Here is a 227,135-nt window from a genome sequence, read left to right on the forward strand (position 1 = left end):
TGGCGCGGTGTCGGCGCCTTCGTTGCGCCGGGCGGCAAGCCGCCAATGATGCTGGTAGGGCCGGTCTATCTCGACGGCGTAGGGATCAGTGAGCAGCTTGTCGGGATCGAACCACAGCCCGCGCTCCGGCGCATATTCGCCGTCGGCGCGAAAGCCGTAGCGCGTACCCGCGGCAAGGCCGGCGACGAACAGCGCATGGACGCCCTCGCTTTCCGGCTGAAGTTCGAGCCGGTCGATTTCACGGGCGCCGGTGTCGTCGAAGATCGACACCCACAGGCGCCGCGCGGATGACGACCAGGCGGCGAAGCGGATGCCTTCGGGAGTGACGGTTGCGCCGAGCTGGGTCATCGGCGCATCCTCCACTCTCCCCCTTGTGGGGAGGGTCGCGAACGAAGTGAGCGGGGTGGGGGTCGGCGCGGGGAAAGCGCTTTACGAGCACCCCCAACCCGATCCGCTGCGCGGATCGACCCTCCCCACAAGGGGGAGGGTAAAGACGTCACCACCCTCAAGTAATCACGCTCGGCTTGTTGCGCCCGGTGTGGCTCTTGATCCCGGCGATCTCATCGGCAGCCGCGATCAGGTCAGCGAGCGCCTCTTGCGTGTCGAGATCATGCCGCGCTCTGTCCGGCTCGTAGCGCTCGATGTAGACGCGCAGCGTAGCACCCGACGTGCCGGTGCCGGACAAACGAAACACGACACGCGAGCCGCCTTCGAACAGGATGCGGATGCCCTGGTTCTTGCTCACCGAACCGTCGACGGGATCGTGATAGGCGAAGTCGTCGGCATTGGCGATCTTCAGGCCGCGCACGCTGGTGCCGGGCAGCGAAGCGAGCTTGGCGCGCAACTCGTCGACCAGGGCGTTGGCGCGCTCGGTTTCGACCTCCTCATAGTCATGACGTGAATAGTAATTGCGGCCGTAGGTCGCCCAATGTTCGGTGACGACGTCCTTGCAGCTTTCGCCGCGCACGGCCAGGATGTTCAGCCACAACAGCACCGCCCACAGCCCGTCCTTTTCACGGACATGGTTCGAGCCGGTGCCGGCGCTTTCCTCGCCGCAGATCGTTGCCATGCCGGCATCGAGCAGATTGCCGAAGAACTTCCAACCGGTCGGCGTTTCGTAGATGCCGATGCCGAGCTGTTCGGCGACGCGGTCGGCAGCGCCGCTGGTCGGCATCGAGCGGGCGATGCCTTTGAGGCCGTCCTTGTAGCCCGGCGCCAATTGCGCATTGGCGGCAAGCATGGCCACCGAATCCGACGGGGTGACGAAAATGCCCTTGCCGATGATGAGATTGCGGTCGCCGTCGCCGTCGGAAGCGGCGCCGAAATCGGGCGCATCCGGTCCCATCATCTCGTCATAGAGATGCTTGGCGTGGACCAGGTTCGGATCCGGGTGATGGCCGCCGAAATCCGGCAGCGGCTTGTAGTTGCGGCAGGTGCCATTCTCCGCGCCGAGCCGGCGCTCGAGGATTTCCTTGGCATACGGGCCGGTGACCGCATGCATGGCGTCGAAGCGCATGCGGAAGCCGTATTTGAAATTGGCGCGGATGGCGTCGAAGTCGAACAGGCTCTCCATCAATTCGGCATAGTCGGTGACCGGGTCGATAATCTCGACCGCCATGCCGCCGGCGGTCACCGTGCCGATCTTGTCAATGTCGATCTGGTCGATGTCAACCGTCTTGAAGCTCGAAATCGTCTTGGTCTTTTCGAAGATCGCGTCGGTCAGCTTTTCCGGCGCCGGGCCGCCATTGCCGGCATTGTACTTGATGCCGAAATCCTCGTGCGGGCCGCCCGGATTGTGACTGGCCGACAGGATGATGCCGCCGAAGGTCTTGTATTTGCGGATGACATGCGACGCCGCCGGCGTCGACAATATGCCGCCCTGCCCGACCATCACCTTGCCGAAGCCGTTGGCCGCCGCCATGGCGATGGCCTTCTGGATGACCTCGCGGTTGTAGAAGCGGCCGTCGCCGCCGATCACCAGCGTCTTGCCCTCAAAGCCCTCCAGCGCGTCGAAGATCGACTGGATGAAGTTCTCGGCATAGTGCTCCTGCTGAAAGACAGGCACCTTCTTGCGCAGGCCGGACGTGCCGGGTTTCTGGTCGAGATAGGGTTTGGTGGCGACGGTCCGGATCATGCTTCAGGCAACCCTTTTCGAAAGCAGCAGGCGGTAGAGTTCAACGTATTTGTCGGCGCTCTTGTCCCAGGAGACATCGGCCTTCATGCCCTGGCGCTGGATCTGTTCCCAGACGGCCGGGCTCGAATGCGCATCGACCAGCCGGCGGATGGCGTGCAGCATGGCGCCGCCATTGTTGGGCGCGAACTGGAAGCCGGTGGCGACACCGGCCGAGATCGCTGCTTCATTGGCGTCGATGATGGTGTCGGCAAGGCCGCCGGTGCGGGCGACGACCGGCACGCAGCCATAGCGCAGGCCGTAAAGCTGGGTCAGCCCGCAAGGCTCGAAGCGCGACGGGATGACGATGGCGTCGCAGCCGCCCTGCATGGTGTGGGAAAGCCCCTCGTCATAGCCGACGACGACGCCGACACGGCCGCGATGGCGGGCGGTGGCAGCCAGCAGCGCGCCTTCCAGGCCGGCGTCGCCTGAGCCAAGGATCGCCAGCCGCGCGCCGGTGGCGACGACGCCGTCGACCACAGCCGCCAGTATGTCCATGCCCTTCTGCCAGGTCAGCCGGCTGACGACGCAGACGATCGGACTGTCGTCGCGCTCGAGGCTGAAGCGGTCCTCGACAACCGCCCGGTTGGGAAGGCGAGCCTTCAGCGTCGCGGCGGAGTAGGCCGACACCAGATGCTTGTCGGTCTCCGGGTTCCAGATGTCGGTGTCGATGCCGTTGACGATGCCGTAGAGGTCGGAAGAGCGCATGTTGATGAGGCCGTCGAGGCCCATGCCGAATTCCGGCGAGCGGATTTCCTGGGCATAGGTGGGGCTCACCGTTGTGATCGCCCAGGCCGCCTGCAGGCCGGCCTTGAGGAAGCCGACGCCGCCATAATATTCGACGCCGTCGAGCGCCATCGCCGCGGCCGGCAAGCCGAGCTCGCCAAAAATGCCGGCGCCGAACTGACCCTGGAAGGCAAGGTTGTGAACGGTGATCAGCGACGGTACGCCGACCGCCTTGCCGTAGCGCATGTAAGCCAGCGTCATCGCCGACTGCCAGTCATGGGCGTGCACCAGGTCGGGCTGGTAGCCGGAGATGGCGCCGCCGGCGATATCGCCGCCGACCTGGCTCAGCGCAGCAAAACGCCGCCAATTGTCGGGCCAATCGGCGCCCGCCGCATTGCCGTAGGGGCCGCCCGGACGGTCGTAGAGATGCGGCGCGTCGAGCACGAACAGGTCGAGCCCGGCGATCTTGACGGCATGGACCGAAGCCTTGCCGCCCTGCAGCAGCGGATATTGGTAGACGGCTTTCTTTTTCTTGAAGGCGTCCATCACCTGGGGAAAGCCAGGGATGAGCGTGCGCATGGTCACGCCCTTGGCGGCCAGCGCGATCGGCAATGCGCCGGTCACATCGGCAAGTCCGCCGGTCTTGACCAGCGGGAATATTTCGGGCGTGACCGACAGAACCTGCATGCGTCTATGGTATCCCGTCTTACAGCTTCAGCTTGTCGATCATGTCCTGCGTGACCAGGCAGATGCCCTTTTCCGAAACCCGGAAACGCTTGGCGTCGAGAACAGGGTCTTCGCCAACCACCAGCCCTTCCGGTATCCTTACACCGTGGTCGATGACGACGCGCTTCAACTTTGCGTTCCGGCCGACATGAACGTCGGGCAGCATGACGACCTCTTCCAGCGTCGAATAGGAGTTGATGCGCGCGCCGGTGAAGATCAGGCTGCGCTTCAGCGAAGCACCCGAGACGATGCAATCGCCTGAGACCAGCGAGGACACGGCCGAACCGCGCCGGCCATCCTCGTCATGCACGAACTTTGCCGGCGGCTTCAATTCGGCATAGGTCCAGATCGGCCAGTCACGGTCGTAGAGGTCGAGTTCGGGGGTAATGTCGGTCAGGTCGATATTGGCTTCCCAGTAGGCGTCGACCGTGCCGACATCGCGCCAATAGGCCTCGTTCTCGGCCGTCGAGCGCACGCAGGATTTGGCGAAGCGATGCGCGATCGCCTTACCGTGCTGGACGATGTAGGGGATGATGTCCTTGCCGAAGTCGCGGCTGGAGCCTGGCTCGGCCGCATCGCGGCGCAGCTGTTCCATCAGGAACTTGGTCTTGAAGACATAGATGCCCATGGAGGCCAGCGCGAATTCCGGCTTGTCGGGAATGCCGGGCGGGTCGGCGGGCTTTTCGACGAAGGCGATGATGTTGTCCTTGCCGTCGACATGCATGACACCGAAGCCGGTCGCTTCCATGCGCGGCACTTCGAGGCAACCGACGGTGACGTCGGCATTGGCATCGACGTGCTGGCGCAGCATCAACTCGTAGTCCATCTTGTAGATATGGTCGCCGGCCAGGATGACCATGTATTCCGGCCCATAGGCCTCGATGATGTCGATGTTCTGGTAGACGGCGTCGGCGGTGCCTTCATACCACTGGGTTTCCGAGACACGCTGGGAGGCCGGGAGGATGTCGAAGCTTTCGTTTCGCTCCGGGCGCAGGAAGTTCCAGCCGCGCTGCAGGTGGCGGATCAGCGAATGCGCCTTGTACTGGGTGGCGACACCGAGGCGGCGAATGCCGGAATTCAGCGCATTGGACAGCGCGAAATCGATGATGCGCGTCTTGCCGCCGAAATAGACAGCCGGCTTGGCGCGGCGGTCGGTCAATTCCTTGAGCCGGCTGCCGCGGCCGCCGGCCAGCACATAGGCCATGGCATCGCGCGCCAGCGGCTGGGTTCTCTTCAAGTCTGCCATTTTTTACCCTCCCAAATTACCAGTCTGGAGCATCGCCCGGTCCGCAACGAGTCGACGGACCTAATCCGAAACGAGTTGACGGACCTAGTCCGCAACGAGTTCAAGCATGATCGTCGACAGCGGCGGCAAAAGCATCGTTGCCGAAATGCCTCCTCCTTCCGCCCTGGCTTCGACCACACCGCCATTGCCCTTGCCCGAACCATCGTAGTCCGAAGCGTCGGTGTTGATGATTTCGCGCCATTTGCCGACCTTGGGCAATGGCACGCGATAATTGTCGCGCGGCACTGGCGTGAAGTTGGAAATGACGGCGATCGGGTTGCCGCCGGGCGCGCTGCGCAGCCAGGCGAAGACCGAATTTTCCTTGTCGTCGACGATCAGCCAGGAGAAGCCGTCCGGCTCGCAGTCGCGTGCATGCAGCGCTGGGCGCGAGCGATAGAGATAGTTGAGGTCGCGCACCGTCTGCCAGACGCCGCGATGCGGGTGGAAGTCGAGCAGGTTCCAGTCGAGCGCGCGCGCCTCGCTCCACTCGCGGCGCTGGGCGAATTCCTGGCCCATGAACAACAGCTTCTTGCCGGGATACCCCCACATGAAGGCGTAAAAGGCGCGCAAAGTCGCGAACTTCTGCCAGTCGTCGCCGGCCATCTTGCCGAGCAGCGTGCCCTTGCCGTGCACGACCTCGTCATGGGACAGCGGCAGCACGAAATTCTCGGAGAAAGCGTAGGTCAATCCGAACGTCAGGTCGTTGTGGTGGTGCTTGCGGAAGATCGGCTCCTTGGCGAAATACTCCAGCGTGTCGTGCATGAAGCCCATGTTCCATTTGAAGCCGAAGCCCAGCCCGCCTTCATGCACCGGCGCCGAGACCTTCGGCCATGAGGTCGATTCCTCGGCGATGGTCATCACGCCGGGATGGTGGCCGTAGACCTCCTTGTTCATCTTCTGCAGGAAGGACACCGCTTCGAGGTTTTCGCGGCCGCCCTTCTCGTTGGGGATCCATTCGCCGGCCTTGCGCGAATAATCGAGGTAGAGCATCGAGGCCACCGCATCGACCCGCAAACCGTCGACATGGTATTTCTCGGCCCAGAACAGCGCGTTGTTGACGAGGAACGACACCACCTCGCGGCGGCCGAAATTATAGATCGCGGTGTTCCAGTCGGGATGAAAACCCTTGCGCGGATCGGCATGCTCGTAGAGTGCGGTGCCGTCGAAATTGGCGAGGCCATGCGCGTCGACCGGGAAATGCGCCGGCACCCAGTCGAGGATGACGCCGACGCCGGCGCGGTGCGCACCGTCGACGAAACGGGCGAAGCCGTCGGGGTCGCCGAAGCGCGCCGAGGGGGCATAAAGTCCGGTTGTCTGATAACCCCATGACGGGTCATAGGGATGTTCGGAGATCGGCAGGAACTCGATGTGGGTGAAGCCAGTCTCGACAGCATAGGGGATGAGCTGGTTGGCGAGTTCGTCCCATGACAGGAAGCTGCCATCATCGTGCTGCTGCCACGAACCGGCATGGACCTCGTAGATCGATATGGCTTCCCGCCGCGGATCGGCCTTTCGCCAGTAAGCGCGATGCGCTTCGTCCCCCCATTCATGCGCCGGGGGCACCGCCGTCACCGATGCTGTGGCCGGGCGTAATTCAGACTTGAAGGCGAACGGATCGGCCTTGAGCGGCAGGCGCACGCCGTCGGGGGCAATGATCTCGTATTTATAGGGGTGGCCGGCGCCGATATCGGGAATGAACAGTTCCCAGATGCCGGTGTCGCGGCGGTCGCGCATCGTATGGCGGCGGCCGTCCCATTCGTTGAAGTCGCCGACCACGGAGACGCGCCTTGCATTGGGCGCCCAGACGGCGAAATGGACGCCCGACGCGCCTTCATGGTCGAGGAGATGGGCGCCGAGCTTGTCGAACAGCCTGAGGTGCGACCCTTGCGCGATATAGTAGTCGTCCATCGGGCCGAGCACCGGGCCGAAGGAATAGGAATCGGTCAGCCACCAGTCGCCGCCGGCATTTTTGGCGTGATAGCGCAGCGGCTGACGCTTCTTGATCGACAGTCTGCCTTCGAAGAAACCGGCGTCGTCGCGCCGCGTGAGTTCGCCGGCGTTCTTGCCGGCCAGCGTGTATGCGGTGACGAACTCGGCATTGGGGACGAAGCAGCGGGCAACCAGGCTCTTGCCGGCATCATGCACGCCCAGGATTGCAAAAGGATCGCCATGCGTGCCTGCAACAATTGCGGCGACATCGCCGGCTGACGCCAGCCCGTCCGACCCGCTCGTCGTCGCGGTCGCGCGCGGTTTCTTCATCAGGCGGTGTCCCTCCCTGGGAACCAGTTCTTGTGCACAAGACCCGTTGCTCGTGGCCTCATGCAATCATATCAGGCGGGCACGTTCCAGATTTCTTTCGCATATTGGCGGATCGTGCGATCGGAAGAGAACCAGCCGACGCGGGCAACGTTGCGGATAGCGCGCGCGTACCAATCGGGGCTGTTGCGCCAGACGGCGTCGACATCGCGCTGGGCGGCGGCATAGGCGTCGAAATCCGCCGCCACCATGAACCAGTCGCTGTTGTAGAGACCGTCGACCAGCTCGCGGTAGCGATCCGGCTGGTCGGGCGAGAACACGCCCGACGATACTGCGGCAACAGCCTGCGCCAATTCAGGGGAGCCCTCGATCACGGCGCGCGGGTTGTAGCCATTGCTGCGCCGCTCGGCGACTTCCGCCGTGCTCAGGCCGAAGATGAAGATGTTGTCGTCGCCGACGCATTCCTTGATCTCGACATTGGCGCCGTCGAGCGTGCCGATGGTCAAGGCGCCGTTCAGCGCGAACTTCATGTTGCCGGTGCCCGACGCCTCCATGCCAGCAGTCGAAATCTGCTCGGACAGGTCGGCGGCCGGCATCATCACCTCGGCCAGGCTGACATTGTAGTTCGGCACGAACACCACTTTCAGCAGCCCGCGCACCGACGGGTCGCTGTTGATGACCTTGGCGACGTCGTTGGCCAGTTTGATGATCAGCTTGGCATTGTGGTAGCTGGGCGCCGCTTTGCCGCCGAAAAATTTGACGCGTGGCATCCAGTCCAGCTCGGGATGCGAGCGGATCTGGTCGTAGAGCGCGATAGCTTCCAGGATGTTGAGCAGCTGGCGCTTGTATTCGTGGATGCGCTTGACCTGAATGTCGAACAGCGCCGACGGGTCGAGCTTGATGCCGAGCCGGTCTGCGACCAGATTGGCGAGCTTGACCTTGTTGGAGCGCTTGACGGCGGCGAACTTGTCGCGGAAGGCGGCGTCGCCGGCAAAGGCTTCGAGCCCCTTGATGGCGTCGATGTCGTCGAGGAAACGGTCCCCGATCGCCGCGCGGGTGAGCGCGGTGAGGCCCGGATTGCACTGGATCAGCCAGCGCCGTGGCGTGATGCCGTTGGTCTTGTTGTTGATGCGATCGGGATAGAGCTTGTGGAGATCGGCAAACACCGTCTCCTTCATCAGTTCGGTGTGCAACGCCGACACGCCATTGATCGAGTGCGAGCCGACAAAGGCCAGGTTACCCATGCGCACGCGGCGGTCGCCATTTTCCTGGATCAGCGAGATGCGGCTGATCTGCTCATTGGAAAACTGGTTGGTGGCGCGGGCCTCAAGCAGCACCTGAGCATTGATGGCGTAGACGATCTGCATGTGGCGCGGCAAAAGCCGTTCGAACAGCGGCACCGGCCAGCTTTCCAGCGCTTCTGGCAGCAGCGTGTGGTTGGTGTAGCCGAAGGTGCGCTTGGTGATGTCCCAGGCCTGGTCGAAATCCATGCCATGGACGTCCATCAGCAGGCGCATCAGCTCTGGCACGGCGATCGCCGGATGGGTGTCATTGAGATGGATCGCCGCCTTGTCGGGCAGCGAGGCGAGATCGCCATACTGGCTGAGATGGCGCTGGACGATGTCCTGCAGCGATGCGGTGGAGAAGAAATATTCCTGCCGCAGCCGCAGTTCCTGGCCGGCCTTGTGGGAATCGGCGGGGTAAAGCACGCGCGACAAGGCATCGGCCTTGTTGCTTTCGGCCAGCGCGCCGATGTGGTCGCCGGCGTTGAACTTGTCGAGCAGGATCGGATCGACCGGCATGCCGGACCAAAGCCGCAGCGTGTTGACGCGGTTGGCCCGCCAGCCAACCACCGGGGTGTCGTAGGCGACGGCCTGGACATGCTCGGTCGGCTTCCAGACGTGACGTTCGAGCCGGCCATCCTTGGAGGTGATCGATTCCACCGAGCCGCCGAAGCCGACTTCGAAGGCGCGTTCGCGGCGCTCGAACTCCCAGGGGTTGCCGTGGTCGAGCCAGGTTTCGGGCAGTTCGACCTGCCAGCCGTCATGGATCTCCTGGCGGAACATGCCGTTGGCGTAGCGAATGCCGTAGCCATGCGCGGGAATGTCGACGGTCGCCATGCTTTCCATGAAGCAGGCGGCGAGCCGGCCGAGACCGCCATTGCCGAGCGCTGCATCCGGTTCGAGCCCGGCGATGAGGTCGAGGTCGACGCCCAGCGACTTGAGCGCTTCTCGCATATTGTCCATCAGGCCGAGATTGGAGAAGGCATCGCGCATCAGCCGGCCGATGAGGAATTCGAGCGACAGGTAATAGACGCGCTTTTCCTGCTGGGCGTAGGCCTCCTGCGTCGCCTGCATCCAATGATCGACGATGCGGTCGCGCACGACCTTGATCGAGGCTGTCAGCCAATCATATTGCGTGGCAACGGAGGTGCCTTTGCCGACCCGGTATTTGAGAGCCAGCAAGACTTCGTCGGCCAGCGTCTTGGGATCGGGTATTTCGAGATCGGGGGCTTTGGCTGTCATTGTTCGCGTCATACTGCCTCTCGTGATCGTGCTGCGATCATACCGGCTTTCGCTCTCAGTCCCAGCCTATCCTAGTGCATCGCAACATACGTTCAATCGATTTAGACCAGCATGCCGCCAGTTCCCCTGCGGCAATTTATCCGTCGAGCGGATCAGGCAGCGAGTGCAGCCTCCGGCGGAACCTTCGCTCCCGTCATGAAGGCGACGGCGTCGGACATGGTATATTGCTTGGGATCGATGACGCAGAGGCGGCGACCCAGCCGATGGATATGGATGCGGTCGGCAACCTCGAAGACATGCGGCATATTGTGCGAGATCAGCACGATCGGCAGGCCTCGTTTCTTGACGTCGAGGATCAGTTCCAGCACGCGGCGGCTCTCCTTGACGCCGAGTGCGGCGGTCGGCTCGTCCATGATCACCACGCGGCTGCCGAAAGCAGCGGCGCGCGCCACCGCCACGCCCTGGCGCTGGCCGCCCGACAGCGTTTCCACCGCCTGGCTGATGTTCTGGATGGTCATCAGCCCAAGCTCGGTGAGCTTGTCGCGGGCGCGCTTTTCCATTGCGGGCCGGTCGAGCATACGAAGCCAGTCGCCGAGGAAGCCGGGTTTGCGGATCTCGCGGCCCAGGAACATGTTGTCGGCGATCGACAGGGCCGGCGACAAAGCCAGGTTTTGGTAGACCGTCTCGATGCCCGCCTCGCGCGCCTCCATGGGCGATTTGAAAGCGACAGCCTTGCCTTCAAGACGGATCTCGCCTTCGTCGGGCACGGCGGCGCCGGAAATCGCCTTGATCAGCGATGATTTGCCGGCGCCATTGTCTCCGATGACGGCCAGGATTTCGCCGGGGTAGAGGTCGAAGTCGGCATTGTCGAGGGCGGTGACACGGCCATAGCGCTTGATCAGGCCGCGCGCGGTGAGGATGGGTTCCACGGTCATGCCGAAACCTTTCTGATCCATTGGTCGATCGCCACGGCGCCGATGATCAGCACACCGGTGAGCAGCACCTTCCATTGCGGATCGGCGCCCAGCATGTTGAGGCCCATCGAGACGACACCGACGATCATCGCGCCGAAAAGCGTGCCCAGAATTGAGCCGCGCCCGCCGAACAGTGAAATGCCGCCGATCACCGTCGCGGTTATCGCCTGCAGGTTGTAGTCGGTGACGGCGGCTGACGGCGAGATCGAGCCGTTGCGGCCGATGGACACCCAGGCAGCGAAAGCGGCGATCAACCCGGCAAGGGTGTAGACCGTCATCAACACCTTCTTGGTCTGGATGCCAGACAGCTTCGCCGCCTCCTGATCATCGCCAACGGCGTAGACATGGCGGCCCCAGGCGGTGTGATTGAGCACGTACCAGAGGATCAAAACGAGCACGACCGTGGCGATGACGCCCAGTGTGAGCACCGCCGTGCCGATCTTGAAACTCAGGGCAAAGAGATGCAGCAGCGGCGCCTGGGCGTCGACGTCGGTATCGCGGATCGTCTCATTGGCCGAATAGATGAAGTTCGTCGCCATGACGATGTTCCAGGTGCCGAGCGTGACGATGAACGGCGGCAGCTTCATGTAGGCGACCAGCAAGCCGTTGAGCAGGCCGCAGACTGCGCCGGCGGCAAGCCCGATGGGCACTGCGAGCACGGCCGGCATGCCGTAGCTGACCGCGCAATTGCCCATGATCACGGCCGAAATCACCATGATCACGCCGATCGACAGGTCGATGCCGGCGGTCAGGATGACCAGTGTCTGCGCGGCACCGAGGATGCCGACGATGGCGATCTGCTGCAGGATCAGCGTCAGCGTATAGGATGAGAAGAAACGCCCGCCAATGGCGATGCCGAAAATGACGATCGACAAGACCAGCACAATCAGCGGCACCGCCGCCGGCGTGGAGTGCAGGAAATGCTGGATGCGCTTGACGGCCGATTTGTGCTCGTCAAAGGCGGCAACGCTTGTGTCGCTGCTCGAGAGAACCTTCTCGAATTCCTGTGCTTGAGCCATGTTTCCTCCCCTGGGCTTCAGCTCCATGCCGATACCCGCTCGCGCCTGTCCGGTCTGCTGCCGGGATTATTCGCGTGACGCATCGTCCACCCGAAGCGGCCGGGGATCAAGCCCCCGGCCGTCAGCTTGCCGCTGGCTGTCAGGCAGCCATCAGCCCCAGCACTTGGCGAGGCCTTCCTTGGTGTCGATCGACTTCACGCCATTGGCCGGCTTGTCGGTGACGAGGTTGACGCCGGTGTCGAAGAAGTTCTTGCCTTCGGTCGGCTTCGGCTTGGCGCCGTCCTTGGCGAAGGCGGCGATCGCCTCGATGCCGAGTGCCGCCATCTGCAGCGGGTATTGCTGCGAGGTGGCGCCAATGACGCCTTCGGTCACCGACTTCACACCGGGGCAGCCGCCATCGACCGAGACGATCAGCACCTGGCTTTCGAGCCCGACCGCCTTGAGCGCCTGGTAGGCGCCGACAGCGGCGGGCTCGTTGATGGTGTGGATGACGGTGATGGAGTTGTCCTTCTGCAGAAGGTTTTCCATCGCCTTGCGGCCGCCTTCTTCATTGCCGTTGGTGACGTCGTGGCCGACGATGCGGGCATCGTCCTCATCGCCGATCTTGTTGGGATCCTTCACGTCGATGCCGAAGCCCATCATGAAGCCCTGGTCGCGCAGCACATCCACGGTCGGCTGTGAGGGGGTCAGGTCGAGGAAGCCGATCTTGGCGTCCTTGGCCTTGTCGCCGAGGGTCGCGGCTGCCCAGGCGCCGATCAGCTTGCCGGCTTCCAGATTGTCCGTCGCAAAGGTCGCGTCGGCGGCATCGATCGGGTCCAGCGGGGTATCGAGCGCGATCACCAGCAGGCCGGCGTCACGCGCCTTCTTCACCGTCGGCACAATGCCCTTGGTGTCGGACGCGGTGATCAGGATGCCCTTGGCGCCGTCGGCGATGCAGCTTTCGATCGCCGCCACCTGGCTCTCGCTATCGCCGTCGATCTTGCCGGCATAGGTCTTGAGGTCGACGCCAAGTTCCTTGGCCTTGGCGGTCGCGCCCTCCTTCATCTTGACGAAGAAGGGGTTGGTGTCGGTCTTGGTGATCAGGCAGGCGCCGACGCCGGCGGCCGATGCTGTCGAAGCAAACGCCATCAGGCCGAGGCCCGCCGCGGCGAACACGGTGGACTTCAATAAAGCTTTGGTCACGATCTTCCTCCCATGGAACCATGCGGATGCCGCCAACCGGCATCTTGAGCGCGTCCACTGAAGTTCTCCCAGTGTGGACGCGCCCTCAAATGACACCAGCGGGAGCCGCCTGTCAATAATTAAATCACTCTTATTTATTATTGACAGCTTTGCGCGGTTCACTCATTCTGCCGCAAAAGCAGTAAGAATAAACCAAGGGAAGGAACAAGGGTGGAGACCGGCATTGCGAGGCACGGTTCGCCCGAGGCGGCCGCCAGCCGTCTCCACCGTGGCACCAACCAGAGCGGCATGCGCGACCACAATGAGCGGCTGGTGCTGTCGTTGGTTCGCCAGCACGGCAGCTTGGCCAAATCAGACATTGCGCGCATGACCGGCCTTTCAGCGCAGACCGTCTCGGTCATCATGCGCGAACTGGAGGAAGACAGCCTGCTGCTGCGCCAGGCGCCGTTGCGCGGCAAGATCGGCCAGCCCTCCATCCCGATGGCGCTGAACCCCGAAGGCGCCTTCTTCATCGGCCTCAAGATCGGCCGCCGCAGCGCCGAACTGGTGCTGATCGATTTCCTCGGAACTGTGCGTTCCATGCTGCAGCACTCCTACCGCTATCCGGCGCCGCGCGAGACGGTTGAGTTCGTCACCGAAGGCATGAAGACGATGCGCGCCGAACTGACACCTGCGCAGGACAAGCGCATTGCCGGGCTCGGCATCGCCATGCCGTTCGAACTGTGGAACTGGGCCGACACCGCCGGCGCGCCGCGCGACATCATGGACGAATGGCGCCATCGCGACATCCGTGCCGACATCCAGGCGCAGTGCGAATTCCCGGTCTATCTGCAGAATGACGCCACCTCCGCCTGCGGCGCCGAGCTGGTGTTCGGCCAGACCGGCGGGGCGCGCGACTTCGTCTATTTCTATATCGGCGCCTTTGCCGGCGGCGGCATCGTGCTCAACGGCCGGCTGTTCGGCGGGCCAACCGGAAATGCCGGGGCGCTGGGTTCGATGCCGGTGCCGGGGCCGGACGGCAAGCCGACGCAGCTCATCGACGTCGCCTCGATCGCCATGCTGGAAAAGGCGCTTAACGCACGCGGCGTCGAGGCTTCGCATCTGTGGACGTCGCCTGAGGATTGGGGCGAGATCGGTCACGAGCTCGACGACTGGATCGCCAATGCCGCTCAGGCGCTGGCCTATGCCATCGTATCGGCGTCCTCGGTGATCGATTTCGAGGCCGCGGTGATCGACGGCTGGATGCCGCTCGCTGTCCGGCGCCGGCTCGTCGATGCGATCAGGCAGGCGATCGGTACGATCGATGGCGAAGGGCTGAAGCTTCCGGTGGTGCGCGAAGGCACCGTCGGCATCCATGCCCGCGCGCTGGGCGGCGCCAGCCTGCCGCTGTCCGAACGCTTCCTCATCGGTTCGACCACGATTTCCAGGAGCATCTGAATGCTGATCGGTATTCCGTCGCTGCTCGGTCCGGAGCTTCTGGCGACATTGCGCGCCATGGGCCATGGCGACGAGATCGCGCTCGTCGACGGCAACTATCCGGCGGAAGAACAGGCAAACCGGCTGATCCGCGCCGACGGTCTTCACCTCATACCGGTGCTTGACGCCATTTTGAGCGTGCTGCCGGTGGACGACTTCGTGCCGGAAGCGCTGTTTCGTGCCTCGGTCAAAGGCGATCCCTCGGTCGCCGATCCGGTCCACCATGAAATCGAAACGATCTGCACCAGGCGCGCGCCGGGCCGCAAGGTGGTTGCGCTGGCGGGCGCCGACTTCTATGCACGCGTCCGGTCGGCATATGCGATCGTCGGGACCAGCGAACCCCGGCTCTACGCCAACATCATCATCCGCAAGGGCGTGATCTATCCGCCGGAGAACAAGAAATCATGATCCTCTGCTGCGGCGAAGCCCTGATCGACATGCTGCCGCGCACCACGACACAGGGCGAGCCGGCCTTTGCGCCCTATGTCGGCGGCGCGGTGTTCAACACGGCGATCGCGCTTGGCCGCCTCGGCGCGCCCGCCGGCTTCTTTTCCGGCCTGTCGTCGGATCTGTTCGGCGGCCAGTTCCGCGAGGCGCTCGGCGCAAGCAAGGTCAGCTCCACCTATGCGCACACCTCCCCTCGCCCGACCACGCTCGCCTTCGTGCGGCTCACCAACGGCCAGGCGACCTACACTTTCTACGACGAAAACACCGCCGGGCGCATGCTGACGACAGAGGATCTGCCGAAACTGGGCGCCGAGATCGAAGCCATGCTGTTTGGCGCCATCAGCCTGATTTCGGATCCGGCGGGTGCTGCCTACGAAGAATTCATGAAACGCGAGCACCAACGCCGCGTCATGATGCTCGACCCCAACATCCGGCCGAACTTCATCCCCGACAAAGCCAAGCACCTCCGGCGCATCCGCTCGATGATGGCGATGGCCGACATCGTGAAGCTATCGGATGAGGATCTGCACTGGTTCGGCGAGGCCGGCTCGCATGAGGACGTCATCCGCAATTGGCTCGATCGGGGCCCCAAGCTGATCGTCGTCACCCATGGCAGCGAAGGCGCAGTCGGCTACAGCAGGGATCACAAGGTCACGGTGATGCCGCATAAGGTGGAGGTGGTCGACACGGTCGGCGCCGGCGACACTTTCAATGCCGGCATTCTGGCCTCGCTGCACGAGCAAGGCCTGCTCACCAAGGCCGGGATCGGCGGCCTTTCGGAGGACGCCATCCGTCAGGCGTTGGCCCTCGGCGCCAAAGCGGCGGCGGTGACCGTGTCGCGGGCCGGCGCCAACCCGCCCTGGCGGCACGAAATCGCCTGATCCACGCTTAGTCCGCCGCCAGCCGCTGCAAGCAGCCGATCACTTTATGTTTCCGCGAGCCGGAAAGACGCACTGAATCAGCCGGATTAATAGGCGGCGAAGCCCGGATTTCCGGCATCTTGCGGCAATGCAGGGAAAGCCTGAAGTAACAGGCTGCGACACCTAGACAACCCGTCCCGCGGCCGGTCCGGCTTTCTAGACCGACCCAACTCTGGTACCAGCGGCCCGGTTAAGTTGTTGTTTCTGTGCGTGTCGTTGGGGCGGCTCGCACCACACCGTTTTGAGGCCGACATGCAATTCATCGATCTTGGCGCGCAGCGCGAACGTATCCGCGACCGGCTGAAGGCCGCGATCGACAATGTCGTCGAGGAAGGCCGCTATATCCTCGGACCGCAAGTCACCGAATTCGAAAACAAGCTCGCAGCCTATATCGGCACCAAGCATGTCGTGGCCTGCGCCAACGGCACCGACGCGCTGCTGTTGCCGCTGTTTGCCGCCGGTATCGGCCCCGGCGACGCGGTGTTCGTGCCGAGCTTCACCTTTGCCGCGACGGCGGAAGTGGTGGCGCTTGCCAAGGCCGAACCGGTTTTCGTCGATGTCGACGCCGAGACCTACAACATCGACATCGCCAGCCTCGAGGCGGCGATCGCCATGATCAAGAAGGAAGGCCGGCTGAAGCCGAAGGCGATTATTCCCGTCGACCTGTTCGGGCTTGCCGCCGACTACGAGGCGATCATGGCGATTGCCAAGCGCGAAGGGCTGCTGGTGATCGAGGATGCGGCGCAGTCGATCGGCGGTTCGGCCGACGGCACAATGTGCGGCGCCTTCGGCCATGTCGGCTCGACCAGCTTTTATCCGGCCAAGCCGCTGGGCTGCTACGGCGATGGCGGCGCGATGTTCACCAATGACGACGCGCTGGCCGACCAGCTGCGCTCGTTTGCGTTCCACGGTAAGGGCGAGACGCAGTATGACAATGTCCGCGTCGGCATCAATTCACGCCTCGACACGATCCAGGCGGCGATCCTGATCGAGAAACTCGCCATCCTCGAAGACGAGATGGTCGCCCGCCAGGTGGTGGCCAAGCGCTACGCCGAAGGTCTCGGCGACATCGTCAAGGCGTCACGCAATCTGGGCGGTGGCCGCTCGGCCTGGGCGCAATACGCCATCGAGACGCCGAAGCGCGACGGGTTGAGGGCGCATCTCGGCGAAAAGGGCATCCCTTCGGTGATCTATTATGTGAAGCCGCTGCACGAGCAGGTCGCCTATCGCGACTATCCGCGCACGCCGACCGGGCTTGCGGTTTCGGAGGAACTGCCGAAGCGCATCCTGTGCCTGCCGATGCATCCCTATCTCAGCGAAGCCGACCAGGACCGCATCATCGAGACGATCCGCAACTACATTGGCTCGAACTCGGCGCATGTAGCGGCGGCGTAAGTTACGCCGCGTCCGCCGCCTTCCCGCTCGCAATAAAATGCGGGTTGGCGAAATCCTCGTCGTCGCTCTGTTTGCGCTTGCCATAGGTGAGCGGCTCGCCGTCCAGCGTGCGCGTCATGCCGCCGGCGGCGCGCAGTACGGCGTCGCCGGCCGCCGTGTCCCATTCCATGGTGCGGCCGAAGCGCGGATAGATGTCGGCTTCGGCTGCGGCGAGCAGGCAGAATTTCAGCGATGAGCCGACCGAGACGATCTCGGCGGCGCCGAGATCCTTGATGAAGGCTTCGGTCTCCGGGGTGTTGTGCGAGTGGCTGGCAACGACCGCCAGCGGCGTGACCGCCCTCCTAACCGAAATCCGCCGGCGGCCGACGATACGGAAGTCGCCTTCGACCTCGATTGCTTCGGCCCAGCCCGGCCGTCCAGAGAAGAACCGCCCGCTGCACGGTGCGAAGACGACGCCGATCTCCGGCACGCCGTGCCGGACAAGCGCAATGTTGACGGTGAAATCGGTCCGGCGGTTGACGAATTCCTTCGTTCCATCGAGCGGATCGATCAGGAAGAAGGCGCCATCCAGATCGGGCGGCACAATGCCTTCGGCGACCTCTTCCTCGGCCACGCAGGGAATATCGGGATAGGCCGCACGCAGGCCGGCGAGGATGATCGTCTCGCTCTCGCGGTCGGCTTCCGTGACCGGCGAGGAGTCGGACTTGCTGTCGACCGCGCAGCCGGCCTTGAAGACCCGCATCACCTCGCGTCCGGCTTCGAGCGCCAGGCGCTCGAACACGTCGAGCATCACTTCGTCGTCAGATGCCGCCGCCGCTGTCATATTGGTCTTCGGCAATGTCGCGCTCATTCAGCCAGTGTTCCAGAGCCTCTACCATCTCCTCGGCCGTCTTGCCGAGTGTCTTGAGATGGATTTCGGGATTTTCGGGAGCTTCATACGGGGAATCGACGCCGGTGAAGTTCTTGATCTCGCCATTCAGCGCCCGTGCGTAAAGGCCTTTCGGGTCGCGTCGGGCGCATTCCTCGAACGGCGTATCGACGAACACTTCGACGAACTCGCCGTCGGCCATCAACTCCCTGGCCATGCGCCGCTCGGCGCTGAAGGGCGAGATGAAGGAGACAATGACGATCAGCCCGGCATCGGCCATCAGCTTGGCCACCTCGGCGACCCGGCGGATGTTTTCGACACGGTCGACGTCGGTGAAGCCGAGATCGCGGTTTAGGCCGTGGCGGACATTGTCGCCGTCGAGAATGTAGGTGTGGCGCCCGGAAGCGAACAGCTTCTTCTCGAGCAGGTTGGCGATGGTCGACTTGCCCGAACCGGAAAGCCCAGTGAACCAGAACACGGCGGGACGCTGGCTCTTCAGGTCGGAGCGGCCGCGCTTGCCGACATCGAGCGACTGCCAGTGGATGTTTTCGGCGCGGCGCAAGGTATGCAGGATCATGCCGGCGCCGACCGTGGCATTGGTGATGCGGTCGATCAGGATGAAGGCGCCGGTATCGCGGTTGTCGGCGAAGGAGTCGAAGGCGATCGGCGCCCGGGTCGAGATGTTGCAGATGCCGACTTCGTTCATCTCGAGCGACTTCGCCGCCTCGCGAGCGAAGTCGTTGACGTTGACGCGGTATTTCAGGTCGGTGACGGTGGCGCTGGTCTGGTCGGTCTCGGTGCGCAGTATATAGGAGCGACCCGGCAGCAGCGCTGCCTCGTCGAACCAGACGATGTTGGCGGCGAACTGGTCGGCGACCTGCGGCCGTGCCGCCGGCGACACCAGCATGTTGCCTCTGGAGACCTCGACCTCGTCATCGAGCACAAGGGTGATGGCCTGGCCGGCCACCGCCTGGGCAAGATCGCCGCCTTGCGCGACGATGCGCTTGACCCGCGAGGCCTTGCCGGATTTGGCGACCACCACCTCGTCGCCCTGCGCGACGGAGCCGGACGCGATGGTGCCGGCAAAGCCGCGGAAGTCGAGATTGGGCCGGTTGACATACTGCACCGGAAACCGGAACGGCAGTTCGACCGCGGCCTCGTCGACCGATATGGTTTCGAGATGCTCGATCAGCGACGGGCCGGAATACCACGCCGTCTTGCCGGAGCGGCTGGTGACATTGTCGCCATAGCGGGCCGACATCGGGATCGGCACGATCGTCTGGAAGCCGAGCTCGTGCGAGAACTGCCGGTAATCCTCGACGATACGGTCGAACACCGCCTGGTCGAAATCGACGAGGTCGATCTTGTTGACGGCAAGCACGATATGGCGGATGCCGAGCAGCGAAGCGATGATCGAGTGGCGCCGGGTCTGGCGCAGCACGCCCTGGCGCGCATCGATGAGCACGATGGCGAGATCGGCGGTAGAGGCGCCGGTCGCCATGTTGCGGGTGTACTGTTCATGGCCGGGCGTGTCGGCGACGATGAACTTGCGCTTGGGCGTGGCGAAGAAGCGGTAGGCGACGTCGATGGTGATGCCTTGCTCGCGCTCGGCCTCGAGGCCGTCGACCAGAAGCGCGAAGTCGATGTCGTCGCCAGTGGTGCCGTGCTTGCGGGAATCGCGCGCGAGTGCGGCGAGCTGGTCCTCGAAGATCTGCTTTGTGTCGGACAGAAGACGGCCGATCAACGTCGACTTGCCGTCGTCGACCGAGCCGCAGGTGAGAAAGCGGAGCAGCGACTTCTTCTCCTGCGCCGCCATGTATTCGCGCACGCCGTCGGTGGGAGCGAGGCTCTTGGCCAGGATATGGCGCATGCTCAGAAATACCCCTCGCGCTTCTTCTTTTCCATCGAGCCGGCTTCATCGCGGTCGATGAGGCGGCCCTGGCGCTCGGAGGTGCGCGCCGTCAGCATCTCGCCGACGATGGCTTCGAGCGTGTCGGCGTCGGATTCGATGGCGCCGGTCAGCGGATAACAGCCAAGCGTGCGGAAACGGACCAGGCGGTTCTCCACCGTCTCATCGGGGCGCAATTGCATGCGATCGTCATCCTTCATGATCAGCATGCCGTCGCGTTCGACCACCGGCCGCTCCTTGGCGAAATAGAGCGGCACGATCGGGATGTTTTCCTGCAGAATGTACTGCCAGATATCGAGCTCGGTCCAATTCGACAGCGGAAACACGCGGATCGATTCGCCCGGCGCGATGCGGGTGTTGAAGATCTTCCACATCTCCGGCCGCTGGTTCTTCGGGTCCCAGACATGCTGGGCGTTGCGGAAGGAAAAGATGCGCTCCTTGGCGCGCGACTTCTCCTCGTCGCGCCGCGCCCCGCCGAAGGCAGCGTCAAAGCCGTATTTGTCGAGCGCCTGGCGCAACGCCACCGTCTTCATCACATGGGTGTGGGTGTTCGAGCCATGGTCAAAGGGGTTGATACCGTCGCGCACGCCGTCTTCATTGACGTGGACCAGCAGGTCGAAGCCGAGCTTCTGCGCCATCTGGTCGCGAAAGGCGATCATCTCGCGGAACTTCCAGGTGGTGTCGACATGCAGGAAGGGGAAAGGCGGCTTGGCCGGATAGAAGGCCTTCATCGCCAGATGCATCAGCACGGAGGAATCCTTGCCGACGGAATAGAGCATCACCGGCTTGGAGAAGGAGGCCGCAACCTCACGGAAGATGTGGATGGACTCGGCCTCGAGCCGCTGCAGATGCGTAAGCGCGATGTTCATGGACTGTGAGCGTTCTCTCGTGCAATCCAGACCTTGCATCAGATGGATCGGGCGTCCTTTTCAGCCGCCCGGTTCAAGCTTCACTGCTGGACACTATCGGTTCGTGCCGGCGTTCTAGCAGATCGCCACCTGATATAACAACGCTGGAAAGGCCGGCGGCCACACCGATCGGCAACGAATTTTCCATGAAAAGCCCAGAATCGGGAAATTCCTGCCCGACGGAGCGATAGCCTTCAAAGGCCGGGAAAAATCTTGCCTGGACCGAAAGAAACGCCGGCCCGACCTCGTCGCACTTTCGAAAACCGCACCCAGCCGCTATACCGGCTCCTGAACCTGCGCCGGGCGGCATGCCGCAAATGCCGCGCCAAACATTGTCCGTCGCCACGCGACCCAGCGCATTGTGAACCAGAGCATTGACCCCGATCTCCGCCATCAAGCAGCACGTTTCGCCGTCACGGATCAACATCACCTTCTCCATTCTGTGCTTCTTTTTCCCGCCGGTGCTGGGATCGGCGGTCAGCTTTTTGTTCAATGGCGGCGGCCTGTGGTCGGTGCTTCTGCTTGCGTTGAAAAGACGGCGTTTCAACATTGACCGGCCGATGACCGTGATGACGGTGGCCATCTATGCCTATTGCGCAGCCAGCGTGCTCGCCTCCATCGTCAACAATTCGATCGCCAGGGATGCGCCGCATCTGGCAGGGCTGATCACCTTCCTGTTTTTCCCTGTCTCATACGCGACCTGGAGCATTACCGAGAAAACCACGCTGACGCGCATCGTCGTGCTGGCGAGCGCCGCCGCCTGTTTTGGCGCCGTGCTGCTGGCGGTCGTGCAATATCACGGGCTGGGCATACGGGCCGAAGGCGGCGCCGGCAATCCGATCGTGTTCGCGACCGTCGCCTGCCTCAGCATGATGATGTGCCTGGCAGGCGCTTTATCGGGTGTAGAAAAGAACAGGACGTTGCTGGCCTGCGCGACACTGGCCGGCGCGGTCGCCATTGTCTATTCGGGATCTCGGATAATCTGGCTGGCGATGCTGGTGGCCGGCATCGCGGTCCTGCTGATCAACCGTCGCAAGCTCAACAACAGAAACGCCATTCGGCTTTTGCTGATTGCGGGGGCGACCGGCATCGTCATCGCTGTCATCGGTCTCCCCATCATTTCCGAGCGCGCGGCCTTCCTGTTCAGCGACTGGGATGCGCTCGCCACGAAGGGCGACCACACGACCGCGCTCGGCTTGCGCGCCGCACTTTGGCAGATTGGCCTGAGCGCCTTCCACGACATGCCGATTTTCGGCCACGGCATTGCCGCAAGCCGCGAGCTGATAAAGGATGGGTTCCACAATCAGTTCAACATGCCGTCGACGGGCTTCAGCCATTTCCACAATGGCTTCCTGACCGCATTGGTGGAGGCCGGCCTGCTTGGAGCCGTAACGCTCGCGGCTGTGTTCGTCGTTGCCGCGAGAAACGCGGCCATCGTGCTGCGCACCAGCGCGGACGCGATCGAGCGGTTCGGCGCCACGATGATTGTCGTCACTGCGATCACCTATCTCATCGGCGGCCTGACCGGCATCCTGGTCGGCCACGACATCCTCGATGCCACACTGATGGTGTTTCTGGTGTCCGGGACCTATCTTGCATCGGGCCGGCAACAAATGCTGCCGGAACAACCGGCCCCGGCGCCCCAGGCAAGCCGGCCGTGAAAGTGCTGGTCACAGGCGCGACGGGTTTCATCGGCAGGCAGGTGGTCAACCAGCTTCGCGAAGCCGGGTTCGGGGTGCGCATGGCATCGCGCCACCCGGAACGGCTCGATCCCGTGAGCGATGCGGTTTTGTTGCCGGACTTCGACGCGCCGGCCCAGGCATTCCAGGCGCTGATGCGAGATGTCACCCATGTCGTCCACTGTGCGGCGCTCAACAATGACCGCAAGGCGAGCGAAGCCGACTTCATGGCCGCCAACGCGACACTGACCGCCCAGCTGGCGCGCGCGGCCGCCTGGCGGACAAGCGGGCGCTTCGTCTATCTGTCATCGATCCGGGCGGTGGCCGGTCCCGGTTTCAGCGGAACCATCAGTGAAGCGACGCCAGCAGCCCCGCAATGCGCCTATGGGCGCTCGAAACGCGAAGGCGAGATCAGGATGCTCGAAGCCTATGCCTCCAGGCCCTCCGACGCCACGACGTTGCGCCTGCCGCCGGTCTATGGCGAAGGCATGAAGGGAAACCTGGCGTACCTGATGCGGCTGAGCGGCATGCCTATAGCCTTGTCGCTGCCGGCGGCGACCTTCAGCGGCCTCCGATCATTGATGTCATGCGAGAGTGCGGCGCGAACCGCTGTTTATCTGTTCAGCCGTCCGCAGTCGGTTCGCCGGGCCTACGTCGCCTGCGACCTCCCGCCCCTCCCGGTCTCATCCATCATCATGGCCTTCCGGGACGGTTATGGCTACTCGTTGAAGCTGTCCAGAGTGCCCGGCGGCCTGGTGCGGACAGCACTGACCTTGATCGGCAAACGCACGGCATGGGAGGCGATGACCGCGACCCAAATTTGCGATCCGTCCGTGCTGGTATCCGAAGGCTGGGCGCCACAGACCGATTCGCTCGAACAGCTGACCGAGCTCGCACGCCGCTACAAATCGGGTGCCGTTCAGCGGTAGAAAATCGTGCCTATGAGAATGCGGACATCGAGGCCCACCGATGCCGACTTTAAATACTCGGCATCGGTTTCGGCGCAGAGCTTTGGGTCGGACATGTCGATGCCTTTCATCTGCGCGAGCCCGGTAATGCCCGGAAGCGCCGCAAGCACACCCAATTGCCTGCGGCGTTCGACCAATTCCGTCTGCGTGGGCAGGCACGGCCGCGGTCCGACCAGGCTCATCTCGCCCTTGAGCACGTTCCAGAGCTGCGGCAGCTCGTCGATCTTGAATTTCCGCAGCACCTTGCCGACGGCAGTGACGGAAATTGCCGGCGCCTGATGCGAGGGCAGAGACGGCGTTCCCACAACCATCGTGCGCAGCTTGTGGCAGGCAAACGGCACCCCGTGCTGGCCGACACGGGTTTGAGAGAAGAGTGCCGGTCCAGGCGACGTCGTCCTGATTGCCAGCATGGCAAGCAGGATGAAAGGCGAGGCCAGTGGCAGCAGCAGCGCCGCCACCGCCAGGTCGAAAGCTCGCTTGGGTTCCCTCATGGCCGTGTCTGCATGCTCTAGATCCGCCGCCAGATGAAGGCCAGATAGAGCCCAAGCGTCCCAGCCAGCGTCTGCCGGTAGACGCCGCTTTTTCTGAGAAGGCGCAGGCGTCGCAAGATACCGCCCTTTCGTGCCCTGATGAACAGGCCGAGACAGGCGGCGGCATCCCTCGAGAGGATGTCGCGATTGACCGCCAGGCCACTCAGATTGTGATCGGTCCAGACGGCGAACTCGCCCCTGAAGAGGCGCCCCAGCCGCGACAGCCTCGCCTTCCACGACACGTTGGCGCCGACCAGGTTTGCCTCATGCTGGCGGTAGCGCACCAGCGGTCGCGGGTCATAGCGAACAATGCCGCCGGCAGCCGTGACGATCAGATAGGTCCACCAGTCATGGCTGACGAACTCGGTCCTTGCCGATGCCTTTGCCAGCAACTTTCGCGCGGCGCGGTTGATCATCATCGTGTTGCCGCCGGCAATGCTTTGCACAAGCGCATTGCGAAATGCGGGTGGATGCTGGAACAGCGGCGAATACCCTTGCGCCGCTCCGGTTTCGGACATGGTCGCGGTCCTGGAGCAAAACAGCAGCGGCGTTGCGGCATCGTGCCCTTGCATCCAGGCAATAGCGCTCTCCAACCTATCCGGCTCCCAGATGTCATCCTGGTCGCAGAAGGCGTAGTAGTCGGCCTCGATGCGCGGATCGATGATCATCGCGCGGAAATTGGCGGCAAAGCCCTGGCGAGGACCATTCGACAGGGTCAACCGGCCCTTGGACCAGCGGCTCTGCCAGGCGCCGATAATGGCCGAAGTGCCGTCTGTCGAACCGTCGTCGGAAACCCAGAGGTCGACAACAGGATGCGATTGCGCAGCCAGCGACGCGAGCTGCTCGTCAAGGAAAGCCGCGCCATCTTTCGTGCCCAGCAGCACGGCCACGCGCTGATCTTGTCTGCTCACTGGTTCAAAATCATCTGCAAACGCCTGGGAACGGCCATCGGATCGGTTTCAATAGCCAATCCCGGTCGATCAGGACAGGCTCTTTGTTTTGACGCAATCCCGGACGGGAAAACCGCTCCACACTTTTTCCTGGAATTGCTCTAACCAGCTTGCCCGACTGTTTTCGCAACGGTTTCCCGGCGTGCGTCACTTGGAGGCTCTTCCGCCTGATAGAGGGCGGCCATGACGGCGAGCGCCGAGGCCTTGTCCTGATCGCGCATGGCCGCCTGCAGCGATGTCAGCGCCGCCTGGACCTTGGGCCATCCCACGACATCGGTTCTGAGGCCGAAGATCTTGGGATATCCAGCGCGACGATCTCCTCATTGCCGCCATGCAGCACCTCGTGAAGCTTCTCGCCCGGCCTGATCCCGGTGAAACGGATCGGAATGTCGGTGTAGGGGCTTTTGCCGGCCATGCGGATCATGGTTTCAGCGACTTCGAGGATCGGCACCGGCTTGCCCATGTCGAGCATGTAGATGGCGTAGTCGTCCTTGCCCTGGCGCCGCTCGGCGTCGGCCGCCGACATGATGACGAGGTCGACGGCTTCGGCCACCGTCATGAAGTAGCGGGTCATGCGGCGATCGGTGATGGTGACCGGACCGCCGGCCTCGATCTGCGCCTGGAAGATGGTGGCGACCGAGCCATTGGAGCCGAAGACATTGCCGAACCGCACGGCGATGAACTTGGTGCCGGAGCGACGGCCGCTAGGCCCGGTGGCGTGCGTTTCGTGCAGCGAAGAGACGATCTGCTCGGCGGCGCGTTTCGTCATGCCGAGCACCGAGGTCGGATCGACCGCCTTGTCGCTGGAAATCAGCAGGAACTGCGGCACCCCGCATTTGGCGGCAACCTCGGCGCAGACGAGGGTGCCCAAAATGTTGGTCTGGATCGCCGATTCCCAATTTTCCTCGAGCAGCGGCACATGTTTGAGCGCGGCGGCATGGAAGATGATGTCGGGCTTGAAATCGCTGACGACGCGGGTGATCTGGCGCCGGTCTGTGACATCGACGATGCGGCTCTTGAGCCGGACATGGTCCTTTTCGTCAACCTGCTGGTCGAGCTGGAAAATACCGAACTCCGAGATATCGGCGACCAGAACCGCCTCGGCGCCAAGTTCCAGCGACCGCTTGACCAGGATGCGACCGATTGAGCCGGCGCCGCCGGTGACCAGGACGCGCTTGCCGTTGAGGAAGCCGCCAATGCGCTCAATGTCGGATGGAACCGTTGAGCGGCGCAGGATGGTTTCCATCTCGACGGCATCGAGAACCAGCTTTCCGCGCTGCCCGAGCTCCGAGACGCCGGAGAACTGGACGACGGCGATGCCGCTATGACGGGCGATGCGAACCAGTTCCGAAAATTCTTCGATCTCGCGCTCGGCGCCTTTGCCGAAAATCAGCATGTCGAGGCTTTTGGTGCCTCTTGCATATTCTTCGAGGACCTCGACCAGGCGGGGGCGCACGGCCACCACCGGAACGCCGTGGATCTGCGTGCCCAAAGGCGCGCCGTTCTCGATGGCCATGATCCCGGCGATGGAATATTCGGCCGGCTCTGCCGTGCGCGTGAACCGGATTATGACGTCTGCTTCGCCGAGCCTGCCGACGAACAGCGCCTGCTTGATCGCCACATTGTTTGCGTTGCGGCTCAGGATCCGCCAGCTCGCCCCGTCGCGCAGGAACCGGTAATAGAGCCGAGGCGCCGATATGATGGTGAAGGAGACGAGGAAAAAGACGATGAACTGGCGCTCGTTGAGGCCGGTCACCGGCTGAAACGATCGAACCGCCAGCGAGACGACATAGAGCGTGACGGTCAGGATGGCGCAGCTCTTCAGGATGTTGAAGAAGTCCGGCGTGGAGGCGAAACGCCACACGGTGTTGTAGAGGCCGCAATAGCGAAACAGCATATGGCTGAGAAAAACAATACTTGCCCAGCACGCCAGGCCGGCCGTGGAGAGCGCGTCGAATGAAAGTCTCGACTGCGAAAGCCCCAGACTCAGCGCCACCGCGACCAGGACCATGACCAGGTCCTGGATCATTATAATGGCGCGCCGCATCTTCGGCCGAAGTCCGGACACGACCTCTACATAGGATGTCATTGGGTGGTACTGAACTCCAGGCGCAAGGACTTATGCATAAAGTGGCGCCAGATTGACTGTCATCCGTCACCGACCACGTGTCTTAATGTGCCAAATCCTCCGCCCGCCGCCCTGTATCGCATAGCGCGGAGTTGAGGGCATCGCCAGCGGTTTTTTGGATGTGCGTGTGGTTAAGGCGCTGCTTCCGGCTAGATCATCCCGCGTGCAAGATGCGAGTACCTTCAAACTTCAGGCGCTTGGCAATAGGCTGTACATTGTCCTTATAAGTAATGCATCTGCGGTAGATGCCAGCGGCGACCCGCTCTTTGCCAATCACTTCCCATTCTGGTGCCCATGAGCCCTCCCAATCAAAATGCTGGGAAATGAGACGTTCCCTGTCGAAACATTGGGGGTCCCGTTCGACTATTCTATGGGCCTCATCGGCGAGCGGGGAATAGCTCTCGACGGCGGCCATTTTTCTCGCTCGGGCAGCGTGGTCGAGTTGAATTTCCAGTCCAATAGGTCCCGCCACGTTTGGAACCGCTGCGGAGCAAAGGTGCTGTGCCACTTTCGCTGTCCTTTTCAGCGCTCCGGCGAGAGCCTGTCCATAGGCATAGGCTAGGTCATGTATCGGGTTGTAGCCATCGACCGCGTCCGACACGAATTGAACGTTTTTCGCGCCTGCCAAATCGGTGGCGATTTTCGTCAGCACATCAACAAAGAAGTCAGTTTCTCCAGCCAGCAGAGCTTCGTACCAGACGGCATCGGGAATATCGCCGAATACTGCGCCCGGCGTCGCGCCCGCAGCTTTCACAAGGTGGCGCGAGTACTGCGTACGCGCCGTTTGGCGACCGCCCGATCCGTCTGTCAGAAGGTAGACTCTGGGTTGTGCGCACTCGAGCCAATGGTAAACCCTGAGTTCATGTCCCGGATGGGCGAGAACCAAGACATTTTCCAGCTTTTCAGACAATCAATGGCTCCCTCCGAGATTTTGCAGAGCTTGTTTGGAAAACGGCTTCAAACTAAGACGCTTCCAATAGCTCTTGTGCCTGTCGCTCGTTTGCAGGCACGTTGCGAAACAAGCAAGGAACGCCGTTGCGGGTTCTTATCACCAATCTGTCCCTATCCCGCAATAGCGGGTCAGAAGCGGTTGTTGAATTGCTTGCTGACGGGCTCCGCAGTGGCGGGCATCATACCATGCTGCTGGCCCCAACTCTTGGCGATATGGCATTTAGAATGCGCCAGCGGGGGCATCATGTTGTAGACCGGATTGCCGAAATCGTCGAAAAGCCCGATGTAGTCCATGCCCAACACCTGACACGCTGTCTGACAGGTTTCCGGACGTGCCTGCCGTATTTTCATGCCACAAGTACCTTCTATGAGGTCGAAGCACCTATTCTTCATCCTCAAATACGCCATTGGATAGCCGTAGACGAAGCGTGTAGGCTTAAGTGCCTTTCGAGGGGGATTCCCGCTGACCAACTAAGCCTCGTCTACAATGCGGTTGATCTCAATCGCTTCAAACAACGCCCGCAACTGCCTGCGCGGCCCGCAAGAGGGCTGTTGTTGACGAAGAACTTCGATCACCAAGCGGCGGTTCGTCAGGCCTGCGCCAAAAATGGCATCGAGCTAGATGGACTGGGGCCTGCCACAGGCCGATTTTCGCATCAGCTCGAACAGGATTTGCTTGGCTATGATATCGTGTTTGCGACCGCCCGCATGGCAATCGAGGCGGCGGCAGTGGGATGTGCCGTTGTCGTCTGCGACGCACGCGGCTTTGCGGGGTTGCTCAACACCGCAAACATGCAGGCGTGGCGCCGAATGAATCTTGGCGTCGGTGTTTTGGCCAAACCCATGACAGTCGAGAATCTAATGGATGCGATCTCCAGATTCGATGCAGGCCATGCCGCAGCGGTTTCTGCGTATTTTCGAAGGGTGGCGGGAGATGCGCATTTCGTAGAGGAACATCTTCGAATCTATAGTCAGGCCATGCAAACCGACGAGGCACCGAACTTTGACGCGCGATTCCTCGCGACCGCCTCTTGGATTGAAGAGATTGGTATCTTAGCATCAGCGCAGGCGATGGTTTCACATTGTAAAGGAGCTGCATGGATGGCCCAGATTCGCCAGAGCCAACTGCGCTTCTGATGATGTTGCAATCAAATACCGAAATTCTGAAGGGTAATGCCGCCTCTTTAACGAAACTGGGCGAGCAGGTCGGGTCGATCGAACTTGAAATTGCCAAAAGTCGCCAGATCATGCTCGGCGAATCCAATTCGCGCGCTGCCATCGCTGAAACCAGCCAAACCATGCTGCGCGCAATTGACAAAGAAGTTTCAGTCCTGGCAAATTTTGTGACCGAGATAAAGCGATTCTACAACCGCATGATCCCTCTGTTCATCCGAAAAATCCTTCTTTGGGCTCGCAGGAGAGATTGAATTTGGTCGCGCGCGAACGCTTCATCTGGGCGATCAGCAGAGGACTGGCGGCTTCGGCGGTGGTATGAGAAGTTCTAACCTTGCGCTCTCGGGAAGTGACCCTCGAAAACGCGAAGCCAGAATCGATAAATTGGCGTGGCGACGTGAGAACCGAGGGAACACCAGCATGGCCGGAACTCGACCTACCCCTGTCCTGTCATGAGAGACTGACGTTTGCCCTGCGGCCGTTTTTCAAAGACGACAATACTGTCATAGACACAGATCGAGTCTGTTGCATGGGTGAAGGCGTTCGCCGGCATTGCGCCGCGCGCGTGATGAGCGTTGATTTCGTCGAGCTTTCCCTTGGCAAATTCCATGAACGACCCGGGCCTGCGGAGCCCGCCACCATAGTCCTCCCAATAGCTCGTATGCGTGTCCTCGACCAAGTAAACGCCGTTCGGCTGCACATGATGGTAGAGATGCTCAAATGTCGCGATGACATGATCCATCATGTGACTGCCGTCATCGATGACGATGTCGATGGAACCATACTTCTCGACGATCCGATCGAGGAGTTGAGCGTCATCCTGGCTTCCAACGAAGACCTCCACGCCTCCGGACTCGTGCGCCTTGCATGCAGGATCGATATCGATTCCAACAATTCGCGCGCCCTCGCCGAAATAGGCTCGCCACATCTCGAGTGATCCTCCCTTATAGACGCCGACTTCAACGACGACCGGCCTTCGATTTCTGAACCTTTCGAAGTGACGTTCGTAAACGTCGAAATAGTGCAGCCATTTGTAGATCTCTTTGCCGCTGTTGTTCAAAAAGTACTGATGCAAGAACCCGCCCATCGTAGCCTCCTTGGCGTCGGACTTTGCCACCGCCAGTTGCTCTGATTGTGGCTGTCTCCTCCTTTTATGGACGAGGTTGGTCCTGAGCCGCGCAAACACCGGCTCCCATTCGTTTGCAACCAGGCAAAGCGCTTCCCCAAGATTTGCCGCGATCTCGGTGTATTCCATGTTTGCAAAGCGTTCTCCCGCTTGGACAATCCACGAAGGATCGTATCTAAGCTTGCCAAAGCCGGATACCACGGTGAGCCCGGTCCAAGGCGTTGCAATGGTAAACACGTCGAGATCAGGGCGAAGCGCCTTGAGCGCCGGAACCATTTTCCAGACATCGCCGGTGTGGAATTGCGTTGTCGGCGGAACCTTTTGCGTCGTGTCGTCCAGGGGAACAGTGTCGTGCACGAGCAAAACCGAGCCAGGGTCGCAGTAGTGTTCGAGGTTCGCAAAATCGCGCAATGCCTGGTCGAACGTGTGAAGACCGTCAATGAACCCTACACCCAACGGGCGGCCGGCTAGCAATGCATCCGCTCCGCCGCGATCAAAAAAGGTGTCACTCGTCTCTGGAAAAATGTGCGTTTCTGCGCTGAGTGCCATCGTGGCGCGTGGATTGGGATCGATCCCGATTGCAAGAGCCGGAGGCTTGATCTTGGAGAGCGATACGCCGTCACAGACGCCTATCTCTACCACGACAGTGGGTTCCAGCTCCGAGTAAAGACGCTCCAGCCAGTCGTAATAGAAAGGCCCGGCCATCCGTGTGCTGGCCAGGCCGACATGGGCCCCCACAGTATCCGGGTTGAGGTCCAATGCTTTGCGGTATTGGACTTCAGCCCTTTCGTTGTCGCCGATGGCAAAGTACGCATCACCGATCCCAGTAAAATAGGCGGCGTTTCGAACTGGATCGTGTCGGGCAAGAATGCCGGCAGAAGAAAGAAGTCGCGACGCAGCAAGCTCGGCGGGTGCATGCGTGCTTGCCATGCGAAGGATGTCTGCCGCCGTCTGATAGTGCCCCGACTGAAACTGACCCTTGGCCAACTCGACCAGCGTCGCCGCTGTCTGGTTCGCCGGCACGCGTTCTTCTGGCGGCCTCAAATGCGCCCTGAAGCCTGCGGCGGTGGCTGGAGCGACCCTGAATGGGTTTGCAATTGTCGCCCGGGCAAGGTGCGGCAGAAGCGATGAAGGCAGCGAACCCACGAATGCCGAGGGGGTGTGAAGGGTAAACTCGCCTGCCCCCCTCAACGCATCCCTTTCAGCCTTCCAGACGATCCAGTTCTTGCGCTGCTGGTCGACGCTTGCGTTGGTGGACACCCCGCCATGCAGTTGGTGAAATGTAGCCTCTCCCAGAGTGAGGATGAGCTGTGCTTGCGACAGCGTCATCGCACGTTCGAGCGTATCGAGGTTGACCAGGCCGCCGCCCGGACAGCTGAAGCGCTCATCCATGCCGCCGATCGCCTGCCAACCCTTCCGGCTCATGAAGAGGACATTCGCTTCGGCTATCGGCGAGAACCACGGATCGACCGACGACTCATCCATCGTCCCGATCTCGAACAATCGATACCCATCTTCTGGCCATCTGATCGATCGCAAAAGCGAATCCTCGATGGCCCGGGTATAGCCATTCCCGGACGCGTTCCCCTGGATGTCGCTTCCAAGATACCAGCCAGGCGCGGCCACGACTGCTGTCGGAGCCATGTCCAACCCGATGCGAGCGAAATGCACCAACCCGGGCGTCGCCATCCGTGCGCCGTCGATCATCACGCCGATCTTGTCTCCCCTCGCCTCCTTTATCCCGAGGTTGACGGCAGCCGCAGGCGAGGGTGACGCGTCATCGATGCGCAGCAGGCGAAAGTTCGGCCCATATTCCGCGACCAGGCTCCCACCAACCGCAGGTGATGATCCGTTGTCGACGACAATGACCTCGTAGTCGTCCGTCGTCACGCGTTGCTGATAGCGCGATGCGAGCGAAAGCAAGGTTCGGGGCAGTTCTCGGGCGATGTCGTAAGCGACAACAACGACGGACACGTAGTTCTGTTTCATAGCGCTTCCGTGGGTCAGTTGCCGGCAATAGGCTTCTGCCACCAACCGCCGGTCCAGTCTATCTCATGGATTTCCGCTTTGATGCGGTTACGAGCGCGGTAATCCTCGACTGCCTGCCGGCATGGCGGAACCGCAAGGTCATCTATGATCGCGAAACCGCCGGGCGACAGCCTCGGATAAAGCGCTTCAAGGCTGTCCGTCGTCGACTCATACATATCGCCGTCCAGCCGGATCAGGGCGAATGGACCGGCCCTCAGGCTGGGCAAGGTCTCACCGAACAGGCCTTTGACGAAGATCACCTGGTCATCCAAAAGGTCGTAGGCGGCAAAGTTGGATTCAACCTGTGCCTGATCAATCGCCAACTGGCGATATTCGTGCAGCCTGCCTCCCCGGTCAGCTGGAAAATTCTCGGCGTCTGGCGGTGGCAAACCGTCGAATGAGTCGGCTACGTAAACCTTCCTGTCCTTGACCTCATTGGCGGCCAGCACTCCCCTCATGAGGATGCAGCAGCCACCACGCCAGACGCCAGTCTCAATGAAATCCCCAGGCACGTTCTCATCAATGGCTCGCTGGACGAGGTCACGCACATTCGCCAAACGTTTCACACCCGCCATAGAATGAGCAATCGCCGGCCAATCGCGACCCAGGAGGCGATCCTCGCGATTGAAGGGCGTCGCCTCTCCGACTTTCGTCGGATCAATCACCTGCGAACCGGAGCCGTAGATGGTATTGGCAATGATCTTGATCAGGAGATCTGTATAGAGGCGGTTCACAATCGACCTTTCAGTACATCACGATTCCATATCGAAATAAGCTGTTGCGGATATCCGGCCAAAGTGCAACGGAACGACCATCAATTCGCGACGGCCTTTCCAAAGTGCCGCGCAAGCAAGTCGCAACCAATTGCCCAAGGAGCCACCCCAATGCCAACCGCCGAACAAGCGATGGGCATGATCGAGACGCTGGATATTGCCGTTTTCCAGGTCAAGACCGAGAGCACCCTCAGTGACCGCAAGAGTTTCCTTCGTGTCCAGAACTTCGCTCGATCGGTATTCGGCCACTATGTGTACCTTGAGGTCGGCTCGCATATCGGCGGAAGCCTCTTCCCGCACCTGATTGATCCGGCCTGCGAGGCAGCGATATCGGTTGATGCGCGGCCCACGGCGCAGCCTGACGAACGTTCACAGGTTTTTCACTACCCTGAAAACTCAGCGGCCCGAATGATCGCCGTGCTGTCGGATTGGATTCCTCCCGCCGCAATGGCCAAACTTACCACGATTGACAGCGACGTCTCCGACGTAAGTCCCGAGGCGGTCGATCCCAGGGCTACGCTCGCTCTGATCGACGGAGAGCACACGGACACGGCCTGTTTTTCGGACTTTGTCGGCGTTTTGCCGCTCATGGAGCAGGACTGTGTCGTTGCCTTCCACGACGCCAACCTGATCGCGGACGCGATTCTCAATGCGGAGCGCTTTCTCGACCATCTCGGCATCACGCACGAGACGGTATTCCTTCCTGACACCGTGGCCGTACTTGGCCTCGGCAGGCTCGCGTCTGCAGTCCGGGATCGGCTCCAGCCTCACGCATTGGACCGCAAGACTTTCCTGGACCTATCGCAACGGCAGCTATGGTCTCACATAGCCAAGGTGCACTCGCCCAAAATCCATGCCGAATTGGAGGGCCTGCGCTCGGACAATTCGCAGCTGGTCAAGGAGATTGAGCGCATGCAAAAGGCGAGCCGCGACGCGGAAGCCCGTGTCGCCGCCATGACGTCCAGCACGACCTGGCGCGCATCCGCCCCAGTACGAGCGGTGGTCGATCGCATCAAACGTCGCTTCGCAAGTTAAAGTCGCGATGAGCGCTGTTGGAGCCGACGATGAAGCAACTTGCCGGGGTGTCTATGGACGAAATTATTGAAACGCCGCACGTACCGCTCCGATCCATCCCACTGTGTACGATGGAGCGCCAAGCCGGAAAAGTCAGCACAGGTTACAAGCAACCTTTCCGCCCGTACCCCCAGCCCCCCGTGCGCCCGACATGTCAGGTATAACCGCCGCTGCTGGTGTGGATGCCGTCGAGCCCTGCACACTTGTGGAGCGGCAACCAGGAAACGCCGGCCGCATGAGGCGAACAGCATCGCGCCTGTCATCCATTATTGCACGCGAACAACCCTTAGCCCTATTCGCGAACGATCTCGGTGTAGGCCCTGGGCCCTTCGTCATCCTCGGAAACCGGCAGGTCTGCCAGTCCTCAGCCTCGACATTGGACAGACCGAGTGGCACTTTTCCCCTGCCGTCCGGCAGGTCAAACGGATTGCGAATGCCTGATAGGGACGCGCAGCGCGCTGACCAGCGCCTGGCTTTCTGCAACGGTGGGCCTCAAGCATGTGTCATCAACCAGTTCCTCGATTTGCCCCCGCAGTCTGCGACTCTCGTCGGATGAGCGACCGCGGACCCGACATCGTGATGTACTTTGGATCGGCGGCGAACTCCGCCTGGTTGGCAATGAACGGGAGATCGTACTGCATATCCCGAATGTTCGCTTTGCGAATCGATGGCAGCTTCACTACGACGCAGCGCGTTGCCATATGTGTGTCGCAATCAGTGTGAAGAGATCCTTGGCGGCTCCATTACAGCCATGGGAAAGCCATGAAGCCCAGAAACAGAAAATGCGATACCATCAGCGATGATTGCAGTATTTAACGGCGCCGTCGACGACATCAGCAAGGCTATGAAGTTGCACAGGGTCTGGATCGCCCTTGCCCATGAGGACATCGGCGATCAGCACAGGCGCACGACGCTCGGCCCGCTTTGGCTTCTGGTCAACTACGTCGCTTTCGTGGGCACGTTCGTTTTCGTGTTCCAGCCTGTCGGCAAGGATGCCGCCGGTTATTCCGCGTATGTCGCGATAGGCCTTCTGGTATGGTTCTATCTGATGGAAGTAATGTCCACGAGCGTGGCGCTCTTTCAACGCGAAGAGAGCTTCATCGAAGGCACGACGCTGCCTTTGTTCGTGTATGTGATGCGATTGGCATTGCAGTCTGTCATCAGAGCAGGCTATGCGATCGCGGGTTGCGTGTTCATTCTCGTCTTGAGCGGCTCCCCGATCGGCACTCCATGGCTGTGGTCACTGGCAGGATTGCTCCTGATCTTGTTCGCCACGCCTGCTCTTATCACCGTCTTCGCGTTTCTTGGAGCTTTCTTTCCCGACAGCCAGTTCATTGTTGGTAATTTGCTACGGGTCGGCATGTTCTTCACGCCTGTTTTCTGGGTGTACAACGGTCAAGACCCCGTCCAAACATACGCCTACGAATGGAATCCGTTCACCTATTTTCTGGAGATCGTCCGTTTGCCGATCATGACTGGAGAGTTTCCCACCCATGCTTTCACGGTAACGATCATCGTGTCATTGGCTACATGGATGATTGCATTGCTACTGCTTGGTCGTTATCGCAAGCAAGTCGTCTTCATCATCTGAGTTTTCGATGGTTTCTATCAAGCTGGACAACGTTAGCCTTGTTTACAAGCTGCACGAGAAGCTGACGCTTTCCGCGCCGGACCGGCGCGTGGACGGGCCTGGCGGCAGAATCGAAGGCTCGGGTAGAAAGCAGTTTGTGCAGGCGCTCGACGGCGTCAGTTTCGAACTCAAGGCGGGCGACCGGTTAGGCTTGGTTGGCCCGAACGGAGCCGGCAAGACCACCCTTCTCAAGGTGCTCTACGGGATCTACGAGCCATCCGGGGGAAGCGTCGCGATAGAAGGCAAAGTCGACGCTCTTTTCAACATCAACATAGGCTTTCGCCGCGAGGCAACCGGGCGCAGAAATATCGTCCTGCGTGGATTGATCAGCGGATGGACGGAAGCCGAGATCGAAGAGAAAATGGAGGACATCATTGCCTTCAGCGAATTGGGGGACTTCATCGATTTGCCGTTCAAGGCCTACAGCCAGGGCATGGCCGCGCGACTGGCCTTTTCGGCAGCGACCGCGCTTGATCCCGAGATTCTGTTGATGGACGAGTGGATCGGCGCCGGCGACGCCGCTTTTCAGGACAAGGCCAAAAGGCGCATGGACGAACTGGCGGAAAAGGCCGGCATCATCGTCCTCGCGAGCCACAGCGAGGCTCTTATCCAAAGTGTGTGTACGAAGAAATTGACGCTCAGGAGCGGGCGGATAGAATCGCTCACGACAGAGCCGGTAAAGAGAGCTGCAACGACAGCCAAGCGTTAGACACTCTCGACGGCCATCACGCTGGCCTGCCTTTCTTGCGCCAAGACGGGGCTGTTCGTGGGCCCTGTTGAACATGGCGCGCATCCTGCGCTACCGATGCGAAGCCGGTTGCAGCGGCGTCAGAATCCCAATAGTTGTGCCTCTTCTTTCGGCGCCCCTTCACGCTCGCAAGCGGACTTCTGGATTTACCATGCCTGCGGCAACTGAGCTTGCCAAACGTTCCGCCGTGCGAACATTCTTAAATGAAGCATGCTTGAGCAGTTGAGTTGACCATGACAACACAAGACTCCGTCCCGATGAACGACCTGAAGCGCCTGTATCAGCGCTATCAAGTCGAAATCGAGCGTGAAGTAGCGAGCACGTTGCGTTCGGGATGGTGGCTCGATGGCGCGGTCGGCAAACGATTTGCGGCAAATTTTTCCAGATTTATTGGTGTTTCGGAATGCGTCCTCGTGGCCAACGGTACTGACGCACTCGAATTTGCATTGGCCGCGGTCCTCAAGCGCGGCGGCGCGCGCGGGCGCGAAGTTGTCCTTCCGGCCAATGCCGGGGGCTATGCCAGCTGTGCCTGCTGGCACAACGACCTCATTCCGCACTACGTCGACATCGAACCGACCAGCCAGCTCGTACACCTTCAGTCGGTGCTGAAAGCAGCCAACGCAGACACTGCTGCAATCGTCGTTACCCACCTTTATGGCGGCGTCGTCGATGTCCGGGCCATCAGGGCGGGACTTGCCGAGGCTGGTCTCTCGCACATTCCAATCGTGGAGGATTGCGCGCAGGCGCACGGGGCAAGGATCGGAAGCGACGTTGCGGGTTCGCTGGGCGATATCTCCACTTTCAGCTTCTATCCAACCAAGAATCTCGGGGCCATGGGTGACGGCGGCGCCGTTCTCACCTCCGACGGGGCAGCCGCCGCACACGTGCGGCAGCTGCAACAATATGGCTGGAGTTCAAAATATCATGTCGGCGTGCCCAACGGCCGCAACTCTCGTATGGATGAGGTTCAAGCGGCGATACTGGACGTTTTGCTGGGCGATGTGGATATCCGCAACAGGCAGCGACGTGCCATTCTCGACCGATACAAATCGGTCGCCGGGCATCGATTGCAATTCCTGGAGGGTGGCGACGGCGCTGTCGCGCACCTCGCCGTCGTGCTCTGCGACGATCGAGATGCATTCAGAGCGTACATGAAAGAACACCGCGTCGATACCGACATTCACTATCCCGTGCTGGATTGCGACCAGGTCGGCTGGGCGGACCTGCCGATGAAAGGAATGGAAAATCTCGCCATTTCAAGGGACAGCGTCGGCCGCCTCTGTTCCGTCCCCTGCTATCCCGACATGACGAGTGACGAAATCGAGCAGGTGTGCCTGGCCCTCCGCGAATGGGAGGCAATGTGACAACGCGCTCGATCGTTTTCCCGATCTATCGAAATCAGGCGAACATCCCTTCCCTTCTGCAGGCGGTCGCCGATTTCCATTGCAGATATCAGGGCGACATCGAGTTCGTCTTCGTTGTCGACGGGTCGCCTGACGAATCCGGCCCTCTGCTGATCAAGGAAATGAAGAGCACGGGCTACGATTACAAGATCATCTTCCATAGCCGGAATTTTGGTTCTTTTACCGCCATCCGCACCGGCCTCGAACACGCATCGGGCAATCACGTTGCGGCCATGGCGGCCGACCTGCAGGAGCCGCCGGAACTGATCCTCGAATTCTTTTCGAAACTGGAGAAGGATGAGGCGGACGTGGTGTTTGGGCAGCGAGCTGGACGTAGCGATCCGCCTCTGACTAAATTTCTCTCGAGGGCTTTCTGGGCCGCCTACCGCAGGCTGGTCCTGCCCAGCATGCCGAGCGGCGGGGTGGATATCTTCGCTTGCAATCGCCCGGTGCTGGAAGCGATCCTGTCGATCGAAGAGCCGAACAGCTCGCTTGTCGTGCAGCTGTTCTGGGTGGGCTTCAGGCGGCAATTCGTGCCCTATCGCCGGCGCGAACGAGAGCACGGAACAAGCTCCTGGGGCATGGCACGGCGGTTCCGATACATGATGGACAGCGTCTTTTCGTTCTCTGACTTTCCGATCATGCTCACACTCTGGGTGGGCTTCGCGGGCTGCGTCTTGAGCCTGATATTTGCCACCGTTACCGTGATTGCCCGCTTGCTTGGCAATATCGATCCCGCCGGTTACACGACGCTGGTGTTGCTGATCACGGGCTTCGGTTCGGCCAGTCTCCTGGTTCAGGGCATTCTTGGCTGCTATCTCTGGCGGGCAGTTGAAAACACCAAGTCACGCCCTCTCAGAATCATCAGCCGCGTCGTTGACGGAACAGCCAAATGACCGACAAGCCATTTTTCGTGCATGAGCGCGGCATTTGCGAAAGTTCGTATGTCGGCGATGGAACACGGATCTGGGCGTTCGCCCACGTCCTTCCCGGCGCCGTGATCGGCTCGAATTGCAACATTTGCGATCATGTTTTCATCGAGAACGACGTGATCATCGGCGATGAGGTGACCATAAAGTGCGGTGTTCAATTGTGGGACGGCCTTCGCCTGGGCAATCGCATATTCGTCGGCCCGAATGCGACTTTCACCAATGATCGATTCCCTCGTTCGAAGGAATATCCCGAAACGTTTCTGCTGACGACCGTCGAGGATGGCGCATCAATCGGCGCCAACGCGACGATTCTCCCAGGCATAACCATCGGTCGTCAGGCGATGGTCGGCGCCGGCGCCGTGGTGACCAAGAACGTCCCTGCCAATGCCGTTGTCGTCGGGAATCCCGCCACGATCATCGGCTACCAGACCGGCCCGCGAGTGGAGCCGATCGTGACCCAAACCTTTCCCGGCACAGCTGGCGAGAAAATGCCGCTTGGCATTGGCGGGTGCGAACTCTGGCGGCTACCGCATTTTGGCGACCTGCGCGGCGAGCTCGCTCCACTAGAGTTCGGTTTGAATCTGCCCTTCAAGCCGGTCCGCTCATTCCTGGTCTACGGCGTGCCGTCAGACAAGGTCAGAGGCGAGCATGCGCATCGCGAGTGCCATCAGTTCCTTATTGCAACCCATGGTCGCCTTTCGGTCGTCGTGGATGACGGACGTGACAGGAAAGAGGTGTCATTGACCGAACCTTCGATCGGCCTCTATTTGCCGCCAGGAATTTGGGGGATTCAGTACAAATTTCAGCCAGAAACGGCCCTGCTGGTGATGGCCTCGCACCAATATGATGCAGACGATTACATCCGGGACTATTCAGATTTCCTCAATGCGGTCGGGCAGGATGGCCGCTGATCGTGTGGGCGCAGACGCTATCCGCTTTCTTGTCGCCGGCGGCCTAAACACCGCGCTGACCACGCTCATATATTTCGCCGGCCTAACAGTGTTCCCTTCAAGTTTCTCCTACGGGCTTGCCTGGCTGGCAGGCCTCGTTTTTGCGATGGTATTCTATCCAGATCGTGTCTTTCCCGGAGGCCGTACGGGCTTCGCTGACAGACTGGCAATCGGCGCCTCGATCGCAATCGTGTTCGTAGTCGGATTGGTTAGTCTTCAGGTCCTCGAAAGAATCTTGCAAAACACGGCGGTAGCATTCTTCGTAACCCTCGCCACGACGACCATCCTCAACTTCTTGATTTCTCGATGGATACTCCGCAGATCATGCTGACGCGCCCAAACACAATCCGGCAGGCAATCAATCTCTTCGCGATTTTTGTCGCGATGTATTTCTCTGAGCTGGCTTCCTTTTCGCTCTCCGTCGACGAAGAACTCGCCGCGTTCAGAACTGATGCGTCAATCTGGATCATTCAGGGGCGATGGGGCGCGTATCTGATCGAGAGATTTCTCATCCCCCACCCAGTGATGCCGCTGCTGACACCGGCCGTCTTTGGTGCCGGTTGCGTAGCCGCCTATCTCCTCGTCATGGACGCCATCGACAAGCGCGAGCTTTCCATCGCGGAGTATGCATGTTTTGCAATCTTCTGCGGTTTCCCGACCTGGTTCTTCATCGTCGAGTTTTATTCGAACATCGCCGCTGTCGGGATTGGTCTGTTCGCCACCGCGCTCGCGCTTTGGCTGATCGTCAGGAGTGACGTTTCTGTACTCAGCCCATCCTTCCTGGGTGCAGTAGCCGCAGGCGGCTTCGCGATCTCGATCTATCAGAGTTTCGCGCCGGCAATTCTGGTATTGGGCATCGCGATCTCAATTCTACAGACAAGGGCTGGCACGGGAAAATCGCTGCCTAAAGTCCTGTTTCGGATCGGTGTTCTGCTGACCGGCGCCATATTGTTCTACGTCACCGGCAACGCCGTTTTTAGATTGTTCGTCTCCGGCAGTAACGCCTATTTCGATTCGCTTTCCCAGCCGGGTTTTCTGTTTGAACATCCGATTGTGGTCATTGGACGCGTATTGGAGGCGATGAGCGGGGCTTACGCTCTGGACCGGGGCACCTATGGCGTTGCGTTGTGGGCAATTCCTCTCTTGCTGATCCTGGGCGGCTGGGTACTTTTCGAGGAATCGCCCCGCACAAGACTGATGTTGACGGCACCCGCCTTCGTTTCGTTGCTTGTTCCCTTCGGTCTTCATTTGCTCGCGGCGGGCAGCATGCCTGTCAGAAGTCTCGTTGGGGTTCCGATCGCGGTGTGGCTGTTTTCTTATGTGGCGGTTACGAGCGGGAATTACAGGATTCGTGTCGCCTCGGCTATTTTGCTGGCGGTGGCGCTCTTCCAGATCCAGGTCATCCAGAACTATCGTCTGGCGTCCAGCTATCTGGTCGACAAGCACGATACTCTTCTGGCGGGAGCCCTCTACGAGAGGTTGTCGGCCACGCCCGGTTTCGACGCAAAACGCAGCTACGCCTTAAGCGTGTTCGGTGCCCAGCCATTTGTGACAACCTATCCCAGGCCGCCAGGCTCGACAGTCGGTTATTCCTTCTTCGAATGGGACGGTGGCAATCCTTGGCGTATCGCTTCCTATATGGAACTTCTGGGCTATTCTAATTTGACAGGCCCGACCCTGGATCAAGTCGACCAAACAATCGTCCGTCTTTCAACCATGCCGGTGTGGCCCGCTCCCGGCAGTGTAGAAATCAAGGACGACATCGCACTGATAAGGCTCGGCCAGACGCCTAGCTACGCACATCAGCAAGCCCTCACAAGGATGGCCAAGCGTTGAAGGGCGCCGCAATTGGTCCTGCTCGCGAAAGTCCTGTAGTGTGGTTTGGCACTTATCGCTGCGGACTTGACATGCGCCCGACTAGTCCAGGTTTGACCCGTACGTCGCCAGCTCTTGAAACGGTGGATCGGGGACCCTTCGATTCAGTTTTCAGCGGTGATTCCTTTGGTCGTTGATTGGCTGACTGCAATTCGACGCGTGCTACACGGTCACGCAAACGGAGAGACCTCACGAACAGCGCGAGGCCGCATGTTTTCCACTGCCGTCCCACACTTGAATGCGGCGGAAAGCTCGGCGGCCAACGGATGCACGGTTGAAGAGGCACTCGTTTTTCTACGCCGAATGAGCCTGGACGACTTCGGCCTCTTTATGATTTCCTTGCCGAACAAGCACTATCCTGGTTTGTCGCGTCTCCTGCCAGCAATGGCCAGCGACGACGTGCAGAAGACTTGGACCGGAGCATCTGGTCTCGACCTGTATCGGCAGACAGCATCTTTTGCCCGTCAACTTGAAAACAACTACACTCGGCATGTGAAAAAGCCGCTGGCAGGGTCTGACATCCTCGATTTCGGATGTGGCTACGGGCGTATCTTGCGCATGATGTACTACTATAGCGACCCGTCGCACATATGGGGTGTTGACGCGTGGGATAAATCTCTGGACCTATGTCGAGAGGCGAGGATGCATGGCAAGTTCGCTCAATCGGAGCGGATGCCTTCTGGTCTACCCGTCAATGATCAACGATTCGATTTGATTTTCGCCTTCTCGGTCTTCACTCATCTCGCGCCGGCAACCGCCAAAACCTGCCTTGCGGCGCTTCGAAACCACATCAAGCCCGGCGGACTGCTCGTCGCCACCATTCGGCCCATCGAATTCTGGCCGTTCATCGATGGGATTCGAAAGACCTCCATCGCTGCGGAGATGGAGTCGAATCACCGCCTTAACGGATTTGCCTATCTTCCTCATGGTGGTGTCGAAGGCGAAACGTATGGTGACATCTCTTGCGAAATCGATTTTTTGAGGGGGAATGGCTGGACACTTGTAGGACATGACCGATCCATACTCGATCCATTCCAAGTGTCGGTGCTGATGCAGCCTTCCGGTTAGCGGCGGGCTAAGGTGACGATAAATCGCGGTTTATCAACCACCTGCACGAGAGAGAGATAGTGGATTAATTGTCTGCCGGACCGAGATTCTCCGGTAATCGCTTCTACTATGATTTGATCGGCTGCCATTCGCCGTGTGGGGACGATTTCGGCAATGGCGAGCGGTACTCGGTTCCGGTGCCGGCGCTAATGGCTCCTTATGAGGTGCTAATGAATTTTGATTTTCTCTTTATCGTGACCTATGGGCGATCAGGCTCAACTCTGCTTCAGGGGATAGTGAACACCATCCCGGGTGTGCTTATCAGAGGTGAAAATGCGGGCGCTCTTCACGGTCTTATCAAGTCCTGGGAGGCGGTGAAGATTGCGCAGGACCTGTTCTCAGCCGATAGCGAAAAGCCCACCAGTCCATGGTTTGGCGCCGCCGGCATGGATCTTGATCGATTCGGGCACGATCTTGCCGCCAGTTTCATTCGGAATATCTTGAAGCCGCCGCCAGATATTCGCGTCACAGGCTTCAAGGAAATTCGCTATCACTTGACTGCTGGTGAACTGGCGTTCGAGCTGGAATTCATGCGGCGCTTCTTTCCTCGCTGTGCCTTTCTTATCAACACGCGGGGTCTGGAGGCCACTATCGCCAGCAACAAAAAGGCAGGTCATGATGTTTCAAAGGAGGATTTGACTAAAGCCGATCAGTTGCTTCGCGACATAGCAGAATCGTCGACGCGAGACATTTTTCACGTCCATTATGATGACTACCGCTATGACCCTGATCGCCTTAGGCCACTATTTGACTTCCTTGGCGTTAACTTTGACCGCGTCACCCTGCAGAACGTTTTTGACACAAAGCACTCGAGCTAGGGGACGCCTTCTCAACGGCCTCGGCGGTCAAGGCCTCGACTGCACCGCACCCGCTGCGTTACCCCATTGATCTAGACTAGTCGATACGTGGGTAAACCGACCGCGTTTGGCCATATCAGTTCCAAACTTGGTCCACTATGGCTCCGGCGCGAAATTCGATGCATGGATTTGCCTTTCCGACCGACGCACGTGAAGGAAATGCGGCTGTAGGTTTGTGACGGCTACAGAGTTCGGCTAAGTTTGAGGCTGAGCGGAGGACATCAATGGCGATAGAGTTTCAGGCGACTTGCCCGATCTGCACCGAGCGGAAGACGTTCACATCCCCAGACGACTATTACAGCTGCCGAGACTCCCTTGTCGCCGTCAATTGCCCGCTGAACGATTGCGTGACGCGCGAGCGGGCCGCAGCTGATGTCGTATTCTCGCTCTTCCCAAGAGAAGCTTTCAAGACGCTCCGCGTGCACGAATCGGCGCCGGGAGGGCGCGGCCTTTCGCTATGGCTTTGGTACAATTCAAAGCAAAAGGTGTTTTCAGGCTATTATCCGAGCAAACCTTTCGGTTCGATGGTTGAGCACATCAGGAATGAGGACCTGGAGGCTCAAACCTTTCCTGACCGAACTTTCGACCTAGTCATCCATCTTGATGTAATGGAGCACCTATTCCACCCATTTGCCGCCCTCAGGGAGATTTTCCGAACTCTGGATTTCGGTGGCGTGTGCATTTTCACAACACCGACATACCCGGAATGGGCGGCCTCAGAACAAGTAGCCTTCCGATCGAAGGATGGCATCCGGATTGTGGGCGAACCCGAATACCATGGCAACCCGCAAGATCCGAGCGGATCATTGGTCACTTGGCGGTATGGCTACGATTTTCCCCTGCTGATCCAGCGACACACCGGATTCGACGTTGAAGTGCGGAGAATGCAGTCCAATAGCATTGCGGTCCTTGGCCCTATGACGGAGGTATACATACTGAGAAAGCCACGCACGTTCTAATCTAGAGGTGCGAACCTCGTCAGCGGCGATAAATTTCAGCTCTTCTGAGTGAGGTTTCAAAAATTCTATTTGGACATTCACGGTGTCTAGTCCGGCCGCTCCACGAGCGTAACGCAATCCAGTTCGTCCACGCCGCCCCAGTGAATGATATTGCTTTCGCGAACGACAAGCCCCGCACTTTTGGCGTAGGTCTCGAACAGTTTCCTGGTCATGTGGTTTCGCGCCAGTGGATTCCGACCGTAGTGCCGGTTCATTGGCGCTGGATAGTTAGAGTGGTGAAAAAGCCCCATTCCGCCGGGCCGCAGTATTCGTGCTGCATCCCTGAGATAGCTCTCAACGATATCCGGGCTGAAATGCACCATGGAGTCATAACAATAGATAGCGGTCACACTTCCTTGTTCCACCGGCTCAAAGGTGGCCCCGTCCCCCTTGAGATATCGGACAAACGGATACGCCCGCAGCCTGTCTCGGCAGAAATCCAGGTTGGCCTCGTGAATGTCCATCAGCGTCAGGCGATCCGTCATCTGAGCAACTCGTTCGGCGTGCCGACCATGTCCGCACGACAATTCGAGAACTGACGTCAGGTCCAGTTTGTTGAAGAGACGACGAAAGTTCTTGTCCTCGTCCCAAAACAGATGGGTCCAGGGCTCGGCATCGTCATAGTATGGGCTTTCGACCCAAGCGGCGCCGACGATCGCCACTGACTCGCCGAGCTTTCTCTTCGATTCAGAATTGATCATATCGGCGCTGTTTGTTTCTTCGGCCTTGGCCCGAGTTTCCCCAGAAACCTGATGCCACTCGAACCGTGGCTTGTCGCCTGTCGCGAGGCCAAATTGCTCGTAGAGTCGTTGGGCATATGCGCTTGCTGATTCTTGCGCTGCCGCTCCCAGATGGAAGCGGGCAATCGTTTCGGATTGCACGCGCGCGATCTCTTGCAGATGGCTGGCGTTGAAACTCCCGATGGTCACGCTTGATTGATGCCGGCGATGCGCGTTGAGCGCGTGCGGATGGAACGCGATATCGCCCTTCTCCAGCAATCGCAGATACGCGACCCAGTCGCCGGCATTCCTGTAGGAAGCGATTTCATCAAGGTGCTGGCTGAGAGCCTCGCGCAGCGCCTCCCTTCGAAACAGAACGCCGCTGACGTTTGGAATGGTGTTCTTGAGGTAAAGTGCCTCGGCGATCTCCTGGCGGCCATCCACGACATAGGGTTTCGTCCAGCGAGACCGGTCAATATCGGCCACATAGTCGAGATAGTGTTCGGACAAGACGCGGCCGGCGCCGTCTATCTGGCGCGACTGGCAGTAGCTCATTACGACTTCGTCGCGCTCGAAGGCTGGCATAAGCTCGGCCAGAAAGCCGGGATCGGCGAGGTCGTCGGCTTCGGCGATCCAAACGTAATCGCCCCGCGCCATTTCGACCCCACGCATCCATTGACGGAAGACCGAGCCCGAATTCTGCGCATTCACGACCAACCTGCACGAAATGTCGCAATCGGCCAGAAATTGCTGGATGACCTCGACGCTTTCGTCCGTCGAAGCATCGTCAAGCACGATCAACTCATAGGGCCGCATCGTCTGATCGGTGATCGAGCTCAGGCGCGCACCCAGATATCGGGCGTAATTGTAGTTCGGCACGATGACCGACACCCGCGGCGATGGCCTTTCTGCGTAAATCAGCAAGTCGTGCAGGTAGTGGCTGAAGCTGAATTCCTGGCGGACAATATCACGGCCCACGCCTGCCAGATTTCGAGCATTGTCCGGATCATCGAGTAGACCGTTGATGGCCTTGGCCATGGCGTCAGTGTCGAATGCAGGCACAAGACTTCCGCAATCACGCTTCAGCAAGTCCTGGAAGCCGCCTGCGCCTTCGAAGGCAACGACCGGGACCGTGGCATCAAGCGCCTCAAGTACCACCGACGGGAACGGATCTTCACGCGAAGTCAGGGCGTAAATATCCGCCGCGAAATAATATTCCTGCGGGTTCTCTACCAAGCCCACAAAGACGAAGCGATCCTCGAGCCCTGCTTCCCTCACGCGTTGCATCTGTTTGGCGTGAAAGGCGCGATCGACGTGGCCGACCCAGACCGCAACCACATCCGGATTGGACCTCATCAGAGTGAGGCAAACGTCAACGAAAAGATCGAGGCCCTTCCGATGATCGGCGTAGCCCGCGCACAAGATGATGCTGGTGTTTGTCGATAGTTGCAATTTGGCGCGGACCGCCTCGCGGACCCGTTGACGGTCCCCTGCGTGGTACGGCATGCGCAAATAGAGGCCTTGCGGTCTGACGACTGACTGGCTGACCGGCCGGCCAACAAATTCTTCAAATCCGGCTTTCACGATCTCTGCTGGGAAAACGACTGTATCGGCGCCCTCGGCAATCGCCTCGGCGGCATCAGCAAGGCCGTAGGACTTTAATATCCCGGGCAGCTCGTGGACGAGGCACACCGTGCGGAACCCCGCCTGTTTCAGCAGCGGGACGAGCATGCCGGATACGGTGGTGTTCACGACCGCCACTTCCGCGCCTGCGTTCCTGATGGCGGTCAGGCGACACAACACATCGGCGGCATCTCCCTCTGGCACATTGATCCTATGCACTGTCGCTGTGTCGGCGAAACGGCCGAGCAGCGGCCCATCACCCAGCACGACGAGATCCGGCGCGAAACCAAGCTGTGTGAACCCCTTGGCCAAATTGAGCGCCAGCAATTGTGCGCCATGCGGATGGGCGTCGTGGGAAACGATTGCGATCCGGGGTTTGCATTTCCCGCTCGCCGCCTCCAGAGCGTCGCGGGTCGCTTGCAGGTAGGCGTAGCCGTTTACGGTATCGGGCTCCAGATGAGCGCCTTCCGCCCATTCGTTCCAGGCGTTGACGAAGACCAGCCGCTCGGATGGCTCCTTGACATGGGCCAGCGTGTCCTCGATGGCGTTGCCCAGCCACCCTCGGTAGAGCGCGGGGGTGTTGTTGATGAACACGGTGCCGCCGCGCTTGCGGCGCGCCGTGTTGTCCCAGCCGGGACAAACCGAGCGGAAGAGCTTGTATTTGCGGGGTGGATAGTTCTCGCTGCGCTGCGGAAAAACAGACCAGTCATAGACAGTGGTGGCAAAATCGTCGTGCAGCGGCGCAACGGTGTGCGTGACATTTGGCGGCGCCGAATTGTTTGGCGGAAATTCCACAGCGGCATCGAACCCGTAACGGTCAGGAGACACGGCTTCGAAGGACTGGGTGTAAGCGAGGAAAATCTCGCCTATGCCGTTCTCCCGGCACCATGTCCGCCAGCGTTGCGCCGTCTCGGCTGCCGCCGGAAGCAGGCTTGGGCGATAGACAAGCAGAAGCGGCTTGCCGTCGATCCGGATGTAACGAGGGTCGCGAAGATAAGGCGCGACCTCGGCGATGAAAGCGAGATCATCCTGGGGAGAGTGATCCTGGGCGATCAGGATCTCTTGGTCCAGCCCGTCCCAGCGGCGCGACCAGTTTTCGTTGGCCCAGCAAAGGCAGAACGGCATGTCGAGGCTCTTGTCCCCGAGCCAGTTTTCGAGCGGCTTTTCCAACAGCCTCTTGCCGCCGAACCAATAAAAATAGAAGCAGAAGCCTTCCACGCCATAGAGCTTTGCCAGGTTGATCTGGCGGTACTGCACGGCGGTGTCGCGCAGATCATAGTAGCCGAGGGCATCCGGTTCATGCGGCTGGTGGTGGCCGAAAAATTGCGGTTGGGCGGGCCTGACATTGGTCCATTCGGTGAAGCCTTGCCCCCACCATTCATCGTTTTCGGGCGTCGGGTGGAACTGCGGCAGGTAGAACGCAATGACGCGCACCGGCTTTTGGTGCAGCGGCGGAGCTTCGAGACGCGGCACGTAGACGGGTTCGGGTGCAACGGCCGGGCCAGAACTGGCCGGCCGGTACAAGGCCGTCCCGACGTAGCCCATCGGTGCGTCGGGCGCCTCCAGGCTTCGCCAGGCGCGATAGGCATTCGTAACGCCAAACAGCGAAGGAAAGGTCGAAAACACCGCGCTTTTCAACTTCCGTTTAACGTCGACAGACAGCGGCAGTTTGTGCCAGCAAATGTACGCGCCGCGAGCCAAGACGCGGCGAGCGGTCATAGGTGCCTTGCCGATCGCGCGGACGCGGCTCGCAATTCCGCGCAATGGCCTGGTCAGTCGCCATGAGGTGCTGGCGTAGACTGCATCGAGAACACCGTGCAACCGGACTTCCTCGAAGCGAGCATTGTCGCGATCGGCAAGGAGCGTGCTGGCGGCCGCATGCGCCGTCGACAGTTCCGCTTGCAAGGCGTTGATCTCTTCTAACCTTTCAGCGAGCTGGGCTCTTGCGCCTGCGATCTCGTCGGAGCGGCTCTCGATCTCTCTGCGCGCCTTGGCGACCTCCTCGAGGAGCGCCTGCATTTGCGCTTCGCGATGGTCGCCCAGTTCCCGTTTGCTCGTGATCTCCTCTTCCATCGTCATCGACCGCAACGACCAGGGATTTCCAGCCTGGCTGGCAGCGTTCAGCGCCGTGCCATCAAGACGAAGGATGCTCTGTTCAACCGCCGCGACCTCTCCTGCTACGTAGCGGCGCCCGAGGACGTTCTCCTGGGACGGCCGTTTGGTTACGATACAAAGAGAGTTCAGGAACTCTACGGAATGAATCGACGCAAGCGAAGGATCATCGAATACGACCCCGTACCGATTCGCGAATGCCGCGAGTGCATCCGTTCGACTATGGTCCAGTCCCCAGTGCTCGTGATTGATCAAATCAAGCAATCGCTTGAAGAACGACATCGAGGAAAGCGGATCATAGAGGCCACCTTCGAAGTCCTGCCAGTAGCTGGTATGCAGATCTTCGACAACGAATATCCCACCATCTGAAAGATGAGGAAAATAGCCTGTGAATGTCCGTATGACGTCGGAAGATCTGTGCGAACCGTCGTCTATGATGATGTCGAAAGCCTCGGATCGATCGACAATACTGCGCTTAACGTCTTCGGCGTTAGCATCACCTATGACAACGTCGATTTTCCCGTCGTCGAAACGCAGGAGTCCGCAGTTCTGGTTGATATCACAGCCCAGAATAATTTCCGCTTTTGTAAAATACTTTCCCCATATCTCAAGCGAGCCGCCGTTCTGGATTCCAATTTCGAGGATCCGAACCGGTTTGTTTCGATATCTCGAAAAAAATCGATCATACTCACTCAAGTAAATCGACCACTTGTCAGACACCTTGCCGTCATGTTTGTCGTAGAGTCGGCGAAGTGACCGGCCGCGGATATTCGTCGGCTCCGTATCCGCTTTCGGATCGCTGCCTTTCCGCGAAGTTGCTGGCTCATTCATCGTTGGAGGCTGTCCTTGATTGGCGCCAAATCGCTTCGAGGCGGTCCGGCAACAGGTCCATGGCGATGCCCCTCGATCGCGCTCGTTGTCTCCCCCGCCAAAAGGCGGCCGACCAAGGCATTTGTGGATAATTGCCACTCCGGCGCCGTCCATCCGAACGTGGCTGCGAATTTCGCGCTCGAAAGCCGCGAATTGGCGGGGCGCCCCGCCTTGGTAGGATAGTCGCTGGTCGCGATGTCGCGCACCTGCGCACGCGGGCCACCCAACGCCCGGCTTGTGTCCAGGATGTGGCGGGCAAAGCCACTCCAGTTAGTCTCGCCGGTTCCCGCCAGATGGTAGATGCCGAAGGACGCAAAGCCTGTGTGGCCACGCAGGATCGCTGCTGCACGGAGGATAGCGTCGGCGATATCGAGCGCGGAAGTCGGGTTTCCCCACTGGTCGCCCACCACCGCGATCTCGTCACGGTCGCTAGCCAGCCTGAGCATGGTCTTGACGAAATTCTTGCCGAACGGGCTGTAAACCCAACCGGTGCGCAGTATCACGTGGCGCGGGCTGGCTGCAGCCACCGCCTGTTCGCCCGCAAGCTTGGACGCGCCGTAGACGCCGAGCGGCGCGGTCGCGTCCGCCTCATCATAAGCACCGGTCTTGGTGCCGTCGAAGACATAGTCGGTCGAAAGATGAATGACCGGGACACCAAGCCGCGCTGCCGCTTCGGCCACCTTGCCGGCGCCCGCGGCGTTCACCGCAAAAGCCAGTTCGGGCTCGTCCTCGGCCTGGTCCACCACGGTGTAAGCGGCGGCCGAGACTATGACATCGGGCCTCGCCGCCGCAAGCGCCTCGAACACCGTGTCGGGCCGCGCCAGATCGAGCTGCGGCCGTCCCACGGCGACCACCTCCACGCCCGCCAGCCCTTGCCCCGCCTCCAGCAAACTGGTGGCGACCTGGCCCTCGCGTCCGGTGACGACAAGCCTCACGCCGCGCCCTTCCTGTCTTGGACCTGGCCCAGCCGCTCGCCGGCATAGCGCTGTTCGCGGATCGGGCCCCACCACCATTTGTTGTCGAGGAACCAGTCGACCGTCCTTGCCAGGCCGCTGTCGAAACTCTCGGCAGGCGTCCAGCCGAGGTCACGGCTGATTTTGGATGCGTCGATCGCGTAGCGGCGGTCGTGGCCGGGGCGGTCGGTGACGAAATTGATCAGATCACGATGGCTTTTGCCGCCTTTTCGAGGCCGCCTGATGTCAAGCAGGTCGCAGATCGTCTCGACGACGCTCAAATTCGTCCGCTCCGAATTGCCGCCGACATTGTAGCTTTCGCCCGGCATTCCCTTGGTCGCGACAAGCTCCAGCGCGCGCGCATGGTCCTCGACGAACAGCCAGTCGCGCACATTGGCGCCGGCGCCGTAGACCGGCAGCGGCTTTTCGTCGAGCGCGTTGAGGATGACCAGCGGGATCAGCTTTTCGGGGAAGTGATAGGGCCCGTAATTGTTCGAGCAATTGGAGAGCACGACTGGCAGGCCGTAGGTCTCGTGCCAGGCCCGCACCAGATGGTCCGACGCCGCCTTGGAGGCAGAATAGGGCGAGGACGGCGCGTAAGGCGTTTCCTCGACGAACATGCCGCCGTCGAAAGGCAGATCGCCGAACACCTCGTCGGTCGACACATGGTGGAAGCGGAAGCGGGCTTTCCTGTCGTCGCCAAGGCCACGCCAATATTCGAGCGCCGAATTCAGCACCCGGTAGGCGCCGACGATGTTGGTCTCGATGAAGGCGCCCGGTCCGTCGATCGAGCGGTCGACATGGCTTTCGGCGGCGAGGTTCATGACGACGTCGATCTCGTCGCGGTGGAGGATGTCGAGAACCGCCCGCTCGTCACAGATGTCGGCCTGCGCAAATTTGTAGTTGTGCGCATTCTCGATGGTGCGCAGCGAGGCCAGATTGCCGGCATAGGTGAGCTTGTCGAGATTGGTCACATGGTAGGCCGGATTGGCGCACAAATGCCGGCACACGGCCGAGCCGATGAAGCCGGCACCGCCTGTCACCAGAAAATTCATGGCGCTCTCCTCACATCGTCGCGCGTCATGCGAACACCTCGGCCTCAGCAAGCGCCGACGCCTTGAGGTCCTTGGCCGAGAGCTCGAAGGCGCCGGCCGGCGACGGCCAATCGATGCCGATATCAGGATCGTCGAAACGGATCGATCGATCATGCGCCGGCGAATAGGTGTCGGTGACCTTATACAGAACCTCGGTGTCCGGCACGAGCGTGACGAAACCGTGCGCGAAACCCTTCGGCACCAGGATCTGGTTGCCTCTCTCGGCCGATATTTCGAGCGCGACCCATTTTCCGAAGGTTTTCGAGCTGCGGCGGATGTCGACCGCCACGTCGAGAATCTTGCCTCGGATCACACGCAGCAACTTGTCCTGCGCGCGTGGAGGCAGTTGATAGTGAAGCCCCCGCACGACACCTGCCGCCGCCGAATAGGAGTGATTGTCCTGGACGAAACGCAGGTCGATGCCGGCTTCAAAAAAGCGCTCGGCATTCCAGGTCTCGATGAAATAGCCGCGCGCATCGCCGTGCCGCTTCGGCACGATCTCGAGCACGCCATCAAGACCAAGCTGCCTGAAGTCCACTCTAGTTCTCCGTCAGCTCGGTGACACGCCGGCGCAGATAGGCGGCGTATTCGTTCTTGCCCAGGCGCGTGGCGCGCTCAAGCACCTTGTCGGCGGTCAGCCAGCCCTGCTCGAAAGCGATTTCTTCAGGACAGGCAACCTTGATGCCCTGGCGGTGCTCGATGGTGCGCACGAAGGACGAGGCCTCATGCAGGCTGTCATGCGTGCCGGTGTCGAGCCAGGCATAGCCGCGGCCAAGCTGATGCACGTGCAATTTCCCGCGCTCGAGATAGACGTTGTTGACCGCCGTGATCTCGAGCTCGCCGCGCGCCGAGGGCTTGATCGTCGAAGCGATGTCGACGACATCGTTGTCGTAGAAATAGAGCCCGGTGACCGCCCAGTTGGACTTCGGCTTCTCCGGCTTTTCCTCGATCGTCAAAGCGGTGCCGGTGAGCTTGTCGAACGACACCACGCCATAGCGCTGCGGATCCTCGACATGGTAGGCGAACACCGACGCGCCGCTTTCGCGCTGCGCGGCAGCGCGGCAGAGCTGCAACAGGCCCTCGCCGAAATAGATGTTGTCGCCGAGGATCATCGACACATTGTCCTTGCCGATGAAGTCGCGGCCGATGATGAAGGCCTCGGCAAGCCCGTTGGGCCGCGGCTGTTCGGCATATGAGAGCTCAAGGCCGAACTCCGAGCCGTCGCCAAGCAATTCCCGGAAAGTGGGTAAGTCACGTGGAGTTGAGATGATCAAAATCTGTCTGATACCCGCGAGCATCAGCACACTCAGCGGATAATAGATCATAGGCTTGTCGTATATCGGCAGGATTTGCTTAGAGACCGCTAATGTTAGCGGATAGAGACGGGTGCCGCTGCCTCCTGCAAGGATAATTCCTTTCAACAAGCTCTCCTTGAAAACCGAGGCCCCCGCCCTGACAACAAGTTGCCCGTGCTTAGGTTTCAAGCAATGGCTTGTCAATCTTCCGGCTCGGGCAGCGTCTAGGATCATCCCCGTTCGTCCGAATCGGTCAATCGCGAAACAGATTTGCTACGCCCTCATCAAAAGATAGCGGGCTAGGTGCCTTCCGTTCAATCACATTCCGGTCGCAGTACGTGACCCTCGAAAACCCGGAACCAGAACTCGTAGTCATCTTGTTGGCGACTGTCACAGCGCGCGGTAGAGAAGGTCGCGGCGAGCACAGCACTGTTCTGCTCAAGTGTTGTCGAACTGACGAGGGCGCTTGCCTTGCCATGAATGGTCGAAGGGATTGGTCTGTCTCGTTTCTGCTGACGATGTTCGTGCGTGAATGTCCGACGTGGGGTTTAAAGATGACCGGACCTCTAAACAGCGCGAGTTGCGAGTGAAGCGCGCCGCGCGTGCTGGCGGACGCGCTTGCACGAAACAGTGCATAGGAGTTGTCTCTCGATTGCTGTTGCCCACAAAGGATGCGAAAAACTTCTGAAAAGACGGAAGCTCTCGGGAGGAGTTGTGCCGAAAGTATTTCTATCTATTCAAGGGCTGCGCGGGATCGCGGCACTGCTCGTCGTCGTGCATCACTACTACGGCGTCTATGGTTCAATCCACAAACTGGTCGGCGGCGATCTCCCCTGGCTTTTCTCCTACGGAAATGTGGGAGTCTTTGGCGCCGTTGGCGTGCCCATATTCTTTGTGGTTTCCGGCTTTGTCATAGGCTTACAGCGGTTCGAGATTGGCGCTGCCGGTGTCTATGATTTCATGGCCAAACGGGTATCCCGAATCCTCCCGCTCTATTGGGTGATGACCCTCGCCTATGTTTGTTGGGCCTCCCAAGTGTGGACATGGCCGCAATTGGGCCGCTCACTACTGTTCCTCGAGAGGCCTATCACAGGCCAGCTACCTGCGCTGGGGGTCGGCTGGACTCTTGAATACGAAATGTTCTTTTACATAGCATTCGCGGTCGTGGTGGTTTCCGGCATAGTTGGCACCAGGGTAAGGGGCGCGGCCATTCTGATCTCTGTCTTCGTGCTGATGGTTTACGTGAACTTATCGACCGATGCGGCGGTCCTTGGCTTTTCCGGATCTCCGGTTATCTTGGAGTTCTGTGGCGGCTTAATCATCGCATCGACCATCCAGAACTGCGCCGTGACGCGGCTATGGCTGGCGTATCTCGTTTTTGCCCTGGCGATACTAATCCTTTCGACGACAGCCTTCGTCGGTGAGTCGCGAAACGTCATTTTTTCCATGTGGGGAGCCGGGGCCTTCTTCCTCGTGTTTGGGCTTGCCGCCGCAGAGGTCGAAGGTCGGGTCTTCATGCGAGGGCGACCATTTCAGATGCTGGGTGCAGCTAGCTACGCGATCTACCTTGCGCATCTTGTCGTGCAGGGGAGCTTTTTCAAATGGCCGATTTGGTACTGGCGTTGGTACGAGGTGATAGAGCCCCACCTTGGGCTTTTGTTGATGCTCTCGTTTGCGACCGCCTGGGGGCTGGCTATCCACTATGGCTTCGAAGTCTGGGCCAACGCCTGGTTTAGGCGCTGGCTGCTGCAATGGTCGCCATCGCGTCTTCAGCTCAATCATCTTCAAATTGCCGATGGCGATGGTCTGCGTATCCCCCTTTCGCTCAGGAACCGAACCGAAACGCTGTTCCCGTGGCGCTGAGTGCGCCTAGTTCCGCACGATCCAATCCAGCAAATCTGGATCGATCGTCTCTGCGCCGGTGAAGTCGCTGACCATCTGCGCCGCAATTCCGGCCATGCGAGACGGGTTCCCTTGCTTGGACGCGACATACCTCTCTCATGCGCTCGATCGCGGCCAAGGCGTATATTCCTTGTTGGCGATCATTTCTGTGGTAAGGCGACCCTGATCGCGCTCCTTTCGGAACCCTTTGACGCCCATCGTTCCATCCGGAAAAGCGAGGTTGGCAGCAGTATCCAGTCGCAAGGGGGCGTCGATGTCGTAGTCGGAAAACTCTGGCGCGATATCTCTCTCGCGGCTGATGATGACCTCGCCATAAAGTCTGATTTCAGTGAAATCTTGATCTTGCATAGGCGACCGGACGCTGTTGCCGCAAAAAGCCGTACCCCCGGTTTTACACTCTTTTATTCACGTAAAGTTCGGTGGAAAAAGCCTCCGTTTCAGGGCTGCTTGGGCAGCAGCGACCATACCGCCGGCACCAGGCTGGCGGCGAGCGCAACCTTGATCAAATCCCCGAGGACGAACGGCAAAACGCCGAACTGCCACGCCTTTTCCACGCCGATGAGGGTGGCCAGCCAGGCAAAGCCCATGGCCATCATGACGATTTCGGCGACCAGCATGGCGTTGAACAACTTGATCGGGTGGCGGTCCCAGCCGCGGTCGGCGGCCCAGCCGACAATGGCCGCCATGACGACGAAGCCGGCGAGATAACCGCCGGTGCCGCCGATCATGTAGGCGATGCCGATGCCCTTTTCAGGCGTGCTTTGGAAGACCGGGAAGCCCATGGCGCCTTCGGCCATGTAGAGAAGCAGGGTAGCGACGCCAAGCCGCAGGCCAAATGCGGTGGCGATCAGCAGGACGGCCAGCGTCTGCATCGAGATGTCGACCGGCCCGAGCACGACTTTCGTCTTGGCCGACAGGGTCAAAAGCAGCGTTCCGGCGATCGCCAGCAAAAGCTGGGTTGCCAGGCGCTGCGCGCCCTCCTGGGGCAAAGCGAGAGAAACAAGCGGGCGCATCGTCGTTGCAAGTGCCATGGTCTTCCCCAATCCGGATTGCCGCAGATCGCGGCCTTGCGTTTTTCTATATTGGCTTCCGTGTTATGCGGCAATCAGTTTTGCCGTCTTCCTGAACAGAGATTCAACGACACCGCCATGGCGCTCAAATTCGACACCAGCTTCGATCCCGCCTATGGCCAGGGCGTCACCGTCGCGCCCGAGGTCTTGCGCGTCACCGCCAAAAACCCCAGCCCATTCACCTTTCACGGCACAAACAGCTACATTATCGGCCGCGACACACTGGCGGTGATCGACCCGGGTCCGGATGATGAAGCGCATTTCCAGACGTTGCTGAAGGTGATCGCAAACCGGCCGGTGAGCCATGTTTTCGTCAGTCACACGCATCGCGACCATTCTCCCCTGGCCGCCCGGCTGAAAGCGCGCACCGGTGCCGCCGTGCTGGCCGAAGGCCCGCACCGCCCGGCAAGGCCGCTGCGGATCGCCGAGATCAATCCGCTCGACGCCAGCGCCGACACCGGTTTCGTGCCGGATGTCACTTTGCCCGACGATACGCTGGTCGAGGGCGATGGCTGGACGATCCGGACGGTGCTGACGCCGGGCCACACCGCCAATCACGCGGCATTTGCGCTCGAAGGCACCGGCATCCTGTTTTCAGCCGACCATGTGATGGCGTGGGCGACATCGATCGTGGCGCCGCCGGACGGAGCGATGGCCGACTACATGGCCTCGCTCGACAGGCTGATCGCGCGCGGCGATCGCCTGCTGCTGCCCGGCCATGGCGGCCCGGTGACCGCGCCGCGCAGCTTCATGCGCGGCCTCAAGACCCATCGCAAGATGCGCGAACGGGCGATCCTCGAACGGATCCGCGACAGCGACCGGACGATCCCGGACATGGTCAAGGCTATCTACCGGGACACCGACCCGCGCCTGCATGGCGCCGCCGGCCTGTCGGTGCTTGCCCATCTCGAGGACCTGGTGGCGCGCGGCCTGGTTGCTACCCAGGGTGACCCGGCCATCGACGGCGTTTTTGTGCCGGTGGGGTAGAACTACTCAGCCGGCGCGGCACCCACCTGCCCTGCAACCTCCTGGTCGAGTTCGGCGAGGAACCCGACGATGCGCGCCGCATTGTCGCCGAGGTCGTAGCGGCCGTAGCGGGAGGCTGAGCGCATGTCGACGACGATGGTGTCGCCATCATTGCTGACCCGGATGGCGACGTCGGCGGGCAGGCCTACGACGAAGCTCCGGGCAACGGCCGATATCGTCACCTCGTCTTGACCGTCCGTCACCGGATATGGCGCAGTAAGTTGCCAATCGCGGCGGTCGAGCACGGTTTCAACGGCGTCGACGACGGTTTCGAACGGCAGATTGTAGCTGTGCCCGGTGACCAGCGGATAGGCGTCGGCCTGCAGGCGCACTTCGCCAGGCGTTGGCGGCGCGAGCACGTTCATGTCCTTGGTGCGGTCGCTGGTCTCGAGCACCGGCGGATTGTCGAGGTCCGTCGAAATGTCCCTCAGGGGCGGCGTGGTCGCCGCCAAATAGGTGGCAAAGCCGTAGGGCGTCAGCACCAGCAGCGCCAGCAGGGCGCCGACCGAGAGGTCGCGGCCGCCACGGTCACCGAAATGCCACAGCCGGGACAAAGCGAGGCCGGCAAACAGCAAAGCGAACGCGGCAAGCAAGGCGACGATCGCCAGCACCCACAGGAAGGCCGGCGTTTCGACCAGTTCGAAATGATGGCCGGCCAGCACGGTGAGCAGCAGGACCAGGGCAAAAGCGCCCGTGCGCCGCGACCAGCCGGCCGCCTTCGATGTCTGCCGCTCGTCAATTTCCATTGTCTTCAGCACCGCCCCAACCCGCACAGACGCTTAGAGCAAAGGATGCTCAAATTGAACATCCCCTGCCCTAACGTTTTTGCGGCCGGTAGCTTGAAGGTCAAGGAAACGCACGGTCCCGGTCAATCCGTCGGCAGGCGGTAGTCGCTGAACTGCTTGCGCAAGGTGATCTTCTGGATCTTGCCGGTGGCGGTGTGCGGGATTTCACTGACGAAAGCGACGTCGTCGGGTATCCACCATTTCGGCACCTTGCCGTCCATGAACGCCAGTATATCGGCCTTGCTCGGCTCCTTGCCGGGCTTGGCGACCACGACCAGCAAGGGCCGCTCGCCCCATTTCGAATGATGGACGCCGATCGCCGCGGCCTCGGCGACATCGGGATGGCCGACGGCGAGGTTCTCCAGGTCGATGGTCGATATCCACTCGCCGCCCGACTTGATGACGTCCTTGGCGCGATCGGTGATCTGCATGTAGCCGCCGGAATCGATATGGGCGACATCGCCAGTGTCGAACCAGCCGTCCTTGTCGAACTGCTCGGCTCCGACGCCGCCATAATAGGCGCTGGCGACGGCTGGACCGCGCACCTTCAGCCGGCCGAAGGTCTTGCCGTCCCAAGGCAGTTCCTTGTCGTCGTCATCCGTCACCTTCATCTCGACCCCGAAGGGCGGGTAGCCCTGCTTGCCCTGGATATCGAGCCGGTCCTCGCCCTCGAGCGCTTGATACTGCGGCTTCATGGTGCACAGCGTGCCGAGCGGTGACATTTCGGTCATGCCCCAGGCATGGATGACTTCGACACCGTAATTGTCCTGGAATTTCCTGATGATGGCGCGCGGGCAGGACGAGCCGCCGATGACGACTTTGCTGAGATAGGGAAGCTTCTTGCCGGTGTCTTCCAGATGCTGCAGCAGCATCATCCAGACGGTCGGCACGGCGGCGCTGAAGGTCACCTTCTCGGTGTCGAGCAGCTCGTAGATCGAGGCGCCGTCCATCTTGCAACCGGGCATGACCAGCTTGGCGCCGATCATCGGCGCGCTCTGGCCAAGGCCCCAGGCATTGGCATGAAACATCGGCACGACGGGGAGGATCGTGTCCCGCGCGGAGAGGCCCATGGCGTCGGGCATGGCAGCAATCATGGCATGCAGCACATTCGAGCGGTGGCTGTAGAGCACACCTTTGGGATCGCCCGTCGTGCCGGAGGTGTAGCACATGCCGGCTGCGGTGTTTTCGCCGAAAACCTTCCAGGCGAAGTCGCCATCGGCCTCGTTCAACCAGTCCTCATAGGCAACCACATTCGACAGCGTCGTTTCAGGCAGATGCGCCTTGTCGGTCAGGACGATCACCTTTTTCAGCGATTTGACCGCGCCGGCGATCTTTTCCAGCAGCGGCATGAAGGTCAGGTCGACGAAGATCCCTCTATCCTGCGCATTGTTCATGATCCAGACGATCTGCTCGGGGAACAAACGCGGGTTGAGCGTATGGTAGATGGCGCCGATGCCCATGATGCCGTACCAGGCCTCTATGTGGCGCGCCGTGTTCCAGGCCAGGGTCGCGATGCGGTCGCCGAGCACAAAGCCATCGCGCTCCAACCGTTGAGCGACCTTGAGCGCGCGGCGATGAACTTCAGCATAGGTGGTGCGAACGACAGGACCTTCGATCGAGCGCGAGACGATCTCGCGCGTCCCGTGCTGCCGCTCGGCATTGTCGATCAGCTTGTGGCAGAGCAGCGGCCATTCCTGCATCAGTCCGAGCATCTGGTTCCTCCCATTGCTTCCTCGTTTTTCCCGTCTTTTGTTCCATTGTGGGACGAACGGACGGATTGTCCAGCCATGACGTCTCCAACCGTTAACGGCTGAAGCAAGCAGTGATCGAAAGGCGGGGAAAACCGCCACAATCCGGCCATCGTCGACGTTAAGGTTCGTTAACGGGGTAGGGGTGCGGATTGGCGACTGAAAGAGGTTCGCATGGACACGCAGCTCGACGGCAAGCAGATCGACGGCAAGCAGATCGATTACAGGCAGATCGACGACAGGCAGCTGGATGACAGCGAGGCCCAAGACGTGCAGTTGGACGATATTCAACTCGACGACAAAGAGCTTGAAGACACGCTTGCCGCAAGTCTGGCCGATCTCGTGCCGGAGGCCAAAAAGGTCTCCGAAGACGAATTTGTCGAGGTGGTCGGCGGCGCCCTTGAAGCGGTCGGCGGCACGCTGCTGTTCAAAATGTGCGTCCAGAACGAAGGCGAAGGCCAGCATGTCGCCGCCGCATCGATCGGCGATGGCGGCAATCGCCAGTTCCTGCTGCTCACCTTGCCGACAGGCGGCGGCCCACTGAAGGTCGAGACGACGTCAAGAAGCACCAACCCGGTAGCCGGTATTGCCGCGGCCTATGCCGGCCTCATGGACGTGTTCAAGACCGCAGCCTGAGCATTCCACGCGGGATCGTTTTTAGTGATCGGAAGGCCAGCTCTGGGCTACTGGCGAAGGCTTGCGCAACGGGTTCTCCAGACACATTTTAGAGACATGGGAAGCATCCCGCACGCTCTCAATCGGACTGTGCTCCCAATCGAACAAGGAGAACCCCGCATGGACCAGATCGCCAACCCCGCCCCCGGCTTTCAGAGCAATCCCGGCAAGGTCATCACCGTCGAACCCTATCGCGGTACCGTGGTCGTGCGTGCCGGCGATACGGTGATCGCCTCATCGACGCGGGCGAAGCTTCTGTCCGAACCGCCCTACCGCCAGGCATTCTACATCCCCTTCGAAGACATCGACTTCACCCAGCTCGGCAAAACCACCCTGTCGACCCACTGCCCCTACAAGGGCGACGCCAGCTACTGGAGCGTGCTGCCGGCCAGCGAGACCGGCAAGGACGCAATGTGGGGCTATGAGCAGCCGTTCGACGAAATGGCTGAGATTCGCGACCACGGCGCCTTCTATCCCGACAGGGTGACGATCGAAGCAGCACCGGCCTGAGCAAGCGACTCAAGCCGCCGTTGCTCGCTTCGTCATCCCAGGGTCTTCGCGACGGAGCTTCGCTCCTGTTTCATCCTGGGATGACGAAGCTCAGAGGCCTCGGCTAATCTCAAACGTCGGCGACGTCAGTCCAAAGGCGGTGAAACTGCCTGCCGCCGCCTGATCCTAATCAGTCGTCCCGTCGTTGCCGACACCGTCGGCGTCATCCAGCCGCACGAACATCAGCCCCTTGGCCTTCAGCGCGAGCAGACCTTGCACGACGCCCTCGCCGGCGGCGTGGGTCGGCTGGTTGATGTGGGCGATGATGACATCGCCATCCTTGGCGGCGGCGATGCGCCGGGCGGTTTCTTTTGCGCCGAGCAACGAGCCGCCATCGCCGTTGATCGAAAAGCCGGCGACCTTGAAGCCAAGCTTGCGGATCATGGCGATAGCCGACGGGCTGTATTCGGCGGTCGCGCCGCGAAACCATTTCGGCGCCGGCTCGCCGGTGCCAGCGAGAGCGGCAGCGCCCGATTCGACTTCGGCCTGCACCGCTTCCGGGCTGCCGGCGCTGCGGATGCCATAGATCTTGCGCGGCGTGTCGACGGCCGGGATGTGATGGCCGCCATGGTTTTCCAGTTCGAACAGGTCCGGATGCGCGCGCATGATCTCGACGGCGGCGGCGTTGCGCTTCAGCCAGATACCGGTGACGAAGATCGTCGCCGGAATCCGGTTCTCCACCAGCGCCGACAGGATCCTCGTATCGGTCTGGCCGCCGCAGGCGTCGAGCGTAAGCGCGACGCGGCCGACACTGCTACCGTCCTCAGCCTTCAGATGCAGCGCCGGCTCGACAAGCGGCGCGGCCTGGGCCGAGGACACGGCCACGATAGATAGCGCCAAGGCGCAAAACAGCTTTTGCAAGGGATGCCTGTCTTGTCTGAGAATCGGCGCTGTCATAGCCGCATCCCAGGACCCGCAACAAGGCGGAAATCGGGATAGTGGCCGTGAGAAAGCTGATATCCCGACAATGTGACCGCCGCGCACCGTCAGACGGCGTGTTCCAGTTCCACATGCGTGCGTGACAGGACTTCGCGCACGGCCGCGACGACCGGTTCGACCTCGAGGCGCCAGACGCAGCAGGCCTTGCTGGGATCGAGCGGATTGCACAGGCTGCCCGCCACGCAATTGCACGGCATGGATGGCTGCAAGGCGAGGCTGGGCACGCCGACCGGTCCCCAGACGGCCGGGCTGGTCAGGCCGAAAAGGCCGACAACCGGCGTTCCGGCCGCTGCTGCCATGTGCATGGGGCCGCTCTCATTGCCGACAAACAGCCGCGCCTGCTGCAACACCGCCAGCAGCGTTTCCAGCGACAGCGCGCCGACGAGGTTGACGATCGACGCGGCACTGGCGAGGATCTGCTCGGCCGGCTTGCGCTCGTCAGGGCCGCCGACGAGTACGAAATCCAGTCCGGTTTCGCGCGAAATCGTGTCGATCACGGCGGCAAAGCGTTCATGCTGCCAGCGCCGGCCGTGAAAACTTGCGCCGGCATGCACCGCGATAAAGCCGTTTGGCCGCAAATGGTGTTTGTCCAGCAATGCCTGGGCCCTCGCCGTCTCCATCGGCAATGGCCGAATCGACGGCACCCGCACGCGCAGGCCGACGCCGAGCGGCTCGAGCGGCGAAAGGTAGCGGTAGAGATAGTGACGTTCGCCAAAACCGAACGGCTCGGCAAAGACATTGGCGGGCTGGCGCTCATGCCAGCGCAGCGGCCTTTCCGGAGGATTGTAGCCGATGCGGGTGCTGGCGTTGAGGAACCTGACGATGAGCCGCGATGTCTTTGAATCGGTGAGGTCGATGGTCAGGTCGAAACGGAATTGGCGCAGCTTGCTGATCATAGAATAGAGCTCGCGCCCACGCTCCAGCGGGGTGCCGCGCATGGCGGCGCGGCGGAAGCTGACGACCTCGGCGGCGATGCCGTGCGCGGTGACGAAACTGGCGAGGCGCGCCTCGCAGAGAAAGACGATCCTGACACCGGGATATTCGAGCTGCAGGTTCTTGGCGAGCGTGGAGGACAGAACAATATCGCCGATGAACTTGGTCTGGATAATCAGGATCGAGCGGAAGGGTCTGGGCGAAATCTGTAACATCTTTTTCTCGGCACCGGGCGGGTTGGGGGGCCGTGAAATTGGGAAGAAACGATGTCGGGATTGCGTGTTGGGGCGCGCACATCAGCGTGAATTTGCTTACAAAATCGTAAGCTTAGCGCCAAACGGCCACCCACGGGTGGCCGTTTCATCGATACCGAAAGGACTGTGTCGAAATCAGGATGCCGCGGCGCTCTTTTTGGGGCGCGGCACTGCTGTTTTGGCAATCTGCACCGCGGCTTGGGCTGCGGCCAATCTCGCGATCGGCACGCGGTAGGGAGAGCACGAGACATAGTCGAGGCCGACCTCTTCGCAGAAGCGGATCGAGGCCGGATCGCCGCCATGTTCACCGCATATGCCGAGCTTGATGTCGGGCCGTGTCGCCCTGCCCTTTTGCGCAGCCATGCGCACCAGTTCGCCGACGCCCTCGATGTCGAGCGAGACGAACGGGTCCTGCTCGATGATGCCTTTCTGCCGATAGGTCTCGAGGAAGGACGCCGCATCGTCGCGCGAGATGCCGAAAGTGGTCTGGGTGAGGTCGTTGGTGCCGAAGGAGAAGAACTCGGCCGTAGCAGCGATGACGTGGGCGCGGATCGCCGCGCGCGGAAGCTCGATCATCGTGCCGGTGAGATAGTCGATCTTGACGCCGGTCTCGTCCATGACAGCCTTGGCGACCGCATCGATGCGCGCCTTGACGTAGTCGAGCTCCTTCACCAGGCCGACCAGCGGCACCATGATCTCGGGAACGACCAGCGCGCCGGCTTTCTTGCCGGCCTCGACGGCTGCCTCGAAAATGGCGCGCGCCTGCATCTCGGCAATCTCGGGATAGGAGACGGCGAGGCGGCAGCCGCGATGGCCGAGCATCGGGTTGAACTCGTGCAGGGCTTCGGTGCGCTGCCTGAGCTTGTCGAGCGAGACGTTCATGGCGGCGGCGACCTCCGCCACCTCCGCTTCCGTCTTGGGCAGGAATTCGTGCAGCGGCGGATCGAGCAGCCGGATCGTCACCGGCAGGCCGGCCATGATCTCGAACAGTTCGAGGAAATCCGAGCGCTGCATCGGCAACAGCTTGGCAAGCGCGGTGCGGCGGTCCTTCTCGGTATCGGCCAGGATCATCTCGCGCATGGCGACGATACGCTCGCCGTCGAAGAACATGTGCTCGGTGCGGCAGAGGCCGATGCCTTCGGCGCCGAAGGAGCGCGCCATGCGCGCATCGAGCGGCGTCTCGGCATTGGTGCGCACCTTCATGCGGCGCACCGCATCGGCCCATTCCATGATGGCGGCGAAATCGCCCGACAGTTCCGGCTGCAGCATCGACACGGCGCCCTTCAGCACCTGGCCGTTGCTACCATCGATGGTGATGATGTCGCCCTTGCGGAAGGTCTGGCCCATCGACATCAGCGTGCCGGCCTTGTAGTCGACACGCAGCGAGCCGGCGCCCGAAACGCAAGGCTTGCCCATGCCGCGCGCGACCACGGCGGCGTGGCTGGTCATGCCGCCGCGCGTGGTCAGGATGCCTTCTGAAGCATGCATGCCGTGAATGTCTTCGGGGCTGGTTTCGATGCGCACCAGGATTGCCTTGCGACCTTGCGTCTTCAGATCCTCGGCATCGGCGGACGAGAAGACGATCTCGCCGGTCGCGGCGCCCGGAGAAGCCGGCAGGCCGACGCCGATGACATCGCGCGCGGCCTTGGGGTCGATGGTAGGATGCAACAGCTGATCGAGCGAGGCGGGATCGATGCGGGCGACCGCCTCCTCCGTCGTGATCAGCTTGTCGCGCGCCATTTCGACGGCAATCTTCAGCGCCGCCTTGGCGGTGCGCTTGCCGGAACGCGTCTGCAGCATCCACAATTTGCCGCGCTCGATGGTGAATTCGAGATCCTGCATGTCGCGGTAGTGCTGTTCCAGGCGGTCGGAGATGTCGACGAAGGACCGGAACGCGTCCGGCATCAGTTTCTGCAGCGACGGCTTGTCGGAGCCGGCGGCGATGCGCGCCGCCTCGGTGATGTTTTGCGGCGTGCGGATGCCGGCTACGACATCCTCGCCCTGCGCGTTCACCAGGAATTCGCCATAGAGCATCTTTTCGCCGGTCGAGGGGTTGCGCGTGAAGGCGACGCCGGTGGCCGACGTCTCGCCCATGTTGCCGAATACCATGGCCTGGACATTGACCGCCGTGCCCCAGCTTTCCGGGATGTCGTGTAGGCGCCGGTAGGTGATGGCGCGGTTGTTCATCCAGCTGGAAAACACCGCGCCGATCGCCCCCCACAGCTGCTCGTGCGGGTCCTGCGGAAACGGCTTGTCGAGTTCCTCCTCGACCTTGGCCTTGTAAAGGGCGATGACGCTCTGCCATTCCTGCGCTGTCAGTTCGGTGTCGAGCTCGTGGCCGAGGCTCGCCTTCTGGTCCTCCAGGATTTCCTCGAACACTTCGTGGTCGAGACCCATGACGACATCGGAATACATCTGAATGAAGCGGCGGTAGCTGTCATAGGCAAAGCGGGCATCGCCGGAATCGGCTGCCAACGCCTCGACCGTCTCGTCATTGAGGCCGAGATTGAGCACGGTGTCCATCATGCCCGGCATCGAGGCCCTGGCCCCGGAGCGGACCGAGACCAGAAGCAGCTTCGACGGATCGCCGAAACGGCGCCCCGTCAGCTGCCCGATATGGTCCAGCGCCTTGACGACATCGGCCTGCAACGCGGCCGGATAGCTGTTGCCGTTGGCGTAATAGGCGTTGCAGACTTCGGTGGTGAGGGTGAAGCCCGGCGGCACGGGCAGGCCAAGACTGCACATCTCGGCCAGATTGGCGCCTTTGCCGCCGAGAAGGTTGCGGTCGCCCGCACGTCCCTCCGCGGCGCCATCGCCGAAGGTGTAGACCCATTTGGTCATGCTCGCCCTCCAAGTCCTCGGAAGATAGAACACCGGGGCCAAGACCCGGTTCCCCCGCGTTCCGACCCGAGCGTTATTATGCTGCAGTGCGAAAGGCAAGGTGTGGCAGCGAAGCCCGGCGACTACAATCGATTAAGCAAAAGCTGCGTCGAAAAGACTTGCCGGATCGCTGCCCAGGATATAGAACATATAGGGAACAAATTGGGAGCAGCGTGATGAAACTCAACGGAAAACTCGACTATCTCGAACTGCCCGCGACCGGCGCGACGCTGGACAGCGTCAAGGCTTTCTACAGCGCCGCCTTCTCGTGGTCGTTCACCGATTACGGGCCGACCTATTCGGCCTTCGGCGAAGGGCTCGATGGCGGCTTCCAGGCCGATGCAGCGGAGGCGCCGGCGAAACCATTGCCGGTGCTCTATTCGCAGGATCTGGAAGCAACGCTCGACGTTGTCGAAAGCGCCGGCGGCACGATCGTCAAGCCGATATTCTCGTTCCCGGGCGGCAGGCGGTTCCATTTCACCGATCCCGCTGGCAACGAGTTGGCGGTCTGGGGCGAATAGCGCGTCCCCGCGCCAAGCGGTGGATCAGTTTTGCACAGTGGCCAACTCGGCATTGAGCTTTCGTGCCGCTCGTCCTATAAGGCCGCGCGCAACGGGCAAAGCTCGCTTGCTGGGGCGTCGCCAAGTGGTAAGGCATCGGTTTTTGGTACCGACATTCCCAGGTTCGAATCCTGGCGCCCCAGCCAAATCACATGCCTTTGGAATCAATGATTTACCGACCTTGTCGATGGCTGCCGTCAGGAGCTATCTGACTCCCACGCGACCCCGACTCCGTTGACAGAGCCGGGGCCGTGCGGAGAGGATCAGTAATCGTTGTCGTCCTGGATGACGACGGGATGATGCCGATGATGTCGATAATAGCGATGATGGCTGCGCTCGATCGAGCCGGTCACGATGACCGTATCCCGGCGATGATGTCTGCGGCCGTGGTCGTAGAAGGCAACCGTGCCGTGTCTGCGGTGATGAAGGCGTTGACCCTGGTCATTGATGACCTTTACGCTCCTGTGATGATGTCGATGGTGGGTCGTGATGACCACGTCAGCTTCGGCTGCCGGAGCTATCGTCGGCATGGCAATGAACAGCGCCAAGGCGCTCACGATCATTGTTTTCATTGTAATATCTCCACCTGCTAATTATCCCTTCGCGGGGATAACCGCGTCCCATCCCTTTGGTTCCGAGTAGCGTCGTCGGTCCACGGGCGCGATCAGTGACGGCTGCTCCCGTGCAACACGGCGTATCGAAAGAAGAAGTTGCGACAGCAGCTCCTGTTGGCAACTTCTGGTAAAGGCGCTCTTTCAAGCCGACCACCAGGGTTACGCCACTCGACAAAGGAGCGCTGCACAGGACCCTTCTATGTCGTCGCGTTCGATCTCCTGATCTGTGACGGGAAACACCCGTCTTGCGAGGAAGACCGTCGGCACAATTTGTGAGATTTACGAGACCAATCAGGCCATCTTAGATCGCCTAAGTCGGGCCGTCTCAGATCCCGTAAGAAAGTGCAAGGTAAACCACCGGCGCCAAGATCAGCAGAACCGCGATTCCGATAACCACTGCGATTGCCAGGCGCTCTGTTCGCCTGACAAGCTCAGCGACCTTGTCGTCGTCAGCCGATGGTATGAGGTCAAGAACGGAAGAAACCTCCGCAGGACTGTCGTTGTCGTTTGCGGGTCGGGTTGCGCCGTCACGCACAGATCTCTGGACAAAGGTCACTGTTAGCCTCGCTATTGAAACGCACGCCGTTGGCGGTGTCACGACAATCGGGTGCCCGCTAACCTCTCAGGAATGGCGGGCACCCGATTGACCACCGATGAAGGGACTCATGCTCGGCAGCCCGGTTCCAATGTATCGGGAGGGCATAGGTTGCCCGCCTTCAGGCCTATGGCTCCGACGTCAGGACTTCAGTCATACCCTGTTCGGACCTTGGTCTGGCAATCGACGAAGCGATGGCCGCCATTTTGTTTCGACGCAGAAAATGCGGGAACATTAGTAGGCTCTTACGAGTTCACTCCCAGCAACTAGTTCGGGAGAGATACGGTGAACAACATAATCTGGCTCATCGGAGCAGTCGTTATCGTGATTGCGATACTGAGCTTCCTGGGCTTCCGATAAACGTGGCAGCTGAATTGCGGTCGGAGCCTATTGCCATCTGCGCCTTGTAGGCCTCGCTTTCGCGTTGGCCGGGCGCTTTGCATGTGGGCTTTGGCGTTCGCTCTCAGGTGGCGCTTAAATTCCTTCTCTTCGAACCTTACAGAATGCGCGTCGCAAGCAGGTCGCAAGGGCGACGGTCCTATTGCAACAGTCGGATCGACGCCATCGCCGACGAAATCAACAAAGCATGCTGCGTCAGCTCGCCTCGCGCATCGCCTCGGCGGCCTGCAGATCGACCGAGACCAGTTGGCTGACGCCCTGCTCGGCCATGGTCACGCCGAACAGGCGGTTCATGCGCGCCATCGTGATCGGGTTGTGGGTGATGATGACGAAGCGCGTCTCGGTGGTCGCGGCCATTTCGTCCATCAAATTGCAGAAGCGCTCGACATTGTGATCGTCGAGCGGCGCGTCGACTTCGTCGAGCACGCAGATCGGCGCCGGATTGGTCAGGAACACCGCAAAGATAAGCGACATCGCCGTCAGCGCCTGCTCGCCGCCGGACAGCAGCGTCATGGTCTGCGGCTTCTTGCCGGGCGGACGGGCCAGGATTTCGAGCCCGGCTTCGAGCGGGTCGTCGGATTCGATCAGCTGCAATTCGGCCGTGCCGCCACCGAACAGATGCGAGAACAGCCGCTGGAAATGGCCGTTGACCACCTCGAAAGCGGCAAGCAGCCGTTCGCGGCCTTCGCGGTTCAGGCTCTGGATCGCTTGCCTGAGCTTGCGGATCGCCTCGATGATGTCCTCGCGCTCGGAAACGATGGCCTCCAGCCGGTCCGACAGTTCCTTCTGCTCTTCCTCGGCGCGTAGATTGACGGCGCCGAGCCGCTCGCGCTCAACCTTCAGCCGGTCGAGCTGGCGCTCGATGTCGGCCATTTCCGGCATCGGGCTGTCGGCTTCCAGGCCGGTATGGCGGATGACCAAATGCGGCGGCGTGTTCAGCGTTTCCTGGATGCGCGCCTCGACCTCGAGCCGGCGCTCGTCGGCGGCGGTCAATCGCTCTTCGGCGCGGACGCGGGTTTCGCGGGAATCGGCCAGCGACTGGATCGCCGCGGTGGCGGCCTTGTCCAGCTCGGCCTGCTTGGTCTCGGCCTCCTGCAAGCGGTCGGCGGCCGCCTTGCGCAAGGTCTCTGCCTCGGTCAGCTGCGACAGCAGCGCGCGGCGCCTGGCGTCGATCTCGTCGGGGGCGTCGGCCAGCGTTTCGCGCTCGGCCTCGGCCTCGGCCCTGCGCTCGCCGAGCGAGGCGATCTGCGTCGAGGCGTTTTCGGCCCGCTGCAGCCAGTTGCTGCGCTCGGCGCCGATGGCATCGAGCCGGCGCGTGCGCGCCTCGGCTTCGCGGCGCAGGCCTTCATGGACGGCACGCGCGTCGGCCAAGGTTGCGCGATCGCGGCTGACATTGGCGGCGGTCTGTTCGAGCTGAAGTTGCAGGTCGCCGAGATCGGGGGCGTCCTGCAGCAGCATTTCGGCCTCGGCGAAGGCGGCGGCCGTTTCTTCATGGCTGTCGACGATTCGCGCGCGCGCCTCGTCCAGGGCGGCGCGGCGGCTTGCCAGCTCGCCACCGGCCTTTTCGGCCTCGGCCAGCGCGCTGCGGGCGGCGTCCAGGCCGTGCTGGGCATCGCGCCCGGCCTGGCGGGCGTTGCGTTCGGCCTCGCTCGCCTCACGCAGCGCCTGTTCGGCCTGGGCAAGGGCAGCCTCTGCCTCACGCATCATCTGCGTCGCCTGCACCGCCTCGGCATCGAGCTCGGCCAGCCGGTTCTTCTGCGCCAGCCTCTGCGCGGCCGCGGTCGGTGCATCGGCGCTGGCGGTCAAGCCATCCCAACGCCACAGCGCGCCGTCACGGCTGACCAGCCGCTGGCCGGGGGCAAGCAGCGTCTGCAGGCGTTTGCCGTCCGCCGCATCGACGATGCCGATCTGCGCCAACCGGCGGGCAAGCTGCGAAGGCGCGCGCACCACGCTGGCGAGGCTCTTGAGGCCTTCCGGCAAAGCCGCATCGCCTGGTTCAACCTGGCTTTCGCCCCAATGCACCGGCGCGCTGCGGTCGAGCGGCACGTCGAGATCCTCGCCAAGCGCAGCACCGAGGGCCGTCTCATAGCCGCGTTCGACGCTGAGTTGCTCCAGTACCGACGGGAAAAGATCGCCGCTGGCGGCATTGAGGATCTTGGCCAGCGTGCGGGCTTCGGTCTCGATGCCGGCGAGTTCGGCCCTGGCATCCTGCAGCGGCGGACGGGCGGCACTCTCGGTGGCGCGCGCCTCGGCGACCGCCTGTTCGGCAGCAATGGCGCCGGCCTCGGCCTCCTCCAACCGGGCGAGCGCGTCCTCGACCAGAGCGCGCTTCTCGGCGGGATCGGGCAAGCCCGCAACCTTCGACACAATCTCGGACAATTCGCGGTCGACATCGGCCAGCTGGCGGGCAAAGCGATCGCGGCGTTCGGCGTTTTCGCGCAGCGTTCGTTCGATCTGATTGCGCGCGGCGGCGGCCTCGGCGCGTTCGGCGGTCAGCGCAGCGAGCTTGGCTTCGCTCTGCGACAGCGTTGCGCCGGCCTGCTCGAAAGCGGCCCGCGTCGTGGCCTCGCGTTGGGCGGCGCCGGCATTTTCGGAATTGAGCGTGGCTTCTTCCTCGCGCAGGCGCTCAAGAATATCCGCATTGTCGCGGACCATGCGCTCCTCGCGCGCGATGTCGCCGTCGAGCTGCTGCAGCCGGCGCTCGAGTTCGGCCTGGCGGGCGCGGATGCGGCCTGCCTCCTCCTCGATCTGCGCCTTGGCGATGGACAGGCGCTGGAAGGCGGCGGCAGCCGCGGCCTCGGCGTCACGCAGGTCCGGCAGCCGGTGGGCGCCGATGCCTTGCTCCCGGGCGGCAGCCATCTGGGCGGCGGCGCGGTCGCCGACCAGAGCTGTGGCAACCGCCAGCGCCGAACGCGCATCGCCCTCCTGGGTCTTGGCCAAGGTCCAGCGCAGATGCAAGAGCGTGGCTTCCGCCTTGCGGATATCGGCCGACAGGTTCTTGAAGCGCGATGCCTGGCGCGCCTGGCGCTTAAGGCTTTCGATCTGGCTCTCCAGTTCGCCGACGACATCGTCCAGCCGTTCCAGATTTTGTTCGGCCGCCTTCAGCCGAAGCTCGGCCTCGTGACGGCGCGTGTGCAGGCCGGAAATGCCGGCGGCCTCTTCGAGCAGCGCGCGGCGCGCCTGCGGCTTGGCCTGGATCAGTTCGCCGATGCGGCCCTGTCCGACCATGGAAGGCGAGCGCGCGCCGGTCGACTGGTCGGCGAACAGAAGCTGCACGTCCTTGGCGCGGGCTTCCTTGCCGTTGATGCGGTAGAGCGAGCCGGCTTCGCGCTCGATGCGGCGCGACACCTGCAATTCATCGGCGTCGTTGAAGGCGGCGGGCGCGGTGCGGTCCGAGTTGTCGAGGAACAGCGTGACTTCGGCGGTGTTGCGGGCCGGGCGCGTTCCCGAGCCGGAAAAGATCACGTCGTCCATGCCGGACGCGCGCATGTTCTTGTACGAGCTTTCGCCCATCACCCAGCGCATCGCCTCGACAAGGTTCGACTTGCCGCAGCCATTCGGCCCGACAATGCCGGTCAGGCCGCGTTCGATGACGAACTCGCCGGGTTCGACGAAGGATTTGAAGCCGAGGAGGCGAAGGCGCGAAAACTTCATTCGCGCCTGCCTGGAAGGCACAAAGGTGCGCTGACGCCGAAGCGCAGTCGCTCCGGCGCCGCCTGGACGTCAGAGCAGAGGGTCGATGATGGCCGATATTTCCTCAATCGACATCGCACCTTTGTAGGTTTTCCCGTTGATGAAGAAGGTCGGTGTCGAGTCGACCTTGAATTCATCGGCGCCGCGCTTCTGGACCGATCTCACATCGTCCAGAAGTTTCTGGTCCGTCAAGCAGGCCTCGAAGGACTCCTGTGTAAAACCGGCGAGCTTGGAGATCTGCAGCAGCGCATCCTTGGTATTGTTGACGCCGACCCAGTTGGCCTGCTGCTTGAACAGCACGTCGACCATCGGGAAATAATTGTCCTTCGAACAGCGCGCCAGCATGAAACCGGCCTCGGCGCTCGGATCGAACGGGAATTCGCGCAGGATGTAACGCGCCTTGCCGGTGTCGATGTATTTGGTCTTCAACTCAGGGAAGGTGGTCGCCGCGAAATGCGCACAATGCGGGCAGGTCATCGAAGCATATTCGACGATGGTGACCTTGGCGTCATCCTTGCCGAGCTGCTTGTCGGGCAAAGCGCCGGGCTTCAGCAGTTCGGCCATGTCGACATTGCCGGAAGACTCCGGGACCTTGACGGCGGCCGGAGTGGCAGGCGTCGAAGCAGGCGCGGGAGCCGCAGGCTTCACATCCGCTGCTTTGGCGTCCTCGCCTGAATCGCTGCATGCGGCGAGCATAGCCACTGCCGGAATGACGGCCAGCGAAGACAGGAGGTTTCTGCGGGACAAGCTACGGTTCATGCGAATCACCTGACTGTGGTTTGATTTTGCAACGCAAAGGCTAGAAAAGGCGAGAGTTGGCGGGAATTAAGGCATCGCCGTCCCCATTCCAATCGCCAAACTCTACATGCAGGATCACGAATGCGCGAGATAGATGACGCGTTCATGACCGACTGATTACCGGTTGATTACCTTGGCCGCTTCCTTTGGCCAAGAATTGTGGCGCCAAGACGCTCCAGCGAGGCGCGCAAGCCTTCATCCTCGATCTTGCCGACGGTATCGGACAATTTGGCCTTTTCGACAGAAGTCAGTGCTCTCGGCGTCGGTTTCGGCCGGGCTTTGTCCCTCAGCACCGGCTTTTGCACGATCCGGATCCTGCCGATCGCGTTGAAGCCGAGAAAGGCATTGACGCGGTTGATGATCTCGCCGGTCTCGTGCTGTAGGTGCAGCGCGGCCATGCCCTCGCAGGCGATGACCAGCACCGCCGGCTCGAACGGATCGTCCTCATGCATGCGGCGCGGCCACTGGATTTTTTCGGGGCGCGAATGGCCGGCGAGCCTGGGGCCGGCGATCTCTTCCCATGACTGCACCAGCCCGATCGAAATGCCGGCCCGCTTGCGCAGCACGGGGTCGAGGATCGCGGTCGCGAGATCGCTCACCGGAACGGGATTGCCGTAAGGCGTTCTCCCTGCCATGTACGTTCTCCAGCCACGCTCCTCACCAGCCTAGAGCCAGCCCGCGATCAATGGCACTGCACGAACAGACCCGCAAGGCCGCATCCGGACCAACTCTATCGGGAGAGATCGCCGCGCGTCTGCTTGCCTGGTACGACGCGCACCATCGCGAACTGCCGTGGCGGATCACGCCGCACGCCGCGGCCGGCGGTGCACGGCCGGACCCCTATCGCATCTGGCTTTCGGAAGTGATGCTGCAGCAGACCACGGTCGAAGCGGTAAAATCCTATTTTCGCGCCTTTGTCGAGAAATGGCCTGATGTGAAGGCGCTGGCGGCTGCGCCGGCCGAGGATGTGATGAAGGCCTGGGCCGGGCTCGGCTATTATTCACGGGCGCGCAACCTCAAGGCCTGCGCCGATCTGGTTGCGAGCCAGGGCGGCCGTTTTCCCGACAACGAAACGGGATTGAGGGAATTGCCGGGGATCGGCGCCTATACGGCGGCGGCGATCGCGGCGATCGCCTTCGACCGTCCGGCGGCGGTCGTCGACGGCAATGTCGAACGTGTCATCTCGCGGCTCTATTCGATCGCAACGCGGCTCAGCGAGGCAAAGCCTGAAATCCGCGCGCTCGTCGCAAGACTGGTTCCGCAGACAAGGCCGGGCGACTTCGCCCAGGCAATGATGGACCTTGGCGCCACGATCTGCACGCCAAGACGGCCGCGCTGCATGCTGTGCCCGGTGCGCGAGGATTGCAGCGCCATCCTGTCCGGCGACCCCGAGCGCTTTCCGGTCCGCCTGCCCAAGGTCGACAAACCACTCAGGCGGGGTGCCGCCTTCGTCGCCGAGCGCGGCGACGGCGCCATCCTGTTGCGCAAGCGGCCTGACAAGGGCCTGCTCGGCGGCATGACCGAGGTGCCGACCACAGGTTGGACAGCGCGGATCGACGGTGCAACCACTTCGGAGGCAGCGCCCTTCCCTGCCGACTGGCGGCGCGCTGGAGAGATCGCGCATGTCTTCACCCATTTCGCGCTCGAGCTCGAAGTTTTTCACGCTCAAGTGAAAAGTGATGCGCCGGAAGGGCATTTCTGGTCGCTGGCCCATGACATTTCCGGAGAAGCGCTGCCGACCGTCATGAAAAAGGTCATCGAAGCAGCGATACCGGGCGCAACCAAAAAACACCGCCCAATTGACTAGCATTCGCTTTGAAAGGCCAGAAATGACTGAAATCCGCCATATCGTGTTCGACATCGGCCGCGTCTTGCTCCACTACGATCCGAACATTCCGTTCAGCCGCCTCATTCCCGATGCCGAAGAGCGCAAGTGGTTCTTCGACAATGTCTGCACGCATGACTGGAACATCGAGCAGGATCGTGGCCGGACGTGGGAAGAGGCGGAAGCGCTGCTGATCGCGGATTACCCGGATCATGCTGAAAACATTCGCAATTTCCGGCGCTATTGGAACGACATGGTGCCGCATGCCTATGAGGACAGCGTCGCCATCATGCTCGGCCTGATCGAGAGCGGCCGCGACGTGACCATGCTGACGAACTTCGCCGCCGACACGCTTGCCGAGGCAAGACTGCGCTTCGATTTCCTTAGCCGCCCGCGCGGCGTGACCGTGTCGGCCGATATCCGTGAGATCAAGCCCGACCGCGCCATCTACGACCATCACGTGGTCGCGTTCGGCCTGGAGCCCTCCGCCACGCTGTTCATCGACGACAGCCCCAGGAATGTCGACGGAGCCAGGGCGGCTGGCTGGAATGCTGTGCTGTTCACAGATGCAAAAACGCTCAAGGCGGACCTAGAGCGGTATGGCATCGCGGTGTGAGCCGCGCAGAGGCCGGAAGGTAGCGCTCTACGACTTTACACCCTGAGATCAAGCCCCTGCCCGTTCCATGCCGAGCCTGGCGATGCGGCGCAGTTCGTCGATCGGGGTCAGGCCGCCCGAGCGCTCATAGTGCCAGAAGGTCCAGCCATTGCAGGCGTCCAGGCCCTGCACTTCGGCGCCGATCTTGTGGATCGAGCCGGCGCTGTCACCGATGGCAACCGTGCCGTCGGCGCGTACCTTGGCCGACCAGCGCTTCTTGGCATCGTAAAGCGTGGCGCCGGGCTGCATAAGCCCGGTATCGATGAGGCTGACAAAGGCGACGCGCGGCTCGGCGCGCTTGCCGGTGAGCACGGTGAGATCGGCGGTTTCCAGCGGCCGCACGGCATCGATGCGCTCATTGGCGGCGTCGATATAGGCCTGCTCGCGCTCGATGCCGACGAAATGGCGGCCAAGCCGCTTGGCCACGGCGCCGGTTGTGCCGGATCCGAAGAACGGGTCGAGCACGATGTCGCCCGGCTTGGTCGAGGCCATCATGATGCGGGCGAGCAGCGCTTCCGGCTTCTGCGTCGGATGCAGCTTGTCGCCATTGTCGTTCTTCAGCCGCTCGCCGCCAGTGCAGATCGGGAACAGCCAGTCGGAGCGCATCTGGATGTCGTCGTTCGATGCCTTCATGGCTTCGTAGTTGAAGGTATAGCCCTTGCCCTTCTGGTCGCGCGAGGCCCAGATCATGGTCTCATGCGCGTTCTGGAAGCGGCGACCGCGGAAATTAGGCATTGGGTTGGTCTTGCGCCAGACGACATCGTTGAGGATCCAGAAGCCGAGATCCTGCATCTTGGCGCCGACGCGGAAGATGTTGTGGTAGGAGCCGATGACCCAGATGGTGCCATTCGGCTTCAGCACGCGGCGTGCCGCCAGGAGCCAGGCGCGGGTGAAGGCGTCATAGGCCTCGAAACTCTCGAACTGGTCCCAGTCATCGTCGACGGCGTCGACCTTGGACTGGTCGGGCCGGTGCAAATCGCCGTCGAGTTGCAGATTGTAAGGCGGATCGGCGAAGATGACGTCGATGGATTTTTCCGGCAGCCGGTCGAGCGCGGCGACACAATCGCCCTTGAGGATCGTGTCCAGCCACTCGGATTGCTGGGGGGCGTGGGAGAGGTCGGCGAGAAGACGCACGGCAGACATTTTTACACCCAAGGCACGCGTTACTGTTTACTCCCCATTATGGTTACCGATCAGCGTAAATATTCGGTGAAGGACGCAACGGTCCAGGCAGCCCTGACGTCGTCAATTTGCGCAGCCCGGCCCGTTGGTGTATGTCGCGCCGCTTGAGCCTTGCCGGGCCTCCATCACCCTCCCTCGTTCGGATTGCCATGCCCCAGCCAGATCTTGTCATCTTCGATTGCGACGGCGTGCTCGTCGATTCCGAAATCATCGCAGCCCGCGTCGAGGCCGAATTGCTGACCTTGGCCGGATATGAAATCTCGGCTGAGGAATACGCCGAAACCTATGCCGGACTGACCTTCAAGGACATCATGATGCGGGTCGAGCAAAAATCCGCCATCCCGTTCCAGGCCTCGATGATCGACCGGGCCGAAGAGCTGGTCGACCGCAAACTGCGCAGCGACGTGCGCGCCATCGACGGCGTGCGCGAGGCGGTCGCCGCGGTCACCGCGCCGCGCTGCGTCTGCTCGAACTCACGCTTGGAGCGGATCGAGTTCATGCTCGAGAAAGTGGGCCTGCTGCCGTTCTTCGCCGGCCGGATTTTTTCAGCGCTGGAAATACCAAGCAAGAAAACCAAGCCCGCGCCGGATGTGTTCCTGATCGCGGCGCAGCAACTCAACGCCAATCCGGCAAACACCTTCGTCATCGAGGATTCGGTGCACGGCGTCACCGGCGCCAGGGCCGCTGGCATGCGCGTGATCGGCTTCACCGGCGCCGCGCACAGCTATCCCGGCCATGCCGATGTGCTGACCGAAGCCGGCGCCGAAACCGTCATCCGCCGCTGGGCCGAACTGAAAAGTGTGGTTGCCGCTCTGTCGGAATGGTCGGACGCCTGAACCGATCAGTCCTTGGCTTTGGCCGACTTGGCCGGTTTCTTCTTTGCCCTGTTGTAGGCAATCGCGGCACGGACGAGCGCTTTCAGCGCATCCGCATCGATCTCGTCGCCCTCCGCCACATCGATGGCGCGCCACACCTTGCCGTTGAGCCCGTTGTTGAACAGCCTGTCGGGATCCGGCAGGCTGGCGCCGTGAGAAAAGGTCAGCTTCACCTTGTCCTTGTGAGCGTTGCCGACGGCGATCATGCCGTCGCGTGACCATACCGGGCTGCCCATCCACTTCCACTCCTCGATGATTTCCGGGTCGGCGTCGAGGATGGTCTTGCGCAGGCTGGCCAACGTCTTGCCCCGCCAATCGTCCAGCTCCCGGATTCGGGCATCTATCCGCTCGGAGGCAGAGGCGCCTCCCTCGTCCTTGCTCGACATGCTGACCTTCATGGTCTGCCTCCGTTCACATCTTCTCGCCGGGCAATCGGCTGGCCTGGCTCACCCAGGAGGCGAAGCGGGCTTCGTCGATCTCTTCGCCTTCATGGATGTCGAGATAGCGCACTTCCTTTTGCCTGGAACCGCCGGGAGGCACAGGATCGAGCGACGTGCCGCGAAAGAAGGCGACTTTGACGTATCTGGTGAAGCAATGCAGGCTGAGGAACCAACCCTCGCCCTCGATGCCATAGAACGGTGAGTTCCACTTCACCGCCTTGCAGACGCTGGGGACGGCGCTGACGATAAGTGCGTCGATCCAGCGCCCGACATCGCTTTTCCAGCCCGGCATGGCAGCAATATAGGCCTGCACCGGAGCGTCCCCATAGGCCTTCGGGATCTGCGGGTTGCCGCCCGAAAGCAGGACCGGCTTTTCCGGCTTGTCTGGGGCCGGTTTTGCGACCTTCGATTTTCCCGGCGCCTTGGCCATGTCCTACCTTGCGCGCCCTGCTCGCCACGCGATCTCGCGACGTAAGGCAGCACGAACATGTAGAGGCCGCTGAACAGCAGCAGGAATAGCGGCAGCAGCGGCGAATAGACCACCCAGGCCGGAGGTTGCCCGAACGCCATGGTGATGAAATTGGCTGCCACGGTCAGCGTGAAGATGATCGACAGCCAACGATGGGTTTGACGTATCCATTTGCTCAAGTTCATTGCAACTTCCTCTTGAAACCAGCGCCTACCAACGCGCCAGTTGGGTGATCTGGATGAGATTGCCGCAGCTGTCGTTGAGCTGGGCGATAGTCGAGCCGGTCACTTCTGTCGGCGCCATGGCGAACGCACCGCCGCGTCCCTTGATGCGCTCGTAATCACCCTTGACGTCGTCGGTGAACAGCATGAGCGCGGGCTGCCCCTGCTTGAAGATGGCCTGCTGGTAGGCCTTGGCGGCCGGGTTGTCGTTGAGCGCCAGCTGTAGCTCGGCTCCCTCGGGCTCATCGGGTGAGATGACGGTCAGCCAACGAAAAGGCCCATTGCTGAAGTCGGCCTTCACGGCAAAGCCCAGCACGTCGGTGTAGAAGCGCAGTGCGTTGTCCTGGTTGTCCACATAGACGCTGGTCAGCTTGATCTTCATCGATTTACTCCTTTTTGCATTCGGTGCCCCGCGATCAGGGCATGGTACCGGCAGGCTTCAATCCGGCTTCGCCAGGACCTGCTCCAGCTTGGTGAGGAATTGCTGCCACCCGGCCCTGGCGCCGCCATAGGCCTGCTTCTGGCTCGGATGGAAGCCCGACTGCTCGACGCGCAGATGGGTTCCCGAGCTCGTGGGTGTGAGCGTGAACGTCACCACGCTCGTCAGATTGTAGGCGGCATCCTCATGCGCAAAATCCCAGCTGTAGGACAGCGTCCTGTTTTGCTCGATGGCCAGCACCTCGCAGTCGAGCACGCCGCCCCAGTCGCCGCGAAGATTGAAGCTGTGGCCGACGACAGGCTTGAAATCGTTCTTCATGAGCCATTCCTCAATCAGATGCGGCTGCGTCAACGCGCGCCAGATCTTCTCCGCCGGCCAGGATATTTCACGTTCGACGACGACGGTGCGCAGCTCGGGATTGCTCACTGGTCCATCCTTTTCAGCAGGCTCTCGAGATCATCGAAGCGGCTCTCCCAGAATCCAGTCATTTGAACTGTCCAGTCGGTCAGCGGGCCAAGTGCCGCGGGCTGGGCGCTGTAGTGGGTCTGGCGTCCGGCGTGGCGGTCACGCACCAGGCCGGCCAGCTTCAGGACGCCGAGATGCTTCGACACCGCCGGTTGCGAGACCCCGGACTGCGCCGTCAGCGCCCCCACGGTCTGCTCACCTTGGCGGCACAAGCGCTCGAAGATGGCCCGCCGGGTCGGGTCGGCAAGCGTTCTGAACAAAGTATCGTGGGCGTCCGGCATCGGGATCAATAACCTGCGAGCTATTGATTGACGTATAACCGCCGGGATATGGATGAGTCAAGTGCGCTGGCGGAATGGATCGAGATTAAAGCGCAGACGCGACCTGCCGCAGGCGCACGCCTGCAGGATTACGATCGGATCGTTTGGATCTTTCAAAGAGTTGACCGGCACCGTCGCAGCAGCGACGGTGCCCAGGCGCTTAGTTCGTCGCGGGAGCGCGCTTCTTTTTCTTGCCGGACTTCTTGTCCGCCGCCGCCGGCGCGGTGTCGTCATAGCCGGCATAGACAGTGTAATCCCGGGCGGAGGGTTCGGGCACGACGACGTTGGGATCGGTGAACACGAATTGGGTGGCGGTCGAGGGATCGCTGACCTGGATCTGATAGGGGTGAATTTGCGAATAAAGCACGTCGGGGCCGTGCATGACGGCAATGCGGATCGGCATGGTGATGGTGCCGGGGGCGAACAGCGGTCCCGGCACGATCTTGCCGGCAACGCCAACCTTCATCGTCAACTGGCCGTTGGCACGGCTGCAATCGCGGCTCACATCGCTGATCGAGGCCTGGTAGATGATCTTGGCCGGATCCTTGTTCGGATCGACGATGGAGCCGTCAGGCGCCGTCTGCGCGGCGGCCGCGGCCTCGGCATCCTGTGCCGCATCAGCCTTTTTCTTTCTCGGCTGCGGCGCGCCCTTGGCGTAGGTATTGAAGTAGGCGGTGCCATCGCGCACCGTCACTTTCGGGCAGTAGGCCTGCAACTGGCTGGCGAGAACCTTGGGATCCTGCGGCGGTATTGGCGCATTCGGGTCGGTCTTCTTGCCGAAACCGAGATTGAGGATGCCATTGTCGCTCGATTGGCAACCGGCGGCGGCAAGCATAAAGCCGGTGAGCGCCAGACCCGCGACAAAGCGACGGTTGAACTTGTGAAACGCCATGAAACTGCACTTCCCTCTCGCAAAGTTGGTGACGTATAGCAACGCCACGGCAAAAATGCGACTGAGCCGGCTCGGAAAATTAACCAATTGCCGTGGATGAACCGGCGGCAGCAATGGACCTTGACGATGCGCTATGTGAGTACCCGCGGGGATGCACCCGTGCTTGGATTTGCCGACGCGGTGCTGGCGGGGCTGGCCCGCGACGGCGGGCTTTATGTGCCGCAGACATGGCCGCAGTTTTCGGCAGCCGAGATCCGCGCCATGCGCGGCCTGCCCTATGCGGACCTCGCCATCCGCGTGCTGACGCCGTTCCTCGGCGGCGAGATCGCCGCACCCGTCTTCGAGCGCCTGGTGCGAGAAGCCTATGCCACCTTCCGCCACCAGGCCGTCTGCCCGCTGGTGCAGACCGGCGCCAACACGTTCATCCTTGAACTCTTCCACGGTCCGACGCTGGCCTTCAAGGACGTTGCCATGCAGCTGCTTGCCCGGCTGATGGACCATGTACTGACTGAGCGCGGCCAGCGCGCAACCATCGTCGGCGCGACCTCGGGTGACACCGGCGGCGCCGCCATCGATGCCTTCGCCGGCCGCGACCGAACTGACATTTTCGTGATGTTTCCGCATGGCCGCGTCTCGCCGGTGCAGCAGCGGCAGATGACGACATCGACGGCCACCAACGTCCAGGCGCTGGCCATCGAAGGCAATTTCGACGATTGCCAGGGCCTGCTGAAGGATATGTTCAACGATCATGGTTTTCGTGATCGCGTGTCGCTGTCGGGCGTCAATTCGATCAACTGGGCCCGCATCATGGCCCAGATCGTCTATTATTTTTCCTCGGCGCTTTCGCTCGGCGCGCCGGACAGGCCGGTCTCCTTTACCGTGCCGACCGGCAATTTCGGCGATATTTTCGCCGGTTACGCCGCCAAGAAGATGGGCCTGCCGATCGAGCGGCTGATCGTCGCCACCAACGACAACGACATATTGGCGCGCACTTTCGCGACCGGTGAATACCGCACCAAGGGTGTGTTTGCGACGACGTCGCCATCGATGGACATCCAGGTATCGTCGAACTTCGAGCGACTGCTGTTCGAGGCCTGCGACCGTAACGCAGAGACGGTGCGGCGTTACATGGCCGGCCTCAAGCAATCCGGCGCCTTCACCATCGAAACCGCAGAAATCGACCGGATGCGGTCCGAATTCGACGCCGGACGCGCTGATATGGACGAGGTTGCCGCCACCATCCGTTCAACGCTCGAATCCAGCAATTATCTGCTCGATCCGCACACGGCCGCGGCCGTGCATGTCGCCGCCGGCAAGGCTGACGGTGCAGTGCCGATGGTGGTGCTGGGCACGGCGCACCCGGCCAAGTTCCCGGCCGCGGTCGAAGCCGCCTGCGGCGTGTCGCCGGCCCTGCCCGCATGGCTGGGGTCCTTGATGTCAGCCGACGAAAAGTACACGGTACTTCCATCCGACCTGAAAATGGTGGAAGATTACGTGAGCCGCCACTCAAGGGCAGCGCGTTAGGGAGTACTTGCCATATGGGTGTTGAGGTAAGCCGTCTGTCGAACGGCCTGACAGTCGCCACCGAAACCCTTCCAAGCCTCGAATCCGTTGCCCTTGGCGCCTGGGTCAAGTCCGGCGCCCGCAATGAGCGTGACGACGAGCACGGAATGGCCCATCTGCTCGAGCATATGGCCTTCAAGGGTACGAAAAGGCGGACGGCCTTCGAGATCGCCTCGGAAATCGAGGATGTCGGCGGCGAGATCAATGCCGCCACATCAGTCGAGACGACGTCCTATTACGCCAGGGTGCTGTCCGACGATGTGCCGCTGGCGGTGGATATCCTTGCCGATATCCTGCAGGAGTCCGAATTCGACCCAGAGGAACTGGAGCGCGAGCAGCATGTGATCCTGCAGGAGATCGGCGCCGCGCACGACACGCCCGACGACATCGTCTTCGACCGTTTCACCGAGACCGCCTTCCGCCACCAGACGATCGGCCGCTCGATCCTCGGCACGCCGGAAACCGTCAAATCCTTCACCTCCAAACAGCTGCATGATTTCATAGAGCGCCAGTATGGCGCCGAGAAGATGGTGATCGTGGCGGCAGGCGACATTAAGCACGACAATTTCGTGCGCGAGGTCGAAAAGCAGCTCGGCGGTTTCCGCAGCAAGTCCGACAGCACGATGCCGCAATATGCGCAGTATGTCGGCGGCGATTTCCGCGAGGATCGCGACCTGATGGACGCGCAGATCGTGCTCGGCTTCGAAGGCCGAGCCTATCATGTGCGCGATTTCTACGCTTCGCAGGTGCTGTCGATGATCCTCGGCGGCGGCATGTCGTCCCGGCTGTTCCAGGAGGTCCGCGAAAAGCGTGGCCTGTGCTATTCGGTCTATGCCTTCCACTGGGGTTTTTCCGATACCGGCATCTTCGGCGTTCATGCCGCGACCGGGCAGAGCGACATTGCCGAACTGGTGCCGGTCATTATCGACGAGCTGCAGAAGGCCGGCGAGAATATCCTTCAGGAAGAGCTCGACCGCGCCCGCGCGCAATACCGCGCCGGCCTGATCATGTCGGCTGAAAGCCCGGCCAGCCGCGCCTCGCAGATCGCCAGGCAGCTGCTTCTGTTCGGCCGGCCGATCGCCAAGGAGGAGTTGATGGAACGGCTGTCGGCGCTGACCGTCGAGCGGCTGACCGACCTTTCGTCCCGGCTGTTTTCGACCAAGCCGACGCTGACTGCGGTTGGACCGGTGGGTACGCTCGCGCCCTATGAGGCGATTCTCGATTCGCTTGCGGGCACGCACACCACGGCCCGCAAGCTCGCCGTCTAAGCCTTCAAGCGCCGGTGTTCGCGCTCCCTTTCTTTCGCCGTGACCTGCCGGCACTGAAAGGCGACCGGGTCATGCTGCGCGTGCCCTACACCAACGACTATCGCGAATGGTCGGCGGTGCGCGGCGAAAGCCGTGCCTTCCTCGAACCGTGGGAGCCGCGCTGGACGCCCGATGAACTCGACCGCACCGCCTGGCGGCTGCGCATCGGCCGCTACCGCGAAGACTATGCGCAGGGAACCGCCATCGCCTTCTTCATCTTCGAGAAGGCGAGCGGCAAGCTTGCAGGCGGCATTACGCTCGGCAATATCCGCCACGGCGTCTCGCAAAGCGGCCATGTCGGCTACTGGATCGGGGAGCGGTTCGGCGGCCGCGGCCTGATGACCGACGCGGTCAAGGTGGTCTGCCGCTTCGCCTTCGATACGCTGAGGTTGCACCGGATCGAAGCTGCCTGTATTCCCGACAATGTCCGGTCGATCCGCGTGCTTGAAAAAGCCGGATTCCGGCGCGAAGGACTTCTGCGATCCTACCTCAGGATCAACGGCATCTGGCAGGACCACTACCTCTACGCCCGGATCGCGGACGATCCGCCGGGCGCTGGAACGAAGGACTGATTTTTGACGAATTTCCTGCGAAACGGGTCGCTGTTGGCCTTTGTTCTGGCGGTTGTCGTCACGCTTTGCGCGGCGCTCCCGGCCTTCGCCGTCGAACCGATCAAGATTGCCCGCGACGATGTCGCGCTCGACCTGTCGCGCGCCGTCCAGATCTACGTCAATCAGGGCGAAAACTTCCAGGTGTCGACCGCGCCCGGTCCCGACGGCATCGTCCGGCGCATCGAGGTCGAGGCCAATGACGCGCGCTCGAGCGGCGACTGGGCGGTGTTCGCGCTCGCCAACACCACCGACCAGCAGCTCGACCGGCTGATCGTGGCGCCGCATTTCCGGCTGGTGAATTCCGGCATCTTCTGGCCCGATCTCGGCGCCACCCGCATCGCCGCGATCACCCCCAGCGAGGGCTTCGCGCTCGACCGCCAGTCAAGCTCCGACGCCGACGTGTTCCGGGTGACGCTGAACCCGGGAACGGTGATCACTTTCATCGCCGAACTCGCCTCGCCGAAGCTGCCGCAGGTCTATCTATGGGAGCCGGAAGCCTACAAGGACTCGGTCAATTCCTATACGCTGTTCCGCGGCATCGTCATCGGCATCGCCGGGCTGCTGGCGCTCTTCCTGACCATCCTTTTCGTCGTCAAGGGAACCTCGATGTTTCCGGCGACAGCCGCACTTGCGTGGGCGGTACTTGCCTATATCTGCGTCGATTTCGGCTTTCTAAACAAGATCATAGAGATATCGCCCGGGAACGAGCAGATGTGGCGGGCGGGAACGGAGGTGGCGCTTGCGGCGACCTTCGTGGTGTTCCTGTTCGCCTATCTCAACCTCAACCGGTGGCACGGCCATTTCAGCTATGGCGCGCTGGTCTGGATCCTCGGTCTGGTGCTGATTGCGGGTGTGGCCATCATCGATCCGGCCGTCGCCGCCGGTATTGCCCGGCTGTCCTTTGCCGCCACCGCGCTGACCGGGCTCGGCCTCATCATCCTGCTCGGTCTTCGTGGTTACGACCGTGCGATCATGCTGGTGCCCAGTTGGGTGATGGTGCTGCTATGGCTGTGCGGGTCGTGGATGGCGATCACCGGCATGCTCGACAACGACATCGCCCAGCCGGCATTGGGCGGCGGGCTGATCCTGATCATCCTTTTGATCGGCTTCACCGTCATGCAGCATGCCTTTGCCGGCGGCGCGCTGCATCAGGGCCTGTTCTCCGATCTTGAGCGCCAGGCGCTGGCCGTCGCCGGCTCCGGCGACACGGTGTGGGACTGGGACGTGCTGCGCGACCGCGTCGTCACCAAGCCCGACGTCAGCATCCAGCTTGGCCTGGCGCCCAACAGCCTGGGGGGTGCGGCCCGCAACTGGCTGCCGGTGCTGCATGCCGACGACCGCGACACGTTCCGCACCACGCTCGACGTGGTGCTCGAACATCGGCGCGGCCGGGTCTCGCAGAATTTCCGCCTGCGCGGCGCCGACGGGCACTACCACTGGTTCTTGCTTCGGGCGCGGCCGGTGATCGGCTCGGATGGCGAAGTGATTCGCTGCGTCGGCACCATGGTCGACGTCACCGAGCAGAAAAAGTCCGAGGAAAGGCTGCTGCACGATGCCGTTCACGACAATCTGACCGGCCTGCCCAACCGCGAACTTCTGATGAACCGGCTGGAAGCCATCATCTCGATCGCGCGCACCGAAGAGAAGGTGCGCCCCACCGTCTTCGTCATCGACATCGACCGTTTCAAGCAGGTCAATGACGGGCTTGGCATCTCGGCCGGCGACACCATCCTGCTCACCATTGCGCGCCGCTTGCACCGGCTGTTGAAACCGAAGGATTCGCTGTCGCGCTTTGCCGGTGACCAGTTCGCCCTGATGCTGCTCTCCGAACAGGAACCCTCCCGCATCGCGGCGGTGGCAGACGCCATCAAGCACGCCATCAACAACCCGATCACCTTCGCCAAGCGCGAGATCGTGCTGACTGCCTCGATCGGCCTGATCACCTGGACCTCGGCGCAGACTTCGGCAGAAGACATGGTCAAGGACGCCGAGCTTGCCATGCACCAGGCCAAGCGCTTCGGCGGCGACAGGATCGAGCCGTTCCGGCCGGCCTTCCGCACCGTCGGCACCGACCGGCTGCAATTCGAATCCGATCTGCGCCGCGCCATCGAGCGGCGTGAGTTCACCCTTGCCTACCAGCCGATCGTACGGCTGGAGGACGGCAGCATTGCCGGCTTCGAGGCGCTGCTGCGTTGGGACCATCCGCGCCGCGGCATGATCCCGCCGGGCGATTTCATCCCGGTCGCCGAAAGCTGTGGCCTGATCGTGCAGCTTGGGCTGTTTGCCATGCAGCAGGCGGCCGAAGACCTCGCCGGTTGGCAAAAGCAGATCGGCGACACGCCGCTGTCGGTGTCGGTCAATCTGTCCAGTCGCCAGCTGATCCGCCGCGACCTGGTCAGCGATGTCCGCTCGGTCATCGCCCGCGCCAATCTGAAGCCGCGCTGCTTCCGGCTCGAACTTACCGAATCGCTGGTCATGGACAATCCAGAGCAGACCTCGCATGTGCTGACCAAGCTCAAGCAGCTCGGCATCGGCCTGTCGCTGGACGATTTCGGCACCGGCTATTCCTCGCTCGCCTATCTGACCCGCTTCCCCTTCGACACCATCAAGATCGACAAGAGCTTCGTCGACGACGCGACGCCGAAGCGGGCGGTGCTGCTCAAATCCATGGTCAACATGGCGCATGAACTCGGCCTGTCGGTGGTGGCCGAGGGCATTTCCGACGAAAGCGATGCGCTGGAACTGCGCCAGATGGGCTGCGAGTATGTGCAAAGCTTCATGTTCGGCGCGCCGATGCCAGGCGACCAGGTGCTGAAGGCGTTGAAAGAGCAGTACCCGATGACGCAGGCGTGATGGGTGAGGCATGCGTCGTGCAGGCGCGTGGTTACATTGGAATGAACCCCGAAAATTAGCTGAAGCGACCGCGCCTTCGTCATCCTAGGGCGAAGCAAGGAGCGCAGCGACGCGGCGCAGACCCTAGGATGACGAAAGTGGCGGGCGGCTTCGGCTAGTCGCGAAGGTTCGGCGGAACGTCGGCGAATGCGAGGCCTCAGGCGTGCCCCGCGGCCAGGCTCAGATGCGCCAGATCAATCCCGATCGATGCCAGGATGCGGTCGTACTTCCGCTCGATGTCGGCGTCGAACAGCAGCTCCGGCGTGGCCGGACAGGTCAGCCAGCCATTCTCGGCGATCTCGGTTTCCAGCTGGCCGGCGCCCCAGCCGGAATAGCCGAGCGCCATCAATGCGCGCCGCGGGCCGCGGCCGGACGAGATGGCGCGCAATATGTCGACCGTCGCGGTCAGGCAGATATCGTCGGAGACGGTGAGCGAGGATTCCACCCGGTAGTCGCCCGAGTGCAGGACGAAGCCGCGGCTACGGTCGACGGGGCCGCCATTGCGCACGACGAAGTCGCGAGCCTGCGCCGGCAGCCTGATCGCCTCCTGCTCGTTCATGATGCCGAGCTGCACCAGAAGATCGGGAAACAGCATCTGTTGCGTCTGGTTGATGATCAGGCCCATGGCGCCTTCATCGCTGTGCGCGCAGATGTAGATGACCGAGCGCGTGAAGCGATCGTCCTTCATGCCGGGCATGGCAATCAGGAACTGGTCGTCAAGAAAGCCGCGTCCACCGGCTGTCTTTTTGTGGCGCAACAAGTCCATGGACTGGAGCGTAACGCGTTTCCGGGACGCCGAAAAGATGCGCCGCGTGCGATTCGGCCAAAGCCCAACGGTTGGAACAACGGAATCTTGACTGCGAACTTCACTCGGCCGATTGCTTGAAGCCAACTGTTCCTTGCCCGAAGGTCACGCAAATATGATACGCAGAGCGCCATGAAAACATTGCGCGGCCATGAACTGACGATCAAATCAACGCCATGCAAAGCTTGAAAATCCTGCTGCTCGGTATTGCTATCGGATGCGGAGCAGTCCTGCCCGCCGCCGCCTCCTCGTCGGAATGGTACAACAGCGAAGGCGGCAAGGTGCGGCTGGTGACAACAGGCAAGGCCGACGAGGCCGGTCGCATACAGGGCGTGCTCGACATCGCGCTCAAGCCCGGCTGGAAAACTTATTGGCGCGATCCGGGCGACGCCGGCGTGCCGCCGCAGATCGACGTTTCGGCCAGCACCAACATCACCGATGCGGCGTTTTCCTTCCCGCCGCCGCAGCGCCATGACGACGGCTACGGCAAATGGGCCGGCTACAACCATCCGGTCTCGCTGCCGGTGACATTCACTTTGTCGTCGCCTGGGGATGCGGCCGTCATCGATGCCGACATCTTTCTTGGCATCTGCGAGACGATCTGTATTCCGGTGCAGACGCGGCTGAGCGTCGATCCCGCCGCCGATCCCGACAATGCCGAGGATGCGGCGCTGGTGAAGGCTGCACTCGCCACCTTGCCCGCGCCTGCCAAGCCCGATTTCGGGATCAAGGTGCTGCCGGGCGACCATGAGACGCTGATGGTCGAGGCGACTTTTCCCGGAGATCCGGAGGCGGCGGATTTATTCGTCGCCGGGGGACGCGATTATATGTTCGGGGCGCCTGCACGCAGCGAAAAGGACGGCCGGCTGGTATTTACCATTCCGATCCTCGACCGGCCGTCGACGACACCGACCGATGGCGGGTTGTATTACACCCTGACAAGTGCCGAAGGCGCGGTCGAGGGCGTTCTGCCGTTCCCCTGATACCGAACCCGATCCGGGCTTTCCCTTGATCCAGGCCTTGTCGGCGGTTGCGGGAGATGCCCGATTTCGCTATCGCAAGAAACCTTCCCTGCTTTTCACACGAGGACCATCATGACGATTGCCGTTGGCGACAAACTGCCCGATGCGACCTTCAAGGAAATGACCGCCGACGGCGCCAAGGTGATCACCTCGGCCGAGATTTTCGCGGGCAAGAAGGTCGTGCTGTTCGGCGTTCCAGGCGCCTTCACGCCGACCTGCAGCAACAATCATCTGCCGGGCTATCTCGAGAACCACGATGCCATCCTGGCCCGCGGCGTCGACACCATCGCCGTCGTGTCCGTCAACGATGTCCATGTCATGGGCGCCTGGGCCAATTTCACCGGCGGTCAAGGCAAGATCCTCTATCTCGCCGACGGCAATGGCGACTTCGCCAGGTCGATCGGCCTCGACTCCGACTATTCCAGCGGCGGCATGGGATTGCGCTCGAAGCGCTTCTCGATGATCGTCGACAACGGCAAGGTCACCGCGCTCAACGTCGAGACCAAGCCAGGAGTCGACACGTCGGGTGCCGCTCACATTCTGAGCCAGCTCTAAACCGCGGCGGCCGCCTCGGCTCATGAACGCCATGGCCTGACGACCACGCGCTTCCAGCCGGATTGCCTGCTTTGGGGGACATCGACGATGTTTGACATCATCTGGCGCAGCATTGCGATTGGCATCGGCGCCACGGTGCTGATGGATCTTTGGGCGCTGTTCCTGCATCTGGCGCTCAGTCAGCCGCGGCCGAACTGGGGGCCGCCCGGCCGCTGGGTCTGGCACCTTAGGGAAGGCAAGGTTTTCCACGACGATATCGCCCAAGCCGCACCCTATGCGCATGAGCAGGCGCTGGGCTGGGCTTTCCACTATGTCACCGGCATCGTCTACGGCTTCATCCTGGTGGCGCTGGTGGGCACGGCATGGTTGGACGCGCCGACCTTCCTGCCGGCCTTCATCCTCGGCATGGTCACCATCGGCGCCGGCTGGTTCCTGCTGGCGCCCGGTATGGGCGGCGGCTGGGCTGCCTCAAAGCGCCCCAACGCGATGCAGATCCGCGCCTTCAACGTGATCTCGCACACGGTGTTCGCGCTCGGCCTCTACGGCACGGCCCTGCTGATCCGCTGAGGACGGGTTCTATCTGTTGGTCGCGCGCGGCTTCATCGCGGCTACGGTATCGATGATCTCCTGACATCCGCTTTAGCGCGGCGCCAGACTGTCTATCGGCCGCCATCCGTGGACGACGCGGCGCGTGCCGACATCATAGGCGAAGTAATTACCACCGCCGGCCGGCTGGTCCGCCGCGCGGCTGATTGCGCGGCCGCTGAGCGAGAGCAGCAGCAATGTTCCGACGCCGCCATGGCCGACGAAGGCAATGTCGCCGCCGTCGGCAGCACCCAGCACCGTTTCGACCTCGCTGACAATGCGTTGCTGGGCGTCGATGGCCCGTTCCCAGCCGCGGATGCTTTTGTGCGGGTTGGCGAAGAACTGGTCGGCGACCACCTCGAACTCCGGCGGCGGCAGGAAGCCGGTTGCCGACCGAACGTTCTCATGCATGCGCTCCCTCACCTCGACCGCGAGGCCGAGGTGTTTGCCAAGAATCTCGGCGGTTTCGATCGCCTTGCGCTCGGCCGACGAGACGACACGGCGGATCGATCCGACCCATGGCTGATCGAGAATGGCTGATGCTCGCGCTCGTCCGATCTCGGACAGCCCCAGTGCGGCACGGGAACGTTGGCATCGATCTGAACCTGGGGATGGGTGATGTAGTATACGATCGGCATGAGTGAGATCCCCTTGCCGATAGCTTGAGCTCAATAGCTCTGGGTCGAGCGCCGTGCCCGTGGCGCCGGCTGCTTCTCGGATGCCGCCGGCTTCAGCGCCACTTTCAGCGCCGCAGGTTTGGCTGAGCCCCTCTTGAACGGCGCCATGCCTTCCCTTGCGAGTTCGTCGGCGCGTTCGTTCTCGGAGTGGCCGGCATGGCCCTTGACCCAGTTCCAGGTCACCTTGTGGCGCCGATTGGCCTCATCCAGCGCCTGCCACAGTTCACCGTTCTTGACTGGCTTCTTGTCAGCGGTCTTCCAGCCGTTTTTCTTCCAGCCGTGGATCCATTTGGAGATACCGTCCATGACATATTTGCTGTCGGTGTGAAGCTCGACGGCGCACGGCTCCTTCAGCGCATTCAGCGCCGAGATGGCGGCCAGCAGCTCCATACGGTTATTGGTCGTCTCGGCCTCGCCGCCCGACAATTCCCTGGTCTTGCCGTTGAAGCGCAGGATGGCGCCCCAGCCGCCGGGACCGGGATTGCCCGAGCAGGCGCCGTCGGTGAAGATTTCAACCTGCTTGGTCATGTCAGTCCGTATTCAGAAGGCGACTTGATCGCGCGGTGGAAGCGCATGCGGCGGATATATTCGGTCGGATCGCGCTTCATGACCAGCCCGCCGTCGGGAACGGTCAGCCAGTCATAGAGCCGGGTCAGCATAAAGCGCAGCGCCGAGCCGCGAGAAAGCATCGGCAGCGCTGCTTTCTCGCCATCGCTCAAAGGCCGCACGCTCTGATAGCCGGCCAGCAGCGCCGTGCCTTTGGTCAGGTTGAAGGAGAAATCCTTCTCGAAACACCAAGCATTGAGGCAGGTGGCGACGTCATAGGCGTAGAGGTCGTTGCAGGCGAAATAGAAGTCGATGAGGCCGGACAGTTTCTCGCCGAGGAAGAAGACATTGTCGGGAAACAGATCGGCATGGATGATGCCTGCCGGCAGGCCTTGCGGCCAATGGCGTCCGAAGTCGGCGAAATCCGCGTCGACCTCGGCCGCCAGTCCCGGCTCGACCTCGTCGGCGCGGTCGCGCGAGGCGTTCCACAATTTGCGCCAGCCCTCGATGGCCAGTGCGTTGTCACGCGTCATCGCAAAATCCTGGCCGGCGAGATGCAGGGCGGCGAGCGCCTTGCCGACCTCCGCGCAATGCGCCGCTGTCGGCCGCCGGAGCGACAGGCCTTCGAGGAAGGTGATGATGACCGCGGGACGGCCGGCCAGCGTGCCGATGACGGTGCCGTCATGCGCGGTCACCGGCAACGGGCAGGAAATGCCTTTGCGGGCGAGATGGCCCATCAGGCCGAGGAAGAACGGCAGGTCGGCCTTGTCGACGCGCTTCTCGTAGAGCGTCAGTATGTAAGAGCCGCTTGAGGTGTGCAGCAGGAAATTCGAATTCTCCGTGCCTTCGGCGATACCCTTGTAGGACAAGAGTTCGCCGACCGGATATGCCCTCAGGAACGCGCCGAGTTCGCCCTCATTGACGTCGGTGTAGACCGCCATGGGCTGTTCACGCGGCTCCGTTGACGAAGGCCATGTCGGCCCGCGTCAGTTCGACATCGCGCAGAACCCGCATGACTGGAAAATCCTCCGTTTCGGTGGCCGTGATCGCCAGGTCGATGTTCACCTCGAAGCGCTGGCGGAAGGCGTCGATGATCTCGTCGACGATGATCTCCGGCGCCGACGCGCCGGCAGACAGGCCGAGCGTCGATATATTTGTGATGTCATTCCACGGAATTTCGGCGGCGCGCTGTACGAGAAGCGACATGGTGGCGCCGGCGCGCTCCGCCACTTCGACAAGACGGCGCGAATTGGAGGAATTGGGCGCACCGACGATCAGATAGAGATCGGCGCCGGCGGCGGTTTCCTTGACCGCTTCCTGGCGGTTGGTGGTGGCGTAGCAGATCGATTCGGCGGCCGGTGCATGCAGTTGCGGGAAGCGCTCCTGCAGCACCCGCAATATGCCGGCAGTGTCTTCGACCGACAACGTTGTCTGGCTTACGAAGCCGAGCGCTTCCGGGTCGGCGGGGGCAAAGGTCCCAGCGTCGGCTTCGGTCTCGATCAGCGTGACGGCGCCTTCAGCCAGTTGGCCCATGGTGCCGATCACTTCGGGATGGCCGGCATGGCCGATCAGAAGCACATGGCGGCCGAGCCGCTGATGGCGCATCGCCTGCTTGTGCACCTTGGACACCAGCGGGCAGGTGGCGTCGAGATAGAAGAGCTCGCGTGCCTTGGCGTCGGCCGGCACCGATTTCGGCACGCCGTGGGCCGAGAAGACAACCGGCGACTTGCGGTGCTCGGCCGGGATTTCCGAGAGTTCCTCGATGAAAACCGCGCCAAGGCTTTGCAGGCCCTCGACGACATAGCGGTTGTGCACGATCTCGTGGCGGACATAGACCGGCGCGCCGTATTTCTTCAACGCCAGCACGACGATCTGGATCGCGCGGTCGACACCGGCGCAAAAGCCGCGCGGCTGGCAGAGCCGGATCGTCAGCGGTGGTTTTGTGGCGGTCTGCAGCATGATTCCAGATCGGTTGATCGTATCGTTTGGCGAAATGAGGTGTGCACCCCTGCCCTGTCAAGGGCAGTTGGATCAGGTTGAATGGTCAACCTGATCTAACTCTTTGTTGGAGCATGATCTTGTCCGAAACTGGTTCCCACTTTTCGGGATCATGCTCTGGATCATTCAGTCTTTGCCGGGCGGCGCAGCCTGACGATCAGAACCGCGGCAAGAGCCGCCGCCAAGCCATACCAGGTGAAGGCATATTGCAGATGAGAGTTCGGCAGGTCGATGATGGTGACGCCGCCGACCGGCAGCCCGCCCGGGTTCGGCGTCTTGTCGGCGTCGATGAAGATCGGCACCAGCACGGCACCGGCCGGCAGGCCGGCACTCGCCGCCATGACGTCACGATCCTTCCAATAGAAGATGTTCTTGGCCACGTCATTGTCGGGCAGCATCATCGACGGCTTGGCCGGCAGCGGGTTGCGCGCCAGGCCGGTGACCGTGACCTTGCCGGTCACCTGCCCTTGCGGGCGCTTGGCGGCATCCTTGAGATCATAGGGAACGAAGCCGCGGTTGATCAGGACATAGCGGCCCTCGTCGAGGGCCAGCGGGGTATAGACGTTGAAGCCGGCGTCGCCGTCCCATGTGGCGTAGAAATGCCGCTCGCCGGAGTGCAGGAACGTCCCGCTGACGGTGACCGGCGTGTAATCGACATCACCGGTGGCGGCGAATTCCTTCTCGACGTCCGCCAGCGGCCGCGGCGCTGAATGGGTGCGCTGGTCGATGGTCTGCAGAAGGGCTTCCTTCCAGTACAGGCGCTGCACCTGCCATGTGCCAAGCCCGAGCAGGATGACGAACACCACCAGGCCGAGGCCGAGCAGCAACGCCGTCTTCGGCCGCGAACGGCCAGCGGGCTTGGTCAGCGCCTCGCTCATTGCCCCTGGTCCAGGCGGCCTTCGGCCGCCTTGTTGGCGTATTGAAGCGTCAGCAGCACACCCTTGATCAACCTCAGCGCCGTCAGGCACAGTCCCACCGCCAGCGGTATCCAGATGATGAAATGCAGCCAGAGCGGCGGGCTCAGCGTCACCTCCACCCACAGCGCCAGCCCCACAACGATGAAGCCGATGATCAGGATGACGAACACCGCCGGGCCGTCGCCGGCATCGGCGTAGGAATAGTCGAGGCCGCAATTGTTGCAGCGCTTGCCGACGGTGAGAAAGCCGGAAAACAGCCGTCCTTCGCCGCAGCGCGGGCAGCGTCCGTGCAGGCCGGCCGAGATCGGCTCGATGGGTGGCCAGATCGCCCTATCTTCACTCATGGATAGTCATGCTTTACGGCTCGATTTCGATCAGCGTTCCATCCGGCACCATAGTCCAGATTTGGTCCATGTCGCAGTCGGTAACCCCAATGCAGACCATCGGTCCAGTCGACCAATTGAAGCAGCCAGCCCGACCAGCCGTATCCGTTGGCCATTGATGGGCGCCGAAAAGACGAAAGGCGACCGCGTTGCCGCGACCGCCCTTCTGATTTGTCGGTTCGGTGAAAGCCGTCAGTGGCCTTCGATCACCGCGCCGACCGATCCCCAGACGTAGATCGATGCGAACAGGAACAGCCAGACCACGTCGACGAAGTGCCAGTACCAGGCAGCCGCCTCGAACCCGAAATGCTGCTTGGGCGTGAAGTCGCCTTTCCAGGCGCGGATCAGGCAGACCAGGAGGAAGATGGTGCCGATGATGACGTGGAAGCCATGGAAGCCGGTCGCCATGAAGAAGGTGGCGCCGTAGATGGAATCCTTGAAGCCGAACGGAGCGTGCATGTACTCGTAGGCCTGCACCATGGTGAACAGCATGCCGAGGCCGACGGTCAGCACCAGGCCGTTGATCAGGCCCTTGCGGTCGCCATGGATAAGCGAATGGTGCGCCCATGTCACCGTGGTGCCCGACAGAAGCAGAATGATGGTGTTGTAGAGCGGCAGATGGAAGGGATCGAGGACTTCGAGACCCTTCGGCGGCCAGACGCCACCAGTGAAAGCGGTGCGGGCGTAATTCTGCACTTCGCTCGGAAACAGGCTGGCATCGAAATAGGCCCAGAACCAGGCAACGAAGAACATCACTTCCGAAGCGATGAACATGATCATGCCGTAGCGCAGATGCAGCGACACGACGCGCGTGTGGTGGCCCTCATGCGCTTCCTTGATGGTGTCCGACCACCAGGCAAACATCGTGTAGAGGACGATGACGAGGCCGATGAAGAACAGCCATGGATTGGCGATGTTGTGGCCGAAAATCGGGAAATCGCCGTTCTTGAGATACTGCATCAGGGCGACGCCGCCGACTGCAGTCACCAGTGCGCCTATCGACCCCAGGAAGGGCCACGGGCTCGGGTTGACGAGATGGTAGTCGTGTTGTGGTTTTGCGTGCGCGTCTGCCATATCAACCCCCGAGATTTGCTTCGGTATCTGAAACTTTGCTGCTGCTGTCCGGCGTCGATGACGCCACCGGCTTGTTCTTTTGGACCGGGAACATCGTGTAGGACAGGGTGATGGTCTTCAAGTCCTTCAGTTCCGGCACGTTGACGATATCGGGATCCACATAGAACACGACCGGCATGTCCAGCGTCTCGCCGGGCTTCAGCGTCGTGTCGGTGAAGCAGAAACACTCGACCTTGTTGAAGTAGGGGCCCGCCAGTTCCGGCTGCACGTTGAAGGTGGCGCGGCCGGTAACGGCGCGGTCGAACTTGTTGGTGGCGCTGTAATGCGCCTGCGTGGTCTCGCCGATCTTGATGGTGACCGAACGGGCGACCGGCTGGAACTGCCACGGAATGCCGTTGGTGTTGGCGTCGAAGCGCACGGTGATGTCGCGGTCGAGGATGCGGCCGGCATATTGCTTTTCGGCGCGCTGCGTCGTGCCGCCATAGCCGGTAGCCTGGCAGAACATCTTGTAGAGCGGCACCGCGGCGTAGGCCATGCCGATCATGCCGCCGAAGAAGGCGACGCAGACCGCGGCGACGGCGCGGTTGGTGTTCTTCTTCCTGGGATCGGTCACGGTCTGGCGGGTCATCATCGGCCTCATCCGGTATGGCCGAATTTCACGATGGTCGCGACGTAGAAGATGACGACCAGAATCGCCAGCGCGACGCCGATCGCCGCCGAACGGTTGCGCCGCGCCTTCTTCTGGCTTTCGGTCAGCGTGACCAGTTCAAGCTTCTTGTCGATCATGGTCATGCTCCACCGATGGCCAAAGCGCGACCGACGACACAGTCGGCAAGATAGATGGCGAAGATGGCGAAGAGGTAGAGCAGCGAATAGGCGAACAGAGCCTTGGCCGGCTTCATGACGCGGTCGCTATCGGTCATGCACACCACTTTCCAGGCATACCAGACGAAGCCGGCGCCGAGAGCGACTGACGCGACGCCATAGAAGGCGGTGGCGAAACCGAGCACCCAGGGCAGCACGCCGATCGGCGCCAGGATCAGGGCGTAGGCAAAGATCTGGCGGCGGGTCGAGGCCTGGCCGGCAACGTTCGGCATCATCGGGATGCCAGCCTTGGCGTAGTCGTCGGACTTGAACAGCGCCAGCGCCCAGAAGTGCGGCGGCGTCCACAGGAAGATGATCAGGAACAGGACGAGGCTTTCCAGGCTCACCGTTCCGGTCACCGCGGCCCAACCGATGACCGGCGGGATGGCGCCGGCGGCGCCGCCGATGACGATGTTCTGCGGCGTCGAGCGCTTCAGCCACATCGTGTAGACGACGGCGTAGAAGAAGATGGTGAAGGCAAGCAGCGCCGCCGACAGCCAGTTGACCAGTACGCCCAGCGTCATCACCGACAGCACCGAAAGCACAAGGCCGAAGCTCAGGGCTTCGCCGGGCAGGATGCGGCCGGAGGGTACCGGGCGGCCGGCGGTCCGGCTCATTACTGCGTCGATGTCGGCGTCGTACCACATGTTGAGCGCACCAGAGGCGCCGGCGCCGATGGCAATGGCCAGGATGGCGATCACCGCCAGCAGCGGGTTGATGGTCACGGGCGCAGCGACCATGCCGACAAAGGCCGTGAACACCACCAGCGACATGACACGCGGCTTCAGCAGGGCGAAGAAATCGCCCGACGTGGCTTCCGACATGCGAAAGCCCGCTTCGTCAATCATTGGGTCGTCGACAAGGGCCATGCGTACATAAGTCCAATAATTCCGTTGGCCGAAACCGCCGGCGGGCCGGCGGTTTCGTATTCGGGCTGCCTTACTTGATCTTCGGCAGCTGTTCCCACTGGTGGAAGGGCGGCGGCGAAGGCAGCTGCCATTCGAGCGTCGTTGCACCCTCGCCCCACGGATTGGCGCCGGCGACGCGCTTCTTCTGGAAGGCCTCGAACACGCCATAGAGGAAGATCACCACGCCGACGGCCGATATATAGGAGCCGTAGGACGACACCATGTTCCAGCCGGCGAACGCGTCGGGATAATCGATGGTGCGGCGCGGCATGCCGGCCAGACCGAGGAAATGCTGCGGGAAGAAGATCAAATTGACGCCGACGAAGGTGACCCAGAAGTGGGTGTTGGCGATCACCGGCGAGTACATGTAGCCGGTCATCTTGGGGAACCAGTAGTACCAGCCGGCGAAGATGGCGAAGACCGCACCCAGCGACAGCACATAGTGGAAGTGGGCAATGACGAAATAGGTGTCATGCAGCGAGCGGTCGAGGCCGGCATTGGCGAGCTGGACGCCGGTGACACCGCCGACCGTGAACAGGAAGATGAAGCCCAGCGCCCACAGCATTGGCGTCTTGAACGAGATCGAGCCGCCCCACATCGTCGCGATCCAGGAGAAGATCTTCACGCCTGTCGGCACGGCGATGACCATGGTGGCAAAGACGAAGTAGCGCTGCGTGTCGAGCGACAGGCCGGTCGTGTACATGTGGTGCGCCCAGACGATGAAGCCGACGGCGCCGATCGCGACCATGGCGTAGGCCATGCCGAGATAGCCGAACACCGGCTTCTTCGAGAAGGTCGAGACGATGTGGCTGATGATGCCGAAGCCCGGCAGGATCAGGATGTACACTTCGGGGTGACCGAAGAACCAGAACAGATGCTGGAACAGGATCGGATCACCGCCGCCATCCGGGGCGAAGAAGGTGGTGCCGAAATTGCGGTCGGTAAGCAGCATGGTGATGCCACCGGCCAGAACCGGAAGCGACAAGAGCAGCAGGAAGGCGGTGATCAGAACCGACCAGGCAAACAGCGGCATCTTGTGCAGCGTCATGCCCGGCGCGCGCATGTTGAAAATGGTGGTGATGAAGTTGATGGCGCCCAGGATCGAGGACGCGCCGGCAATGTGGATCGACAGGATCGCCAGATCCATGGCCGGCCCGGGCTGGCCGGAGGTCGACAGCGGCGGATAGAGCGTCCAGCCGCCGCCAACGCCGTACGCGCCGGGCGCGCTCGGCATGAAAGCCGAAGCGATCAGCAGCAGGAAGGCCGGCGGCAGCAGCCAGAACGAGATGTTGTTCATGCGCGGGAAGGCCATGTCAGGCGCGCCGATCATGATCGGCACCATCCAGTTGGCGAAGCCGCCGATCAGCGCCGGCATGACCATGAAGAAGATCATGATCAGTGCGTGCGCGGTGCCGAAGGCGTTGTACATGCTCTTGCCGCCGTCGATGGCGGCATCGCCGTTCATGCCGTAGACCATCTGCGCCAGACCGGTGAATATCTGGATGCCCGGCTCCTGCAGCTCCATGCGGATGACGACCGAAAGCGCGCCGCCGACGATGCCCGCGAAAATCGCGAAGATCAGGTAGAGCGTGCCGATGTCCTTGTGGTTGGTGGAGTACACCCACCGGACCCAGCCGTGATAGGGCTTGTGGTCGTGGTCGTCGTGAGCTGCAGCTTCTGCCATGGTCGGCTCCGTTCCCTAATTCTTGCTAACCCGCGGCATCAATTGCCGGCGGCCGCTACCTTGTTGGTACCGTCGACCTCGGCCATCAGCGCCTTGTTGGCGCCGGGGAGGTCGGTCTTGGCTGCTGCCAGCCAGGTCTTGTACTGCGCATCGGATACGACGCGGACGGCGATCGGCATGAAGGCATGGTCCTTGCCGCAGAGCTGCGAGCACTGGCCGTAATAGATGCCTTCCTTTTCCGCCTTGAACCACGTCTCGTTGGTGCGGCCGGGAACCGCGTCCATCTTGATGCCGAAGGCCGGAACGGCAAAGGAATGGATCACGTCGGCTGCGGTAACCAGGACGCGCGTCATGGTGTTGACCGGCACGACCAGCTCGTTGTCGACCGCCAGCAGGCGCGGATAGACCTTCCGGTCTTCCTTGCCGATCGCGGCGCGGTCGGCGTCCTGCAGGATGGCCGAGTTGAAGGAGAGCGTGTTCTCGGTCTGGTACTCATAGTCCCAGTTCCACTGATTGCCCGTTACCTTGACGGTCAGCTTGGCCTCTTCCGGCGGCGTGTACTGCGCCGTCAGCAGCTGGAACGAGGGAATGGCGATGAACAGCAGGACGACGACCGGCCCGACTGTCCAGATGATCTCGATCAGCGTGTTGTGGCTGGTCTTGGACGGAACCGGGTTTTTGCTGGCGCGGAACCTGAAGATGCACCAGGCGAGAAGCGCCAGAACCAAAGCAGTGATCGGGACGACGAACCACATCGTGTAGTTCCCGAACCACTCGATCTGCCGCATCATGTCTGTCGCCGGCGGCTGAAAAGTCATCTCCCACGGCTGCGGCTGGGCCGCATGGGCGGAGGCACCGGCGAAAAATGCGGCGGCGGCGCCTGCCGTTGCCATCAATTTGGCGCTTGCTGGGAATTTTCTCATCGCCCTCTTCATCTCCCGGTTCCTCGCGATCGCGACGCAAGAATATCGAACAATGCCGGGATGGGAATCCCGGACAGTCCCAAGGGTGGTTCAAACCATACTCTATTTCCCTCCGCAAGAAAGGAGCGGGCGAAACCGTGCGGCATTTTTGCGCGCAAGTGCTGCCGCGCTGTTTCGACGGCCTCGTGGCCCGCGCGGGTCGTCGACAGACAGGCTATGCGGGCTTGTGTCCGGAATGCGCCCGACGGTCGCAATTCGGGCGAATTTGCTAGGGAAAAGCGCATTATTGCGCCTGCCGGGGCTGACCGGCGGTCGCCCTATCCTTTACTTGGCCTTGGCGCGGCTTAAAGTGCCGTGATTCGCAATGGAGCCGTCATGACCTCTTGGCTTTCGAGAAACGCCTGGCATTCGAAGAGCGCCTGGCATTCGAAAAGCGCTTGGCTTTCGAGAAGCGGGGCGAAGGTCGTTTTTCTCGCCGCCCTGATCGGTATCGGCTCGTCCGCAACCGGCGTCGCCAATGCAGCGCAGCCCAGCGGCACGGTCAAGTCAACGCATGGCGCGTGGTCGATCATCTGCGACACGCCGGCCGGCGCCACCTCGGAACAATGCGTGATGATGCAGAACGTCGTTGCCGAGGATCGCCCGGAAATGGGACTGTCCGTCGTCGTCCTGCGCACCGCCGACAACAAGGCCGAGATCCTGCGCGTGCTGGCGCCGCTCGGCGTTTTGCTGCCCAATGGCCTGGGCCTCAATGTCGACGGCAAGGATATCGGCCGCGCCTATTTCGTGCGCTGCTTCCAGGACGGCTGCTATGCCGAGGTCATTCTCGAAAAGCCGCTGCTCGATACGCTGAAGACCGGGACGTCGGCCACCTTCATCGTCTTCCAGACGCCGGAAGAAGGCATCGGCATCCCCGTCGACCTCAAGGGCTTCGCCGACGGTTTTGCCGCCCTGCCCTGAGCTTGATGCTTGCGAAACCGTTTCCTGACGCACAATTCCCACGGGTTTGATTGTTGGCTGTGGGGGTCATCATGCGTGCTTTTTCTTTGCTTTTTTCGACCGGTCTGATCCTGACCGGCGCCGTTTCCGTCGCCTTTGCCGAGGATACCGAAATCATCACGGCGCCCGATCCGGCCGTCATTTTCGAGCTTGCGAAAGGCTATGGCTCGGCCAAGATGGACAAGGATGACGGCGGTGATCCGATGATCTCCGGCCGGCTCCAGGGCATGAAATATGTGATCTACTTCTATGGCTGCGAAAACCATGAGAAGTGCAAGTCTATCCAGTTCTCCTCGGGCTATACCGACCCCTTCACGGCCGACCAGGCCAATGAATGGAACAAGAAATACCGCTGGGTGAAGGCCTTTTCCGGTGATGGCTCGAACTTCAAGATGGATGTCAGCTTCAGGGGCGGCATCACTAGGGCCAATCTTGAGGAACAGTTCTCGAACTGGGACTCCATGACCAGCGACATCAACGAGTTCGTGAACGAGAAATAGGCCGCGAGCATTCCACTGGCCGGCTGCGAATCTTCATTGCGGATTGTGCAGGCGCGTCTTCGCGCCTACATCGTGGCAACAACCATTCCTCCTGTGAACGGACCTGCCATGAACAGCCTGATCGGCCAATTCGACATTTCAGACGATCGCATCAAAGAGATCGTCGCCGAGACCCTCAACGGCGCCGATGACGGCGAGCTGTTCCTCGAATACAGCGAGAGCGAAGCGCTGATGTTCGACAATGGCAAGCTGAAGACCGCCAATTTCAACACCGACCAGGGTTTCGGCCTGCGCGCGGTGGCCGGCGAGGCCAGCGGCTACGCCCATTCCAGCGATCTTTCCGAGGCCTCACTGCTGCGTGCGGCGGACGCCGTCTCGACCGTCAAGGGCGGCTACTCCGGCACGCTTGCCGCGGCCCCTGCCCGGACCAACCGCCATCTCTATGGCGACGAGAACCCGATCCCCTCGCCTTCCTTCGAGGTCAAGGCCAAGCTGTTGCAGGAGATCGACGCCTGGCTGCGGGCCGAGGATCCGCGTGTGCGCCAGGTGACGGCCTCGCTCGCGGCGTCCTGGCAGCATGTCGAGATCGTGCGCGCCGATGGCCAGATGGTGCGCGACATCCGCCCGCTGGTCCGCATCAACGTTTCGGTCGTGGTCGGCGACGGCGACCGCCAGGAGAGCGGCTCCTATGGCATGGGCGGGCGCAAGGCGTTCGGCGAGTTCCTGATCGAGGAGAGCTGGAAGCATGCCGCCAAGGAGGCGCTGCGCCAAGCCCTGGTCAATCTCGAAGCCATCCCGGCGCCGGCCGGCACCTTCGACATCGTGCTGTCCAGCGGCTGGCCGGGCGTCATGCTGCATGAGGCCGTCGGCCACGGGCTGGAGGGCGACTTCAACCGCAAGAAGACCTCAGCCTTTGCCGGCTTGCTTGGCCAGCAGGTCGCGGCCAAGGGCGTCACCGTGGTCGATGACGGCACCATGCCCGAGCGGCGCGGCTCACTCACCGTCGATGATGAAGGCACGCCCTCGGCCCGCAACGTGCTGATCGAGGACGGCAAGCTCGTCGGCTACATGCAGGACCGCCAGAACGCCCGGCTGATGGGTATGAAGGCGACCGGCAATGGCCGGCGCGAAGGCTATGCGCACCAGCCGATGCCGCGCATGACCAACACCTACATGACTGCTGGCGACATGGAGCCGGACGAGATCATCGCCTCGGTCAAGAACGGCATCTATGCCGTCTCCTTCGGCGGCGGCCAGGTCGACATCACCTCGGGCAAGTTCGTGTTCGGCTGCACCGAGGCCTACATGATCGAGAACGGCAAGGTGACCCAGCCGATCAAGGGCGCCATGCTGATCGGCAACGGGCCGGATGCCATGCACCGTGTGTCGATGATCGGCAACGACATGAAGCTCGACAACGGCATCGGCATGTGCGGCAAGGCCGGACAGGGCGTGCCAGTCGGCGTCGGCCAGCCGCATCTCAGGATGAACCAGATGACGGTCGGCGGCACCAGGGTTTGAGCGAGGAGACGTCGGCGGGCTTGAATAGTTCCCCTCACAGGGATATCTTACCTTTGTCTTACACAAGGGTAATACCGCAATGGGTGCAATAGAAAAGCTTATAACGACCGTCTCGACCAAGGGACAAGTCATCCTGCCCAGCGCTATCCGCAAGCGGAGGGACTGGGGCGCGGGCACGCGCCTGCAGGTCGAAGACACACCGGACGGTGTACTTTTGAGACCGGCGCCTGCCTTTGCCCCGACACGACCAGAAGATGTCTTTGGTGTCCTGCCGCACAGTGGCAGACCGAAGACCTTGGAGGAGATGGACGCGGCCGTCCTTGCTGAAGCACGGCGGCGCCATGCTCGCGATTGATACCAACGTTGTCGTCAGGTATCTGACGAACGACGATCCCGAGCAGTCCCCGCGAGCCCGGCGGCTGATCGACGGTCAGCCCGTTTTCGTCGCCGTCACGGTGATCCTGGAGGCTGAGTGGGTGCTGCGCAGCGGCTATGGTTATGATCAGGCCTCGATCGTCAATGCACTGCGGGTGTTCGGCGGGCTTCCCACTGTCGAGATAGAGGATGCTGCGATGGTCTCTTCCGCGGTCGATCTAGCCGAGACGGGAATGGATTTCGCCGATGCGCTCCATCTGGGCAAGTCCTCGCACTGCTCAGCATTTGTGTCCTTCGACCGTAAGTTCATCAAGGCCGCACAAGCGGCCGGGTACGAAAGCGTTCGCGAAGGCTAGTTTGCCAGCCGGCTACGTCTTGCGGGGGGCGGCAAACTCAAGCACGGCCTTGTGAAAATCGGCGGATTAACGTCGCCGTTTCGGCTTCTCCAGCAGCGCCACGGCCTCGACATGCGGCGACCACAGGAACTGGTCGATGGGCGTGACGCTCTTCAAGATGTAGCCGCCGTCAATCAGGATGCGCAGGTCTCGTGCCAGCGTCACCGGATTGCAGGAGACGGCGGCGACGATCGGCACATCCGAGCGGGCGATCTGCTTCGACTGGTCCTCGGCGCCGGCGCGCGGCGGGTCGAAGACGACGCCATCGAAAGCATTCAGCTCCTTGAACGTCAGCGGCCGCCGGAACAGGTCGCGGCGTTCGCCGGTTACCCGCTTCAGGCCGGTGGCGAAGCGCGATCCGCGGTCGAGCGCCGAAAGGGCTGCCGCGTCGCCTTCGACCGCGTGGACTTCGGATTTGGCCGCCAGCCGAAGCGCAAAGCTGCCGCAGCCGGCGAAAAGATCCGCGACTTTCCTGGCACGCTTCAGATGTCCGCCAACGAGATCGGCCATCGTCTGTTCGGCGGCTTGCGTTGCCTGCAGGAAGGCGCCAGGCGGTATGGCGACAGCGACGGTGCCGAACATGACCACCGGCTTTTTCGGCTCGATGACAATCTCGTCGTCGATCGAAAGCCGGGCAAAGCCATTGGCCATGATGAAGTTGGAGGCGACCCGGCGCTGGTTCTCGCCCAGCTTGCCCGACTCATAGACAGCGACGTCAAGCCCCGAGCCCGTCACAGTGACCTCCATCCGGAACGATTTGGTGGTGGCGCAAACCAGGTCGGCGACCGACCTCAAGCGATCGAGCGCGGCAACGATCTCCGGCAGCGAGATCGGACATTCCTCGATGGGGATGATTTCCGGCGACAGATGGCGATGGAAGCCAAGCAGCATGCCTGTGTCGGCGCGCCTGGCGGCAAGCACGACGCGGCGGCGTGTGTGTGGCGCACACGGCACCAGGGCGCCGATGTCGCCGGCAATGCCTTTCAAGGCATGCACGACCTTGTCGCGTTTCCATTGCTGGTAAGCGTCGGCTTGCAGATGCTGGACGGCGCAGCCGCCACATTCGGTGAAATGCCGGCAGGCCGGATCGATACGCAGCGGCGACGTCTCCAATACCGCCATCAGCATGGCGCGATCCCTCTCGCGCGCGGCGGTGACGGTCTCGCCGGGCAGGGTGAAGGGAATGAACAGCTCGCCGGTTTCCGTCTCGGCGACGCCGTCGCCCTGCGAACCCAGTCTCTTGATGGTGAAGCCCGTGCTCATCGGTCCTTGGTCCCGGCATCCTTGATCCCGGCATCCTTGATCCCGGCAAGCAGGAATTCGCGGTTGCCGTCGCCGCCTTCGATCGGCGACATGTGCAGACCCAATGTACGCCAGCCAGGGACGCCTTCGAGCCATTCCTGCAGCAAGCCGGCCACACGGGCGGCGTCATAAGGGTCTTTCAACAGACCGCCCTTGCCGATTGCCTCGCGGCCGGCCTCGAATTGCGGCTTGACCAGAAACACCGCACGAGCGCCGTCCCGTGCCAATGCCAACGCCGATGGCATCGCCAGTTTCAACGAGATGAAGCTGACGTCGGAGACGATGAAATCCGGGATGCGGCCGCCGAGATCGGCAGCCGTGAGCTCGCGAGCGTTGAGGCCCTCGATCACGGTGACGCGCGGGTCGGACGAGACACCGGGATGCATCTGGCCGTGGCCGACATCGATGGCCGTGACATGGGCCGCGCCGCGTTCGAGCAGCACCTGGGTGAAGCCGCCTGTCGAGGCGCCGATATCGAGAGCTTCACTGCCCGCGGGATCGAGACTGAAATGGTCGAGCCCGGCGATCAGCTTCAGCGCCGCGCGTGAGACATAACCCTGCGCCGGGTCGTCGATGACGATGAGACAGCGCGGCAGAACCGTCTGGCCGGGCTTGCGGGCGACCACGCCGTCGACCATCACGGTGCCGCGCTCGACCGCGTCGCGGGCGCGCGAGCGGCTCGCAAACAGGCCGCGCTGGACGAGCAATTCGTCGAGCCGCTGGCGTGTGCTGGCTGGCAGAGGGGAGTTCATCGGCCTTCATGGCGAAAGCCGGCCGCGAAGGCAAGGACATTGGCATGGGAGGACGTCGAGACCCGGGCCGCAAGCCAGTCCGCCCGGTTGAATAGCGCAGCCAGTCCGGCAAGATGTAGAGGCTCAGGCAATGCGGAGGAAGACGAATGCTGACGGGAACCTGCCATTGCGGCGCCGCCCACTGGACGCTGGAAGGCGATCCCGGCCCGATCACGGCCTGCAATTGCACGCTTTGCCGCCGCTATGGCACGCTCTGGGCCTATGACTTTGTCGACGAGCGTATCCGGCTTGCGGGGCCTGTGCAGTCCTACACCCGCGCCGGCAAGGAGACGCCGTCGCTGGAAATCCTGTTTTGCCCGACATGTGCCTGTGTGCTTGCCTGGCGCGGTTTGCGCCGCAGCGACAGCAGCCGCACGCGTATCGCCGTCAATGTCAGGCTGGCACCGCCTGAGGCGGTCGCCGACCTGCCGATCGACCATTTCGACGGGCTGGACACTTATGACGACCTGCCGCGCGATGGGCGCTGCGTGCGCGATATGTGGTTTTAGAAGATCGTCCGTGAGACCTGCCGTTCAACGGCCGGCATCAGGCCGTCGCTTCCGTCATCTGAAGCCTGCTTGCGCGGGCGCTCGACAGCAACGACTGGTGCGTCCGGCACGACGACAAGCTGCGGCACCTGCTTGTAGGAAAAAGCGCCCCTGATATCGCCCATCTTGCGGGCGACGATGCCTGCCACCGCCTGTTCGAGCTTGCGGTCATAGCGCGTCTCGGCCATGGCCGGCGCGGCGATGACGGCCAAAAGGGCCGCGCCGCACAGAAGCGTTCGCATTGTTTTTAACTCCCTGCCTGGAGGCAGTTCTAGCAGGGCGGCGTTGAAAAACGGCCAAAAGAGACGGTAAGCGAAACGCCAAAGAGAAGCGTTAACAAAGTGTTAAGCTTGCACAGGCAACTGCTTCAGCTGCGTGAGGTTTGATTCAGGCGCGCTGCGCGCGCGCGGAATGGCCGAGCGCGACGAACACGGTGCGCACGATGCCGGCCGCGTCGAGCCCGGCATCGGCATACATTTTTTCCGGCTTGGCGTGGTCGGTGAACTCGTCTGGCAGCACCAGCGGCCGAACTTTCAGACCGCTTTCCAGCAAGCCTTCATGGGCGAGGAACTGCAGCACGTGGCTGGCGAAACCGCCGACAGCGCCCTCTTCCACCGTCACCAGCACTTCGTGCGAGCGGGCAAGACGGCGGATCAAATCCTCGTCGAGCGGCTTGGCGAAACGGGCGTCCGCAACCGTTGTCGACAATCCGGCCGCGCCGAGTTCCTCGGCCGCCAGCAGGCAATCCTGCAGCCGGGTGCCAAAGGACAGAAGCGCCACCTTGGTGCCTTCCCTGACGATGCGGCCCTTGCCAATTTCGAGCACCGAGCCGCGCTCCGGCATGTCGACGCCGACGCCATTGCCGCGCGGATAGCGGAAGGCGATCGGGCCTTCGTCATAATAGCCGGCGGTGCGCACCATGTGGCGAAGCTCCGCCTCGTCGGCGGCCGCCATCACCACGAAGCCCGGCAGCGTCGCCAGGAAGGTGGTGTCGAAGGCGCCGCAATGAGTGGCGCCGTCGGCGCCGACGAAACCGGCGCGGTCGATCGGGAAACGCACCGGCAGTTTCTGGATCGCCACATCATGGACGACCTGATCGTAGGCGCGCTGCAGGAAGGTCGAATAGATGGCGGCGAAGGGCTTGTAGCCCTCGCTGGCGAGGCCGGCGGCGAAGGTCACGGCATGTTGCTCGGCAATGCCGACATCGAAGGTCCGGGTCGGAAACGCTTCGCCGAACAAATCGAGGCCGGTGCCGTTCGGCATGGCGGCGGTGACGGCGACGATGCGGTCGTCCAGGCGGGCCTCCTGGACCAGGCTCTCGGCGAACACCTTGGTGTAGGCCGGCGCATTGGCCGGGGCCTTGGTCTGCGCGCCGGTGATGACGTCGAACTTGTTGACGCCGTGATATTTGTCGGCCGCGGCCTCGGCCGGCGCGTAGCCCTTGCCCTTCTGGGTCACGACATGGATCAGCACCGGGCCGTCGGCATGGTCGCGGACGTTCTTCAGCACCGGGATCAGATGCTCGAGATTGTGGCCGTCGATCGGGCCGATATGGTAGAAGCCAAGCTCCTCGAACAGCGTGCCGCCGGTGACGTAGCCGCGCGCATGCTCGACCGCCCGCTTGATGGCGCGGTCGGCGCGCTTGCCGAGATAGGAGGTCAGCTTCTTGCCGAAATCGCGCAGGCCAAGATAGGTCTTGCCCGACGCGAGCCGCGCCAGATAGGCGCTCATGGCGCCGGTCGGCGGCGCGATAGACATGTCGTTGTCGTTGAGGATGACGATCAGCCGGGCATCAAGCGCGCCGGCATTGTTCATGGCTTCATAGGCCATGCCGGCGGACATGGCGCCGTCGCCGATGACGGCAATGACATTGTTGTGGCCGCCCGAGAGGTCGCGCGCCATGGCCATGCCGAGGCCGGCGGAAATGGAGGTCGAAGAGTGCGCGGCGCCGAACGGGTCGTATTCGCTCTCGGCGCGACGGGTGAAGCCGGACAGGCCGCCTTCTTGCCTGAGCGTTCGGATGCGGTCGCGGCGGCCGGTCAGGATCTTGTGTGGATAGGCCTGGTGGCCGACATCCCAGATCACGCGGTCTTCCGGCGTGTTGAAGACATAGTGCAGCGCCACCGTCAGTTCGACGACACCGAGGCCGGCGCCGAGATGCCCGCCCGTATGCGAGACGGCATCGATCAGCTCGGCGCGCAGCTCCGAGGCCAGCTGCGGCAGCTCGCTTTCGTCAAGCTTCTTCAGGTCGGCTGGAATGCGGACCTTGTCGAGAAGCGGCGTATGCAGCGTTGCGTTCACTGTTAAAGGGCCTGCTCAGCTATAATGCGCGTCGATCATGGCGAAATATGCCTGCGTCGCCGGAATGTAAATGCGTGTCAGTGACGCGGCTGATGCTGACGTTAATTGTCCGGTAACGGAATGAACTCTTCCTCATCTCCAGGAACGATATCGAAGCGGCCCGTCTTCCATTCCTGCTTGGCCTGTTCGATGCGTTCCTTCGACGACGAGACGAAGTTCCACCAGATGTGGCGCGGAGAGCCGAGCGAAGCGCCCCCGAAGAGCATGAAATGGGCGCCGCGCTCGGACGACACGACGATCTCGTCACCAGGCCGGAACACCAGCAGCCGTTCGGCCGGAAAACGGTCGCCCGAAACCGAGACATCGCCGTCCAGCGTGTAGATGGCGCGTTCCTCGGCGTCGGCGGGAATTTTGACGCTGGCGCCGGGCGCCAGCCTCAGATCGGCGTAGAGCGTCTCGGTGTCGGCTCTTACCGGCGAACGCAGTCCCTGGAAATCGCCGATCACCACGCGGCCGGAAACACCTTCGGCGTCGATCTCGGGCAGAAGGAGCGCGGCCGTGTTCTCGAACACCGGCGCCACTTCCTCCTTGCCGTCGGGCAAAGCCAGCCATGTCTGCAGGCCGGAGACCGACATCGGCGCGCCGCGCAGTTCTTCGGGCGTGCGCTCGGAATGGACAATGCCGCGGCCGGCGGTCATCAAATTCACGTCGCCGGGCTGGATGACCATCTCGGTGCCGAGCGAATCGCGGTGCCTGATATTGCCGTCGAACAGATAGGTGACGGTGGAAAGCCCGATATGCGGGTGCGGGCGCACATCCATCGCCTGGCCGGCGCGCAAGATCGCCGGCCCCATGCGGTCGAAGAAGATGAAGGGACCGACCAGCCGCCGCTTTGCCGTCGGCAGAGCGCGACGAACCTGGAAGCCGCCAATGTCCTTGGCGTTTGGAATGACCATGAGCTCGATCTGGTCGCTGGCGAAGGCATCGCCAGGCTCAGGGTCCTTGCCGGGGAAGAAACTCATCTGGATGTCCTCAGGCGAAGCGGAGCGCCGATTTGGCTTTTGCCTTGGCCGCCACCTCTTCACGATTGCGCGGATGATGCGTGGTTTCCAGCGAATGCAGCAATTCATGCGCCGATTCGGCGATCGCCTCGACGGCACGGTCGAAGGCTGCCTGGTTGCGCTGCGAGGGGCGCGTCGTTCCGCTCAGTTTGCGCACGAATTGAAGGGCGGCGTCGCGGATCTCGTCATGGGTCGCCGGCGGCTCGAAATTGAACAGGGTCTTGATGTTTCTGCACATGCTTGAACTCCTATCTGCTTTATGCCCGCCCCATTCCACTACTCCGCGTCGAGCGGCTCCGTTCCCACCGGTTTGCCATCACGCGACAGCCTGATCTTCTCGACCTTGTCTTCGGCCGCCTTCAGCAGCCGGTCGCAATGGGCCTTCAGCGCCTCGCCGCGCTCATAGATCTTGATCGATTGGTCGAGCGGCACGTCGCCGCGTTCCAGATCATCGACGATCTTTTCCAGCGCGTCGAGTGCCTGCTCGAAGCTCATCGCCTTCACGTCTTCATTTGCTTCGCCAGCCATACTTTACCCCTTCATCAGCCGCCCGACATGGGCGGCGACCGAAAATGCCAGTCCCTGCAGATCGTAGCCGCCCTCAAGCAGGCTGACGAGCCGGTTGCCGCTGTGGCGCCCGGCGCGTTCCAGCAACTGGCCTGTCGCCCAGTCGAAATCGTCCTCGCTGAGGTTGATCTCGGCCAGCGGGTCGCGATGGTGAGCGTCGAAGCCTGCGGAAATGATGATCAGATCGGGCGCGAAATTGTCGAGTGCCGGAAGGACGCGCGACAGCAAGGCATCGCGAAACATGTCCGAGCCGGTCTGCGGCGCCAGCGGCGCGTTGACGATGTTGCCGGCGCCGGTTTCGTTTTTAGCCCCGGTGCCGGGATAGAGCGGCATCTGGTGCGTCGAACAATAGAGCACCGAGGGATCGTCCCAGAAGATGTCCTGCGTGCCATTGCCGTGATGCACGTCCCAGTCGACGATGGCGACACGCTCGGCGCCGTGTTTCTTCTGCGCGTAGCGGGCCGCGATCGCCGCGGTGTTGAACAGGCAAAAGCCCATGGCCGTGGTCTTTTCGGCATGATGGCCGGGCGGACGCGCGGCGACGAAGGCATTGGCAACGCTGCCCTCGAAAACATCGTCGACGGCAGCGTTGGCCGCACCGATGGCAGTGACCACCGCCTGCCAGCTTTTCGGGCTGGCGCTCGTGTCGGCGTCGATCGAGGCAATGCCGCTTTCAGGGATCGCGGCGCGGACGCGGGCGACGAAATCCTCGGGGTGGGCGTAGAGGATTGTGGCCTCGTCGCCTTGCGGCGCCGTTACCCGATCGAGTGCGGTGAAGGCCTCGTCGTCGAGCACGCGCTCGATAGCGCGCAAGCGGTCCGGCCGCTCCGGATGACCGGGGGGCGTCAGATGTTCGAGGAAGATCGGATGGGTGTAGAGCCTGGTGACCATGACCCGATATAGGCGCGCCCGGCCGCTTTGACCATGGTTTGACGCCGCACCGCCCCGACGTTCAACAGGGATTACACCCCGGGCGCCGGCTGCGTCCAGCGCGAGCCGCCGAAGGAGGCCAGCGCCTTATCCCTGAGTTCCCTGAACTTGGACGACCCCTCGGCCAGCCGCTGGTCCCATTCGGCGTTCGGCACCTGGCCTTCGATGGTCTTGAAATAGACCTGCATCAGGCAGGCTATGGCGAAGGGTTCGATGAAGGCCGCCTTGAAGGCCCAGGCAAGGAGGATGGCGAGCACGAAGGCCCAGCCGCCGAGCTGCCCCGGAATGAACCACATGATGGCGGCGGCCGGCGCCAGCATCAAAAGGAAGATGACGAAGGACACACCCCACATGATGACCGCCAGCCAGATGGCGTTCTTGACCATGGTCTTGCCGTTCTGGGCGTAGAGCACGACGCCTTGCCGGGCTGTCTCGAAGGGCGATGATGAATTGATGCGGATGTTGTAGCCGAGGATGATCTCGTCGACATAGGTCAGCGACAGGCGGATGACCGTATTGATGAAAGCGATCAGGCCGCCGAGACCCGGAATGGGCAGGAAGGCGGCGATGCCGCCGATCAGGCCGGTGATGGCGCGGATGGCGCCCTTGACCAGCTGGTCGACCACGAAAAGGATGTTGGCCTCGGCGAAACGCTCCTTCACCACGTCCTTGGCGTAGGCGATCTGGTCCTGCCCATTGGGAACGTCCCGGCCATCGATCAAATGGACCATGACGGCGATATGGCCGGCCTTGACGACGTAGAGGATGTATTCGCGGATCCAGTAGAGCGCGATCGAAACGATGCCGATGCCGACGATGCCGCCCCACAGTGCAAAGGAAAGCGGCCCGTCGGGATCGGTGGAGATATGGCCGACGCCATAGCCGACGGAGGCGCCGCTGCCGGTCGCCACGATATAGGCGAGCGTAATGCCGAAATAGACGATCATGCGAAAGACGATGAATGGCCATGTCCTGATCATGATGGACACCGACCTGCCGATTTCGAAATCCCACATGCGCCCGAATCTCCCCTCAGAGATGGACGGCGAGGATGAACCCGGGCCGGGAATTGTCAATCTCGGCAAATGCCGGGTCTGGGCCGACCAGATTTCAGGCCGGCTGCGAACCCTGTTTTTTGAGAAGCCCTTCAAGCAGTTGCTGGAAGGCTGCCACCACGGTCTTCGACGTCGCTTCGGGGTCGTTCGAATTGGCGATGCGCTGCGCCGCCTGGCTGCTGGCGCCGTTGATCAGCCGGGCGGCGGTTTCGGGGTCGACGCCGGGGACGACCACCCCCTCCTGCTGCAGAGCCGTCAGATGATCGGTCATCGAGCCGACGCAGGCATTGGCGTTCGGCCATTGCGCCGGATCGCCGAGCACAGCCGGACCGTCGCGAAACATGATGCGCTGGATTTCCGGCTCCAGCGCCATCTCGATATAGGTCGTGCATTCGTCGACGAAACGCTGCCAGCGGCTTGGCGCCCGCGACGCAATCTCATGGATGCGGACGGCCATCTCGCCATCGATTTCGGCGATGACGGCCTGCAGCAGGCCCTTCTTGTCGCCGAAATGATGATAGAGCGCACCGCGCGTCAGCCCGGCCGAGGCGGTGAAGTCGTCCATCGACGCGTCGGCATAGCCGATCGTGCCGAAAGCGTGGCGGGCCGCCGTGATCAGCTTGGCGCGCGTTTCGGCAATCATCTCCTTGCGGGGTCTGTGCATGGTTCTGGCCTTATTCACATACGCTTCGTATGCCAATTGACATACGCGGCGTATCGACTACCTATATTCATACGCACCGTATGTAATTGTCGAATTGGCCTTTGTCGAGGAACCAGCCATGCAAAACCCATACTCGGAAATCTTTCGTGCCCCTGGAGCCAAGGGGTTTGCCGCCGCGGGCTTCCTCGCGCGGCTGCCGATCGCCATGGCGCCGATCGGCATCGTGGCCATGCTGTCGCAGACACGTGGCGAATACTGGCTGGCGGGAGCTGTCTCGGCGACGTTCGCGCTGAGCAACGCTTTCGTGGCGCCGCAGATATCACGGCTGGTCGATCGCCTCGGCCAGACGCGGATCGTGGTTCCGACCACCATCCTCACCGTGCTCGCCTTCGCGGTGCTGATTGCCGCAGCCAATCAGGACTGGCCGGTGTGGACGCTGTTTGTGTCGGCACTGGCGGCCGCCGCCATGCCCAGCATGCCGGCGATGGTGCGCGCGCGCTGGACCGAGATTTTTCGCGGCCGGCCGCAGATGAACACCGCATTCGCCTTCGAATCGGCGGCGGACGAACTCGTCTACATTGCAGGCGCATCGCTGTCGGTGGGCTTGAGTGCCGCTCTGTTCCCGGAAGCCGGTGTCCTGGTCAGCACGCTATTCCTCGCCCTTGGCTCGGCAGCCTTCATCCTGCAGCGTTCGACCGAACCACAAGTGCGGCCGGTGAATCATGTCTCGAGCGGCTCGGCAATCCGGCTCAGGCCGGTGCAGATCATCACCTTCGCCCTGATCTTCGTCGGCGCCACCTTCGCGACGACGGAAGTGAGCACGGTGGCGATCACCAAGGAACTCGGCCAGCCGGGCGCCGCCAGCCTCGTCATCGGCGTCTATGCGCTGGGATCGTTCGTGCTCGGCCTCGTCGTCGGTGCGCTCAACCTGAAAGCGCCGCTGCAGCGCCAGTTGGCCCTCGCGGTCGCCCTCGTTGCGCTCGGCACATTGCTGCCGCTCACCGCCGACACGGTGCCGCTGCTGGCGCTGACCGTTTTCATCAGCGGCGTGGCGATCTCGCCAACCTTCATCACCGCCTTCGGCCTGATCGAACGCCACGTGCCGGAAGCGATGCTGACCGAAGGCATCACCTGGGTGATGACCGGCATCGGCATCGGCATGGCGCTGGGTTCGTTTGCCGCCGGCGCGGTGGTGGATGAGTTCGGCGCCAGGAACGGGTTCTGGGTCTCGGTGGTTTCAGGCACTATCGCACTGGTCACGGTGTTGGTGGGCCAGCGCAGCCTGGCCACCCGCGCCTGCGAGCTGGACGGCTGCGGTGCAGCCGCCGTTCCCGCGGAATAAACGCACAAGCGTCCGGTCGGGAACGCGGATCGGACGCAGCTTCTCCAAAGGAGCGCGGCTCCCTACGACTGTTCAAGCCTCTTGCGGATCTCGTTTCCATCGAGAACGACAACAGGACTTCCCAGTGTCTCAACCATATCCGGGTTCAGATGGGGTATGGTTTCAGCGCGCCCGACCATCGGCGGACATTCTCCGGCGCAATACACGACCGAGCTGGTGACACGCAGGATTTTCCACAGCGCTTCGTAGAGGCGCGGATCATCGGGCGGCCGCGCGACGGTGAAGCCTGAACATCGCGAGGCATCGCCGGGGTCGAAATTGAGATAGAGGTCGGCCGACGACGCATCGTCATAGGCGACGACCCAGCAGGTGAATTCAGGTTCACGCCTGGTGACGAACGGCGCGAAGGCATCCTCGACGATCGATGTGGGGAAGTAGCTCTCTTCGCCATCTTCAAAGCAATTGAGATAGGCCTCGAAGCTCATCCGACCGCCCCTGTCCCCTAGAAAATCTCGGTCTTGGCGATATGAATGCCAAAGCCCTCAAGCCCGACATAGTGGCGTTCGCGCGAGGCGATCAAATTGATCGAGGAGATGCCGAGATCCTTGAGAATCTGCGCGCCGAGGCCGATTTCTCGCCACTCGTTCTCACGGCGGCGGGCCTCTTCGTGGTCCTCACGGTCGGCACTCATCGGCCGGTTGCGCTCCTGATGGGCGACGCCGACCGAACCCTCTCGGAGGTAAACGATGACGCCGCGCTTGCGTTCGCCCATCGCCTTCATAATGGCGTCGAGCCGGTGGCTGGTGCCGAACACGTCGGTCACCACATCCTCCGAATGCAGCCGCACCGGCACGTCCTCGCCGTCACGGATGTCGCCGAAAACGACCGCGACATGGTGCATGGAATCCCAGGGCAGCGTGTAGGTAAAGACCTGTGCCTTGCCGCCGAGTGTGTCGATTTCGGAGCAGGCGACGCGTTCGACCAGCGTTTCCTTGCGCTGCCGGTAGGCGATGAGGTCGGCGACCGAGACCTGCTTGAGGCCGTGTTCCTCGGCAAAGCTCGCAACCTGCGGGCCGCGCTTGACGGTGCCGTCGTCATTGACCAGCTCCGAGATCACGCCAACCGGCGGCAGGCCGGCAAGTCTGCACAGGTCGACGGCGGCTTCGGTATGGCCCGAACGCATCAGCACGCCGCCTTCCCTCGCGATCAGTGGAAAAATGTGGCCGGGCCGCACGAAATCCGAACCGCCGACATTGCCGTTGGCCAGGTTGCGCACGGTCAGCGTGCGGTCCTCGGCCGAAATGCCGGTGGTGGTGCCATGCTTGAAATCGACGCTGACGGTAAAGGCCGTGGTGTGGGCGGAATCATTGTCGGCGACCATCGGCTGCAGATTGAGCCGCTTGGCCTCCTCGCGCGGCATCGGCGTGCAGACGATGCCGGAGGTGTGACGGATGATGAAGGCCATTTTCTCCGGGCTGCAATGCACGGCGGCAACGATCAGGTCGCCCTCGTTCTCACGCCCGTCATCGTCCATGACGACGACGATCTCGCCGCGCTCGAAGGCGCGGATGGCTTCGACGATTTTCTTCTGATCGTATGGCATTGGCTCGCTTCGCTCGCAGGGAATAGGGGTTGGGCAGTAGGAGTTAGGGAAGGAAGGATGGGCTGGCCTATTGCCTAATCCCTACTGCCTAATCCCTGGCCTGTCTGTCCCCGGTGCCGGAGATAATGGTCGGCGACGGCACAGGCAACCATGGCTTCGCCGATCGGCACGGCACGGATGCCGACGCAGGGATCGTGGCGGCCCTTGGTCATGACGTCGACGTCGTTGCCGTCCTTGTCGATGGATTTGCGCGGCGTCAGGATCGACGAGGTCGGCTTGACGGCGAAGCGGGCGACGATCGCCTGGCCGGTCGAGATGCCGCCCAGAATGCCGCCGGCATTGTTGGACAGGAAGACCGGCTTGCCGTCATTGCCGATGCGCATCTCGTCGGCATTCTGTTCGCCGGTAATGCGGGCGGCTTCAAAACCGTTGCCGATCTCGACGCCCTTGACGGCGTTGATCGACATCAGGCCGGACGCGATGTCCTGGTCGAGCTTGGCGTAGATCGGCGCGCCAAGGCCGGCGGGCACGCCGTCAGCGACGATCTCGATCACCGCGCCGACCGAGGAGCCGGACTTGCGGATGCCGTCGAGATAGCTGGTGAAGACCGGAACGGAGGCCGGATCGGGGGTGAAGAACGGGTTTTCGACGTCACCGATGAAATTCCAGTTCCAGTTGGCGCGGTCGATCGATTTTTCGCCCATCGAGACCAGCGCGCCGCGCACCACCATTCCGGGCACCACCTTACGGGCGAGCGCGCCGGCGGCCACACGCGCGGCCGTCTCGCGCGCCGAGGAACGACCGCCGCCGCGATGGTCGCGCAGGCCGTATTTGACTTCATAGGTGTAGTCGGCGTGGCCGGGACGGTACTGGCGGGCAATCTCGCCATAGTCCTTGGAGCGCTGGTCGACATTCTCGATCAGCATCGAGACCGGCGTGCCGGTGGTGATCATCGTCTCGCCGTCCTCGTCGAGGATGAAGCCGGACAGCACCTTCACCTCGTCCGGCTCGCGGCGCTGGGTCACAAAACGTGACTGGCCGGGACGGCGCTTGTCGAGTTCGGCCTGGATTTCGGCCCGTGTGAAGCGGATCCCGGGCGGGCAGCCGTCGACGACACAGCCGAGCGACGGGCCATGGCTTTCGCCCCAGGTGGTGACGCGGAACAGATGGCCGAACGTGTTGTGAGACATGAATTTTAGCCCTGCCCGGCAGCGGACCGGATCAAAGGTGCGTTCTATTGGCGTTTTCCACAGCGGTCAAACTGTGATCCGGCGGTTTTAGTTTTGACACATTCGGTTGGTTTCTGCTCTCTTCCATCCGCCCGTTGAAAGCTCGCCGCCATCCGTGCAGGCGCAATGACAAAGAGGACGACGATGCGTACCCTGATTGGCGCTGCTGCCGCCATGTTGCTGATTTCCACCGCCGCCTATGCCGGCCAGACCGAAGGCCTGATCAAGAAGGTCGACAAGGACGCGCTGACGCTGACGCTGGAGGACGGCAAGTCCTTCAAGCTCAACGCCGAGACCGATCTCGATTCGCTGAAGCCGGGCATGGATATCGTCATTGCCTATGACGTGACGAATGGCGAGAACGTCGTCACCGACATGGAACTGCCCGACACCGAGTAACACCGACGCCGAACAGGGTCTTGCCGCTCGGCGGAGCCCTGCCCGGATAAACAGGACGGTCGTCCTGTTTTTATCTGCTCGAACCTAAAGCCAATCCAGACGCCCGTCCTGCAGCCTGAGCACCCGGTCCTGCCGCACTTCCAGGTTTGCCGCTTCATGTTCGGAAACACCTTCGACCATCCGAAACAGAGTCCGCACGACGCCACCATGCGTGACGCAGACCGTCTGGCGGTCGAGCGCCTCGAACCACGGCTTCACCCGTTCGAGCAGCATCTGGTAGCTTTCGGCGCCCTCGCCCGGCGGCTGGAAATTCCATTTGTTGCGTCGTCGCGCCTTCGCCGAGCCCGGCATTCGCGCATCGAGTTCGGCATAGGTAAAGCCCTGCCAGTCGCCAAAGTGCACCTCGACCAGACGCGGGTCGGTGCGGTAGGCATCGGGATCGAGTTGCATCGCCAAGCGTAGCCGCTGCATCGTCTCGCGCGTCCGCTTCATCGGGCTGGCGACAAAGTCGAAATCCTCAGGGTTCTGGATCAGTTCGGCCAGCCGCCGTCCATTGCGGGTCGCCTGCTCGCGGCCGAGCGCGTTGAGATCGGTATCGGCCTGGCCCTGCAGCCGCGACTCGGCATTCCACTGCGTCTGGCCATGGCGCACGATGTAGACGAGCGGAACCATCGGGTCTTCCGGAAATCAGGACAGGCAGGCGGAAACCGCGGCAGAACTATTCCTTGACGGTCGAAATATCCGGCGCGTCGACCGCCTTCATGCCGACGACGTGATAGCCGGAATCGACATGGTGCACCTCGCCGGTGACGCCACGCGACAGGTCCGACAGGAAATACACGGCGGAATCGCCGACTTCTTCCTGGGTGACGGTCTGCTTCAGCGGCGAATTGTATTCGTTCCACTTGAGGATGTAGCGGAAGTCGCCGATGCCCGAAGCAGCCAAGGTCTTGATCGGCCCGGCCGAGATGGCGTTGACGCGGATCTTCTTGCCGCCGAGGTCGACGGCGAGATAGCGCACGCTGGCTTCCAGCGCGGCCTTGGCGACACCCATGACGTTGTAATGCGGCATGACCTTTTCAGCGCCATAATAGGTCAGCGTCAGCAGCGAGCCGCCATCGGTCATCAGCGCTTCGGCGCGCTTGGCGATGGTGGTGAAGGAATAGACCGAAATGTCCATGGTGCGCAGGAAATTGTCGCGCGTCGTCTCGACATAGCGTCCGGTCAACTCGTCCTTGTCGGAAAAGGCGATGGCATGGACGAGGAAGTCGAGCTTGCCGTCCCAATGCCTGGCGACATTGGCAAACACGTCGTCGAGGCTCGCCGGATCAGTGACATCGCAATGACCGGCGACAAAGGCGCCCAATTCCGCAGCCAGCGGCTCGACGCGCTTCTTGAACGCCTCGCCCTGATAGGTCAGCGCGATCTCGGCGCCATGGTCGACGCAGGCCTTGGCGATGCCGTAGGCAATCGATCTGTTGTTGGCGACGCCCAGTATAAGCCCGCGCTTGCCGGCCATTAGGCCCTGTCCACCCGCCATGTCAGCGCTCTCCGAAAGGTTTTCTGCTTTGGAGTGCCTATCGCACACGCAGAAAGGCGCATCAAGCACAGACGGGGCGCGCGTTCAATTCAGACACTCGGCGTGACAACGAATGGGGATAATAAGGTTGTTGTGAGATTCGAACGCCTCACTGCGGCCAGCGCGCCTTGACGGCCCAGGCCGGGCAGCCGAATCGGCTGGCCGGCACCGCATCGGCCCTATCCAGCCATTTTGCGCCAAGGAATGAGCATTCCCACCTGCTTGCGGTAGAGGCGGTACTGATCGCCAAACATCGCGACGAGATCGCGTTCCTCGAGGAAGATGCCGAGCAGGATGTAGCCGGTGCTGCCCGCCGCGAACAGAAGATGGCCCCATGTCATCGACGGCGTCGCCCAGAAGGCCAGGAGAAAGCCGACATAGAGCGGGTGCCGGACCCATTTGTAGAACAGCGGCGTCCTGAACACGGGCGGCGCCGGTTCGCTCTTGCGCAAAGCGGCGAGAACCTGGCGCAAGCCGAACAGTTCGAAATGGTTGATCAGAAAGGTGCTGGTCAACAATACCGCCCAGCCGAGCCAGAACACGCCATGGATGACGGCGACCCAGACCGGGTTCTCGACCGTCCAGACGAGACCGGGGATCGGCCGCCATTGCCAGTAGAGCAGCAGCAGGATGAGGCTGGCCAAAAGCACATAGGTGCTGCGTTCGGCCGCGTGCGGGACAATCTGTGTCCACCAGCGCTTGAAAACCGGCCGCGCCATGATGCTGTGCTGGGCGGCGAAAAGGCCGAGCAGCAGCGCATTGACGATGACGGCTTCGACCGGACTTCCAGCGACTCCGGAATCGATGGATTTCGGCACGACCATGTTGCCGACGAAACCGACCGCATAGAGAAACGAACCGAGAAAAATCAGGTATGCGGCAACGCCGTAGATAAGGGTGATTACGCCCGCCATGACTGCCCCTCCATGCAAGCATCAGGATTCGGTCGGTCGACCGAATTCAGTGTCAAAAACCATAAATTCTCTGACGAGTCAACTTGATCGGTCGCTCGACCGAGATAGAGTGGAGGGACGTCCAGCCCCGGACAGGAGAAGCTATGATCCGCCCAGATTGCACCGCTAACAGCGGCAGCCACGCCGCATGACGGACGCTGCCGAAGCCGTTACCCCGCCGCAGAACAAGCAAAAGCGCGACACGCGCGCCGAACTGATTTCGGCCGCCGAGTTATGCCTCCATCAAGGCGGTTATGCCGATCTGTCGACGCGCCGCGTTGCCGAGATCGCCGGCGTTCCGCTCAGCCAGATCCATTACCATTTCGGCTCCAAGGAACGGCTGTTCCTGGCCCTGCTCGACCATCTGAACGAGGGCCTGCTGAAACGCCAGGCGGAGACTTTTGCGGCACCGATGCCGCTGTGGCAACGCTGGGAGCGCGCTTGCGATTTCCTCGACGATGATCTGGCGTCCGGCTATGTCCGGATCCTGCACGAGATGATCGCGGCAAGCCTGTCGAGCCCCGAGATCGCCAAGGCGGTGCGCCGCGACCTGCGCGGCTGGTTCGAACTGCTGGACGGACTGGCGCAAGAGGCGGAGCGTCGGTTCGGCGGCCTCGGGCCATTCTCCGCCGCCGAAGTAACCAGCCTGGTCAGCGCCGCATTCCTCGGCAGCGAGACGATGATCCTGCTTGAGATCGAGAGCCCGCATGTCCCGGTGCGGCAGGCGTTGCGCCGCTTCGGCGAAACCATCCGGCGGATGGAGGAAGCAGCGCCCGGCAGTTAGCCAGCGAAGTCGAGCCGCGTCAGCCTTTGCGGCTGCGCATCAGCGCTTCGAGTTCGCTGTCGCCGCCTTCCGGCAGCATGATGCGGACATGGGCGTAGAGATCGCCATGGCCGCCGGCCTTTTCCGGCAAGCCCCTGCCCTTCAGGCGCAGCACCTTATCGGAACTCGACCAAGCCGGAATGTTGACCGCCAGCCTGCCGGTCGGCGTGTCGACCGGCACCTTGGCGCCCAGCACCGCGTCGGCCAACGCTACCTCCAGATCGGCATGCAAGTCACGGCCCTCGATGCGGTAGCGCGGGTGCCTGCGGATACGGATCTTGACCAGCGCATCGCCCGGCTGTGCCGGCCCCTGCTCGCCCTGGCCCTTCAGCCGGATGGTCTGGCCATCCTCGACATAGACCGGCAGCTTGACCGCAATCTTGCGGCCGTCGGGAAACATCGCCGTCACCTTTTCGGCGGTCGCTATCTCCTCGATGGTGACGTCGAGCGTGACGTTCAGATCGGCGGCGGTCGCCTGCTGGCGGCGGTCGCCTGTTCCGGCGCCGCGCGCGCCGGAAAAGGCGTCGCCGAAGATCTGGCTGAAAATGTCGCTGTTGCCGTCGAACGGATCGCCGCCCGGACGCCCCGATCGGAATTCGAAGCGCGAGCCGCCGGCGCCCTGCTGGCGGCGGAAGCCACCGAACGGATCGCCGCCGCCGGCTGCGCCCTCGAAGCCCTGGAATTTCGGCTTGCCGTCGGCGTCGATCTCGCCGCGGTCGAAGGCCGCACGGTTCTTCTCGTCGCCGACGACCTCATAGGCCTGATTGGCGGCGGCAAAACGGTCCTTGGCCTTGGGATCATTCGGATTCTGGTCCGGATGATACTTCTTGGCGAGCTTGCGGTAAGCCGATTTTATGTCCTTGGCCGATGCGTTCTTGGCAACGCCCAGCACCTCATAGGGGTCGCGCATGCGTCCTGCCCTGGAAAATGAGTTAAATCCACGTTGGCCCTTATATGCGCTCCCATAGGAAGAAATTCCAGTGGCGCGCAGGCTTATCGAGGGTTGAAATTGCGATGCCCGCAAACCTCGAAAATCAGAGCGGTTTGAAGTCCTGCATGTGCCAGCCGCCGGCCGCGGCGATGCACAATTGCCCCTTGAACAAAGCGACGCCGTCGAAGCTTTCGCGCGAGGCGGTAAAGCTGCGGCAGGCCTGGCCGTTGTCCTGCACTTCGGCGAGTTCGGTGATGGAGCCCCGCGAGCCGGTGTCGGCATTCGCCCACGGCACGGCCTGGCCGCGAAGCTCCTCGATGTCGGCCGAAGACACCGCATTGCCGATCGTGGTCTGGTCGGAAGCGCTGTCGGCGTCCGTCGATGTCACCCTCGCCGGCGCGCTTGAGGTGACGATGGAACGGTCGACCTCGGCCTTTTCCAGGCTGAAGCCGCCGGCGCCGCAGGCGGCAAGTGGCAGGGCGATAATCACGATCACGGCTTTCGAACTGGCCGAAGCGATAACGCTCCATTGCCCGCTGTCAAAAGCTTGCGCGATACGCGACAATCGGCAACCTCCTGAAGCTCGAGACATTTTGAGAAAAACTATGAGTGACACTGAGTTAACAAGTAGTGACTTTACCGAAGCCGCCGAGCCGTTCCGGCTCTTTGCCGAGTGGCTGGAGGACGCCAAGAAAAGCGAAATCAACGATGCCAACGGCGTAGCACTTGCAACCGTCGATGCCGACGGCATGCCGGATGTGCGTATGGTGCTGCTCAAGGGGTTCGATGAAAGCGGCTTTGTCTTCTACACGAATTTCGAGAGCGCCAAGGGCCGCGAGATTCTTGGCAGCATGAAGGCGGCGATGTGCTTCCACTGGAAATCGCTGCGCCGCCAGGTGCGCATACGCGGACCGGTGGAAATCGTCAGCGACGCTGAAGCCGACGCCTATTACGCGACGCGGCCGCGCGGCAGCCGGATCGGCGCATGGGCTTCGAAACAGTCGCGGCCGCTGGAAAGCCGCTTTGCCCTGGAGAAGGCGGTGGCCGAATACACGGCGCGCTACCCTATCGGCGAAATCCCGCGGCCAAAGCACTGGTCGGGCTTCCGCATCGTGCCGCAGGCGATCGAGTTCTGGCACGACCGGCCATTCCGGCTGCACGATCGGCTGGTCTTTTCGCGCAACGCCGAAGGCGGCTGGGACAAGACACGGCTTTATCCCTGAGGATAAGTTCAGGCCTTCTTCCTAGTCATAAACGCGGTCAACGCGGCGCGCGCTTCGTCGGACTTCAGCCGCTCGGAGAAATGCTCGCTCTCCACCTTGATGCGGGCGACAAGCTCGTGGCGCGGGGCGCGCATCAGGTCACGCGCGATCTTCAGCGCCTGCGGCGGCTTGGCGGCGATCGCGCCGGCCGCGGCAAGTGCCGCGGCTTCTAGCCCGTTCTCCTCGACCACCTCATAGATCAGGCCGGCGGCCTTGGCGCGTTCGGCGGAAAAACCTTCGCCGAGCCCAAGCAGCGCGAAGGCGCCCTGCCTGCCGAGGATGAGCGGCGCCAGCAGGCTGGAGCCCGCCTCCGGCACCAGGCCGAGGTCGACGAAGGGTGTGCGGAACACCGTGCGCGGCGTGGCGAAAGTCAGGTCGCAATGCAAATTGAGCGTGGTGCCGATGCCGACCGCAATGCCGTCGACGCCGGAGACCATCGGCTTCTCCGTTTTGGCCAGCGCCATCAGGAAGTCCCAGACCTCGTTGCCGCCCTCACCGCCGGTGGCGATGACCAGGAAATCGGCGAGATCGTTGCCGGAAGAGAAGGCGCCAGGCACACCGAGGAAGACATGGACGCGAACCGCCGGGTCGGCATCGCCATCGGCCAGCGCCTTGGACATTGTCGCGTACATGGCGCGCGTCAGTGCGTTCTTCTTGTCGGGACGGTTCATGCGGATGATCTGGATGGCGCCCTGGCGCTCGACGAGAATATGGTCTGTCACGGTCATTCTTCCCTGGTGAGCGCTCTGGTACTCAGGCCGTTATCAGCGCCTTGCCGGCGGTAGCGAGGCTCTCGGCGCCATCGATGACGCGTTCCTTCAAGGCGCTGACTTCGCCGAGCAGGTTTTCGGCGAAAAAGCGGCAAAGGGCGATGCGGCTCTGCTGGGCAAGTCCGCCACGCGCCAGATAAGCGCCGCCGGCAGCAAGCGAGATCAGCCTGAGATAGGGGGTCGCACCGGCTTGCGCTTCGTCCAGACGGCCGTCGGCCAGCAGCTTCTGCAGGAAGCGCGTCGCCTCGGTGAGATCGTCGAACGCCTGGTCAAGCGCTTCGGCGGTGCGGCCGAAGCCCTGCAGGTTCGAGGTCCGCACCTCGTCGGCGATGGCCTTCAGTTCGGCGATATAGCCATGCACATGCTCGCCGCCGCCAAGCGGCAATTTGCGGGCTACAAGGTCGATCGCCTGGATGCCGTTGGTGCCTTCATAGATCGGCGCGATGCGGGCGTCGCGATAGAGCGCGGCCGCGCCCGTCTCCTCGATGAAGCCCATGCCGCCGTGGACCTGGACGCCGAGCGATGCGACATCGACGCCGATATCGGTGGAAAAGGCCTTGGCCAGCGGCGTCAGCAGATTGGCGCGATCGCGCCAATGCGCGGCCTCCTCGCCTGTCGACACACGCGCGAAGTCGATGGCATAGGCGCAGGAATACGAGATGGCGCGGGCGATCTGGGTCAAAGCCTTCATGGTCAAGAGATTGCGCTGCACGTCGGGGTGATGGACGATCGGCGCCATCCCGGCGCCTGAAAAGTCCGATGCCTTGCCCTGGCGGCGCTCATTGGCATAGGCGATCGCCTTCTGCGTCGCGGCTTCGGCCACTGCCACGCCCTGCATGCCGACGCAAAGCCTCGCGTTGTTCATCATGGTGAACATGCAGGCGAGCCCCTTGTTCTCCTCGCCGATCAGCCAACCGATGGCGCCGGGCGCAGCACCCTGGAACCCGTCGCCATAGATCATGGTGCAAGTCGGCGAGGCATGGATGCCGAGCTTGTGCTCGAGGCCGGAACAGAAGACGTCGTTGCGGGCGCCGAGCGAGCCGTCATCATTGACCAGGAATTTCGGCACCAGGAACAACGAAATGCCGCGCGTGCCGGCCGGCGCATCCGGCAGCCGCGCCAACACCAGATGGATGATGTTGTCGGTGAAATCATGCTCGCCATAGGTGATGAAGATCTTCTGGCCGAAGATGCGGTAAGTACCGTCGCCGGCAGGCTCGGCGCGGCTGCGCAAGGCGGCGAGATCGGAACCGGCCTGCGACTCGGTCAGGTTCATCGTCCCCATCCACTCGCCGGAGACGAGCTTTGCCAGATACTTTGCCTTCAGCGCTTCGGAAGCATGCTTGTCGAGCGCCTCGACCGCGCCCATGGTCAGCGTCGGGCCGATGCCGAAGGCCATGGCGGCGGAGTTCCACATTTCGAGCGCGGCAACGCCGAGCATGGTCGGCAGGCCCTGGCCACCGAATTCTTCCGGTCCCGACAGCGCGTTCCAGCCGCCGTCGATCCAGCTGCGGTAAAGCGCCTTCCAGCCGGGCGGCGTGGTCACGGTCGCATCCTTCAGCACCGCGCCATGCTCGTCGCCGATCTTGTAGAGCGGCGCCACTTCCTCGCTGGCGAAGCGGCCGGCCTCGGACAGGATGGCGTCGACAAGGTCTTCGCCGAGGTCCCCGAACGCGCCGCGGTCTAGCGCCGGCTTGAGCGCGGCGACATGCTTGAGCGTGAACGAAATGTCGTCGACCGGGGCCTTGTACATGCCGCTTTCTCCTCCGCTGCTCCGACCGCTCGATCCTAGGACCCGGGCCGATGCAAAACCATCCGCCTCTGGGCGGCCTCCGACCTTCTTTTTACGTAAACGTCAAACTTTGTCACGCGGATTTTCATCGAACTTCGTCGTCCACGGGTGGAGCGGGAGCGTAGCGGACGCCGAGTACCATGTCGCGACCTCGCGCTAGGGGCGCAACGGTGCAGAATTCCGCGCCGTGGCAACGCTTCGAAGTCGCGGAATGCATACTATGGTCCGCGCCGCGTCGCTTCGCTCCTTGCTTCGCCATAGAATGACGAAATCGCGAGAGCGACAGGACTCCTGCCCGAAAGCACTTCCTTAACCATACCGGTCCACCATCGGTGTTTGGTCAGCGGGGATCCCCTGTTTGAAAACGCCGACGCATCTTCTTCGCCGCTCAGCGATCGCTCTCGCGGCGATGATGGCGCTGATGTCAGCGGCTACAGCCTCGGACTTTTCCGAGCCGTGGCGGGATGGCGACCGCGCGCTGGTGGTCGACGCCTATGAATACAATTCCATCGACTGGGGTGCGCTTGCCACCGACAAGCGCATTGTCGGCTTCATCAACAAGGCCTCCGACGGGCTGCCGCCGCCCTATTTCTGCTTCGGCGACGAGATAGCGGTCAAACTCTGCAAGACATTGTGGAAACGCTTTGCGGTGACACGCGAGCTGTTTCAGACGCGCAAGGTGGTGGCCAAGGCGCTCGGCCTGAAATGGGGCGCCTATCATCTTGCCCGCCCCGGCAATCCGCTCGAGCAGGCCAACAGTTTCATCGATTTCGCCGAGCCAGCCCCTGACGATCTGCTCGCCCTCGATCTCGAAGGCAACGACCCCTCGCAATGGATGTCACTCGAGGATGCCGAGGAATTCGTGCGCCAGGTGCACCGGCGGCTCGGCCGTTTCCCGATCCTCTACACCAACGGCAAGACCGCCCAGTTCATCGCCGACAACCGCTATCGATACCGGCTCTTGTCGCGGCTGCCGCTCTGGTATGCGCGCTACAAGCCCGACATCGACGTGCACTTTCCGATGGGCAACTGGCAGGGCTATGCGCTGTGGCAGTTTTCGGCGCAGGCCAATTGCGGCCGCCTGCGCTGCCCCTACCGGGTCCCCGGCACGCCCAACGACATCGACGTCAACGTCGCGCCGATGGACGCGGCGGCACTGCGCCAGCAATGGCCCTTCGGCGGCCTGATCGACGTGCCGCCCGACTACCTCGCCTCGATACCGGTGCCAGTCTCGCGCGCAGCCGGGCTCGCCGGAAAAGTCACCATCACCTATGCCGATGTGGCGACGCCACCGACGGTCGAGGAGATGGTGGCGGTGCTCGGCGCGCGCTGGCAGACATTCCGCGCTGCCTTCCGCATGCCGGTGGTCAAGACGGTGCCGCGCCGCGCGCGCTTCGGCATTGCCGAGTATGTCGCCTGGAAGCGGACTGCGTATCGTTCGGAGGCTCTGCTCGAGGCCGCCTTCTCGCAGGCCGCCGACCCGGTCAGCACCGCTTCAACGGAACTCCTTCGCGAGCGCTGAGGCTCAGGTGACGCTGGCTTTCTCCCGCGCCACCGCCTGCCAGCCTATGTCGCGGCGGCAGAAGCCTTGCGGCCAGTCGATACGGTCGAGCGCGGCGTAAGCGCGGCTTTGCGCTTCACCCACCGTCTTGCCTGATGCCGTGACGTTGAGCACGCGGCCGCCATTGGCGACCAGCGCGCCGCCATTGATGGCAGTGCCGGCATGGAAAATCTCAACGCCTTCGCCAGCGGCTTCGTCGAGACCCCGAATGACCGAGCCTTTTTCCGGCGTCCCGGGATAGCCCTGTGCCGCCATCACCACGGTCAGCGCGGCATCGTCGCGCCAGCGGATCGAACTGTGCGCCAACTGGCCGTCGACGGCGGCGTTGAGCAGCACCAGCAGATCGTCCTTCAGCCGCATCATCAGCACCTGGCACTCGGGATCGCCGAAGCGGGTATTGTATTCGATCAGCTTCGGCCCCTTGTCGGTGATCATCAGCCCGGCAAACAGAATACCGGCGAACGGCGCGCCAAGCTCGGCAATGCCGTGCATGGTCGGCTCGACGATCTCGCGCATGGTGCGCTCGACCATTTCGGGGCTCATCACCGGCGCCGGCGAATAGGCGCCCATGCCGCCGGTATTGGGGCCGGTATCGCCGTCGCCGACGCGCTTGTGGTCCTGTGCGGTGCCAAAGGGAAGTGCGGTCGTGCCGTCGCAGAGGCAAAAGAAGCTTGCCTCCTCGCCGGTCATGAATTCCTCGACCACGACCTCGGCACCGGCGCCACCGAATGCGCCGTCGAAACAAGCATCGAGGGCGGCGCGCGCCTCGTCCAGCGTCATGGCGATGGTGACGCCCTTGCCGGCAGCGAGCCCGTCGGCCTTGATGACGATCGGCGCTCCCACCTTTTCGACGTAAGCCTTGGCCGCAGCCAGTTCGGTGAAGCGGCCATAGGCGGCGGTCGGGATGCCGTATTTGGCGCAAAGGTCCTTGGTAAAACCTTTCGAGCCTTCGAGCCGCGCTGCCCGCTTCGACGGGCCGAAGACGCGGATGCCCTCGCCGCGCAGGTCGTCGGCAATGCCGGCGACCAGCGGGCCTTCCGGCCCGACGACGACGAGGTCGATCGCATTGTCCTTGCAGAAGGTTGCGACAGCGGCATGGTCGGCGATGTCGAGCTTGACCAGTTCGGCCTCGCGGGCGATGCCCGGATTGCCGGGCGCGGCATAGAGCTTGGTCAAAAGCGGCGAGGCCGCGATCTTCCAGGCCAAGGCATGTTCGCGGCCGCCGGAGCCGATCAACAAAACGCGCATGCCGATGTCCCTTGTCATTTCACGACAGGGACTGCGCTATTGCGCTGCGCAGCGCGGGTCAAGACTTTTGGTCCGCTGCTTGCCGGTTGCGCACGGCAACGTCGCACGCATCGGCGAGCCGAAGCAGAAGCGCGGCTCTCGCGGCTCAGCTCTGGAAGACCACTGGAAACCAGTCCTCGCGCAGTTTCTGGCCGGGCTTCATGTCATGGCCGGGATAGGGCGGCGAGGTACGGCCGGGGCGCTCGACATAGCGCGCATCGTCGCCGACCCAGCGCAGCGACAGCGCCCGGCGCCGCGCCGCGGTCGGATTGCCGCGCGCACCATGCGCGGTGCGGAAGTCGAACAGGATGGCGTCCCCCGGTTCCATCTCCCATTCGAGCACCTTCAGCGACGGGTCCTTGTCTGGATCCGGCACGGGGAGGTAGTCGCCCTCGCCGGCATAGAAATTGCTGTCATCTAGCCAGCGCACCGGCAGGATCATCTTGTCCCATTTGTGCGAGCCGGCGATCAGCCGCAGCGTCGCTTCCTTGACCGGATCGATCGGAATCCAGAAGCTGACGGTCTGGGTGCCATCGACGAAGTAATACGGGATGTCCTGGTGCCAAGGCGTCGGCTTTTGCGTGCCCGGTTCCTTGACCAGCACATGGTCGTGGAAGAACTGGGCGCTGCGCGACTGCATCGCCGCTGCCGCGAGTTCCGCGGCCGGGGAATTGCGCACCACGTCGACGAATTCGGGAATGCGCTCCCAATTGCAGTAATCGTCGAAGAAGCTGCCCTTGCCGTTGGCGATGTCCGAAGCCGTGGCGCTGCGGTTTTGCATGTTGCGCTCGATGCCGGCGGCGATGGTGCCGACCCAGTCCTTGAAGGCGCCGCGTATGCAGACCGCGCCGTCGCGCTGGTAGTCGGCAATCGCTGCGGCATCAATATGTCTGGCGGCCATCTCATGTCTTCCCTGTTTCGATGACCGACTATCGCAGCCGCCGCACATCGCGTAAAATAATAACTTCTCATCTCTCTTATAGTTTTAGACTATGAATCTGACCCTCACCCAGCTGCGTTACCTCGTCGCCGTCGCACGGCATGGCAGCGTCACCGCGGCCGCGCGGATGCTGAACGTCTCACAGCCGTCGATCTCGGTGGCGATCGACAATGTCGAAGCGACGCTCGGCCAGAAACTGTTCGTGCGCCAGCGCGGCAGCGGCATCGCGCTGACCTCGTTCGGCCGCAGCGCGGTGGCGAAGGCAAAGCAGGTGCTGGCCGAAGCGGACGAACTGGTTGGGCTCGGGACGCGCGACGCCGATGTCGGGGGCGAACTTGTGCTCGGCTGTTTCGAGGATCTGGCGCCCTATTTCGCGCCGGCGCTGATCCGCGCTTTTTCGCAACGCTGCCCGGCGGTCACCGTGGTGGTCCGCGACGAGACCTTCGAGACGCTGGGCCGGCGGCTCGGCGATGCGGCAATCGATCTCGGCCTGACCTACGATCTCGGCCTGCCCTCGCACTTCGCCCGCATCCTGCTGCATGAGCTGCGGCCACACGCGCTTCTGCCGCAAGGCCACGCACTGGCCAGCCAGGCGAGCGTCAGCCTGGCGGAGCTGGCGACCCATCCCTTGATCACCACCGACCAGCCGCATAGCTGGCAGCATATGCTGGACCTGTTCCTCAGCCGCGGCCTGTCGCCGGTCTCGCAATCGACGGCGAGTTCGTTCGAACTGCAGCGCAGCATGGTCGCCAACGGCTTCGGCGTCGCAGTGAGCTACACCAGGCCCTATGGCGACAGGAGTTATGACGGGCTGCCGCTGGTCTGCAAGCCGCTGTCCGATCCGCTGCCGATGCAGCGCATCATCCTCACCCATGACACAAGGCAAAGGCTGTCGAAGGCGGCGCTGGCCTTCACGGAGGTGGCGAAGGCATGGTTTGCCAGCCACGATGTTTTCACCGCCTGAGCGACAATGCGGCCGCTTGACGGCGCACGCCGCTGCTGCCACTCCAGCACGATGGAAACCATCCAGTCGAAAGCCGCACAGGGCCGCGTCGCCGACGCGCCGAGCGGCCATTGGGTCTACAAGATATTGCCGCGCTGGCTGTGGCCTTACGCGCAGCTTGCGCGCTGGGACCGGCCGATCGGCTGGCAATTGCTGCTGTGGCCCTGCTGGTGGTCGGCAGCGCTTGCGGCCAGCGCCTATCCCCGCCCGGCAGACCCGTTGCTCACATTGCTGCCGTCGCCGTGGTTCCTGTTCCTGTTCTTTGTCGGCGCCGTCGCCATGCGTGGCGCCGGCTGCACCTATAACGACATTGTCGACCAGGACATCGACAACAAGGTCGAGCGCACGCGCTCGCGGCCATTGCCGGCCGGCAAGGTGACGCGCCGCCAAGCCTGGGCGTTCCTGGTCATCCAGGCCTTGCTGGGCCTGGTCGTGCTGCTGCAGTTCAACGACTTCGCCATTCCGCTCGGCATCGTCTCGCTGGTCATCGTTGCCGTCTATCCCTTCATGAAGCGCTTCACCAACTGGCCGCAATTGGTGCTCGGGCTCGCCTTCTCCTGGGGTGCGCTGATGGGCTGGGCGGTCGAGTTCGGCGATCTCGATGGCCCGGCCATCATGCTCTATATCGGCTCGATCCTGTGGGTGATCGGCTACGACACCATCTATGCACATCAGGACAAGGAAGACGACGCAATCGTCGGCGTGCGCTCGACGGCGCGGCTGTTCGGCGACAACACCAAGACCTGGCTGGTCGGGCTTTATGGCGGCACGCTGGTCTGCTTCGCCATCGCCTTCGCCTCGGCGCAGGTGCCGGTGGTGGCGCTGGCCGGGCTGATCGCCGCCGGCGCCCATATGGCGCGGCAGATAGCGGTTCTGGATATCGACGATCCCGATCAATGCCTGCGGCTGTTCAAATCCAACAACCAGGTCGGCTGGTTGATCTTCATCGGCCTGATCGGCGGTGCGCTGTGGGTGGCGCTAAAGCCGCTGGTTTAATCTCCTTCTCCCCGTCACTACGGGGAGAAGGTGGCGGCAGCCGGATGAGGGGCAGCGCCAATCTTCGCAGTTGAGGTGAGATGCACAGCGGCGATATTGCGAGAAATGCCTCGGTCAGCGCCGCCCCTTATCGCCCTGCCGGGCGTTCGTCACTCGAAAAGCCAAGCAATTGGCTTTTCGTCCGCTACGCGGACCGCTCCTCAACCCCCCGTATATTGAGAAGAAGGCTGTCGTCGGCGGTTTCGCCAATCGCCGGTCAAGCTACTCTCTCGAAATAATCTCCTGGCCGTCGATCACCAGTCTCAGCCCGAGATTGCCGGCCCTGCGGCGGGCGAGGAAGCGCGGGCGGCGCGTGGTCGAGACCCGGCCCTTGCGGCGATCCTTGGCCGGCAGCGCCTTGATGGCGGCGCCGAGCGATTCCTCCAGCGTGCGGGCAATGCCGTCGGATTCGATCAGCAGCATCTGCAGCCGGTAAGCATCGGCCCAGGCGCGCCAGTCGGCGGCGACGTCGTCGAGATCGTCGGCCACCAGCAGCGGCACCGACAGCATCGGGTCGTTGTGCAGGAGTTCGAGGGTTACCGTGACGTTGCCTTGCGCATCCTCCATCGCGCGGGCGGCGACGCCGCGAAACGCGTTGGCGGGCAGCGCGATGATCGCCGGCACGCCGCTCATCTCGAGCGTGCGGCGGATGACGGCGCCGCGCTGGTCGATGGTGAAGGTAACGTCGCCATAGTCGTCGCGCGTGGCATAGCTCACCACTTGCGGCAGGCGGAATGGGTCGAGGCGCATGTTGCGCCCAGCCCAGACGGGCTTCGATACACTGTTCATCTGCTGCCTTCCTGTGTTTCTCCTGAGAGCCGCTTTCACGGATCCCACCGGGCCAGTTTTCCCGGCCTCGTTGTGTGAAACATTAGCGCGAGCTTCTGCCGCCCGGCTTAAGAAAGTCAGTTAAATTTTGCTGATCTCAGGCGATGGTTATCGGAATGAGACCAGCCACAAAATGTTGAAAGGATCAGATAACCTTACCGGGATTCATGATGCCGGCCGGGTCGAAGGCCGCCTTCACCCGGCGCATCAGCTCGATCGCCATGGGCGGCGCGGTGGCGATCAGCTCGTCGCGCTTCAACTGGCCGATGCCATGCTCGGCCGAGATCGAACCCTGGAAGGAGCGCACGACATCGTGCACGGCATGGTTCATGGCGTGGTAGAGGCCGAGAAACGCTTCATCGTCACCGCCCTCCGGCCGGGAGATGTTGTAGTGGAGATTGCCATCGCCCATATGACCGAAGCAGACGACGCGCGCCTGCGGACTGACCGAAGCCACTGCACCGGCCGCCTTTTCGATAAACGCCGGGATGGATGCCACCGGCACCGAAATATCATGCTTGATCGAAGCGCCTTCGGGCTTTTGCGAATCCGGCAGCACCTCGCGGAAGTTCCAGAACGCGTCGCCCTGCGCCAGGCTGGCCGCGATCACCGCGTCGCCGACGATGCCTTGCTCGAGGCCTGCCGACAGCACTTCTTCGATCAGCCCCCTGGCGTCCTCGGCCGAACGGCCCGACGACACCTGCATCAACACATACCATGGCCAATCCTGCACCAGCGGCCGCGTGACGCCCTGCGCATGGCGCAGCGTGAAATCATAAGGACGCTGGCCGATCAGCTCGAAGGCGGTGAGTGCCGCCCCGGCCCGGTCCATCGCCAGGCTGAACAGCGAAAGCGCTGCTTCCGGCGACGACAGGCCGGCAAAGGCGACTTCGCGCCCCTTGGGCTTGGGAAACAGTTTCAGCACCGCGGCGGTGATGATGCCGAGCGTGCCTTCGGCGCCGACGAACAGGTTCTTCAGATCGTAGCCGGTGTTGTCCTTCTTCAGTTTGCGCAGATCGTCGAACACCTCGCCGGTCGGCAGCACGACTTCGACACCAAGGCAGAGTTCGCGCGCATTGCCATAGGCAAGCACGCCGGTGCCGCCGGCATTGGACGAGAGATTGCCGCCGATCTGGCAGGACCCTTGCGCGGCAAGCGACAGCGGAAACAGCCGGTCGGCGGCGTCGGCGGCTTCCTGCAGCGTCTGCAGGATGACGCCGGCTTCGACGGTCACCGTGTTCGAGAAGACGTCGATCTCGCGAATGCGGTTCAGCCGCGACAAAGAAAGCACGATCTCGCGGCCGGAGGCATCCGGCACCTGGGCGCCGACCAGCCCGGTGTTGCCGCTCTGCGGCACGACCGGCGTACCGGTCCCGCTCGCCAGCCGCATGATCCGGCTGACCTCGTCGACGCTGCCGGGACGCAACACCAAGGCGGTCCTGCCGTGCCATAGGCCGCGCCGCTCGGCAAGATACGGCGCAATATCGGCCTGGTCGCGCAGCGCATATTTGTCGCCGACGATTGCCGCAAAGCGGGCGATGAGGGCGGGATCGAGGTCGAAGGGTGCGTCGTTCATGGGCGCAAACTATGGCGCTCAATCGAGCTTGTCACGGGGGGCAGCGGCACGAAACAGCCGATCGTTGATCGCCTCGCCGAGCCCTTCGACCGGGATCGGCTCGACGGCGATCGTGGCCGCACCGCTGCGGTCGAGTTCCTGCAGATACGCGAACAGATTGCTTGCGGCTTCGCGCAAATCGCCCGATGCGGACAGGTTGCGCAAGGCCGCGGCCGCTTGCCAGCCTTCCGCGCGCTGCTCGCCAAAGGCCAGCAAAGCCTCGCCCGCGCCCACGCTTTGCACATTGAGCCGCACCGCGGCGCCCGGCGCGTAATGCGACGCCAGCATACCTGGCGCCTCGATGCCGGCTGTGGCGCCGCGCAGCAGTTTCACGCCGACGGCCGCCTCGATCTCCGCGGCAGCGATGCCGCCCGGCCTCAGCAGCCGCAGGCCGTTGCCTTCGACCTTGACGATGGTCGATTCCAGCCCGACCGGGGTGGCGCCGCCATCGACCACCAGCCGGATTTTGACGCCGAGATCGGCCGCCACGGCTTGCGCTGTCGTGGCGCTTATCTTGCCCGAAGAGTTCGCGCTGGGCGCGGCCAACGGCCGGCCGAGTCTGGCGATCAGCTCGCCGCCGAACCCCCTCGGCATGCGCAGCGCGATCGTATCGAGCCCGGCGGTGACCAGCGGATGGATGCCGTTGCCGGGTCGGAGCGGCAGCACCAGCGTCAGCGGCCCCGGCCAGAACGCCTCGGCCAGCCGCTTCGAAAGCGGGTCGAAGATCGCAATGCGCTCGGCCATCGCCAGATCGGCGACATGGGCGATCAGCGGGTTGAAGCGCGGCCGGCCCTTGGCTTCGAAAATGCGGGCGACGCCGACGCCATTGGTCGCGTCGCTGGCCAGTCCATAGACGGTCTCCGTCGGGATGGCGACGACGTCGCCGCCCTCAAGCAGCGCCAACGCCTGCTCCATCGCTTCGCCGACGGATAGTATCTCAGCCACTCGCTTCACCTCACAGGCACCGGACCTAAAGCGCGTCGCGCTGAACCGGATTCATGCGACGCGCTTTAGGTCTTTGTTTTGATGCATGTCGTTCTCTCAAAACCGGGGCCACTTTTGAGCGACATGCATTAGAGCGGTTCAGCGGTTCGCTGAAACGCTCTAAGTATTTGTTTTTGCGCAATTCCGGACGGAAAACCGCTACTCACTTTTCCTGGAATTGCTCTAATACGGCAGTGGTTTTCGGGCAAGCCGGCGTTGGCGAATTATCAATGCCTAAAATGCTACGTTTCCCTGCAAGCCGGCATCAATCCACTGGGGTTAAGGCTATTTGCGGTTAGGGCTGGCGGCTTGTCGGGCAAGGGGACGGTTTCGATGTCGATGCGTGTGCTTGGAGCGCTTGGTTTCACCCTGGCGGCGATGACCGGTGGGGCGCACGCCTCGTCGATCGTCTTTCTCGGCGTCTCGACCTCGACGCCATCGGTCATCAAGGTTGGCGGATCCGAACCGGTCAGGATCGCCTCGTCGCCATCGATCGTCGCACTCGGCGATGCCCAGCCCGATGTGACTTATGAAAAGGTCGCGGCGATCCCCGAAAAGCCTAGGCACGGCCAGGACCCGATGATCATTCGCGGCGGCATCGTCGGCGGCGCCTTCGCCGCGCCGGCTCCGGCCAGGGCGAGCGCCGCGGCGCCGGCGACTGAGCCGACGGCAGAGACCGCACCAGCCGGAACTGCAACGGCATCGAACGGCAAGCCCGAGTCGCAACCGGCAGCGCCGCAGCCGGCAGCAACACCGCAGCAGCCGATCGAGGGCGTCGGCAAAGCCGAGTAGGCCATTCAGCCAAAACAGTCGGCCAAGACAGTCGGCCGATCCATGCCGCTTGACGCCGATCGACGCCCCGGCGCAGGATCGGCTTGGCGGCGGCGGCCCCAATTTCGCCAATCGGGTTTGGCATGAGCGCGCCGGGTTCTAGGAGAGCGAGGGGTTATCATGAACATGACGAAATCTTTGACTATTGCCGGCCTGTTGCTGGCGTCACCTATAGGTGTCGGCGGCGCGCAGGCCGGTGACGAGCTAGGGTCCTACGTCGCGCGCATTTCCGATCGCGACCACCATGCCAGCGACGGCTATGGGCTGAGCAGCGCAGCACAGATGGTGCGGCAGGACCGTGCCAACTGGCACAAGTTCCACCGGCGCGATGCCGACGACCAGGGCGATGACTGGTTCCGCAGCAACGATGATCGCGCGTATCTGGAACGCATGCTGAAGCGCGGTGGCGCGATGAGCTCCTCGACACGGAACGCCATCGTCAATGGCGAGCCGCTGATCCAGGTCGACGTCTATTCAGACAGCGTGCATGTCAGCATTTTGGAGGACTGACGGGTCAGCCTCGGGAGGACTGAAAACAAGACGGGCGGCGTGTGAACGCCGCCCGTGTTCGGGCTTGTCCGTCGCTTAGCCAGCTATTCTGGAAAAATCCGCGACCTGATCGGTGGCCGTGCGGATGCGAGCCAGCAGCGCCAGGCGGTTGGCGCGCACGGCCTGGTCCTCATCATTCACGAGAACGCGTTCAAAGAATGAATCAACCGGTTCACGCAACACGCTAAGCGCCAGCATGGCGGCGGAAAAGTCTTCGTTTTGAATCGCTTCGCCGGCTTCTCTCTCCGCCTGATTCACCGCCGCAAACAGCGATTTCTCGGCCTCCTCGCGAAACAGCGCCGGCTCAACAGTCGCGGCGACACGCGTTTTCTTCTTCTCCTCGGCAGCCAGAATGTTGGCCGCGCGCTTGGTGCCGGCGAGCAGGTTCTTGCCGTCCTCGGTGTCGAGGAAGTAGCCGAGCGCTTCGACGCGGCGCACGATCTGCAGGAGGTCATCCGACTGCGGCGTGATGACCGCATCGATGAGATCGTGGCGGGCGCCCTGGTCGCGGAGATAGACTTTCAGGCGGTCGTGGAAGAAGGCGATGAGGTCGGAGAGAACTTCTAACGAGCCTCGAAACGTATACACCTCCGCGATCTGACCGCTTTCAAAACGTGCATAGTTACAGCCGTCTGTTAGGTAAATCTCCCGACCTTCGTCCGAAAAATCATACTGCCCCCAAAGGGTGTCCGGATGGTCCTCTGGCAATTCAAAGTCCGTCGGATCTATCTCCGTTACCACTAGCTTGCGGCTGTGCAGCCGGTCGTATTGGGCGGTATGAGCAGCTCTTAGCAAACTCAACATTGCCAGCTTGATGCCATTCTCGACCAATATCCTGACTACACCCAGTGCGGCCCTTCTCAGCGCGTAAGGGTCCTTAGACCCCGTCGGCTTTTCATCAATGGCCCAGAAGCCGACCAGCGTGTCGAGCTTGTCGGCCAGCGCGACGGCAATCGACACCGGATCGGTCGGCACGCGGTCGGACGGACCTTGCGGCTTGTAGTGCTCCTCGATCGCCGCGGCCACGGACGGATGCTCGCCTTGCAGCAGCGCGTATTTGCGGCCCATTGCGCCTTGCAGTTCCGGAAACTCGCCCACTGCTTCTGTCGTGAGATCGGCCTTGGCCAGCACAGCGGCGCGAGCGGCGAGCGCGGTAATCTCCCCCCTCGAGGGGGAGATGTCGCCGAAGGCGACGGAGGGGGTCGTCTCGCGTGGAGCGCCAACTCCCTCTTTCTTCGAGAGACCGGACGGCGTCGCGGCAGCCGAAGCGACCCCCTCTGGCCTGCCGGCGATCTCCCCCTCAAGGGGGGAGATCGACTGCGCCACTGTTGGCGCCAGCTCTTCCGCCAGCCGCTTGATCCGCTCCACCCGCTCGCCTTGCGTGCCGAGCTTGGCGTGGAAAGTCACCCCGAGATGGTCGAGGCGGGCCATGCGTTGGTCGAGCGGCTTTTTCAGATCGAGCCCGAACTTTTTTGCCGATGCCTCGAGCTCTCCCAGATCGGGCAGATCGCCCTGGTCGGTCCGCCAGAAGTACAGCGCATCCGACAGGCGCGCGCGCACCACCTTGCCGTTGCCGTGCGCGATCTCCTTGCCGCCATCCTTCGCCTCGATGTTGGCAGTGAGGATGAAGCGGTTGGAAAGGTTTTCGCCGTCGCCTTGCGGACGGGTGACAAAGCATTTCTGATTGGCGCGAATGGTCAGCCGCACCACCTCGGGCGGAATGGCAAGAAAGGCCTGCTCGAATTCGCCCATCAGCACCACCGGCCATTCGACCAGGCCCGACACTTCCTCCAGCAGCCCTTCGTCCTCGACCAGATCGAGCCCGTTGGCGAAGGCGAGGTTGCGGGCGTCGGCAAGGATGATCTCCTTGCGCCGGTCGCCGTCGAGCACGACCTTGGCTGCTTCCAGCTTGGTCACGTAATCGTCGAAGCGACGCACGGTGATTTCACCCGGCGCCATGAAACGATGGCCGTAGGTGATATTGCCCGAGCGGATGCCATCGATCTCGAAATCGACCACCACCGGCTCCTCGGTCTCCGGCCCGAAGGTGCACAGAATCGTCTGCAGCGGCCGCACCCAGCGCAGCGAACCGGGCTTCGCCGAAGCCGGCCCCCATCGCATCGATGTCGGCCAGGGGAAGCCGCGAATGATGGCCGGCACCAGTTCGGCGATGATTTCTTCCGCCGCCCTGCCCGGCTTCGAAATATGGGCGACGTAGAAGTCGCCCTTCTTCGGATCGGAATGGACATGCGCCTCGGCAGCCGAGGCAAGACCTGCCTTGCGCAGAAAGCCCTGCACCGCCTGTTCCGGCGCCGTCGTCGACGGCCCCTTGATCTCCTCGTGGATATCCTTCGAGCGCGCGGTCAGGCCCCTGACATCGAGCGCCAGGCGCCGCGGCGTCCAGTATTCGCGCGCGGCGTCATAGGTCAGACCCGCCTCGACCAGACCGTCGGTCAGCATCTTCCTGAGATCGCCCGCCGCCTTGCGCTGCATGCGGGCGGGGATTTCCTCGGAGCGGAGTTCCAGCAACAAATCCGGCATCAGAGTTTCTCCACCCGCATGCCTTCTCCCTGATTGCGCGTCCTCGCGCCTCCGGCGCTGCGGTTGCGCGGCCGGGCGGGGATTTCCTCGGAGCGAAGTTCTAGCAAAAGATCAGGCATCAGAGTTTCTCCACCCGCATGCCTTCTTCCTGATTGCGCGTCCTCGCGCCTCCGGCGCTGCGGGCGCGCAGCCGGGCCGGTATTTCCTCGGAGCGAAATTCCAGCAACAAATCCGGCATCAGAGTTTCTCCACCCGCATGCCTTCTTCCCGTTTGCGCGTCCTCGCGCCTCCGGCGCTGCGGTTGCGCGGCTGGGCGGGAATCTCTTCCGAGCGGAGTTCTAGAAGCAGATCAGGCATAGTTAGGCTCCCACCCTCCCCTCGATGGGGAGGGTCGGCGCGCAGCGCCGGGGTGGGGTGGCGACCTCTCAGCCGCCGATACCTTCGGCACCATCGCGCAAACGCAGGTGTGATTTTCGTTCTTCCACCGCCGCATAGATCGTATCGAGCACGGAATCCAGTTCGTTTTTGATTTCATGGTTCCAGAAGCGGATGACTCGATAACCCTGGCTCTCAAACCATTTCGTTCGACGTTCGTCATGGTGCTGTTGGCCATCGAAGCTGTGCTGGACACCGTCCACCTCAATGATCAGCTTCAGCCGGTGGGAGATGAAATCAGGGAAGTAAACGCCTACCGACGCCTGCCTGCGAAAATGAGTGCCTTCTACTGGAATGCGCCACAGATGCCGCCACAGGATGCGTTCCTCGTCGGTCATCGCCGCGCGAAGCCTTTGCGCAGACTGCAGCTTGAATCGATCGAGTTTTGGCATGGAACGTCGCGCTGTCACCCCACCCGCCGCTTCGCGGCGACCTCCCCATCTAGGGGGAGGTAAGAGGGCATAGCAACTCGGCTGACCGCTGTTTCCAGAAATTTGACCGCCCCTGTCGGGCCGCAACCAGCCCGCCCGTCCTTGGATCAAAGATTTCCATGAACCAAACGCAGCGCTGAAGCGACCAACGCTCAGGCAGGGAACTTATTGGCTGAACGACCATGAAAACGGCATCGAGACTCCTCCAGATCATCGCGCTCAGCGCCTGTTTCGCCGCGCAGGTGCATGGCGCCTTCTCGATGCCGGGCGTACGGCAGGCTATGCGGACCATGGCGGGGTCGACTGGCCCGATATTGGCCCCAATCAACATTTCCCTCGAAATGATGAAGTGAGCCTCAGGCGGCGAGCCCGCCGGCCTGGGTCTGCAAAAATGCCTCGCCGCAGGCCTTCGCCAGATTGCGCACCCGCAGGATGTAGCTCTGCCGCTCGGTCACCGAAATCACGCCGCGCGCGTCGAGCAGGTTGAAGACGTGGCTGGCCTTGATGCACTGATCATAGGCCGGGAAGACCATGCGGTGCATCGGCAGATTGTCGTTCGAAGCCGGGGCGCCGGCCGCGAGCAGCGCCTTGCATTCGGCTTCGGCGTCCTCGAAATGCCTGAGCAGCATGGCGGTGTTGGCATATTCGAAATTGTGCCTGGAATATTCCTGCTCGGCCTGCAGGAAGACATCGCCATAGGTGACTTTTTCGGCGCCTTCTCGGCCATTGAAGTTGAGGTCGTAGACATTGTCGACGCCCTGCACATACATGGCCAGCCGCTCCAGGCCGTAGGTCAGTTCTCCCGCCACCGGCGCGCATTCGATGCCGCAGACCTGCTGGAAATAAGTGAACTGCGACACTTCCATGCCGTCGCACCAGCACTCCCAGCCGAGCCCCCAGGCGCCAAGCGTCGGGCTTGCCCAGTCGTCCTCGACGAAGCGAATGTCGTGCAGCAACGGATCGACGCCGATCGCCTTGAGCGAGCCGAGATAGAGTTCCTGCAGGTTCGGCGGGTTGGGCTTCAGGATCACCTGGTACTGGTAATAATGCTGCAGCCGGTTGGGGTTTTCGCCGTAGCGGCCGTCCTTGGGCCGGCGCGAGGGCTGGACGTAGGCGGCGTTCCAGCCCTTGGGCCCGAGCGCGCGCAGCGTGGTGGCCGGATGGAAGGTGCCGGCGCCGACTTCCATGTCGTAAGGCTGCAGGATGACGCAGCCATAGGCGGCCCAGTAATTGTGCAGGGTCAGGATCAGCCCCTGGAACGAGCGGCTGGGATGCATATGGGCTGGACTGTCTGACGTCACGGCGGCCTCGGAAAGCGCTGAAATGATGCCATTCCCTAGTTGCCGGGCCGGTAGGCGTCAAGGCAGCGCCTATCGCCGCCTTGATGAGAGGTTGAACGCTTTGCTTCGGACTGGCCCATTGCCGGACGGTGCCGGTGGCCGTTTGCTCGCCCAGCTTCAACGACAAAGGTTCAGCCATGCAAGGCCAGTTCACCGTACGCCCCGTCACCCGAGAGGATTACGAGCAATGGCTGCCGCTGTGGGACGGCTACAATGCGTTTTACGGCCGCTCGGGCGAGACCGCCTTGCCCGGTGACATCACTGCAATGACATGGTCGCGCTTCTTCGATGCCTATGAGCCGATGCATGCGCTGGTCGCCGAGAGCGAAGGCAAGCTTCTCGGCCTTGTCCACTATCTCTACCACCGCACCACGACGGCGATTTCGCCGAACTGCTATCTGCAGGATCTCTTCACCAATGAGGCGTCGCGCGGCAAGGGCGTCGGCCGGGCACTGATCGAAGACGTCTATACCAGGGCGCAAACCGCAGGCTCCAGCCGCGTCTACTGGCTGACACACGAAACCAACCACACGGCGATGAAGCTCTACGACAAGATCGGCGATCTCTCGGGGTTCGTCGTCTACCGAAAGCTGTTCTAGAATGAGCGCCAACGCTGGGTCTGCGCCGCGTCGCTTCGCTCCTTGCTCCGCCATAGAATGACGATCGCGATAGGGCGTCTCTATCTCTTTGTTTCTGTCGCAATTCCGAACGGAAAACCGCGCACACTTTCCTGGAATTGCTCTAAGACGCCAAGCCGAAAAAACGGGGCTCAGCGAGCCCCGTTTCATCAGAAGTATGGCCCGATCACCCCTTCGGCGCTGGCGGGGTGGCCGGCTTGACCTTCGGGGTTTCCTGCGCCGTGTTGGATTCGATCGGCGGCAGGCCCTTCATCAGCTTCTGCTGCAAAATGGCAAGCACATCGGGATCCGGCTTCAGGTCGCGCGCCTGATTCCACTGGAAAGTGGCTTCGAGCTTGCGGCCGACGCGCCAATAGGCATCGCCGAGATGGTCGTTGAGCACCGGATCTTCCGGCTTGAGCGACACGGCGCGCTCCATTTCGCGCACGGCGTCGTCGAACCGGCCCATGCGGAAATAGGCCCAGCCCAGCGAATCGACGATGTAGCCGTCGCTCGGCCTGAGGTCGACGGCCTTCTGGATCATCGCCAGGCCTTCCTTGAGGTTCATGTTCATGTCGACCCAGGAATAGCCGAGATAGTTCAGCACCTGCGGCTGGTCGGGGAACAGCTCAAGCGCCTTGAGGAAGTTCGGTTCGGCCTTCGGCCATTCCTTCAGCCGCTCATAGGCGATGCCGCGCTGATAGTAGATGTTCCAGTTGGCATTGGTCGGCGTCTTCAGCACCGCGACCGCCTTGTCGTAGAGAGTGGCGGCGGAGCGGAAATCCTCCTTCGAGGCATAGACCCCGCCCAGCGCCAGATAGGCGCGCATGTCATCGGGGTGAGCTTCGACGAATGCCTTGAGATGGGCGATAGCCTCGTCGTGACGGTTGAGATCGGCAAGGTTGAGGCCGAGCTGCAGGTCGGAAAGCTCCTTCAGCGGCGAGGAGGCTGGAATGCGGCTATAGAGCGCAATGGCGCCTTCGCCGTCCTTCAGCTGCTCCGCAACGGCGGCAAGCTGCACCAAAGCGGCGTCGCTGTCGGGCTTGAGCGCGAGCGCATATTGCAGATAGAGGCGCACGAACGGCTCGCCGCCGCCGCGATTGAGCGCGATGGCGAGGTCGAGCAGGATTTCAGCGGCGCCTTCGGAGGGACTGGCGACGAAGGGCTCGATCTTGTCGCCCTTGCTGATCCTGTCGCGAAGCGCCTGGATGTCGAGCTTGCCGGGCGCGAACGCCTCGGCCTTGTCGAGCACGTAGAGCGCCTTGTTCTTGTTTCCCTTGCGCGCCAGGAAAGACGCGTAGGCCTGGGCGTTGCGCATCCATGTCTCGGGCGCGGCACCGCCGGCCGTGACGTCGGTCAGGGTCGCGTCATAAAGCGCGTCGGCCTTGTCCGATAGGCCTGCGGCATCGGCGATCAGCGCGCGGTGGAAGGACTTGAACAGGCCGAACCAGTCAGGCCCCTGCAGTTTGTCGATCGAGGCCATCGCCCCGGTGGGGTCGCCGGCGCCCTCTTGTGCCCAGCCGGACATGACGCCGGAAATCAGCCGGTCGAGATCGGATTCGAGCGACAGCTTGAGCCAGTACTGCGCCTTGGTGAAATCCTTCTTGTGGAAGGAATCGACCGCCAGAGCAAGACGCGAGAAGCGCTCGACGTCGGGAACTGCCTTGAGCTTGTCGGCATAGACCAGCGATTCCTCGAAGCGGCCTTGCGCGATCAGCGACAGCATCAGGCTTTGCTGCAGCGAGGTGTCGCCGGGATTGAAGGCGAGCGCCTGCTTGTAATAAGCGATGGCATTGTCGAGGTCGTTGTCGCCTTCGGCGATGCGGGCGGCCAGATAGGCGCCCGAGAAGGAGGTGATCTTGACCGGGTCGGTCGATTCCTTGGCGTAGGCAGGCAGCGGAGAAATCGCCATCCCTGCCACAATTGCCAGCCCCGCGAGCCAGCGCGCACGTCCTTGCCGCATCGTATCCCTTTCAGCCAAGCGCCATCCCGCGTCGGCGCGGAGAAGCCATAGACTCGATGTTTCCTGACAAAGCATGGCCTTTTTGGGGTCAGGCTTCAATCCGGGCCGAATTCACAATCGGGTCACCCGATTAACAAACCATGGCGACGCAGACACTGTCGGTTCCGACAATAGCAGATCGGGGTTGGGAGCTACAGCCTGACATCGCGATATCCGCCTGCCGCTATCGTGCTGCACAGGCCGGCCCACTCGCAACCCTGGCAGGCCTCACGCGTCACGCCGGCTGAAAAGGCCGCGCGCAAGGCCGCAAGCGTTGCCGCGTCGAGGCTGAGACGGACGCCCGCCTCGATGGGCCGGGCCAGCAGCTTGCCGACATCGCGTGCTGCCAGCTCGTCCCGGCCTGCCGCGCTTTCGCGCAAGCAGTGGGGCTCGGCCTCGCCGAGCAGCGGCCGGCAGATGTCGTCGGGGCCGGAGACGATCAGAATATCCTCGCCCCGGCCCAGACGTTTCGCGATCACGTCATAATTGGCGACGAAGGCTGCGCTGTACCCTTTGCCGACATAGGCCAGCAGGCAAAGCAGATGGTGGGAGCGCAGCCTGACGGTCATCGGTCAGGACGCGGCAGCGGAGCCTGTTCCATCCCGATGGTATCGGGATGGGGCTCCATCTCTTTGTTTGAGCGTGATCTCTTCCGAAAACCGGACTCCACTTTTCGGGATCATGCTCCTGCCGGGTCCGCCTTGTTGCTCCAAAACAGCTTGAGCGTCGCGGTGCCGAGCGCCGATTTCAGCAGGCCGCCGACGAGGAACGGCAGGAAACCGAAGGCGATGGCCTGTTCGAGGCCGATCATGACGGCGAGCCAGGCCGTGCCGAGAACCAGGCAGGCGAGGTTGCCGAGGACCATGCCGGCGAAGGCGAGCAGCACGCGGTTGCCGTTCCAGCCGCGCTCGGCCAGCCAGCCGACAAGCGCGCCGACGAGCGGGAAGGCGAAGAGATAACCGCCCGTTGCCCCGACGAAATACGACGCGCCCGCTGCCCCTCCGGACAGGACAGGAAAGCCCACGGCGCCCTCGGCGAGCCAGGCGATGATGGTCATGGCGCCAAGCCGCCAGCCATAAAGTGCGCCGACCAGCGTCACGGCGAAGGTCTGCATGGTGACCGGCACCGGCACCATCGGCACCTCGATCTGGGACAACAGCGCCAGAAACAGCGTACCGAGGACGACGGCCGCGGCCTGCCAGCTATGCGAGCGGGTTTGCAGGCGCAACGGGCTGAAGGACGGCTTGGACGGCGAAAAGGCGATGTCGGTCATGGTTGCTTCCTAGCTGGTTTGACATTATAGATAATTTTGTTGTTCGATCTATTATCGAATCCATATTTGCGCGGGAATGGCAACCCTCGCCCCTAAAAAGGCTTGGGCTTGCGTGTCGAATAAAGGACATTTGGAAAGGCTGGCGGGACAGCGCCCCCCTCTGTCCTACCGGACATCTCCCCCTTGAGGGGCCCGTTGCGTTATAGGCTTTGGGCGTGGAGAGAGACGGCAAGGGCAATGCGAGGTGGTTTCCGGCGCTGGTTTGTGGCCAGATGGGGTAGGAGTTGGCGTATTCGGCGGATTTCGGGCGCAGTGCGACCCTAGATCAGGTCGCCAGCGTCACCCAGCGACGCATGTTGAAGGCCATGGCGGCGATGAGAACCTGTCCTGCCGCCTTGGCCAGACCGCGATAGCGGATGGCGCAAAGTCGCATGCGGTTCTTCAAGGTGGCGAAGGTCGTCTCGACGGCAAAACGTTGCCGGGCGATCAGTTGGTTGAACTGCTTCAGGCGCGCCGGCAGGCGCGGATGATGCTTGTTGGCCCGCCGCATCAGCCGCGGCTTGATCCCGCGCTGCCTCAGCGACAGCTCGCGCGCCTTGGTGTGATAGGCCGCATCCGCCAGCACCGCGCCTTCGTCGCCACAGATCAGATGATCCGCCTCGACCGTGTCGTTGACGTTGGCTGCTGTCGTCCTCACCCGGCGGATCAGACCAGAACCCTGGTCGACGCCGACATGGGCCTTGTAGCCGTAGGAGGAGCCAGGCTTGCCCTGCCGGCGTGTAAAGCCGGCATCGGGATCGCCGGCATCGCCCGCTTCGTGCGCGGCCCCACTGGGCGGCCGTGCCGCCGCCGTCTCGATCACCGTGGCATCGAGCATCGTGCCGCGCCGCAGGATCAGCCCGGCCTTGTCCAGTTGACGGTCCAGTTCGCCAAACAGCTTCTCCAGAAGCCCGGCCTCCACGAGAAGATTGCGAAAGCGGTTGAGCGTGGTGTGGTCGGGCACCGTCTCCTCGAGCGTCAGTCCAACGAAGCGGCGGAACGACAGCCGATCGGCGAGCGCCTCCTCCAGTTCGTTGTCCGACAGCCCATACAAGGATTGCAGCAGAAGCGCCTTGAACATCACCAGCGAATTGTACGCAGGCCGCCCCGGCCCAGTTGGCGAGCGCAGCCGTGCCAGGATCTTCTCGAAGCGATACCACTTCACCAGCGACGACAGCCGGTCCAGTCGTCCGCTCCGACCAAGACCCTGCGGCAGCAGAGCCTCTACAAAACTGAACTGACCGCTCGGCTTTGTCGCAAAAATCCCCGTTTCAAAAACAGGGAATCACATCCACCCAATTTTGCAACAGTGCCTCAAGGGGGGAGATCGGATGTCGTCTCTGCTTTCGCCAATGGCCGACGTTGCAGGACTAACGCAACGGCAAAGCTGTTGATCTCCCCCCTTGCGGGGGAGATGTCCGGCAGGACAGAGGGGGTGTGAAGGATCGCGGCGCTCGGGGTCTTCAGAGGAGCCACGACCAGGCCGTGTCTTCTTGTCCCCTACCCGACGATGGCAAACGCTTCGCGCATCTTGCCCGACGCGGTCTTGACTGGTTTCTGGCCGATCCACTGCACGTGCCGGCCAAGCGTGGCGGCGGCCGATTCGGTATTGCCCTGTCGCAGCGCGCTCAGGATCGCGCGATGATCCTGGTCGGTGCGGATTTCCCATTCCGAGCGCCATGCGGCGAACAGGAAGCGGGCGCTTGCGGCGTGCAAATCGTCGATGGTGGCGATGAGCCGCGGCATGCCGCAGGGCGCCAGGATCAGCCGGTGGAAGGTGCGGTTGGCCTCCTCCCAAGAGCGGACATCGCGGGATTTGTCGCCGGCCTTTGTGGCTTCTTCGGCAAGATTGAGAATGGAAGCCGTCAGATGCGGCGCGGCATGGCGCAGCGCCAGCACTTCGAGGGCTGCGCGCATTTCGGCGACTTCCCTGACTTCGCCGAGGTCGAAGGCGGCGACGCGTACGCCCCGCCTGGGCTCACTGGCCGCCAGCCCTTGCGCCTCCAGGCGCCGAAAGGCCTCGCGCACCGGGACATGGCTGGTCTGGAATTCCTCGGCGATGTGATCCTGCCGCAGCCGGGCGCCGGGTTCGATCGCACCCGATATGATGCGATCCGCCAGCACCTTGCTGATGCGCACGGCGATGGTGTCGTCTGCGGTCTTTGCCATGTTTTATAGATAATTTGCGCCGCAACCGATTGTCGAGCGGTGATTGCCCGATTTTGCGTGCAATCTTGCTTTGGCGCCAGGCGCGGGTCAGTTCACCCGGCTGATGCAGAAGTCGATGACGTCGATCAGCGCCGATTTCTGCGGCGTCGCTTCCAGCGGCGCCAGCGCGTCGCGGGCGATCTCGCCGAAATGGCGGGCGCGGCCGATGGTGTCGGCAATGGCGCCATGGCGGGTCATCAGGCCGATCGCCTTTTCCAGGCCGGCATCGTCGGTGACATTGTCCTCGATGGCGCGCTTCCAGAAGGTGCGCTCGGCCTTGGTGCCGCGCCGGTAGGCGAGGATGACCGGCAGCGTAACCTTGCCTTCGCGGAAATCGTCGCCGACATTCTTGCCCAGCTCCTGGCTGGAGCCGCCATAATCCAGCGCATCGTCGATGAGCTGGAAGGCAAGGCCGAGATTCATGCCGTAGGAGCGCAATGCGGCGCGATCGTTGCGCGTCGCCGATGCGATGACCGGACCGACCTCGGCGGCAGCCGAGAACAGCGCCGCGGTCTTGGCCTTGATGACGGCGAAATGCTCGTCCTCGGTGGTATCCAGGTTCTTGGCTGCCGCCAGCTGCATCACCTCGCCCTCGGCGATGATCGAGGCGGCGCTGGACAGGATATCGAGCGCTTCCAGCGAACCGACATCGACCATCATGCGAAAAGCCTGGCCGAGCAGGAAATCGCCGACCAGCACGCTCGCCTGGTTGCCCCAGATCATGCGGGCAGTCTTTTTGCCGCGCCGCATGCCGCTCTCGTCGACCACGTCGTCATGGAGCAGCGTGGCGGTGTGCATGAACTCGACCGCGGTGGCGAGCTTGACGTGGCCCTCGCCGGAATAGCCGAACATCTGGGCCGCGGCGAGCGTCAGCATCGGCCGCAGCCTCTTGCCGCCCGACGAGATCAGATGGTTGGCGACTTCCGGGATCATCTCGACGTCGGAGCCGGCCTTGGACAGGATCAGTTTGTTGACGCGCCCCATATCGGCTGCTGTCAGGTCGATGAGATCCTTGATGGAGGCGGGTTCCCGCTTCCCGTTTTCGATGTTGAGAACGACACCCACCAACAAACACTCCCGTCTTTGATCACGCGTGCGACGGCACCCTGGTCCCGCCTGGGACTCTAGGGCGGCACATACGGGCACGGCAAGAGGCGAATTGGCGCGGCTGCGGTGACGGCGTGTCAACCTTAGCGACCGCATGCCGTTGCCCGGAAACCGCTCCACACTTTTCGGCGCCATGCTCCGGCGTTTACATCAACGCTGCAACCTGCGAACTTCGTCCGATGATAGAACTCGTGCGCACCAACGATGCCGTGATCATCTCCTTCGTCGAATCGCTGATGCGCGATGCCGGGATCGCCTGCTTCGTCGCCGACCAGAACATGAGCATTCTCGAAGGGTCGATCGGTCTTTTGCAGAAGCGCGTGATGGTCGATGCCGACCAGGCCGATCAGGCGCGGCGCATCTTGAAAGACGCCGGCATCGAGCACGAAATCCGCCAGACATAATGGCTGAAGCGAGCGCGCTTACCAGCGATACGCCGGCCCATACGGTCGATGCCTTCCATCGCGGCCGCTTCTGGCTGGTCCAGCCCAGGACAGGGCATCGCGCCGGGATGGATGCCATGATGCTGGCGGCAGCAGTTTCATCCGGTTTTTCTGGACGCCTCGCCGATTTCGGCGCCGGCGCCGGTGCGGCGGGTCTCGCCGTGCTGTCGCGCTGCCCAGAGGCGCAGGTCGTGCTCGTCGAACGGTCGGCCGAGATGGCAGGCTTCGCCACAACCACGCTCGCCCATCCCGGCAATGCGCATCTCGGCAATCGCGCCTCGGTGCTGACCGCCGACGTCACGCTGTCAGGCCGGGCGCGGACGCAAGCCGGCCTCGCCGACAATTCCTTCGATTTCGTCATCATGAACCCGCCCTTCAACGCGGCGCAAGACCGCGCCACGCCAGATCCGCTGCGGCGGCAGGCGCATGTCATGGACGACGGGCTGTTCGAAAGCTGGATCCGGAGTGCGGCTGCCGTCGCCAAGCCGCGCGGGGGCCTGGCCGTCATTGCGCGGCCGGAACAGCTTGGCGACCTCCTCGATGCGCTGTCGGGCCGCTTCGGCGACGCCGAGATGCTGGCGGTGCATCCGCGCCCGGAAGCAGCCGCAATCCGCATTGTCGTCAGGGCAGCGCTCGGCGCGCGCGGCAAGCTGTCGATCCGCCCGCCTTTGATGCTGCATGGGCAAACGGGCGACGGCCCGTCGGAACGAACCGAGATGATCAACAACGGACTGGCGTCGCTGTTCGGCGATTGATTTGGGCCCGTCAGTGTCGTTGCCGCAAAACCGGCACACAGTTGGCTGAGATGGATTGCAGCATTGCCGTTGACCGGCAAATCCCTACATGCGTTGAAGCCATTTGGAGACAGCCACCTCGTGAAACGCCTTTTCAACCGCCTGCTGCCGAAATCCTGGCGATCCAGCGTCGTCACCATTCCCGTCATCAGGCTGCATGGCACCATCATGGCCGGCGGCGGCCCGTTCCGGCCGAGCCTGTCCTTGGCGTCCACCGCCGCCCTCATCGAAAAGGCGTTCCTGTTCGATGCGCCCGCCGTCGCCATTTCAATCAATTCGCCTGGCGGCTCGCCGGTGCAGTCGCGGCTGATCTTCAAGCGCATCCGCGACCTCGCGGTCGAGAAGAACAAGAAGGTGCTGGTCTTCGTCGAGGATGTGGCGGCCTCGGGCGGCTACATGATCGCGGTCGCCGGCGACGAGATCTTTGCCGATCCGTCCTCCATCGTCGGCTCGATTGGTGTCGTCTCGGCCTCGTTTGGCTTTCCCGAGCTGATGAAGAAGATCGGTGTCGAGCGCCGTGTCCACACCGCCGGCCAGAACAAGGCGGTGCTCGACCCGTTCAAGCCGGAGAAGAGGGAAGACGTCGAGCGCCTGAAGGCGCTGCAGCTGGAAGTGCACGAGACCTTCATCGATCTGGTCAGGGAACGCCGTGGCACCAAGCTGAAGGACGATCCGGACCTGTTCACTGGCCTGTTCTGGACCGGCAAGAAAGGGCTGGAGCTTGGCCTCGTCGATGCGTTGAGCGACATGCGCACGGTATTGAAAACCCGCTTCGGCGCGAAAACCCAGCTCAGGCTGGTCACCGCGCCGCGTGGCCTGTTTGGCCGCATCGGCCTGTTCGGCTCGAACTTTTCAGCGCCCGATATCGCCGCCGCCGCCGCCAGCGGCGTGATCGATGCGGCGGAAGAGCGCGCATTGTGGGCGCGCTTCGGGCTTTGAAAAAGCGGGGAAAGCGTCTAGCATAAGCGCTTGACAGTCTGCCTTGCCGTCTTGCGAGGGAGGAGCTTTGAAATGCCACAGATCATTTTCTTCGCAGTTGTCGGCGCAGCCGCTTATTTCGGCTACCGCACCTTCGTCCGCGAGGCCGAACGTGTGACCGCCAAGGTGCGGCGCACCGAAAAGCAGGCAGCCAACGGCACCAACGGCACGCTGGTCCAGGATCCCAAGACCGGCGAATACCGCCTGGCCAAGGACTGAGCATCATCCCGTCAGCAGCCGACAGTTTGGATGCCGCAGCCCGGACGTGGCTTGCGCCCGCCAAGATAAATCTGGCGCTGCACGTCACCGGCAGGCGCGCCGACGGGTATCATCTGCTCGAGAGCCTGATCGTTTTCACCCGCTTCGGCGACAGGGTCGAGATCGAGCCTGCCGACGCCGACCGGTTCTCCGTATCGGGCCGTTACGCGACTTCCGTGCCGATCGACGACAGCAATCTGGTGGTGAAGGCGCGCGAGGCGCTGCGCAGGCAGGCCGGCCAGCAGAGCACGCCGCCGGTTGCCATCCGGCTGGAAAAGAACCTGCCGATCGCATCCGGCGTCGGCGGCGGCTCAAGCGACGCGGCGGCGGTATTGCAGGGTCTTGTCCGGACCTGGGGGCTCGACATCGGCGAGGCCGAACTGAGCCGGATCGGTCTCACGCTCGGCGCCGACGTGCCGATGTGTCTTGCGGCAAAACCGCTGGTTGCGCGTGGCGTCGGCGACGAGCTGTCGCTGGTGCCGGATTTTCCGGCGCTCGCTTTGGTGCTGGTCAATCCCGGCGTCGCCGTCTCGACGCCTGATGTGTTCAACGCACTTGAGAAACGCGACAATGAGGGATTGCCGCCGCTGCCGCGTGCATTTGACTTCCACAGTGTCCGCAACTGGCTGGAGATCACCCGCAACGATCTCGAACCGGCGGCGCAGGCGATCCAGCCGCCCATCGGCCGAGCGCTTTCCCTGCTGAACAGGGCCGGATCTGGATTCTCGCGCATGTCGGGCTCCGGCGCGACATGCTTCGGACTGTTCGAGACCGGCAATGTCGCCAAGCGCGCCGCCGCCGAGATCCGCAGCCGCGAACCGGAGTGGTTTGTCGCCGCGACACGAAGCATCGCTTCAGAGGGGGCCGATGACCAAAATTGACGAAAGCCGCCCCTTCATCCCGGTGCGCATCGCGGTGCTGACGGTGTCCGATACGCGCAGCCTTGCCGACGACAAATCAGGGCGGACGCTGGCCGATCGCATCGTCGAGGCCGGCCATGTCCTGGCCGCGCGCGACATCGTCACCGACGACCGGGAGAAAATCCGCGACAAGGTGCTGGGCTGGTCGCGCGACGAAGACATCGATGTCGTCATCACCACCGGCGGCACCGGTTTTACCGGCCGCGACGTGACGCCGGAGGCGCTGGAGCCGATCTTCGAGAAGCGCATGGATGGCTTTTCCGAAGTGTTCCACCGCATTTCCTACGACAAGATCGGCACCTCGACAGTGCAGAGCCGAGCGACGGGCGGCGTCGTCAACGCCACCTTCGTCTTCGTGCTGCCGGGCTCGCCCGGCGCCTGCAAGGACGCCTGGGACGGCATCCTGAAGCCGCAGCTCGATTACCGCCACATGCCCTGCAACTTCGTCGAGATCATGCCGCGCCTGGACGAGCATTTGCGGCGCGGCAAGGCCGCCTCGTAAACCAAGGCAAAGCGCTGCCTTGTCAGGCAGAATGGCGGTTGCGCCTGCGAAAGGATCATTTCCTGAAGGCCGCCAGGCGGGTAATCTGCCACTAGGTCCTTGAGGCGAAAAGATGCCATGACTGCGCACCGCGGCGGCTGCCATTGCGGCAACATCCACCTGACCTTCGAAACCGGAATTGAGCCGTCCGAGATGGAGATCCGCGCCTGCCAATGCGCCTTCTGCGTCCGGCATGGCTCACGCGCCGCCGCCGATCCGCAGGGGCGATTGATCGTCGCGGTCGAGGACGAGGCCCGGCTGCACCGATACCGGTTCGGATTGCGCACCGCCGATTATCTCATCTGCCGGGACTGCGGCGTCTATGTCGCTGCTGTGACCACCGACGGCGAACCGAGAGCGATCGTCATCGTCAATGCGCTGGATGACCGGCCGCGGTTCAACCGCGAGCCGGTCCCAATGGACTATGATGCCGAGAACAAAGAGGGTCGCATTGCCCGGCGGCAAGCGCGCTGGATGCCGGTCGAGATCCGCTCCGGCCTCAGCGGATGACCGGTTCGCCGTGGAAGCGGCGGCGCGAGGGCGGCGAGACGCCGAAGCCGACCTCCATCATCAGCCGTGGCGTGGTGGACGGCACGGTGCCCATGTGGAAGCCGAACGGGTCCTCGACGAAGCCGAGGCCGGCCTCGCCGGTCAGCGTGACCGGGCTGTCGTCGCCATAGACCTTGAGCACGTCTTGCGCCGGATGGCCGACCAGCAGCGTCAACTGGTGCTTGAGGCTGCGCCTGTTGTGGCTGCCTTTGACATAGACATGCGGGCCGGTGCCGGCATCGCAGGGCTTGAGATAGAAGAAGAATTTCAGCATCCGCCAGTCGTCGAGATCGAAATGATATTTGCCGAGCGAGGCAAGGTTCTTGTCGGCGTCGGAAGCCTCGCCGGTCGGGAAACTCCACCACACACGCGTGGTGATCAGCTTTGCCTGCCCGCCCAGATAGTGCTGGGCGATGTCGAACAGCAGCGGGTCGTTCTGGATGGCGAGTGCCGCCTTGCAGCCGAGGATGCGCTCGAAATAGTGGCCGCTGAGCAAAGAGCGACCGAACCGCTTCTCGGCTTCTGCGTGTTCTCCGGGCATGAATTCGAGCCGGCGGTCGAAATTGCCGAAGCACGGCGTGCTCTGAGCAAAGCTGGCGATCTCTTCGTGGATTGCCTGCGGAAGGACCAGTCCGGAGAACAGGCCATCGGTGCGCAGCGCCGCGACGATCGACTTGAGGTCGACGCCCCTGAACATCGTCGCTCCGGCACTCTGCGCGGGGCGCGCGGCTTTGGCGCCAAGCCAGTGCAGCTTGCGCGCCGGCATGGTGCGGGCAAGCACGAACATCGGCAGCCATGCGGGATTTTCGCGCAGGTCGGACAGATAGGTCGGGATACGCACCGCAATGCGGCGGAGCAGGCTGCCGTTGCGGGCAATGGCTTCCAGACTGGGGGCGCCGGATTTGTCAGGGGACGAAAGGTTCATCGGGGTCCTCAGATATGAACGGCAGCAACGACGACGCGGCGCTTGCTTACCGCTCCGGCACTACCCAAACCCCGATATCCCGCATCAACGGAATGCTAATCCCGCGTCAGCTTTTGTGCAATGCACAATAGCTTTTTGCGGCGAAAAAGAGGGATGGTGCTGCGACCGTGCCAATGCGGATGAGACGCCGACGCTGCCCCTCATCCGCCCTTCGGGCACCCTTCTCCCTGGGAACGGGAAAAGGGAGAAACATCACTTCTTCGGCGCCAGCCAGATTTCGGCGTCGAGCCGCCTGGTGGCGAGACCGCGCGCAAGGGCTTCGGCGCTGTGCGCGTTCTTCGACAGGGCAGCGGCCTGGCGCTTGCTGATGACCAGCCCTTCGGCCAGCGCCCGGTTGCCCGAAAACACCCGTGACAGGAACGGCGTGCGGCTGCCGCGCGCACGGGAAAAGCGCGCCGGCATGGTTTGCCGCGCCGTGTGAGCGACAACGTCGTCGATCCAGCCCTCCGCCAGCCTTGCGCCGGGTTCCAGAAACAGCAGCCAGTCACCCTTCGCCTGCCTGATTCCCGCGGCAATGCCGCCGGCCACGAAGTGGCAGCCGGCATGATCGGCAACCCGATGCGTCTGGTCGGTCGAGCCGGTGTCGCAGACGATGACATCGCGCACCACGCCCTCGACCGCGCCGCCGATCAACGAGGCGAGCGTGCGGGCAAGGCCTTCTTCGTCATCCCGGGTTTCGATGAGAACGCTGAGCATTTTTAGCCGAATAGCGGAAAGCCCGGCGCAGCGCCAGTTTTGCATGGCCCAACGAAAAAGTTCTTGCTTTGTTCTCATCAGCGAAATAGGATTATTTTCATGAACAAAGCGATTCGACAGCCAGCCGACAGTCCTTGGGAAAGGGCCAAAATGGAACATATCGTGCGTGCGGACATTGCTGCTTTCGGAGCAGGGCGAGCCGAGATGGCCAATGCGATGATCGAACAGAGCGGCATGCGCGTCCGTCCGGATCGCAACCGCGGCCGTTCCGCGGGCATCAACCCGTCCGGCCGGTTCGAGCCGGTCAGCCGGCATGTGTTCGACGACGGCTGGAATTCGCTGGAGGAATTGCCGCCGTTCAAGACCGAAGTGCAGGTCGAGAAGCCGCGCACCATCATCACCCGCAACGAATCGCCCGACATTTCCTTCGACCGCTCGATCAACCCCTATCGCGGCTGCGAGCATGGCTGCGTCTATTGTTTCGCCCGGCCGACGCATTCCTTCATGGGCCTGTCGCCGGGGCTGGATTTCGAAGCGAAGCTGTTTGCCAAGCCGGATGCGGCGCGGCTGCTCGACAAGGAACTGTCGAAGGATGGCTATCAGCCGCGCACCATCGCGATCGGCACCAACACCGATCCCTACCAGCCGATCGAGAAACAATACCGGATTATGCGCGAGATCCTCGAAGTGCTGGAGGCGCGCGGCCATCCGGTCGGCATCGTCACCAAATCCCATCTGGTGACGCGCGACATCGACGTCTTGTCGCGCATGGCCGAACGGGGCTTGGCCAAGGTGGCGCTGTCGGTGACGACGATGGACCGCATGCTGGCGCGCACCATGGAGCCGCGCGCGTCGACGCCGACCAAGCGGCTTGAGGCAATCCGGCAGCTTTCCGATGCCGGCATCCCGGCCTCTGTCATGGTGGCGCCGATCATTCCCGGCCTGACCGACCAGGAGATGGAGCGCATCCTCGATTCGGCACGCGCCGCAGGCGCCCGCGAGGCCGGCTATGTCATCCTGCGCCTGCCGCTCGAGGTGGCGCCGATCTTCAAGGACTGGCTGCTGCGCCATTATCCCGACCGCTACCGGCACGTGATGTCGCTGATCCGTTCGATGCGCGACGGCAAGGACTATGATTCGGAATGGGGCAAGCGGATGAAAGGCGCCGGCCCCTATGCCTGGCAGATCGGCCGGCGCTTCGAGATCACGGCCAAGCGGCTCGGCCTCAACGCCGAGCGGCGCACGCTCCGAACCGACCAGTTTGTCGCCGCCGCCAAGGCGACCGAGCAGCTGATGCTGCTCTGAGAGTAGCGCTTGCCCTGCCCTCGTGGCTGTCAGGCGACCCAAGAATCCCGTCCGGCCTGTCCCCCGGCCTGCAGACGGTGCCCTCCCGGTCTTGCCCCACTCGACCCTGGAGGGACTTGCGGAGAATCGGAGCCGATGCGAACCTCGCCGCAACATGGCTCGCGCACGTTCCGATTCTCCGCTTCTTTTCGAAATCGTCGAAAAGCCCGATTTCTCCTTCGAGACGAAGGCGATGGCCGAAGGCCTGTGGCCGGTGGCAGGCATGGATGAGGCCGGCCGCGGTCCGCTGGCCGGGCCGGTGGTGGCGGCGGCCGTGATCCTCGATCCCGCCAACATTCCCGACGGGCTCGACGATTCCAAACGGCTCAACCATTTGCAGCGCGAGGCGCTGTTCCTGAAAATCCTGGGGTCAGCGCTCGGCGTGTCGATGGCCTCGGTCAGTGCCGAAGGCATTGACGGCAGCAACATCCTCAAGGCCAGCCTGGAAGCCATGCGCCGCGCCCTTGCCGGCCTGCCGATCCAGGCGAAGCTGGCGCTGGCCGATGGCCGCGATGTGCCGCCGGGCCTCCTCTGCCAAGGCCGCGCGCTGATCAAGGGCGACCAGCGCTCGCAATCGATCGCCGCCGCCTCGATCGTCGCCAAGGTGATGCGCGACCGCATGATGTGCGGCTGCGGCAGCCACCACGAACGCTACGGGTTCGAAGTCCATATGGGCTACGCCACCGTGCGGCACCGCACCGCGATCGAAGCGCATGGTCCGGTGGCAAGGCTGCACCGGGCGTCATTCGCGCCGTTCAGGCTGGGTGGGGTTGAGGTGGTGGAAGAAGAAGGGTTTGTCGGGTTGGACAGCTAATCTCCCCCCTTGAGGGGGAGATGGCCGGCAGGCCAGAGGGGGTCGCCGCGCGTGAAGCGCTAGCCCTTCTTCGCAGCAGAATGCGTCGCGCCCGGTCGAACGGAACCCGTCTGTCGCCTTTGGCGACATCTCCCCCTCGAGGGGGGAGATCAGGCGCACCACCGCCTTCGCCAATCTCCGTCGCCGCTCAACAAAAAAGCCGCCAGGTTGCCCGGGCGGCTTGATGTCAGCGAGTTAACCCCGCTCAGTTCAGCCTGGCCTTCACGTCCTGCAGCGCGGACTTGAACAGGTCGGCGCCGGCCTTGGCGTCGATCTTGCCGGCAAGCAGCGTGCGGGCCGCCTCGACAGCGATGTCGACGGCGCTGGCGCGCACTTCGGCGACGGCTTCGCGCTCGGCCTGGCCGATCTTCTGCTCGGCAAGCGCGGTGCGGCGGGTGACATAGTCTTCGGTCTTCTTGTGCGCCTCGGCGGCAAGCATGTCGGCTTCGCGCTTGGCGGCAGCGACGATGGCTGCGGCCTCCTGCTCGGCTTCCTTGCGCTTCTTCTGGTATTGGCCGAGCAGTTGCTGGGCCTCTTCGCGCAACCGGCGGGCTTCCGCAAGCTCGTCGCTGATCTTGGTCGCACGGGCGTCGAGCGACTTGGCGATCAGGCCCGGCACCTTGATGTAAACGGCAACGCCGAGGAAAATGACGAGGGCAACTGTTGCCCAAAGCGTTGCGAGAGATGTGGCGTCCATGATGTGCTCCTCACCGGGCCACGGATTTGACCGCAGCCGAGATCTCGGCCTTGCTCGTCTTGCCGCCGACAAGCGCATCGACGATGGCTGAAGCGGTGTCCTCGGCAATCGTGCCGACTTCCTTCATGGCGTTGGCCTTGATGGAAGCAATGCTGGCCTCGGCCTCGCCGAGCTTCTTGTCGAGGGCGGCCTCGACCTTCTTGCGGGCAGCCTCGGCTTCAGCCTTGGCAGCGTCGTTGGCCTGCTGGCCTATCGCGTTGGCCTTGGCCTTGGCTTCCGCAAGTTCCTGCTCGTAAGCGGCAACGGCGGCGTCGGCCTCGCCCTTCAGCCTGGCGGCCTGGTCGAGGTCCTGCGTGATGCGATCGCTGCGGACGTCGATGATGCCGCCAAGGCGCGGCATCACCACCTTCTTCAGGAACAGATAGAACAGCCCGAACGTGATCGCCAGCCACAGAAGCTGGGACGGAAACGTCGCCGGATCGAATGGCGGGAACGTGCCGTGCGCCTCGGCAGGCACGCCGGCGCCGGAATGCGTGCCGCCTTCCGTACCGGTATGGCCTTCAGCGGCGGGTGCGGACTCTTGCGCAAACGCAGATGTCACGAACATGGACTATCCCCTGATATCAGGCATGGCCGCAGGAATGCGGCCAGCCAATTCTTCCCAATGCTCGTCCGACCGATAATTGGCCGAACAGGGGCTCAGCCGAACAGGGCGAGAAGCGCGATGAGAAGCGAGAAAATGCCCAGAGCTTCGGTCACGGCGAAGCCGAAAATCAGGCGGCCGAACTGGCCATCGGCGGCCGACGGATTGCGCAGGGCGCCCGCCAGGTAGCTGCCGAAGATGTTGCCGAGGCCAATGCCCGCGCCGCCCATGCCCAGGCAAGCGATACCGGCGCCGATGTACTTTGCTGCTTCTGCGTCCATTTTAAACTCCTTTGGATCTGTAATTCGTTGCAATTCCATCCGGCGAAAGATGCCGGAAATTCTATCTAGTGCGAAGGATGCAGCGCATCATTCAGGTACATGCAGGTGAGCACGGCGAACACATATGCCTGCAAGAGCGCCACGAGCAACTCCAGCGCGGTCAGCGCCACAGCCATCGCCAGCGGCAGGATCGATCCCGCAACGCCGAGCGCGCCGAGCGCACTCAGGCTGACCACAAACCCGGAAAACACCTTCAGGGTAATGTGGCCGGCGAGCATATTGGCGAACAGACGAACCGATAGGCTGACCGGACGCGAGACAAAGGAAATCACCTCGATCGGAACGACAAGCACCATCATCAGGATGGGCACGCCCTTCGGCACGAAAAGCTTGAGGAAGCCCAGACCGTGCTTCATGAAGCCATAGACGATGACGGTTCCGATCACCAGCGCGGCCAGGCCGAAGGTGACGATGATGTGGCTGGTGATGGTGAAGAAATAAGGAAAAAGGCCAAGCAGATTGGCAACAAGCACGAACATGAACAGCGAGAACACTAAGGGAAAGAACTTCATACCTTGGGTTCCGGCTGCATCGCGCAACATGTTCGCGACGAACTCGTAGGCCATTTCCGAAACCGACTGCAGGCGGCCGGGAACAAGGCTGCGGCTTGCGGTCGAGAGGTAAAGAAACGCCGATGCAATGGCCACGGTCGCGACCATGAACAGAGCCGAATTGGTGAAGGACAGGTCATAGCCGCCGATATTGATCGGAATCAGCTTGACGATATGGAACTGGTGGATCGGATCGACCTTGTCAGCAGCCATTTACATCCCCGTCAAAACCGCGAGCGGCCTTAAGTGTCCTTGTGCGCCATTGGCGGCGCGCCATTTCATTCTTTCGGATCGTGCGACTTCTCGCTTTTTCCGAATTCCGCCACAACACCTGACGAACGCAGGACATTGAGCACGCCGGCGCCAAAGCCCAGCAACAAGCCGACGACCAGACCCCATGGCGAGGTTCCCGCCACGCGATCCAGAAACCAGCCAAGGCCCACACCCACCACTATCCCGGCGATGAACTCGCTGGACAGCTTGAGCGCCTGGCCATATCCGGCCGTCGCCTTCGCGCCGTCATTCCCCTCGAGCTGATCCGGCCGTCTTGTCGCAAGCGATGCTCCAAGCTCACGCCGGCGGCGTTCGAGATCTTCGTCGCGGATGTCGGCCTCGTGCTTGCTGCCGCGGCCGGTTTCTCCGGTTCCGTCTGGCCCGTTCTTGTCGGCCATCGTAACCCCCCTGCCCGGTCAGACCGTCACCGTCCGTCCGCTTCTAAAGTCGCCGGCAACATAGTTAGAGGGTTTGCGCCCGTCAAGCCACGGGCGGGACTTCAAAGCCATGTATTTTTTCTATTGGAATCAATCACTTGGCGAGGTGCGACATCGTGCCCGGCACTATCGGGTCGGCACATGCCCCGAATCCGTCCGGCGACCGCTGTCCGATTTCGGCTTCCAGGGCCTTTGCGGTTCGTTTGCGACAGGCAAGCCGAAGGGCTCAGCTCCAGCCGCCGCCATAGGTGCGGTAGAAGATATGCAGGCCGATCTTGGTCATCTTCTGCATCGTGCGCGCCCAGCCCGGATGGACGTAGTTGGCGTAGTAGTGGGTCGATGAGCCGACTTCGGGAATGAAGATCTTGCCGGCGGTGACCGCCATCGCGACGTCCTGCGCGGTCTTGTAGTGGGCGGGGCTCTCGATGCGCTTCTTGCGGCCGTCGCAGGCGAAGGAGAACTGGCAGCGGTTCAGCCAGTTGTCGTTCTGGTAGACGACGCCGCAAATCGAGTTCGGATAGGCCGGATTGCGGACGCGGTTGAGAATGACCTGGGCGACGGCGGCCTGGCCGCGCACGGATTCTCCCCGCGCCTCGAAATAGATGCCGTTGGCGAGGCAGGCCTGCTCCTTCGTGGAGAAGACGCTGGCCGGCAGCGGGTTCTGGATCCACGAATGATCGCCCTTGGCCATCGGCGGAATGAAGCGCCCGCTGCTCGGCTCCTCGTCCTGCAGCAGCGCTTCGAAGGGCGAGGCCTTGGCGTAATCGGGTTCGGCCTGGGCATAGGCGGTGGCCAGCACGTCCGGTCTGTCATTGTTGACGAGGGCGGCAAGCATGGCCGGCACGCCGGGATCGGGCTTCTTGTCCACATTGGTGTGGAAGGACTGGGCGATCTGGATTTCCTTGCCTTTGATGCCGGGCTTGGCGAAGGCGAGCTTCAGGCCGCTGTCCATGCTCGGCCGCAGCAGCGAGGAGGTGCGCTGGAAGATCGAGCCGGCATTGAAGTTCTTCGGCGGCGCCACCGGCGAGACCTGGATGATGCGGCCCTTCTTGTCGGCGCGCATGATGCGGTCCTCGTCGGGCGTGATGCCGGCGACATTGCCCTTGCCGCGAAACGAGACCTTGCCGACGCCGGGCAGGCGCACGCCCGAGCCCGAGAGCGAACCGGTGGTGACGGAATCGATGAAAGGCATTTCGGCGGCATGAACCGAGCCGGCGACGGATCGCTCGACATAAGAGTTCCAGCGGGTGCCCGAGGCTTCGAGGCCGGAAATCAGGCTGCCCATGTCCTGGTAGGCGACGACGGTTGGAAAGCCGATCCAGATGCCGAGCCCGATGACCAATGGCGGTACGAAGGAACGTTTTTTCTCACCGGCGGCGGCGGCCAGCCGCTTCAGGACACGTCGATGCACGGGGAACTCTCCAGAAACGCAACTGAGCCACTGGAGAGCCAAAGTGAAGCATTAACCTTGATGCGGGGTTAACGCGGTCGATCGTGTTGGTCCGAAGCGGCCCGAAATGGGACGCCGTTTGCCGGCCGGCAACCCGTCAGTTCGGCCGCAGGAAAATTGGCCATGCAATCATGGCGCAGAGCGCGCCCACCAGCCAGACGCCAGGCCACGACCAGATGAGCAGCAAAGCCGGAATGGCGGTCGGCACCACGAAGAAGGCGATGAAGACGAAGCTGTTGGCAAGACCGAGCGCGGTTCCGGCGCGGCTGGCGCCAGCAAGCGTGGCGAGTTCGGTGTAGGCGACGCCATGCCAGGCGGAGACCGAAATGCCGGCAACGACCAGCAGCACGGCGATCGCCGGGATCAACGCGGCATGGGCGTCTGGCGTGGCTCCTGCCGCCAGGACCAGCAGGCCGACGGCCGCGAAGCCAAGCGCGCTTGTCATGCTGCAGAGGCGCAGGAACCAGCGGCGGTTGCCATGGCGGTCGGTGAAGCGGCCGCTCCAGACGCGCATCACCATGGCGCCGGTCTGCACCGCGGCAAGGCTGGCGCTGATCGTGAGCGTGGCTATGCCGGCGAAATCGTGCAGGAAGACCGAGGCAAAGGTCAGCACCGCCACTTGCGGAAAGCAGAGCAGGCCGATGGCGGTGGCGATGCGCCAGACCTCGACATTGCGCAGCGGCGCCGGACCGCCCGACTTTGCCATGGCCATGCTGCCGGCATTGTCCAGTTCCGGCGGCTGGTGCAGCCATCGCCAGGCAAACAGCGCAGAGACGGCGTTCATGGCGGCCAGCAGCCCGAAGACCGCCGCGAAACCGTGCACCGATGCCAGCGACGGCAGGACCAGCGCGCCGAGCCCGCCGCCGAGCGGCACCGCGGTCTGCCTGATGCTCATGGCAAAGCCACGTTCGCCTTCGTGGAACCAGGCCATGATGGCGCGGCCGCTGGAACCGTTGACGCTGCCGCCGAGCAGGCCGGCGACCAGAAGGCATGCGGCCAGCATTGCGACGCCAGGCACATAGGTCACTGAGGGCACGATGAACAACGCCATCAAGGCGAGCCACGCCGCGGTCGCGCCAAGGCCGGTCAACAGCACGCCGCGATCGCCCCAGCGGTCGGTGAGCAGGCCCCAGGGCAGTTCGCTCAAGGCAACGCCCAGTCCGAGAAGGCCGAGGACCAGACCGAGATTGCCATTGCTCAAGTGATAACCCGACCGCAGAAACACCGCCGCCGCCGGTATGCCGGCGAAGGTGGCGGAGAAACTGGCATTGGCGGCAACGCCGATGCCAAGCACCTTCCAGCGATGATTGGCGGGAAATTGTTCAGCCTTCGACGTGACGGCGGCGGCTCGGCCAACCCGGCCTGGCTCACAATTTGCGTCGGCAATCGACATGGCGGGACTCCTGTTGATGCCCTTTCAGGGCCTTGACGCCTCGTCTTTACCGCCATAACCTCATCCCGAATAGCGGGAAGTTTTTGACAATTGTTCCCGAAAAACAGGATCGTTGTGATGCGCCGCGTAACCTTCGACCTCGATGTCCTCCGAAGCTTCGTCACCGGCATGGAACTCGGCAGCTTCGCCAAGGCCGCCGACCGGCTTGGACGCTCGACCTCGGCGGTGAGCGCGCAACTGAAGAAGTTGGAGGACCAGGCGGCCACGCCGATCTTCCGCAAGTCGGGCCGCGGACTGGCGTTGACCGAAGCCGGCGAAACCATGCTCGGCTATGCCAGGCGGCTGCTCGAGTTGAACGACGAGGCGGCCTCGGCCATCCACGACGTGGAACTGGAAGGCTGGGTCAGGCTCGGCCTGCAGGAGGATTTCGGCGAGGCGGTGCTGCCGGAGGTGCTCGGACGCTTCGCCCGCGCGCACCCCAAGGTCAAGATCGAGGCGCGGATCGGGCGCAGCTATGAACTCGCCGAGCGGATCACATCAGGCAATCTCGACATTGCGCTGGCCTGGGACAGCGGCCAGGCGCTGCCTTACAGCCGGCATGTCGGCGACGCGCAATTGCGCTGGATCGGGCCGGCAAAGCTGATCGAGACCAGGCTGCGCGAGGGCGAGGCACTGCCGCTGGTGGCGCTGGAAGCGCCATGCCTGCTGCGCACAGTGACGACGGAAACGCTCGACCGCGCCGGCCTGCCATGGCGGATGGCCTTCTCCAGCCCCAGCCTTGGCGGCATCTGGGCGGCGGTCGCCGCCGGCCTCGGCCTGACCATCCGCACGGATATCGGCCTGCCGGCCAATGTCAGGGCGATGGCGCCGCAAACGCTGGGCTTACCCGCGCTGCCGACCATGGCGCTGGTGCTGCACCAGAAAGACGCCGAACTGGACCCGGTGGCGGCGCGGCTGGCGGATATATTGTGGCACGCGGCGGTGGCGGCGCTGCCGCAGGACGAGCGGTTGAGAGAGGTCGCTTAGACGGAAGCGGCTGTCCAGCGTAGCGTTCCGTCACACCCCCCTCTGTCCTGCCGGACATCTCCCCCGCAAGGGGGGAGATTGGATCTCGCGAATGCTTTCGCCAATTTTCAACGTTGCAAGAGAGGCTCCAAAGACGAAACGACTGATCTCCCCCCTTGCGGGGGAGATGCCGGTAGTGTGCTGAGAGTTCTGCAAATTCGCTGAGAGGGGGCGGTCATGGCAGGCTGGTGATTGTTCACGTCACCTGATTCCCGCGAAGGAACGCCACCATGACCAAGACTGAAGTTAAGACCGCCAGCGCTGCCGTCAAAGACATTTTGCTTTCGAACCCGGATGGATTGCACGAAGTGCTCCGTGCGGTGATGCAGGAGGTGCTTGAGGCCGAGATGGACGAGGCGCTGGGTGCCTCGAAGAGCGAGCGCACGCCCGAACGGCTTGGCTATCGCTCGGGCTATTACGGCCGTACCCTTGTGACGCGGGTCGGCAAGCTCGAGCTGCGGGTTCCGCAGGACCGGGCCGGGCGCTTCTCCACCGAGCTGTTCGAGCGCTACCAGCGTTCCGAGCGGGCCTTGGTGGCGACACTGGCGGAGATGTATGTGCAGGGCGTGTCGACCCGCAAGGTGAAGGCGATCACGGAAGAACTGTGCGGCCATGCCTTCTCGGCCTCGTCGATCTCGGCCATCAACAAGCGGCTGGACGAGAGCCTCGCTGCCTTTGCCAGGCGCCCCCTTCAAGAGCCGTTTCCTTACCTCATCCTCGATGCGCGCTACGAGAAGGTGCGTGAAGCCGGTGTTGTCATGAGCCAGGCGGTGCTGATCGCGGTCGGTATCGACTGGGACGGAAGGCGCCAGATCCTGGCCGTGGAGATGGCCAATCGCGAGAGCCGCTCGGCCTGGAGGGACTTCCTCGTCGGCCTCAAAGCGCGCGGCCTCAAGGGCGTCGAGTTGGTTGTGTCCGACGATCACGCCGGCCTGGTGGCAGCGACCGGCGAGGTGATCCCCGAAGCCGCCTGGCAACGCTGCTACGTGCACTTCCTCAGGAACGCGCTCGATCATCTGCCGAGGAAGCACGGCGACGACTGCCTGCAGGAATTGCGCTGGCTCTACGACCGGCGCGATCTCGCAGAGGCCAGGGCTGATCTTGCCGCATGGCTTGCCAAATGGTCGGCCCGCTATCCGCGCCTGACAGGCTGGGCCGAGGATGCCATCGAACAAACCCTGACCTTCTTCAGGCTGCCGAGACAGCACCACAAGCATCTCAAATCCACCAACATGCTGGAGCGGCTCAACGAGGAAATCCGCCGGCGCACCTATGTCGTGCGCATCTTCCCCAATACCGAAAGCTGCCTGCGCCTGGTCAGGGCCTTGGCCGTCGAGACCAATGAAAACTGGATGGAGGCCAACCGATACATCAACATGGACGACCTGCGCGAGCACAAGAAGCTCGCTCTGCGCCAAGCCGCATGACCAGCATCATGGCTGCCCCATTTTGCAGAACTTGACGCACACAACCGGAGATGCCCGGCAGGGCAGAGGGGGGTGCTGTCCCGCCAGCCTGAAGCTTATTTGCGCTCACTTGCGCTTGTTCGCTCTCCCCGCGAACGGGTTGTCCGAAGTCCGCAGCGCTATCCTGATCGGCACGCCGGGCATGTCGAAGGCTTCGCGCAGGCTGTTGGAGAGGTAGCGGACATAGGATTGCGGCATCGCGTCGGGCCGCGAGCACTGGACGACGAAACCCGGCGGCCGGGTCTTGGCCTGGGTGACGTATTTGACCTTGAGCCGGCGGCCGGCGACGGCGGGTGGCGGGTGATGCGCCAGAATGCTTTCCAGCCAACGGTTGAGCTTGCCGGTGGAAACGCGGCTGTTCCACACCTTGTGCGTCTTGATGACGGCATCCATCAGCTTGTCGAGGCTGCGCCCGGTCTCGGCCGAAACCGTCACCGCCTGGATGCCGCGCACTTGCGGCAAAAGCCGTGTGGTCTTTTCGCGCAATTCGGCCAGCAGTTCCTGCGGATTGTCGATCAGGTCCCATTTGTTGAAGGCGATGACCGGCGCCCTGCCCTCGCGGATGATCAGGTCGGCGATCTGCAGGTCCTGCTTTTCGAACGGGATGGTGGCGTCGAGCACGATGATGACGATCTCGGCAAAGCGGATGGCGCGCAGACCGTCCTGCACCGACATCACTTCCAGCTTTTCGTGGATCCTGGCCTTGCGGCGCATGCCGGCAGTGTCGAACAGTTTTAGGCGACGGCCATGCCAGTCCCAGTCGACCGAGATGGAATCTCGGGTGATGCCTGCTTCCGGGCCGGTCAAAAGCCGCTCCTCGCCGATCAGCGCGTTGATCAGCGTCGACTTGCCGGCATTGGGACGGCCGACGACGGCGATGCGCATCGGCTTGGTGTCGTCATAGGCAGGTTCAGCGTCGGGATCGGTGATGTCCTCGCCGATCAGCACCTCGCTGGCGGCGACCTCGTCTTCGGCTTCGGCCTCTTCCTCGTCGAAAGCGCGCTTCTCGCCAAGGGCTTCGATGACAGCATCGCGCAGGTCGGGCATGCCCTGGCCATGCTCTGCCGAGACCGGGATCGGCTCACCGAGACCCAGTTCCCAGGCTTCCAGCATGCCGCCCTGGGCGCCCTTGGCCTCGGCCTTGTTGGCGACCAGCACGACCGGCTTGCCGGACTTGCGCACGATCTCGGCGAAGGTGCGATCATCGGGCAGCAGGCCGGACTTGGCGTCGATGGTGAAGAAGATCAGGTCGGCTTCGCGGATGGCGATCTCGGTCTGCGCGCGCATGCGGCCGGGCAGCGTCGAAGCGGCGGCGTCCTCGAAGCCGGCGGTGTCGATGACATCGAAATGCAGATCGTAGAGTTTTGCCGCGTGGACGCGACGGTCGCGGGTGACGCCCGGCGTGTCGTCGACAAGCGCCAGCTTCCGTCCGACCAGCCGGTTGAAAAGCGTCGATTTGCCGACATTGGGCCGGCCGATAATGGCGACTTTGAAGCTCATCCGGCTATCCATATCATCGCCCAAACCGCAGCGCGCCCTTGGGTCAGGCCCGAGGGCAGGCTTTGGGCGATGCGTATCATGACGCGCCCGAGCCGCGGATCAGTTCGGACATCAACGTCGCCCGCTGGCGCGCATTGCGCGGCGCGCCGTCATCGGCGGCGATCTGGTCGAACAGTTTCAGCGCATCCTGGGTCTTGCCTTCCTTCCAGGCGGCAAGGCCGAGCGCTTCGCGCGCCGTGTGGCGCAGCGTGTTGTTGTCGGCGGTCAGCGCCTCGACGCGGCTGGAGACATCGGCGACGGAGCCGTGGTCGACGAGCAGCAGAGCTGCCCGCAGGCGCGCCATGTCGCGAATGCCCTGCGGAATGGCGGTGTCGGCGGCGACGCCATCGAAATCCGTAACGGCGGCGGCAAAGTCGCCCTTGTCGGCCTTGACGGTTGCGGCGCGCATACGGGCGAGCAGTGGATAGGCGCCGTAGCCATCCTTTTCCAGCTGTTCGAGCGCTGTCAGCGCCTCGTCGCTCTTGCCGTCATTGGCAAGCTTCAGCGCCTGCGAGAAGGCATCGCCCGAGCGGTTGGCGCGGGTCTCATCCCAATAGCGGTAGCCGACGAAGGCAGCGGTGCCGAGCACCACCAGGATAGCAAGGCCAAGCAGCGCCGGACCGAAACGATCCCACAGCGCCTGCGCCTTTTCGCGGCGCATCTCGTCGTTGACTTCGCGGATAAAACTGTCGTCGGACATCAATCAAAACCATTGCTGCCCCAACAGGGGCGCTTCTTGAGCCCGCGTTTTAGCGAAATTTCGCGGGCATGGAAGGGGCTGGGCAGGAAAATCGGCTAATCGCCGGGCGCATAGCTGCCGACTTTGATCGCACCCACGCCACATTTTGCCGATAGCCGGCTTTGACTGCCTCCAGATCAAGCCCAGATTGCCGATGCCACGTTTGTCCCGCGTTGTCGCATTTTCCACCGCTGTGCTTGCCACGGCGGGCGTTGCTTACGCCGACCCGCCGGCGGCGCCATCCCCGGCAAAGCCGAAGCAGATCGTCATCATCTCGTTCGACAGCGCCCGTGAGATATCGCAATGGCAGCGCAGCCGGGCGCTAGCCAAGCGCACCGGCGCGCATTTTACCTACTTCCTTTCCTGCGTGTTCCTGCTGTCGCAGCAGACACGCGCCGAATACACCGCGCCGGCCAGGTCCGCGGGCAAATCCAACATCGGCTTCGCCGCCTCGAAACAGGAAGTCGCGGACCGGCTCGACCAGATCGGCCTCGCCGCGTCGGAGGGCCATGACATTGCCAGCCATGGCTGCGGCCATTTCGACGGCAAGGACTGGAGCAAGGCCGACTGGCTGAAGGAATTCGCATCGTTCGAGCGCATTCTGGAGAACGCCTATGCAATCAACGGCATTGCGCCCGAGCCCGCAGGCTGGCGCGCTATTGCCCATGCCGTGGTCGGCTTTCGCGCGCCCTATCTGTCGACCAGCAAAGGGCTCTACGAGGCCCTGCCTGAAGCCGGCTACCACTATGACGCCAGCGGCGTCTCGAACGGCCCGGTCGAGCCGCCGACCGGCGGCGGCTTGACCCGCTTTTCGCTGCCACAGATCCCGGAAGGCCCGAGTTCAAGGCCGGTGATCGCCATGGACTACAATCTCTATGTCAGGCATTCCGGCAGTTTCGAGCGGCCGAGCCAGGCAGCCGAGTTCAGCGATCGGACCTACCAGGCGTTCCGCGCCGCCTTCGACAAGCAATATCAGGGCAAGCGCATCCCGCTGGTGCTGAGCTTCCATTTCACGCTGATGAATGACGGCGCCTACTGGAACGCGCTGGAGCGCTTTGCCGACGAGACGTGCGTGAAAGCCGACGTCGAATGCATCAGTTTTCGCGATTATGTGCAGCGGCAACGTGGTAGCGAGAGGCAGGCGGCGGTGGGCGGCTGAGCCGCCAACCGTCTGTGCAAATAGGATCAAGCCGGGTCGGGTTCCTTTGCCTGTTCCTGACGCTCCATGAAGTGGCGGTCAATGTCGGGCAGCGGCTCGCCGCGAATCGTCGCCTCGAAGGCGCGAAGGCGCTTGTGAACTGACAGAAGCTCGACAATCGTCGACCAAGAATTGACGAGATACTGGAATGAGTTGGTTACCTGACTGAAGGCTGAACTGACCTGGTTGATGAGACCCAGCGTCAGCGTTCCAGCGATCATGGAAGGCACCATCAGGAAGTAGGAGAAGACGTTGTTGGTCTGAAGATAAAGATAGCGGACCACGTTGAAATACACATAGTGGAAATACAGGCGAAAGTAGTTTTGCCGCACACTCGCAAACAGCTCCGCGACGGTCGGCGGCTGCGCCCGGGCCGGATCGTCCTCACCGTAGACGAGTTCCTTGCGATATGCTGCCTCGACGCGCTGGTTACGAAACTGCAAGCCAGGAAGCTTGATGCCTGCGGTCGCAATGATGACTGTACCGAAGACTGCCCAGAAGATCGCAGCCAAAACCAGCGGCTGAGGAACATGACCGATCAATGGCAACTCTGTGACATGCTTAGAATAACTGAGCAGGATCGGCATGAAAGCGATAAGCGTCATGATGGAATCGACGAAGCTAGTGCCAAGGTCTTCCATTATCTTGGAAAACCGCATCGTGTCTTCCTGCACACGCTGTGCAGCGCCCTCAATATGGCGCAGCTTCGGCCAATAGGACATGTAGTAATTGTTCATCGCAGTGCGCCAGCGAAACACCCAGTGGCTGACGAAGAAGTTTGTCAAAACGAACACGGTAACCGCGACAAGAGCGATACCGAGGAAAGTGATTATTTGAGCGTAAAGATCAGCCTCGGTTGCCTTGACCGTTTTGCTAACGATGCCCTGAATGAGGTCCCAGAATGGTCCATACCATGCGTTGATCGCCACGCTTACCTGCACCTGAAAGTAGGTCGTGAACAGGAGCAGCGAACTGCCGAGGATAGACCATTGGTCCCACGGGTGCGGAGAATACCAGTGCCAGAAGCCATAGAATATCAAAACGCCAAGCGCATAGTAGATGTAGAACCAGAGGAACGGAGGCGACCAGAACACCGAGACGCCTATGATGGGCGGCGCGTCGGCAAGAGCCGGAGGCAAGCCGAGAAACGCGCCAAGCTGGTCAGCACCGAGGAACCAGGCTGCCACGAGAACCGCAGTCCAGACGACGGCCGAGATGAAAAACAGCTTCGGCTGCGGGAAGAAGGATACGAACACTGTGGTGAAATCCTCGGTCGGTGCGCAAATCAGCGGGGTTCGGCGGGCATAAAGTCACACATTAGGTGGAAAGCAAATGCCCGTACCCGATGCCCGGCATCGAGCAAGACCACAATCATGGCGATTTTGGCGCGGCCGACCAGGTGATCCCAGCAGATACCAGCAATACGCCAGCAGCGACGATCGAGGCCAGGAAGAAGTTGCCCGAGGCTTGCGCCAGCAGGCCGGCGACGACAGGGCCGACGATCTGGCCGATGCCGAAGGCGGCGGTCATCATGGCGAAGATCCGGCGCGGCGCCTGCGGCACGAGCTGCCTGGCGGTCTGCAGGCCGAGTGCTGTAACGGCGATGAAGGTGCCGCCGAGCAGGACGCCCGCGAGCAACGGGCCGGCGGCGCCGCCCATGGCGACGCTGGCGGTGACGCCGACCACTTCGACCAGGCAGCCCAAGGCATAGGCGGCATAAAGCCCGATCCGTGCCGCTACCTTCTGCCACAGCCACACCGAGGGGAAGCCGGCAAGGCCGGTGACCATCCAGACGGTCGCCTCGAAGACGCGGCCGTCGCCGCCCTGGCGCACGATGGCAACGAGGAACGTCGCCGTCACCACGTAGCCGAAGCCGAACAGGCCGTAGGCAACGATAACTTTTATCAGCGACCGGTCCTTGGGCAGCGCCGGTTCGCGCCCGGCCAGGCCGGTAGCGGGCGCGGTGCCGCCGGCAAGCCAGGCGACAAGCGCAAGGCCGCCGGCGGAAATCGCCGCCGACCACAGCCAGCCCGACGCCCAGCCGGCATGTTCGGTGACCAGAACCGCCATCAGCGCCGAGGATGCCGCGATGCCGAGACCGACGCCGCCGAAATGCAGCGCCTGCAGGTCGCTTCTGTTGGCGGCTGCCAAATGACCAAAGACGATCGAGGCCATGAACACCATGACGAAGGCACTGGCCAGGCCGGCAAGGAAGCGGATGACGACAAAGGCGGTCATCGTCTCGCTCAGCCCCATCAGGCCGGCGAGCGCAGCACTTGCGGCAAGGCCGCCAAACATCAGCAGCCGCTCGCGCCCATGCGCCCAGCCGCCGGCCGCCGCAAGCGCGCCGGCGAGGTAGCCGAGATAGTTGGCCGAAGCGATCCAGCCGGCATCGGCCGGCGACAGATGCAGTTCCTCCATCATGCCGGGCAGGATCGGGGTGTAGACGAAGCGGCCAATGCCCATGGCAACGGCCATGGCGATCATGCCGGCTACGGCTAGACGCAAGGGTGATGGCGCAGCGTTCATTGCAGCGCACAATAGATTTGGCGGCCGCCGAAACAATCCGCTTTGTGTTGGGCCAGTGGCTCGCGACTAATGTCTAAGAATCTCAACCACAGCCGATTGCGCCGGTCTCGTAGGCGGTGCGGCGCGCCGTCAGGCGAAACGGCATGTCGCCGAGTTCGCGCTCCGACATGGTGTCGAGCACGGGATGCGACAGCGGATCGGTCACCCAATTGAGGACATCCCCGTCATGGCGCCGCCGCTTGTAGCCGGCGGCAAAGACTTTGAGCAATGATACGATCGTCACCATCCTCGCCTCCTCGGTCTGGTTGTCTTCGCTAGAATCTGCCCTGTCTCGCCGTCTTTCAATTGAGATTTCGGCCGCGCCGGTTTAGAAAAACTGGAATGGCTATGCTGAACCGCGTCCATCTCAACGGCCTGCGCGCCGTCGAAACCGTCGCCCGCCTCGGCTCGCTGGCGGCCGCTGCCGGCGAGCTCAACGTCTCCGTCAGCGCCGTCAGCCAGCAGATCAACCGCACCGAAAAGCAGCTTGGACAGGCGCTGTTCGAACGAACGGCGAGCGGGCTGGTGCTGACCGAGTTCGGCACGGTTTTTTCCGCCCGGCTTGGCGCCGGTTTTCGCGAGCTGGCGCAAGCGGTGGCGCTGGCGGACGAGGCAAGCCAGTGCACGCTGGTGGTTTCGGTGGCGCCGGCCTTCGCTTCGAAATGGCTGCTGCCGCGATTGTCGCGGCATTTCGACCGCCATCCCAACGTGCTGCTGCGCATCGACGCCTCGGTGCGGCTGGCCGATCTCGAGCGCTCCGACATCGACATCGCCATCCGGCTTGGCGACGGCAAATGGCCGGGCGGCCGGGCGGAACTTTTGTTGGCGCAGGAAGTCTTTCCGGTCTGCGCGCCGGTGATCGCCAAGAAACTGAAGTCGATCGAAGACCTGGCGCAGACCTGCGCCATCACCGACGAACGGGCGATGATCAACTGGGAGAGCTGGTTCAAGGCTGCCGGGGCCGAGCCGGTCAGCTTCCGCAAGGGCGCGCGCTTCACCGACCCGATGCTGTGCCTGGAATCGGCGATCGCCGGCCATGGCGTCATGCTCGGCTGGCAATTGCTGGCCGCCGATGCGCTGGCCGACGGCCGCCTCGTCGCGCCTTTCGGCGTGCGGGCGCAGAGCGGCCTCGGCTACTGGCTGGTGACCTCGGCGACCAAGACCGAAAGCCGCAAGGTGCGCGATTTCAAGATCTGGATCCGCGAGGAAATCGCGGCGACCGTGGCGCAGTTTAGCGCGCTGGAAAGCGCTGCCTAGGGCTGTCCGTCGCGACGGTGCTGGAAAGGACAGCCGCGCCGGCCTATGTTGGAACTCTCACTCCCGGACCAAGGCAGGCAGGATCATGACCACACATTCGCGCGGCGTTTCCGCAACGATCGACCCGGTGAAGCTCGACAGGCTGGCGGAAGTCGCCATCAAGGTCGGGCTGCAATTGCAGCCGGGGCAGGATCTGGTGCTGACCTCGTCGATCGCCGCACTGCCGCTGACCAGGCGCATCGTTGAGCACGCTTATAAAGCGGGCGCCGGCCTGGTGACGCCGATCTTCAACGATGACGAGATCACGCTGGCGCGCTTCCGCTACGGCGCGGATGCCGGCTTCGACCGCGCCGCCGGCTGGATGTATGAAGGCATGGCGAAGGCCTTTTCCAACAATGCGGCGCGGCTTGCCGTGCGCGGCGAGGACCCGTCGCTGTTGTCGGCGCAGGACCCGGCGAAAGTGGCGCGCGCCAACAAGGCGAACTCGATGGCCTACCAGCCGGCGCTGGAAAAGATCACCGGCTTCGACATCAACTGGAACATCGTCGCCTACCCGGATCTCGCCTGGGCAAAACAGGTCTTCCCCGGCGATGCCGACGATGTCGCCGTGGTGAAGCTCGCCGATGCGATCTTTTCGGCATCACGGGTCGATGTGGAAGACCCGATCGCAAACTGGACGGCGCACAATGCAGCGCTGCGCGGCCGCACAAAGTGGCTGAACGAGCACAATTTCCATGATCTGCATTTCAGCGGCCCGGGCACCGACCTCACCGTCGGGCTGGCCGATGGCCATGAATGGATGGGCGGCGCCTCGACTGCCAAGAACGGCGTCACCTGCAATCCGAACATCCCGACCGAGGAGGTCTTCACCACGCCGCATGCACGGCGCGTCTCCGGCCGTGTATCCTCGACCAAGCCGCTGTCCTACCAGGGCACGCTGATCGACGATATCTCGGTGCGTTTCGAAGAGGGCAGGATCGTCGAGGCCAAGGCTTCGAAGGGCGAGGACGTGCTGAAGAAAGTGCTCGACACCGACGAGGGTTCGCGCCGGCTCGGCGAGGTGGCGCTGGTGCCGCATTCCTCGCCGATCTCGGCCAGCGGCCTGCTGTTCTTCAACACGCTGTTCGACGAGAACGCCGCCTGCCACATCGCGCTCGGGCAGTGCTATTCAAAATGCTTCGTCGACGGCGCCTCGCTCACCCAGGACGAAATCGCCCAGCGCGGCGGCAACAAGAGTTTTATCCACATCGACTGGATGATCGGCTCCGACAAGATCGACATAGACGGCGTGCACAAGGATGGCCGCAAGGTGCCGGTGATGCGCAAGGGCGAGTGGGCGTAAAGGGGGCGGATGGCCTTCGACCTGACGGTCAAGCGAATTTACGAAGCACCCGCGCCCGATGATGGGCAGCGGGTGCTGGTCGATCGCATCTGGCCGCGCGGCATCAGCAAGGAGGATGCCGCGCTGACGCTGTGGCTGAAGGAGATCGCGCCGAGCGATGAATTGCGGAGGTGGTTCGGACATGAGCCGGCGCGATGGGCGGAGTTTCAGGTGCGGTATTCGGTCGAGCTGGATGGGAATAGAGAAGCGGTGGCGAAACTGCGTGGCTTGCTCGGCAAGGCCAAGGTGACGCTGCTTTATGGCGCACATGACGAGGCGCATAACAATGCGGTGGCGTTGGCGGGGTATTTGCGCTGGACGGGTTGAGAGACAGCGAACCGCTGCATACGCCGCAAGCGAAAGCCTTCACAATTAGCGATCGCCCTCCACGCGTTCGTCATCCTCGTGTCTGCGCTGCGTCGCTTCGCTCCTTGCTACGCCATAGGCTGACGAGGCAGGGCTACGCTACTTCACCACCCCTTCATAAGCCTCCGGCTTGAACCCCACCAAAATCTCATCCCCGACCTCGAGCACCGGGCGCTTGATCATCGTCGGGTTGGCCAGCATCAGCTTCCTGGCCTTCTTCTCGTCGAGCCCTTGCTTGTGCTTGTCGGGCAGTTCGCGGAAGGTCGTGCTGCCCTTGTTGAGCAGCTTTTCCCAGCCAACCTTGCCGATCCATCCGTCCAGTCTGCCCGCCTCTATCCCCTCGGCCCGGTAGTCGTGAAAGCGGTAGGGCACAGCATGGCCCTCCAGCCAGGTGCGCGCCTTGCGGATCGTGTCGCAGGTGGTGATGCCGTACATGGTGATCGTCAAAACGCGCTTCCCTTGACTGACAGTCGAATCCTCAGACAGCCTAAAACCGCCCTCCCCGCTTTGCCAGCTTCCCAATCGCTAGCGGCGCTTTTTTAGAGGTTGCCAATACTAAGGAAATTTCCTAAGTATCTGCCTGCACCGCGTCGACAGACCTCAGGATCGCCCATGCCAAGCCTCCTCGCCCCAACTACAAGTCTCCCGCCGATCGACGGCATCTTCCGCGCGCTGGCTGACCCGACGCGGCGGCGCGTGGTCGAGCGGTTGAACCGCAGTCCGGCCTCGGTCAGCGAGTTGGCGCAGCCTTTCGAGATGGCGCTGCCTTCCTTCATCGAGCATCTGAAAGTGCTGGAAGGCTGCGGTCTGGTGCGATCGGAAAAAATCGGCCGCACCAGGACCTATCAGCTGGCGCCCGAACCGCTGCAGCTCGCCGAAAACTGGCTGGCCGAACAGCGCACGCTGTGGGAGCGCCGACTCAATCAATTCGACGCCTATGTGATGAGCCTCAAGGAGCAAGAAAAGTGAGCTATCCCTTCAAGCCCGACCCCAGACTGGACCTTGTGCTGGAGCGCAAGCTCGACGCGCCGCGCGAACTCTTGTGGAGCGCGATGACGGTGCCGGAGCATGTCAAGCAATGGTTCACGCCCAAGCCCTGGCTGATCACCGATTGCGAGATCGACCTTCGTCCGGGCGGACTGTTCCGGACGCGCATGCAATCGCCCGACGGCAAGGAGGTCAACGACCGCCATTGCTGCTATCTCGAGATCGTGCCGAACGAGCGGCTGGTGTGGACCGATGCGCTGCTGCCGGGCTATCGGCCCTCCGGCGAGCCCTTCATCACCGCAGTCATTTCGCTTCAGTCGGATGACAAGGGCACGCGCTACACGGCAACGGCCATCCATCGCGACGAGGCTACCCGCAACAATCATGAAGAGATGGGGTTCTTCGACGGCTGGGGCACGGTGGCCGATCAGTTGGCGCAGTATGTGAAGACCATTTGAGCTTTTCCCACTGCGGCCAGGACTTTGTCCCGGCCGCCTGGTTTTTGGGTCGTGCAGCGAAGTGCGCCGGAACCCTACGGCACCCGGGCTCAGTAGTAGAAGCGCTCTTCGGTGATCTTGCCGTTCTTGACCGTGTACAGGCCAACCTCGTCCATGGTGACCCGTTCGCCGGTCGCCTTGGGCGTTATGTCGAACTTGAAGCGCACCGCGAACTGGTCGCCGTTGACATAGGGGCCTTCGACAGAGCCGCCATGGACTTCGTGGTTCTCTTGCCACCATTCGCCCTTTTGCCTGAGAGCCTCCTTGCCACGGGCGATGGCCATCGGCCCCTCCATGGCTTCGAGGCTGACGATATCATCGGCATTGTACTTTTCACCAGCACCCAGGTGATCCCCCTGCTGGAGCATTTCAGTGAAATCCTTGGCAACATCCGCGATGGTCATGTGTGTTCCTCCTGTTCAGACTGGTTTGAAGTAGGGAAGCGCTTGCCGGCCCGCCACCTTTACCCGCACGACAGCTGACAAGGTGTGTCAGGACGATGATATAGCGCGGCTGTGTGACGACGATTGCGGCGGCGTCGGACAGCGACTTCGGTTGCAGACAAAAGCCAATTCCGCAATGCTGGGTGCATGTGCAACCTCTACAACATCACGACGACGCAAGAGGCGGTCCGCCAATGGACCCGCACATTGCGCGATATCAGCGGCAACCTCGAACCTTCGCTTGATGTCTATCCCAATCAACCTGGGCTTGTCGTTCGCAACAGGACGGATGGGGAGCGTGAACTGGCGAAACTGCTTTGGGGTTTGCCAACGCCGCCCGAGCGCATGAAAGGTAAGGCCGACTACGGCACCACCAACGTTCGCAATCCGCAATATTCGCACTGGCAGCAATATGTGGGCGTCGAGCACAGATGTGTCGTGCCGGTGACCAGCTTTGCCGAGCCCAGCCCTGCGGCGAACGATAAAGACCCGGAAACAGGAATCCAGCGAAATTACTGGTTTGCCCGTGGCGAGAGCCGGCCGCTGTTCTTCTTCGCTGGTTTCTGGACGTCTTGGCAGGGCGTGCGAAAGGTCAAGGACGGTCCCGGCGACTTCGAGCTATACGCCTTCATGACCACCAAGCCTAATGCTCTCATTGCGCCGATACATGAGAAGGCTATGCCCGTGATCCTCACCACGCCGGAGGAAACCGAGGCTTGGCTGACGGCGCCATGGTCGGAAGCACGGCATTTGCAGCGGACGGCGCCCAACGACGCGTTGGTGATCGTTGAGAAGCCAGCCACACAGATCAAGTTCCCACCACAGGCCCCGGCCCAAGGGACTCTGTTTTAGCCCGAAATCGGCTCTCCTCAATCGTCGTCTCGCCAGATTACCCGGCGAACCATGCGGATTTCGACAAGACGTCTGACGCGAATTTTAAGGCGTTCAGCAGCGCTTGGCAGAATGATGCCTGCATCGAGCTCACGACCTTTGCAGCGCTCGCACCGCATGTGCCGCTCCACATCCCAAAAGGGGATATCACCAACCAGCTTTGCGAGATCGCCAGGCAGATAGTGTCGAGTGATGTTGCAGTTCCGACATCGAACACGAATTAGCTGCCCGACTTCATGCGCCAAGCAGAGGGTTTGCACATTTCGGCGCGGTCGGGTGCTTAGTTCGGGCATCCCGCAAAGTAGGAATATGTTCCTTTGCGAGTCAATTCACACTTAATTCCACCTTGGCGATCTTCACAGCAGGTTAAATCCAACCGTCGATGAAGGGATTGGGTTGGATCAGCTTGGCAGCATAGGGCAGTTGGCACCACGGCGCAGGCTGATATGCGCCACGTCGCCGACGCTGAATTGAAAGCCCTCGGCCTGGCGCGGCGCATCGATCACCACCGGCAATCCCTGCCCCAGCTCAGCATGCAGCCGCAGCGTGCGGCCGTGGAAGACGATGGAGTTGACGCGCGCCGGCGCGGTGCCGGCGGCGGCATCGGTGGTGGCCAGCAAGTCCTCGGGCCGAACGCCGATAGTGCGCTCAGTGCCTTCGCCGGGTGTGTCGCCGGTTTCAGATGTTGCTTCCAGCGAAAGCCCGCCAGCGGCGAAGCGCAGGCGGTCGCCGTCGCGGCCGATGAAGCGCGATTGCAAGAGGTTCATGGTGCCGATGAAGCTTGCGACGAATTTCGTCGCCGGCCGGTCGTAAAGCGTAGCCGGCGGCGCGATCTGCTCGATGCGGCCCTTGTTCATGACGACGATGCGGTCGGAGATCGACAGCGCTTCGGTCTGGTCGTGGGTGACCATGACGAAGGTGGTGCCGAGCCGCGACTGCAGCCGCTTCAGTTCGACCTGCATCTGTTCGCGCAGATGCGCATCGAGCGCCGACAGCGGTTCATCGAGCAACAGAACGCGCGGCTCGCAGACTATGGCGCGGGCGAGCGCGACGCGCTGGCGCTGGCCACCCGACAGTTCGGAAACGCGGGCGCCGAGCTTGTCGGCGAGGCCGACCATGTCGAGGGCTTCGCGGACGCGCTTTGCCTGCTCGGCGCCGGACAGTTTGCGCAGCGACAGGCCGAAGCCGACATTCTCGGCGACCTTCATATGCGGGAACAGCGCATAATCCTGGAACACGGTGTTGACGGGACGGTCGAACGGCCTGAGCGCGGTGATGTCGCGACCATCGAGCAGCACCTTGCCGCTCGACGGGCTCTCGAAACCGGCAATGACGCGCAGGCTGGTGGTCTTGCCGCAGCCCGAGGGCCCGAGCAGGGTGATGAACTCGCCGCTGATAATGTCGAGATCGACGGCGTCGAGCCCGACAATGCCGCCGGGGAAAACCTTCGAGACCGTGTCCAGGCGTACCAGCGCATCAGGCGCCATCGCGAACCTCGGACGGCTTGGTGGTGTTGACCCAGAGGATCTGGCAAGGCTCGGTGCCGGGATTGCGGAAGGCGTGCAGAAGCGTGCTCTTGAAGGCAAAGGAGTCGCCGCTCTTCAGCACGTATTTTGTCGAGTCCACCACCAGTTCGACCTCGCCCGACAGGACATAGCCGAACTCGTGACCGATATGCGCATAGGCTTCCGCCGTGCCGCCATCGGCTTCCACCGTCACCAAGAGGCCGGTCAGCGCCGCGCCCGGCGGCGACAGCAGCGCCTTGGCGATGCCTTCCGACTTGACCGGGAGCTGCCGCCTTTTGTCGGCGCGCACGCAATAGAGATCGTTGGCGGCTTCGTTGCCGTCGGTGATCAGCGCCGAAGGCTCGATGTCGAGCGCGGCCGCAAGCGGCCAGATCACCTTGACGCGCAGCGAAGACAGGCCGCGCTCGATCTGGCTCAGCGCACCGATGGAGACGCCGGCTTTTGCTGCCAGCTCGGCCAACGACAAATTGCGCTCCAGCCGCAGCGCCCGCACGCGCCGGCCGACGCGAATGTCGGCGTCGGCCTTTGGTTTCGCTTCAAGCATGTCCATCAGTTGGTCCTTGTTGCAGTCTTTGGCGCGGCGGCAAGACCCGCGGGCTTCAGGAGATTAGTCACAATTACCTGCCGTCGGCGCTGCCCCTCATTGTCCTGCCGGACATTTCTCCCCGTATAGTGACGGGGAGAAAGCGGCTGGTCGCAAACTCGGCGCCATTTCTGCAACGTTTGCGATTTGCGAAATCGCTGGTGACAGCGCCCCTCTCCCCGTCACTATACGGGGAGAGGATGCCGGCAGGCAGGTGAGGGGCAGCGCAACCGTCGGCGATGGATCCCTCAGCCGCCCGCCTTCACTTTCTCGAACATCTTCGCCACATCGTCGTTCTGCTTCATCGGGCCGGTGAAGATGGTGGTCTTCAGCATCACCTCCGGGTCCGCCGGCAATTGCAGCTTGTCCAGTTCGTCCTTCGCCACGCCGGCGAAGGCGGTGCTCAGCGAGCTGCCATAGCCGTAGGCCTGGATCAGGTACTTACCCGAGTCGGCGTCGAGCCGGCTGTTGATGAAGTCATAGGCGAGGTCGACGTTTTTGGCGTCCTTGAGCATGACGAAGCCGCAGGCCCAGGTCAGCATGCCCTCCTTCGGCTTCATGAACTCGACCGGCACGCCCTGCTTCTTCAGCGAGGTTGCCGACGCGTTCCAGGTCATGGCGGCGACCAGCTGGCCGCTGGCCAGCGCCTGTTCGACCGAGGTCATGTCGGTGGTGTAGTTGGAGAGCAGCGGACGCTGCTCGCGCAATTTTTCCGCCACCTTGTCCATCTGCTCCGGCGTCATATCGAAGGGGTTTACGCCGGCCAGAAGTGCTGCAACGATCGGCGTGTCATGCACGGCATCGATGGTCGCCATGCGGCCGGCATATTGCTTGTCCCACAGAAGGTTCCAGCTCGCTTCCGGGTTCTTCACCAGATCGGTGCGGTAGAGGATCGAGGTGTTGCCCCAATCCCACGGCACCATCCAGACCTTGCCGTCGCCGGCCTGGATGTCGGGCAGGTTCTTGAACACCGGGAAGATCGAATCCCAGTTCTTGATGCGCTTGGTATCGATCGGCTGCAGCAGGCCTTCCTTGTTCCAGCGCGCCACCTTGTCGTAGCAGGGATGGGCGATATCGGGGCGGAAGCCGGCCTTGACCTTGGTGAAGGCATCGTCGTCGTCGCCGAAGATCGAGGCCTCGACGCCATCGGGATGGGCCGTCAGGAAGCTCTTGTTGAAGTCTGGCAGTTCATAGCCGGACCAGGTGAAATATTGCAGCTTGTCGGCGGCGAAGGCGACAGTCGACGACAGGACGATTGCAAGCGCGGCAAGCCCGGTGCGGGCTGTCTTTGCAGTGATCGATTTCGGGCCAGTGATCGATTTCAGCCCAGTAATTGATTTCGGGTCGAATGCCATTTCGGTTCTCCTCTTTTGTTATGGGTCAGGCTGGACTGGTGGGCGCCGTCCGACGGGCTGTGCTCAGCCCGCGATGGCGCAGGATTTCGGCGATGCCGGCGATGATGACGGACACAGCAAGGATAGCTGTCCCCAGCGCCATCACGGTCGGCAGCGAGCGAGGAAAACGCAGTTGGCTCCAGATGTAGAGCGGCAGCGTCGGCTCGGTGCCGGCGAGGAAGAAGACGACGATGAACTCGTCGAAGGAAATCAGAAAGGCCAGCATGAAGGCCGAGACGATGGCCGGCAGCGAGAGCGGCAACATCACCCGCCGGAAGGTCGTCCAGTCGGAAGCGCCGAGATCGAGTGCGGCCTCGCGAATGGTTTTCGGAATTGCGGCAAACCGGCTGCGCATGATCACCACGGTGGTCGGCAGCGCCACCAGTATGTGGCCGAGAACGATGGCGATGCGCGACGGGCCGAGGCCGATGAGATTGACGAGGATCAGCAACGATATGCCGACGATGACGCCGGGGATCAGGATCGGCAGCCTGGAGATGGCGCTGATGGTGGCGGCGAGCGGCGAACGACCGTAGAGGTCCATATAGGAGACGGTGATGCCGCAGAGCGTGGCGCCGGCGGCGGCCACGACGCCAATGACGAGACTGTTCAAAAGCGCGCCGGACAGCGCCGGATTGCCATAGAGCGTGGCATACCATTCGAGCGTGAAGCCCTGCAGCGGAAACGCGGCCTGGATGGAGTTGTTGAAGGAAAACAGCGGGATCAACAGCACCGGCAGATAGAGGAAGACGAGATAGGCAAGCACATAGACGCCGAGCCAGCCGCGGCCATCATCTCTCCGCGCCGCGCTCATTTGCGGCTGCCGAATTTGCGGTCGGCGCCGCGTGCGACCAGCACCACGCAGAGGATGACCAGCATCACGCAGACTGAAAGTGCCGCTCCGAACGGCCAGTCATTGGCCTTGCCGAACTGCGACTGGATCAATGTGCCGATCATGGTGCTGGCGGGACCGCCGACCATGGCCGGGGTGACATAGTCGCCGACCGTCGGCACAAAGACGACGAGGGCGGCCGCCAGAACGCCCGGCATCGAATTGGGCAAGACGACGCGGCGAAACGCCGTGAACGGTCTGGCGCCGAGATCGGAGGCGGCTTCGAGCAGTGATTTCGGGATGGTGTCCAGCGCCACATAGATCGGCAGGATGGCGAAGGGCGCATAGGCATGCGCCAGCGTGACGACCACCGCCGCCGGCGTGTTGAGGAAGGCCAGCGTCGGCTCCGACCAGATGCCGCTTTCGATCAGCGCCGAGTTCAAGACGCCGTTGTAGGCGAGCACGATCTTCCAGGCGAAGACGCGCAGGAGATAGCTGGTCCAGAACGGCAGGGTCACCAGAAACAAAAGCAGGCTGCGGCGGCGGCCGGCATGGAAGGCGAGATAGTAGGCGACGGGATAGGCGGTGACGACGGTCGCCAGCGTCACCAGGCCGGCGATCACCAGCGAGCGCAGCGTCACCGTCCAGTAGAGCGGATCGGAGACCACGGTGATGAAGTTGCCTGCCGTGAAGCCGGCGCCGAGCAGCGAACCGTCATTGCCGCGCAAGGCGAGGAACAGCACGAGGCCGAGCGCAAACAGGATCAGGAAGAAGGTGACCAGCCCGCCCGGCAGCAACATGGCGAAGCGGAAGCCCCGGGCGGAGCCTGCTGGCGCTTCAGACGCAACGACGGTCGACATCAGGCTGCTCAATGGAAATATGAAATTGACTTAGCTTTTTTCATATTCATGAAACTGTCAAGCTGAATCCACGAGGCCTAAACGGCCGGCGCGCAATCAGCGCTCGAAGGCGTCGAGCATGCGGTACCAGGCGATCGTCGCGGCGACGCCGATCTGGCGAAAGGCGTGGAACGGAATCGGCCGGATCGGCGACAGCGGGAACGGCAATTGCGCTGCCTCACCGTTTGCCAAATAGCCCGCCATGCGTTTTCCCAGCGCGGTCATCAGGCCGACGCCCCTGCCCTGGCAACCGACCACGGCGAGCAGGCCCTTTTCAGGTTCGTGGATGTGCGGCAGATGATCCGGCGTCATCGCCACGCGACCGAACCAGCGCTTCTCGATGACGACATCGGAGAGCGCCGGATAAAGCCGCACCAGCGCGCGCTGCAGATGCGCCCAGTCGGCCTCGCTCCTCGGCCGCGCCATGCGGCCGCGGCCGCCAAGCACCAGATGGCCGTCGGTTGTTTTGCGGTAGTAGACGAGAATGCGCCTGGAGTCGGACACCGCCTGCCCTTCCGGCAGGATCGTCGCCGCAAGGTTGGATGACAGCGGCGCGGTCGCGACCTGGAAGGAATGCAGCGGCACGATCGTTTCCGCGAGGCCCGGAAGCAGTCCATCGGTATAGGCGTTCGTCGCCAGGACAACCGCTTTCGCCCGCACCTCGGCGCCGCTTTCGGTTGAGACACGCCAAAGGCCGGCCTCCTTGCGGAGTTTCACCACCTTCTGCCGCTCGGCAATGCTGGCGCCGGCGGCGGCGGCGATGCGCGCCAGTTCCACTGTATAGGCGAGCGGATCGATGATGCCGGCGCGGCGGTCGAGCCAGCCGCCGAGATAGCCTTGCGCGCCGGTCATAGCGGCGATCTCGCTTTCATTCAGAAGCCGGACATCGGCGCCACGCGCCCGCCATTGACGATCCCTGTTCGCCGCCGCTTTCAATGCGGTTTCGGTATGCGCGGCCTGGATCCAGCCATTGCGGGTGAACGGCACCGCCAGCTTTTCGTCTTGGATGAGATCGAACACCGTATCCGCCGTCGAGGCGGCGAAATCGACCAGCGCTTGGCCACGCTCGGGGCCGAAATGCTCGAGCAGCCATTCGGGATCATATTTCAGGCCGGGAATGACCTGGCCGCCATTGAGGCCCGAGGCGCCCTGGCCGATCTCGCCAGCCTCCAGCACCTGTACACCGAGACCGAGCCGGGCTGCGTGCAAGGCGGTCGACAGGCCCATGAAGCCGCCGCCGACGATGGCAACGTCGACCGGCGCAGTGACGAGCAACTGGAAGGCGGATGCGGTCTGCGGCTTCTGCCAGATCGGAACGGAAAACGGTGCGGGCAAGGCTTCACCTGGAGTATGCGGAAAATGAAAATTCTAGTGCCAGTTTCATTTTTTTGAAAGAGCGGGCCTCATGTCAGAACCGACAATTGCCTGCGCCACGGGATAGACCTTTGGCGTGAATCCGGTGAAAGTGCAGCGGCCCAGCTGCCATCTCGATCATCAAAGGACCGTAAGCCATGACGAACCCAACGCAGCTTCCCGCCGACGGGCTCTTCATCGGCCGAGCCAGGGCAAGCGATGCCTCGCATCCTCTGGTGGTCACCGTGCGCGACGGGATCGTTTTCGACGTCACCTCGACCACCGCACCCACAGTGCGCGACATCTGCGAGATGGCCGATCCGGCCGGACACGTGCGCTCTGCCAAGGGCGAACCGATCGGCTCGCTCGACGCGATCGCCGCCAACAGTTTTCAGGCCACCCGCGATCCGGCAAAACCCTATCTGCTCTCGCCTGTCGACCTGCAGGCGGTGAAGGCGTCGGGCGTGACCTTCGTGGTCAGCCTGCTCGAACGCGTCATCGAGGAGCAGGCGCGCGGCTCGGCGGAAAAGGCCGACGCCATCCGCGCCGACATTGCCGGGCTGATCGGCCACGATCTGTCGAAGCTGAAGCCCGGCTCACCCGAAGCGATGGAGATCAAGGCCAAGCTCATCCAGCGCGGCGCCTGGTCGCAATATCTGGAAGTCGGCATCGGCCCCGACGCCGAGATCTTTACCAAATGCCAGCCGATGGCGTCCGTCGGCTTCGGCGCCGATGTCGGGCTGCATCCTGTCTCCACCTGGAACAACCCCGAGCCGGAGATCGCCATGATCGCCGCCAGCACCGGCAAGATCGTCGGCGCGACCATCGGCAACGACGTCAATCTGCGCGACGTCGAGGGACGCTCGGCGCTGCTGCTCGGCAAGGCCAAGGACAACAATGCCTCGGCCTCGCTTGGGCCCTTCATCCGGTTGTTCGACGCAAGCTTTTCCATCGACGATGTCAAGCGCGCCACGGTGCGGCTGAAGGTCGAGGGCGAGGACGGGTTTTCGCTGGAGGGCGCGAGCTCGATGGCCGAGATCAGCCGTTCGCCCGAAGAGCTGGTCGCGGCCGCCATGGGGCCGCACCACCAGTATCCCGACGGCTTGGCGCTTTATCTCGGCACCATGTTCGTGCCGTCGAAGGATCGCGGCGAGAAGGGCAAGGGATTCACCCACAAGATCGGCGACATCGTCACCATCTCGTCGGAGAAATTCGGCGCGCTGGTGAACCGCGTGCTTCTGTCGCCCGATTGCCCGCACTGGACCTACGGCGCCAGCCATCTCATGCGGGACCTCGCCAAGGCCGACCTGATCTGATTTCGGAGCAGCGGGACGAACGGATAGCCGATAAACGTTCGTATCCGGTCCCTGTAAGCCGTTTGTTAGCGGAATCCGGGTGACTGTATCGGAAATTCGATCCAGGATCGGGGCGCGGTCTGTGGGGGCCGAATCGCATGCTCGGTTTGCCGATGATATCGGTGCGCAATCTCGCCATGCATTATGGCGGCGTTGTCGCGCTCAGGGATATGAACCTGTCTGTCGGACAGGGGACCATCCATGCTGTCGTCGGTGAAAGCGGCGCCGGAAAGTCGACGCTGGTGAAGGTGCTTGCCGGCGTGCTCCGGCCCAACAGCGGCACCATCCGCGTCGGCGACCAGATCGTCACCGTCGACAGCCCGATCGCTGCACGCAAGCACAGCTTCGGCGTCGTCCACCAGGGGCTCGGCCTGTTTGCCGACCGCTCGGTGCTGGCCAATCTGTTCGTCAATCGCGAGCCGTTGCGCAATGGCTTCGTCTCCAGGCGCGAGATGGAGGCACGCAGCCGCACCTTGCTTCGGCAACTCAAGCTCGACGTCGATGTCCACGCTCCTGTGGGACAACTCGGCATGGGCGAACGGCAATATGTCGAACTCGGCCGCGCAATTCTGGAAGGCCCGAGGCTGCTGATCCTCGATGAACCGAATTCTGCGCTCGACCGGCGCCAGACCGAGCACCTGTTCACCGTACTAAGTGACCTCAAGGCCAAGGGCACGAGCGTGCTCTATGTCTCGCACCGGCTGGAGGACGTGTTTGCGATCGCAGACCAGGTCACCGTGATGCGCAACGGCCGTGACGTGCTGACAAGTGAGCGCTCGGCGTTGAGCGAAGCCGATGTGATCGACGCCATGATCGGCCAGCAGCGCGGCAGCCTGTTCCCGCCTGCACTGCCGGCCAATGCCAGCACGATAAGGCCGCGGATCACGGTGGAGGGTCTGAGCGGCGGCCGGATTTCCGGCGTCAGCTTCACCGCCCGCTCCGGCGAGATCCTCGGCTTGGCCGGGCTTGAGGGGTCGGGCGTTGAAGACCTGTTCGAGATGCTGTTTGGCCTGCGCAAGGCGCAAAGCGGCAGGGTGCGGCTCCCCGACGGCTACGGCTTGCCTGGAAATCCGACCGAAGCGGCGCGGCGCGGCATCGGCCTGGTGCCGGCCAACCGCCTGTGCAACGGCCTGATGCCCGACCGGTCGCTGGCCTTCAACATAGGCAACATCGCTACCGGCGCCCGCAACTGGGGGTCGCGCCGCTACTCGCCCAAGGCCGCGATCGCCGCCGCCGCAAGGCAGATCGATGCGCTGCGCATCAAGGGCCTGCCGGACGCGCCGGTGAATTCGCTGCTGGCCGGCGATCAGCAGAAGATCGTAGTCGCCAAATGGCTGGAGACGGCGCCGCAAGTGCTGCTCCTAGACAATCCGGCTGGCGGTATCGAGTCGGCTGCCAAGCGCAAGATCTATGCGCTGATCCGGCAGATGGCGGCCAATGGCTGTATCGTTTTGCTGCGTTCGGTCGAGCCGTCCGAACTGACCAACCTCAGCAACCGCGTCCTTGTCTTCCACCGCGGCCGGGTCGCCGGCGAGCTGTCCGGCGCCGAGATGAAGCGAAGGACAGTGCTGCAACTGACCACCACCGGCGAGATGCCGGAGGCGGAGCGGCCGAAAAAGAAACTCGTGGGAGCCATGGCATGACACGATTGGATCCCATGCTACAGCTTGCCGGTTCGGCTGCCCACCCGAAGCGCAGCCTTCACCTGCCCGTCGAACTCAGGCCGCTCATCGGGCTCGTTGTCCTGGTGGCGATTACAGGCTTTGCCCGGCCGGATTTCCTCGACGAGGCCAATGTGCTGTCGTTGCTGGAAACCGCTGCGTATCCCGGCATGCTGGCGATCGGCATGGTGTTCGTGCTCGCACTCCGCGAGATCGACCTTTCCGTCGGCTGGATATTCCATCTCGCGGCCCTTCTCACCGCATTCCTTCTGGCCGCCGGCATCGACCCGTGGCTTGCCGCCCTTGCCGGCGTGCTGCTCGGCGCCGGGCTCGGCCTCGTCAACGGCCTGCTGGTGGTGGCGCTGCGACGGCCGGCCATCGTCGTTACGCTGGGCACCTTTGCAATGTTCCGGGGCCTGGCGGCGGTGGCCGTCAAGATGCAAGCGACAGCTCCGGCCAGCCCAGGCGGCGACTTCTTTGAGATCGTTCACGGCAAGCTGTTCGGCCTTGTGCCGACGGCTGTCTTTGTCTTCGTCGCAATGGCGGTGGTGCTGCACCTCGTGCTTCACCGCAGCCGCTTCGGCTACCGGATCCAGGCCGTCGGCAGCAATCCGCAGGCGGCGCTCTATGCCGGCATCCCGACAGGTGCTGTGCGGCTGCAGACGCTGGTGCTGATGGGCATCGTCTCGGGGCTGGCGGGCGCGCTGTGGCTTGGCTCTCCCGTTACCGACGTCGACCAAGGCGGCGGTTTCGTGCTGATGGCGATTGCCGCGGCGATCATCGGCGGCACCTCGCTTTCCGGCGGGCGCGGCACCGTCTTCGGTGCGGTGATCGGCATGCTGATCGTCCAGGTCATCTTGAGCGGCGTGACCCTGTTCGGCATCGACGCCGCATGGAGCCCCTTCGTGATCGGCGCGGTGATGGTGCTGGCGCTCGCGCTCGACCGGCTGGACAAGGTGCTGCGCATCCGCCAGGCCGAGCGCTTCCAGGAAAATCCGCGCGCCTGAGTTTAAGCCCCGCCTGCTTGCCGGGAAATATCTCTATCTCTTGGTTGACGCAATTCCGGACGGAAAACCGTTTCACACTTTTCCTGGAATTGCCCTCTAACTGATGCGATCTGATGGGATCGATGATGGCGCGTTGCATCGCGCCACCATCCATTGGGCGGATAGAGGCTTGCCATCGGCCGCAAAAGAAGATGCTCTGCGCATCCGGGTCGGCGCTGGCAGGAGGAGAGGATCAAGGGCATGGCCCGGATCATCGCCGGACGTGGAGGTCGTTTTTCAACATGGGAGGAAAGCAAATGCTGACGAGGCTACGATTACTCGTGCTTGGCTTGATTGTGGCGCTGGCCGTTCCGGCGGCGGCACAGGCCAAGACGTTCTACTGGATTTCACATGGCGGCCCGGCCGACCCGGTCTGGACCTACTTCCTGGCCGGCGCCAAGCAATGGGCGAAGGACACCGGCAACACCGTCAACACCTCGTTCCACAATGGCGACGTTGCCTCGCAGCAGGAGGCCGTGCGCGCCGCGATCTCGGCAAAGGCCGACGGCATCGTCACCACCAGCCCCGATCCGGGCAGCCTGATCGAAATCGCCAAGGAAGCCAACACGGCCAAGATCCCGATCATCAACTTCAACACGCCCGATCCCAAGGCAAGCTTCGACGCCTATGTCGGCGGCGACAACGTCACCTTCGGCAAGCACTGGGCGCAATATCTGGTCGACAAGGGCCTGGTGAAGAAGGGCGACTTCGTCTGGATGCCGGTCGAAATCCCCGGCGCCACCTACGGCGTCCAGGAAGAGGAAGGCATCAAGAGCGTCTTCGAACCGCTGGGGATCACCTATGAGATCACCGAAGCGACCCTCGACCAGGCCGAAGCCATCAACCGCATGGTCGACTATCTCACCGCCAACAAGGCCAAGGTCAAGGCAATCATCGGCCTCGGCGATCTGGTCACTGGCTCGATCAAGCGGGTGTTCGACCAGGCCGGCATCAAGCCGGGCGAAATCCCGGTCGTCGGCTGGGGCAACTCGCTCGACACCACCCAGGAAGTGCTGACCGGCTACGTCAATGCCGGCCAGTGGCAGGACCCGCAGGCGACCAGCTACGTCGCGCTGTCGCTGGCCAACATGGCGGCGTCAGGCATTCCTCCGGGCTTCAACGTCATCACCGGCGCGCTCTATGAAAAGGACACCGCGCAGGTCTACGACGACATCCTGTCGGGCAAATAACCCAGACCTTCAACAGTCGCGGCCGCAGCCGCGGTCGCGACTGTCTTTTCGCCGAGCCCTTCGCGTTGCGCGCTGGGCTCAGCCTTCCCCTTCCTGTCGCAGGTTATCAGTGGAAAACCGTTCGCTCATCCAACGCCTGATCGCGAGGCCGGAATTCGGGCCCTTCGTTCTGCTCATCGTCGAAATCGCGGTGTTCTGGAGCATCAACCACGATTTCCTGTCGCCGCAGAACATCTCCAACACGCTGGCCTTCACCGTCGAGCTCGGGCTGATCGCGCTGGCGATGACGCTGTTGATGACGTCGGGTGAATTCGATCTGTCGGTCGGCTCGCTGTTCGGCTTTTCGCCGGTGCTGATGTGGACGCTGTTCAACAGCGGCCTGACCTCGCTGGAGGTCGGCTTCCTCGCCGCGCTGCTGATCGCGGCCTTCATCGGCCTGGTCAATGGCTGGTTCGTCACGCAGCTGAAAATCCCATCCTTCCTGGTGACGCTCGGCATGCTGCTGGTGGTGCGCGGCACCGCGCTGTTCGTCACCGACGGCTTTCCGCAGCGGACGTGGAGCGCCGAGGGCAGCTGGCTGGCCGAAGCGCTGGTCGGTGATTTCTTCATCGGCCCGTTCCGCATCTACATGTCGCTCTTCTGGTTCATCGCGGCGGCCATCGCACTGGGCTACGTGCTGACGCAAAGCCGGACCGGCAACTGGATCCAGGCAGCCGGCGGCAATCCAGGCGCCGCAAGGGCGCGCGGCGTCAACGTCAGCGGCGTCAAGATCGGCCTGTTCGTGCTGTCGTCGGTGATGGCTTCGCTTGCCGGCGTCATCTCGTCGCTGCGCACGTCGGCCGCCAACCCCAACAGCGGCACCGGCTACGAGCTCGAAGTCATCGCCATGGTGGTGATCGGCGGCACGGCGCTGACCGGTGGGCGCGGCACCATCATCGGCACGGTGCTCGGCATCCTCATCCTGCGCGTCATGCGCAACGGCATCGTGCTGATCGGCGTGCCCGGGCTGGCCTACAACATCTTCATCGGCGCCATCATCCTCGGCATGATGGCGCTGCACTCATGGCTGGAACGCCGGCATCAGGCAGGGACCTAGAACCATGGCTGAACCGCTCATCCGCATGTCCAACATCAAAAAGTCCTACGGGCGCGTGCAGGCGCTCGAAGACGCCAATTTTCATGTCAACGAAAGGGAGATCGTCGGCCTGCTCGGCGACAATGGCGCCGGCAAATCGACGCTGATCAAGGTGTTGTCGGGGGCGGTGCCGCTGACCAGCGGCGACATTTTCATCCGCGGCAAGAAGGTCAATCTGCGCAGCACCAGCGACGCCATCGCGCACGGCATCGAGACGATCTACCAGGATTCGGCACTGGTGACGCAGCTGTCGATCGCGCGCAACCTGTTCCTTGGCCGCGAGCCGATCAAACCGCCGCGCTTTTTGAACCGCATGGACCAGGAGGCGATGAACAATGTCGCCCGCGACCTGTTGAAACAGGTCGGCATCTCCAAGAACATCCCGCCGACGACGCCGATCGGCTCCCTGTCCGGCGGCGAGCGGCAGGCCGTCGCCATCGCGCGCGCCATGCACTTCGACAGCGACCTGATCATCCTCGACGAGCCGACCAACAATCTCGGCGTCGCCGAGACGCAAGGCGTGCTGAGCTTCGTGCGCAACGCGCGCGATTCCGGGCATTCCTGCATCTTCATCGCCCACAACATCCACCATGTCTTCCAGGTGGTTGACCGCATCGTCGTCATGCGCCGGGGCAAGGTGGTGGCCGACGACATCGACCCGAAGAAGACCAGCGTGGCCGAGGTCGAACGCATCATCACCGGGATGTCCGACAAGGAGATCCGCGACGCCATCATCGAAGGCGGGCCATCGCACGGCTGAACCGTCTTCGCGCCGTCTGGCACGGAAACGCATCCGCTCTAACTCGTTGTAGAGCATGACCTTTTGACAAAACGGTTCCCGTTTGTCCTAGAAAACCGGTTCCCACTTTTCGGGATCATGCTCTATGACTACAGCCATGAAAGCCACCGTTGCCGACATAGCCAGGAGCTGCGGCCTGTCGACCGCGACCGTCGACCGGGTTCTGAACAACCGGGCCGGCGCGAGCGCCGCCAACCGCCAACGGGTGATGGAGGCGGCCAAGCAGCTCGGCTATTTGCCGGTGGTCGATCAGGTGACGCTGCCGTCGCGGCCGGCGCATCTTGAATTCTTCCTGCCGATCGGCGCCAACGGTTTCATGATCGACCTCGCCGGGCACATCGAGGACTATGCGGGGCGCCTGCCGCTGGTCGCCTCGTGCCGGATCCACAATCTCGGCGGCATCTCGCCGGCAGCGCTGCAGGCGGCGGTTGAAAATCTGTCGCTGAAGGCCAATGGCGTCGGCGTCATTGCCGTCGATCATCCGCGAACGCGCAACATATTGCGCGATGTGGTCGAGGCAGGCATCCGCCTTGTCACGCTGGTCTCCGACGTTCCAGCCGCCCCGCGTTCGGCCTATGTCGGCATCGACAACCGGGTTGCCGGACGCACGGCGGCGCTGTTGATGGGGCGCTTCCTCAATGGCCGCCAGGGTCATCTGGCGATGGTCGTCGGCTCGCGTTCCTATCGCGGGCACGAGGAGCGAGAAATGGGCTTTCGGTCGGTGCTGACAGAGGAATTCCCCAATCTCACGGTCTCGAGTGCGGTCGAGATCAATGACGAACCGGAGGGCAGCTACACCGCAACGATGCAGGCGCTGCACAACGAGCCGGAACTGCTCGGCATCTATTGCGTCGGCGCCGGGCGCTCAGGTGTGGCGAGAGCGCTGCTCGAGGCCAAGCCAAAGAAGAAGCCGGTCTTCATCTGCCACGACCTGACCAAGGAAACGCGCGGCTATCTCGTCGACGACCTCGCCGATGTCGTCATCGACCAGAATGCGCGGCTGATCGCGGAGCAATCTGTGATCCGCCTGCTTGGCTCGATCGCATCCGCCGCGCCATACCTGACGAAGAAGTTCATCGAGCCACGGCTGATCTTCAAGGAAAACGTGCCGGTGCAGTGAAGTCGCGCCGTGGCGGTTTCTCCGATTTGTACGACAAGTCGGGGTAGATGCCGCAAATCTGCACAGCAGCCATGCAACTTTCATTGTTGCCGAATCATTGGGCAACCCGTACTCATCTGGGTGTCGGCCATCTACTCCTCCCAGATGCGATGCCGACGCTGAGCGCGGTGCACCTCCTCCCGCATCTCGTTCGAAATCGAGCCCGCTGCCACCTCCTCCCGGCAGCGGGCTTTTTTCATTCTCAAATGAATCTAAATTAGAGTTGACGGGCAAGTTCGGAGAATAGCCAAAAGCCCCGCCGGATGATGGGGACTCCTCAACTCCGAAAGCTGGAATTCAGCGCGCCCTGAAAGAGCTGATCAGGCCTTCAGCCATGCGCACGAACTGCGTGCTGGGGCCCTGGCAGCCCATGGTCTGCACGCTGACGCGCGCCCCTTCGAACAGCAGCGACAGCGTATCGGCCAGAAGCTCGGCCTGACCGATGCCCGCATCCCGGCACAGCGCAACGAGGCGATCGCGCTGAGCGCTCTTGAGCTCCTTGATCACGCTCCTGGCGGGATGGTCCGGCTCGGTCAATTCGGCGGCGGCATTGGCCATGTCGCAGCCGCGACCGTCAGCCGCCAGGCAAGCAGCGGCCATGCGAATCCAGGCATGCAACTGGGCGAGCTTGTCGCCGGGATGCTCAGCCTCGAATTGGTCCCACATCGCGGCGCCTTTAGCCGCCGACGCGCGCAGGCACTGGACGATCAGTTCGTCCTTCGACTCAAAATGACGGTAGAGCGTCATCTTGTTGGTGCCGGCGGCTTCCGTGATGGCGTCGACGCCGACGCCCTTGATGCCATGCTTGTGAAACATGTCCTGCGCCGTCTCCAGGATTCGATCCCGGGGACGCACGCGATCCGTAATGCCGTCTGCCATCGCAGTCTCCTTGTCTCCCTAAAAATTCGGTTCACCTCTTGACTAGGGTGTTACCGGTCTGTAACTATCCGAATGTTACTTACTGGTAACACCTATGTAGCCTTCCGTCAATAACAAGGCCGTGAACTGGTCCTGCCAGATCACAAAGGGTGAAAATTGCAGGTCATGCGGCTCCGGCCGGTGAAGAGATGAAAACCGGTTCGCGATCATCCGATGCGGGCCGCTGGAATGGAGACGCTCCAATGTCGCAGCGCAAGGATTTGACCATCGATGAAGCCATCCGGGATCCGATGATCCGGCTGGTGATGAAAGCGGACCGCGTCAACCCGCGCGCCTTCGAAGCGATGCTGAGGACCGTTGCCGATGAGCAGGGCCTCAGCGGCGCGGCGCCGTCTTCGTATTTTTTGCAGGACCCGGGTTCGGTGCGCGGCCGGCGGCTGTCCCGGTCTGCCCATTCTTTTAAAGAGGCCGGTTCTTCTAAAGAGGTTTGCGTGTCGTGGTAAATTATTTCATCCATCGTCCGATCTTCGCCTCGGCCATCGCCATCATCATGGTGCTCGCCGGGACGATTTGTTATTTCCTTTTGCCGGTTTCGCAGTTTCCCGACATCACGCCGCCGCAGGTCGTGGTCAGCGCGCATTATCCGGGCGCCAGCGCGCAAGTGGTCGCCGATACGGTGACGACGCCGCTGGAACAGCAGATCAACGGCGTCGAAGGCATGACTTACATGTCGTCGTCGAGCTCCAATGACGGCTCCTCGACCATCACCATCACCTTCGATGTCGGCTATTCCTTGAGCACCGCTGCCGTCGACGTTCAGAACCGCGTCTCGCAAGCGGCCTCCTCGCTGCCGGCGATCGTCAACCAGGGCGGCGTGACGATCAAGAAGCAGAACCCGAATTTCGTCCTCATCGTCAACCTGACCTCGCCCGACAGTTCGGTCGATCCGGTGGCGCTGAGCAACCTCGCCTATCTGCAGGTCGTCGATCCGCTGAAGCGGCTGCCTGGCGTCGGCGACGTCCAGATATTCGGCGAGCGCCGCTACTCGATGCGCGTCTGGCTCGACCCGGACAAGCTCGCCAATCTTGGCATCACCGCGGTCGACGTCCAGAATGCCATCTCGGAACAGAACGTCCAGGTGGCGGCCGGCAAGATCGGCCAGTCGCCGGCGCCCGCCGGCACCGCCTTCGAGATGCAGGTCAACGCCGTCGGCCGCCTGAGCGACCCCAAGGAGTTCGGCGACATCGTCGTGCGCGCCAACACCGGCACCGGCTCGCTGGTGCGGCTGCGCGACGTCGCCCGCATCGAGCTCGGCGCGCTGCAATATTCGTCGTCGGCCTTCTTTGGCAAGGACCCCACGGTGGTGCTGGCCGTCTACCAGATGCCCGGTTCCAACGCGCTCGATCTGCAGCAGCACGTCAAGGACAAGATGCAGGAACTGTCGGCCCGTTTCCCCAAGGGCGTCTCCTACGCCATGCACTACGACACCACGCGCTTCGTGTCGGCATCGATGCATGACGTGCTGATCACGCTTGGCGAAGCGCTGGTGCTGGTCGTGGCCGTGGTGTTCATCTTCCTGCAGAGCTGGCGCACGACGATCATCCCGACCATCGCCATTCCGGTGTCGCTGGTGGCGACGATGGTCGTCATGGAAATGATGGGCTTCTCGCTCAACATGCTCTCCCTGCTCGGCATGGTGCTGGCCATCGGCCTCGTCGTCGACGACGCCATCGTGGTGGTCGAAAATGTCGAGCGACAATTGGAGGCGGGCCTCAAACCGCTGGCGGCGACCAAGGCCGCGATGGCCGAGGTCACCGGACCGATCATCGCCACCACCGCGGTGCTGATGGCCGTCTTCGTGCCCGTTGCCTTCATTCCTGGCGTCTCCGGCAAGCTCTACAATCAGTTCGCGCTGACGGTGGCGATTTCGGTCGGCATATCCGCCTTCAACTCGCTGACGCTCAGCCCGGCGCTGAGTGCCGCCTTCCTGCGCCATCGCGGGGAGACGCAGTTCGCCCCGTTCCGCTGGTTCAACACGGGTTTCGACAGGCTGTCGCATGCCTATGCCCATGGCGTACGCATCCTCATCCGGCTGCGCTGGATCATGCTCGGTCTGTTCGCGGCCGGCCTGGTCGCCACCTACTTCGTCTGGCAAAAGCTGCCCTCGACCTTCCTTCCGGTCGAGGACCAGGGTTACTTCTTCGTCGTCATCCAGCTGCCTGACGGCGCCTCGCTGGAACGCACTGACGCCGTGGCCCAGAAGGCGCGCGACATCCTCCAAGCTACGCCCGGCGTCGAGATTGTCGGCTCGATCAGCGGCCTGAACTTCCTGACCAGTGCCGCGCAGTCGAACTCGGCTGTCGAGTTCGCCATCCTGAAGCCGTGGGAAGAGCGCGGCCCCGACCAGAGCGCGTCGAAGCTCGTCGCCGACGTGCGCGGGAAGCTGATGCAGATTCCGGAAGCCTTCGCGCTGTCCTTCGATCCGCCTTCGATCCCGGGTATCGGCACCACGGGCGGCTTCGAATTCGTCGTCGAGGATCTCACCGGGCGCGGCAGTTCAGCCCTCAACGACGCGACGCAAGCCGTGATCGCCGAGGCGCGCAAGCAGCCGGAAATCAACCCGCAGCAGCTGTTCTCGCCGTTCTCGACCTCGACGCCGCAGTTCAACTACGACCTCGACCGCAGCAAGGCCAAACTGCTCGGCCTCAACCTGCCCGACGTCTTCAACACGCTGCAGATCTATCTCGGCTCGCTCTACGTCAACGACTTCAACCTGTTCGGCCGCACCTTCCGGGTGACCATCCAGGCCGACAAGGATGCACGTGCCGACGCAGGCGACCTTTCGCGGCTCTATGTGCGCAACGCCTCCGGCGGCATGGTGCCGCTGAGCACACTGGGCAAACTGGTGCCGTTCGTCGGCCCGGAAACCGTGCCGCACTACAACAACAACGCCTCGGCCACGATCAATGGCGGCGCAGCCCCCGGCTTCTCGTCGGGCCAGGCGGTTGCCGCGATGGAACGGGCCGCCACCACCGCTTTGCCCAGGGATTTCGGTTTCGAATGGACCGGCATCACCTTCCAGGAGCTCAAGGCAGGATCGATCGCGTCGGTCGTCTTCGGCCTCGCCATCGTCTTCGTCTTCCTGATCCTGGCGATGCAGTATGAGAGCTGGGCGATGCCGTTCATGGTGCTGCTGGCGGTGCCACTGGCCCTGTTCGGCGCCTTCGCAGCCCTGTTCCTGCGCGGCATGCAGATCGACGTCTATTCGCAGATCGGCTTCGTCATGCTGATCGGCCTCGCCGCCAAGAACGCGATCCTGATCGTCGAGTTTGCAAGGCGGCGGCGCGAGGAGGGACTGAGCATTGTCGACGCGGCGATGGAAGCTGCGCGGCTGAGGCTGCGGCCGATCCTGATGACGGCCTTCGCCTTCATCCTCGGCGTGCTGCCGCTGATGTTTGCGACGGGTGCGGGTGCGGCAAGCCGGCAGTCGATCGGCACCACCGTGTTTGGCGGCATGGTCGCGGCGACCATCCTGTCGCTGGTGTTCGTGCCGGTCTTCTACGCGGTCATCGAACAGCTGCGCGAAGGCCGCGTGCGCAGCGAACCGAACGCTGCTCATGACCAGGACAATAATGAACCGACTGCCGAACCAGCGCCGATGCGCCTGGCCGAAGCAGCCGAATAGAATTGGAGACCAAAATGCGTAAATGGAAAATAGCTTTGGGAACGGCCGTCGCCCTGGGAGCGATCTCGGTGGCAAGCGTCCACTTCCTCGACATGGGCAATCTCAGCCTCAATGCCGGCACGGCGGCAGCGACGGCAGCACCTGCGGCATTCGTCATGCCGGTGCCGGTGACGAGCGTGGTCAAGAAGACGATCCCGATCTACCTTGACTACGCCGCCCGCATCGAGGCGATCCGCAGCGTCACCTTGCAGGCCCGCGTGCCCGGCTATCTGCAGGAGCAGACGGCTAAGGACGGCGCGGATGTGCGCCAGGGTGATCTGCTCTACAAGATCTCGCCTGACGACTTCAAGGCGGCTCTCGACCAGGCCAAGGCCGAAGTGCAGCGCGACCAGGCGAGCCTCGACTATGCGCGCTCCAATCTCGGCCGCGGCTCCGAACTCGCCAAGAGCGGCTATCTGGCCAAGGATGGGTTCGACCAGCGTACGAGCACCTTGCGCCAGGCCGAAGCGTCGCTTGCCGTCAACCAGGCGGCGGTGCGCACGGCCGAGCTCAATTTGAGCTACGCCGAAATCCACGCTCCGTTTGCCGGCCGCGTCGGCCGCAACCAGGCTTCGGTCGGCACGCTGGTCAGCGTCGCCGGCACGGTGCTGAACACGCTGGTGCAGCTCGACCCGATCTACGTCACCTTCAATCCGAGCGAGACGGACCTGGCCGAAATCGAACAGGCCCGCGCCGCCGGCCCGATCGAGGTCGAGGTGCTGCTCCCCGGCGAGACCGAAGCCAGCCAGAAGGGCGAACTCACCTTCATCGACAACACGGTCGACCACTCGACCGGCACGATTACGGCGCGCGCCACCATCGGCAATGCGAAGTTCTCGCTGCTGCCGGGCCAGTATGTCCGCGTGCGGCTGCACATCAAGCAGCTGCCCGACGCGCTGATGGTGCCGCAGGTGGCGCTGGGTTCGAGCCAGCTCGGCAAATATGTCTATGTCGTCGGCAAGGGCAACACGGTCGACCAGCGCATCGTCTCGCTTGGCGCGACCAGCGGCGACCTTGTGGCGGTCCTCAGCGGCGTTGCCGAAGGCGACCAGGTGATAACGGGCAATCTGCAGAAGATCGGACCAGGAATGCCGATCTCGCCGTTGCCCCAGGAGAAACCGGCCAGCTGATAACCCCCATCAGCCCCGGTCCTGCGGCGCCTTCGGCTTCCACGCCGAGGGCGCCGTTTTTTTATGGAGCGCCGCACGCCGTTTTTGGAGTAACCGCAAGGCACAAGAATCCGGAACAGACATATTGTAGGATTGTCGACAATCTGCTTGTCTGTTTCCGGCTCTCACTGGAGTGACGGAATGGCCAAGCTGGACTTCAATCCGATCGCGGATACGACACGCCGAGCCGAGATCGTTGCGCTGTTGCGGCGGGCGATCCTGATCGGCCAGCTGGAACCCGGCCAAAAGCTGAGCGAGCTGAGGATCGCCGAGCAGATGCGGGTCAGCCGCGCGCCTTTGCGCGAAGCTATGCGCGAGCTGGTGCAGGAAGGCATCCTGACCAGCATTCCCTATGCCGGCACCTTCGTCATCGATGTCACCGCCAAGGACATTGACGACGCCTACTCGCTGAACAAGGTGCTCGATGAATTCGCCATCGAGCGGACATGGAAGCTGCGCGACCAGCGCTTCTTCGATGAACTCGACCGCCGCCACGAAGCGGTGAAGCAGGCAACGCGCGCGCGCGACACCACCCGCCAGATCGAGACCGCACTGCAATTGCACGGGCTGATCTATGAATGGGCCGACAATTCGGTGCTGCTGGAAACCTGGCAGCGGCTGACCAGCCGGCTGCAGATGTACTTTGCCCTGCACCAGCGGGCCCGCAACGAGCCGGTGCCGGCCGAAGATCTCCACGAAACCTATGTGCGGCTCTTGAAGGGCGCCGACATGCGCGCTGCCCAGCGCCATGCGCGCGAGCATATCGACCTCGATTTCGAAGAGCTGCTTGCCTATGCGCGTGGCCTCGATCAGCGGAACATCGAAGGGCTGACCCTCCTCAACGCCTAGAGACAACGGACAGACAAGTGCAGATCAAAACCATCAAGGCCTATCGCGTCGTGCAGCCCTTCGTGGACGGGCCCTACCGCATGTCAAAGGGGCGGGTTGCAGACTGCTTCGATGCGGTGATCGTCGCCATCACCTCCGACAGCGGCGTGACCGGCTGGGGCGAGATGGCGCCGCTCGGCAATTTCTATTCGGCCGCCTTTCCGGCGGGAACGCGCGCGGGCGTGGTCGAGATCGCGCCGCACCTGATCGGCCAGGACCCGCGTGGCCTCGCCGGCATCGGCCGATTGATGGATACGGTGTTCAAGGGCCATCCCTACATCAAGTCGGCGCTCGACATGGCCTGCTGGGATCTGGCGGCCCGGGCCGCCGACGTGCCGCTGGTGACCATGCTTGGCGGCCGCGAGAGCGACATGGCGGAGACCTACCGCGTCGTCACCCACGGCACGCTCGACCAGATGGCGGCACTGGCCAAAAGGATCATCGCCCAGGGCTGCCGCCGACTGCAGGTCAAGGTCGGCGGCAATGTGCATGAAGACATCGAGCGGGTGAGCGCAGTCGCTTCGGCCGTGCCGAAAGGCACGGTGATTTTCTGCGACGCCAATGCCGGCTGGACACCCTACCAGGCGCGGCAGTTCGCCGATGCAACGCGCGGCATCGACTACACGTTCGAGCAGCCCTGCACGACGATCGAGGAGAACATGTCGGTGCGCCGCATGCTCGACAAGCCGATGGTGCTGGACGAGAGCGTCATCTCGCTCGAGGCGATGCTGGAAATCCATCGCCTGGGCGCCGCCGACGGGCTGACGCTGAAGATCTCGCGGCTTGGCGGCGTAACCAGGACAAGGCAAATCCGCGACGTCGCCGTCGATCTCGGTTTCATGATCACCGTCGAGGATACGGGCGGCGCCGAGATCGACACGGCGGCGATGGCGCATCTGTCGCTGTCGACGCCGGAAGAACGCCGGCTGCACGCCATCGCCTTCCATGAGTGGGTGACGGTGCGCACGGCCTCCAACGCCCCACCGGTCACCGGCAGCCACATGGGCATTCCCGACGGGCCCGGCCTCGGCATCGATGTCGTGCCCGACCTGCTCGGCAAGCCTTTCCTAGAGATCGGCTGAGATCAAGCGCAGCATGAAGCTGTCACCCCACGAATCCTCCGTGGGAGATTTGGTCCTGCAGCCATTCTCCGATTGCGGGTTGAAATATTTTTCAAATGGAAATAGGAACGTTCAAAATGATGATTTGACGCTGCGGCGCGTCATGACTGGAGGAAGCGATATGGCCCATCCGCAATTTGCAGCGGAACTTCTGCAGCGCGCTGAAGCCCAAGGGCCCATCACCATCGGACTCGCCGGCGCCGGGCAGATGGGCACCGACATCGTCGTCCAGGTGGCGCTGATGCCGGGCATGCGGATCGGTGCCATTTCCGAGGTGCGGCCGCAAGCGGCGATCGATGCCGCACTGCTCGCCGGCCATGACCGCTCCGACATCGTCCAGGCTGCGAACGCCTCTGCCATCGACCGCGCCATCGAGGCCGGCAAGATCGCTGTCACCGAAGATCTGCATGCGCTGGCCGCGGCCGGCCGCATTGATGTCATCATCGACGCGACAGGCAATCCCAACATCGGCACGCTGTTTGCGCTCGAAGTGATGAAGAACGGCAAGCACATCGTCATGCTCAATGTCGAGGCGGACATTACGATCGGCCGCTTCCTCAAGGAGGAAGCGCGCAAGGCCGGCGTGGTCTACACCGGTGCGGCCGGCGACGAACCCGCCTGCACGCTGGAGATCATCGGCTTCGCCAAGAGCCTCGGCTTCAACATCATCGCCGCCGGCAAGGGCAAAAACAACCCGCTCAAGATCGACGCCATGCCCGCCGACTACGAGAAGGAAGCGGCCGAGCGCAATATGAATGCGCGCATGCTGGTCGAGTTCGTCGACGGTTCCAAGACGGCGATCGAGATGGTGGCTATCGCCAACGCCACCGGGCTGGTGCCCGACGTGCCGGGCATGCACGGCCCGACGGCGACGCTGGAGGAACTGGCCAGCGTGCTTTGCCCGCGCGAGGATGGCGGCGTGCTGCACCGCAAGGGCGTGGTCGACTATTCCATCGGCAAGGGCGTGGCGCCCGGCGTGTTCTGCATCATCGAAACGAGGCATCCGCGCGTGCTGGAGCGCATGGTCGACCTCAAGGTCGGCAAGGGCCCCTATTTCACGATCTACCGTCCCTATCACCTGACAAGCCTTGAAGTGCCACTGTCGGCGGCGCGCGCCGTTGTCTACAAACGTGCCGACATGGAGCCGCTCGACCATCCGGTCGCCGAAGCGGTGGCGGTAGCCAAAAGCGATCTCGGCGCCGGGCAGTCGCTGGGCATGATCGGCGAGAACGACTATCGCGGCTTCGCCATGACCTGGGAGGACGCCCGCGCCAAGGGCGCGCTGCCGCTCGGGATTGCCGAACGCGCCAAGGTGGTCAAGCCGGTCAAGACCGGCGACTTCCTCACCTATGAAAATTGTGTACCCGACGATTCGATGGTGATAACGCAGATCCGCCGCCGTCTCGACCAGTCGGACGGACAGTTTGTGACCAACGCCGCCTGAACCTTCGGGATCTCCCTGTGATGGACGATGTCGTTATCGGGATCGATGCCTCGACGACGGCGGTGAAGGCGATCGCCTTCACCCGCGACGGCGCGGAGCTGTTCCAGGCGCGCGAGGCCTATCCGCTGGCCAATCCGAAGCCCGGCCATTTCGAGCAGGATGCCGAACATTGGTGGGCAGCCCTCATCAGTTCGCTGAAGCAGGTTGCCGACAAGGTCGGCGCAGCGCGCGTGGCGGCAATTGCCATAGCCCATCAGCGCGAGACCTTCACCCTGATCGATCAGGCCGGCACGCCGCTCATCCCGGCGATCCTGTGGCTTGACGAGCGCGCCCGGCCTCAAGTCGCCAAGCTGTCGGCCGAGCTTGGCCGCGAGACGATCCGCGACTGGAGCGGCAAGCCGCCGGATCCGACGCCGGCGCTCTATGCCATCGCCTGGCTGGCGGAACACCAGCCGCAGGTGCTGGCCAACGCCGCCGCCCTGGTCGATGTTCATGGCTTCTTCGTTCACCGGCTGACCGCACGGCTGGTAACCAGCACGGCAAGTGCCGACCCGCTCGGCTTGCTCGATGTCACGACAGGCGAATGGCACCCTGAGCTTGTCTCGGCTGCAGGGTTGCAGCCACGGCAGTTGCCGGCGCTGATCGGCCCAGGCGAAATCTGCGGCGGCCTTGCCGAAAGCATTGCCCAGCTGACTGGCCTCAAAGCGGGCACGCCAATTGTCGCCGGCGCCGGCGATGGCCAGGCCATGGGTCTCGGCATGGGCGTCTATGGTGCCGGCAGGAGCTATCTCTCGCTCGGCTCCGGCGTCGTCAGCGGCTGCTATTCCGGCACGGTCACCACATCGGATGCGTTTCGCACGCTGGTCTCGCCGACCGGCTCCGGCTTCATGCTGGAAACCGTGCTGCGCTCGGGCATGCAACTGGTCGACTGGATCGTGCGCACCACCGGCGCGTCTTCCGCGGCAGAACTGGAGAAGGGTGCGGTCGATGTTGCGGCCGGCGGCGACGGTCTTTTGGTCATGCCCTATTGGGCCGGCGTCATGAGCCCCTATTGGGATGGCGCGGCGCGCGGCGCCGTTGTTGGCCTGTCGCTCGACCATGAGCCCAGGCATCTCTTCCGCGCCACGCTGGAAGGCATCGCTTTGGAGCAGGCCATCGCCAGCGAGGCGATGGAGGCCGAAAGCGGCGGCAAGTCGGGAGAGATGATTTCCGCCGGCGGCGGCACCAATTCGGCGCTGCTGATGAAGATCATGGCCAGCGTGCTGGAGCGGCCGCTGTTCGTGTCGCCGGTCAACGAGGCGGCGGCCCTTGGCGCGGCCATGCTGGCTGCTTCGGCGATCAGCTGGTTCGCCTCGGCGGAAGACGCCGCCAAGGCAATGGCGGCGGCGCCGGCCAGGCGTGTCGATCCGGATATGACGCTGGTGCCGGCTTACCGGGCGCGCAAGGCGATCTACCGCGACCTCTATCACGCGACACGCGACATCCACGCGCGGCTCGGTGCGATCTGAGTTCAAGCGCAGCTTGCCTGCGTGAGGCTCCCATGCCCAACCTGCCCAGCTTGCCGATTTTGCGTCCTGCCCGGCCAATGCTAGACTCATCGGGCTCATGAAAGCAGTATTTCACCTTGCCGCCCTGCCCTGGATTGTCGCGCTTGCGGCAGCTCCGATGACGGCGCGTGCGCAGGACGAGCCGCCCTTCGAGGTCACGCTCGACATGGACAATGACGGCAGGATGGATCGGGCCGCGATCGCGGCGGATTCCGACACCGGGCTGGCGGATCTCTCGATCTATCTGGCTGCCGGCGAAGGAAAGCTCGATCCTTCGCGCAAGCCTGACTTTGTCAAAAAGGCGCTGACGCAGGACCGTATTCTCGGGCTCGAAAGCAAGGGCAAGGGATCGCTTGTCGTCACCTCGTGCTTCGGCTGCGGCGCCAACAAATCATGGGATACAACGCTGACCATCGTCTGGCGCGGCGGTAAATTCCTTGTCGCCGGCTACAGTCGCGACTGGGACTGGAATGTTCAGAAAGCCGACGGCTCGGTCGAGACGACGCTGGGCGGTTGCGACATCAATTTTCTCACCGGCAGAGGCGTTGCCTCAAAGGACCTGGACGACGGCAAACCGGTCGCGGGAAAATTCGTGCCGATCGCACTGGCCGACTGGTCGGACGACAGTCGTCCGGAGCCCTGCGAATTCTGACCGACGCCGGACAGCGCTCAACGATTGAGCAGGCCTTTGGCCGCATCCTCATCGGTGATCAGCACCGAAATCCTGGTGTTGGCCAGCGCCGCGCGCATCACAGCGACCTTCTCCTGACCACCTGAAACCAGTATGATGCTCGGAATATCGGACAAATCCTGCAGCGGATAGGCGCAGACGCGGCGGTTGACCTCATGGTCGACCGGGTGGCCCTCGGCGTCGATGAAATGGCACAAGAGGTCTCCGACCGCGCCGGCGGCCTGCAGTTCCTCAAGTTCGCTCGGCTTGATGAAGCCGTAATTGGCGATCGGGCTGTCCTTGGAAAACGAGCCGACGCTGAGCACGGCGATGTTGGCGCGGCGCGCGCGGAAGACGACATCCTGGACGCTGCGCTGGCTCATGAAGGCATCGCGCTGTTCCGGCTTGTCGGCATAGACCGGCACCGGCAGCAGGAAACATTCAGCGCCGATCTTTTCGGCGAACTCCCAGGCGCTTTCGGTCGGGTTGAGCGGCTGCGCGTGGGTGAGGCCGCCGAGCATCGAGACGACCGTCGTCCTGGCGATCGGCCGCCTCGGCAATTCGTTGATGGCGAATTTCAGCGTGCGGCCCCAGCCCAGCGCAATGACGTCGCCGGCATTCACATTGTCGGCGAGATAGGCGGCAGCCGCGTGGCCGATCATCAGCGGCGCGTTGCTGCGATCAGCGGCTGATGGCACCACGACCGCCTGGCTGAGCCCGAAACGCTGCTTCAGGCTCTCCTCGAGCTGCACGCATTCGACGACACTGTCGCGAATGCGGAACTGCACGATGCCCTCCTCTCGCGCAGCGGAGAGAATGCGGTGCACCTTGATGCGGCCGACGCCGAGGATCTCGGAAATGCGCTCTTGCGTCAGACCTTCGACATAGTAATGCCAGGCGGCCCGGGCCTTGAGCTCGGCATCGGGGAAGCGCGAGGCCTTCTCGTTTTCGACGGTCGCCATCTTTTGCCCTCCCGCGGCAAATTTCGGAAATCTTTCCGCAAGCGCCGCCCCCTGGCCTTCCCTAGGACAAACCGCCCGGTGGCGCAAACAACCGCCGAATGGCGCAACGGCTCTTGACAATTTTCTAATGAACAGTTTAGCTGAACAAAATTGCATATCAAAGATAAATTGTTCACAGGGAGGTGCCTGGTGAACAAGAGCGGACGGCAGGCCATCGCCGTTTCGCTGACGGAGGAGACGAAGTGGCCGTGAGTAATGATGCAAGCGAGTCGAAGGCTGGCGAGTTGAAAGCCGCGCCCGGCGCTCAAGGTGCGACGGCCGCGAAGCTTTCGGCACTGTTTGCCGGAACCATGGGACCGCTGATCGGACTGCTGCTGCTCTGCCTGGCGCTGACGCTGACCACCGACACGTTCCTCACCGTGCGCAACATCCTCAACGTACTCGACCAGATCACGGTGCTCGGCATCATGGCAATCGGGATGACGCTGGTGATCCTGATCGGCGGCATCGATCTCTCGGTCGGCTCGGTGCTGGCGCTGGCCGCCATGGTGATGGGCTTTGTCTCCCATCCCGACTATCTCAATCTCGGCCTTGCGGCCGGCGTCGTTGCAGCACTGGTCGTCGCCGGCCTTTGCGGACTGGTGTCCGGCCTGCTGGTGACCGTCACCCGGCTGCCGCCGTTCATCGCGACGCTGGCGATGATGTCGGTGGCGCGCGGCCTTGCCAACATGATCACCGACGGCTCGCAGATCGTCGGCTTTCCCGACTGGTTCACCAGCCTGTCGATCATCCGCCATTTCGGCTTCCTGTCGGTCACAGTCGGGGTGATGATGGTGCTGGCGATCGTCTTCGCCATCTTCCTCAACTACCGCGCCACCGGCCGCAGCTTTACGCCATCGGCGGCAGCGCCGAGGTGGCGCGGCTCTCCGGCATTCCGGTGAAGTCGCTGACCAACTGGGTCTATGCCATCTGCGGCGTGCTTGCGGGTCTTGCAGGCATTGTGCTTGCCGCGCGGCTGGATTCGGTGCAGCCGAGTTCCGGCCTCGGCTATGAGCTCGACACCATCGCGGCGGTGGTGATCGGCGGCGCCAGCCTCTCGGGCGGCGTCGGTTCGATCGGCGGCACAGCGGTCGGCGTGCTCATCATCGGCGTGCTGCGCAACGGCCTCAATCTGCTCGGCGTCTCGCCCTTCATCCAGCAGGTGGTGATCGGCGTGGTGATCGCGCTGGCCGTCGCCAGCGACACCTGGCGGCGCAGGGCGCGATAGAGAGCGGGGCACAATTGAGAATTCGCCCGGAACGTCCGGGCGATAGACGGATCGGTCGATCCGAAACTGGGATGTTCCAAGGGGCGCGATGCGCTGGCGGGACAGTTTGACTATCAACGGAGGAAACACATGCTCACCAAACGTTCACTGCTGCTCGCCGCTGCCGCAATCATTCCCCTGCTCGGCCTGACCGACATGGCCTCGGCCAAGGAGGCCAAGAAACTCGGCCTCGCGGTGGCCAATTTGCAGGCCGACTTCTTCAACCAGATCAAGCAGTCGGTCGAAGCCTACGGCAAGGAGAAGGGCATCGAGATCGTCACCGTCGACGCCAAGGGCGATTCGGCAACGCAGGTCAGCCAGGTACAGGATTTGATCACGCAGAACATCGACGCGCTGATCTACATTCCGGCCGGCGCCACAGCCGCCACCGTGCCGACCAAGACCGCCAAGGCCGCCGGCATTCCGGTGGTCAATGTCGACCGCAACGCCGACGGCGCGCCCGGCGACACCTTCATCGCCACCAACAGCGTCGCCTCGGCGCAGGCGGTGTGCGACTACATCGCCAAGCAGGCCGGCGGCAAAGGCGAACTGATCATCATCCACGGCCAGAAGGGCACCACGCCGGAAGTGGATCGCTCGAAGGGCTGCGGCGAAGCGCTCAAGGCCTATCCCGATATCAAGGTGGTCGGCGAATTGTGGAGCGAAGGCTGGCACCAGGACGAAGGCTTCAAGCTGACGCAGGACCTGCTGCAGTCGCATCCCGATGTCTCCATCGTCATCGGCCAGGCCGATGCGCTGGCGCTGGGTGCGGCGCAGGCGGTCAAGGTCGCCAATCCCGGCCACAAGGTCTGGGTTGCCGGCTTCGATGGCGACGTGGCCGCGCTCAAGGCGCTGAAGGACGGCGTGTTCGACGTCACCGCGACGCAGCAGACGCAAGGCATGGGCCGTCTCGCCGTCGATGCGGCGATCAAGCTGGTGGCCGGCGAGAGCGTTCCGGCCGAACAGCTGCAGGATGCGACGCTGACCACCAAGGACAATGTCGAGCAGTTCATCGCCAAGCATCCGTGATAACCGGCACCGCTTAAGAGAGCGCCACGATGTCTCCTGATACTCGCCACAGCGAAGGCCCGCACAACGGGCTCTTCGTCAACGGCCTTTGCAAGAGCTACGGACCGGTCCAGGTCCTGGCCGATGCAAGCTTCGAGGTGCGGCCGGGCGAGGTTGTGGCGCTGCTCGGCGAAAACGGCGCCGGCAAGTCGACGGTGTCCAACATCATCGCCGGTTCGACAAAGGCCGATGCCGGCACTATCATCTGGCGGGGGAAACATTATTCCCCCGCCTCGCCTGCCGCGGCAATCGATGCCGGTGTGGGCATGATCCATCAGGAACTGAAGCTGCTGCCGGACCTGTCGGTGGCGGAAAATGTCTATGTCGGGCGCCTGCCGATGCGCGGCGGCCGCATCGACCGCGCAGCGATGAACGCCAAGGCCTCGGCGCAGTTGAAGCGGCTTGGCCTCGACGTCTCGCCCGAGCGCAAGGTGGGCACGCTGCGCATCGCCGCCCAGCAACAGGTCGAGATCGCCAAGGCGTTGACGCTCAATGCCGAATTGCTGATCTTCGACGAACCGACCGCAGCGCTTGGCGGCGAGGAAACGGAGCTTTTGTTCCAGCAGATCCGCAAGCTCAAGGCGGAGGGCATGTCCTTCATCTACATCAGCCATCGTCTCGACGAGATCGCGCAGATTGCCGACCGCGTGGTTGTGATGCGCGACGGACGCATCGTCGCCCGCCACGAACGCGCCGATATTCCCGTGCGCACAGTAGTGGAGCAGATGGTCGGCCGCTCGGTCGAGCGGATGTTCCCACACTTGACGCCGCCGCGCGAGGAGACGCTGCTCGAGGTCGACAACCTGTCCTCGCCGGAGAAGAGTTTCAACAACGTTTCCTTCTCGGTCAAAGCAGGCGAGATCCTCGGCATTGCCGGGTTGATCGGCGCCGGCCGCACCGAACTGGTGCGGGCGATCGCCGGCGCCGATCCGATCTCGTCGGGCTCGGTGCGCGTTGCCGGCAAATCGGTGCATCTCAGCGGGCCGGCGGCAGCGATCAAGGCCGGCGTCGTGCTGGTGCCGGAAGACCGTAAGGCGCAAGGCGTGGTGCTCGACCAGACCATCGGCGAGAATCTGGCGTTCGGCAATTTCGACCATGTCGCGCCGAAGGGCTGGGTGTTTCCGAAAGCGGTGCAGAAATTCGCCGAAGCCGGCATCGCAAGGCTCGGGGTCAAGGGCAAACCTGGCCAGGCGGTCAGCAAGCTTTCCGGCGGCAACCAGCAGAAGGTGATCATTGCCAAATGGGTGTCGCGGCCGCCGAAGGTGTTCATCCTCGATGAACCGACGCGCGGCATCGATGTCGGCGCGCGTGCGGCTATCTACGACGTGATCGCCGACCTCGCCCGCTCCGGCATGGCGGTGGTGGTGGTCAGCTCCGACCTCGAGGAGGTGCTGGGGCTGTCGCACCGGGTGCTGGTGCTGAGCCGCGGCCGCCAGCGCGGCATTCTCGACCGCAGCGAGGCGAGCAATGTCGCGGTGATGGAACTCGCCACGAGCTGAGGACAGGAGTCGGAACAAAGCGCAGCAGGTGGTATCCTCCGAAGGACCGGACCGCGCGGGGCGCCAGCAAAGACTGGCGCCCCTTCATTTCAGGAGGGGGAACAACATGAAACTATTCGATCTCAGCGGCGACGTAGCGCTGGTAACAGGCGCCGGCAGCGGCATTGGCCAGGCCATTGCCATCGGGCTCGCCGAAGCCGGCGCCGACATAGCCTGTTTCGGCCACACCTCCAAGGGCGGGCTGGACGAGACGGCGCACAAGATTTCGGCACTTGGCCGCAAGGCGCTGGTGCTGACCGGAACGGTGACGTCGGAGGCTGACCTTGCAGCGGCGATCGAGCGCACCGAAAAAGAACTCGGCGCACTGACAATTGCTGTCAACAATGCCGGCATTGCCGGTGCGGAGGCGGCCGAGACGCTGCCGCTGGAGAAGTGGCAGAAAATCTACGACGTGAATGTCAGCGGCGTGTTCCTGTCCTGCCAGGCCGAAGCGCGCGCCATGCTGACGCGGCGCAAGGGCTCGATCATCAACATCGCCTCGATGTCGGGTTCGATCGTCAATCGCGGCCTGACCCAGGCGCATTACAATTCGTCGAAGGCGGCGGTCATCCACATGTCGAAAAGCCTCGCTATGGAATGGGCCGATCGCGGCCTGCGCGTCAATGTGGTGAGCCCAGGCTACACGCTGACGCCGATGAACAAGCGGCCGGAGGTCGCCGAACAGATCAAGATCTTCGAACGCGACACGCCCATGGGGCGCATGGCGACGCCGGAAGAGATGGTCGGCCCGACCGTGTTCCTGGCCAGCCGCGCCGCGAGTTACGTCACCGGCATCGACCTGATCGTCGATGGCGGTTTTGTCTGCTGGTAAGGAGAAAAGATGCAGAAGCGTTTTGAAGGCAAGACTGCGGTCATCACCGGCGCGAGCGGCGGCATCGGCGCGGCGATGGCGAAGCGCTTTGCCGAAGAAGGTGCCGCGATCGTGGTCAGCGCCATCGATACCCGCGTCGAGGACGTCGCCGCCGGCCTTAAAGCGGGGGGCGCCAAGGTCGCGTCGATGCGCATGGACGTGACCAGGAAGGATGAGGTTACAGCGCTTTACGATCTCGCCGAGAAGGAATTCGGCCGTGTCGACATTTCGGTGCAGAATGCCGGCGTCATCACCATCGCCCGGATCGAGGCGATGACCGAGGCCGAGTGGGACAAGGTGATGGCGGTCAACACCAAGGGCGTGTTCCTGTGCTGTCAGGAAGCGATCGCCCGCATCCGCAAGCATGGCGATGGCGGCCGGCTGATCAACACGGCGTCGGGCCAGGCGCGGCAGGGTTTCATCTACACGCCACACTATGCGGCGTCGAAGTTCGGCGTCGTCGGCATCACCCAGAGCCTGGCCAAGGAAGTAGCCAAGGAAAAGATCACCGTCAACGCGATTTGCCCCGGCATTATCGACACTGACATGTGGGCTTACAACGACGCCGCCTGGGGCAAGCTGATGGGTGACTACAGGCCCGGCGAGCTGATGGCCGAATGGGTGAAGAACATCCCGATGGGCCGCGCCGGCAGCGGCGAGGACGTGTCCGGCCTAGTCAGCTTTCTCGCCAGCGACGACGCCACCTACATCACCGGCCAAACCATCAATGTCGATGGCGGCCTGATCATGTCGTGAATCAGCTCTGGCGGTTGGCAATCGACCAGTCTGAAATTCCGCAGTGCACAGGGCATCAGCCGTTGCGCCGCATGAACGTTGGTATATATAATTTCATCCCATGAAACGGCCTTGGCGAGGACGGGGCTCGCCGGCCGAGATCATGGGACCTTGATGGCTCGCACGTCTGAGAGCGCCGCTGGAGCGGCGATCGATCTGTTGACGATTGCTCACGCAGCAATCCATCCGATGCCATGACGCGGGCCCGCCCGGCATCACATAAACACCAAGTCGAGCAACCATTTCGCCTGCGCAAGTTGCGGCCGCGGCAATGGCATGGTGCGAACGAACTTGCGCAACGACCCGCCTTTCCAACACAATCAAGAAAAGACGCAAGAAGGGAACGGTCAAGAAATTTCCACATGGTTTGACAGGAGAACAAGCATGTCATTTCGCAGTGTGATTTCGAACCTATCAATGGGAGCCCTTGCACTCGCCGCCGCAAGTGCGCTTACATCACCGGTCCACGCAGCAGCACCTGAATCCAACGACCCGATCAAGATCGCGCTGTTCGACTGGACCAGCGTCAACCTCAACGCCAAGATCCTTGGCGGCATCCTCGAAAAGCTTGGCTACACCGTCGAGTATCCCACCGCCGACTACCTCTCCAGCCTGACCACCGGTCTCACCAATGGCGACCTCGATGTCGGCCTGGAGTTCTGGGACACGACGGCCGGCGAAGCGATGAAGGCTTCAGACGCCACCGGCCAGACCGAGCGGCTGGGCAAGCTCGGGCCGAAGGCCAAGGAGGAATGGTGGTTTCCCGAATATATGAAGGAGAAATGCCCCGGCCTGCCCAATTGGGAAGCGCTGAAGGACCCGAAATGCGCCGAGGCGTTCTCGACAGCGGAGACGGCGCCGAAGGGCCGCTATCTCGGCGGCCCGGTAACCTGGGAAGGCTTTGACGACGAGCGCGTCGAGGCGCTGAAGCTGCCCTTCACCGTCATCCATGCCGGCACCGACGCGGCGATGTTCGCCGAGTTGGACTCGGCCTATCAGCGCAAGGCGCCGATCATGCTGTGGATCTATTCGCCGCATTGGGCGCCGGCCAAGTACAAGGGCGAGTGGGTCGAATTCCCGGAGTATACGCCCGAGTGCTACACCGACCCGAAATGGGGCACCAACCCGGATGCCAAATATGATTGCGGCAAACCGCATGGCGAAATCTGGAAATACTCCTGGTCCGGCATGAAGGACAAATGGCCGGTCGCCTACAAGGTGGCCAAGGCGTACACGATCGACACCGATGAGCTCAACAAGATGAGCGGCGAGATCGACCTCGGCGGCAAGACGCCCGAAGATGTCGCCGCCGCCTGGATCGCCGCCCACGAAGCCGACTGGAAAGCCTGGGCGCAGTGATCGCCTGACTGGAAGCCAGACCCGGCCCTAGCGGCCGGGTCTTATCTCCATTTTCCAGAAGGACCATTGGATGACGGAAGCGACTGAACCGCAGGCAACTGGCACGCCGGAGGATGTGCGGCCGATAAAGCTTGCCTGCCGTAACGTCTGGAAACTGTTCGGATCGAACGCGGCCAGCTTCATCCGCGAGCGTGCCGGCAAGGCCAGCATGGCCGATGTCGCTGCCGCCGGACTGGTCGGCGCGGTGCGCGCCGTCGATCTCGAAATCCGCCAGGGCGAGATTTTCATCATCATGGGGCTGTCCGGCTCCGGCAAGTCGACGCTGGTGCGCTGCATGTCGCGGCTGGTCGAGCCGACCTACGGCAAGGTCGAATTCGAAGGCAACGACCTGCTCAAGATTTCCGATGCGGCGCTGATCGAACTGCGGCGTCATCGCATGGGTATGGTGTTCCAGAATTTTGCGCTGCTGCCGCATCTTAACGTGCTCGACAACATTGCCTTTCCCCTGAGCATCCAGGGCAAGGACCGACCGACGCGCGAAGCGAGAGCGCGGGAGGTGATCGATCTCGTGGGCTTACGCGGCCGCGAGCATTTCTATCCGCGCGAACTCTCCGGCGGCCAGCAGCAGCGCGTCGGCATTGCCCGCAGCCTCGCGACCAAGCCGGAGATCTGGTTCCTCGACGAGCCGTTCTCGGCGCTTGACCCATTGATCCGCCGCGAGATGCAGGACGAGCTGATGCGGCTGCAGACCATGCTGCACAAGACCATCGTTTTCATCACCCATGATTTCGACGAGGCGATCAGGCTGGCCGACCGCATCGCCATCATGAAGGACGGCGAGGTCATCCAGATCGGCACACCGGAGCAACTGGTGGTCAATCCGGCGACCGACTATGTCGCCGAATTCACCCGGGATGTCGACCGCGCCAAGGTGATTTCGGCGCGCAGCCTGATGCGTGCCCTGGATGGCTCCGAGCATGGCGGCACGGTTTCGCCCGACGCCAGGATCGCCAGCTTCTCAGCCAGCATCGTCGCTTCGGGAAAACCGTTCGCGGTGGTCAACGGCAGCGGCAAGTCGATCGGCGAGGTGACGCCGCAAGCCGTGATCGGACTGCTGGCCGGCATCGACAAGCAAAGAGCCGGCGCATGACGGTGACTGCAAGCGCCAGCCAAACGAGGCCACCGGTTCAGCGCTGGCTGCTGATCTGGGCGCTGGCGCTGGCCGCCGTGCTGGTGGTATTCCTGCTGCAGGAGAGGCTGCCATGGGCGGTCGACTATCCGGCCGATGCGGTCGTTCCCGTCGCCGACTGGGTCAGTGCGCTGATGCGCTGGATCAAGTCGAACTTGTCCTGGCTGACCCGCTCGATCACCGCGGTGCTCGGCGTTCCCCTCGATTTCGCGCTCGACCTGCTGGCCAAGAATTTCAAGATCGGTCACGGTGCCGATGCCTATGTCCTGCCGCGCCTGTCCTGGATCGGCGTCTGCGCCGCCGCCTTCATCGCCGGGCACGCCGCGGGCGGTAGAAAGCTTGGCATGCTGGTCGGCGGCTGCTTCCTCTACACCGCGCTGTTCGGCCAATGGACCAGCGCCATGCTGACGCTGGCGCTGATTTCCATCGCGGTGCCGTTCTGCATCGTCACCGGCCTGTTCGCCGGCATCTGGGCGTGGCGCAAGCCATGGGCCGAGCGGCTGATCATCTCCCCTGCCCTCGATTTGATGCAGACCATCCCGACCTTCGCCTATCTCATCCCGATGCTGCTTTTGTTCGGCAACAGCCCGGTCTCGGCGATGATCGCCACCGCCATCTTCGCCACGCCGCCGATGGTGCGGGCAACGATGCTGGGTCTGTCGCGGGTGCCGTCAGAGATCGATGATTTCTCAGAGATGGCCGGCTGCACGGCGCGGCAGAAATTGTGGCGCGTGCTGCTGCCATCGGCGCGGCCGACGCTGATGGTCGGCGTCAACCAGGTGATCATGCTGGCGCTCAACATGGTCATCATCGCCTCGATGATCGGCGCCGGCGGCCTCGGCTACGACGTGCTGCTGGCGCTGCGTGCGCTGAAGGTCGGCGAAGCGATGGAAGCCGGGCTCGCCATTGTGGCACTCGCCATCGGGCTCGACCGGTTGAGCCAAGCCATCGCCCACAAACAGGCGAAGGGCCACGTTCAACGGCAGGCGAACCAGAGCTTTTGGCGGCGCTATCCCAATCTGTCGCTGGCCATCGCCATCCTGGTCGTGACGACGCTGCTCGGCCTGTTCGTACCGGCATTCGCAGCGGTGCCGAAGGCGATCACCTTCACCACCGCGCCACTGTGGAAGGCGGCGGTCAACTGGGTGACGATCAACTTCTTCGACGTGATCGAAGCGTTTCGCGTGGCGCTCATCCTCAATGTACTGAACCCGCTGCGCGCCTTCTGCGAAGGCTTTCCGTGGCTCGGCGCAGTGGCCCTGCTCGGCCTCGCCGGCTACCAGCTCTCAGGCCTGCGTCTCGCCGCCCTCGTCGCCGCGCTGACCGCCTTCTGCGCCGTCACCGGCCTTTGGGAAAAGACCATGGCGACGGTTTATCTCTGCGGCATCTCGGCCTTCATCGCCTGCCTGATCGGCATTCCGATCGGTCTGATGGCCGCCCGCAGCGACCGCTTCGAAAAGATCGTCACGCCCATCATCGACACGCTGCAGGTGCTGCCGTCCTTCTGCTTCATCATTCCGGTGGTGATGCTGTTCCGCGTCGGCGACGTGACCGCCATGATCGCCACCGTCGCCTTCGCCGTGGTGCCGGCGATCCGCTACACCAATCACGGCATCCGGCAAGTGCCGCCGGCGCTGGTCGAGGCGGCGAAGGTTTCCGGCTGCACGCCGCGCCAGACCTTCTTTCGGGTACAATTGCCACTGGCGCTTCCCGAAATTATGCTGGGCGTCAACCAGACGATCCTGATGGCGCTAGCGATGATCATCATCTGCGCCATGGTCGGCACACGCGACCTCGGCCAGGAAGTCTTCATCGCGCTGTCCAAGGCCGATTCCGGACGCGGCATTGTCGCGGGTCTCGCCATCGCTTTCATCGGCATCGTCGCAGACCGGCTGTTCAATGCCTGGACGGCGAAGGCGCGGGCAAGACTAGGATAATTGTTGAATGTCCAATCCCGGCGAACCGCCTTTTGCCGTACTCGTCTTCGACATGGCCAAGACCGGCGAGCCGGACGGGGAGCACGTAGTTTCGGGGTTTGAGACGCTGGAGGCGGCGACGTCCTACGCCATTGCGCGGGTTCGCGCCTCGGTGGAGGACTTGCGCAAGCCCGGCATCGCCACTGCTGAGCTTCGCCAGCTCTGGCACCTCTATGGCGAAGACTGTTCGGTGCTGAACGCCGGAGTGCGCGGCAGCGATCTACTCGACGATTTCATTGCGACGCCGTCGATGCCGGCCGAATGCAACTGGCAAGTTCTCGCGCCAAGGCTGCGCCGCTTCCGCGCCTCGCTGCTGATCTCCAACGGCAACAACGAATCCGTCTGGGCGGGCGGCTTCTTTCGCTCGACCTACAGGCTGACGCGAGACGGCCTCCTCGAGCGCTTTGGCGACGACGCCATTGCCGCCTTCAAGGCCAAGGGGATCGAGCCGGCGGAGCCGACGAAGCTCATGGTCGCCAATTACTTCGAGCTGCCCGACCCGCCCTACCCGCCGCCAGGCGTGACGCTGCGATCCTGGAAGGTCGAGGTCGGTTTCGTCTGCCATGACGTGAAGTTCGGCGGCGACGCCGCCGGAATCTTCGCCTGGCCGCAAGAGCCCACCGACTGGGCGTTCAGAACCATGCAGCTCCTGCTGATGGCCGACATGATGGCCATGCGCGGCGATGGCCCCGACTGGGCCAACGACTGCGAGATACTAACCGCCAAAGTGACCGAGACGGAGGCGCCTCCCGACTATCCGCTGGATTGAAGTGATGATCATCACCTGCCCCGTGGCCGGCACACGCGATCTCGGCCAGGAAGTGTTCATCGCACGGTCCAGGGTCGCGGCATTTTCGGGGGCTGGTAATAGCATGCCATCGACATCATCGCGGTCGGTCTTCGACCCCTGAGCCGCGAAAGCTCAAGCACGGCTCGGATAGAACGGTTTCGCCTCTTCTGGAGTTCGCCTCTTCTGGAAATGGCAGGCCGCGCTCCAGCTCTTGACTTTGACGCATTTTCGCGCGGAAAGCTGCTTCATCCTCGACCAGCCTGAGCTTGCTGCCGAATGCCCGATCAGCGCGAACCGCCTTTTACTGTCGTCGTCTTCGACATGGCCAAGACCGGCGAGCATGTGGTTTCGGGGTTTGAGACGTTGGATGCGGCTACGTCCTACGCGATTGCTCGGGTTCGCGCCTCGGTGGAAGAGCTGCGCAAGCCCGGCATCGCAGCAGCCGAGCTCCGGCCGCACTGGCATATCCATGGTGAGGATTGCACGGTGCTGAACGCCAATGTGCGCGGCAGCGATCTGCTTGAGGATTTCATCGCGACGCCGGGGACACCGGCCGAATGCGACTGGCGGGCGCTGGCGCCACGACTGCGCCGTTTCTACGCCGCTGTGAACGTCTTCAACAACGATGGCAAATCTATCCGGGTCAGCGGCTTTTTCCGCGCGACCTACCGGTTATGGCACGCTGGCCTGCTCGCACGATTTGGCGACGACGCCATCGCCTCCTTCAAAGCCAAAGGCATCACGCCGGCAGTGCCGACGAGAGTCTCGGTCGACCATCACTTCGAGCAGCCCGATCCGCCGCGCCCGCCGCTCAGCGATATCAGGCCGTTGCTGTCGTGGAAGGTCGAGATCGATTTCGGATGCACCGATGTGAGGTTCGGCGCCAAAACCGACGGCGTCTTCGCCTGGCCCGAGGAGCCGACCGGCCGGGCACTCAAAGACATGACACATCTGCTGATGGCTGACAGACTGTCCATGTACGGCACCGGCCCGGAGGGCGCCTATTAAAGCGAAATTGGTGTGGGTCAAGGTGACGGAGACCGATGCGGCTCCCGACTACCCTCTGAATTGAAACTGGGCCGGTGCCGGCGCATTGTTTTGCATCACGCCGACCTATTCCGCCGCCACGCCCTTCACCTGGAGATAGCTTTCCATCGAGTCGTCCAGCGCCTGCAGCCAGGGCGTATGGTGCGATGGCGCCATGGTGCCGGTCATCAGCGAGCGGTAGGCGTGGTCGCGGAAGCTCATAATGTCTTCCGCCTTGTGGTGCTCCCACTCCATGAAGGTCTGGTTGACCGCCTCGACGTCGAAGCCGGGATAGTCGGTCTGGTCCATCAATTCCTTGGTGTAGTCGCCCTGGAACCAGATCATCTGCTCGGCGTCTTCCAGCGTCTCTTCGCGTGCCCGCCACTTGGCGCCGTGCTCGGCCATCGCCTGTACCGACGGCAGCTTGATGCGGCCCATGATGACGTCACGGGCGAACCAGGCCTGGGCGTCGAACATGTTGAAAGTGTAGAACTGGTCCTGCATGCCGATATAGGACAGTTTCGGGTTCTTCTCCCACACGACGCCCTCATAGAGCCCGTCCGGCCACATGCGGTTGGCGGTCTTCAGCTTCAGCTCTTCCGTGAGGAACGGGAAGGAATGCAGATAGCCGGTGCACAGGATGATGGCGTCGACGTCCTTGGTGGTGCCATCCTTGAAGTGCGCCGTCTTGCCGACGACCTTCTGCAGCAGCGGCACTTCCTTCCAGTTCTCCGGCCATTTGAACCCCATCGGCTTGGAGCGGTAGCTGGAGGTGATAGATCTGGCGCCGTATTTGTAGCATTGCGAGCCGATGTCCTCGGCAGAATAGGAGCGGCCGATGATCAGTATGTCCTTGCCCTTGAACTCCATGGCGTCGCGAAAATCATGGCTGTGCAGGATGCGGCCGTTGAATGTCGAAAAGCCTTCGAAATAGGGAACGTTGGGAACGGAAAAATGCCCTGAGGCGACGACGACATTGTCGAACTCCTCGGAGTAGGTGACGTCGTTGGTGCGGTCATGCGCGGTGACGGTGAATTTCCTCGTCTCGTCGGAGAAAGTCACCATGCGCACCGGGCTGTTGAAGCGTACCCATTCGCGCAGGCCTGATTTCTCGACGCGACCCTTGATGTAATCCCACAGCACCGCGCGCGGCGGGTAGGATCCGATCGGGCGGCCGAAATGCTCCTCGAACGTGTAGTCGGCGAATTCCAGGCACTCCTTCGGTCCGTTCGACCAGAGGTAGCGGTACATCGAGCCGTGGACGGGATCGCCGTGCTCGTCGAGGCCGGTGCGCCAGGTGTAGTTCCACAGGCCGCCCCAGTCGGACTGCTTTTCGAAGCAGACGATTTCGGGTATCTCGGCGCCCTTGTCGGCAGCCGACTTGAAGGCCCTGAGCTGGGCCAGACCGGATGGCCCCGCTCCAATGACGGCAACGCGCGTTTTCATGGCAGGCCTCCCGGTGTCATTCGATTTTTGGAATTGCTCTTACGAAACAAATTTCACTCACAGGACAGTAATTGCCTCTTGGATGCTGTCAACAGGCCTTGTGGAGAAACCGCGTTTCGCCCCAGCGGATTTCCGGAAACGGATGACGGCAAATCCGGTGCGGACACCATTCGACTTAACGGGCTTGCTGCGCGGTTGCGTTTCTGTATCGGCACCGAATAGGTTCACCTGGAGTGAAATAATCATGGGGATTCGGCGGCGAGATGGCGAAGACAAGTTCCGACTCCAAGACTGCTTCGACAAGGGCAAAGCCACCGGCGAAGGCATCCGTGGACGGGAAGACCATCCGCGCGCCGCTGACGCAGAACCCGCATGCCATTCGCGACACCCGCGAAAAAGTGCTGGAGGTGGCGATCGGGCGCGAGGTGCGCGCCTTCCGCAAGAAGCTCGGCATCACCGTCGCCGATCTCGCCGTCGCCACCGATATTTCGCTGGGCATGCTGTCGAAGATCGAGAACGGCATCACCTCGCCGTCGCTGACCACACTGCAGGCGCTGTCGAGGGCGCTCGGCGTTCCCGTCACCGCCTTCTTCCGCCGATTCGAGGAAGAGCGCAGCGCCGTCTTCGTCAAGGCCGGCGAAGGGCTAGATGTCGAACGCCGCGGCACCCGCGCCGGCCATCAATACAATCTGCTCGGCCATATCGGCTCCAACACCAGCGGCGTCGTCGTCGAGCCCTATTTGATTACGCTGACCGAGGATTCGGATGTGTTCCCGACCTTCCAGCATGAGGGGATGGAATTCCTCTATATGCTGGAGGGCGAGGTGGTGTACCGGCACGGCAGCAACCTCTATCCGATGAAGCCGGGCGACAGCCTGTTCTTCGACGCCGACGCGCCGCACGGGCCGGAGCAACTGACGAAACTTCCGATGCGGTATCTGTCGATCATTTGCTATCCGCAGAATAGCGCTGGGTAATCGGACCGCCGCAGCCCCCTCACCCGGATTGCCCCGAGGGGAGAGGAGTCTGGCGTCAGCGCTGGCGATCTCTTCTCCGCTCGGGGAGAAGGTGGCCGCGCAGCGGCCGGATGAGGGGGCCTTTAGTCCGGCCCGAACCCCGGTGACGTCGCACTGCCATCATCCAGCTTCGACAGCCATTCCACCAATGTCGGCCGATACCGCGTCAGGCCCTTGTAGGTGGCCAGCTCTTCCGGCAAATCCCGGATCACCCGGTGCAGTCGTCTTGCCCATTTCGGCTGTGTCACCAGTTCGCCCATCTTGATGAGATAGCAGCGGATCGGGAAGACGATGCCGTTCGAGCGCGGCAGCCGCCAGAAGCTTTGCAGTTCGACGCGCAGATGCACCTTGTCGCCGAGATTTTCGGGCGTCACCGTCGCGCGGTCCGGGCCCCATTTGTGGTAATTCTCCGGGCTGGTGTCGAGGCGCGGGTTGATGGTCATCGTCCAGTTGAGACGCCGCGCCGGCTTGCCCTGCTGGATGTTGGTGAGGAACTTCAGCGCCCTGACGAAAATCCCCTTCTCATGCGCCAGCGGCACCGGCGCGTGCCATTCGAAGAAATTCATGCCGATGTCGAAATCGAGCGACCAGTCGGCCTGGGTGGTGACCATGCCGGCGTCCATCCACAGATTGCCGTCGCGCTGATCGAGGATGCAGAAATCGCCCTGGCTCTGGCGGGTGATGTACTCCATCGGCCCGTAAGGCAGTGTCGAGGTGTCGCCGAAGGTGAAGGTGTCGTCAATGCCGAGCGGTCGGTTGATCCAGCGCCAGCGGTCGCCGTCGCGGGTCAGGGTGAAATGCTCGGGATAGCCAAGTGCCTGTTGCTCCATCAAAAGTTCGAGCAGGTCCCAGCCGGCCAGCGTCATATGCGGCAGCGACTGGCAGCGCAGCGGATCCTCGGCCAGCACCAAAGCGCGGTCCTGCATCTCGGCGACATAGTGCTCGTCGACGTCTATCAGGTTTTCCAGCACGCTGCCCTTGGGACCGACGACATGCGGCTCGATGTTGACCGCGTACATGTAGCTGTCTTCGTGGAACGGAAACGGAAACCGCCTGATGTGCTCCGGGCTGTTGTTGAAGGTGAAATCGTCCCGAAACGTTTCCTTGCGAAAGGTGATGCCCAAGCTCGCCTCCTATCTTTCCAGGACCAGCGACTTGCCTTCGAAGCGCGACACGCACGGCATGATCTTGCAGCCGGAACGATGGTCTTCCTCGCTGAGCCAGTGGTCGTTGTGGATGAACTTGCCGTCATACGAGACGACGTTGGTCTCGCACTGGCCGCAGACACCGCCGCGGCAGAGATAGGGCGGATCGACGCCGGCGGCCTCCATCGCTTCGAGCAGGCTCTGCTGCTCGCCGACGCGGATGGTCTTGCCGCTAACGGCAAGTGTGACGTCGAACGGCAGGCCGGGCTGGGGTGCCGCGAAATGCTCGTAGTGCACGGTCTCCGCCGGCCAGCCGAGAGCCGCAGCGCGCTCGCGCACCCAGTTGATCATGCCGGTCGGGCCGCAGACATAGAGATGGGTGCCGAGCGGCTGCGAGGACAAGAGACGGTCGAGTTCGATGCGCTCGTCGCGGTCGTCGTGATAGAGCCGGACGCGACGGCCATAGCGCTCCTGCAGCACATCGGCATAGGTGCCGAGCGAGGCGGTGCGGCAGGTGTAGTGCAGCTCGAAATTGCCGCCGGACCCGGCGAGCTGCGCGGTCTGCGCCATGAACGGCGTGATACCGATGCCGCCGGCAAGCATCAGATGCTTCTTGGCCCTGAGGTCGAGCGAGAACAGATTGACGGGGTAGCTGACCACCATCTCCAGGCCGGGGTTGACGCTCCGGTGCATGAACAGCGAGCCGCCGCGGCCGACATCGTCGCGGCGCACCGAGATGGTGTATTCGCGGGTGTCGAGCGGCGATCCCATCAGCGAATAGGGATTGAGCCTTGTGCGGTCGCCATCGCGCATCTCGACCACGACATGGGCGCCGCCGGAAAAGGTCGGCAAAAGCTCACCGTCACGGCGGCGGAAATGGAAGCGCGTCACCAGTTCGTTGACCGGGACGACGTCGCTGACGACGACATCGAGCTTGGTGGTGCCGGTGCTCATGGGAAGACCTCCTCTATGGGAGGGATCTCCGAGCGATCCTCGGCATTTATGCAGACGCCCTGGAATGCTGCCAGCCGTCGCGAATAATGATCGCGCACCAGAAGCAGCAGGCCGCAATGCGCGCAGGTGGCCGGCTGCGTCGTCACATTTTCGGTGATGCCTTTGCAATGCACGCACTGCATGCGCCGCGCCAATGAGCCGCGATGCTCGGTCTGCATGGAGGTATGATCGATGCCGGCTTCGAGCGCCACCTGCATGGCCTGGCCGATCAGCCCTTCGGTGCCGGCGAGATAGAGGCGCAGGCCCATATGCGCGTTGGCAAGCGTCTGCTTCAGCCGGGGCAGCAGGCTGGCGAAGGTTGGCGCGACATGAAATTGCGCGGACTTCAGTGCCTCAAGAGCGGCAACGTGCTTGCCGTCGGCCCCGGGAATGAAGACGATTTCGGCGCCGTCGAAGAAGCCGGGGGGCGCCGTCCTTGCCATATCGACGATCGCCAGCGCGCCTTCCGCATCCGCCACGAAAAGATGATGCTTGCCGGGCTGCGGGGACAGGGTTCCGTAAATGGGCCGGCTGATGATCGTTTTGGCTGCCATTCTCTACTTCGTACCTCGAAACCCCTCGCTGTCGATTGTGCCTCAGCCTTTCGCCGTGCGCTTGGTCTTTTTGGGATCGTCGAAGGGCAGAGGCTGCGCCGTCGCCCTGATCGAACCGCTCTTGTTGCGGATCTCGAGCTTGGTGTCCTTGACCGCGCAGTCGACGTCGAGGCGGGCGATGCCCATCGATTTCTCGACCAGCGGCGAATACATGGCGCAGGTGACCACGCCCACCTTTTTGCCGTCGCGATAGACCGGCGCGCCCTCATCCGCGGGTTGCTTGCCGTCGAGCAGCACGCCGTAGATCTTGAAGCGCTCCTTGCCCTTGAGGCGGTAATGCTCTTCGGCGCCGCGAAAGCCGGTCTTGCCGGGGCTGACGGTGAAGTCGAGGCCGAGCTCCCACAGCGTGTCGCCGGGGCCTTCGTTCTCGAACGGATATTTCTGCGAGTTGTCATAGGGATAAAACAGCAAATAACTTTCGACGCGCAGCATATCGAGCGTGGTGAAGCGGCACGGAATGATGCCGGCGCTCTTGCCCTCGTCGAGGATCCTGTCCCAGATCGTGCCGGCGTCCTGGCCGCGGCAGAATATCTCGTAGCCGCGCTCGCCGGTATAGCCGGTGCGCGAGATCATGACGGGAAAGCCGAACAGCTGCGTCTGCATATGATGGAAATAGTTGAGGTCGCGAATGCCCGGCACATGCTTTGAGAGATAGTCGACCGCGGTCGGTCCCTGCAGCGACAGGTCGTGCAGATTGTCGTCGAAGCGCAGCGATACGTCGCGGCCGACGGAAGCGCGCTGCAATTCCTCATGGCCGGTGCCGGAGCCGTGCACCACCATCCAGGCGTTCGGCCCGGTGCGGTAGAGGATGCAGTCGTCGGTGAATTTTCCGGCCTCGTTCAGCATGCAGGCATAGGCCGACTTGCCGGGATAGATCTTCTCCACGTCGCGCGTCGTTGCCAGGTCGATGAGGTGTGAGGCGTGCGGCCCGGTGATGTGAACCTTCTTCAGGCCCGACACATCCATCAGCCCGGCCCTGGTGCGGATGGCGGTGTATTCCTCGTCGGCGTCCTTGTCGTAGGTCCAGGCGGTGCCCATGCCGCTCCAGTCTTCGAGCTTCGAGCCTAACGCGCGATGGCGATCCGCCAGGGTCGAAAATCTCCAGGATGCCGTCATCCGCAAATCCTCCGTTCGAAAATTCTATTGTGTTCCCGGCTCCCTGCGCGAGGCGGGAGCATTTGGTCGAATATTGATCGCAAACGTCCTGATGCCGCAATACCCGGAAGCAAATAATTTCATTGTCAGGCAAAATTCGCGGCTGGGGACAAACGGTTAACCCAACGTAAAATCGGCTTGACAATTGCTGGATTCGGCCCGAATTTATGAAAAAAATTTCACTCTGTTGAAAGAGGGCAGCGGGCGGCCAATTCGGGGTCGGGCGCTGGAAAAGGGGAAACCGATGTCAGACCTGCAGCAGCGCATCGAAGCGCTGTACCGTTCCGACCTGCGCGGATCCGCGCTCCTGATCATCTGCCTTTGGGCGACGATCCTCTTCGTGCTTGTCATGACATGGCCCTACATCCCGGACACCGGGATCAAGATCGTCGTCGCTATCGCTGCCGCCGCCGTGCTGATCTTCAATACGGCCGCCATCCTGGCGATGGTCAATCACTACAAGGAAGACAAGGACTTCATCTACGGTCTCGACATCAAGAACGCCGACGCGGCCCGCAACCGCAAGTCCTGAAAACAGAACGTCCTGAGGGGTAGAAGTCATGTCGCGCTACACGCCGCCGGAACAAGGCAAGGCCGGGCAGATTTTCGATATCGTGGTCGTCGTGGTCGCCATTTTCGTGGCGCTGTGGCTGCCATTGAAACTCGGCCTGGCGGGTGCGGCGAAATCCATCGACGCGCTCGATGCCAAAACCTGGGAAGCGTTGGGACAGAACCCGACCATGGCCTCGATCTGGGAAAAGCTCGGCTATACGCCGGAGACCGCGCACGACATCATCCAGAACCGCTTCCACTACATCATCGACTGGCCGACGCTGATCATCATGGCGGCGGTGCTGATCGGCTATTTCGTCTTCCTGTTCCGCGCCTCCGACCGCGAATATCGCGACGTCATCAACGAAAAGTTCGACGACAAGTAACGCCAGAGATTTTGGGGAAGCACGCTCATGTGGGTCGCACTCTCTTACGCATCGTGGGGCATCTCGGTCGTGCTTGCGCTGTGGATGCTCTACGACTGGTTCAAGATCGACACGACCTATTCCGAGGAGGTGCTGACTTCCTCGCGCGAAGGCGAGCTTGAAGCCGCTTCCGAAAAACACCGGATCTGAGTGGGGATTGAACAATGACGATCACGCTTGAACCGGCAATACACGGCGACAGGGTTTCACTGCTACGCGTGCTCGGCCCGGCCCATGTCTGGGCGCTTGGCGTCGGCATCGTGCTGGTCGGCGAATTCACCGGCTGGAATTTCTCGGCCGACAAGGGCGGCGCACTGGCGGCGCTGATCGTCTGCTGGGTGGTCGGGCTCTTGTACACTTCGGTCGCCATGATCGACTCCGAGGTGACATCGACGGTTGCCGCCGCCGGCGGCCAATACGCGCAGGCCAAGCACATTGTCGGGCCGCTGATGGCCTTCAACGTCGCGCTGTTCCTGGTCTTTGCCTACACCATGCTGGAGGTTTCGGACGCCATCCTGCTCGGCGACACCATCGTCGCCAAGGCCGGCGTCGAAGGGCTCACCCACAACTCCTTCATTGCCGCCACCATCGTCGTGCTGGCATGGCTGAACTATCGCGGCGTGCTGATGACGCTCAACGTCAACTTCGTCATCACGGCGATAGCCTATGTCTCGATCGTTATCCTGTTCTTCTCGGTCAGCCCCTGGACGCAGGGTGCTGTGCTGAAGCTCAACGAACTGGTCACCCCCGGCAATGCGCTGCCCTATGGCTGGATCGGCGTCATCGCGGCCTTCCAGTTCGGCATCTGGTACTATCTCGGCATCGAAGGCACCACGCAGGCCGCCGAGGAAGTGCGCTCGCCGGCGCGTTCGCTGCCTTACGGCACCATGGCCGGCATGATCACGCTTTTGATCGCCGCCGCCATGACCTGGTATGTCTGCGCCTCGCTGATGCCCTGGGAGTACCTCGGTATCACCTATTATCCCTTGTGGGACGCCGGCAAGCTGACCGGCAGCCCGCTGCTGGAAAACCTGTTGTTCGTCGCCACGCTGCTCGCGGCACTGGCGTCGGCCAATGGCTGTATCAACGATGCGGCCCGCGCGTGGTTCTCGCTTGGACGCGACCGCTATCTGCCGACATGGTTCTCGGCCGTGCACCCGAAATACCGCACGCCCTATCGCTCGATCCTGTTCCTGTTGCCGATCGCGCTCGCCTTCGCCTTCATCGCCGACCTCAACCAGGCGATCACCTTCTCAATCCTGTCGGGCGTGCTGCAATACACCTTCATGAGCATAAACATCATGATGTTCCGCAAAAAGTGGCCGCTGGGCACGATCCGCCGCGGCTATACGCACCCGTTCCACCCGATCCCGGCGATCGTGCTGTTTTGCCTCTGCGTGGTGACCTTCTTTGCGATCTTCCTCGGCTACGGCACGCAGCTGATCGCCATGGTCGCCTTCTACTTCCTGATCTCGCTGTGGTTCCACTTCTACCGTTACCGCTATGTGCGCCGCGGCGACCAGTTCACCATGCCGTGGCCGAAGCCGCAGGGCTATTGACAGGAGAGGGCCTGCCGGTCTGGGCGGGCATGGCGTGACGAGGTGTCTGACGTGACGACAGCATTGCTGGCCGGGGCGGTCGCCGTGGCTCTCGTCCTGCACCTCGCCTGGCATACGCGCGCCAGCCGCAAAAAGGCCAAGGCTGATCTTGCAGCCGAGGCAGCCAGCATCCGGACCGTCATCACAGATGCCGTTGATGTCTCCGATGGCACAGCCGGCGTTGTCACCTGGGCCGGCACATGGAACGGACAGCGCGTGCAGCTGCGCACCATCGTCGACACGCTGGCAACGCGAAAGCTGCCGGCGCGATGGTTGAGTGTCACGATCACAGAGCCGGTTGCGGTGCCGGCGACCTTCGACATGATGATGCGGCCGGGCTCGCCGACGACCTTCTCCAATTTCGATCATCTTCAGCATACGCTGCCGAAGGCTCCGGGATTTCCGGCTGAAGCCGTGCTGCGAACCGACCTCAGGGCGGCGCGCTTTCCGCAGAACCTGATCGCCAGCCATCTCGACATCTTTGCCGAAGGCCGCGCCAAGGAACTCTTGATCACCCCGAACGGCGTGCGCATCGTCTGGCTGCTGGCCGAGGCCGAGCGGGCGCGCTACGGCGTGTTCCGGCAGGCCGCATTCGGCGGCGCAAGGCTGGATCCAACGCTGGTCGAGAGACTGCTGACCTCGGCCTCAGTGCTGCGCGATGCCATCAACCGACAGGAAAGGCAGGTCGCATGAGCGCACCCGCACCGACAAACCCGTATCTGGTGCTCGGCGCTGCCATCGTCTTACCGGCCAGCGGCCACGTCATTCTGGGCGTGCCCGTGCGCGGCCTGCAGTTCCTGTTCTTCATGGTGATCCTCGCCTGGGTGACGGCCAAGATCGCGCCGGCCGATGCCAGCTTCGTCGGCCGCCACGCCGGCGGCTTCCTGATCTATGCGCTGTCGATCCTCGATGCCTACAGAATAGCCCGCATCCGCACCGCCACATGGATTCACAGCGCCCGCGACGGCGGCGATAGTTCACAAGGCCGCATCGAGCCGGATACGTAACTACAGGAATATTTTTTTCATACGATTGAATTCGCACGACGCATTCGATACATCATCGTCTAGTGGTAACGTCGGGAGGCTGACATGTGTGGAATCGTCGGACTTTTTCTGAAAGACAAGTCGCTTGAGCCGCAGCTCGGCTCGATGCTGTCGCAGATGCTGATATCGCTCAGCGATCGCGGCCCCGACAGCGCCGGCATTGCCATCTATGGCGCGCCTTCCAGGAATGAAGCCAAGATCACCATCCAGTCCGCGAAGCCCGAGCGCGATTTCCGCGGCCTCGACGCCGAACTCGCGAAGGCCATCGGCGCGCCGGTGAGCATAGCGGTGAAGTCCACCCATGCAGTGTTGAGAACCGCGCCCGACAAGGTCGATGCCGCGCGCGAAGCGCTGCAGTCAATCCGCCCCGACGCGCGCATCATGGGCGCCGGCGAAGCGGTGGAAATCTACAAGGAAGTCGGTCTGCCGGAAGCGGTCGTCGACCGCTTCGACGTCCGCTCGATGACCGGCACGCATGGCATCGGCCATACCCGCATGGCGACGGAATCGGCCGTCACCACTATGGGCGCGCATCCGTTCTCGACCGGCGCCGACCAGTGCCTGGTGCACAATGGCTCGCTGTCCAACCACAACAATGTGCGGCGTGAGCTGGTGCGGGAGGGCATGAAATTCGAGACCGAGAACGACACCGAGGTCGCCGCCGCCTATCTCTCCTCGCAGATGGCGCATGGCAAGAACCTCGGCGAGGCGCTGGAAGGCACGCTGTCCGACCTCGACGGCTTCTTCACCTTCGTCGTCGGCACCAAGAACGGTTTCGGCGTGGTGCGCGATCCGATCGCCTGCAAGCCCGCCGTCATGGCCGAGACCGACCAGTATGTCGCCTTTGGCTCGGAATATCGGGCGCTGACCAAGCTGCCCGGCATAGACAATGCGAGGGTCTGGGAGCCGGAACCCGCAACCGTCTATTTCTGGGAGCATTGAGCCCATGCCGGCAACCAAACTTTCGAAGGCGGCGCAAGACCAGGCGTCCCGGGTCTTCGATCTTGATGTGTCGTCGCTGCGCGAGCTCAACCAGGCGCTTCACAATCTGACGCCCGGCTCCAACGAAACGGCGTGGGAAGTGCTGCACCCGAAGGGCAGCCATTCGGTTGCGGTCGGCGTCGACCAGCCTGTCAGCATCGATGTGCGCGGCAGCGTCGGCTACTACTGCGCCGGGATGA

General features: G+C 62.7%; 217 protein-coding genes, 1 tRNA gene and 4 pseudogenes (2 of these 222 only partly in view). 102 read left to right on the forward strand and 120 right to left on the reverse strand.

The features are described from left to right. From glgX to NLY33_RS27135, 9 genes are all read right to left on the reverse strand, one after another. Positions 1-348, reverse strand: the start of a protein-coding gene (gene glgX, locus NLY33_RS27095) for a glycogen debranching protein GlgX (protein WP_023705467.1). 1,653 nt of this gene lie to the left of the window's left edge; the window shows 348 of its 2,001 coding nt (coding positions 1-348); it begins with the start codon at positions 346-348; the stop codon falls past the left edge of the window. 157 nt (positions 349-505) lie between these two features. After that, positions 506-2,134 (reverse strand): alpha-D-glucose phosphate-specific phosphoglucomutase, encoded by a 1,629-nt coding sequence (locus NLY33_RS27100; RefSeq protein ID WP_023708425.1) that lies wholly within the window; start codon positions 2,132-2,134, stop codon positions 506-508. Between the two features lie 3 nt (positions 2,135-2,137). Next, positions 2,138-3,583 carry a glycogen synthase GlgA gene (gene glgA / locus NLY33_RS27105; protein ID WP_023705469.1) on the reverse strand — a complete coding sequence of 482 codons (1,446 nt, stop codon included), beginning with the start codon at positions 3,581-3,583 and terminating at the stop codon, positions 2,138-2,140. A 19-nt stretch (positions 3,584-3,602) separates the two neighbouring features. Beyond that, complete coding sequence (gene glgC / locus NLY33_RS27110) at positions 3,603-4,868, reverse strand: glucose-1-phosphate adenylyltransferase (protein WP_023670729.1); 1,266 nt, start codon at positions 4,866-4,868, stop codon at positions 3,603-3,605. Between the two features lie 84 nt (positions 4,869-4,952). Next, positions 4,953-7,166, reverse strand: a complete 2,214-nt coding sequence (gene glgB, locus NLY33_RS27115; protein WP_023708424.1) for a 1,4-alpha-glucan branching protein GlgB — start codon at positions 7,164-7,166, stop codon at positions 4,953-4,955. Positions 7,167-7,237: 71 nt separating this feature from the next. Next, positions 7,238-9,700 carry a glycogen/starch/alpha-glucan phosphorylase gene (locus NLY33_RS27120; RefSeq protein ID WP_023708423.1) on the reverse strand — a complete coding sequence of 821 codons (2,463 nt, stop codon included), beginning with the start codon at positions 9,698-9,700 and terminating at the stop codon, positions 7,238-7,240. Positions 9,701-9,840: 140 nt separating this feature from the next. Further along, a complete protein-coding gene (locus tag NLY33_RS27125) occupies positions 9,841-10,623 on the reverse strand; it encodes an ATP-binding cassette domain-containing protein (protein ID WP_023670726.1) in 783 nt (260 codons plus the stop codon). After that, a complete protein-coding gene (locus NLY33_RS27130; RefSeq protein ID WP_023705472.1) occupies positions 10,620-11,681 on the reverse strand; it encodes an ABC transporter permease in 1,062 nt (353 codons plus the stop codon). Before NLY33_RS27130 ends, NLY33_RS27125 begins: the two co-directional genes overlap by 4 nt. A 150-nt stretch (positions 11,682-11,831) precedes the next feature. After that, entirely contained in the window at positions 11,832-12,809 is a 978-nt protein-coding gene (locus NLY33_RS27135; RefSeq protein WP_081725578.1) for a sugar ABC transporter substrate-binding protein, read from the reverse strand. A gap of 264 nt (positions 12,810-13,073) precedes the next feature. Between NLY33_RS27135 and NLY33_RS27140 the strand changes: the two genes are divergently transcribed. The 4 genes from NLY33_RS27140 (at position 13,074) to NLY33_RS27155 (ending at position 17,101) form a co-directional block, all read left to right on the forward strand. Beyond that, positions 13,074-14,300, forward strand: a complete 1,227-nt coding sequence (locus tag NLY33_RS27140) for an ROK family transcriptional regulator (protein WP_023702241.1) — start codon at positions 13,074-13,076, stop codon at positions 14,298-14,300. Next, positions 14,301-14,747, forward strand: coding sequence for an RbsD/FucU family protein (locus tag NLY33_RS27145; RefSeq protein ID WP_023684581.1), 447 nt, complete (start codon positions 14,301-14,303; stop codon positions 14,745-14,747). Then, positions 14,744-15,667 (forward strand): carbohydrate kinase family protein, encoded by a 924-nt coding sequence (locus NLY33_RS27150; RefSeq protein WP_023708422.1) that lies wholly within the window; start codon positions 14,744-14,746, stop codon positions 15,665-15,667. The genes NLY33_RS27145 and NLY33_RS27150 overlap by 4 nt, the downstream gene beginning before the upstream one ends. A 291-nt stretch (positions 15,668-15,958) precedes the next feature. Then, positions 15,959-17,101, forward strand: a complete 1,143-nt coding sequence (locus NLY33_RS27155; RefSeq protein ID WP_023698144.1) for a DegT/DnrJ/EryC1/StrS family aminotransferase — start codon at positions 15,959-15,961, stop codon at positions 17,099-17,101. A gap of 1 nt (position 17,102) precedes the next feature. On the opposite strand, the gene cysQ is transcribed toward NLY33_RS27155, so the two are convergent. From cysQ to NLY33_RS27175, 4 genes are all read right to left on the reverse strand, one after another. Beyond that, the gene (gene cysQ, locus NLY33_RS27160; protein ID WP_031196482.1) at positions 17,103-17,891 is read right to left on the reverse strand and encodes a 3'(2'),5'-bisphosphate nucleotidase CysQ; all 789 of its coding nucleotides are present in this window, start codon (positions 17,889-17,891) and stop codon (positions 17,103-17,105) included. Between the two features lie 10 nt (positions 17,892-17,901). Continuing rightward, positions 17,902-19,839: a sulfate adenylyltransferase subunit CysN gene (gene cysN, locus NLY33_RS27165; RefSeq protein WP_023705475.1), complete on the reverse strand. Its 1,938-nt coding sequence runs from the start codon at positions 19,837-19,839 to the stop codon at positions 17,902-17,904. Between the two features lie 2 nt (positions 19,840-19,841). Beyond that, a complete protein-coding gene (gene cysD / locus NLY33_RS27170; RefSeq protein WP_023705476.1) occupies positions 19,842-20,747 on the reverse strand; it encodes a sulfate adenylyltransferase subunit CysD in 906 nt (301 codons plus the stop codon). Positions 20,748-20,820: 73 nt separating this feature from the next. Next, positions 20,821-21,369 (reverse strand): hypothetical protein, encoded by a 549-nt coding sequence (locus NLY33_RS27175; protein ID WP_245261131.1) that lies wholly within the window; start codon positions 21,367-21,369, stop codon positions 20,821-20,823. Between NLY33_RS27175 and NLY33_RS27180 the strand changes: the two genes are divergently transcribed. After that, complete coding sequence (locus NLY33_RS27180; protein WP_245261130.1) at positions 21,347-22,447, forward strand: O-antigen ligase family protein; 1,101 nt, start codon at positions 21,347-21,349, stop codon at positions 22,445-22,447. The two genes, NLY33_RS27175 and NLY33_RS27180, sit on opposite strands and share 23 nt — an antisense overlap. Further along, positions 22,444-23,394 (forward strand): NAD-dependent epimerase/dehydratase family protein, encoded by a 951-nt coding sequence (locus NLY33_RS27185; RefSeq protein WP_023705479.1) that lies wholly within the window; start codon positions 22,444-22,446, stop codon positions 23,392-23,394. The genes NLY33_RS27180 and NLY33_RS27185 overlap by 4 nt, the downstream gene beginning before the upstream one ends. On the opposite strand, the gene NLY33_RS27190 is transcribed toward NLY33_RS27185, so the two are convergent. From NLY33_RS27190 to NLY33_RS27210, 5 genes and pseudogenes are all read right to left on the reverse strand, one after another. Further along, entirely contained in the window at positions 23,385-23,924 is a 540-nt protein-coding gene (locus NLY33_RS27190; RefSeq protein ID WP_023705480.1) for a sugar transferase, read from the reverse strand. The two genes, NLY33_RS27185 and NLY33_RS27190, sit on opposite strands and share 10 nt — an antisense overlap. Positions 23,925-23,941: 17 nt before the next feature. Next, the gene (locus NLY33_RS27195) at positions 23,942-24,874 is read right to left on the reverse strand and encodes a glycosyltransferase family 2 protein (protein ID WP_023705481.1); all 933 of its coding nucleotides are present in this window, start codon (positions 24,872-24,874) and stop codon (positions 23,942-23,944) included. Positions 24,875-25,014: 140 nt separating this feature from the next. Next, a pseudogene (locus NLY33_RS27200) lies at positions 25,015-27,002 on the reverse strand (SDR family NAD(P)-dependent oxidoreductase). Between the two features lie 193 nt (positions 27,003-27,195). Next, on the reverse strand, positions 27,196-27,951 hold the full coding sequence (locus NLY33_RS27205; RefSeq protein ID WP_023709659.1) for a hypothetical protein: 756 nt from the start codon (positions 27,949-27,951) through the stop codon (positions 27,196-27,198). Positions 27,952-28,121: 170 nt separating this feature from the next. Next, positions 28,122-28,286, reverse strand: a complete 165-nt coding sequence (locus tag NLY33_RS27210) for a hypothetical protein (protein WP_023705484.1) — start codon at positions 28,284-28,286, stop codon at positions 28,122-28,124. 261 nt (positions 28,287-28,547) lie between these two features. Here NLY33_RS27210 and NLY33_RS27215 point away from each other — a divergent pair, with 261 nt between their 5' ends. Further along, entirely contained in the window at positions 28,548-29,129 is a 582-nt protein-coding gene (locus NLY33_RS27215; protein WP_245261129.1) for a hypothetical protein, read from the forward strand. Continuing rightward, complete coding sequence (locus NLY33_RS27220) at positions 29,090-29,419, forward strand: hypothetical protein (protein ID WP_245261128.1); 330 nt, start codon at positions 29,090-29,092, stop codon at positions 29,417-29,419. The genes NLY33_RS27215 and NLY33_RS27220 overlap by 40 nt, the downstream gene beginning before the upstream one ends. Before the next feature lie 182 nt (positions 29,420-29,601). Here NLY33_RS27220 and NLY33_RS27225 read toward each other — a convergent pair whose 3' ends face one another. Both NLY33_RS27225 and NLY33_RS27230 read right to left on the reverse strand, forming a co-directional pair. Then, complete coding sequence (locus NLY33_RS27225; protein WP_084013503.1) at positions 29,602-32,280, reverse strand: class I SAM-dependent methyltransferase; 2,679 nt, start codon at positions 32,278-32,280, stop codon at positions 29,602-29,604. A gap of 14 nt (positions 32,281-32,294) precedes the next feature. Beyond that, entirely contained in the window at positions 32,295-33,053 is a 759-nt protein-coding gene (locus NLY33_RS27230; protein ID WP_023708419.1) for a TylF/MycF/NovP-related O-methyltransferase, read from the reverse strand. Between the two features lie 150 nt (positions 33,054-33,203). Here NLY33_RS27230 and NLY33_RS27235 point away from each other — a divergent pair, with 150 nt between their 5' ends. From NLY33_RS27235 to NLY33_RS27280, 10 genes are all read left to right on the forward strand, one after another. Further along, positions 33,204-34,127, forward strand: coding sequence for a class I SAM-dependent methyltransferase (locus NLY33_RS27235; protein ID WP_023705488.1), 924 nt, complete (start codon positions 33,204-33,206; stop codon positions 34,125-34,127). Between the two features lie 838 nt (positions 34,128-34,965). Beyond that, the gene (locus tag NLY33_RS27240) at positions 34,966-35,757 is read left to right on the forward strand and encodes an ABC transporter permease (protein WP_023705490.1); all 792 of its coding nucleotides are present in this window, start codon (positions 34,966-34,968) and stop codon (positions 35,755-35,757) included. Positions 35,758-35,764: 7 nt separating this feature from the next. Then, positions 35,765-36,505, forward strand: a complete 741-nt coding sequence (locus tag NLY33_RS27245) for an ABC transporter ATP-binding protein (protein WP_023705491.1) — start codon at positions 35,765-35,767, stop codon at positions 36,503-36,505. Between the two features lie 296 nt (positions 36,506-36,801). Next, positions 36,802-37,908: a DegT/DnrJ/EryC1/StrS family aminotransferase gene (locus NLY33_RS27250; RefSeq protein WP_023705492.1), complete on the forward strand. Its 1,107-nt coding sequence runs from the start codon at positions 36,802-36,804 to the stop codon at positions 37,906-37,908. After that, positions 37,905-38,843: a glycosyltransferase family 2 protein gene (locus tag NLY33_RS27255; RefSeq protein WP_198020342.1), complete on the forward strand. Its 939-nt coding sequence runs from the start codon at positions 37,905-37,907 to the stop codon at positions 38,841-38,843. Before NLY33_RS27250 ends, NLY33_RS27255 begins: the two co-directional genes overlap by 4 nt. Then, a complete protein-coding gene (locus NLY33_RS27260; protein WP_023705494.1) occupies positions 38,840-39,790 on the forward strand; it encodes a WxcM-like domain-containing protein in 951 nt (316 codons plus the stop codon). Before NLY33_RS27255 ends, NLY33_RS27260 begins: the two co-directional genes overlap by 4 nt. 345 nt (positions 39,791-40,135) lie before the next feature. Further along, positions 40,136-41,665, forward strand: coding sequence for a glucosyltransferase domain-containing protein (locus NLY33_RS27265; RefSeq protein WP_084013504.1), 1,530 nt, complete (start codon positions 40,136-40,138; stop codon positions 41,663-41,665). A gap of 249 nt (positions 41,666-41,914) precedes the next feature. After that, positions 41,915-42,772, forward strand: a complete 858-nt coding sequence (locus NLY33_RS27270; protein ID WP_023709287.1) for a class I SAM-dependent methyltransferase — start codon at positions 41,915-41,917, stop codon at positions 42,770-42,772. A 68-nt stretch (positions 42,773-42,840) separates the two neighbouring features. After that, the gene (locus tag NLY33_RS27275; protein ID WP_156932393.1) at positions 42,841-43,629 is read left to right on the forward strand and encodes a sulfotransferase; all 789 of its coding nucleotides are present in this window, start codon (positions 42,841-42,843) and stop codon (positions 43,627-43,629) included. A gap of 263 nt (positions 43,630-43,892) precedes the next feature. After that, entirely contained in the window at positions 43,893-44,627 is a 735-nt protein-coding gene (locus NLY33_RS27280) for a class I SAM-dependent methyltransferase (RefSeq protein WP_050587696.1), read from the forward strand. Positions 44,628-44,713: 86 nt separating this feature from the next. Here NLY33_RS27280 and NLY33_RS27285 read toward each other — a convergent pair whose 3' ends face one another. The 5 genes from NLY33_RS27285 to rfbA are packed head-to-tail and all read right to left on the reverse strand — an operon-like array spanning position 44,714 to position 53,458. Then, on the reverse strand, positions 44,714-49,951 hold the full coding sequence (locus tag NLY33_RS27285) for a glycoside hydrolase family 99-like domain-containing protein (RefSeq protein WP_023708417.1): 5,238 nt from the start codon (positions 49,949-49,951) through the stop codon (positions 44,714-44,716). Beyond that, positions 49,948-50,925 (reverse strand): dTDP-4-dehydrorhamnose reductase, encoded by a 978-nt coding sequence (rfbD, locus tag NLY33_RS27290; protein WP_023705503.1) that lies wholly within the window; start codon positions 50,923-50,925, stop codon positions 49,948-49,950. The genes NLY33_RS27285 and rfbD overlap by 4 nt, the downstream gene beginning before the upstream one ends. Continuing rightward, positions 50,922-51,998 (reverse strand): dTDP-glucose 4,6-dehydratase, encoded by a 1,077-nt coding sequence (gene rfbB, locus NLY33_RS27295; RefSeq protein WP_023705504.1) that lies wholly within the window; start codon positions 51,996-51,998, stop codon positions 50,922-50,924. Before rfbB ends, rfbD begins: the two co-directional genes overlap by 4 nt. 25 nt (positions 51,999-52,023) lie before the next feature. Beyond that, on the reverse strand, positions 52,024-52,575 hold the full coding sequence (rfbC, locus tag NLY33_RS27300) for a dTDP-4-dehydrorhamnose 3,5-epimerase (RefSeq protein WP_023705505.1): 552 nt from the start codon (positions 52,573-52,575) through the stop codon (positions 52,024-52,026). A gap of 1 nt (position 52,576) precedes the next feature. Continuing rightward, positions 52,577-53,458: a glucose-1-phosphate thymidylyltransferase RfbA gene (gene rfbA / locus NLY33_RS27305; RefSeq protein ID WP_023705506.1), complete on the reverse strand. Its 882-nt coding sequence runs from the start codon at positions 53,456-53,458 to the stop codon at positions 52,577-52,579. A 588-nt stretch (positions 53,459-54,046) separates the two neighbouring features. Between rfbA and NLY33_RS27310 the strand changes: the two genes are divergently transcribed. Then, entirely contained in the window at positions 54,047-55,195 is a 1,149-nt protein-coding gene (locus NLY33_RS27310) for an acyltransferase family protein (RefSeq protein WP_023705507.1), read from the forward strand. Between the two features lie 135 nt (positions 55,196-55,330). On the opposite strand, the gene NLY33_RS27315 is transcribed toward NLY33_RS27310, so the two are convergent. Then, the gene (locus NLY33_RS27315) at positions 55,331-55,582 is read right to left on the reverse strand and encodes a hypothetical protein (protein WP_023705509.1); all 252 of its coding nucleotides are present in this window, start codon (positions 55,580-55,582) and stop codon (positions 55,331-55,333) included. An 89-nt stretch (positions 55,583-55,671) separates the two neighbouring features. Continuing rightward, a complete protein-coding gene (locus NLY33_RS27320; RefSeq protein WP_023705510.1) occupies positions 55,672-56,265 on the reverse strand; it encodes a biotin transporter BioY in 594 nt (197 codons plus the stop codon). Positions 56,266-56,382: 117 nt separating this feature from the next. Here NLY33_RS27320 and NLY33_RS27325 point away from each other — a divergent pair, with 117 nt between their 5' ends. Then, positions 56,383-57,291, forward strand: a complete 909-nt coding sequence (locus tag NLY33_RS27325; RefSeq protein ID WP_023705511.1) for an MBL fold metallo-hydrolase — start codon at positions 56,383-56,385, stop codon at positions 57,289-57,291. A 2-nt stretch (positions 57,292-57,293) separates the two neighbouring features. Here the strand turns inward: NLY33_RS27325 and NLY33_RS27330 are convergent, their stop codons facing one another. Together NLY33_RS27330 and NLY33_RS27335 are read right to left on the reverse strand one after the other, a co-directional pair. Beyond that, the gene (locus tag NLY33_RS27330; protein ID WP_023703206.1) at positions 57,294-58,076 is read right to left on the reverse strand and encodes a DUF1499 domain-containing protein; all 783 of its coding nucleotides are present in this window, start codon (positions 58,074-58,076) and stop codon (positions 57,294-57,296) included. A gap of 122 nt (positions 58,077-58,198) precedes the next feature. Then, complete coding sequence (locus NLY33_RS27335) at positions 58,199-59,827, reverse strand: fatty-acid--CoA ligase (RefSeq protein ID WP_023703205.1); 1,629 nt, start codon at positions 59,825-59,827, stop codon at positions 58,199-58,201. Positions 59,828-60,139: 312 nt separating this feature from the next. Here NLY33_RS27335 and NLY33_RS27340 point away from each other — a divergent pair, with 312 nt between their 5' ends. Then, positions 60,140-60,499 carry a hypothetical protein gene (locus tag NLY33_RS27340; protein WP_023670697.1) on the forward strand — a complete coding sequence of 120 codons (360 nt, stop codon included), beginning with the start codon at positions 60,140-60,142 and terminating at the stop codon, positions 60,497-60,499. A gap of 159 nt (positions 60,500-60,658) precedes the next feature. Next, positions 60,659-61,048, forward strand: coding sequence for a DUF427 domain-containing protein (locus tag NLY33_RS27345; protein ID WP_023670696.1), 390 nt, complete (start codon positions 60,659-60,661; stop codon positions 61,046-61,048). A 165-nt stretch (positions 61,049-61,213) separates the two neighbouring features. Here the strand turns inward: NLY33_RS27345 and NLY33_RS27350 are convergent, their stop codons facing one another. The 3 genes from NLY33_RS27350 to ppdK form a co-directional block, all read right to left on the reverse strand. Then, entirely contained in the window at positions 61,214-61,984 is a 771-nt protein-coding gene (locus NLY33_RS27350) for a polysaccharide deacetylase family protein (protein WP_050485822.1), read from the reverse strand. 89 nt (positions 61,985-62,073) lie between these two features. Then, positions 62,074-63,174, reverse strand: a complete 1,101-nt coding sequence (locus NLY33_RS27355) for a glycosyltransferase family 9 protein (RefSeq protein ID WP_023670694.1) — start codon at positions 63,172-63,174, stop codon at positions 62,074-62,076. Between the two features lie 174 nt (positions 63,175-63,348). Then, positions 63,349-66,054, reverse strand: coding sequence for a pyruvate, phosphate dikinase (ppdK, locus tag NLY33_RS27360; protein ID WP_023670693.1), 2,706 nt, complete (start codon positions 66,052-66,054; stop codon positions 63,349-63,351). Between the two features lie 215 nt (positions 66,055-66,269). Here ppdK and NLY33_RS27365 point away from each other — a divergent pair, with 215 nt between their 5' ends. Together NLY33_RS27365 and NLY33_RS27370 are read left to right on the forward strand one after the other, a co-directional pair. Then, positions 66,270-66,614 carry a VOC family protein gene (locus NLY33_RS27365; protein WP_023670692.1) on the forward strand — a complete coding sequence of 115 codons (345 nt, stop codon included), beginning with the start codon at positions 66,270-66,272 and terminating at the stop codon, positions 66,612-66,614. 110 nt (positions 66,615-66,724) lie between these two features. Continuing rightward, positions 66,725-66,799 (forward strand) — tRNA-Gln (locus tag NLY33_RS27370). Between the two features lie 117 nt (positions 66,800-66,916). Here the strand turns inward: NLY33_RS27370 and NLY33_RS27375 are convergent. The 4 genes from NLY33_RS27375 to NLY33_RS27390 form a co-directional block, all read right to left on the reverse strand. Continuing rightward, on the reverse strand, positions 66,917-67,225 hold the full coding sequence (locus NLY33_RS27375) for a hypothetical protein (protein ID WP_023670691.1): 309 nt from the start codon (positions 67,223-67,225) through the stop codon (positions 66,917-66,919). A 1,231-nt stretch (positions 67,226-68,456) separates the two neighbouring features. Beyond that, the gene (smc, locus tag NLY33_RS27380; protein WP_286439414.1) at positions 68,457-71,915 is read right to left on the reverse strand and encodes a chromosome segregation protein SMC; all 3,459 of its coding nucleotides are present in this window, start codon (positions 71,913-71,915) and stop codon (positions 68,457-68,459) included. Between the two features lie 69 nt (positions 71,916-71,984). Then, the gene (locus NLY33_RS27385; RefSeq protein ID WP_023692056.1) at positions 71,985-72,713 is read right to left on the reverse strand and encodes a DsbA family protein; all 729 of its coding nucleotides are present in this window, start codon (positions 72,711-72,713) and stop codon (positions 71,985-71,987) included. A 167-nt stretch (positions 72,714-72,880) separates the two neighbouring features. Further along, positions 72,881-73,387 (reverse strand): DUF721 domain-containing protein, encoded by a 507-nt coding sequence (locus NLY33_RS27390; protein WP_023687168.1) that lies wholly within the window; start codon positions 73,385-73,387, stop codon positions 72,881-72,883. Positions 73,388-73,437: 50 nt separating this feature from the next. Between NLY33_RS27390 and mutY the strand changes: the two genes are divergently transcribed. Beyond that, complete coding sequence (gene mutY, locus NLY33_RS27395; RefSeq protein ID WP_023668390.1) at positions 73,438-74,559, forward strand: A/G-specific adenine glycosylase; 1,122 nt, start codon at positions 73,438-73,440, stop codon at positions 74,557-74,559. A gap of 22 nt (positions 74,560-74,581) precedes the next feature. Then, positions 74,582-75,193: an HAD family hydrolase gene (locus NLY33_RS27400; RefSeq protein ID WP_023706678.1), complete on the forward strand. Its 612-nt coding sequence runs from the start codon at positions 74,582-74,584 to the stop codon at positions 75,191-75,193. A 48-nt stretch (positions 75,194-75,241) separates the two neighbouring features. Here the strand turns inward: NLY33_RS27400 and NLY33_RS27405 are convergent, their stop codons facing one another. Continuing rightward, a complete protein-coding gene (locus tag NLY33_RS27405) occupies positions 75,242-76,375 on the reverse strand; it encodes a site-specific DNA-methyltransferase (protein ID WP_023668392.1) in 1,134 nt (377 codons plus the stop codon). A 188-nt stretch (positions 76,376-76,563) separates the two neighbouring features. On the opposite strand from NLY33_RS27405, the gene NLY33_RS27410 reads away from it, so the two are divergent. After that, the gene (locus NLY33_RS27410; RefSeq protein ID WP_023706677.1) at positions 76,564-77,250 is read left to right on the forward strand and encodes an HAD family hydrolase; all 687 of its coding nucleotides are present in this window, start codon (positions 76,564-76,566) and stop codon (positions 77,248-77,250) included. A gap of 5 nt (positions 77,251-77,255) precedes the next feature. Here the strand turns inward: NLY33_RS27410 and NLY33_RS27415 are convergent, their stop codons facing one another. The 7 genes and pseudogenes from NLY33_RS27415 to NLY33_RS27445 form a co-directional block, all read right to left on the reverse strand. Then, positions 77,256-77,687 (reverse strand): DUF1801 domain-containing protein, encoded by a 432-nt coding sequence (locus NLY33_RS27415; RefSeq protein ID WP_023668394.1) that lies wholly within the window; start codon positions 77,685-77,687, stop codon positions 77,256-77,258. 13 nt (positions 77,688-77,700) lie between these two features. Continuing rightward, the gene (locus NLY33_RS27420; RefSeq protein WP_023668395.1) at positions 77,701-78,159 is read right to left on the reverse strand and encodes a DUF1801 domain-containing protein; all 459 of its coding nucleotides are present in this window, start codon (positions 78,157-78,159) and stop codon (positions 77,701-77,703) included. Positions 78,160-78,167: 8 nt separating this feature from the next. After that, positions 78,168-78,383: pseudogene (locus NLY33_RS27425) on the reverse strand (hypothetical protein); the annotation flags it as partial. Between the two features lie 25 nt (positions 78,384-78,408). Beyond that, positions 78,409-78,801, reverse strand: coding sequence for a VOC family protein (locus NLY33_RS27430; protein ID WP_023668397.1), 393 nt, complete (start codon positions 78,799-78,801; stop codon positions 78,409-78,411). Positions 78,802-78,858: 57 nt separating this feature from the next. Then, positions 78,859-79,284: an SRPBCC family protein gene (locus NLY33_RS27435; protein WP_023668398.1), complete on the reverse strand. Its 426-nt coding sequence runs from the start codon at positions 79,282-79,284 to the stop codon at positions 78,859-78,861. Further along, on the reverse strand, positions 79,281-79,604 hold the full coding sequence (locus NLY33_RS27440; protein WP_023668399.1) for an ArsR/SmtB family transcription factor: 324 nt from the start codon (positions 79,602-79,604) through the stop codon (positions 79,281-79,283). The genes NLY33_RS27435 and NLY33_RS27440 overlap by 4 nt, the downstream gene beginning before the upstream one ends. Positions 79,605-79,803: 199 nt before the next feature. Then, positions 79,804-80,535: a hypothetical protein gene (locus tag NLY33_RS27445; protein ID WP_023668400.1), complete on the reverse strand. Its 732-nt coding sequence runs from the start codon at positions 80,533-80,535 to the stop codon at positions 79,804-79,806. Positions 80,536-80,661: 126 nt separating this feature from the next. On the opposite strand from NLY33_RS27445, the gene thrC reads away from it, so the two are divergent. From thrC to NLY33_RS27465, 4 genes are read left to right on the forward strand one after another with little or no spacing between them, the layout of a single operon-like run. Next, complete coding sequence (gene thrC, locus NLY33_RS27450) at positions 80,662-82,059, forward strand: threonine synthase (protein ID WP_023709657.1); 1,398 nt, start codon at positions 80,662-80,664, stop codon at positions 82,057-82,059. A 14-nt stretch (positions 82,060-82,073) separates the two neighbouring features. Beyond that, positions 82,074-83,366 (forward strand): M16 family metallopeptidase, encoded by a 1,293-nt coding sequence (locus tag NLY33_RS27455; RefSeq protein WP_023668402.1) that lies wholly within the window; start codon positions 82,074-82,076, stop codon positions 83,364-83,366. Between the two features lie 14 nt (positions 83,367-83,380). Beyond that, positions 83,381-83,977, forward strand: coding sequence for a GNAT family N-acetyltransferase (locus NLY33_RS27460; protein WP_023668403.1), 597 nt, complete (start codon positions 83,381-83,383; stop codon positions 83,975-83,977). A gap of 3 nt (positions 83,978-83,980) precedes the next feature. Beyond that, entirely contained in the window at positions 83,981-86,869 is a 2,889-nt protein-coding gene (locus NLY33_RS27465; RefSeq protein WP_023706671.1) for an EAL domain-containing protein, read from the forward strand. 196 nt (positions 86,870-87,065) lie between these two features. Here NLY33_RS27465 and NLY33_RS27470 read toward each other — a convergent pair whose 3' ends face one another. Beyond that, positions 87,066-87,674, reverse strand: a complete 609-nt coding sequence (locus tag NLY33_RS27470) for a YqgE/AlgH family protein (RefSeq protein WP_023668405.1) — start codon at positions 87,672-87,674, stop codon at positions 87,066-87,068. A gap of 215 nt (positions 87,675-87,889) precedes the next feature. On the opposite strand from NLY33_RS27470, the gene NLY33_RS27475 reads away from it, so the two are divergent. The 3 genes from NLY33_RS27475 to NLY33_RS27485 all read left to right on the forward strand — a co-directional run bounded on the left by NLY33_RS27475 (position 87,890) and on the right by NLY33_RS27485 (position 89,857). Beyond that, positions 87,890-88,696, forward strand: a complete 807-nt coding sequence (locus NLY33_RS27475; protein WP_023706670.1) for a protein-disulfide reductase DsbD domain-containing protein — start codon at positions 87,890-87,892, stop codon at positions 88,694-88,696. Between the two features lie 111 nt (positions 88,697-88,807). Then, the gene (locus tag NLY33_RS27480; RefSeq protein WP_023698522.1) at positions 88,808-89,290 is read left to right on the forward strand and encodes a peroxiredoxin; all 483 of its coding nucleotides are present in this window, start codon (positions 88,808-88,810) and stop codon (positions 89,288-89,290) included. Between the two features lie 87 nt (positions 89,291-89,377). After that, positions 89,378-89,857 carry a DUF2938 domain-containing protein gene (locus NLY33_RS27485; protein WP_023706669.1) on the forward strand — a complete coding sequence of 160 codons (480 nt, stop codon included), beginning with the start codon at positions 89,378-89,380 and terminating at the stop codon, positions 89,855-89,857. 72 nt (positions 89,858-89,929) lie between these two features. Here NLY33_RS27485 and NLY33_RS27490 read toward each other — a convergent pair. The 12 genes and pseudogenes from NLY33_RS27490 to coxB all read right to left on the reverse strand — a co-directional run bounded on the left by NLY33_RS27490 (position 89,930) and on the right by coxB (position 99,861). After that, positions 89,930-90,513 (reverse strand): annotated as a pseudogene (locus tag NLY33_RS27490) (histidine phosphatase family protein). A 30-nt stretch (positions 90,514-90,543) separates the two neighbouring features. Then, positions 90,544-91,080: a ribonuclease HI gene (rnhA, locus tag NLY33_RS27495; protein WP_023706667.1), complete on the reverse strand. Its 537-nt coding sequence runs from the start codon at positions 91,078-91,080 to the stop codon at positions 90,544-90,546. Further along, a complete protein-coding gene (locus NLY33_RS27500) occupies positions 91,077-92,039 on the reverse strand; it encodes a homoserine kinase (protein WP_023706666.1) in 963 nt (320 codons plus the stop codon). The genes rnhA and NLY33_RS27500 overlap by 4 nt, the downstream gene beginning before the upstream one ends. A 7-nt stretch (positions 92,040-92,046) precedes the next feature. Continuing rightward, positions 92,047-93,057 carry a 4-hydroxy-3-methylbut-2-enyl diphosphate reductase gene (gene ispH, locus NLY33_RS27505; protein ID WP_023692071.1) on the reverse strand — a complete coding sequence of 337 codons (1,011 nt, stop codon included), beginning with the start codon at positions 93,055-93,057 and terminating at the stop codon, positions 92,047-92,049. Positions 93,058-93,218: 161 nt separating this feature from the next. After that, positions 93,219-93,974 (reverse strand): SURF1 family protein, encoded by a 756-nt coding sequence (locus NLY33_RS27510; protein ID WP_023706665.1) that lies wholly within the window; start codon positions 93,972-93,974, stop codon positions 93,219-93,221. After that, positions 93,971-94,357 carry a DUF983 domain-containing protein gene (locus NLY33_RS27515; protein WP_023685423.1) on the reverse strand — a complete coding sequence of 129 codons (387 nt, stop codon included), beginning with the start codon at positions 94,355-94,357 and terminating at the stop codon, positions 93,971-93,973. The genes NLY33_RS27510 and NLY33_RS27515 overlap by 4 nt, the downstream gene beginning before the upstream one ends. A gap of 231 nt (positions 94,358-94,588) precedes the next feature. Then, positions 94,589-95,470, reverse strand: a complete 882-nt coding sequence (locus NLY33_RS27520) for a cytochrome c oxidase subunit 3 (protein WP_023668416.1) — start codon at positions 95,468-95,470, stop codon at positions 94,589-94,591. Position 95,471: 1 nt separating this feature from the next. Continuing rightward, entirely contained in the window at positions 95,472-96,098 is a 627-nt protein-coding gene (locus tag NLY33_RS27525; RefSeq protein ID WP_023709656.1) for a cytochrome c oxidase assembly protein, read from the reverse strand. An 8-nt stretch (positions 96,099-96,106) separates the two neighbouring features. Beyond that, the gene (locus tag NLY33_RS27530; RefSeq protein WP_023668418.1) at positions 96,107-96,262 is read right to left on the reverse strand and encodes a cytochrome c oxidase system small membrane protein; all 156 of its coding nucleotides are present in this window, start codon (positions 96,260-96,262) and stop codon (positions 96,107-96,109) included. Next, positions 96,259-97,203 (reverse strand): heme o synthase, encoded by a 945-nt coding sequence (locus NLY33_RS27535; protein ID WP_023708727.1) that lies wholly within the window; start codon positions 97,201-97,203, stop codon positions 96,259-96,261. The genes NLY33_RS27530 and NLY33_RS27535 overlap by 4 nt, the downstream gene beginning before the upstream one ends. Positions 97,204-97,273: 70 nt before the next feature. Next, the gene (gene ctaD, locus NLY33_RS27540) at positions 97,274-98,926 is read right to left on the reverse strand and encodes a cytochrome c oxidase subunit I (RefSeq protein ID WP_023668420.1); all 1,653 of its coding nucleotides are present in this window, start codon (positions 98,924-98,926) and stop codon (positions 97,274-97,276) included. 38 nt (positions 98,927-98,964) lie between these two features. Further along, a complete protein-coding gene (gene coxB, locus NLY33_RS27545) occupies positions 98,965-99,861 on the reverse strand; it encodes a cytochrome c oxidase subunit II (protein WP_050485823.1) in 897 nt (298 codons plus the stop codon). 363 nt (positions 99,862-100,224) lie between these two features. On the opposite strand from coxB, the gene NLY33_RS27550 reads away from it, so the two are divergent. The 5 genes from NLY33_RS27550 (at position 100,225) to NLY33_RS27570 (ending at position 103,600) form a co-directional block, all read left to right on the forward strand. Then, entirely contained in the window at positions 100,225-100,809 is a 585-nt protein-coding gene (locus NLY33_RS27550; protein WP_023668422.1) for an invasion associated locus B family protein, read from the forward strand. A 71-nt stretch (positions 100,810-100,880) separates the two neighbouring features. Continuing rightward, positions 100,881-101,348 carry a YbjN domain-containing protein gene (locus NLY33_RS27555; RefSeq protein WP_023708728.1) on the forward strand — a complete coding sequence of 156 codons (468 nt, stop codon included), beginning with the start codon at positions 100,881-100,883 and terminating at the stop codon, positions 101,346-101,348. 108 nt (positions 101,349-101,456) lie between these two features. After that, positions 101,457-102,869 (forward strand): metalloprotease TldD, encoded by a 1,413-nt coding sequence (gene tldD / locus NLY33_RS27560; protein WP_023708729.1) that lies wholly within the window; start codon positions 101,457-101,459, stop codon positions 102,867-102,869. A 79-nt stretch (positions 102,870-102,948) separates the two neighbouring features. Further along, positions 102,949-103,224: an AbrB/MazE/SpoVT family DNA-binding domain-containing protein gene (locus NLY33_RS27565; protein ID WP_081725433.1), complete on the forward strand. Its 276-nt coding sequence runs from the start codon at positions 102,949-102,951 to the stop codon at positions 103,222-103,224. Continuing rightward, entirely contained in the window at positions 103,211-103,600 is a 390-nt protein-coding gene (locus NLY33_RS27570) for a type II toxin-antitoxin system VapC family toxin (RefSeq protein WP_023687145.1), read from the forward strand. Before NLY33_RS27565 ends, NLY33_RS27570 begins: the two co-directional genes overlap by 14 nt. A gap of 66 nt (positions 103,601-103,666) precedes the next feature. On the opposite strand, the gene NLY33_RS27575 is transcribed toward NLY33_RS27570, so the two are convergent. Together NLY33_RS27575 and NLY33_RS27580 are read right to left on the reverse strand one after the other, a co-directional pair. After that, positions 103,667-104,902, reverse strand: a complete 1,236-nt coding sequence (locus tag NLY33_RS27575) for a class I SAM-dependent RNA methyltransferase (protein WP_023708730.1) — start codon at positions 104,900-104,902, stop codon at positions 103,667-103,669. After that, positions 104,899-105,693: a TlyA family RNA methyltransferase gene (locus tag NLY33_RS27580; protein WP_023708731.1), complete on the reverse strand. Its 795-nt coding sequence runs from the start codon at positions 105,691-105,693 to the stop codon at positions 104,899-104,901. The genes NLY33_RS27575 and NLY33_RS27580 overlap by 4 nt, the downstream gene beginning before the upstream one ends. Before the next feature lie 146 nt (positions 105,694-105,839). Between NLY33_RS27580 and NLY33_RS27585 the strand changes: the two genes are divergently transcribed. Further along, a complete protein-coding gene (locus NLY33_RS27585; RefSeq protein ID WP_023668428.1) occupies positions 105,840-106,241 on the forward strand; it encodes a GFA family protein in 402 nt (133 codons plus the stop codon). Here the strand turns inward: NLY33_RS27585 and NLY33_RS27590 are convergent. The 8 genes from NLY33_RS27590 to NLY33_RS27625 form a co-directional block, all read right to left on the reverse strand. Then, positions 106,238-106,522 (reverse strand): hypothetical protein, encoded by a 285-nt coding sequence (locus NLY33_RS27590; protein WP_023668429.1) that lies wholly within the window; start codon positions 106,520-106,522, stop codon positions 106,238-106,240. The genes NLY33_RS27585 and NLY33_RS27590 overlap by 4 nt on opposite strands. Before the next feature lie 145 nt (positions 106,523-106,667). Beyond that, a complete protein-coding gene (gene dxs, locus NLY33_RS27595; protein ID WP_023702019.1) occupies positions 106,668-108,581 on the reverse strand; it encodes a 1-deoxy-D-xylulose-5-phosphate synthase in 1,914 nt (637 codons plus the stop codon). Between the two features lie 101 nt (positions 108,582-108,682). Further along, positions 108,683-109,603, reverse strand: a complete 921-nt coding sequence (locus NLY33_RS27600) for a pirin family protein (protein WP_023687141.1) — start codon at positions 109,601-109,603, stop codon at positions 108,683-108,685. A gap of 10 nt (positions 109,604-109,613) precedes the next feature. Beyond that, positions 109,614-109,880 carry a DUF2277 domain-containing protein gene (locus NLY33_RS27605; protein ID WP_023668432.1) on the reverse strand — a complete coding sequence of 89 codons (267 nt, stop codon included), beginning with the start codon at positions 109,878-109,880 and terminating at the stop codon, positions 109,614-109,616. Positions 109,881-109,918: 38 nt separating this feature from the next. After that, the gene (locus NLY33_RS27610; RefSeq protein WP_023668433.1) at positions 109,919-110,170 is read right to left on the reverse strand and encodes an exodeoxyribonuclease VII small subunit; all 252 of its coding nucleotides are present in this window, start codon (positions 110,168-110,170) and stop codon (positions 109,919-109,921) included. A 3-nt stretch (positions 110,171-110,173) separates the two neighbouring features. Then, complete coding sequence (locus tag NLY33_RS27615; RefSeq protein ID WP_023685412.1) at positions 110,174-111,100, reverse strand: histone deacetylase family protein; 927 nt, start codon at positions 111,098-111,100, stop codon at positions 110,174-110,176. Between the two features lie 71 nt (positions 111,101-111,171). Then, positions 111,172-112,155: a hypothetical protein gene (locus tag NLY33_RS27620; RefSeq protein WP_023708732.1), complete on the reverse strand. Its 984-nt coding sequence runs from the start codon at positions 112,153-112,155 to the stop codon at positions 111,172-111,174. A gap of 94 nt (positions 112,156-112,249) precedes the next feature. Further along, positions 112,250-112,858, reverse strand: coding sequence for a TetR/AcrR family transcriptional regulator (locus tag NLY33_RS27625; protein WP_023708733.1), 609 nt, complete (start codon positions 112,856-112,858; stop codon positions 112,250-112,252). A 118-nt stretch (positions 112,859-112,976) separates the two neighbouring features. On the opposite strand from NLY33_RS27625, the gene NLY33_RS27630 reads away from it, so the two are divergent. Further along, positions 112,977-114,200, forward strand: coding sequence for an MFS transporter (locus NLY33_RS27630; RefSeq protein ID WP_023709369.1), 1,224 nt, complete (start codon positions 112,977-112,979; stop codon positions 114,198-114,200). A 62-nt stretch (positions 114,201-114,262) separates the two neighbouring features. On the opposite strand, the gene NLY33_RS27635 is transcribed toward NLY33_RS27630, so the two are convergent. From NLY33_RS27635 to aroC, 3 genes are all read right to left on the reverse strand, one after another. Next, positions 114,263-114,685 carry a hypothetical protein gene (locus tag NLY33_RS27635; RefSeq protein WP_023685408.1) on the reverse strand — a complete coding sequence of 141 codons (423 nt, stop codon included), beginning with the start codon at positions 114,683-114,685 and terminating at the stop codon, positions 114,263-114,265. Between the two features lie 17 nt (positions 114,686-114,702). After that, positions 114,703-115,803 (reverse strand): 3,4-dihydroxy-2-butanone-4-phosphate synthase, encoded by a 1,101-nt coding sequence (gene ribB, locus NLY33_RS27640; RefSeq protein WP_023709368.1) that lies wholly within the window; start codon positions 115,801-115,803, stop codon positions 114,703-114,705. 74 nt (positions 115,804-115,877) lie between these two features. After that, on the reverse strand, positions 115,878-116,993 hold the full coding sequence (gene aroC / locus NLY33_RS27645; RefSeq protein ID WP_023706652.1) for a chorismate synthase: 1,116 nt from the start codon (positions 116,991-116,993) through the stop codon (positions 115,878-115,880). 183 nt (positions 116,994-117,176) lie between these two features. Here aroC and NLY33_RS27650 point away from each other — a divergent pair, with 183 nt between their 5' ends. Further along, complete coding sequence (locus NLY33_RS27650; RefSeq protein WP_023685405.1) at positions 117,177-117,431, forward strand: DUF1344 domain-containing protein; 255 nt, start codon at positions 117,177-117,179, stop codon at positions 117,429-117,431. A gap of 84 nt (positions 117,432-117,515) precedes the next feature. Here NLY33_RS27650 and NLY33_RS27655 read toward each other — a convergent pair whose 3' ends face one another. The 3 genes from NLY33_RS27655 to mddA form a co-directional block, all read right to left on the reverse strand. Beyond that, positions 117,516-118,103 (reverse strand): histidine phosphatase family protein, encoded by a 588-nt coding sequence (locus NLY33_RS27655; RefSeq protein WP_023685404.1) that lies wholly within the window; start codon positions 118,101-118,103, stop codon positions 117,516-117,518. A 46-nt stretch (positions 118,104-118,149) separates the two neighbouring features. After that, complete coding sequence (fabI, locus tag NLY33_RS27660; protein ID WP_023687133.1) at positions 118,150-118,971, reverse strand: enoyl-ACP reductase FabI; 822 nt, start codon at positions 118,969-118,971, stop codon at positions 118,150-118,152. Between the two features lie 218 nt (positions 118,972-119,189). Then, positions 119,190-119,924: a methanethiol S-methyltransferase gene (gene mddA, locus NLY33_RS27665; RefSeq protein ID WP_023687132.1), complete on the reverse strand. Its 735-nt coding sequence runs from the start codon at positions 119,922-119,924 to the stop codon at positions 119,190-119,192. A gap of 187 nt (positions 119,925-120,111) precedes the next feature. Between mddA and NLY33_RS27670 the strand changes: the two genes are divergently transcribed. After that, on the forward strand, positions 120,112-120,747 hold the full coding sequence (locus NLY33_RS27670; protein WP_023706649.1) for a TetR/AcrR family transcriptional regulator: 636 nt from the start codon (positions 120,112-120,114) through the stop codon (positions 120,745-120,747). A 19-nt stretch (positions 120,748-120,766) separates the two neighbouring features. Here NLY33_RS27670 and NLY33_RS27675 read toward each other — a convergent pair whose 3' ends face one another. Both NLY33_RS27675 and NLY33_RS27680 read right to left on the reverse strand, forming a co-directional pair. Then, complete coding sequence (locus NLY33_RS27675) at positions 120,767-121,696, reverse strand: DnaJ C-terminal domain-containing protein (protein ID WP_023706648.1); 930 nt, start codon at positions 121,694-121,696, stop codon at positions 120,767-120,769. Between the two features lie 124 nt (positions 121,697-121,820). After that, complete coding sequence (locus NLY33_RS27680) at positions 121,821-122,282, reverse strand: RT0821/Lpp0805 family surface protein (RefSeq protein ID WP_023687129.1); 462 nt, start codon at positions 122,280-122,282, stop codon at positions 121,821-121,823. A gap of 40 nt (positions 122,283-122,322) precedes the next feature. Between NLY33_RS27680 and pdxH the strand changes: the two genes are divergently transcribed. Beyond that, entirely contained in the window at positions 122,323-122,940 is a 618-nt protein-coding gene (gene pdxH, locus NLY33_RS27685) for a pyridoxamine 5'-phosphate oxidase (protein ID WP_023668448.1), read from the forward strand. An 8-nt stretch (positions 122,941-122,948) separates the two neighbouring features. Here pdxH and NLY33_RS27690 read toward each other — a convergent pair whose 3' ends face one another. After that, positions 122,949-123,701 (reverse strand): crotonase/enoyl-CoA hydratase family protein, encoded by a 753-nt coding sequence (locus tag NLY33_RS27690; protein ID WP_023709654.1) that lies wholly within the window; start codon positions 123,699-123,701, stop codon positions 122,949-122,951. 31 nt (positions 123,702-123,732) lie between these two features. Beyond that, on the reverse strand, positions 123,733-125,502 hold the full coding sequence (locus NLY33_RS27695; RefSeq protein WP_286439425.1) for an acyl-CoA dehydrogenase family protein: 1,770 nt from the start codon (positions 125,500-125,502) through the stop codon (positions 123,733-123,735). A 451-nt stretch (positions 125,503-125,953) separates the two neighbouring features. Between NLY33_RS27695 and NLY33_RS27700 the strand changes: the two genes are divergently transcribed. Next, positions 125,954-127,063, forward strand: coding sequence for a glycoside hydrolase family 25 protein (locus tag NLY33_RS27700; protein WP_023709366.1), 1,110 nt, complete (start codon positions 125,954-125,956; stop codon positions 127,061-127,063). 3 nt (positions 127,064-127,066) lie between these two features. Here NLY33_RS27700 and purD read toward each other — a convergent pair whose 3' ends face one another. Further along, a complete protein-coding gene (gene purD, locus NLY33_RS27705) occupies positions 127,067-128,350 on the reverse strand; it encodes a phosphoribosylamine--glycine ligase (protein ID WP_023708742.1) in 1,284 nt (427 codons plus the stop codon). A gap of 145 nt (positions 128,351-128,495) precedes the next feature. After that, positions 128,496-129,290, reverse strand: coding sequence for a phytanoyl-CoA dioxygenase family protein (locus tag NLY33_RS27710; protein WP_023706642.1), 795 nt, complete (start codon positions 129,288-129,290; stop codon positions 128,496-128,498). Between the two features lie 91 nt (positions 129,291-129,381). Here NLY33_RS27710 and NLY33_RS27715 point away from each other — a divergent pair, with 91 nt between their 5' ends. Both NLY33_RS27715 and ubiA read left to right on the forward strand, forming a co-directional pair. Beyond that, positions 129,382-130,293, forward strand: a complete 912-nt coding sequence (locus NLY33_RS27715) for a LysR family transcriptional regulator (RefSeq protein WP_023706641.1) — start codon at positions 129,382-129,384, stop codon at positions 130,291-130,293. Positions 130,294-130,344: 51 nt separating this feature from the next. Beyond that, positions 130,345-131,328, forward strand: coding sequence for a 4-hydroxybenzoate octaprenyltransferase (gene ubiA / locus NLY33_RS27720; RefSeq protein ID WP_023706640.1), 984 nt, complete (start codon positions 130,345-130,347; stop codon positions 131,326-131,328). 261 nt (positions 131,329-131,589) lie between these two features. On the opposite strand, the gene NLY33_RS27725 is transcribed toward ubiA, so the two are convergent. The 3 genes from NLY33_RS27725 to NLY33_RS27735 all read right to left on the reverse strand — a co-directional run bounded on the left by NLY33_RS27725 (position 131,590) and on the right by NLY33_RS27735 (position 134,755). After that, positions 131,590-132,156 (reverse strand): DUF6101 family protein, encoded by a 567-nt coding sequence (locus NLY33_RS27725; protein WP_023706639.1) that lies wholly within the window; start codon positions 132,154-132,156, stop codon positions 131,590-131,592. A 184-nt stretch (positions 132,157-132,340) separates the two neighbouring features. Further along, positions 132,341-133,771, reverse strand: coding sequence for an FAD-binding oxidoreductase (locus NLY33_RS27730; protein WP_023706638.1), 1,431 nt, complete (start codon positions 133,769-133,771; stop codon positions 132,341-132,343). 18 nt (positions 133,772-133,789) lie between these two features. Next, a complete protein-coding gene (locus tag NLY33_RS27735; protein WP_023709652.1) occupies positions 133,790-134,755 on the reverse strand; it encodes an L-threonylcarbamoyladenylate synthase in 966 nt (321 codons plus the stop codon). A gap of 372 nt (positions 134,756-135,127) precedes the next feature. Between NLY33_RS27735 and NLY33_RS27740 the strand changes: the two genes are divergently transcribed. Beyond that, positions 135,128-135,586 carry a hypothetical protein gene (locus tag NLY33_RS27740; protein WP_023706636.1) on the forward strand — a complete coding sequence of 153 codons (459 nt, stop codon included), beginning with the start codon at positions 135,128-135,130 and terminating at the stop codon, positions 135,584-135,586. A gap of 165 nt (positions 135,587-135,751) precedes the next feature. Beyond that, positions 135,752-136,135, forward strand: a complete 384-nt coding sequence (locus NLY33_RS27745) for a hypothetical protein (RefSeq protein WP_245261207.1) — start codon at positions 135,752-135,754, stop codon at positions 136,133-136,135. 75 nt (positions 136,136-136,210) lie between these two features. On the opposite strand, the gene glyS is transcribed toward NLY33_RS27745, so the two are convergent. The 3 genes from glyS to NLY33_RS27760 all read right to left on the reverse strand — a co-directional run bounded on the left by glyS (position 136,211) and on the right by NLY33_RS27760 (position 140,882). Beyond that, the gene (glyS, locus tag NLY33_RS27750) at positions 136,211-138,715 is read right to left on the reverse strand and encodes a glycine--tRNA ligase subunit beta (RefSeq protein ID WP_023706633.1); all 2,505 of its coding nucleotides are present in this window, start codon (positions 138,713-138,715) and stop codon (positions 136,211-136,213) included. A 425-nt stretch (positions 138,716-139,140) separates the two neighbouring features. Further along, the gene (locus NLY33_RS27755) at positions 139,141-139,542 is read right to left on the reverse strand and encodes an endonuclease domain-containing protein (RefSeq protein ID WP_023706630.1); all 402 of its coding nucleotides are present in this window, start codon (positions 139,540-139,542) and stop codon (positions 139,141-139,143) included. Between the two features lie 395 nt (positions 139,543-139,937). Then, positions 139,938-140,882, reverse strand: coding sequence for a glycine--tRNA ligase subunit alpha (locus NLY33_RS27760; RefSeq protein ID WP_023687115.1), 945 nt, complete (start codon positions 140,880-140,882; stop codon positions 139,938-139,940). Between the two features lie 176 nt (positions 140,883-141,058). Between NLY33_RS27760 and NLY33_RS27765 the strand changes: the two genes are divergently transcribed. Further along, positions 141,059-141,520 carry a GNAT family N-acetyltransferase gene (locus NLY33_RS27765; RefSeq protein ID WP_023687114.1) on the forward strand — a complete coding sequence of 154 codons (462 nt, stop codon included), beginning with the start codon at positions 141,059-141,061 and terminating at the stop codon, positions 141,518-141,520. 205 nt (positions 141,521-141,725) lie between these two features. Here the strand turns inward: NLY33_RS27765 and NLY33_RS27770 are convergent, their stop codons facing one another. From NLY33_RS27770 to NLY33_RS27795, 6 genes are all read right to left on the reverse strand, one after another. Continuing rightward, positions 141,726-143,501, reverse strand: a complete 1,776-nt coding sequence (locus tag NLY33_RS27770) for a tetratricopeptide repeat protein (RefSeq protein WP_023709651.1) — start codon at positions 143,499-143,501, stop codon at positions 141,726-141,728. A gap of 191 nt (positions 143,502-143,692) precedes the next feature. Next, the gene (locus NLY33_RS27775; RefSeq protein WP_023706627.1) at positions 143,693-144,109 is read right to left on the reverse strand and encodes a DUF1284 domain-containing protein; all 417 of its coding nucleotides are present in this window, start codon (positions 144,107-144,109) and stop codon (positions 143,693-143,695) included. 110 nt (positions 144,110-144,219) lie between these two features. Continuing rightward, entirely contained in the window at positions 144,220-144,813 is a 594-nt protein-coding gene (locus NLY33_RS27780) for a biotin transporter BioY (protein ID WP_023706626.1), read from the reverse strand. Between the two features lie 325 nt (positions 144,814-145,138). Next, positions 145,139-146,116 (reverse strand): IS5 family transposase, encoded by a 978-nt coding sequence (locus NLY33_RS27785; RefSeq protein ID WP_031196691.1) that lies wholly within the window; start codon positions 146,114-146,116, stop codon positions 145,139-145,141. A 236-nt stretch (positions 146,117-146,352) separates the two neighbouring features. Next, complete coding sequence (locus NLY33_RS27790; protein WP_023702055.1) at positions 146,353-147,021, reverse strand: GntR family transcriptional regulator; 669 nt, start codon at positions 147,019-147,021, stop codon at positions 146,353-146,355. An 87-nt stretch (positions 147,022-147,108) separates the two neighbouring features. Then, positions 147,109-148,125 carry a polyprenyl synthetase family protein gene (locus NLY33_RS27795; RefSeq protein ID WP_023668471.1) on the reverse strand — a complete coding sequence of 339 codons (1,017 nt, stop codon included), beginning with the start codon at positions 148,123-148,125 and terminating at the stop codon, positions 147,109-147,111. 221 nt (positions 148,126-148,346) lie between these two features. Here NLY33_RS27795 and NLY33_RS27800 point away from each other — a divergent pair, with 221 nt between their 5' ends. The 7 genes from NLY33_RS27800 (at position 148,347) to NLY33_RS27830 (ending at position 152,611) form a co-directional block, all read left to right on the forward strand. Then, on the forward strand, positions 148,347-148,571 hold the full coding sequence (locus tag NLY33_RS27800) for a putative signal transducing protein (RefSeq protein WP_023687111.1): 225 nt from the start codon (positions 148,347-148,349) through the stop codon (positions 148,569-148,571). Next, positions 148,571-149,365: a tRNA1(Val) (adenine(37)-N6)-methyltransferase gene (locus tag NLY33_RS27805; protein WP_023696580.1), complete on the forward strand. Its 795-nt coding sequence runs from the start codon at positions 148,571-148,573 to the stop codon at positions 149,363-149,365. The genes NLY33_RS27800 and NLY33_RS27805 overlap by 1 nt, the downstream gene beginning before the upstream one ends. Before the next feature lie 120 nt (positions 149,366-149,485). Next, the gene (locus NLY33_RS27810) at positions 149,486-150,343 is read left to right on the forward strand and encodes a S49 family peptidase (protein ID WP_023668474.1); all 858 of its coding nucleotides are present in this window, start codon (positions 149,486-149,488) and stop codon (positions 150,341-150,343) included. A 72-nt stretch (positions 150,344-150,415) separates the two neighbouring features. After that, positions 150,416-150,601, forward strand: a complete 186-nt coding sequence (locus NLY33_RS27815; protein WP_023668475.1) for a membrane protein — start codon at positions 150,416-150,418, stop codon at positions 150,599-150,601. A gap of 26 nt (positions 150,602-150,627) precedes the next feature. Beyond that, the gene (locus NLY33_RS27820) at positions 150,628-151,521 is read left to right on the forward strand and encodes a 4-(cytidine 5'-diphospho)-2-C-methyl-D-erythritol kinase (RefSeq protein WP_023705179.1); all 894 of its coding nucleotides are present in this window, start codon (positions 150,628-150,630) and stop codon (positions 151,519-151,521) included. Further along, a complete protein-coding gene (moaB, locus tag NLY33_RS27825) occupies positions 151,508-152,062 on the forward strand; it encodes a molybdenum cofactor biosynthesis protein B (protein ID WP_023687108.1) in 555 nt (184 codons plus the stop codon). The genes NLY33_RS27820 and moaB overlap by 14 nt, the downstream gene beginning before the upstream one ends. A gap of 117 nt (positions 152,063-152,179) precedes the next feature. Beyond that, complete coding sequence (locus tag NLY33_RS27830; RefSeq protein ID WP_023705180.1) at positions 152,180-152,611, forward strand: GFA family protein; 432 nt, start codon at positions 152,180-152,182, stop codon at positions 152,609-152,611. On the opposite strand, the gene NLY33_RS27835 is transcribed toward NLY33_RS27830, so the two are convergent. Continuing rightward, positions 152,601-153,575, reverse strand: a complete 975-nt coding sequence (locus NLY33_RS27835; RefSeq protein ID WP_023705181.1) for a hypothetical protein — start codon at positions 153,573-153,575, stop codon at positions 152,601-152,603. The two genes, NLY33_RS27830 and NLY33_RS27835, sit on opposite strands and share 11 nt — an antisense overlap. A gap of 252 nt (positions 153,576-153,827) precedes the next feature. Further along, positions 153,828-154,331 carry a glycosyltransferase gene (locus tag NLY33_RS27840; protein WP_023684377.1) on the reverse strand — a complete coding sequence of 168 codons (504 nt, stop codon included), beginning with the start codon at positions 154,329-154,331 and terminating at the stop codon, positions 153,828-153,830. 150 nt (positions 154,332-154,481) lie between these two features. Here NLY33_RS27840 and NLY33_RS27845 point away from each other — a divergent pair, with 150 nt between their 5' ends. Both NLY33_RS27845 and rnhB read left to right on the forward strand, forming a co-directional pair. Next, on the forward strand, positions 154,482-155,636 hold the full coding sequence (locus NLY33_RS27845; RefSeq protein WP_023705182.1) for a PA0069 family radical SAM protein: 1,155 nt from the start codon (positions 154,482-154,484) through the stop codon (positions 155,634-155,636). 154 nt (positions 155,637-155,790) lie between these two features. Continuing rightward, a complete protein-coding gene (rnhB, locus tag NLY33_RS27850; protein WP_023705183.1) occupies positions 155,791-156,489 on the forward strand; it encodes a ribonuclease HII in 699 nt (232 codons plus the stop codon). Between the two features lie 244 nt (positions 156,490-156,733). Here rnhB and NLY33_RS27855 read toward each other — a convergent pair whose 3' ends face one another. The 7 genes from NLY33_RS27855 to NLY33_RS27885 all read right to left on the reverse strand — a co-directional run bounded on the left by NLY33_RS27855 (position 156,734) and on the right by NLY33_RS27885 (position 162,313). Next, positions 156,734-157,225 carry a F0F1 ATP synthase subunit B gene (locus NLY33_RS27855; protein ID WP_023668483.1) on the reverse strand — a complete coding sequence of 164 codons (492 nt, stop codon included), beginning with the start codon at positions 157,223-157,225 and terminating at the stop codon, positions 156,734-156,736. Positions 157,226-157,235: 10 nt separating this feature from the next. Then, positions 157,236-157,832 carry a F0F1 ATP synthase subunit B gene (locus NLY33_RS27860; RefSeq protein ID WP_023705184.1) on the reverse strand — a complete coding sequence of 199 codons (597 nt, stop codon included), beginning with the start codon at positions 157,830-157,832 and terminating at the stop codon, positions 157,236-157,238. Positions 157,833-157,924: 92 nt separating this feature from the next. Then, complete coding sequence (locus NLY33_RS27865) at positions 157,925-158,149, reverse strand: F0F1 ATP synthase subunit C (protein WP_006206606.1); 225 nt, start codon at positions 158,147-158,149, stop codon at positions 157,925-157,927. Between the two features lie 65 nt (positions 158,150-158,214). Further along, on the reverse strand, positions 158,215-158,973 hold the full coding sequence (locus NLY33_RS27870) for a F0F1 ATP synthase subunit A (RefSeq protein WP_023696586.1): 759 nt from the start codon (positions 158,971-158,973) through the stop codon (positions 158,215-158,217). A 65-nt stretch (positions 158,974-159,038) separates the two neighbouring features. Then, positions 159,039-159,431 (reverse strand): AtpZ/AtpI family protein, encoded by a 393-nt coding sequence (locus NLY33_RS27875; RefSeq protein WP_023668486.1) that lies wholly within the window; start codon positions 159,429-159,431, stop codon positions 159,039-159,041. A gap of 265 nt (positions 159,432-159,696) precedes the next feature. Further along, positions 159,697-160,881 carry a cell wall hydrolase gene (locus NLY33_RS27880; RefSeq protein WP_023705185.1) on the reverse strand — a complete coding sequence of 395 codons (1,185 nt, stop codon included), beginning with the start codon at positions 160,879-160,881 and terminating at the stop codon, positions 159,697-159,699. Positions 160,882-161,017: 136 nt separating this feature from the next. After that, positions 161,018-162,313: an MFS transporter gene (locus NLY33_RS27885; protein WP_023705186.1), complete on the reverse strand. Its 1,296-nt coding sequence runs from the start codon at positions 162,311-162,313 to the stop codon at positions 161,018-161,020. Between the two features lie 117 nt (positions 162,314-162,430). Here NLY33_RS27885 and NLY33_RS27890 point away from each other — a divergent pair, with 117 nt between their 5' ends. Further along, positions 162,431-163,339: a LysR substrate-binding domain-containing protein gene (locus NLY33_RS27890; RefSeq protein WP_023668489.1), complete on the forward strand. Its 909-nt coding sequence runs from the start codon at positions 162,431-162,433 to the stop codon at positions 163,337-163,339. A 269-nt stretch (positions 163,340-163,608) separates the two neighbouring features. After that, positions 163,609-164,805, forward strand: a complete 1,197-nt coding sequence (locus tag NLY33_RS27895) for an IS256 family transposase (RefSeq protein ID WP_286439426.1) — start codon at positions 163,609-163,611, stop codon at positions 164,803-164,805. A gap of 105 nt (positions 164,806-164,910) precedes the next feature. On the opposite strand, the gene der is transcribed toward NLY33_RS27895, so the two are convergent. Then, positions 164,911-166,344 (reverse strand): ribosome biogenesis GTPase Der, encoded by a 1,434-nt coding sequence (der, locus tag NLY33_RS27900; protein WP_023696590.1) that lies wholly within the window; start codon positions 166,342-166,344, stop codon positions 164,911-164,913. Positions 166,345-166,420: 76 nt separating this feature from the next. Then, a complete protein-coding gene (locus NLY33_RS27905) occupies positions 166,421-167,083 on the reverse strand; it encodes a tetratricopeptide repeat protein (protein WP_023692117.1) in 663 nt (220 codons plus the stop codon). 193 nt (positions 167,084-167,276) lie between these two features. On the opposite strand from NLY33_RS27905, the gene NLY33_RS27910 reads away from it, so the two are divergent. Next, a complete protein-coding gene (locus tag NLY33_RS27910) occupies positions 167,277-168,281 on the forward strand; it encodes a polysaccharide deacetylase family protein (RefSeq protein WP_023708159.1) in 1,005 nt (334 codons plus the stop codon). A 26-nt stretch (positions 168,282-168,307) separates the two neighbouring features. Here the strand turns inward: NLY33_RS27910 and sbmA are convergent, their stop codons facing one another. The 3 genes from sbmA to NLY33_RS27925 form a co-directional block, all read right to left on the reverse strand. After that, positions 168,308-169,576, reverse strand: coding sequence for a peptide antibiotic transporter SbmA (gene sbmA, locus NLY33_RS27915; protein ID WP_023704870.1), 1,269 nt, complete (start codon positions 169,574-169,576; stop codon positions 168,308-168,310). Between the two features lie 115 nt (positions 169,577-169,691). Next, on the reverse strand, positions 169,692-170,849 hold the full coding sequence (locus NLY33_RS27920; RefSeq protein WP_023735597.1) for a YbfB/YjiJ family MFS transporter: 1,158 nt from the start codon (positions 170,847-170,849) through the stop codon (positions 169,692-169,694). Between the two features lie 82 nt (positions 170,850-170,931). Then, on the reverse strand, positions 170,932-171,135 hold the full coding sequence (locus tag NLY33_RS27925) for a hypothetical protein (RefSeq protein WP_023704868.1): 204 nt from the start codon (positions 171,133-171,135) through the stop codon (positions 170,932-170,934). A gap of 95 nt (positions 171,136-171,230) precedes the next feature. Between NLY33_RS27925 and NLY33_RS27930 the strand changes: the two genes are divergently transcribed. The 3 genes from NLY33_RS27930 to NLY33_RS27940 all read left to right on the forward strand — a co-directional run bounded on the left by NLY33_RS27930 (position 171,231) and on the right by NLY33_RS27940 (position 173,853). Then, positions 171,231-172,145, forward strand: a complete 915-nt coding sequence (locus NLY33_RS27930) for a LysR substrate-binding domain-containing protein (RefSeq protein WP_023687096.1) — start codon at positions 171,231-171,233, stop codon at positions 172,143-172,145. A gap of 85 nt (positions 172,146-172,230) precedes the next feature. After that, entirely contained in the window at positions 172,231-173,487 is a 1,257-nt protein-coding gene (locus NLY33_RS27935) for an aminopeptidase (protein WP_023684389.1), read from the forward strand. Positions 173,488-173,496: 9 nt separating this feature from the next. After that, positions 173,497-173,853, forward strand: coding sequence for a DUF488 domain-containing protein (locus tag NLY33_RS27940; RefSeq protein ID WP_023704867.1), 357 nt, complete (start codon positions 173,497-173,499; stop codon positions 173,851-173,853). A 138-nt stretch (positions 173,854-173,991) separates the two neighbouring features. Here the strand turns inward: NLY33_RS27940 and NLY33_RS27945 are convergent, their stop codons facing one another. After that, positions 173,992-174,339 carry an ArsC family reductase gene (locus NLY33_RS27945; RefSeq protein WP_023708158.1) on the reverse strand — a complete coding sequence of 116 codons (348 nt, stop codon included), beginning with the start codon at positions 174,337-174,339 and terminating at the stop codon, positions 173,992-173,994. A gap of 165 nt (positions 174,340-174,504) precedes the next feature. On the opposite strand from NLY33_RS27945, the gene NLY33_RS27950 reads away from it, so the two are divergent. Beyond that, positions 174,505-174,861, forward strand: coding sequence for an ArsR/SmtB family transcription factor (locus NLY33_RS27950; RefSeq protein WP_023704864.1), 357 nt, complete (start codon positions 174,505-174,507; stop codon positions 174,859-174,861). After that, on the forward strand, positions 174,858-175,337 hold the full coding sequence (locus NLY33_RS27955; RefSeq protein WP_023668501.1) for an SRPBCC family protein: 480 nt from the start codon (positions 174,858-174,860) through the stop codon (positions 175,335-175,337). The genes NLY33_RS27950 and NLY33_RS27955 overlap by 4 nt, the downstream gene beginning before the upstream one ends. Positions 175,338-175,426: 89 nt before the next feature. Here NLY33_RS27955 and NLY33_RS27960 read toward each other — a convergent pair whose 3' ends face one another. Then, entirely contained in the window at positions 175,427-175,780 is a 354-nt protein-coding gene (locus tag NLY33_RS27960) for a nuclear transport factor 2 family protein (protein ID WP_023684393.1), read from the reverse strand. Positions 175,781-175,966: 186 nt separating this feature from the next. Between NLY33_RS27960 and NLY33_RS27965 the strand changes: the two genes are divergently transcribed. Beyond that, positions 175,967-176,671 carry an SOS response-associated peptidase gene (locus NLY33_RS27965; RefSeq protein ID WP_023704863.1) on the forward strand — a complete coding sequence of 235 codons (705 nt, stop codon included), beginning with the start codon at positions 175,967-175,969 and terminating at the stop codon, positions 176,669-176,671. 440 nt (positions 176,672-177,111) lie between these two features. Here NLY33_RS27965 and NLY33_RS27970 read toward each other — a convergent pair whose 3' ends face one another. The 6 genes from NLY33_RS27970 to NLY33_RS27995 all read right to left on the reverse strand — a co-directional run bounded on the left by NLY33_RS27970 (position 177,112) and on the right by NLY33_RS27995 (position 183,279). Further along, entirely contained in the window at positions 177,112-178,197 is a 1,086-nt protein-coding gene (locus NLY33_RS27970) for an ABC transporter ATP-binding protein (protein WP_023668504.1), read from the reverse strand. Then, positions 178,187-178,786 (reverse strand): helix-turn-helix domain-containing protein, encoded by a 600-nt coding sequence (locus tag NLY33_RS27975; protein ID WP_023684396.1) that lies wholly within the window; start codon positions 178,784-178,786, stop codon positions 178,187-178,189. The genes NLY33_RS27970 and NLY33_RS27975 overlap by 11 nt, the downstream gene beginning before the upstream one ends. A 281-nt stretch (positions 178,787-179,067) precedes the next feature. Further along, positions 179,068-180,174, reverse strand: coding sequence for an ABC transporter substrate-binding protein (locus NLY33_RS27980; RefSeq protein ID WP_023668506.1), 1,107 nt, complete (start codon positions 180,172-180,174; stop codon positions 179,068-179,070). Between the two features lie 25 nt (positions 180,175-180,199). After that, a complete protein-coding gene (locus tag NLY33_RS27985; protein WP_023709184.1) occupies positions 180,200-181,027 on the reverse strand; it encodes an ABC transporter permease in 828 nt (275 codons plus the stop codon). Further along, the gene (locus tag NLY33_RS27990) at positions 181,024-181,905 is read right to left on the reverse strand and encodes an ABC transporter permease (RefSeq protein WP_023708156.1); all 882 of its coding nucleotides are present in this window, start codon (positions 181,903-181,905) and stop codon (positions 181,024-181,026) included. Before NLY33_RS27990 ends, NLY33_RS27985 begins: the two co-directional genes overlap by 4 nt. A gap of 96 nt (positions 181,906-182,001) precedes the next feature. Then, complete coding sequence (locus NLY33_RS27995; RefSeq protein ID WP_023708155.1) at positions 182,002-183,279, reverse strand: NAD(P)/FAD-dependent oxidoreductase; 1,278 nt, start codon at positions 183,277-183,279, stop codon at positions 182,002-182,004. A 176-nt stretch (positions 183,280-183,455) separates the two neighbouring features. Here NLY33_RS27995 and NLY33_RS28000 point away from each other — a divergent pair, with 176 nt between their 5' ends. The 7 genes from NLY33_RS28000 (at position 183,456) to NLY33_RS28030 (ending at position 191,603) form a co-directional block, all read left to right on the forward strand. Further along, on the forward strand, positions 183,456-184,613 hold the full coding sequence (locus tag NLY33_RS28000; RefSeq protein WP_023668510.1) for a fumarylacetoacetate hydrolase family protein: 1,158 nt from the start codon (positions 183,456-183,458) through the stop codon (positions 184,611-184,613). A gap of 137 nt (positions 184,614-184,750) precedes the next feature. Further along, positions 184,751-186,295, forward strand: a complete 1,545-nt coding sequence (locus NLY33_RS28005; RefSeq protein WP_023704860.1) for a sugar ABC transporter ATP-binding protein — start codon at positions 184,751-184,753, stop codon at positions 186,293-186,295. After that, entirely contained in the window at positions 186,292-187,320 is a 1,029-nt protein-coding gene (locus NLY33_RS28010; RefSeq protein ID WP_198020353.1) for an ABC transporter permease, read from the forward strand. Before NLY33_RS28005 ends, NLY33_RS28010 begins: the two co-directional genes overlap by 4 nt. A 296-nt stretch (positions 187,321-187,616) precedes the next feature. Then, complete coding sequence (locus NLY33_RS28015; RefSeq protein ID WP_023687083.1) at positions 187,617-188,549, forward strand: substrate-binding domain-containing protein; 933 nt, start codon at positions 187,617-187,619, stop codon at positions 188,547-188,549. A 109-nt stretch (positions 188,550-188,658) separates the two neighbouring features. After that, positions 188,659-189,645, forward strand: a complete 987-nt coding sequence (locus NLY33_RS28020; RefSeq protein WP_023668514.1) for an ABC transporter permease — start codon at positions 188,659-188,661, stop codon at positions 189,643-189,645. A 4-nt stretch (positions 189,646-189,649) separates the two neighbouring features. Then, the gene (locus NLY33_RS28025; RefSeq protein ID WP_023668515.1) at positions 189,650-190,444 is read left to right on the forward strand and encodes an ATP-binding cassette domain-containing protein; all 795 of its coding nucleotides are present in this window, start codon (positions 189,650-189,652) and stop codon (positions 190,442-190,444) included. A gap of 136 nt (positions 190,445-190,580) precedes the next feature. Next, complete coding sequence (locus NLY33_RS28030; RefSeq protein WP_023668516.1) at positions 190,581-191,603, forward strand: LacI family DNA-binding transcriptional regulator; 1,023 nt, start codon at positions 190,581-190,583, stop codon at positions 191,601-191,603. Between the two features lie 336 nt (positions 191,604-191,939). Here NLY33_RS28030 and NLY33_RS28035 read toward each other — a convergent pair whose 3' ends face one another. Continuing rightward, entirely contained in the window at positions 191,940-192,521 is a 582-nt protein-coding gene (locus tag NLY33_RS28035; protein WP_023668517.1) for a TetR/AcrR family transcriptional regulator, read from the reverse strand. A 242-nt stretch (positions 192,522-192,763) separates the two neighbouring features. Here NLY33_RS28035 and NLY33_RS28040 point away from each other — a divergent pair, with 242 nt between their 5' ends. From NLY33_RS28040 to NLY33_RS28075, 8 genes are all read left to right on the forward strand, one after another. After that, positions 192,764-193,024 carry a hypothetical protein gene (locus tag NLY33_RS28040; protein ID WP_023704858.1) on the forward strand — a complete coding sequence of 87 codons (261 nt, stop codon included), beginning with the start codon at positions 192,764-192,766 and terminating at the stop codon, positions 193,022-193,024. Continuing rightward, positions 193,018-196,206 (forward strand): efflux RND transporter permease subunit, encoded by a 3,189-nt coding sequence (locus NLY33_RS28045; RefSeq protein ID WP_023704857.1) that lies wholly within the window; start codon positions 193,018-193,020, stop codon positions 196,204-196,206. Before NLY33_RS28040 ends, NLY33_RS28045 begins: the two co-directional genes overlap by 7 nt. A gap of 14 nt (positions 196,207-196,220) precedes the next feature. After that, positions 196,221-197,375 carry an efflux RND transporter periplasmic adaptor subunit gene (locus NLY33_RS28050; protein WP_023740662.1) on the forward strand — a complete coding sequence of 385 codons (1,155 nt, stop codon included), beginning with the start codon at positions 196,221-196,223 and terminating at the stop codon, positions 197,373-197,375. 180 nt (positions 197,376-197,555) lie between these two features. Beyond that, positions 197,556-198,263, forward strand: a complete 708-nt coding sequence (locus NLY33_RS28055) for a GntR family transcriptional regulator (protein WP_023704855.1) — start codon at positions 197,556-197,558, stop codon at positions 198,261-198,263. 17 nt (positions 198,264-198,280) lie between these two features. Beyond that, complete coding sequence (locus NLY33_RS28060; protein ID WP_023696609.1) at positions 198,281-199,384, forward strand: mandelate racemase/muconate lactonizing enzyme family protein; 1,104 nt, start codon at positions 198,281-198,283, stop codon at positions 199,382-199,384. A 160-nt stretch (positions 199,385-199,544) separates the two neighbouring features. Beyond that, the gene (locus tag NLY33_RS28065; RefSeq protein ID WP_023668524.1) at positions 199,545-200,867 is read left to right on the forward strand and encodes an NAD(P)H-dependent oxidoreductase; all 1,323 of its coding nucleotides are present in this window, start codon (positions 199,545-199,547) and stop codon (positions 200,865-200,867) included. A gap of 20 nt (positions 200,868-200,887) precedes the next feature. Further along, positions 200,888-202,375, forward strand: coding sequence for a xylulokinase (locus NLY33_RS28070; RefSeq protein WP_023704854.1), 1,488 nt, complete (start codon positions 200,888-200,890; stop codon positions 202,373-202,375). Between the two features lie 97 nt (positions 202,376-202,472). Then, entirely contained in the window at positions 202,473-203,066 is a 594-nt protein-coding gene (locus tag NLY33_RS28075; protein WP_023668526.1) for a hypothetical protein, read from the forward strand. A gap of 17 nt (positions 203,067-203,083) precedes the next feature. Here the strand turns inward: NLY33_RS28075 and NLY33_RS28080 are convergent, their stop codons facing one another. Next, entirely contained in the window at positions 203,084-204,046 is a 963-nt protein-coding gene (locus NLY33_RS28080) for a sugar-binding transcriptional regulator (RefSeq protein WP_023668527.1), read from the reverse strand. Between the two features lie 350 nt (positions 204,047-204,396). Between NLY33_RS28080 and NLY33_RS28085 the strand changes: the two are divergent. The 10 genes and pseudogenes from NLY33_RS28085 to NLY33_RS28130 all read left to right on the forward strand — a co-directional run bounded on the left by NLY33_RS28085 (position 204,397) and on the right by NLY33_RS28130 (position 215,946). After that, positions 204,397-205,313: pseudogene (locus tag NLY33_RS28085) on the forward strand (ABC transporter permease). Positions 205,314-205,442: 129 nt separating this feature from the next. Then, positions 205,443-206,381: a sugar ABC transporter substrate-binding protein gene (locus NLY33_RS28090; RefSeq protein ID WP_023684414.1), complete on the forward strand. Its 939-nt coding sequence runs from the start codon at positions 205,443-205,445 to the stop codon at positions 206,379-206,381. 29 nt (positions 206,382-206,410) lie between these two features. Then, positions 206,411-207,919 (forward strand): sugar ABC transporter ATP-binding protein, encoded by a 1,509-nt coding sequence (locus tag NLY33_RS28095; protein ID WP_023708150.1) that lies wholly within the window; start codon positions 206,411-206,413, stop codon positions 207,917-207,919. Positions 207,920-208,025: 106 nt separating this feature from the next. Next, entirely contained in the window at positions 208,026-208,790 is a 765-nt protein-coding gene (locus tag NLY33_RS28100; protein ID WP_023704850.1) for an SDR family oxidoreductase, read from the forward strand. 9 nt (positions 208,791-208,799) lie between these two features. After that, positions 208,800-209,585, forward strand: a complete 786-nt coding sequence (locus NLY33_RS28105; protein WP_023704849.1) for an SDR family oxidoreductase — start codon at positions 208,800-208,802, stop codon at positions 209,583-209,585. Positions 209,586-210,008: 423 nt separating this feature from the next. Continuing rightward, positions 210,009-210,983, forward strand: a complete 975-nt coding sequence (locus NLY33_RS28110) for an ABC transporter substrate-binding protein (RefSeq protein WP_023709181.1) — start codon at positions 210,009-210,011, stop codon at positions 210,981-210,983. A 70-nt stretch (positions 210,984-211,053) separates the two neighbouring features. After that, a complete protein-coding gene (locus NLY33_RS28115; protein WP_023704848.1) occupies positions 211,054-212,133 on the forward strand; it encodes a quaternary amine ABC transporter ATP-binding protein in 1,080 nt (359 codons plus the stop codon). Continuing rightward, the gene (locus tag NLY33_RS28120; RefSeq protein ID WP_023704847.1) at positions 212,130-214,109 is read left to right on the forward strand and encodes an ABC transporter permease; all 1,980 of its coding nucleotides are present in this window, start codon (positions 212,130-212,132) and stop codon (positions 214,107-214,109) included. The genes NLY33_RS28115 and NLY33_RS28120 overlap by 4 nt, the downstream gene beginning before the upstream one ends. Positions 214,110-214,116: 7 nt before the next feature. Next, positions 214,117-214,917 carry a hypothetical protein gene (locus tag NLY33_RS28125; RefSeq protein ID WP_023704846.1) on the forward strand — a complete coding sequence of 267 codons (801 nt, stop codon included), beginning with the start codon at positions 214,117-214,119 and terminating at the stop codon, positions 214,915-214,917. Positions 214,918-215,214: 297 nt separating this feature from the next. Further along, positions 215,215-215,946, forward strand: coding sequence for a hypothetical protein (locus tag NLY33_RS28130; protein ID WP_023708149.1), 732 nt, complete (start codon positions 215,215-215,217; stop codon positions 215,944-215,946). Positions 215,947-216,051: 105 nt separating this feature from the next. Here NLY33_RS28130 and NLY33_RS28135 read toward each other — a convergent pair whose 3' ends face one another. Then, positions 216,052-217,410: a trimethylamine monooxygenase gene (locus NLY33_RS28135; protein WP_023704844.1), complete on the reverse strand. Its 1,359-nt coding sequence runs from the start codon at positions 217,408-217,410 to the stop codon at positions 216,052-216,054. 263 nt (positions 217,411-217,673) lie between these two features. Here NLY33_RS28135 and NLY33_RS28140 point away from each other — a divergent pair, with 263 nt between their 5' ends. Continuing rightward, positions 217,674-218,387 (forward strand): helix-turn-helix domain-containing protein, encoded by a 714-nt coding sequence (locus NLY33_RS28140; protein WP_023692149.1) that lies wholly within the window; start codon positions 217,674-217,676, stop codon positions 218,385-218,387. A 122-nt stretch (positions 218,388-218,509) separates the two neighbouring features. On the opposite strand, the gene NLY33_RS28145 is transcribed toward NLY33_RS28140, so the two are convergent. From NLY33_RS28145 to NLY33_RS28160, 4 genes are read right to left on the reverse strand one after another with little or no spacing between them, the layout of a single operon-like run. Next, a complete protein-coding gene (locus NLY33_RS28145; RefSeq protein ID WP_023708148.1) occupies positions 218,510-219,550 on the reverse strand; it encodes a heme-dependent oxidative N-demethylase family protein in 1,041 nt (346 codons plus the stop codon). A 9-nt stretch (positions 219,551-219,559) separates the two neighbouring features. Then, complete coding sequence (locus NLY33_RS28150; protein WP_023704842.1) at positions 219,560-220,525, reverse strand: PDR/VanB family oxidoreductase; 966 nt, start codon at positions 220,523-220,525, stop codon at positions 219,560-219,562. After that, positions 220,522-221,118, reverse strand: a complete 597-nt coding sequence (locus NLY33_RS28155; protein ID WP_023668542.1) for a dimethylamine monooxygenase subunit DmmA family protein — start codon at positions 221,116-221,118, stop codon at positions 220,522-220,524. Before NLY33_RS28155 ends, NLY33_RS28150 begins: the two co-directional genes overlap by 4 nt. 42 nt (positions 221,119-221,160) lie before the next feature. Then, the gene (locus NLY33_RS28160) at positions 221,161-222,294 is read right to left on the reverse strand and encodes an aminomethyl transferase family protein (RefSeq protein WP_023668543.1); all 1,134 of its coding nucleotides are present in this window, start codon (positions 222,292-222,294) and stop codon (positions 221,161-221,163) included. A gap of 283 nt (positions 222,295-222,577) precedes the next feature. Between NLY33_RS28160 and NLY33_RS28165 the strand changes: the two genes are divergently transcribed. The 8 genes from NLY33_RS28165 to NLY33_RS28200 form a co-directional block, all read left to right on the forward strand. Then, a complete protein-coding gene (locus tag NLY33_RS28165) occupies positions 222,578-222,865 on the forward strand; it encodes a hypothetical protein (protein ID WP_023668544.1) in 288 nt (95 codons plus the stop codon). Between the two features lie 28 nt (positions 222,866-222,893). Continuing rightward, positions 222,894-223,271 (forward strand): hypothetical protein, encoded by a 378-nt coding sequence (locus NLY33_RS28170; protein ID WP_023668545.1) that lies wholly within the window; start codon positions 222,894-222,896, stop codon positions 223,269-223,271. A 27-nt stretch (positions 223,272-223,298) separates the two neighbouring features. Further along, positions 223,299-223,460, forward strand: coding sequence for a hypothetical protein (locus tag NLY33_RS28175; protein WP_023668546.1), 162 nt, complete (start codon positions 223,299-223,301; stop codon positions 223,458-223,460). 14 nt (positions 223,461-223,474) lie between these two features. After that, positions 223,475-224,869 (forward strand): APC family permease, encoded by a 1,395-nt coding sequence (locus tag NLY33_RS28180; RefSeq protein WP_023668547.1) that lies wholly within the window; start codon positions 223,475-223,477, stop codon positions 224,867-224,869. Positions 224,870-224,911: 42 nt separating this feature from the next. Continuing rightward, on the forward strand, positions 224,912-225,601 hold the full coding sequence (locus NLY33_RS28185) for a hypothetical protein (RefSeq protein ID WP_023704841.1): 690 nt from the start codon (positions 224,912-224,914) through the stop codon (positions 225,599-225,601). After that, a complete protein-coding gene (locus NLY33_RS28190; protein WP_023668549.1) occupies positions 225,598-225,915 on the forward strand; it encodes a hypothetical protein in 318 nt (105 codons plus the stop codon). The genes NLY33_RS28185 and NLY33_RS28190 overlap by 4 nt, the downstream gene beginning before the upstream one ends. Positions 225,916-225,999: 84 nt before the next feature. Beyond that, the gene (locus NLY33_RS28195; RefSeq protein ID WP_023704840.1) at positions 226,000-226,896 is read left to right on the forward strand and encodes a class II glutamine amidotransferase; all 897 of its coding nucleotides are present in this window, start codon (positions 226,000-226,002) and stop codon (positions 226,894-226,896) included. Positions 226,897-226,900: 4 nt separating this feature from the next. Continuing rightward, a protein-coding gene (locus tag NLY33_RS28200) for a GltB/FmdC/FwdC-like GXGXG domain-containing protein (RefSeq protein WP_023668551.1) crosses the window boundary here: on the forward strand, positions 226,901-227,135 show its beginning. The gene runs 494 nt beyond the window's last position; the window shows 235 of its 729 coding nt (coding positions 1-235); it begins with the start codon at positions 226,901-226,903; the stop codon falls past the right edge of the window.

Source organism: Mesorhizobium sp. C432A, from assembly GCF_030323145.1.
Classification (GTDB): domain Bacteria; phylum Pseudomonadota; class Alphaproteobacteria; order Rhizobiales; family Rhizobiaceae; genus Mesorhizobium.

What these genes read in the sequence shown, in the direction of transcription:
- NLY33_RS27100 (WP_023708425.1), bottom strand. Translation starts at nt 2,134, where the DNA reads ATGATCCGGACCGTCGCCACCAAACCCTATCTCGACCAGAAACCCGGC.
- glgA (WP_023705469.1), bottom strand. Translation starts at nt 3,583, where the DNA reads ATGCAGGTTCTGTCGGTCACGCCCGAAATATTCCCGCTGGTCAAGACC.
- glgC (WP_023670729.1), bottom strand. Translation starts at nt 4,868, where the DNA reads ATGGCAGACTTGAAGAGAACCCAGCCGCTGGCGCGCGATGCCATGGCC.
- glgB (WP_023708424.1), bottom strand. Translation starts at nt 7,166, where the DNA reads ATGAAGAAACCGCGCGCGACCGCGACGACGAGCGGGTCGGACGGGCTG.
- NLY33_RS27120 (WP_023708423.1), bottom strand. Translation starts at nt 9,700, where the DNA reads ATGACGCGAACAATGACAGCCAAAGCCCCCGATCTCGAAATACCCGAT.
- NLY33_RS27125 (WP_023670726.1), bottom strand. Translation starts at nt 10,623, where the DNA reads ATGACCGTGGAACCCATCCTCACCGCGCGCGGCCTGATCAAGCGCTAT.
- NLY33_RS27130 (WP_023705472.1), bottom strand. Translation starts at nt 11,681, where the DNA reads ATGGCTCAAGCACAGGAATTCGAGAAGGTTCTCTCGAGCAGCGACACA.
- NLY33_RS27135 (WP_081725578.1), bottom strand. Translation starts at nt 12,809, where the DNA reads ATGGCGTTTGCTTCGACAGCATCGGCCGCCGGCGTCGGCGCCTGCCTG.
- NLY33_RS27145 (WP_023684581.1), top strand. Translation starts at nt 14,301, where the DNA reads ATGCTGATCGGTATTCCGTCGCTGCTCGGTCCGGAGCTTCTGGCGACA.
- NLY33_RS27150 (WP_023708422.1), top strand. Translation starts at nt 14,744, where the DNA reads ATGATCCTCTGCTGCGGCGAAGCCCTGATCGACATGCTGCCGCGCACC.
- NLY33_RS27155 (WP_023698144.1), top strand. Translation starts at nt 15,959, where the DNA reads ATGCAATTCATCGATCTTGGCGCGCAGCGCGAACGTATCCGCGACCGG.
- cysQ (WP_031196482.1), bottom strand. Translation starts at nt 17,891, where the DNA reads ATGCTCGACGTGTTCGAGCGCCTGGCGCTCGAAGCCGGACGCGAGGTG.
- cysN (WP_023705475.1), bottom strand. Translation starts at nt 19,839, where the DNA reads ATGCGCCATATCCTGGCCAAGAGCCTCGCTCCCACCGACGGCGTGCGC.
- cysD (WP_023705476.1), bottom strand. Translation starts at nt 20,747, where the DNA reads ATGAACATCGCGCTTACGCATCTGCAGCGGCTCGAGGCCGAGTCCATC.
- NLY33_RS27180 (WP_245261130.1), top strand. Translation starts at nt 21,347, where the DNA reads ATGACCGTGATGACGGTGGCCATCTATGCCTATTGCGCAGCCAGCGTG.
- NLY33_RS27175 (WP_245261131.1), bottom strand. Translation starts at nt 21,369, where the DNA reads ATGGCCACCGTCATCACGGTCATCGGCCGGTCAATGTTGAAACGCCGT.
- NLY33_RS27190 (WP_023705480.1), bottom strand. Translation starts at nt 23,924, where the DNA reads ATGAGGGAACCCAAGCGAGCTTTCGACCTGGCGGTGGCGGCGCTGCTG.
- NLY33_RS27210 (WP_023705484.1), bottom strand. Translation starts at nt 28,286, where the DNA reads ATGGACTACATCGGGCTTTTCGACGATTTCGGCAATCCGGTCTACAAC.
- NLY33_RS27220 (WP_245261128.1), top strand. Translation starts at nt 29,090, where the DNA reads ATGGATGGCCCAGATTCGCCAGAGCCAACTGCGCTTCTGATGATGTTG.
- NLY33_RS27225 (WP_084013503.1), bottom strand. Translation starts at nt 32,280, where the DNA reads ATGAAACAGAACTACGTGTCCGTCGTTGTTGTCGCTTACGACATCGCC.
- NLY33_RS27235 (WP_023705488.1), top strand. Translation starts at nt 33,204, where the DNA reads ATGCCAACCGCCGAACAAGCGATGGGCATGATCGAGACGCTGGATATT.
- NLY33_RS27240 (WP_023705490.1), top strand. Translation starts at nt 34,966, where the DNA reads ATGATTGCAGTATTTAACGGCGCCGTCGACGACATCAGCAAGGCTATG.
- NLY33_RS27245 (WP_023705491.1), top strand. Translation starts at nt 35,765, where the DNA reads ATGGTTTCTATCAAGCTGGACAACGTTAGCCTTGTTTACAAGCTGCAC.
- NLY33_RS27250 (WP_023705492.1), top strand. Translation starts at nt 36,802, where the DNA reads ATGAACGACCTGAAGCGCCTGTATCAGCGCTATCAAGTCGAAATCGAG.
- NLY33_RS27260 (WP_023705494.1), top strand. Translation starts at nt 38,840, where the DNA reads ATGACCGACAAGCCATTTTTCGTGCATGAGCGCGGCATTTGCGAAAGT.
- NLY33_RS27265 (WP_084013504.1), top strand. Translation starts at nt 40,136, where the DNA reads ATGGATACTCCGCAGATCATGCTGACGCGCCCAAACACAATCCGGCAG.
- NLY33_RS27270 (WP_023709287.1), top strand. Translation starts at nt 41,915, where the DNA reads ATGTTTTCCACTGCCGTCCCACACTTGAATGCGGCGGAAAGCTCGGCG.
- NLY33_RS27280 (WP_050587696.1), top strand. Translation starts at nt 43,893, where the DNA reads ATGGCGATAGAGTTTCAGGCGACTTGCCCGATCTGCACCGAGCGGAAG.
- NLY33_RS27285 (WP_023708417.1), bottom strand. Translation starts at nt 49,951, where the DNA reads ATGAATGAGCCAGCAACTTCGCGGAAAGGCAGCGATCCGAAAGCGGAT.
- rfbB (WP_023705504.1), bottom strand. Translation starts at nt 51,998, where the DNA reads ATGAATTTTCTGGTGACAGGCGGTGCCGGCTTCATCGGCTCGGCCGTG.
- NLY33_RS27315 (WP_023705509.1), bottom strand. Translation starts at nt 55,582, where the DNA reads ATGCAAGATCAAGATTTCACTGAAATCAGACTTTATGGCGAGGTCATC.
- NLY33_RS27320 (WP_023705510.1), bottom strand. Translation starts at nt 56,265, where the DNA reads ATGGCACTTGCAACGACGATGCGCCCGCTTGTTTCTCTCGCTTTGCCC.
- NLY33_RS27325 (WP_023705511.1), top strand. Translation starts at nt 56,383, where the DNA reads ATGGCGCTCAAATTCGACACCAGCTTCGATCCCGCCTATGGCCAGGGC.
- NLY33_RS27330 (WP_023703206.1), bottom strand. Translation starts at nt 58,076, where the DNA reads ATGGAAATTGACGAGCGGCAGACATCGAAGGCGGCCGGCTGGTCGCGG.
- NLY33_RS27335 (WP_023703205.1), bottom strand. Translation starts at nt 59,827, where the DNA reads ATGCTCGGACTGATGCAGGAATGGCCGCTGCTCTGCCACAAGCTGATC.
- NLY33_RS27345 (WP_023670696.1), top strand. Translation starts at nt 60,659, where the DNA reads ATGGACCAGATCGCCAACCCCGCCCCCGGCTTTCAGAGCAATCCCGGC.
- NLY33_RS27350 (WP_050485822.1), bottom strand. Translation starts at nt 61,984, where the DNA reads ATGACAGCGCCGATTCTCAGACAAGACAGGCATCCCTTGCAAAAGCTG.
- NLY33_RS27355 (WP_023670694.1), bottom strand. Translation starts at nt 63,174, where the DNA reads ATGTTACAGATTTCGCCCAGACCCTTCCGCTCGATCCTGATTATCCAG.
- ppdK (WP_023670693.1), bottom strand. Translation starts at nt 66,054, where the DNA reads ATGACCAAATGGGTCTACACCTTCGGCGATGGCGCCGCGGAGGGACGT.
- NLY33_RS27365 (WP_023670692.1), top strand. Translation starts at nt 66,270, where the DNA reads ATGAAACTCAACGGAAAACTCGACTATCTCGAACTGCCCGCGACCGGC.
- NLY33_RS27375 (WP_023670691.1), bottom strand. Translation starts at nt 67,225, where the DNA reads ATGAAAACAATGATCGTGAGCGCCTTGGCGCTGTTCATTGCCATGCCG.
- smc (WP_286439414.1), bottom strand. Translation starts at nt 71,915, where the DNA reads ATGAAGTTTTCGCGCCTTCGCCTCCTCGGCTTCAAATCCTTCGTCGAA.
- NLY33_RS27385 (WP_023692056.1), bottom strand. Translation starts at nt 72,713, where the DNA reads ATGAACCGTAGCTTGTCCCGCAGAAACCTCCTGTCTTCGCTGGCCGTC.
- NLY33_RS27390 (WP_023687168.1), bottom strand. Translation starts at nt 73,387, where the DNA reads ATGGCAGGGAGAACGCCTTACGGCAATCCCGTTCCGGTGAGCGATCTC.
- mutY (WP_023668390.1), top strand. Translation starts at nt 73,438, where the DNA reads ATGGCACTGCACGAACAGACCCGCAAGGCCGCATCCGGACCAACTCTA.
- NLY33_RS27400 (WP_023706678.1), top strand. Translation starts at nt 74,582, where the DNA reads ATGACTGAAATCCGCCATATCGTGTTCGACATCGGCCGCGTCTTGCTC.
- NLY33_RS27405 (WP_023668392.1), bottom strand. Translation starts at nt 76,375, where the DNA reads ATGTCTGCCGTGCGTCTTCTCGCCGACCTCTCCCACGCCCCCCAGCAA.
- NLY33_RS27410 (WP_023706677.1), top strand. Translation starts at nt 76,564, where the DNA reads ATGCCCCAGCCAGATCTTGTCATCTTCGATTGCGACGGCGTGCTCGTC.
- NLY33_RS27415 (WP_023668394.1), bottom strand. Translation starts at nt 77,687, where the DNA reads ATGAAGGTCAGCATGTCGAGCAAGGACGAGGGAGGCGCCTCTGCCTCC.
- NLY33_RS27420 (WP_023668395.1), bottom strand. Translation starts at nt 78,159, where the DNA reads ATGGCCAAGGCGCCGGGAAAATCGAAGGTCGCAAAACCGGCCCCAGAC.
- NLY33_RS27430 (WP_023668397.1), bottom strand. Translation starts at nt 78,801, where the DNA reads ATGAAGATCAAGCTGACCAGCGTCTATGTGGACAACCAGGACAACGCA.
- NLY33_RS27440 (WP_023668399.1), bottom strand. Translation starts at nt 79,604, where the DNA reads ATGCCGGACGCCCACGATACTTTGTTCAGAACGCTTGCCGACCCGACC.
- NLY33_RS27445 (WP_023668400.1), bottom strand. Translation starts at nt 80,535, where the DNA reads ATGGCGTTTCACAAGTTCAACCGTCGCTTTGTCGCGGGTCTGGCGCTC.
- thrC (WP_023709657.1), top strand. Translation starts at nt 80,662, where the DNA reads ATGCGCTATGTGAGTACCCGCGGGGATGCACCCGTGCTTGGATTTGCC.
- NLY33_RS27455 (WP_023668402.1), top strand. Translation starts at nt 82,074, where the DNA reads ATGGGTGTTGAGGTAAGCCGTCTGTCGAACGGCCTGACAGTCGCCACC.
- NLY33_RS27470 (WP_023668405.1), bottom strand. Translation starts at nt 87,674, where the DNA reads ATGGACTTGTTGCGCCACAAAAAGACAGCCGGTGGACGCGGCTTTCTT.
- NLY33_RS27475 (WP_023706670.1), top strand. Translation starts at nt 87,890, where the DNA reads ATGCAAAGCTTGAAAATCCTGCTGCTCGGTATTGCTATCGGATGCGGA.
- NLY33_RS27480 (WP_023698522.1), top strand. Translation starts at nt 88,808, where the DNA reads ATGACGATTGCCGTTGGCGACAAACTGCCCGATGCGACCTTCAAGGAA.
- NLY33_RS27485 (WP_023706669.1), top strand. Translation starts at nt 89,378, where the DNA reads ATGTTTGACATCATCTGGCGCAGCATTGCGATTGGCATCGGCGCCACG.
- rnhA (WP_023706667.1), bottom strand. Translation starts at nt 91,080, where the DNA reads ATGACCAAGCAGGTTGAAATCTTCACCGACGGCGCCTGCTCGGGCAAT.
- NLY33_RS27500 (WP_023706666.1), bottom strand. Translation starts at nt 92,039, where the DNA reads ATGGCGGTCTACACCGACGTCAATGAGGGCGAACTCGGCGCGTTCCTG.
- ispH (WP_023692071.1), bottom strand. Translation starts at nt 93,057, where the DNA reads ATGCTGCAGACCGCCACAAAACCACCGCTGACGATCCGGCTCTGCCAG.
- NLY33_RS27510 (WP_023706665.1), bottom strand. Translation starts at nt 93,974, where the DNA reads ATGAGCGAGGCGCTGACCAAGCCCGCTGGCCGTTCGCGGCCGAAGACG.
- NLY33_RS27515 (WP_023685423.1), bottom strand. Translation starts at nt 94,357, where the DNA reads ATGAGTGAAGATAGGGCGATCTGGCCACCCATCGAGCCGATCTCGGCC.
- NLY33_RS27520 (WP_023668416.1), bottom strand. Translation starts at nt 95,470, where the DNA reads ATGGCAGACGCGCACGCAAAACCACAACACGACTACCATCTCGTCAAC.
- NLY33_RS27525 (WP_023709656.1), bottom strand. Translation starts at nt 96,098, where the DNA reads ATGACCCGCCAGACCGTGACCGATCCCAGGAAGAAGAACACCAACCGC.
- NLY33_RS27530 (WP_023668418.1), bottom strand. Translation starts at nt 96,262, where the DNA reads ATGACCATGATCGACAAGAAGCTTGAACTGGTCACGCTGACCGAAAGC.
- NLY33_RS27535 (WP_023708727.1), bottom strand. Translation starts at nt 97,203, where the DNA reads ATGGCCCTTGTCGACGACCCAATGATTGACGAAGCGGGCTTTCGCATG.
- ctaD (WP_023668420.1), bottom strand. Translation starts at nt 98,926, where the DNA reads ATGGCAGAAGCTGCAGCTCACGACGACCACGACCACAAGCCCTATCAC.
- coxB (WP_050485823.1), bottom strand. Translation starts at nt 99,861, where the DNA reads ATGAAGAGGGCGATGAGAAAATTCCCAGCAAGCGCCAAATTGATGGCA.
- NLY33_RS27550 (WP_023668422.1), top strand. Translation starts at nt 100,225, where the DNA reads ATGACCTCTTGGCTTTCGAGAAACGCCTGGCATTCGAAGAGCGCCTGG.
- NLY33_RS27555 (WP_023708728.1), top strand. Translation starts at nt 100,881, where the DNA reads ATGCGTGCTTTTTCTTTGCTTTTTTCGACCGGTCTGATCCTGACCGGC.
- tldD (WP_023708729.1), top strand. Translation starts at nt 101,457, where the DNA reads ATGAACAGCCTGATCGGCCAATTCGACATTTCAGACGATCGCATCAAA.
- NLY33_RS27565 (WP_081725433.1), top strand. Translation starts at nt 102,949, where the DNA reads ATGGGTGCAATAGAAAAGCTTATAACGACCGTCTCGACCAAGGGACAA.
- NLY33_RS27570 (WP_023687145.1), top strand. Translation starts at nt 103,211, where the DNA reads ATGCTCGCGATTGATACCAACGTTGTCGTCAGGTATCTGACGAACGAC.
- NLY33_RS27575 (WP_023708730.1), bottom strand. Translation starts at nt 104,902, where the DNA reads ATGAGCACGGGCTTCACCATCAAGAGACTGGGTTCGCAGGGCGACGGC.
- NLY33_RS27580 (WP_023708731.1), bottom strand. Translation starts at nt 105,693, where the DNA reads ATGAACTCCCCTCTGCCAGCCAGCACACGCCAGCGGCTCGACGAATTG.
- NLY33_RS27585 (WP_023668428.1), top strand. Translation starts at nt 105,840, where the DNA reads ATGCTGACGGGAACCTGCCATTGCGGCGCCGCCCACTGGACGCTGGAA.
- NLY33_RS27590 (WP_023668429.1), bottom strand. Translation starts at nt 106,522, where the DNA reads ATGCGAACGCTTCTGTGCGGCGCGGCCCTTTTGGCCGTCATCGCCGCG.
- NLY33_RS27600 (WP_023687141.1), bottom strand. Translation starts at nt 109,603, where the DNA reads ATGAGTTTCTTCCCCGGCAAGGACCCTGAGCCTGGCGATGCCTTCGCC.
- NLY33_RS27605 (WP_023668432.1), bottom strand. Translation starts at nt 109,880, where the DNA reads ATGTGCAGAAACATCAAGACCCTGTTCAATTTCGAGCCGCCGGCGACC.
- NLY33_RS27610 (WP_023668433.1), bottom strand. Translation starts at nt 110,170, where the DNA reads ATGGCTGGCGAAGCAAATGAAGACGTGAAGGCGATGAGCTTCGAGCAG.
- NLY33_RS27615 (WP_023685412.1), bottom strand. Translation starts at nt 111,100, where the DNA reads ATGGTCACCAGGCTCTACACCCATCCGATCTTCCTCGAACATCTGACG.
- NLY33_RS27620 (WP_023708732.1), bottom strand. Translation starts at nt 112,155, where the DNA reads ATGTGGGATTTCGAAATCGGCAGGTCGGTGTCCATCATGATCAGGACA.
- NLY33_RS27625 (WP_023708733.1), bottom strand. Translation starts at nt 112,858, where the DNA reads ATGCACAGACCCCGCAAGGAGATGATTGCCGAAACGCGCGCCAAGCTG.
- NLY33_RS27630 (WP_023709369.1), top strand. Translation starts at nt 112,977, where the DNA reads ATGCAAAACCCATACTCGGAAATCTTTCGTGCCCCTGGAGCCAAGGGG.
- NLY33_RS27635 (WP_023685408.1), bottom strand. Translation starts at nt 114,685, where the DNA reads ATGAGCTTCGAGGCCTATCTCAATTGCTTTGAAGATGGCGAAGAGAGC.
- ribB (WP_023709368.1), bottom strand. Translation starts at nt 115,803, where the DNA reads ATGCCATACGATCAGAAGAAAATCGTCGAAGCCATCCGCGCCTTCGAG.
- aroC (WP_023706652.1), bottom strand. Translation starts at nt 116,993, where the DNA reads ATGTCTCACAACACGTTCGGCCATCTGTTCCGCGTCACCACCTGGGGC.
- NLY33_RS27650 (WP_023685405.1), top strand. Translation starts at nt 117,177, where the DNA reads ATGCGTACCCTGATTGGCGCTGCTGCCGCCATGTTGCTGATTTCCACC.
- NLY33_RS27655 (WP_023685404.1), bottom strand. Translation starts at nt 118,103, where the DNA reads ATGGTTCCGCTCGTCTACATCGTGCGCCATGGCCAGACGCAGTGGAAT.
- fabI (WP_023687133.1), bottom strand. Translation starts at nt 118,971, where the DNA reads ATGGCGGGTGGACAGGGCCTAATGGCCGGCAAGCGCGGGCTTATACTG.
- mddA (WP_023687132.1), bottom strand. Translation starts at nt 119,924, where the DNA reads ATGGCGGGCGTAATCACCCTTATCTACGGCGTTGCCGCATACCTGATT.
- NLY33_RS27670 (WP_023706649.1), top strand. Translation starts at nt 120,112, where the DNA reads ATGACGGACGCTGCCGAAGCCGTTACCCCGCCGCAGAACAAGCAAAAG.
- NLY33_RS27675 (WP_023706648.1), bottom strand. Translation starts at nt 121,696, where the DNA reads ATGCGCGACCCCTATGAGGTGCTGGGCGTTGCCAAGAACGCATCGGCC.
- pdxH (WP_023668448.1), top strand. Translation starts at nt 122,323, where the DNA reads ATGAGTGACACTGAGTTAACAAGTAGTGACTTTACCGAAGCCGCCGAG.
- NLY33_RS27695 (WP_286439425.1), bottom strand. Translation starts at nt 125,502, where the DNA reads ATGTACAAGGCCCCGGTCGACGACATTTCGTTCACGCTCAAGCATGTC.
- NLY33_RS27700 (WP_023709366.1), top strand. Translation starts at nt 125,954, where the DNA reads ATGGCGCTGATGTCAGCGGCTACAGCCTCGGACTTTTCCGAGCCGTGG.
- purD (WP_023708742.1), bottom strand. Translation starts at nt 128,350, where the DNA reads ATGCGCGTTTTGTTGATCGGCTCCGGCGGCCGCGAACATGCCTTGGCC.
- NLY33_RS27710 (WP_023706642.1), bottom strand. Translation starts at nt 129,290, where the DNA reads ATGGCCGCCAGACATATTGATGCCGCAGCGATTGCCGACTACCAGCGC.
- NLY33_RS27715 (WP_023706641.1), top strand. Translation starts at nt 129,382, where the DNA reads ATGAATCTGACCCTCACCCAGCTGCGTTACCTCGTCGCCGTCGCACGG.
- ubiA (WP_023706640.1), top strand. Translation starts at nt 130,345, where the DNA reads ATGGAAACCATCCAGTCGAAAGCCGCACAGGGCCGCGTCGCCGACGCG.
- NLY33_RS27725 (WP_023706639.1), bottom strand. Translation starts at nt 132,156, where the DNA reads ATGAACAGTGTATCGAAGCCCGTCTGGGCTGGGCGCAACATGCGCCTC.
- NLY33_RS27730 (WP_023706638.1), bottom strand. Translation starts at nt 133,771, where the DNA reads ATGAACGACGCACCCTTCGACCTCGATCCCGCCCTCATCGCCCGCTTT.
- NLY33_RS27740 (WP_023706636.1), top strand. Translation starts at nt 135,128, where the DNA reads ATGTCGATGCGTGTGCTTGGAGCGCTTGGTTTCACCCTGGCGGCGATG.
- NLY33_RS27745 (WP_245261207.1), top strand. Translation starts at nt 135,752, where the DNA reads ATGACGAAATCTTTGACTATTGCCGGCCTGTTGCTGGCGTCACCTATA.
- glyS (WP_023706633.1), bottom strand. Translation starts at nt 138,715, where the DNA reads ATGCCGGATTTGTTGCTGGAACTCCGCTCCGAGGAAATCCCCGCCCGC.
- NLY33_RS27755 (WP_023706630.1), bottom strand. Translation starts at nt 139,542, where the DNA reads ATGCCAAAACTCGATCGATTCAAGCTGCAGTCTGCGCAAAGGCTTCGC.
- NLY33_RS27765 (WP_023687114.1), top strand. Translation starts at nt 141,059, where the DNA reads ATGCAAGGCCAGTTCACCGTACGCCCCGTCACCCGAGAGGATTACGAG.
- NLY33_RS27770 (WP_023709651.1), bottom strand. Translation starts at nt 143,501, where the DNA reads ATGCGGCAAGGACGTGCGCGCTGGCTCGCGGGGCTGGCAATTGTGGCA.
- NLY33_RS27775 (WP_023706627.1), bottom strand. Translation starts at nt 144,109, where the DNA reads ATGACCGTCAGGCTGCGCTCCCACCATCTGCTTTGCCTGCTGGCCTAT.
- NLY33_RS27780 (WP_023706626.1), bottom strand. Translation starts at nt 144,813, where the DNA reads ATGACCGACATCGCCTTTTCGCCGTCCAAGCCGTCCTTCAGCCCGTTG.
- NLY33_RS27790 (WP_023702055.1), bottom strand. Translation starts at nt 147,021, where the DNA reads ATGGCAAAGACCGCAGACGACACCATCGCCGTGCGCATCAGCAAGGTG.
- NLY33_RS27800 (WP_023687111.1), top strand. Translation starts at nt 148,347, where the DNA reads ATGATAGAACTCGTGCGCACCAACGATGCCGTGATCATCTCCTTCGTC.
- NLY33_RS27805 (WP_023696580.1), top strand. Translation starts at nt 148,571, where the DNA reads ATGGCTGAAGCGAGCGCGCTTACCAGCGATACGCCGGCCCATACGGTC.
- NLY33_RS27815 (WP_023668475.1), top strand. Translation starts at nt 150,416, where the DNA reads ATGCCACAGATCATTTTCTTCGCAGTTGTCGGCGCAGCCGCTTATTTC.
- moaB (WP_023687108.1), top strand. Translation starts at nt 151,508, where the DNA reads ATGACCAAAATTGACGAAAGCCGCCCCTTCATCCCGGTGCGCATCGCG.
- NLY33_RS27830 (WP_023705180.1), top strand. Translation starts at nt 152,180, where the DNA reads ATGACTGCGCACCGCGGCGGCTGCCATTGCGGCAACATCCACCTGACC.
- NLY33_RS27835 (WP_023705181.1), bottom strand. Translation starts at nt 153,575, where the DNA reads ATGAACCTTTCGTCCCCTGACAAATCCGGCGCCCCCAGTCTGGAAGCC.
- NLY33_RS27840 (WP_023684377.1), bottom strand. Translation starts at nt 154,331, where the DNA reads ATGCTCAGCGTTCTCATCGAAACCCGGGATGACGAAGAAGGCCTTGCC.
- NLY33_RS27845 (WP_023705182.1), top strand. Translation starts at nt 154,482, where the DNA reads ATGGAACATATCGTGCGTGCGGACATTGCTGCTTTCGGAGCAGGGCGA.
- rnhB (WP_023705183.1), top strand. Translation starts at nt 155,791, where the DNA reads ATGGCTCGCGCACGTTCCGATTCTCCGCTTCTTTTCGAAATCGTCGAA.
- NLY33_RS27855 (WP_023668483.1), bottom strand. Translation starts at nt 157,225, where the DNA reads ATGGACGCCACATCTCTCGCAACGCTTTGGGCAACAGTTGCCCTCGTC.
- NLY33_RS27860 (WP_023705184.1), bottom strand. Translation starts at nt 157,832, where the DNA reads ATGTTCGTGACATCTGCGTTTGCGCAAGAGTCCGCACCCGCCGCTGAA.
- NLY33_RS27865 (WP_006206606.1), bottom strand. Translation starts at nt 158,149, where the DNA reads ATGGACGCAGAAGCAGCAAAGTACATCGGCGCCGGTATCGCTTGCCTG.
- NLY33_RS27870 (WP_023696586.1), bottom strand. Translation starts at nt 158,973, where the DNA reads ATGGCTGCTGACAAGGTCGATCCGATCCACCAGTTCCATATCGTCAAG.
- NLY33_RS27875 (WP_023668486.1), bottom strand. Translation starts at nt 159,431, where the DNA reads ATGGCCGACAAGAACGGGCCAGACGGAACCGGAGAAACCGGCCGCGGC.
- NLY33_RS27885 (WP_023705186.1), bottom strand. Translation starts at nt 162,313, where the DNA reads ATGTCGATTGCCGACGCAAATTGTGAGCCAGGCCGGGTTGGCCGAGCC.
- NLY33_RS27890 (WP_023668489.1), top strand. Translation starts at nt 162,431, where the DNA reads ATGCGCCGCGTAACCTTCGACCTCGATGTCCTCCGAAGCTTCGTCACC.
- NLY33_RS27895 (WP_286439426.1), top strand. Translation starts at nt 163,609, where the DNA reads ATGACCAAGACTGAAGTTAAGACCGCCAGCGCTGCCGTCAAAGACATT.
- der (WP_023696590.1), bottom strand. Translation starts at nt 166,344, where the DNA reads ATGAGCTTCAAAGTCGCCATTATCGGCCGGCCCAATGTCGGCAAATCG.
- NLY33_RS27905 (WP_023692117.1), bottom strand. Translation starts at nt 167,083, where the DNA reads ATGTCCGACGACAGTTTTATCCGCGAAGTCAACGACGAGATGCGCCGC.
- NLY33_RS27910 (WP_023708159.1), top strand. Translation starts at nt 167,277, where the DNA reads ATGCCACGTTTGTCCCGCGTTGTCGCATTTTCCACCGCTGTGCTTGCC.
- NLY33_RS27920 (WP_023735597.1), bottom strand. Translation starts at nt 170,849, where the DNA reads ATGAACGCTGCGCCATCACCCTTGCGTCTAGCCGTAGCCGGCATGATC.
- NLY33_RS27925 (WP_023704868.1), bottom strand. Translation starts at nt 171,135, where the DNA reads ATGGTGACGATCGTATCATTGCTCAAAGTCTTTGCCGCCGGCTACAAG.
- NLY33_RS27930 (WP_023687096.1), top strand. Translation starts at nt 171,231, where the DNA reads ATGGCTATGCTGAACCGCGTCCATCTCAACGGCCTGCGCGCCGTCGAA.
- NLY33_RS27935 (WP_023684389.1), top strand. Translation starts at nt 172,231, where the DNA reads ATGACCACACATTCGCGCGGCGTTTCCGCAACGATCGACCCGGTGAAG.
- NLY33_RS27940 (WP_023704867.1), top strand. Translation starts at nt 173,497, where the DNA reads ATGGCCTTCGACCTGACGGTCAAGCGAATTTACGAAGCACCCGCGCCC.
- NLY33_RS27950 (WP_023704864.1), top strand. Translation starts at nt 174,505, where the DNA reads ATGCCAAGCCTCCTCGCCCCAACTACAAGTCTCCCGCCGATCGACGGC.
- NLY33_RS27960 (WP_023684393.1), bottom strand. Translation starts at nt 175,780, where the DNA reads ATGACCATCGCGGATGTTGCCAAGGATTTCACTGAAATGCTCCAGCAG.
- NLY33_RS27965 (WP_023704863.1), top strand. Translation starts at nt 175,967, where the DNA reads ATGTGCAACCTCTACAACATCACGACGACGCAAGAGGCGGTCCGCCAA.
- NLY33_RS27970 (WP_023668504.1), bottom strand. Translation starts at nt 178,197, where the DNA reads ATGGCGCCTGATGCGCTGGTACGCCTGGACACGGTCTCGAAGGTTTTC.
- NLY33_RS27975 (WP_023684396.1), bottom strand. Translation starts at nt 178,786, where the DNA reads ATGGACATGCTTGAAGCGAAACCAAAGGCCGACGCCGACATTCGCGTC.
- NLY33_RS27980 (WP_023668506.1), bottom strand. Translation starts at nt 180,174, where the DNA reads ATGGCATTCGACCCGAAATCAATTACTGGGCTGAAATCGATCACTGGC.
- NLY33_RS27985 (WP_023709184.1), bottom strand. Translation starts at nt 181,027, where the DNA reads ATGAGCGCGGCGCGGAGAGATGATGGCCGCGGCTGGCTCGGCGTCTAT.
- NLY33_RS27990 (WP_023708156.1), bottom strand. Translation starts at nt 181,905, where the DNA reads ATGTCGACCGTCGTTGCGTCTGAAGCGCCAGCAGGCTCCGCCCGGGGC.
- NLY33_RS28000 (WP_023668510.1), top strand. Translation starts at nt 183,456, where the DNA reads ATGACGAACCCAACGCAGCTTCCCGCCGACGGGCTCTTCATCGGCCGA.
- NLY33_RS28005 (WP_023704860.1), top strand. Translation starts at nt 184,751, where the DNA reads ATGCTCGGTTTGCCGATGATATCGGTGCGCAATCTCGCCATGCATTAT.
- NLY33_RS28010 (WP_198020353.1), top strand. Translation starts at nt 186,292, where the DNA reads ATGACACGATTGGATCCCATGCTACAGCTTGCCGGTTCGGCTGCCCAC.
- NLY33_RS28015 (WP_023687083.1), top strand. Translation starts at nt 187,617, where the DNA reads ATGCTGACGAGGCTACGATTACTCGTGCTTGGCTTGATTGTGGCGCTG.
- NLY33_RS28025 (WP_023668515.1), top strand. Translation starts at nt 189,650, where the DNA reads ATGGCTGAACCGCTCATCCGCATGTCCAACATCAAAAAGTCCTACGGG.
- NLY33_RS28030 (WP_023668516.1), top strand. Translation starts at nt 190,581, where the DNA reads ATGAAAGCCACCGTTGCCGACATAGCCAGGAGCTGCGGCCTGTCGACC.
- NLY33_RS28035 (WP_023668517.1), bottom strand. Translation starts at nt 192,521, where the DNA reads ATGGCAGACGGCATTACGGATCGCGTGCGTCCCCGGGATCGAATCCTG.
- NLY33_RS28040 (WP_023704858.1), top strand. Translation starts at nt 192,764, where the DNA reads ATGTCGCAGCGCAAGGATTTGACCATCGATGAAGCCATCCGGGATCCG.
- NLY33_RS28050 (WP_023740662.1), top strand. Translation starts at nt 196,221, where the DNA reads ATGCGTAAATGGAAAATAGCTTTGGGAACGGCCGTCGCCCTGGGAGCG.
- NLY33_RS28055 (WP_023704855.1), top strand. Translation starts at nt 197,556, where the DNA reads ATGGCCAAGCTGGACTTCAATCCGATCGCGGATACGACACGCCGAGCC.
- NLY33_RS28065 (WP_023668524.1), top strand. Translation starts at nt 199,545, where the DNA reads ATGGCCCATCCGCAATTTGCAGCGGAACTTCTGCAGCGCGCTGAAGCC.
- NLY33_RS28070 (WP_023704854.1), top strand. Translation starts at nt 200,888, where the DNA reads ATGGACGATGTCGTTATCGGGATCGATGCCTCGACGACGGCGGTGAAG.
- NLY33_RS28075 (WP_023668526.1), top strand. Translation starts at nt 202,473, where the DNA reads ATGAAAGCAGTATTTCACCTTGCCGCCCTGCCCTGGATTGTCGCGCTT.
- NLY33_RS28080 (WP_023668527.1), bottom strand. Translation starts at nt 204,046, where the DNA reads ATGGCGACCGTCGAAAACGAGAAGGCCTCGCGCTTCCCCGATGCCGAG.
- NLY33_RS28090 (WP_023684414.1), top strand. Translation starts at nt 205,443, where the DNA reads ATGCTCACCAAACGTTCACTGCTGCTCGCCGCTGCCGCAATCATTCCC.
- NLY33_RS28095 (WP_023708150.1), top strand. Translation starts at nt 206,411, where the DNA reads ATGTCTCCTGATACTCGCCACAGCGAAGGCCCGCACAACGGGCTCTTC.
- NLY33_RS28100 (WP_023704850.1), top strand. Translation starts at nt 208,026, where the DNA reads ATGAAACTATTCGATCTCAGCGGCGACGTAGCGCTGGTAACAGGCGCC.
- NLY33_RS28105 (WP_023704849.1), top strand. Translation starts at nt 208,800, where the DNA reads ATGCAGAAGCGTTTTGAAGGCAAGACTGCGGTCATCACCGGCGCGAGC.
- NLY33_RS28110 (WP_023709181.1), top strand. Translation starts at nt 210,009, where the DNA reads ATGTCATTTCGCAGTGTGATTTCGAACCTATCAATGGGAGCCCTTGCA.
- NLY33_RS28115 (WP_023704848.1), top strand. Translation starts at nt 211,054, where the DNA reads ATGACGGAAGCGACTGAACCGCAGGCAACTGGCACGCCGGAGGATGTG.
- NLY33_RS28120 (WP_023704847.1), top strand. Translation starts at nt 212,130, where the DNA reads ATGACGGTGACTGCAAGCGCCAGCCAAACGAGGCCACCGGTTCAGCGC.
- NLY33_RS28125 (WP_023704846.1), top strand. Translation starts at nt 214,117, where the DNA reads ATGTCCAATCCCGGCGAACCGCCTTTTGCCGTACTCGTCTTCGACATG.
- NLY33_RS28130 (WP_023708149.1), top strand. Translation starts at nt 215,215, where the DNA reads ATGCCCGATCAGCGCGAACCGCCTTTTACTGTCGTCGTCTTCGACATG.
- NLY33_RS28135 (WP_023704844.1), bottom strand. Translation starts at nt 217,410, where the DNA reads ATGAAAACGCGCGTTGCCGTCATTGGAGCGGGGCCATCCGGTCTGGCC.
- NLY33_RS28140 (WP_023692149.1), top strand. Translation starts at nt 217,674, where the DNA reads ATGGCGAAGACAAGTTCCGACTCCAAGACTGCTTCGACAAGGGCAAAG.
- NLY33_RS28150 (WP_023704842.1), bottom strand. Translation starts at nt 220,525, where the DNA reads ATGAGCACCGGCACCACCAAGCTCGATGTCGTCGTCAGCGACGTCGTC.
- NLY33_RS28155 (WP_023668542.1), bottom strand. Translation starts at nt 221,118, where the DNA reads ATGGCAGCCAAAACGATCATCAGCCGGCCCATTTACGGAACCCTGTCC.
- NLY33_RS28160 (WP_023668543.1), bottom strand. Translation starts at nt 222,294, where the DNA reads ATGACGGCATCCTGGAGATTTTCGACCCTGGCGGATCGCCATCGCGCG.
- NLY33_RS28165 (WP_023668544.1), top strand. Translation starts at nt 222,578, where the DNA reads ATGTCAGACCTGCAGCAGCGCATCGAAGCGCTGTACCGTTCCGACCTG.
- NLY33_RS28170 (WP_023668545.1), top strand. Translation starts at nt 222,894, where the DNA reads ATGTCGCGCTACACGCCGCCGGAACAAGGCAAGGCCGGGCAGATTTTC.
- NLY33_RS28175 (WP_023668546.1), top strand. Translation starts at nt 223,299, where the DNA reads ATGTGGGTCGCACTCTCTTACGCATCGTGGGGCATCTCGGTCGTGCTT.
- NLY33_RS28180 (WP_023668547.1), top strand. Translation starts at nt 223,475, where the DNA reads ATGACGATCACGCTTGAACCGGCAATACACGGCGACAGGGTTTCACTG.
- NLY33_RS28190 (WP_023668549.1), top strand. Translation starts at nt 225,598, where the DNA reads ATGAGCGCACCCGCACCGACAAACCCGTATCTGGTGCTCGGCGCTGCC.
- NLY33_RS28195 (WP_023704840.1), top strand. Translation starts at nt 226,000, where the DNA reads ATGTGTGGAATCGTCGGACTTTTTCTGAAAGACAAGTCGCTTGAGCCG.